Consider the following 197351-nt stretch of genomic DNA (forward strand, 5'->3'; position numbering starts at 1 on the left):
GTCGCGGTCGGTTCGTCCAGAACCAGGATCCGCGCGTCCAGCGACAGCGCCTTGCCGATCTCGACGAATTGCTGCTGGGCGACCGAGAGCCGGTTCACCGGCACGTCGAGCGGAACGTCGACGCCGAGCCGGGCGATGACCTCGGCAGCGCGCGCGCGCATGGCGCGCCGGTCGAGAAGCCCCAGCCGCCCGCGCTTTTCGCGGGCGAGGAACATGTTCTCGACCGCGTTCATATGCGGGATCAGGCTGAATTCCTGAAAGACGATGCCGATGCCCGCGCCGATGGCCTCGTCGTAATCGGCGAACTCCCGAGGCTCGCCGTCGATGCGGATCGTGCCTTCGCTCGGCTTCAGGATGCCGCAGAGGATCTTCATCAGCGTCGACTTGCCGGCGCCGTTTTCGCCGAGCAGCGCATGAATCTCGCCACCCCGAAGGGTCAGATCGACGCCATGCAGCACTTCGATCCGGCCGAAGCTCTTCTTGATGGCGCGCAGTTCCAGCATGTTCGTGCCCTCCGAGAGACGGGTCCTCGCGCGGCGCGCGAGGACCCATGGCGATCACCAGCTGAAGTCGGCGGCGTTCTTGGCGTCCACGACGCGCACGTCGATCGGCACTTCCTTGGGCACCACGCGGGCGCCCCACTTCTGGGCCAGCGCCATGGCGAGGCCGACGCGGACCTGATCGCGCGGGAACTGCGCAGTGGTCTCGATGAACGGCGTGCCGTCCGCGATCGCCTTCACCGCTTCCGGCGCGCCGTCGACGGAGGTCAGCTTGATGTCGCGGCCCGAGCCCTGGATCGCGGCGAGAGCACCCATCGCGCCGCCGTCGTTGACCGAGAAGATGCCGGCGAGGTTGGGACGCGACTGGATCATGTTCTCCACGACGCCCAGCGCGACGGAGCGGTCCTGGCGGCCGTTCTGCGTATCGACGAGCTTCACGTCGGGGAACTCGCCGAGCGCGGCCTTGCAGCCTTCGACGCGCTGCAGGATCGGGACGACCGGGATGCCGTCGAGGATCGCGACCTCGCCCTTGCCGCCCAGCGCTTCGGCCAGGTGCTTGCAGCTCATGTAGCCCGCGTCGCGGTTCTTCGAGCCGACGAACGTGTCGACCGGGCCGTTGGCATTGGCGTCCACGGCCACGACGATCACGCCCTTGGCCTTGGCGGCGTGCACCGCCGCCTCGATGCCGGCGGAGTCGGTCGGGTTGAGGAGCAGGATGTCGATGTTCTGCTGCAGCATGTCCTCGACGTCGGAGATCTGCTTGGCGACGTCGTGGCCGGCATCGGTGACGACGACTTCGGCGCCGATGCTGCGGGCGGCCTCGTTGAGCGCTTCCTGCATGGACACGAAATAGGGGTTGTTGAGCTCCTGGAACGTCATGCCGATCTTGAGCGGCTTGGTGTCCTGGGCCTGCGCCGGCATGGCGACGGCCAGAGCCATCATGGACGCGGCGGCAAGCGTGAGTGTCTTCAGCATGTGATCCTCCCGGATGGTGGATGCGGACGCGTCCGCAGGCTTCCGGCAACCGGAGGTCGCCGAAGGGGTGAAAGACGGATCGACGGACAAGCGGTCAGTCGGCGGCGGCGAACTCCCGGTTCGCGGCGAAATTCGCCCTGAACTGCGAGGGCGACATGCCCTTGAGCTTCAGGAAATGGCGGTTGAAGTTGGAGAGGTTCGAGAAGCCGACCTCGTAGCAGATGCAGGCGATGGCCATGTCCGGCTCGGCGAGCAGCATCTGGCAGGCGAGATCGACGCGCAGCTGGTTGCGGTAGCGCACCAGGGTCGTGCCCGTGTGGCGCTTGAAGGCGCGCGAGAAGACGCTGGGGCTCTGCCCGACGATCTCGGCGAGGTCGCGCTCCTCGATCTGCCGCGTCAGATGCTCGCGCAGATGGGCAAGCGCCTTGTTGATGCCGCTGTCCTCGGTGCGCGACAGATTGGGCTCGAAGCTGAGGCTCGCCAGAACTTCGTGCTCGCCGGCGACGACGAGTTCGAGGATTTCCCAGAACAGGGCGAGGCGCCGCAGTCCCTGCGCTTCGACGAGGCGGCGCATCAGCGGCGCGACGGCCGCGCTCGTCGCGTCGTCGAACAGGAGGCCCCGACGGCTGCGCTCGAGAAGCGGACGCAGGACGCCCATTTCCTCCATCGTGGCCATGGCCTCCTCGATGAAGGCTTCCGGAAACTGGATCACGATGGAGCGAACCGGCACCAGCTCGCCTTCGGCGACGTCACTGATCCAGTTCTGCGGCAGATTGGGTCCGGTCATGATGAGCTGGCCGGGGGCGAACGTGCCGGCGAAGTCGCCGATATAGTATCGGCCGGACGTGGCCACGATCAGGTGCAATTCATATTCGGGATGGTAGTGCCAGCGCACGGTTCGGAACGGATAGCCGTGCATCCAGGCGGCGAAGGATTCGCCCTTGCGGATGTGAACCAGTTCGAGATCGGGCTGCATTGGACGTTCCTCCTCCCTGCGGGGCTGGTCTTGACGACCCGTCCGGAGCGGTTCTCCCAACCGCGCCGGCACCCTGCGGACATCAGCTAACCGCGACCGCCGTCCCGGTTCCACCACGCCTGACAAGAAACGCCGATACTTTTTTGTCTGCTGCGGCGCAAAAAATGCAGAATGGTGAGAATGAAATCCGGACGGGTGGCACCGTTGGTGCCCGAGGCGCGGTTCGCGAAGGAACATGCCGCGTTTGCCCTTCGACCAAGCGAGGAACGACGCGCGGGTGGCGAAGATCCGCCGCAACAGGGGGTATCGAGGCAACGTTCTACCGGTGGACGAACGCCTTTCCCGCTATGGAGACGGCGGAGGCCGGGCACTCGAAGCCACTCTCGGTGGAAGCCATCAGGCCGAAGCAGCCGGTCGCGAAGCTCATCCTGGGCACGACGATGGTGCAGGAGGGTGACCGCAAAAAAACGCGGCGACGTCCGTTCGACGACGCGCGGCACGTCCGGCCTTTTCAGGCGGCGTCTATGGTGTCGGAGCGCCGAGCCGATCAGGGCGGCGGCTGTGGACGGCGTTTCGACCGATACGGGTCCCACCGCGATCTGCCGTCGGCGCGCCGCACGCGGACGGCGAATTTCGCCGTCATCACCCGCCCGCGAAGCGCGGACCTCAACGCTTCCCGGTTCCCGTCCACAATCGACGCGAGGGTTGCGGAGCGCCTAGCTCGGGCCCTCGCTGCCGGTCAGCAAGACCTTCACGCTCTTCGTCCGGTCGAGCGCGAGCCGGAAGGCATCGTGGGCCTCCGACAGGGGAAGGCGCGCGGAGACGAGCGAGAGCACATCGATGCGCCCGGCCGCGATGTGGTCCACGGCCTCGTGGAACTCGGCCTTCGTGAAGCGGAGGGTGCCGCAGAGGTCGATCTCCTTGGCCATCACCGCGTTCATCGGCGCCTCGATCGCGCCACCCGGAAGATTGCCGACCTGGATCACCGTGCCGCCGCGCCGCACGGCGGCGATCGCGGTGGCGAGGCCCGCCGGCGTTCCGGAGACTTCGAACACGATGTCCGTGGCGTCGAGGCGTTGCGCGGCGTCCGCTTCGCTGAGGTTCACCGTCCGCTCGGCGCCGAGGCGCGCGGCGAGCGCAAGCGGCGCTTGCGCGACGTCGGCGGCCACGAGAGGCCCGGCGCCCGCCGCGCGAAGGCACAGGAGAATGAGGAGCCCGATCGGCCCCGTGCCGACGACCAGCGCGCTGCGCCCCGACACGTCGCCGGCCCGCGCGACGGCATGAAGCGAGACCGCGAGCGGTTCGGCGAGCGCCGCCGCCTCCAGCGGGAGCGTATCGGGAACCGCGACGCACTGCTCGGGCGCGACGTCGAAGCGCGTCGCGAAACCTCCTTGCATATGCGGCCATTTCGACGCCGAGCCCATGAAGAAGACGTTCTCGCAAAGGTTCGAGCGCCCCTCGCGGCAGCGCGGACAATGGCCGCAGACACGCGAGGGGTTGACCGCGACCCGTGTGCCGACGCGCAGGCCTTCCACCTCCGCCCCGACCGCCTCGACCGTGCCCGCCACTTCGTGGCCGAGCACGAGCGGCTCGCGCACCACGAAGTCGCCGGTCCGGGCGTGGCGGAAATAATGCATGTCGGAGCCGCAGATGCCGCCCGCGCCGAAGCGGATGCGGACCCTCGCCGGCGAAAGGGGGCCGAGATCCCGCGTGTCGAGGCGCAGGTCCTCGGCGGCGTGGACGGTCGCGGCCGTCGCGGTGCTTCGCTCGCTCATCGGATCAGCCCCATCTGCGTCGGCAGCCAGAGCGTGACCGCCGGGATGAAGGTGATCAGGATCAGCGCCAGGAAGAGCGGCACGAGCCAGGGCAGGATCGCCATCGTGGTTCGCTCCACCGAGAGCTTGGCGACGCGCGACAGAACGAAGAGCACCATGCCGAGCGGCGGGTGGAGGAGGCCGATCATCAGGTTCAGCGTGATGATGAGCCCGAAATGCACGGGATCGATGCCGAGCCGCAGCGCGATCGGAAGCAGGATCGGCACGATGATCGTGATCGCCGCGATCGTGTCGAGGAAGCAGCCGACGATGAGGACGAGAATGTTGACGAGGATCAGGAAGACGATCCAGTTGTCGGTGACCGCGAGGATCGCGTCGCTCATGAGCTGCGCCGCCTGGCTGACCGTCAGGAGCCAGGCGAAGACCGAGGCCGCCGTCACGATGAAGAGCACCGAGGCGGTGGTCTCGATCGTGTCGAAACTGGCTTTGGCGAGCGTGCGGAAGGTCATGGAGCGGTAGCGCACGAGGCCGAGGAAGAGCGACCAGATCACGGCCGCGACGGCCGCCTCCGTCGGCGTGAACCAGCCCATGGTCATGCCGCCGATCAGGATCACCGGCGTCATCAGCGCCATCACGGCGGAGAAGTCGTAGTACCAGTCGAGCGCGATCAGCACGGCGAAGCCGATCACAACGGCCATGTTCACGGACAGCCCGAGGAGCGTCAGCCCCCAGATGAAGAGCGGCACGGCCATGACCACCACGACCTCGACCGAGGCGGCGGCGAGCTTGCGCATCTCGAAGGGCGCGTCCGAGCCCCAGCCGCGCCGATGCGCGAAGATCGCCACCGTCACCATCATCAGGAGCGTCATCACGATGCCGGGCAGGATGCCGGCCATGAACAGCGCGCCGATCGAGACATTGGCCATCATGCCGTAGATCACGAAGGGAAGCGACGGCGGGAAGATCGGCCCGAGCGTCGCCGAAGCGGCCGTCACGCCGACCGCCGCCTCGACCGGATAGCCGTGATCCTTCATGGCCTTGATCTCGATCGTGCCGATGCCCGCCGCATCGGCCAGAGCGGTGCCCGACATGCCCGAGAAGATCACCGAGCCGATGATGTTCACCTGCGCGAGACCGCCCTTCATCCAGCCCACCAGCGCGACCGCGAAGGCGTAGATGCGGCCGGTGACGCCGGCGATGTTCATCAGGTTGCCGGCCAGGATGAAGAAGGGGACGGCGAGCAGCGGAAAGCTTTCCACGCCCGCGATCATGCGCTGGGCGATGATGATGTCCGGCGCGACGCCGAAGACGAGAAGGTAGAGGCCCGACGCCACGAACATCGAGATCGCGACCGGCACGCCGACCAGCATGAGAAGGAGAAAGGAGCCGATGAGAAGCAGCATGGCGGTCAGACTCCCGTTCCGTCGAAGGCTTCCGGGCGCTCCAGGACGGAGTAGCCGCGCCGCCAGTTGCGCCACGCGACCTGGAGCGAGCGAAGGAGCATCAGCACGAAGGCGGCGAAGACGGTGTAGAAGACGATCGAGCGCGGCAGGTCGACCGTCACCATGCGCTCGCGCGAGACGATGTTCACGTAGCGCCAGAGAAGCTTGCACGCATAGGCGAAGAAGCCGATGCGCACGACGTCGACGAACGTGGCGAGCACCCGCGCGAGCCGCGCCGACATGTAGTGGTAGAGGACGTCCACATGGATGTGGCGCGAGAAGCGCACGCACATGACCGATCCCAGGAAGACCACCACGACCAGGCAGTTGATCGCGATCTCCTCGGTCCAAGCGAAGCTGTTGTTGAGGACGTAGCGGGTGAAGAACTGGAGGAAGACGCAGAGCGCCATGCCCCAGAAGACCGCCAGCGCCGCCCAGTCCTCGACCGAGAAGGGCGAAAGGTCGGGCGGCCCCTGATCCTCCTCGAAGGCGTGGGCGAGTTCCTCGCCGGTGACGGGCGTGTGCGGGTTGGCGGACATGCGGGTCTCCCTCGGGCGGCGCCAGGGCGGCCCGTCAAGGTGGGATCGGTCGGGAACGGACGGGGTCCGGGGCCTCCCCCTGAGGGGACGCCCCGGATAGGCGCCCTCGCCTACTGGACGGCGCGGATCGCGTCGTAGTCGGCCTGACGGTAGCCGTATTTCTCGAGCGGCGAGCGCTCCTTCACGGCCCGCTCGAAATCGGCCTTGTCGACCTCGGAGACATCGATCCCGCGCTCGCGGAAGGTCGCGACCAGCGCGGTCTCGCGCTCCTGCACGATCTTGGTGGCGCGGGCGGCGGCCTCCAGCATGACCTCGCTGAAGATCGTCTTGTCCTCGTCCGACAGCGAAGCCCAGCGCGACTGGGAGATCACGGTGTTCAGGTGGTCGGTGATGTGGCCGGTCAGCGCGATGTGCGACTGCACCTCGTAGAACTTCTTGGCCTCGATCGTGGTGAGCGGGTTTTCCTGCGCGTCCACCGTGCCGTTCTGGAGGGCGAGATAGACCTCGGCGAAGGCGATCGGCGCGGTGTTGGCGCCGCAGGCCTGCGGCATGGCGAGATAGGCGGGCACGTCCGGCACGCGCATCTTGACGCCCTGCAGATCGGCGCAGGTCTTGATCGGCTTGTTCGCCGTGGCGTGGCGCGTGCCGTAATAGGTGACGGCCGCGATATGGTGGCCGGACGCCTCCTCGTAGCCCTTCGCCAGTTCCTTGAAGACGTCGCTCTTGGTGTAGGCGATGAGGTGGTCGGGGTTGCGGAAGATGTAGGGATAGTAGGTGACGCCGATCGGCGCGAACTCGCGGGCGGCGAAGCTCGAGCCCGAGATGATGATGTCCACCGTGCCGAGCGTCAGACCCTGGTTGATGTCGGCTTCCTTGCCGAGCTGCGAGGCCGGATAGACCTGGATCTCGTAGCGCCCGTCGGTGCGCTTCTTGATCTCGTCGGCCGCCCAGAGCGACTCGGTGTGGAAGGGCTCCGTCACCTCGTAGACATGGGCCCAGTTGAGCTTGGTCTGAGCGCTCGCCGCGCCCGCTCCGACGCCCAGCGCCGACAATCCCACCGCCGCGCCGAGCGCGGCCAGAAGCGTCCGTCGTCCGATCATGTCCTATCCTCCCGTTATCGTTTCTTTTGTTGTTCGGTTTCGGTGCCGCTCGCCCGCCCTTTCGGGTCCGCCTCGCCGAAACTCGTTTGAAAGCGCGACTGCGACGCCTGAAGATGGCTTCGCATCGCCGCCGTAGCGCCCGCGCGATCGCTGGCCGCGATGGCGTCGCGCACCAGCATGTGCTCGGCATGGGCGAGGCGCCAGCTCTCGTCGGTCTCGAAATAGTGAGACAGGCGCGCAAAATAGGGCGTCATCCGCTGGTCGAAGAGTTCGCCGACGAGGCGCTCCAGGACGGCGTTGCCGAGGCTCGCCGCCACCGCGACGTGGAAGGCGCGGTCCAGCGCGATCGCGGTCGCGGAAGGGTGGGGACCGGCCGCCATGCGCGCCAGCGTCTCGTCCAGCCGCGCCAGATCGGCCTCGCCCGCGAGTGCGGCGGCTTCCCCCGCGACCGCGCTTTCCACGAGTTCCCGGGCGCGCAGGATCTCGAAGGGGCCTTCGGCGATCCTGTCATCGATCGCGGCCGGCTGCTCGCCGGAGATGCGGGTGACGTAGATGCCGGAGCCGACGCGGATGCGCACATAGCCTTCGACCTCCAGCGCGATCAGCGCCTCGCGCACCGTGGGGCGCGAGACGCCGAGCCGCTCGGACAGCTCGCGCTCGGTCGGCAGCCGGTCGCCCGTCGCATAGGCGCCCGAGGCGATCAGCTCGCGAATCTGGTCGGCGACCTGGCGATACAGCCGGCGCGGTTCGATGGCTCGAAGGGACATGCGTCGTGAAGCCCCTCCCAAAGCGTTCACAACCGGTCAATTGATCTGACCAATTCGGAGACTGTTTCCGAAGTCGGCGCCGCCGTCAAGCCGGTCCCGGCGATGTCGCCTCATGCGAAGCCGAGAAAGGCCGCCGTGTCGGGATCGATCGGGATGCCCTGCGCCAGGCGCTCGCGCTCCACGGCCCATTCCCGGTCGCCGGGCGCCATGACGGGGCCGGCGCCCTCCACTGCCGGGCTCGCGCGCAGGGCCGCGAGATAGGCGCTCATTCCCGCCTCGAAGACGGCGCGGCCGCCGAAGCGCTCCGGGTCCACGGCGAGCACGAAATGGCCCATGCCGCGCGGCGTCGACATGTCGCCGTCGCCGACCATCGGGATGAAGTCGGGGTCGCGCGTCGCGCCGGTCAGAAGGGACGAGAACAGCGTCGCGACGCCCGCGAGCGCGGCGCCCTTGAAGCCGAAGTCGCTGCCGCCGAGCGGCAGGAGCATCTCGGCAGCCGCGGCGTCTCGCGTCGGCACGCCGCTCGCGTCCGCCGCCACGCCCTCGGGAAGCTCGCGCTCGAGCGAGCGGTAGAGAAGGACGCGGTTCTGCGGGATCGACGAGGTCGCCATGTCCAGAAGCCAGGGCTTGCCGCCCGTGGTTGGGGCCGCGAACGCGAGAGGATTGGTGCCGTGGAAGGGCCTGGCGCTTCCGAACAGGGTGACGACGGAGTCCGAGTTGGTGGTCGAGAAGCCGATGAGGCCGGCTTCCGCGATCGCGCAGGCATAGGCGCCCGCCGCCCCGAAATGCGAGGAGCGCGTCGCGCCGACCGCCCCGATCCCGCTTTCGCGGGCGAGATCCACGGCCACCTCGGCGGCGCGGTAGGCGACGAGATGACCGAGGCCGTCGTCGCCGTCCACCATGGCCGTCGATGGGCCGGTGCGCCGGACCGAGAGGCTCGGGTTCGGGTTGATCCTCCCGGAGCGAAGCACCCGGCAGTAGTGTCCGACGAGACGGGCTCCGTGACTGTCGACGCCCAGAAGCGAAGCGTGCATCATGGCGCGCCGCGCGGCGGCCGCCCCCTCGGCGCCGGCGCCGGCCGCGCGAAGCGCCTCCTCCAGCGCTCGCGACAAGCGGTCTGCTGCGACGAGTGTTTCCTTCATGGCATCCTCCAGGCGTTCCCGATGCGGTGGGTCAGGTGGCGGGAACGCGCCAACGCCTTCCCTGCGGCAACCACCCTCCCGACAAAAGCACGAACGCGCCGAGCCCGCTCGCCGTTCGCGCCTTCGTTCCGATCCGGACCTTGGACCGATCCTTGCGGACGGTCACGAGCCTTCTTGCGTCGAGCCGCGAGCGCGCGTCCGCGATCCGCAGGACGCGGGAGGCGCGCCAGCGCCAACCGTCGCGATCCATTCGCGCATCGCCCTGACGACGAGGCCCCTTTTCACCGGCGGAGCGCGTGAGGGGACGATGGTCTCCCGCACAGGCTACAACGCCATGTCCGGCGGCGCGGCTAAGACCGCGCCGCATGAGGTTCAGGCTCCGGTCACCCGACGGGCGGCCTCGCGCCTGCACGCGGCGGGCACCACATCCTTGCCGGCGTCTCGTTCGCGCGAAGCCGTGGCATCGAACTGAGTGTCCAGCCCCATGCCGTCTTCACCAGCGCTGCGGCGAGGTCGCTCGCTGGCCCTCAGGCGGCGGACAGGCGCTCGCGCAGGAAGAAGGCAATCGTGTCGAGCGCGGTGTGGGTCGCGGACAGAACGCCCGCGAGTTCGATGAAGCCATGCACCATGCCGGGGAAGTTGCGGTGGATCACCGGGACCTCGGCGTCCCGCAGTCGAGCGGCGTAGCCCAGACCATCGTCGAGGAGGATGTCCCGGCTGCCCGTGATGACGAGAGCCGGGGCGACACCCGCGAAGGAGGACGCGGCGATCGGCGAGACCCGCCAATCGTCGGCGAGGTTCCTGTCAGCGAGGAACTCGTCGATCAGGAAAGTTGCCGCGTCCTGCGTCAGCGGAGGAACCGTCGCGTTGAGGACGCGCGAGGGGCTGGACCACGAGGCCTCCCGAACGTCGGTGCAGGGATAGATCAGAACCTGGCCGCGCAGCGAAAGCCCCGCGTCCCGGGCCGCAAGCGCCACAACCGCGCTCAGCGCGCCGCCCGCGCTGTCGCCGCCGACGGCCAGACGCCGTGGGTCGCAGCCGAATTCTCCTGCGTGTTCGGCGATCCAGAGGAGCGCGGCGATGGCATCCACGGGGCCGGCCGGGGCCGGGTGCTCGGGTGCGAGCCGGTATTCGACGGACAGGACTGCACAACCGGCGCGATGGGCGATCTGGCGGCAGACCCGGTCGTGGGACGCGATGCTGCCGATGACCCACCCGCCCCCATGGAAGTAGACGAGAGTGGGAGCACTCGCATCCGTCAGCCCTTTCGGCCTGTAGAGGCGCAACGGAATCGACCCAGCCGGACCCTCGGCCGAGAGATCGCGGATATCGGCCATTTCGACGACGGGTCCGCCCAGCGCGGCGCCTTGCGCTTCGTAGAAGCGCCGTCCCTCAGCGACCCCCATCTGCCGGAACGTGGGAACCGGATGCTGCGCGGCCATGGCGAACAGAGCTTCGACTTCAGGATCCAGATACAAGGACATGCCCCACCCTTCGCGTTTCAGCTGTCAGGATCGAACGGGATGTGCGCCCGCCGACCGCCGCCTGCGTCGCACCGGCATCCGGCGGCCGTCTCTGTGCATGCGGCCCCGGACCGGGCGGCGGGGACCATGGCCCCGCCCTGACGGCGTCGGAAGCCATAGTCGGGGGTCTGGACGAGATCAACATGCTCGGGGCGGACGGCGGTCCCTCCGATGCGGATCGTGCGGCTGGAGGTCGTACCAGCTGCCCCCGGTCTCGCGCCGCATCCGCGCCTCGGCCGCGGCGCGCTTGCGCTTCGATGTGTCGGAGAGAGCTCGGGTGCCCGACCTAAAGCCAGCCGCTGCGGCGGAACCGCCAGAACAGGAACCCGGCGATGGCGAGGATGCTGGCCAGAACGACGTAATAGCCGTAGCGCCAGTGCAACTCGGGCATGTTCTCGAAATTCATGCCGTAGACGCCCGCGATCGCGGTCGGCACCGCGAGGATGGCGGCCCAGGCGGCGAGCTGGCGGGTGATCTCGCCCTGCCGGTGCTGCTCCAGGAGCGAGGAGGCTTCGAGCGTCGCCGTGATGCTGTCGCGCGCGCCTTCGATCCGCGCCGAGGCCCGGCGGACCCGGCCGTAGACGTCGCTGAAATAAGGGCGCACGTCGGCGTCGAACCCTTTGTGATCGAGATGCGCGAGGCGTTCCAGCACCTCCTCCATCGGCCCCATGATGCGGCCGAAGCGGGCGAGCTCGCGGCGGATCAGGAACAGGCGGTTGATCTCGGCGCGCGTCAGAAAGGCATCGAGCGCGCGCCGCTCCATGTCGAAGAGGTCCTCCTCGATCGATTCCAGAACCGGCTCGTAATTGGCCACCACGAAGTCGAGAACCCCGTAGAGCACGTAATCGACCCCGTAGCGCAGGAGCAGCGGCGAGGCTTCGAGCTTGGTGCGCAGAGGCTTGTGGTCGCTGTGCGAGCCGGTGCGGATCGTGACGATCACGTCCTCGCAAACGAAGATCGAGGTGTTGCCGTAGCGGATATGGTCGCCCTCGCGCATGGCCGTGCGCGCCACGAGAAACAATTCGTCGTCGTAGATCTCGATCTTGGGGCGCACATGCGGATGGCGCGCGTCCTCCAGCGCCAGCGGGTGGAGGTCGAAGCAATGGCCGAGCGCGGCCATCTCGGCTTCGGTCGGGTCCGCGATGCCGATCCAGACGAAGCCGCCGGGCTCGCGGCGCGGCAGGGGCTCTCCCAGCGAGACTTCGCGCACGCGCTTTCCGTCCCGGTATTCGTAGGCGGCGACGACGGTCATGAGGAAGAGCCCGCAACGAGAAAGGAAGGCCTGGTCGGTTCGCCCTCGGGCGAACAGTCCGGCGGCCGCCCCGACGCACGGGTCGGAGCGGCCGCCGATGAGAGGGGGATGCGAGATCGCGGCAGGGTTCAACCGCTCATGCGCTCGAAGCCCTTCTGCCGATCGGTGTCGCCGAGATCGAGCTCGAAGCCGGTTCGCGCCGCGGGCGTCTGAGCTTCGGCCACCGCCGCGGCCGCTGCCATCGCCTTGCGCGGGGAGCGCGGGGCGGCGGGCTTGAAGCGGCCAACCCGCTCCTGCAGCGCGCGGACGTCGCTCTGCACCGGCGCTTCCATGGGCAAGCCGTCGAAGCTGCGCGAGGCGGCGGGGGCGCGCTCGTCCTTGTCGCTCAGGCGGAAATAGGCGATCCGATCGGTCAGGCGGCGGGCCTCGGCGGCGAGCTGCTCGGAGGTCGCCGACATTTCGTTGGCGGCCGAGGCGTTCTGCTGCGTCACCTGATCGAGCTGCTGGATGGCCGAGCTCGTCTGCTGGGCGACCTCGTCGATCTGCTGGGCCGACTGCGTGACCTGCTGGGTCACCTGATCGAGCTGCTGGATCGCCTGGTTGATCTGATCGGCGCCGACATTCTGCTCGCGGCAGGCGGCGGAGATTTCGCCGACCAGATCGGCGGTGCGCTGGATGTCGGGAACGAGCTGTTCCAGCATCCGGCCGGCTTCCTCGGAGATCGAGAGCGTCGAGGTGGACAGCGTGCTGATTTCGGCGGCCGCGGCCTGCGAGCGCTCCGCGAGCTTGCGCACTTCGGAGGCGACGACGGCGAAGCCCTTGCCATGGGCGCCGGCCCGCGCCGCTTCGATCGCCGCGTTCAGGGCCAGAAGGTCGGTCTGGCGGGCGATTTCCTGCACGATGCGGATGCGGTCGGCGATGGTGCGCATCGCCTCGACCGAGTTGGTGACGGCGGTGCCGCTGCGCTGGGCGTTGCTGGAAGCCTGCGCGGCGATCTTGGCGGTGGCGCCGGCATTCTCGGCGGTCTGGCGGATATTGGCCGCCATTTCCTCCATGGCCGCCGAAGCCTGTTCGGTTGCGGCGGCCTGTTCGGTCGCGCCCTGGCCGAGCTGCTGGGTGGAGGCGGCCTGTTCGGTCGCGCCCTGGCCGATCTGCTCGGTGGAGGCGGCCTGCTCGGTCGCGCCCTGGCTCAGCTGCTCGGCGGTGATGGCGGACTGGCGGGCGCCGGCGGCCACCTGCTGGGCCGAGGACGTGACGTCGGACACGATCTCGCGCAGCTTCAGCGTCATCGTGTTCATGGCGTTCAGGAGGTCGCCGATCTCGTCGCGGCTGGTGACGGCGGCGGTCTGGCTGAGATCGCCGGCGCCGATGCCTTCGGCGAGCTTCACGGACCGGGCGAGGCTGCGGGCGATCGAGAAGGAGATCCAGAGCGCGGCGGCGGTGCCGATGAGAACCGCGCCGACGATGAGGCTCATGAGGATGAGACGCGTCGATGCGTAGGTGCTCTGGGCCTCTTCCGAGTAGCGCGTCGCCTTCAGCGCAAGATCGTCGTTGAACGCGCCGATGAAGCTGGTCAGCTTCTTGGAAACGACGGTCACCTGATTGTCGAGCATGTCGCGGGCGGCGGCGAACTCGTTGCGCACGCCGACCTGCGCCTGACGGTTGAGTTCGTCGCGGGCTTGCGGCCAGCCGGCATTGAGCTTGCCGAGAATGTCGGCGCGCTCGCCGCCGAGCTGGCGCGTCAGCGTGTCCAGCAGACCGCGAACCACCGGCTCGCTTTGCTCGGTCGCCGCGGCGGAGGCCGCGATCTGAGCGTTATCGGGCAGAACCACGGCGGAGATCGCGGAAAGGCGCGCGGCATCCATCGCGTCGAGAAGCTGTGCGGCGGTCAGCGACGCCTCGCCGGTGCCGGACCGGGCGAGATCGTCGCGCAGAGTACGCAGTTCGGACATGAGGGGCGCGAGGGAGCCGTTCAGCGCCAGGATCGCCTTGCTGCCGTTCTGGATGTCGGCTTTCGCGAGACTGTCGATCGCCTGATCCGACACGCCCCTCAGCTCCTGCACCAGCGCGGCGAGTTCGGTCATCTTCGGGCGTTCGGCTTCGCTGGAAGCGGCCGCCAACTGGCTCACGGCGGTGTCGATGCTCTTCCAGTTGTTCGCGACGTCATTCTTGAGCGACGCGGCGAGCGTCTCGTCGTTGCTGAGGAGGATGCGCAGAAGCAGACGCCGCAGATCGAAGACGTTCGACTGGATCACGAGGCCGTTCTGGACCTGCACGAAGGGGCCGTCCACGAAGCCCGACATGGCTTGGTTGGTCTGCCCGAGGCCCTTGAGGGCCACGAAACCACAAGTCCCTAGGAGCACGAGCACGACGCCGAAAGACGTCAGAAGCTTCGCTTTGATCGTTACGCGCATTGCGGTCCTCTCCGGGTTCCGACGCATTCGGAACAGTGGCTGATCGGGATCGAGGTCGTGCGGAAGCCCCCGCGCGCCAGCGCAGGCTTCGGCAATTCGCTCGCGCGCCGCTTGCCCAGGTTTTGCCGGACAGGTGACGCTGGTTTTATGGGCGGATAGGCGGTCGCAGCGGCCTCGACCGTCTTGCCCCGGCCTGGCCTGCTGATTCCTTAAATTCCGTCTCGGAGATTGCGCGAAATTGATTGAAGGGAATCTAACGTTGGAGAAGGTTCCATCCCGCTTTCGAAAATTCACCCAAGTATTGCCGATACGAGTCAGCCGGGACTTTACCTTCACCCACTCCCGCCTCGACTGTGGGAAGACAGCGCATGGTTGCACCGCGTCGCGCTACCCTTCCCAAGCCAAGTGCGCGCCCATATCCTGACGTCATGGCCCCTCGCCCGCTCATCGACCCCAGCCTCATCTATATCGAGCCCGCCGCCCTCGCCCATCCGCGCGGGCAGGCCATTCTGGCGCGCTTTCCACGAGCCGAGCGGGTGGAGGTGGACAGCCACTGGCGTATTCCGGCCCTTTTCAACGATCCATCGAGCGTCGAGGATTGGCTGCGCATCAAGCGCGACGTGCTGGTGCTCGGCGTAAAGAAGGGCATGACGATGCGCCCGAACGGGCGCAGCGCCGATTTCATTGCGCCCTCCTCCTCCAATGGCTGCGCGATGGCCTGCGCCTATTGCTATGTGCCGCGCCGCAAGGGCTATGCGAACCCGGTCTCGGTCTTCGTCAACGGCGAGGATGTCGCGTGGGCGCTCACGCGCCATGCCGCGAAGCTCGGCGCCAAGCTAGAGCCGAACACGATCGATCCGGTCGCGTGGGTCTACGATCTCGGGGAGAACGGCGATCTCTCCGTCGATGCCACGCTGTCGGACAATGTGCGCCTGCTGGTGGCGGCGTTTCGCGACATCCCGAACGCCAAGGGCTCGTTCGCGACGAAATACGTCAATCGCGATCTTCTGGACTACGACCCGCAAGGGCGCACGCGCATCCGCTTCTCCCTGATGCCCCAAGCCATGGCGCGGATCGTCGATATCCGCACCTCACCGATCCCCGAGCGCATCGCGGCGATCAACGATTTCGTGGCGGCCGGCTACGAGGTTCACGTGAACTTCTCGCCGGTGATCGTTCACGAAGGATGGGAACCGGAGTGGAAGGCGCTGTTCGCCGAACTCGACGCCGCGCTCTCGCCCGCCGCCAAGCGGCAACTCAAATGTGAGATCATCATGCTGACGCACAACGCGGCTCTGCACGAGATCAATATGGGCTGGCACCCGAAAGGCGAGGACTTCCTGTGGCGCCCGGACCTTCAGGAGGAAAAGCTCAGCCAGAGCGGCATGACCAATCTGCGCTATCGCCACGGCTGGAAAGGGCAATGGCTGGCGCGGCTGCGCGGCTGGCTCGGCGAGGCCATGCCCTATTGCGAAATCCGCTACGCCTTCTGACGAGGCGCGGGCGCATGGCCCGGCCTATGCTCGGCCGGACAGCCTGGGGTCAGTGATAGGTCGCGGTTTCCGCGACATAGGGCTGGGCGGACCAGAGCATCCGGCGCATGAAGGCGATCTCGCCCTCCACCGCGTTCGGCTGATACCAGGGCTGGGCCGGATCGGACGCCGCGCGTTGGCGCTCCGCCATCAGCCAATGTTCCAGAGCCCGGCCCTCGGGATAGCCCTCCGATTGCCAGATCGCATAGGCGCGATCCCGGATCATCTGAATGTCTTCGCCAAGGAACATCGTCGTACACCCCTGCAACAGCATTCCTCTGGGAAAGCTAGGGCGGATGCGCGGGCGCGAATAGGGTGATGCGGCAACAGTGCCGCGCCGTCCCTCCCCTCCCCTGTCGCGAAGGCGAGGGGCGTCGAGCGGGCCGACCGATGAGGCCGGCCCGCTGGACACTCTTCAGTCTCAGGCGGTCTTGTACTTCTGCTCGACCGCGTCGATCGCATCGACATTCGGGCCCGAGGAGGATGCGGGGTCGAAGGTCTGGGCGAGATAGCTGTCGACGATGGCCTTGGCGAGTTCGGGGCCGATGACGCGGGCGCCCATCGTGATGATCTGTGCGTTGTTGGAGAGCGCGGCGCGCTCGGCCGAATAGGTGTCGTGCGTAAGGGCCGCGCGGATGCCCGGCACCTTGTTGGCCGAGATGCACACGCCGATGCCCGTGCCGCAGATCAGGATGCCGCGATCATAGGTGCCGTCCACGACCTGGCTCGCGATGCGGTCCGTCGTGGTGGCGTAGCGCTCGCTTTCGCCCGACGGCGCGGCGCTCGCATCCACCACCTCGAGATCGCTGCGCTTCTGCAGATGCTCCAGGATCACCTTGACGAGAGGAACACCGGCGCTGTCGCCGCCCAGAACGATCTTCATGGTCTTGTCTCCTTGGGGCCTTAAGGTCGGGCGCAAGCCTCGCTCGGCCCGGACGGACGGCCCATCGCCGCGCCGCCTGATATCTGTTACTTCAAACACTTTCCGTTCAAATGTTCAAGGCGTCGCCAGCCGATCCCCGGCCGGACGCAGGGCCTCGTCCAGTGCCAGAATGCTTTGGGCGTTGGCGAGCGAGGTCGCCAATATGTCGAGAACTCCGGTGCGCAGCGCGGCGAGGATGGCGACCGTCTTGGTCGGTTCGGAGGCGATGGCGACGACATGGGGGATGGCGCGCATCTCGTCCAGCCGGAGGCCGATCACCCGCCCGCCGAGGATCTCGTTGCGCTCGCGCCCGTCGAGGTCGAAGAAGTCGTAGCCCATGAGATCGCCGACGACGCCGGCGGCGCGGGCGGCGAGGATTTCGTCGCGCTTGAACCAGCCCATGCGCACCATGTGGCTTTCCTCGCCGAGATCGCCGATGCCGATCAGCGCGAAATCGGCCGAGCGCGCGACGTCGAGCGTGCGCCGAACGGTCTGGTTGCGCAAAAGCGCGTCGCGCAAGGCGGCTTCCGGCACATAGGCGGGCGCGTAGAGCGTTTCGGGCGTGCCGCCGAAGCGCCGGGCCAGCTTGCGGCAGATATGGTCGGCATTGCCAGGCTCGCCCGCCCGGTGCGCGCCGCCGGTGGCGCAGACGAACACGGCGCTGCCGAGCCCCGGGCGGCCGCGCGTGTCCGCCACCGCCGCCACGTTGCGGCCCATGCCGACCGCCACCGTCGATCCGTCGTGAAGCTCGCGGTCGAGGAAATCGGCCACCACCAGCGCCACCTCGTCGCGCTGCGCCTCCGCATCCGCCCGGTCGGCCGCGATCAGGGCGCGTTTCAGGCCGAAGCGGGCGCGAAGGCGCTCCTCGATATCGGCGGCCACGGTGCGATGAACGCGAATGCGCACGTCCACGACGCCTTCCTCGCGCGCCTGGCGCAGGAGACGGCTGACCTTCATGCGCGACAGGCCGAACTCGGCGGCAATGTCGGCCTGCGTCGCCTCGCCTTCGTAGTAGCGGCGCGCGATCTCGGTCATCAGCTCGATCTCGTTCGGTGCGATCGCGTCCATGCAGCCCTCCGCCCTCGGCGTGGCGGGCGGCTCCGCTTCGAGCCGACCCGTGTTGGATGTGTTCATATGGTATTTCCCTGTTCATATGAACATATTTCATCGGAGGCGATTGATTTGACGCGTGCCGCGTGGGAATGCTCGTGCCGGAACGGACAGGGTTTCCAGCCCCTCGCCCGCTCGCCCTGGCGCTCCGGCGCGGACGGGGCGGCGAGCGGATGGGCGCGGAGCCCATCTCTTGGAGGACCCGCATGCTCGACAAACCGAACCTTCCCCCCCTCGACGCCAAGGTGACGCGCTATCTGGCAAGCGGCATCCGCTTTCTGTCGATGGACGCGGTGGAGGCCGCCAATTCCGGCCATCCCGGCATGCCGCTCGGCATGGCCGATGTCGCGACGGTTCTGTTCTCGCGCTTCATGAAGTTCGACGCCAGCCAGCCCAACTGGCCCGACCGCGACCGCTTCGTCCTGTCGGCCGGCCACGGCTCGATGCTTCTTTACAGCCTCCTGCACCTCACGGGCTACGAGGACTTCTCGATCGACGAGCTGAAGCGCTTCCGCCAGCTTCATTCCAAGGCCGCCGGCCATCCCGAGTTCGGCGAAGGCGCCGGCATCGAGACCACGACCGGCCCGCTCGGCCAGGGGCTGGCCACCGCCGTCGGCATGGCGCTCGCCGAGCGCATCCTGAACGCGCGCTTCGGCTCCGATCTCTGCGAACATTATACCTATACGATCGCGGGCGACGGCTGCCTGATGGAAGGCGTCAGCCAGGAGGCGATCTCGCTCGCCGGCCATCTGAAGCTGAACAAGCTGATCGTCCTGTGGGACGACAACCGCATCACGATCGACGGCGCGACCGATCTCACCACCTCCGACGACGTCGCGGGCCGCTTCGCCTCGGCCAACTGGAACACGGACGCCGTGGACGGGCATGACCCGGTCGCGATCGCGGCCGCGATCGAGCGCGCGCAGACCTCCGACAAGCCCACCCTCATCGCCTGCCGCACCACGATCGGCTATGGCGCGGGCAAGAAGGCCGGCACGTCCGGCGTCCACGGCTCGCCGCTCGGCGCCGAGGGCATCGCCCATGCGCGCGAATATTTCACCTGGGCGCACGAGCCCTTCGTTCTGCCCGAAGACCTGACCGACCAGTGGAAGAGCTTCGGCCGTCGCGGCGCGGCGGACGCCAAGGCCTGGGCCGAGCGCCTCGCCCAAGCGGACGCGGCGAAGCGCGAGGCTTTCGAGCGCGTCCTGAAGGACGGGTTCGACGGCGATCCGGCCGCGATGCTGGCCGAGCTGAAGTCGAAGATGCTGACCGACAAGGCCTCGCTCGCCACGCGCAAGGCCGGCCAGATGGTGATCGACGCGCTGGCGGCCAAATCCGCCAAGCTGATCGGCGGCTCGGCCGACCTGTCGGGCTCGAACCTCACCAAGGCGGGCGGCGCCAAGCCGGTCCAGGCCGGGGCCTATGACGGCAATTACGTGTTCTACGGCGTGCGCGAGCATGCCATGGCCGCGATCATGAACGGCCTGTCGCTGCATGGCGGCTTCACGCCCTTCGGCGGCACGTTCCTATGCTTCTCCGATTATGCGCGCCCGGCCATGCGCCTGTCCGCCCTCATGCACCAGCCGGTCGTCTACGTCATGACGCATGACTCGATCGGCCAGGGCGAGGACGGCCCGACGCATCAGCCGATCGAGCACCTCGCTTCGCTGCGCGCCATGCCGAACATGCTCGTCATGCGCCCGGCCGATGGGATCGAGACCGTGGAATGCTGGGAAGCGGCGCTCGGCGACGTGAAGGCGCCCACGACCCTCGTCCTGTCCCGCCAGAACCTTAAGGCGGTCCGCACGGAAGCCTCGGCCGAAAACCTCTCGGCCAAGGGCGGCTACGTGCTGCGCGAGGCTGAGGGCGGGGCGCGCGAGGTGACGATCCTCGCCACCGGCTCCGAGGTCGAGATCGCGGTCGCGGCAGCCGAGAAGCTCGCCGGCGAAGGCGTGAAGGCGGCGGTCGTCTCCCTGCCCTGCTGGGAGCTCTTCGCCAAGCAGCCCAAGGCCTATCGCGACACCGTGCTCGGCCAGGCGCCGCGCATCGCCGTCGAAGCCGCCTCCCCCTTCGGCTGGACGCGCTTCGTCGAGGACGAGGACGACGTGATCGGCATGACCGGCTTCGGCGCCTCGGCGCCGGGCGGCGATCTCTACAAGCATTTCGGCATCACCGCCGAGAAGGTCGCGGAAAAGGCCAAGGCCAAGGCCCGCGCCTGACACGGCAAGCCAAAGGGGCCGGTTCGAAAGAGCCGGCCCCTTTTTTGTGGGGCGCTCGCGGACGGCGCCCCTCCCCGCGCGGTCGACACGCCGCCGGATCGAACGCAGACGAATTGGAGAGAGTATTTTGCGCAAGCGCCCCTGGATCGGCACCAGCTGGAAGATGAACAAGACGATCGCGGAGGCCGACGCCTTCTGCGAGACGCTGAAAGCCTCCGAGCGCGCCGCCCGCTCCGACGACGCCCAGCTCTTCGTCATCCCGCCCTTCACGGTCCTTCATCGCGTGGCCGAGCATCTGAAGGAGACCGACGTGATCGTCGGCGCGCAGAACGCGCATTGGAAGGACAGCGGCGCCTGGACCGGCGAGATTTCCGTGCCGCAGGTGCGCGATTGCGGCGGCGCCCTGATCGAGATCGGCCATTCCGAGCGCCGGACCTTCTTCAACGAGACCGACGAGACGGTCGCGCTGAAGACCGCCGCCGCCGTTCGCCATGGTCTCACCGCGCTCGTCTGCATCGGCGACACGCGCGAGGAATATGACGAGGGCCGCACCGAGGAAGCGCTGGAGCGTCAGGTTCTCGCCGCGATCTCGGAGGTCGACTGGGCGGGCGGCGCGAAGGTGATCCTCGCCTATGAGCCGGTCTGGTCGATCGGCGAAGGCGGCACGCCCGCCGAGCCCGATTTCGCCGACGCCCAGCACAAGCGCATCAAGGCGCTGACCGCGGACAAGCTCGGCACCCCCCTCGCCGTCCTCTATGGCGGCAGCGTCAATCCCGGCAATTGCGTCGATCTAGCTCTCTGCGAGCATATCGACGGTCTCTTCATCGGCCGCTCCGCCTGGAATGCGGACGGCTATCTCGGCATCGTCGCCGACGTCACGGCCGCGCTCGGCTGATCCCAACGGAAGGACAAGACCCCATGGCCCTGATCACCCTCCGCCAGCTTCTCGACCATGCCGCCGAACACGGCTACGGCGTGCCCGCCTTCAACATCAACAATATGGAACAGGGGCTGGCGATCCTCACTGCGGCCGCCAAGACCGATGCGCCGGTCATCCTCCAGGCGAGCCGAGGCGCGCGCGCCTATGCCAACGACCTGATCCTCGCCCGGCTGATCGAAGGCCTTGCCGAGATGCACCCGGACATTCCGATCTGCATGCATCTCGACCATGGCAACAACGAAGCCACCTGCATCACCGCCATCCAGCACGGCTTCACCTCGGTGATGATGGACGGCTCGCTGAAGGAGGACGGCGCTTCGCTCGCCGACTACAGCTACAATGCCGGCATCACGCGCCGGGTCGCCGACATGGCCCATTGGTGCGGCGCTTCGGTCGAAGGCGAGATCGGCGTCCTCGGCTCGCTCGAAACGGGCTCGGGCGAGAAGGAGGACGGGCACGGCTTCGAGGGCACGCTCAGCCACGACCAGCTTCTGACGGACCCGGACGAGGCGGCGCGCTTCGTCGAGGACACGCATGTCGATGCGCTAGCCGTCGCGATGGGCACCTCGCACGGCGCCTACAAGTTCTCACGCAAGCCGGATGGCGAGGTGCTCGCGATGAATGTCATCGAGGCGATCCATTCGCGGCTCCCCAACACCCATCTCGTCATGCACGGCTCCTCCTCCGTTCCGGAAGATCTGCAGGAGATCGTCAACAAGCATGGCGGAGAGATCAAGCCGACCTGGGGCGTGCCAGTGGAAGAAATCCAGCGCGGCATTCGCCATGGCGTACGCAAGATCAATATCGACACGGACTGCCGCCTCGCCATGACCGGCGCGATCCGCAAGGTCTTCGCCGAGAAGCCCGAAGAGTTCGACCCGCGTAAATATCTCGGCCCCGCCATGGCGGCCGTGACCAAGCTCGCCGCGCAGCGCTTCGAGGAGTTCGGCACGGCGGGCCACGCGTCCAAGATCAAGCCGATCGCGCTCGCCGACATGGCCAAGCGCTATCGCGACGGTTCGCTGAAGACCTCGGCGGCCTGATCCGACGCTCTATTGGCTCTTAGAAGGGGCCGGTGCTTCCTCAGGGAAGCGCCGGCCTTTTTCGTTTGTGAGAGGCAGTCGGATGGGGAATGGGGAGCGCAGAGGAGAGAATCAAACGGCGGGAGAGAATCGGTTCTATGTGGCCCCGCCGCGCGCCGCTTGGCCCATGCATCCTGCGCATCCACAGCTCTGGCCGTCCTCATTGACAGCTGTCAACGCGCTCGACAATCGAGAAATGTTATGAGAAACAACGGGATAGCAGCCAAGGCGAAATGATCGCTCTCGCCGCAGACCTCCCCGTCAACCGGCAGACCTTACCCAATCATGAAGGCGATTTGACTCTTTCCCGGCCCGGCCGCATCCTCGTTAACGGTTTGGACCGTTAGATCGAGTGGATACCGTTACTGATGGATGGGAGCGCAAGCCTCGGGATCGACCCGAATGCTTATAAGGAACCGGAGCCCGAGGGCGAGTCCGGGGCCCGTTCCAGCCGTGCCGCTCGCCGCAGCGCAGACCCTTCCCCGCGCCGAGCCCCGACCGGGCCGGCGCGGCGTTCCAAACGAGGCCCGCTTGTGTCCAAGCCGAAATCCAAGTCTCTAGAGCCCAAGCCCGCCGACGAGCAGATCGCGGCCGACGCGCGGCTTCTGTCGAGCCAGTTGCAGGCCATGCGCCAGCGGCTCTTTCCGCCGACCTCGTCGAAGACGCTGCGCCCCTTCACGTCGGGGGAAGCGGCGCGTCTCATCGGCGTTTCCGACAGCTATCTGCGCCAGCTCTCGATCTCGGGCGAAGGTCCGCAGCCGGAGGTCGGCCCGTCCGGCCGCCGTTCCTACACGCTGGGTGACATCAATGCGCTGCGCCGGCATCTGGCGGGCCAGCACGAGGCGGGCTCGCCCAAGGCCCGGCAATATCTGAAATGGCGCCGTCCCGACACGGACGAGCATCTGCAGATCATCGCCGTCACCAACTTCAAGGGCGGCTCGGGCAAGACCACGACCTCCGCGCATCTGGCACAATATCTGGCGCTGCAGGGCTACCGGACCCTCGCCGTCGATCTCGATCCGCAGGCGTCCTTTTCCGCCCTTCTCGGCTACCAGCCCGAGCTCGACCTCACCGGCAACGACACGCTCTACGGCGCGATCCGCTACGACGACGAGCGCGTGTCGCTGGAGAGCATTATCCGCCCGACCTATTTCGACGGGCTCGACCTCGTGCCCGGCAATCTGGAGCTTCAGGAGTTCGAGCACGCGACGCCGCGCCAGCTCGCCGAAGCGCAGCGCGAGGGACAGGCCGGCGAGCGCCTCTTCTTCGCCCGCGTGCAGGACGCCCTGCGCGAGGTCGAGGATCGCTACGACGTGGTGGTGATCGACTGCCCGCCGCAGCTCGGCTTCCTGACGCTCGGCGCGCTCTGCGCGGCGACCTCGGTTCTCGTGACCGTGCATCCCCAGATGCTCGACGTCGCCTCGATGAGCCAGTTCCTGTTCATGACCTCGGACCTTCTTCAGGTCGTGCGCGAGGCCGGCGGCGATCTCAACTTCGACTTTCTGCGCTATCTCGTGACGCGCTACGAGCCCCATGACGGGCCGCAGGCGCAGATCGCCGGTTTCCTGCGCGCGCAGTTCGGCGGGCGAGTGCTGACCAATCCGATGCTGAAATCGACGGCGCTGAGCGATGCCGGCCTCACCAAGCAGACGCTCTACGAGGTGGCGCGCGAGAACTTCTCTCGCTCCACCTACGACCGGGCGATGGAGTCGTTGACCGCTGTCAACAGCGAGATCGAAGCGCTGATCCTCGAGAGCTGGGGGAGGGTCTGACCATGCAGGGCAAGACGACCTTCACAGCCGCTCGCGTTGAGTTCCGGGGAGGCGCCGCATGAGCCGGCGTCGCGACGAGTTGAAGGCGCTGCTCGGCGGCGCGCCGCCAGCCGAGGCCGAGGCGCCGGAGCCGCAGGACATCGCGTCGGAGCCGCGCCCGCGCTCGCATTCGAGTTCCGGCGCGGTGAAGGCCATGGGTCTTGCGCTCGGCAATCTGCGGGCCGAAGCCGAGGACGCGCGTGTGCTGCGCGAGCAGGTGGCGCGCGGCGAACGGGTCGTGGAGATCGACCCCAATCTCGTCGAGCCCGCCTTCGTCGCCGACCGCCTGTCGCAGCCCGACCGATCCGACGAAGCCTTCGACGCGCTCTGCCGGTCGATCGAAGAGGGCGGGCAGGAGGTGCCCGTTCTGCTGCGCCCGCATCCCGAGCCCGAGCGCGCCCGCGCCGGCTGGTATCAGACCGCCTATGGCCATCGACGGGTCGCGGCGGCCCGCGCGCTGGGGCTCAAGGTGCGCGCCGTCGTGCGCCCGCTCAGCGATGTCGAGCTGGTGGTCGCGCAGGGCAAGGAAAATTCCGAGCGCCGCGATCTGTCCTTCATCGAGCGCGCGCTCTTTGCCGAAGCGCTGCTCCAGCGCGGCTTCGAGCGCGCGACGGTTCAGTCCGCCCTGTCGCTGCACAAGGCGGAGATGACGCGGCTCCTTCAGGTGGCCGAAGCGGTCCCCGCGGCGATCGCGCGAGCGATCGGCCCGGCGCCGAAAGCGGGGCGCACGCGCTGGATGCTGCTCGCCGACCAGCTGAAGACCGCTGCGGCCCGCGACAAGGCCGAGCGGGAGATCGCGACGGAGCGCTTCGCCAAGGCGACCAGCGACGAGCGCTTCGTTCTGATGCTGGAGCGGCTGACGCGCAAGGCGAAGCCGGCGACTGCCGCGCCCGAGGCGCTGGCGGAAGCGGGAGGGCGCGTCGTCGCAGCCTTCCGCGCCGACGCCAAGCGCCCGGTGATCGAGTTCAAGGGCGAGGGCGCGTTCGCCGCCTTCGTCGCATCCGAAATTCCCGCGCTCTATGCCGCCTTCAAGGCGCAAGAGGGCGAGGACTGATCGGCGGAACCAACCGCCGACACGTCGAGAAACCGCAACGAACCGAAGGAAAGGACAGAGATCGAGGCAGACCAAAAAAAAGGCCCCCGAAACGTGATGCTCCGGAAGCCCTTTCAAGATGTAGCAATCTGAAAGAATCATGTCCGGCATTCTCTGTCAAGAGTCGGTCGCGTTCCGGCAACGCCTCTGCTTTGCCTCGAGCCTGAAGCAGAGACATGATCGAGTTCCATTGGAACTCGCCTTTCGGGGCGCGGCCGATTTCGGCTGCCCTGATGCGGCGGGAGGATGGCGTGCGTCGCGCGCAGGCGCGTCTGCGCGCCCAGAAACCGGAGACTGACGACGCGAGCGGGGAGGGGCCGGACAAATGGGCTCTCCTGCGCGCGCTCACGGAGGCGCGCCAGGCCTTCGGCCTGTCCGACCGCACGCTCGCCGTGCTGGAGGCGCTTCTCTCCTGCCACACGCCCAAGCGCCTCGACCCCACGCAGCCGCAGATCGTCTTTCCGTCCAACCGCGAATTGTCGCTGCGCACGCGCGGCATGGCGGATGCGACGCTGCGCCGGCATCTGGCGAGCCTCATCGAGGCCGGCCTCGTCCTCCGGCGCGACAGCCCGAACGGCAAGCGCTATCGCCGCCGCGATCTCGAGGAGGGCGACGAGGCTTTCGGCTTCGATCTCTCGCCTTTCGCGCTTTCGGCCGATCTGATCCTGGAGAAGGCCGAGGAGTCGCGGATGGAAGCCCGCACGGTGCGTCGTCTTCGCACGGAGATCGCCCTGTGCCGCCGCGACATCCGAAAGATCCTGGACGCCGCGTTGATCGAGGAGAGGGCAGGGGATTGGGCGTCGCTCGAAGCCGCCTGGCGAGGCGTGGCTGCTCGTCTGCCGCGCGCTGCAAGCTCTGTTGATCTCGATCACGCCCTCGCGGAAGCCCTCGCTCTGCGGGCTCGATGCGAAACGCTTTATCTTTCAACGCTTTCAGAACAAGAACTGAGCGGCAATGCCGCGCAAGACGAGCGCCACTATCAGAGTTCAAAACCAGACTCATCATCTGAAAAGAGCCTAGAACAAAGGCGAGAAGAAAATCCGGCTGGTGCGCCACGTTCGCATTTGAGCGATCCGCCATTTGGCGTCGAGCCGAGGGCAGGGGATGAAACCCCGCCGGGCACGACCGCTCTTGGTTCGATGCCAAACGGCAAGGGTGCGGCGACACGAAGCGAGACGGATGCGGCGGCGGCGCGGCGTCAGAAGGCCGAGCGCGAGGCACCCGATATCGAGACGGTTCTGTCGATCTGCCCGACCCTGTCGGACTACAGCCGCGAGCCGATCCGAACTCTCAGCGATTTCGAGAAGACGGCCGATCTCGTTCGCGGGGCGCTCGGCATCTCCGCTGACGCCTACCGGGCGGCGCAGGGCGCGATGGGGCGCTACGAGGCCGCGATCACGATCGCCGCGCTTCTGGAGCGCTCCGATCGCGTTCGCTCGCCCGGCGGCTATCTGCGCGCTCTGACGGCCAAGGCGAGCGGGCGAGGGTTCCGGGTCCAGCCGATGCTGGAAGCGATCCGCAATCAGGCTCTGCGGTCATGAGCGGACGATGGCATGTCGCGAAGATCAGACGCGATGACAAAAGCCGGCCTCGCTCGTCGAACCGCACCGGTTCGGAAGACCCGGCGGCGCGTTCGAGAGCCGTGCCGCCGGAGGTTATGCGAGGATCAACCCGCGCCGCCGTCCGCGTCCCCCGTCTCCTTGTCGTCGGGAAGACTGCCGGCGCCGGGCGTCGCATCGGGATTGGTCAGTTCCGGCTTGGCGTGAGGCCCGGAGGCCGGAACCTTGTCCCTTGGGCCGTTTTCGGGCGCTTCGGGTGTGCGCGAGGAAGTGGAAGGATGGTCCGACATGAGTTCGTCCTTTCCATGTAACTTCCAGCATCTATTCCGAACGCGGGAACTTTCAATACCCCCGCATTGCCATCAATACGGCGTTACCGATCGGCAGCCGCTCGAAACCTTTGGTTAATACATAGTGATGGGAGCAGTTAGTTTTCTATCAACATCATCCTGTCATTTTTCTCCTACAATCGGTTCCAACCTGAGCAGTGAAATGCGTCTAACGATCAAACTGAAGCTTGCAACGGCCTTTGCGGGTGTTCTCGGTGTGATGGCGGGGGCGGGGTATTACGCGGTACACGGACTGCATTCATCCAACGAGAACATGCAGGCTTTCGTCACGCGACCCTATAACCAGACCAAACGTGTTGCGGATGCCGCGCGCGGTCTGCAAAATCTCGGGCGCAACATCAATCGGATGCTCGCATCCAGCGACGACGCGGAAATGGCCGAGATCCGCAAGGCCGTGGATAAGGCCATCGCCGACGAACTGGAGGTCATGAAGGCTTACCGCGCCGGGTTGGCGCCGGATATGGCGGGCCCCCTGGCGAACACCGACGAGATCATTGGCGCCGTCGCTGCCTGGAAGGCCATGGCCGAGCGGACGATGGATCTTGCCCAGAAGAACTCCAAGACGCGCGCCAACGAGATCTACGCGAAGACGGCCGCGCCCCTGGTGGACGAGTTGACCGCCGATTTCGCGAAGACGCGCGAGGAGATCCGGAAATATCCTGATCTTGAGGGGCTGCGCGATGCGGCCGCTACGGCGCGCTTGGCCTTGCCGCAGACGATGTATCGTCTCATGGCTTCGACCAGCGAAACGGAGGAGGAGCGTGCGGTTCAGGCGCACGCCATGTTCCTCGACCGGTTCCAGGCCTTGGACAAGGCCATGGCCGCCTATGTCGCCGCTGCGGCCGGCACGCAGCTGGAACAGGCAGTCGCCGAGCAGGCTCAGGACTGGTCCGAACTCAAGCCGCTGATCGAACGGATCGGGGTGCTCGGTGCCGACAACTCGAGCCAGAAGGCCAACAAGGCCTATGCCGCGGATGGTCGTCCGCTTCTCCTCGGCACGATCGAAAAGCTGGACAGCCTGATCGCGGCCGAGACCAGGGTGGCCGAAGGGCTCGCGTCCAGCACGCAGAACGAATACTACTCGACGCGTGACACGATGATCGCGATGATCGCGCTTGCGCTTCTGATCGGGGCGGGCGCCGCGATCTGGCTGACCCTGTCCCTCACCAGGGGTCTGAACCTTGCCATGTTCCACACGAGGAAGATCGGCGGCGGCGACATTTCCGAGCCGATCGAATTGAAGCGGAACGACGAGATCGGCGATCTCCTGGCGACGATCTCGCAGATGCGCGAGAAGCTCAACGACACCATCGTCTCGATCCGCGCCTCGTCCGAGCAGGTGGCCTCGGGCTCGGCGCAGTCGGCCGCGACCGCCGAGCAGCTCTCCTCCGGTTCGACCGAGCAGGCGGCGGCCTCAGAGGAAGCCTCCGCCGCGATCGAGCAGATGGCCGCCAATGTGCGCCAGAACGCCGACAATGCCGGCACGACCGAGAAGATCGCGATCCAGGCGTCCGAGAACGCCCGGCGCAGCGGCGAGGCGGTCAGCGCCTCCGTGCAGGCCATGCGCACCATCGCCGAGAAGATCTCGGTGGTGCAGGAAATCGCGCGCCAGACCGATCTTCTGGCGCTCAACGCCGCGATCGAAGCCGCCCGTGCCGGCCAGCATGGCAAGGGCTTCGCGGTCGTGGCCTCCGAAGTGCGCAAGCTCGCCGAACGCAGCCAAGAGGCCGCGCAGGAAATCGGCCAGCTCTCGACCCAGACGCTTCTGACCTCGGAAGAAGCCGGGCAGATGCTGGACGCGCTCGTGCCCGATATCCGGAAGACGGCGGAACTCGTGTCGGAAATCTCGGCCGCCTGCCGCGAGCAGTCGATCGGCATCGAGCAGATCAACCAGGCGATCACCCAGCTCGATCAGGTCACGCAGGCGAACGCCGGCGCCGCCAATGAAATGGCCGCGACCTCCGCGCAATTGTCGGAACAGGCGAGCCGCCTTCAGACCGACACGGGCTACTTCAAGCTCGCCGCCGATGCCCGGGCGAAGCCAGTCACGACGGCCGCGCGTCAGGAAAGCATCAAAGTGTTGCGCGAGCGCGTGCAGGCTTTTGGCGAGGCGCATGGCGGAAAGCGCAAGGCCCCCGTCCAGAAGGCGCCGAGCCACGCCGATCGGGACGAGGGCTTCGAGATGGACATGGGGTCGGATGCAGGCTTCGAGCGCCTGAGCGCCTGAGGCTCCTCCATCCGTTCGCTTGGAAGGCTCCCGGTGTCGTGCCGGGGGCCTTCCTGTCATGGAGGAGGTCGCGGCGGGCGTCCGGTCAGAGAAAGGCGACCACCGCGCAACAGGCGAGGGCCATCGAGAGCGATTCCGGCGCGAGGCCGAGCCTCCATCCGTGAGGCCGGTGAAAGCGCCCTCCCGGCACTCAGGACCTAGCGGCTGAAGCGGCCGAAGGCGCCGCGCGAGAAGCAGAGCGGGTCGCCCTCGCGATGGGCGGCTCGCAGGACGCGACCGAGCACGATCGTGTGGTCGCCCGCGTCGTGCAGCGAGGCGGTGGCGCATTCGAAGCGCGCGAGCGTGCCGGAGATCACCGGCACGCCTTCCGCGTTGGCCTGCCAGTCCAGCCCCTCGAAGCCGAGGCCGCCGCGCGTGAAGCGGGCGCTCAAGCCGTCCTCTTCCAAGCCCAGGACATGAACCGCGAAATGCGCGGCGCCGGTGAAGACACCGTGTCGGCCGGAGCTTTTGGCCGGCGACCAGAGGACGAGCGGCGGGTCGAGCGAGACCGAGGCGAAGCTGTTCACGGTCATGCCGATCGGGCCGGCATCGGTCAGCGCAGTGACAACGGTGACGCCCGTCGTGAAGGCGCCGAGGGCGCTTCGAAGCGCGCGCGTGTTGCCCGCATCCGGCACGAAACGGTGCTCGGGCATGGGGCGGATGGGCTGCATGATGGTCATCACGGAACCTCCTGACCTTTCGCCGCCGTGTAGAGTTCGAACCAGGCCTGCCGGTCGATCTCGACCCGAAGCGCATCCGAAATCGCGGCGATGCGCGAAAGGGCGTTGGTGCCGAGCACGGGAAGGATCTTGGCGGGGTGCGCCAGGAGCCAGGCGATCGCGACGGCACCCTCGTCCACCCCTTGCGCCCGCGCGATTTCGGTGAGCTTCGCCTTCAGCGGCGTCGCCTCGCCCCCGAAGAGCCGCCCGCCGCCGAGCGGCGACCAGGCCATCGGGTGGATGCGCCGCTCCATGAGGCTGGCGAGGTCGCCATTGGTGAAGGCGTCCGTTTCGAGGAGGCTCAGCTCGATCTGGTTGGTGACGAGCGGGCTCGCCATCGCCGACTGGAGGAGCGAGAGGTCGTGGGGCCTGAAGTTCGAGACGCCGACGGCGCGCACCTTGCCCGACGCCACCAGCTCGTCCAGCACCGCGCCCGTCTCGGCCGGGTCGATCATCGGATCGGGGCGGTGGATCAGGAGGAGGTCGATGCGCTCCAGCCCCATGTCGCGCAGCGAGGTCTCGACCGAGGTCGTGATATGGGCGCGGCCGGTGTCGTAGTGCTTCACCCGCGCGCCGGCATGGCGGCCCATCGGGGCGACGATGCCGCATTTGGTGACGATCTCGATCCGGTCGCGAAGCGAGGGCGCGGCCTTCAGCGCCGCGCCGAAGATCGCCTCGCCCGTGTAGCCGCCGTAGATGTCGGCATGGTCCATCGTGGTAATGCCCTGCTCGAGGCAGGCCTCCACCTTGCGCTGGACGTGAGCCGGCGAGGTGTCGGCGTCGTCGCCGAGCCGCCACAGGCCGTAGACGAGGCGGCTGACGGTGAGATCGTTTCCAAGCTTGACGCGGTCCATCAGCGGCGCTCCCCCAGGCCCAAAGGCGTGTTCGGTGTGGTGTCGGGCACGCGGCCGCGCGCATGCGGCAGCGAGCAGGTCTTCATCTGAGGCAGCACCTTGGTGCCGAAATGCTCGGCCTCGGCGAGATGCGGATAGCCGGACAGGATGAAGGCGCGGATGCCCATGCGGCGGTAGTCTTCCAGCGCCGAGAGCACCTGATCGGTGGAGCCGACCAGCGCCGCGCCGCAGCCCGAGCGCGCCCGGCCGACGCCGGTCCAGAGGTTGGGCTCGATATAGCCGAACTGGTCGGCGAGCTCGCGCGCCCGCGCCTGATGCGCGACGCCGAGCGAGATGCTGTCATGGGCTCTGGAGCGGATCAGCTGGCCGTATTCGTCGTCGAGCCTGGAGACGAGGTGCTCGGCGTATTCGCGCGCCTCCCGCTCGGTGTCGCGCACGATGACGTGGACGCGCAAGCCGTAGTCGAGCGTGCGCCCGTGCGCCTCGGCCCGCGCATGGACCGCCTTCATCCGCTCGGCCAGCTGCTCGCGGGTTTCCGGCCACATCAGATAGACGTCGCACTGCGCGCCGCAGAGTTCCAGCGCGTCCGGCGAATAGCCGCCGAAATAGAGGAGCGGGCCGCCGTTCTGCTGGTAGGGGCGGGCGGGCTCGGTGGAGACGCCCTTGAAGTTGTAGACCTCACCCTCGAAATCGATCGTCTCGCGCGTCCAGGCCTGGCGCAGGATCTCGACGACCTCGTGGGAGCGCCGGTAGCGGAAGGCGCTGTCGGCGCGCTCGCCGGGAAAGTCGGAGCTGATGACGTTGAGCGTCAGGCGGCCCTTCAGCATGTGGTCGAGCGTCGCGACGGTGCGCGCCAGCATGATCGGCTGCATCTCGCCGCAGCGGATTGCGGCGAGGAAGTTCATCCGGCTGGTGATGGGCGCGCAGCCCGCCACGAAGGACAAGGTGTCCTGGCCCACCTGATAGGAGGAGGGGCAGAGAATGTTGCGAAAGCCCAGACGCTCGGCGGTGAGCGCGATGTCGGAACAGTGCTCCCAGCTCGAGCGGAGCGCGCCGTCGGGCACGCCGAGATAGGCGTAGTCGTCGGAGCAGAGGGCCGAGAACCAGGACACCTCGACCTCGGCGAGATCGGCCGACGTGATCGGGACGACACTCATGCTTTTCCTCCTCCGAGCATGAAACCGGCTCTGGAGCTAACACCCGCCCTGGTGTAAATCAATGGTGTATCAATTTGCGTCCGCGAAGGGAGGGCCGTCATGAGGCAGGTGCGGGGGAGCCTTCCCGTCTATCTCCAGCTCACCGAGACGCTGGTGCGCGACATCGCAGCCGGGCGGCTGGTGGACGGGGAGAAGCTGGCCCCCGAGCGCGACATGGCGGTGGAGATGGGCACGTCCATCGGCACGCTGCGCAAGGCGCTGGCCGAATTGCAGAACCGGGGCCTTCTGGAGCGCATCCAGGGCTCGGGCAATTACATCCGCGCGGCGAGCGATCCCAAGAGCCTTTATGCCATGTTCCGGCTGGAGCGGATCGCGGGCGGCGGCTTGCCGACGGCGGACGTGCTGGAGGTCGCGCGCTGCGAGAAGCCCGAAGAGATCGCCGCGCTTGGGCCCTCGCCGGTGGGGCATCGCATCCGTCGGCTGCGCCGCCTGTCCGGCGAGGTCGCGGCGGTCGAGGAAATCTGGCTGGACGGGCGCTTCGCCGATGTCATCACGCGTGAAGACCTCTCCGAATCGCTCTACCTCTTCTATCGCACCCGCCTCGGGCTCTTCATCGAGAAGGCCGAGGACCAGATCGATCTGGGTATCGTACCCGCGTGGAAACCCGAGGCCTTCGCGCCCGCCGTCGGCGCGCCGATCTGCCACATCTTTCGCAAGAGCTGGACGGCGGAAGGCGAACTCGCGGAGGTTTCGCGCACCTGGTACGACCATCGCGTCGCCCGTTACGTCTCGCGCATCCGCTGACGTCCTGCCATACTGCATTGCAAAATTGATACACCATTGATCTAATTTTGTGTCTCGGGCAAGGTGCGAGACGGGAGAGACGGTTCCGCGGAGCCGACGGGAGGAAGCGAAAGCATGGCATCGGTCAGCCTGCGCAAGCTCGACAAGAGCTATGGTGCCGTCCAGATCGTGAAGGGCATCGATCTCGAGATCGCCGATGGCGAACTCGTGGTTCTCGTCGGCCCGTCCGGTTGCGGCAAGTCCACGACGCTGCGCATGGTGGCGGGGCTCGAAAGCGTGACGGACGGAGAAATCCGCATCGGCACCAAAGTCGTCAACGCCCTGCCGCCGCGCGAGCGCGACATCGCCATGGTGTTTCAGGACTACGCGCTCTACCCGCACAAGACGGTCGCCGAGAACATGGGCTTCAGCCTGAAGGTGCGCGGCGTCGGGGCGGCGGACGCCCAGAAGCGCGTTCAGGACGCGGCGCAGATGCTCGGCATCGCCCATCTTCTCGACCGCCGTCCGGGCCAGCTGTCGGGCGGCCAGCGCCAGCGCGTCGCCATGGGCCGGGCCATCGTGCGGCGACCGCAGGTCTTCCTGTTCGACGAACCTTTGTCCAATCTCGACGCCAAGCTGCGCGGCGAGGTGCGCACCGAGATCAAGCGCCTGCATCAGACGCTCGGCACCACGATCCTCTATGTCACGCATGATCAGGTCGAGGCGATGACCTTGGCCGACCGGATCGTGATCCTGCGCGGCGGCGATATCGAGCAGGTCGGCACGCCCGACGAGGTCTATAACCGCCCGGCCAGCACCTTTGTCGGCGGCTTCATCGGCTCNCCCGCCATGAACTTCGCCAAGGCACGGGCCGAGGGCGACCGTCTCGTGTTCGCCGACGGCAATTGGCTGCCGCGCGTCGCCGGACCGGCGCTCGTCGAGGGCCAGGCGGTGATCGTCGGCATCCGGCCCGAGCATTTCCAGGTGGCCGCCGATCTCGGCACGACGCTCGACGTCACGGCGCAGGTGGTGGAGCCGCTCGGCTCCGACACGCTGGTGCACTTCGCCCTGGGAGAGGCGATGCTGACGGCGCGAATGCCGCCTTCGTTCCGGGTCGTTCCGGGTCACAAATTCCACGTCGGGGTCGATCCCGCGCAAATCCATCTCTTCGATGCGGCGAGCGAGAAGGCCATAAGCTGAGGCACAGGCAGCCCCATCGCCGCTTCGAACGACATCAACGGGAGGACATTTCCATGCGCATGAGCCATCTCATCCGCGCGGCGCTCGGCGCCTGCATCCTGGCGGCGACGCCGGCGCTGGCCGAAACGCAGCTCAAGATCTTCGTGTCCAGCCAGCACCAGCCCGATGTCTGGCGCAAGATGCTCGACGCCTACGAGGCCGAGAATCAGGGCGTGAAGGTCGTGATCGAGACCGGCGGCAACACGTCGGAAGCGCAGGCGCAGTATCTCAACACGGTCATGTCGGCCAAGGACACCAATCTCGACGTCCTGATGCTCGACGTGATCCGCCCGGCGCAGTACGCCGCCGCGGGCTGGACGACGCACTTCCCGGACAAGGACCTGTCGGGCTACCTGCCGGCCTATGCGCAGGCCAACACGGTGGACGGCGAGGTCGTCGCCCTGCCGGCCTTCGCCGACGCGATGTTCCTCTATTATCGCAAGGACCTCCTCGACAAATACGGCATCGTGCCGCCCAAGACCTGGGAGGAGCTGACCGCCGCCGCCAAGAAGGTCTCGCAAGGCGAGGGGACGGCAGCCGCCGACCTCCAGGGCCTCTCCTTCCAGGGCAAGGCGATCGAGGGCGCGGTCTGCACCTTCCTCCTGCCCTACTGGAGCCAGGGCAAGCAGCTCGTCTCCAACGGCAAGCTGACCTTCGACAGGCAAGCAGCCGTGCGCTCGCTCTCGCTGTGGAAGAGCTTCGTGGACGAGGGCGTCGCCAAGAAGAACATCTCGGAAGTGGCGACCGACGACACGCGCAAGGAGTTCCAGGCCGGCAAGGTGCTCTTCGCGGTCAACTGGTCCTATGCCTGGAAGCACTTCCAGGGGCCGGAATCGGCCGTCGCCGGCAAGGTCGGCGTCGCGCGTCTGCCCGCGCTGGGCCAGGGCGAGCAGTCGAGCTGCCTCGGCGGCTGGGAGTTCGGGGTGTCGGCCTATTCGCAGCATCAGGACGAGGCCAAGAAGCTGGCCGAATACCTCAGCGGCGAGAAGGTCTCGCAATATATGGCCGTCAACGGCGCGCTGCTGCCGACCTATGCGGGCCTCTACCAGGACCCCGAAGTGGTGAAGTCCGCGCCCTGGTTCGCCGAGGCGCTGCCGGTCGTCGAGACCGCCCGCGCCCGGCCCGTGACCCCGCGCTACAACGAGGTCAGCGAGATCATCCGCACCACGGTCAACTCGGTGCTGGCCGGCGTGAAGACGCCGGAAGAGGGCGCGGCCGAGATGGAAGGGCGCCTGCGCCGCGTCCTGCGCTGACGGGTCGGGCCATCCATGCAAGAGTAAGCGCCGGCGCGGGCTCCCCGCCGGCGGTTTGAACGACGGCTCCCCGGACGGCGGGCCGGCGACGGGGAGGGCGCATGACTCTGGTAGCGACGGACACCATGAAACAGACCGACCGGGAACCGGCCGCTTGGGTGCGCTGGCTCGACCCCAGCGACAAGGTGCTCGCCGCGCTGCTGCTGGCGCCCGCCGCGATCCTTCTCTCCTTGATCATCGTCTATCCGGTCGGGCGGCTTCTCTGGATGAGCGTCCAGAACCTGTCGCTCACCTCCGGCCTTCCGGCCGAGTTCGTCGGCCTCGAGAACTTCGCCCTCATGTGGGACGACCCGGTCTTCTGGGAGGCGACCTGGAACACGCTCCTGATCGCCGTGATCACCGTGCCCGGCGCGCTCCTGATGGGCCTCGGCATGGCGCTTCTCGCCAATCTGCCGTTTCGACGCAAATGGCCGGTGCGCCTGTCGCTCCTCATTCCCTGGGCGCTGCCGCTTTCCTTCGCCGGCCTCATCTTCGCGTGGTTCTTCCATTCCGAATACGGCATCGTGAACGACGTCCTCCAGCGCCTCGGCTTCGAGGGCATCATCTGGTTCAACTCGCCGACCTACGCCTTCGCCGCGATCTGCCTGACCATCGTCTGGAAGACCTCGTCCTTCATGGCGCTCATCATCCTGGCGGGCCTCCAGACCATTCCGCGCTCGCTCTACGAGGCGGCCGATGTGGACGGGGCGGGGCGCGTGCGCCAGTTCTTCGAGATCACGCTGCCGCTTCTCAAGCCCGCTATCGTGATCGCGCTGATCTTCCGCACCATCACCGCGCTCCAGACCTTCGACATTCCCTACATGATGACCGGAGGCGGCCCCGGCACGTCCACCGTCACGCTCGCCATGTACATTCACCAGAACACGGTCTCCTTCCTCGACCTCGGCTACGGATCGGCGCTGGCCGTCGTCATGTTCGCCTTCTCGATGGCCGTGACCTTCGTCTACCTCCGCATGCTGCGCCGGAAGGGCTGATCCGATGAGCACCGTCACCGCCGCCCCGTCTTCGCCCTTCGCACTCTTCTCCGGCACGCCGCTGCGCCTGATCGCGGCGGGCGTCCTTCTCCTCAACGGCCTGTTTCCCGCCGTCTGGATCCTCTTCACCTCGCTGAAGACGGAAGCCGAGCTGACCGCGCTGCCCATCACCTGGGCACCCCACGCGCCGACGCTCGCCAACTACGCTATGGCCTTTTCCGACCAGCCGCTGCTGCTCTTCCTCTTCAACAGCTTCATGGTGGCGCTGCTCTCGACCGCGCTCACGCTCTTCGTCTCGGTGCTCGCGGCCTATGCGCTGGCGCGGCTGAATCTGACCTATCGCGGCCTGATCCTGTCGCTCATCATCGCCGTCTCGACCTTTCCGCTGGTCACGCTCCTCGTGCCGCTCTTCGAGATCATGCGGGCGCTCGGCCTTCTCAATTCCTGGACCGCGCTGGTCCTGCCCTACACGGTGCTCTCGCTCCCCGTCTGCACGCTGATCCTCGTGTCCTTCTTCGAGGGCATTCCTCAGGATCTGGAGAACGCCGCGATGATCGACGGCTGCACGCGGCTCGGCGCCCTCTTCAAGGTCGTGGTGCCGCTCTGCGCGCCCGGCGTCTTCACCGCCGGCATCCTCGCCTTCGTCAACGCCTGGGACGAGTTCCTGCTGGCGCTCTCGTTCAACTCCAACCCGGCGCTCCGCACGCTGCCCGTCGGCATCCAGCTCTACCAGGGCGAGTTCTCCTTCCCCTGGCCGGTCATCTCGGCGGCGCTCGTCGTCGGCATCGTGCCGGTGGCGGTCCTCATCGTGATCTTCCAGGAGCGCGTCGTCTCCGGCCTCACCGCCGGCTCGATCAAGGGCTGACAGGCCCACCCCATCCCGAGACCGTCATGACCGAAAACCTTGCCTGGCCCACCGGCGCGCTCGTCCTCGAAGCCAAGCCGGGCCGCTTCTCCCTGTCCCTGCGCGGCAAGCGCGTGCTGCGCCACGACGCGGACCATCCCTGCCTCTTCGTCGGCCGGGGCGAGGAGCGGATGGAGATGTTCCGGGGCAATTTCGACATCGAGGACTACGTCACCGAGCGCGTCGCGCTGCGCCATGCGCGCGTCGACGGCGGCACGATCGAGCTCTCCGCGCGCGAGGGCGAGGCCCCGCGCCTGCGGCTCGTCCTCTCGGGCGACGCCCTGCGCTGCGAGGCGCTGGACCCCGCGATCAACCGGCTCTGGCTGCGCGTCGAGGCGGAGGCCGACGAGCATGTCTGGGGCGGCGGCGAGCAGATGTCCTATTTCGACCTGCGCGGCCGGCGCTTTCCGCTCTGGACCTCCGAGCCCGGCGTCGGGCGCGACAAGACGAGCGAACTGACCTTCAAGGCCGATGTGGCGGGCCGGGCGGGCGGCGACTACTACCACACCAACTACCCCCAGCCGACCTATCTCTCCTCGCGCCGCTACGCGCTCCATGTCGAGACGCCGGCCTATTCGGTCTTCGACTTCCGCCACGCCGCCTTCCACGAGATCGAGGTCTGGGCGATCCCCGAGCGCATCGAGTTCTACGAGGCGCCGGACTTCCTCGGGCTGGTGGAGCAGCTCTCGAACCGCTTCGGCCGCCAGCCGCCCTTGCCCGACTGGGTGATGAAGGGCGCGATCATCGGCCTGAAAGACGGCGCGAACTCGTTCACCCGGCTGGAGGCGATCCGCGCGGCGGGCGTCGAGGTGTCCGGCCTCTGGTGCGAGGACTGGGTGGGCCTGCGCCACACCTCCTTCGGCGCGCGCCTCTTCTGGGACTGGCAGGCCAACGACACCCGCTATCCCGATCTTCGCCAGCGCATCGCGGATCTGGCCAAGGACGGCATCCGCTTCCTCGGCTACGTCAATCCCTATCTCTGCAACGACGGCCCGCTCTTCGGGGTCGCCGAAGCGGCGGGCTATCTCGCGACCGACGGCCGGGGCGGCACCGCGCTCGTCGATTTCGGCGAGTTCGACTGCGGCGTCGTGGACTTCACCAATCCGGCGGCGGCCGACTGGTTCGCGGAAGGAGTGATCGGCCGCAACATGCTGGATTTCGGCCTCTCCGGCTGGATGGCCGATTTCGGCGAATACCTGCCGATCGACGTGCATCTTGCCAACGGCGTCGACGCCAAGCTGATGCACAATCCCTGGCCGGTGCTCTGGGCGGAGGTGAACGCGAAGGCCATCGAGAGCCGGGGCAAGACGGGGGACGCGCTCTTCTTCATGCGCGCCGGCTTCACCGGCGTCGGGGCGCATTGCCCGCTCCTGTGGGGCGGCGACCAGTCGGTCGACTTCTCCCGCCACGACGGGCTCGTGACCGTGATCTGCGGGGCTCTGTCGTCGGGGCTCCTCGGCAACGCCTACCACCACTCCGACATCGGCGGCTACACCAGCCTCTTCGGCAATGTCCGCACGCCCGAGCTGATGATGCGCTGGGCCGAGATGGCCGCCTTCACGCCGGTCATGCGCACCCACGAGGGCAACCGGCCGAAGGACAATCTCCAGATCGACGGCGACGAGGGCGTGCTGGCGCATTTCGCTGATATGACGCGCCTTTACGTCCATCTCGCGCCCTATCTGCGCGCGCTCGTGGCCGAGGCGGCCGCCCACGGCTGGCCCGCGCAGCGCCCGCTCTTCCTGCATTTCCCCGACGACCGGCGCACCTTCGCCATTCAGGACAGCTATCTCTACGGCGCCGACCTTCTCGTCGCCCCCGTCTGGAAGGCTGGTGAGACCGAGCGTGAGGTCTATTTGCCCGAAGGCGCCGAATGGGTCCATGTCTGGACGGGCGCCGTCCATGCGGGCGGCGAGACGATCTCAGTCGCCGCGCCGATCGGGCAGCCCGCCGTGTTCTTCCGGCGAGGAAGCCGCTTCGCCACCCTGTTCGAAACGCTGCCGCGCGCGCTCTCGAAGCCGGCAGCCTGACAGCGCGAGGCCGCGTCAGGGCTCGCGATATGGGCCGGTGAAGAGATCGCCGATCGCCTTGCTGGCCCGCCAGCGCAGGCGGCGGCGGCGCCTGTGTTCGGCCCGGTCGTGGTTCAGGTGGCAGCGCTGGCAGAGCGCGGCGAGATTGCTCGACGCGTTGTTGGCAGTGTCGTGATCGAGATGCGCGCAGGCGAGAAAGACGCGCGTCCAGGTCATCGAGACGTCGGGCGGCAGATCGGCCGGGGCCGGACGCGCCTCGCGCAAGGGGCGGCCGCGCCCGTCGCGCCAGAGCCTGTCGACCTCGTCCCACCAAATCCCGTCCGCGCCGACGCAGATGAGCTTTCCATGCGGGCGACGGCAATGGTCGCACCGCCCCTTGGCGCGGCGAAAGCGGATGGAGTGGGAAAGTTCCCGCCAGTCGATAGGGTAGAAGCCGCGCATGTCGCGCCGGATCGGCATGGTGGCTTTGCGTCCTCGCTCTGTCTGCCGCACGGGTCGGACCCCTAGCGGGACTCCAACCGGCCCCGCTTGTCAAGCGCTCCACGCGCCTTGCGACCGCTGCATCGCGGCCGATTCGCGGGGTTGCCAGCGGTCAACCCTGCGAATCGGTGTTAAGCCGCGGGACGCGCTCAGTTTTCCAGCGCGCTGCGGATCAGGGCTGCGAGGCGCGGAATGCCCTCCGTCACCGCGCGCTCGTCGGCCAGCGTGAAGGACAGGCGCAGCGTGTTGGTGCCCGATCCGTCCGCGTGGAAGGCGCTGCCCGGCACGAAGGCGACGCGCGCCTCGCTCACCGCGCGTGCCAGGAGAACCGCCGCGTCGATGCCCTCGGGCAGCGTCATCCAGACGAACATGCCGCCTTCCGGGCGCGACCAGGAGACGCCCGCCGGCATGTGCGCTTCCAGCGCCTTGAGAAGCGCGTCGCGCCGGGCGTGGTAGGCCGCGCGGGTGCGCTCGACCTGCGCGCCGTAATGCGTTTCGGCGACCCGATGCACCACCATCTGGTTGATCGAGGGCGAGTGGAGATCGGAGGCCTGCTTGGTGAGAACGAGCTTCTCGATCAGCCGGCGCGGCGCGCAGATCCAGCCGACGCGAAGGCCCGGCGCCAGGATCTTGGAGAAGGAGCCGCAATAGATCGTGCGGCCCGCGTCGATCCCCCCTGAGCGCAGCGCGTCGAGCGCGGCGATCGGCGGCACCGGTTCGCCGCTGTAGCGCAGCGCCGCATAGGCGGCGTCTTCGATCACCGCGATGCCGAGTTCTTCGGCAAGATCCAGCACCGCCTCGCGCTGGGCGAGCGTCAGCGTCTCGCCGCTCGGATTGGCGAAATCGGGCACGAGATAGGCGAATTTTACCGCGCCGCCGGCCTGCGTCGCCGCCTCGCGATAGGCGTCCGGCGTCATGTTGCCGCCCGCAGGCGACAGGCGGTCGTAGCGCGGCTCGTAGGCGCTGAAGGCCTGGAGCGCGCCGAGATAGGTCGGCCAGGTGACGAGCGCCGTGTCGTTCGGCGACAGGAACAGCTTGCCGAGATAGTCGAGCCCCTGCTGCGAGCCCGAGGTGATGAAGATATTGCCTTCGTCGCAGGGAATGCCGATCCGGGCCATTTCGCCGGCGATCCATTGGCGCAGCGGCAGGAAGCCCTCGCTCACCTGATATTGCAGGGCTGCGTTGGCGCTCGCCCCGCCGAGAACCTCGGCATAGGACTGGCGGAAGGCCTCGTGCGGGAACAGGGCGGGGTCGGGAATGCCGCCCGCGAAGGAGATGATGTCGGGCTGGTCGAGAAGCTTCAGCAGTTCGCGGATTTCGGACGCCTTCATGCGTCCTGCCCGCGTGGCGAAAAGGTCGGTCATGTCCATGATGGTGTCCTCCTGGCTGCCGTCACGCTTCGTGGAGCGGGTGGGGCGTGCATCTGGCGAGCGTGGGCACGTTTAAGCGCCCTTCGGCAAACTATGTCAACAATGCTGACCTTTTTTCGTCGCCAGAGCAGACGGCCTCCGCCCGATCGGCCGATCGCAGCGCCCGTGCAACGAAATGCCCCTCGTGAACCCGGCTGAAACGCTCTATTTGCGGCAAAGGGTGACAATGTGACGGATCGATCGGGGATGGACAGGCGATGCTGACGGCGAAGGGCAAGTACGGTTTGAAGGCCATGCTGCATCTTGCCGACGCGCCGTCGGGAAAGCTCGTCATGTCCGAGGAGATCGCCAACCGCAACACGATCTCCAAGAAGTTCCTCGACACGATCCTCGGCGAGTTGCGCGCCGCCGGCTTCATCATCGCCAAGAAGGGGCGCAATGGCGGCTATGCCCTGGCGCGGTCTGCCGGCGAGATTCCGGTCGGCCATGTCCTGCGCGTTCTGGACGGCCCGCTCGCTCCGATCGCCTGTGCCAGCCGCACGGCCTATCGCCGCTGCGAGGACTGCACGGATGTCGACACCTGCCGGGTGCGGCTCGTCATGCTGGAGGTGCGCAACGCCATTGCCGACGTTCTGGACGGCAAGAGCTTGAGCGAATTGCAGGGCATGCGCGCGCTTCTCGAAGAGGACCCGATCCGCTGGGCGGCGGCCGTCTGAGCGTTCAGTCGCGCCGCGCCTTGTCGCTGCCGGGAATGGCCCGCTCGACGACGCGCACCAGCGAGATGATGAGGATGCCGAAGCCCGCGCCGATCAGGACGAGCGCCACCTGACCCGCGCCCGCCGCGATGCCGAGCGCGGCGGCGAGCCAGATATTGGCCGCCGAGGTCAGATTGTGGACATCGCCTTTCGAGACGAAGATCGCCCCGGCCGCCACGAAGCCGATCGCCTGTGCGAGGCCCTGCACGACGCGCAGCGGGTCGGGGCTGGAATGGGTCAGCCCGTTCAGCTCGTGAAACAGGATCAGCGCCGAGATCGTGATCGTCGCCGAACTCATGGCGACCATGGCATGGGTGCGGATGCCCGCCGAGATGCCGCGCAATTCCCGGTCGAGCCCGAGCGCGAGGCCGACCAGCGTGGCGAGCCCCAGGCGAAAGGCGATGTCGGTCGCATCCATGAGAGACCTCCGATGCGCGAGGATCTAGCGCGCATCGGATCGGACTGAAGCGCCCGTTCCTTGGCTGCCGAAGGACGGGCGCGCCGCCGTCAGGCGGGCGTCGGCTCGCCCGCCGGCACGGGCTTCGGCGCTTCCGGCGGATGTCCGAGCGCGTGCAGAATGCCGCGCAACTCGGCCAGACCCCGCATGCGGCCGATCGCGGGATAGCCGGGCGTGACCGTCTTGTGGAGGTCGTCCAGCATGCGGTGGCCGTGGTCGGAGCGGAAGACGATGGTGCCGTCGCCGGTCCGCTTCGTGTCTTCGGCGCTCAGTTCGCGCAGCACCGCGACCATGTCCGTGTCCCCGTCGAGATGGGCCGATTCATGGAAGGTGCGCGGGTCCGCCTCGCGGCGCGTGTTGCGCAAGTGCGCGAAATGGATGCGCGAGGCGAAGCGCCGGGCGATGGCCGGCAGGTCGTTGTCGGCGCGCGCGCCGAGGCTCCCCGTGCAGAAGCACATGCCGTTGGCCGGCGAGGGCACGGCGTCGAAGAGGGCGGCATAGTCCTCCGCCGTCGAGGCGATGCGCGGCAGGCCGAAGAGCGGGCGCGGCGGATCGTCCGGGTGCAGCGTCAGCTTGACGCCGACCGCCTCGGCGGCGGGCGTCACCGCTTCCAGGAACTCGATGAGATGCCGGCGCAGGCGCGGCGCGTCGATGTCGCGATATTCCTGCAGCTTCTCGCGAAAGCCCGGAATGGTCATGGGCTCGGTGGTGGAGCCGGGCAGGGCGCTCGTGATGTTGCGCACGAGATCGGCCTTGGCCTCCTCGCTCATGGCGGCGAAGGTCGCCTTGGCGCGGGCCTGCTCCTCCGGGGTATAATCTCGCTCCGCGCCCGGCCGCTCCAGAATGAACAGTTCGAAGGCGGCGAACGTGTCGAAGTCGAAGCGCATGGCCGTCGCGCCCGTGTCGGTCACGAAGTCGAGCTCCGTGCGGCACCAGTCGACGACCGGCATGAAATTGTAGCAGACCACGGGAATGCCGGCGCGCCCGACCGCTTCGAGGCTGGCGATCCAGGCCTCGATCTCGGATCTGGCGGCTCCGCCCTTGCGCTTCACCGCATCGGGAATGGGAATGCTTTCCACCACCGACCAGCGCAGCGGAACGCGCCCCTGCGGCGTCGTCTCGATCATGTCGCGCCGCGTTTCCACCGCCTCCGGCGTCCAGACGGCGCCGATCGGCTCCTCGTGCAGCGACGAGACGATATCCGTCGCGCCGACATGGCGCACCTCGTCCAAGGTCACCGGGGCCTTCGGGCCGAACCATCTCCAGCCTTGCCGCATTGTCTGTCTCCTCCCGCCCGGTTCCTCGCCGGGCTCTCAAATGAAATAGTCGGGGTAGCGCCCCTTGAGTTCGGCGACGTCGGGAATGACGGCGCCCAGGTGCCGCTCCATCGCCTTCTTCGCCCCATCGACGTCGCGCGCGGCGAGATGGGCGCGGATTTCCTCGTGCTCGGCGATCACCTGTTCCATGCGGCCGAGCACGGGCAGGGTCATGCGGCGGGCGCGGTCGATCTGGATCTTGGCCTGGGTGAGCAGCGCCCAGATGCCGGGATGGGCGGAGAGGTCCGCGATCGCGGCATGGAAGGCCTCGTCCGCCTCGTGAAAGGCGTCGAGATCGCCGGTATGGGCCGCGCCGCGCTGCCGGCGGATCGCGAGATCGACGCCCGCCAGACCCTCCACGGTCGCCCGCATGGCGGCATGTTCCACCGTGATGCCCTCCAGCGCCTTGCGGATCAGGACGGCCTCGGGGATCGCGTTGACCGGCACGCGCGACACGAATGTTCCCGACTGAGGAAAAATATCCACGAGCCCGATCTCGGACAATCGGATCAGCGCCTCGCGCACGGGCGTCCGGCTGACGCCGAAACGCTCGATCAGCATCCGGTCCTGAAGCGGACTGCCGGGCGGCAGGCGCGCGGCCACGATTTCCGCCCGCAGGGCCTCGAAGATCTGCGTGGCCGACGTCACCCGGCGCGCCGGCGGGGTGCGGCGTGGTGCGGTGACGGGTTCGATCTGCGGATGGTCGGACATCGGGCACTCGGCAAGGGGAGCCAATTGACATTCTAGTATACCAGTCGTACCAAGCTGCCAAGGCCGAACGAAGCCCGCTGGAGGGCGGGTCGGCCGAAGGGAGGAAAAGATGGCGCTCAACCCGGACCGGCTCCTGCCTGTCGAGCCGACGATGCGCGACATCGCGCGCCGCCTGTTCGCCGAGGTCGAGACGCTGCCGATCGTCTCGCCGCACGGGCACACCGAGCCCGCCTGGTATTCCGAGAACGAGCGCTTTCCCGATCCGGCCGCGCTCTTCGTCATTCCCGATCATTACGTCTTCCGCATGCTCTATTCGCAGGGCGTGCCGCTGGAATCGCTCGGCGTTCCGCGCGCCGATGGCGGCCCGGTGGAAACCGACGGGCGGCGCATCTGGCGCCTCTTCGCCGAACATTACCGCCTGTTCCGGGGCACGCCGTCGCGCCTCTGGTTCGAGCATTCGCTGCAAACCGTCTTCGGCATCGAGGATCGCCTGTCGGCGGAGAATGCCGACGCGATCTACGACCGGATCGCCGAGGCGCTGCAGACCGACGCCATGCGCCCGCGCGCCCTTTACGAGCGCTTCAACCTCGAGGCGATCGCCACCACCGACTCGGCGCTCGACGATCTCGCCCATCACGACGCGGTGCGCGCCTCCGGCTGGCGAGGCCGCGTGCTGCCGACCTATCGGCCCGATGCCGTGGTGGACCCCGATCGCCCGGGCTTCGCCGAGGCGCTGCAACGCTTCTTCGCCCTGACCGGAGAGCCTGAGACCTATAGCGGCTATCTCGCCGCCCACCGCACCCGCCGCGCCTATTTCAAGGCGCGCGGCGCGACCGCGACGGACCATGGCCACCCGTCCGCGCGCACGGCCAATCTCTCGGCCGCCGAATGCGAGCTTCTGTTCTCGAAGATCCTCGCGGGAACGGGGAGCGCTGCGGAGAACGAGCTTTTCCGCGCGCAGATGCTGACCGAGATGGCGCGCATGAGCCTCGATGACGGGCTCGTCATGCAGATCCACGCGGGTTCGTCGCGCAACCACAATTCCAAGCTCTTCGAGCGCTTCGGCTTCGACAAGGGCGCCGACATCCCACAGCGCACGGATTATGTCGGCGCGCTGCGCCCAATGCTCGACGTCGTCGGCAACGAGGCGGGGCTCACCATCATCCTCTTCACGCTGGACGAGACGGTCTATAGCCGCGAGCTGGCGCCGCTCGCCGGCCATTATCCGGCGCTCCGCCTCGGCCCGCCCTGGTGGTTCCACGACAGCCCGGAAGGCATGATGCGCTTCCGCGAAAACGTGACCGAGACCGCCGGCTTCTACAACACGGTCGGCTTCAACGACGACACCCGCGCCTTCCTCTCCATTCCTGCGCGCCACGACGTGGCGCGGCGGGTGGACTGCGCCTTCCTCGCCAAGCTCGTGGCCGATGGCCGGCTGGACGAGGACGAGGCGCGCGAGGTCGCCATCGACCTCACCTATCGGCTCGTCAAGGACGCCTACAAAATCTGACAATCGATCCGTCGGCCGGGAGACCGGCGGATTCAAGGGAGGATCGACCAATGAACATGAACCGCAGACGCTTCATGGGAACGACGGCGGCCATGGCCGGCGCAACGCTGTTCGGCGGGCGCGCCTTCGCGGCGCTGAAAGCCCCTTCGAGCCCCGTCACGATCACGGTGGCCGATGTCGCCGGCAATCTGGCGCTGACGCAGGCCGCGATGGAGCGCTACACAGAGGCCAAGCCCGAATGGGCGAGCCGCATCGCCTTCACCAAGGCCCCCGCGCCCGAACTCCCCGCCAAGCTCAAGGCGCAGCAGGCGGCGGGCCGGGTCGATATCGACCTCGTCCTGACCGGCACGGACGCGCTCTCGGCGGGCCTCGACCAGGGCATCTGGACCGATCTCAAGCCCTATATGGCCGATCTGCCCAATCTCGAGGGCATCTACATTCCGCAGGCCTACAAGATGCAGGCCATGGCGAGGGACCACGGCGTCGTCGTGTCCTATTACCCGTCCGGCCCGCTGATCGAGTTCATGCCGGACCGCGTTCCGACGCCGCCCAAGACGGCCGAAGAGCTTCTGGCCTGGACCAAGGCCAACAAGAACAAGTTCATCTATGCGCGCCCGTCCAATTCCGGACCGGGTCGGACCTTCCTGATGGGCCTGCCCTATCTTTTGAAGGATGCTGACCCGCGCGATCCCGTGAAGGGCTGGGACAAGACCTGGGCCTACCTGGAAGAGCTCGGCCAGAACATCGAATACTACGCCTCGGGCACGACGCAGACGATGCGCGAGCTGGGCGAAGGCACGCGCGACATCGTCGTCTCCACCACGGGCTGGGACATCAACCCGCGCGTTCTCGGCACGGTTCCGGCCGAGGCCGAGGTCGGCACGCTGGCCGGTTTCCACTGGGTGACGGACGCCCATTACATGGTCGTGCCGAAGGGCGTCTCGGAAGAGAAGCTCGCCGTTCTCCTCGACCTCATGAACTTCATGCTGACGCCGGAATCCCAGGCCTATGCCTATGACCAGGGCTATTTCTACCCCGGCCCGGCGGTGAAGGACGTGCCCTTGTCCATGGCGCCGCAGGAAAGCCAGGACGCGATCAAGGAATTCGGCCGTCCGCAATATGACGACTGGATCGCCAACAATCCGCTGGAAACCCCGCTCGACGCCGACAAGCTCGTCGCCGCCTTCCGCATCTGGGACGAGCGGATCGGCGCCAAGAAGGGCTGACGCCTCCAAACTCTCGAGCGAGCGGCCGGCTGATCCGGCCGCTCCTTCGCTCCGGCCCCGTCCGCCGGAGCCGCTCTCCCATCAGGCCGGAGACCCCCCGCGATGAACGCCCATAGCTTTCCCGTGACGGCTTCCGGCCGCGCTGCGACGCCGCCCGCAGGCGGTGGTCGCCTCGAACTTCTGAACCTGCAGCGCGCCTTCGGCACCTACAAGGCGCTGGCCGGCATCGATCTCGCCGTGGAACGCGGCGAGTTCATCGCGCTGCTCGGCCCATCGGGCTGCGGCAAGTCCACGGCGCTGAACTGCATCGCCGGCCTTCTGCCGCTGACGGGAGGCGAAATCCGTCTGGACGGCCGCCCGATCCATGAGCTGGAGCCCGAAAAGCGCGGCTTCGGCATGGTGTTCCAGAGCTACGCGCTCTTTCCGCATATGACGATCCGCAAGAATGTCGGGTTTGGCTTGGCCATGCAGGGCGTGCCGAAGGCGGAGGCCGAGAGCCGCATCGACGCCGCGCTCGATCTCGTGCGCCTGCGCTCTCAGGGCGACAAGCTGCCGGGGCAATTGTCCGGCGGCCAGCAGCAACGCGTGGCGATTGCGCGCGCCATCGTCATCCGCCCGCCCATCGTTCTCATGGACGAACCGCTCTCCAATCTCGACGCCAAGCTGCGCTTGGAGATGCGCGCCGAAATCCGCGCCATTCACGAGGCGATCAGCTCCACCACGATCTATGTCACGCATGACCAGGACGAGGCGCTGTCGCTGGCCGACCGCATCGTCGTCATGTCGGGCGGCCTGATCCGGCAGGTCGGAACGCCCGAAGACCTCTACGAGCGGCCGAACCATGTCGAGGTCGCCGACTTCATGGGCTATCGCACCCGCGTTGCGGGCCGCGTGGCGGATGGGGCCGGCGCGGTGGATCTGGCGAGCGGACGCATCACCCTGCCGGCGGCGGCCAAGCTGCGGCCCGGCACGGCGGTCACCGTCTCGACCCGGCCGGAGGATTTCGTGGCGACGCGCGGCGGCGAGGGCCTCACGGGCACCGTGCGCGCCATCGAATATCGCGGCCGCGCCTGGTTCGGCTCGGCGGCGCTTGCCGACGGAACGATCGTCTATTTCCGCGCCGACGGCGCGCTGCGCAATGGCGAGAGCGTGACGCTGCGCTTCGACCCCGCGCGCACGCTCGTGTTCGAAGGGGAGGGGGCATGAGCGACGCCGCCTTCTCCAGCGCGCCGCGCGTGATGGCGCGCCCGTCGCTGAAGACGCGCCTTGCCGCGCGCGGCATCGACGGCACGACGCTTCTCGTCCTGCCCGGCCTCGTCGCGGTTCTGGCGCTCTTCGTCTATCCCTTTCTCTATGGCGTCGTGGATTCGCTGACGCCCGAAAACGGCGCCTGGTACGAGAACTACCGCCGCTTCTTCTCCGACCCGTTCCTCTACAACACGATCTCGGCGACGCTCTGGCTCGCCCTGCCGGTGACGCTTCTCAACCTCGCGCTCGCCGTCCCCATCGCCTTTCGCGTGCGCCTCATGCGCCGGCAGCGGCTGCTCACCACGCTTCTCGTTCTCCCCATCACGCTCGGCACGGTTCTGGTCGCCGAAGGGCTTTTGAACTTTCTGGGGCCGCAGGGCTGGTTCAATCGCACGCTGATCCTGATCGGCCTTCTCGACGCGCCGATCCGCCTCACCAACAATTACTGGGGCGTCTTTGCCTCGCTGCTCATCACCGGCTTTCCCTTCGCCTTTCTTCTGACCCTCTCTTACGTGTCGGGCATCGATCCGGCGATCGAGCAGGCGGCGGCGACGCTCGGGGCCAATGCGCGGCGGCGCTTCACGAGAGTCTTCCTCCCGCTTCTGGTGCCGGGCCTTGCCGTCACCTTCTGCCTCGCCTTCGTGCAGGCCTTCGCCGTCTTCCCCTCGGCGGTGCTGCTCGGCGCTCCGGCGGGCGCGACGCGCGTCATCTCGATCGCGGCCTATTCGGCGGCTTTCGAGGAATACAATCACTCGCTCGGTTCGGCGATCGCCATCATCATGGGGCTGGTGCAGCTCGCCGTGGTGCTCGCGGTTCTCGGCATCCGCGGTCTCTTTTATCGCGGCCCCGCCGGCGGAACGAAAGGCTGACCCCATGATCCGCGACCGTGGCATCGGCTCCAAACTCTGGCGAACGGCCGTCTGGGCCGTCACCATCCTCTTCGTGCTCAATCTTCTCGGCGTCATCGGCGCCGTGGTGACGAACTCGCTGGCGACGCGCTGGCTCGGCACCTGGCTGCCGGTGGACTTCACCACGCGCTGGTACTTCTCCGCCTGGCGCGAGTTCCAGCTGACCGACGTTCTTCTCGTCACCTTCCAGGTCGTGTTCCTCGTCACGATCCTGTCCGGCCTCATCGGCATCACCACGGCCTATGCGCTGGCGCGGCGGGACTTTCCGGGCAAGCGCTTCGCCATCCTCCTGTTCCTGCTGCCGCTTCTGGTGCCCCCGCTCACCTACGGCATTCCGCTGGCGACGCTCCTCTATCAGGTCGGGCTGGGCGGCTCCTTCTGGGGCGTCGTGATCATCAATCTCGTGCCCTCCATTCCCTTCGTCGTTCTGGTGATGATCCCCTTCATCGAGCAGATCGACCCCCGCGTGGAGGCCGCCGCGCGCGTCTTCGGGGCCGGCACGGGCAGCCTGTTCCTGCGCATCCTCCTGCCGCTGCTTCTGCCGGGCATGCTGGCCGCGCTGCTTCTGGTTCTGGTGCGCACCATCGCCATGTTCGAGCTGACCTTCCTCGTGGCCGGGCCGACGAGCCAGACGCTGGTCGTCTCGCTTTATTACGCGGTCTTCGCGTCCGGCGTTCGCGCCTCGCAGTCGATCGACGCCATGGCCGTGGTCTATATGGTCACGACGCTCTTCTGGCTCGTGCTCGCCCTGCGATTCGTCAATCCGACGCAGATCGTCGCCCGCGCCAAGCAGTCCCAGCCGGCGCATTGAGCGCCGGCCCCATCGTGGAGGCCCAAGGGAACCCGACATGAACCGCCTGTCCGAGACCGCGCTCGCGAACCTCCCGTCCAGCGTCCAGCGCCCCGCCTACAACCGCGCAGACGTCAAGGTCGGCATCGTCCATCTCGGCCTCGGGGCGTTCCACCGCGCCCATCAGGCCGTGATGACGGAAGCCGTGCTCGCCTCGGGCGATCTCAGCTGGGGCATTGCCGGCGTGTCGCTGCGCAGCCCCGACACGCGCGACGCGCTGGGGCCGCAGGACGGGCTCTACACGGTGGCCGTGCGCGGGGCGGAAGGCGATCGCTTCGAGGTGATCGGCTCGATCCTCCAGAGCCTCGTCGCGCCGGAGGACCCCGAAGCCGTTCTCGCCCTCATGGCCGCGCCGGACACGCGCATCGTCTCGCTGACGGTCACGGAGAAGGGCTATTGCCACAAGCCGGCGACGGGCGAACTCGACGAGGCCCATCCCGGCATCGTCCACGATCTCGCCGAGCCGGAGAAGCCCCAGACCGCGATCGGCTTCCTGGTCGAGGCGCTGGATCGCCGCCGCCGCGCCGGCTTGGCGCCCTTCACGGTTCTTTCCTGCGACAATCTCCCGTCCAACGGGCGCACCGTCGCCAAGGTCGTCACCCGCTTTGCCGAACTGCGCGACACCGAACTCGGCGCCTGGGTCCGCGCTGACGTCGCCTTCCCCTGCACCATGGTCGACCGCATCGTGCCGGCCACCACCGACGCCGACAGAGCGCTGGTGGCTGAGGCTTTGGGCGTCGAGGATTCCTGGCCCGTCATGGCCGAGCCCTTCACGCAATGGGTGGTGGAGGATCATTTCCCGCAAGGGCGCCCGCAATGGGAGCTCGGCGGCGCGACCTTTGCCGAGGAGGTCGAGCCCTTCGAGCTGATGAAGCTGCGTCTTCTCAACGGTTCGCACTCGACGCTCGCCTATCTCGGCTACCTTTCGGGCCACGAGACGGTGGCCGACGCCATGGCCGCGCCGGGGTTCGCCGAGCTGCTGGAAGCCATGATGCGCGAGGAGGTCACGCCGACGCTCCCCAGCCTGCCGGGCTTCGATCTCGCCGCCTATCGCGCCGCGCTTCTGGAGCGCTTCCGCAATCCGGCGCTGCGCCACCGCACCTGGCAGATCGCCATGGACGGCTCGCAGAAACTGCCGCAGCGGCTTCTCGGCACGATCCGCGACCGGCTGAAGGCGGGCGCGGGCTTCGAGCGTCTGGCGCTCGGCGTTGCGGCCTGGATGGTCTATGCGACGGGGCATGACGAGGACGGCCGGCCGATCGACGTGCGCGATCCCCTGGCGGCGCGTTTTGCCGAGGCGACGCGCGACAAGCGCACCGCCGAATCCCTCGTGGAAGCCTATTTCCAGTTCCCGGAAGTTTTCGGGACCGACCTGTCGCACGATCCGCATTTCCGAGAGGTCGTGACGCGCGAACTGGCGGGACTCCTGGGGATCGGCGCGGCGCGCACCGTGTTCGAGGCCGGCGCCCGCTGACGAGCGCCCGTTCGCATGGCCGGCGCCGCCCTTCGGGTGCCGCCGGCCAAGTGCGTCGCGCGATGTCTTTTTATAGTCGTTCCAAAGTAAGACACCCGCCCGGTCGGGCCGAAACGCTTCGCTTTCATTAGTTAATGAAGCGCGGATACATCCTTTCGGAAAAGATGACTACGAATGGCTTGTTTTTTTGTGGGGGCGGCTATAGACCGCAGCCGCAAGCTGTTTCGTTGAGGATGCTGTTCGTGCGCCTGTCCGCTCTGACCACCGCCGCCGTGGGCCTTACGCTCGCCCTCGGTTCCGTTCCCGCACGTGCCGAGCCGACACAATATCCGTTGGTGATCGAGAATTGCGGCGTCGAAGTGCGCTTCGACAAGGCCCCCTCGCGGACCGTCGCGCTCGGAGCCAACAGCGCCGAAATCCTCCTGCTTCTCGGCCTCGAGGATCGTCTGGCCGCGAGCGCCTTCTGGCCGAGCAAGGTCATGCCGGAACTCGCCAAGGCGAACGAGAAGGTCAAGGTTCTGACGGTCGAGATTCCGACCTTCGAGGCCGTCCTGGCGCAGGAGCCCGACTTCGTCGCCGCCCAGACCGTGCTCCTGCTCGGCCCCGAGAGCAAGGTGGCCAGCCGCGAGGACTTCGCCAAGCTCGGCATTCCGAGCTACCTGTCGCCGAGCACCTGCACCAACCGGCAGGACACGAAGGACATCTACGGCAGCCGTTCCGAACTCTGGAACATGGATCTCGTCTACAAGGAGATCGACGACCTCTCGCGCATCTTCGACGTGCAGGACAAGGGTCAGGCCGTGATCGCCGACTTCAAGGCGCGCGAGGCGACGCTGCGTGAGAAGGCCAAGGCCCGGGGCAAGGATTACTCCTACCTCTTCTGGTTCTCCAGCCCGTCCCCGTCGGCCGACGCCTATCTGACGGGCAAGCTCGGACCCGGCGGCTTCATCGCCGATCTCCTGGGTGGACGGAGCGCGATCCAGAGCGAGGCCGAATGGCCGACGCTGAACTGGGAAGGCATCATCGCCGCCAATCCCGACGTCTTCGTCGTGGCCGATCTCGACCGCAACCGTTGGGAACTCGACAAGCCGGCGGCCAAGATCAAGTTCCTGACGACCGATCCCGCCGTCAGCCAGCTCGAATCCGTCAAGCAGGGCCGCATCGTCGTCATGGACGGACAGGCCATGAATCCGACGGTTCGCACCATCCGCGGCGCCGAGCAGGTCGAGAAGCAGCTCGAGGAGATCGAGGCGAAATCGAAGTGACAATCCGCTTCGCGCACTGGGAGAAGCAGGCCGCATTCGGCCTGCTTCTTGCGTTCTGCCTCGTGGTCACGCTCGCCGCGATCGCGCTGAGCGTGCGCACCGGCGATCTGCCGATCTCGCCGAGCACCACCTTCTACGCCGTCACCAATCGGCTGGGCTGGACCGCGGTCTCCCTGAACCGCATCCACGAGAGCGTCGTGATGGACTATCGGCTGAGCCGCGCGCTCGCCGCGGCCTGCTGCGGCGCGGGTCTGGCGCTGTGCGGCGCCGTCCTGCAGTCGCTCCTGCGCAACGCGCTGGCCGAGCCCTATGTCCTCGGCATTTCCGCCGGCGCCTCGACGGGCGCGGTGGCGGTGGTGATCCTGGGGCTCGGCGCGGGCGCCGTCACCCTCTCCATGGGCGCCTTTGCCGGCGCCTTCATGGCCTTTCTCTTCGTCGCGCTTCTGTCCAACGGCACGCGCGGCGGCACGGATCGCACGATTCTGGCGGGCGTCGCGGCCTCGCAGCTCTTCAACGCGCTGACCTCCTATATCGTCACCACCGCCGCCGACGCGCAGCAGGCGCGCGACATCATGTTCTGGCTTCTGGGAAGCTTCGGCGGCGTGCGCTGGCCCGACGTGCAGCTGGTGAGCGTCGTGGTGCTCGTCGGTTTCGTTCTGTGCCTCGCCCATTCGCGCGTTCTGGACGCCTTCACCTTCGGCGACGACGCGGCCGCCTCGCTCGGCATTCCGGTCGGGCGCACGCGCGTTCTCCTCTTCGCCGCGACCGCCCTGATGGCGGCCACGATCGTCAGCATCGTCGGCTCGATCGGCTTTGTCGGCCTCGTCGTGCCGCATGCGGTGCGCTTTCTGGTCGGCCCGCTCCATGCCCGCGTCCTGCCGGCCTGCGTCGTCGCCGGGGCGATCTTCATGGTGCTCGCCGATATCGCCTCGCGCATCGTGGTGCCCCAGCAGGTCCTGCCGATCGGCGTCGTCACCGCGCTGGTGGGCGTGCCCTTCTTCTCCCTCATCCTCTACCGGGCGAAGCGCTTCTCATGACCATCAAAGCGGAAAATCTCGTCTGGAAGGTCGGTCGAACCACGATCGTCGACGACGTGTCGCTGGAGGTGGAGCCGGGCCGGATGCTCGGGCTTCTCGGCCCGAACGGCTCGGGCAAGACCTCGCTCCTGCGCATTCTGGCGGGCCTGCGCCGCGCCCAGTCCGGCCGCGTCATGCTGGACGGCGACGACATGGGCCGGCTCGCGCGCAAGGCCCTCGCGCGGCGCATCGCCTATGTCGAGCAATCGGCCGCCACCACCGCCGATCTGAAGGTCGTGGATGTCGTGCGCCTCGGCCGCATTCCGCATCGCTCCGCGCTGTCCTCCTGGACGCGCGAGGACGAGACGGCGGTGGAGACGGCGCTCGCCTCGGCCGGCATGAGCGGCAAGCGCGAGGCGTCCTGGCAGCATCTGTCGGGCGGCGAGCGCCAGCGGGCGCAGATCGCGCGGGCGCTTGCCCAGGCCCCGCGCGAGATGCTGCTGGACGAGCCGACCAACCATCTCGATGTCGAGCATCAGATCGCGCTTCTGCGGCTCGTCTCGACGCTGAACCTCACCAGCATCGTGGCGCTGCACGATCTCAACCACGCCGCCATGTTCTGCGACCGGCTTCTCGTGATGAAGGGTGGCCGCGTCGTGGCGGCGGGCACGCCGGAGGAGGTGCTGACCGAAGACCTCCTGCGCGAGGTCTTCAACGTGCGCGCGCATGTCGAGCCCTCGGCCCATCACGGCAAGCCGCATATCCAATATCTGGTCTGATCCGCCTCGCCGCCTCCGGGGGCGGGCGTTTCAAGCGTTCGGCTGGATGCGGCCCTTGAGGACATAGGAGAAGCCATCGGCCTCGAAGCGCCGGTCGGCCTGTCCGCCGAAATAGGCGGGCACCACGCGCTCCAGAAGGCGCGAGCCGAAGCCGCTGCGCTCGGGCGCGACGACCGGCGGCCCGCCGATCTCCTGCCAGACGAAGTCGAACCGTTCGTCCTCGTGCTCCCAGGTGATCCGCACCCGGCCTTCGGGAACCGACAGCGCGCCGTATTTCACCGCGTTGGTGGCGAGTTCGTGGATCGCGATGGCAAGGCCGAGCGCCCGTTCGGAGGCGAGCGTGACATGCGGGCCGGCGACGTCGACGCGCTGCTCGTCGTCCACATGCGGCGTCAGTGCCTTGCCGACGACCTCCTCGACGGGCGAGTCGGCGAGATCGGGGCGCACCAGCGTGTCCTGTGCGCGGGCCAGCGCCGCGATGCGGTTGGTGATGCTGTCGGAGGCCTGTTCCAGCGAGGTCGCGTGGCGGAAGCTCTGCGACACGATCGCCTGCACCATGGCGAGGCCGTTCTTCATGCGGTGGGACAGCTCGCGCATGGCGACCTGCTGCATCTGCTCGGCCTGACGCAGCGGATGAATGTCGAGCACCGCGCCGACATAGCCCAGAAACGCGCCGTCCGCGCCGAAGCGCGGCGTGCCGCTGTTGATCGCCGAGCGATAGCTGCCGTCGTGATGGCGCAGGCGAAGCTCCACGCTGAACGGCTCCCGGCGCGCATAGGCCGTGCGAAGCGTGTGGCGCGCGTCGGCGCTGTCGTCCGGGTGAGTGGCGTCGAGCCAGCCGGAGCCCTCGGCCTCCTCGCGCGACTGGCCGGTGAAACTGTACCAGGCGCGGTTCAGGAAGAGGCAGCGCGCTTCCGGGTCCGTCACCCAGAGAATGGCCGGCGCGTCCTCGGTCATCGCGCGGAACTCGGCCTCGGCGGCCTGCGAGGCGGCGAGCGCGCTTTCGCGCTCGGCCAGCGCCTTGCGCAGCTCGAACTGCGTCATCGCCTGCCGCGCCAGGAGATGCAGCGTGCGGATCTGGTGCTGGTCCAGCTCGCGCGGCTCGTAGTCGAGAACGCACATCGTGCCGATCGGCAGGCCGGTCTTGGTCTTCAGAAGCGCGCCGGCATAGAAGCGCAGGCCCGGTTCGCCCGTGACCAGCGGGCTGCAATTGAACCGCGCGTCCGCGCGCGCGTCCGGCACCATCATGAAGTCGGCCGAGAGGATCGCCTTGCCGCAGAACGAGGTTTCGAGCGGGGTTTCCCGCACGCCGAGCCCGACCTCCGCCTTGAAGAACTGCCGCTTCGTGTCGACGAGATTCACGACCGCGATCGGCGTGCCGCAGACTTCGGCGGCAATGCGCGCGAGATCGTCGAATTCCGGCTCGCGCGGCGTGTCGAGCGCGTCGTAGGAATGAAGCGCAGCCGACCGCTCTGCCTCGTCGAAAGGCGCGGGGGACATGTCAGGCGCGGCATGGACTAGCAAGAGCGGTCTCGATCCGTGATTTCTCTTGCAGTCATAGGGCTTCCCTTGTGGAAGCGAAGGGCCGGCCTGTCGAATTTGCCGCAGTTGATGCGCGCTAGCCCATTCCCCGCTCGGCCCGTTGCGTTTTTATCGCATTTTCAAAGGCTTTGCGGGACGCTTCCGATCGCGGCAACGGCGATCTTCGACGTCTCGGGATCGGCGCGCGCGGCGAACACGAAAACGTGACGGCGGTCGAATCGCCGCGCTTTGCCCGGCCGATGGCCGCTTGGTCGAGATGAGTCTTGGCAGGGCGAGCCTTGACGGCGTGGCGGCGATCCCGCACCCGGGAGACCCGATCCCGATCCCTGCGAGGATGCCGATGCAGAGCCTTCAGACCGGCCAATGGTTGAACCCGCCGCCGCGCGCCGAGTTCTCGCCCGACGGCCTTCTCGTGGAAACGGGGAAGGGCAGCGATTTCTGGCGCGAAACGCATTACGGCTTCACGCGCGACAGCGGCCATTTCCTCGGCGTCGAGACCGGGGACGGCTTCACGGCCCAGCTTCGCATTCGCGCGCGCTTCGAGACGCTCTACGATCAGGCGGGCCTCATGGTGCGGATCGACGAGCGCCGCTGGATCAAGGCCGGGATCGAGTTGTCCGATGGGCGCGCCAGTCTCGGCAGCGTCCTGACCGACGGCCGTTCCGACTGGGCGACGGGACCGTTCGAGGGCGACGCATCGGATTTCTGGATGCGGGCCTCGCTTCGGGAGGGCGTCCTGCGCCTTCAGGCCTCGCGCGACGGCCGGCACTGGCCCTTGGTGCGCCTTTGCCCTTTTCCGGTGAGTGAGCGCTATCTGGTCGGTCCGATGGCCTGCACACCCGAGCGCGCGGGGCTCGAGGTCCGCTTTTCCGACTGGGCGCTCACGTCCCATCTCGCCAAGGACCTGCATGACCTCACCTGACCGGCCTCGACCTCGACCGTCGCCCTCGTGACGGGGCTCGACCAGACCCGGCCTCAGGCGGAGCGCGAGCGCTGAGGTTCAGGCCGTGCCCTCGCGCGCGCTCGAACGGGCGAGGCGCCAGGAGAGCGCGAGCAGGAAGACAAGCGTGAGGGCGAGAACGATGGTGGGGGCCGGCGCGCTGTCGAGGAAGAAGCTCGCATAGGTGCCCCCGACCATCGACAGGAGACAGGCGGGAACGGCGATCACCAGCATCTGCCGGAAGGAGCGCGCCAGAAGGAAGGCGATGGCGCCGGGCGTCACCAGAAGCGCGACGGCGAGGATCAGCCCCACCGAGGACAGCGTCGCCACCACGGTCAGCGACAGGAGCCCCAGGAGCCCGTAATGCAGCCAGCTCGTGCGCAGGGCCGACACGCGGGCCTGAACCGGGTCGAAAGCGTGGAGAAGGAAGTCCTTCCACTTGAGAAGGAGGACGAGGGATACGAAGCCGCCGATCAGCCCGGCGGTGAGAAGATCGTCCGGGCCGACGCCGAGGAGATTGCCGAACAGGACATGATCCAGATGCTGGTCGGAGGGAAAGGCGGCGTTGAGGACGATGCCGAGGCCGAACAGGCCGGAAAACACGACGCCCATCACCGTGTCGCGCTTCACGCGGCTGTTGTCCGCCAGCCAACCGGTGGCGAGCGAGCAGAGCATGCCGGCGGCAAAGGCGCCGAGGATCAGGGGCAGGCCGGCGATCCAGGCCAGCACGATCCCCGGCAGCACGGCATGGCTCACCGCGTCGCCCATCAGCGCCCAGCCCTTGAGCACGAGGAAGCAGGACAGGAGCGCCGTGGGCACGGACACGAGAAGGCAGATCAGGAACGCGTCCCGCATGAAGGGAAGCTGGAAGGGCAGAAGCGCGAGATCGAGGCTCACGGATGGGCCTCCCGCAGCGCTCGCGCCGCCTTGCGCCGCGCGGCGAGGAGCCCATGCTTGGGCGCCAGAAGGAAGGCCGCGAGGAAGACCAGCGTCTGCAGGACGACGATGACGCCGCCCGTCGCCCCGTCGAGGAAGTAGCTGGCATAGGCGCCGAGAAAGCTCGTGCCGGCGCCGATCAGGACGGACAGCGCGAGAAGGCGCGAGAACCGATCGCAGAGAAGATAGGCGGTGGCGCCCGGCGTCACCACCAGCGCGACGACGAGGAAGGCGCCGACCGTCTGCATGGCGGCGACCACGGCAGCCGACAGGAGCACGAAGAACAGGGCTTTGAGAAGCCGCGGGCGAAGACCGATCGAGCGTGCATGGGTCTCGTCGAAGAAGGCCACCATCAGATCCTTCCACTTGAGAAGCAGGATCGCCAGGCTCACGAAGCCGATGATGGCGAGCTGCAACGTGTCCTCGGGCGTGATGGCGAGAATGTTGCCGAACGTGATGGTCTGGATCGAGACGGCGATCGGGTCGAGCGAGACCATGAACAGGCCGAGCCCGAAGAAGCTGGTGAAGATGATGCCGATCACGACATCAGCCTTCAGGCCCGAGCGCTCCGAAAGAAACAGCATGGCTCCCGCCGCCAGACCGCCTGACAGGAAGGCGCCGAGCGCGAAGGGCAGGCCGAGCATGACGGCGCCGGCGACGCCCGGCACGACGGAATGGCTGAGCGCGTCGCCGATCAGCGACCAGCCCTTGAGCGTGAGATAGGCCGAGAGAAAGGCGCACACGCCTCCGACCAGCGCGCTGACCCAGAGCGCGTTGGTCATATAAGCGTAGCCGAAGGGCTCCAGAAGCGTCGTCATCATCGCGCCACGCCGCTCTCGACCGTGGCGAGATGGCCGGTCCGGACGGCAGGAGGCGGCTCGCCGCCGGGCGCGGACACGAAGCCCGCGCTCGCGGCCGGTGTGCCGGCGGGGAGGGCCAGGGGACGCAGCGCGCCGCCGAAGGCGCGCTCCAGATTGGCCGGCGTGAAGACCTCGGCGGTCGGTCCGGCGGCGAGAACCGTGCCCTTCACCAGAACGGTGCGATCGCAGAAGTCCGGCACCGAGCCGAGATCGTGGGTGGACACCAGCATGACCCGACCCTCGCCGCGCATCTCGCGCAGGAGCGACACGATCCGATCCTCGGTCTTCACGTCGACGCCGGTGAAGGGCTCGTCCAGGAGAATGACCTGACCATCCTGCGCGAGGGCCCGGGCGAGAAAGGCGCGCTTGCGCTGGCCGCCGGACAACTCGCCGATCTGGCGGCGACGAAGATCGGCGAGGCCGACACGGGCGAGCGCCGTGTCCACGGCTTGCCGATCGGCGGCTTTGGGTCGGCGCAGAAAGCCCATATGCCCGTAGCGCCCCATCATCACCACGTCCTCGACCAGAACCGGAAAGCTCCAGTCGACGTCTTCCGACTGCGGAACATAAGCCACGAGATTGGCGCGCAGCGCCTCGCGCACGCTTCGCCCGACGAGGCGGATCTCGCCGTGCGCCGCCGGCACGAAACCCATGATCGCCTTGAACAGGGTGGACTTGCCCGCGCCGTTGATGCCGACGAGCGCCGTCACCGTGCCGCGCGGGATGGCGAAGCTCGCGTCGCGCAGCGCCGTGTGGCCGTTGCGATAGGTCACCGTGACGCCGCGCGCGTCGATCCCCGCGCCTTCCGTCTCCCCCGCTCCGGTCATGTCAGTTCGTCGCCTCGGTCAGCCCGTCCACGACGGTTTGCGAGGTGACGCGCAGAAGGTCGAGATAGGTCGGCACCGGTCCGCCCTCGGCGCTGAGGGAATCGACATAGAGAACGCCGCCGTAGCGCGCGCCCGTCTCGCGGGCGACCTGCTCGGCCGGCGCCTGGCTCACCGTGCTTTCGCAGAACACGGCCGGCACGCCGTTCGCCTTCAAGCCGTCGACGACCTTGCGCACCTGCTGCGGTGTGCCCTGCTGGTCGGCGTTGATCGGCCAGAGGTAGAGTTCGCGCAGGCCGAAATCGCGAGCGAGATAACTGAAGGCGCCCTCGCAGGTCACGAGCCAGCGCTTGTCCTCGGGTATGCCGGCAAGACGCCCGCGCAAGGGCTCGATCGTCTCACGGATTTCCGTCTTGTAGCGCTCGGCATTGGCCCGGTAGGTCTCGGCATTCGCCCCGTCGCGGGCGATCAGCGCGTCGCGGATGTTGTCGACATAGACGAGCGCATTGTTGAGACCCATCCAGGCATGGGGGTTGGCGCGGCCGGAATAGGCGCCGTCCGAGATCGGGATCGGCGCGATGCCGTCCGACACGGTGGCAGCGGGCACATCGCCGAGATTGCGCAGGAACTGCTCGAACCAGCGCTCCAGCCCGAGCCCGTTCCACAGGACGAGGTCGGCGTCCTGCGCGGCGAGAATGTCGCGCGGCGTGGGCTCGTAGCCGTGGATTTCCGCGCCGGGCTTGGTCACGGACACGACCTCGGCGGCGTCGCCCGCCACGTTGCGCGCCATGTCGGCGATGACGGTGAAGGTCGTCACGACCTTGATCGGCTCGCCGCTCGGCTGCGCCATGGCGGGGAGGGCGGCGGTACAGAGAAGCGTGGCGAGAGCGAGAATGCGGCGGGACGCCATGCGGGAGCTTTCCTTTCGGGCTTCGTCTTGAAAATGATATTGCGAAGCATTCGCAATTACCAAGATGCTCGGGGCGCGCTCTCGGGAATGTTATCGACGGAGCGGGTGAAGCGAGCGGGGCGCGGCATGACGAAATGCGTCGGACGGCGTCGCCGGCTGCGAGCGATCCGGCGGCGAAGGTCGCGCCTGTCCGGGTCCGGTCGCGCGGGATCGTGGGGCGCGGCGAAGCGGAAACGGGGACGCCGAAAAAAAACGGTCCGGCTGCGAGGCCGGACCGCTGGATCTTGGCTTGAAGCCCGCGTGTGTCAGGACAGCGGTTCGGGCCGCGCGGCGCGGCCGCGTGGCCGACGCGCGCCTTGCGAGCGCAGCAGATGGCGGCCGCCCAGAAGCGTGGCGACCAGCGTGAGCGCGAGAACCAGGGCCAGAACGCTGAAAGCGCCATGGCCGCTGAGCATGCCGAGTTCGCCCGCCCCGCGCGCGCCGAGATAGCCGGGCGCGAGCATCAGCGGCGCCCAGAGAACCGCCGAGGCGACATTGGCGATCTGGAACCGGGTCTGACCCATGGCCATCATGCCCGCGACCAGGGGCACGGTGGAGCGGATGGGCCCGAGGAAGCGCCCGAGGAAGACGGCGGCGAAGCCGTAACGCCGGAAGAACAGGCGGGTGCGGGCGATGGCAGGGCGATAACGCTGGAACAAGGGCCGATGCACGATGCCGGGACCGAGCCAGCGGCCGATCACATAGGACACGATGTCGCCGAGCACCGCACCGACAATGGCGCCGACGAGCACGGGAACGGGGCTGATGAGGCCCGCGCCCATCAAACCTCCAATCAGCAGCATCACCGCTGTCGCGGGGATGACGAGGCCCACCAGCACCAGAGACTCGCCGAGCGAGATCAGGAGCACGATCGGCAGGGTCCAGGCCTGATGGGCTTGGATGAATTGGCCGAGATTGGCGAGAAAGGCTTCCATTGGACCCCAGGGGTGCGAAGGACAGGCTCGACGGGGCCGCGCGCGACCCCGCCCCATGCCAGCCGGTGCTCAAGAAGCCGGCTGGCTGCCTCGCAAATATCAGGCCTCGTCGAAATCGTCGCCACCGAAATCGTCGGCGCCCATGTCGGCGACCTCCTGCTCGGGCTCTGCGGGGGCCTCCGCCACCTCGCCGCCGGCGGCCGCATCGTCGCCCGCGAACATGCCGGTGAGCATGGAGCCGAGCATCACGCCGCCCGCAACGCCCATCGCCGTCTGCGCCGCGCCGGCCAGGAAACCGCCGCCCCCGCCGCCCATGCGGCCCGCACCCATCGCGCCGCCCATGGCGCCATTCTGGCCGTAGCCGGCCTGCTGCGCGCCGCCCCAGGGGCCTGCGGCCGGCGCCGCGCCCGGCTGGCCATGGCCGCCCTGACGGTAGGCCTGCTGCGCGCCGGGGGCCGGTTGCTGGCGCGGCGCCTGCGAGCCGCCGAAGAGCGAGCCGAAGAAGCCGCCCGAGCTTTGGGTCCGGCTCGGCTGGGATTCCAGTTCCTTGATGCGGGCATGCGCCGCTTCCAGCGCCTGCTCCTGCACGATGATCGTCTGCGCCATGTAGTAGGGCGCGGCGGGCTGGCGGGCGACGCTGTCCTGAATGAAGCGATCCGCATCGGCCTCACGGGGCGGCGCCTGGCGCTCGACCTCCGAGAGCTTGCCGAAAAGGTTCTGGATCAGCGTCTGCTCGTCGCGATTCATAGGGTCTCGTCCTTGATGTCGGAAAGGGCGAGTGAGCCGGAAGGCGCCGTGCCGAAGGGGCGGATCGCAGCGGGGAGGACGCCGCGTCCGCATGTCGCCTTTGTGCTCGAGCCGTCGCTGTTCTTGTCCGTCTCACTCATGCCCAGCATACGCACGAGCCTACCCGCTCCATCCCGGCCGCCGACGAACGATCGCGTGATCGACGCGTGAACGGGGCGGCGGGAGGCAAGCCCGCCGCCCCGTTCGGGGGTCATCGGGACGGTTCGAACCGCGCCTCCGGAGGGCCGGTGCGGTCCTCTACCATTTGCGTCCGTTGGCGTTCGGCCCGAGCCGCCCGCCCGGAATGCCCTTGTGCGGCCAGACGCGCACGGAATGCACGTCGCGCCCGAGCGCGAGGCTTGGCGGGCGCTTGGGCCGCTCGCGCGCCTTGCGCACGAGCACCTCGATCCGATCCGTGTCGCTCTGCCCTCCGGCGTCCGTCGCGGTCACGTCGAGCCTGTGGAGCCCGTCGGCCACGTCCTCGAAGCGGGCGCACCAGACGCCGTCGCCATCCTGCGTCAGCGCCGTCTCGCGCGCGTCGTCGAGCCGGGCGGTGACGGAGGAGGAGGCGCCGAACACTTCGGCGCGCACCATGATCGCGGCCTCGGGAACCTGCGTGCGCGACTGGGTATCCGTCGCCAGCCGCCAGTCGGACGGCGAGGTGACGAGAACGAAGGGCCAGCCGGACTCCAGCGTCTTGAAGCGCCAGGACACGACGTCCCCATCGAGCGCCGACACCGAGAAGCCGGGCGCGCCTTCCTCGATCTCGCCGGTGGAGCGCGTCGCGCCGTAGATGACGTGGCCGTCGTTGAGAAGGTCGTTGTAATGCGTGTGGCCGGTGCCGACATAGGCGACCCCGCTGCGGGCGAAAAGCGCCGCGATCTCCTCGCAGCCATCCCGGAGATCGCCGGGGAAGGCATGCATGAAGACGAGCCGCCGCTGCGCTTCGCCCTGTTGAAGTGTGCGGTGGAGCCAAGCCGTCTGCGCCGCGCCGAGGCGGAAGTCCGGCCCGCCGGACCCGGCGCTGACGATATCCAGAAACAGGCATTGCGTGTCGCCGATCGTCTCGGCGCGCGGCAGGGGCGCGGGCGCCAGAAGCGCGCGGAACGTGTCGAGATGCCCCGCTTCGAAATCATGATCGCCCGGCAGGATATGCAGCGGCAGGCGAAGGCGGCCGGCCACTTCGGCGATGCAGCGGAATTCCTCCGGCTGCGCGTGGTTGGCGTTGTCGCCCGGCAGAACCGCGAAATCGACCCGCCCGGCCAAGCCTCGATTGGCCTCGTCCACCAGCCGCCGGAAGCGGTCCAGACTCTCCCAGCCATCGCCTTCGCAGACGTGAAGATCGCCGAACTGCAACCAGCGAAGCATGGCCAAGGCCTTTCGAAAACGAGAGAAAGCGGGCCGCCGGCTGGCATCGCGCGGCAGCGGAAGAACGAGCGAATGGATGCAGGGAGAGAACGGGAGGGGCGCTGCCCCTCCCGTTCGAGGCGTCAGAAGCGCTTGGCGGGGCGGGCGTCCGGCGCCGGCGCGGCCGGAGGCGCCGGGGGCTGGTTCGGCTCGCCGGCCAAGGGCGCCGGCGGGGCGGGGGGCGCGGGCGGCAGCGTCAGGTTGGGGATCTTGTCGATCAGCGGCTTGGCCGCCGCAAGGCAGGCGTCGAGCGGTTCGTCGCCGCAATCGATGCGCAGGCCCATGTCCTTGCCCATGCGCAGATCGACGCCCTTGCCGCGCGGCGGGGGCGGCGGGGGAGGGGCGTCCATGCCATGCGGGCCGGGGCCCTTGGGCGGCGGCGCCATGTCGCCCGGCGCGCGGGGCGGCTCATCGGGGCGCACCGGCGGGGGCGGAGCGCCCTGGTCGGCCGGAGCCGCGCCCATCGGGGCGTCCTTGGGCGCCGGAGCGCCGGCGGGGGCCGGCTGCGCCAGGGCCATGGAGCTCAAGCCGACGGCGAACGCCGTCGCAAGCAGGGCTTGCTTCATCATCCTCACGATCCTTTCACGGGGGTGTGATTTGCGGCTCAGAAGCGACGAGGGGCGCGACTTGGTTCCCTAACAAAAATCGAATTTCGCAAATGGCGGGAAATAAAAGCTGGCGCAAATGGTAGTAATTATTACTTACGATATTCAGGCCGACCGCGACCGTTTTGCCGGCAACCGATCCCGATCACGCGCATTAGAGGCGTGGCCGGCGAGGATCACGATCCTGTCAACGCAGGGAACGCGGCCGGAGGATCTTTCATGAGCATCGTGTCGGCAGCCGCGTCGGGACCGGCGACGGAACCGAAGTCCCGGTCGCTGAAAGCGCTCGGCGCGGTCAATTTCTTTCTCGCCGACGTGCGCGATGGACTGGGACCCTTTCTCGGCATTTTCCTGATCGGCCAGGGCTGGAGCACGGCGACGATCGGCCTGGTCATGACGATCGGCGGCATCGCCGGCATGCTGGCGACGACGCCTCTCGGGGCTCTGGCCGACGCCACCCACGCCAAGCGATTCATGGTCGGCTTCTGCGCCGGCCTCGTCATCGTCGCCTCGCTCGCGATCCTGTTTCTGCCCAATTTCGCCTTCGTCACCGCCTCGCAGATTGCGACGGGCATCGCGGGCGCGGCGATCGGTCCGGCCATTGCCGGCCTGACGCTGGGGATCGTCGGGCAGAAAGGGCTGACGCATCAGCTCGGCCGCAACGAGGCCTGGAACCATGGCGGCAACGTCTTCGCGGCGGCGGCCTCCGGCTTCTTCGGCTACGAGTTCGGCCTGACGGCGGTGTTCATCCTCATGACCCTGATGGCGGTCGGCTCGATCGCCGCGATTTTGATGATCGCGCCGGGCGACGTCGATCACGACGTGGCGCGCGGTCTCGAACACAAGTCCGGCGGCGAGCGCGAGGCGCCTTCGGGTTTCAACGTCCTGTGGCGCTCGACCCCGCTCCTGATCCTCGCGGCGACGCTCATGCTCTTCCATTTCGGCAACGGCGCCATGCTGCCCTTGCTCGGGCAGCAGGTCGCGAGCCGCGTGGAAAGCGGCGCGTCCGCGACGGGCTCGGCCGCCACCACCGCCGCGCCGCAGGCCTCCACCCAGGGCGCGACCCCGCCGGACGCCAGCGGCACCACCACCACGACGATCGCGCCCGGCGCGGCGACGGCCGGTCGCCCGGCCGCCGAACCGGTGCGCCAGCATTCGACGCTCGACACGCTCCTGAACGATCCCGTCTCCTACACGGCGGCGACGGTCGTCATCGCGCAGCTCACCATGATCCCCGTCGCGCTTCTCGCCGCCGGCTTCGCGCGTCGGCGCGGTTATTTCCTGCTTCTCGTGGCCGCGCTCGTCGCGCTTCCGGTGCGCGGATTGATCGCCGGGCTCTGGGGAAGCCATTTCGCGCTGATCCCCGTGCAGATGCTGGACGGCGTGGGATCGGGGCTTCTCGGCGTCGCCGTGCCCGGTCTCGTGGCGCGCATGTTGAGGGGAACGGGCCATGTGAACGCCGGTCTCGGCGCGGTCATGACGGTGCAGGGCATCGGCGCGTCGCTGAGCCCCGCCATCGCCGGCGTCATCGTCTCGCGCTTCGGCTTCTCGGTCGCCTATCTGGCGCTGGCGGGCTTCGCCATTCTCGGTCTCGTCCTGTGGCTCGTGTCCTCGCCCAAGGTCGCGCCCGCCTGCCGGGGCGATTGACACCAGGGTCGACCAGAGGCGGCTGACCGGCGCGCCGCTGGCTCCGCCCCCGTCGATTGAAGCCTTCCCGACCGATCTCGGTCCGACGGTTTCACGCCGACCTGCCACTCCATCGCGATGCGGCGGGCGTTCGCGCCCGCTGCCTCAAGCTGGCGCCCGTCGCCGGCCCGCTTGACGCGCTCGGGGCTTTGGCCTCAGGCCCTCATCGCCGCGATCGCCTCGCGGCCCTTCGAACCCCACGCCGAGCGAATCGTCGATGACCCTCAGCCTGCTGCATCTCGTCACCTGGGCCATCAGCGGCCTCACCGTCTTCGGCGTCATCTTCCGGCCGGGGCGCTGGCCCGAATGGGTCTTCGCCGTGGTCGGCGCCCTCCTGCTCGTGGTGACCGGCCTTCTGCCCTGGCGCGAGGCGCTGGCGGGCGTGGAAGCCGGGACGGACGTCTATCTCTTTCTTGCGGGCATGATGCTGCTCGCCGAAACCGCCCGGCGCGAGGGCCTGTTCAACTACCTCGCCGCCTTTGCCGCGCGTTCGGCGAAAGGATCGCCCCACCGCCTTTTCGCGCTGGTCTATCTGATCGGAACGCTCGTCACGGTGTTCCTGTCCAACGACGCGACGGCGGTGGTCCTGACCCCGGCGGTGATCGCGGTGGCGCGGGCGGCCAAGGTCGCCTCGCCGATCCCCTATCTCCTGATCTGCGCCTTCGTGGCGAATGCCGCGTCCTTCGTGCTGCCGATCTCGAACCCGGCCAATCTCGTGGTGTTCGGCGCGGACATGCCGCCGCTCGGCGATTGGCTCGCGCGTTTCGCGCTCCCCTCGCTTCTGTCGATCGGGGCGACCTTTCTCGTGCTGCGCTGGAGCCAGCGCGAGGGCCTGCGCGGCACGACCGATACGGCGATCGAGATTCCCGCGCTTTCCACGGGCGGGCGGATCGCCGCGATCGGTCTCGTGATCGCCAGTCTCGTGCTTCTCGGCTCTTCGGCGCTCGGTCTCGAACTCGGCTGGCCGACGCTTCTGGCCGGCGTCGCGACGGCGCTCGCCGTCATGCTCGGCGAGCGTTCCAATCCCTTGCCGCTCGTCAAGGAAATCGCCTGGGACACGCTGGCGATGGTGGCGGGGCTGTTCGTGATCGTGCGCGCGCTGGAGGTGAGCGGCCTTCAGGCAACGCTGATCGCCACGCTTCAGGGCCCGCTGAACGCCGCGCCGCAGGCCGGCGCCTTCCTGTCGGGCGTGGCGCTCGCCTTCGGCACCAACCTCACCAACAACCTGCCGCTCGGGCTTCTGACGGGTGCCTTCACCACGGCCGCGGACCTGCCGAAGGAAGTGGTCAACGCCATCCTGATCGGCATCGATATCGGCCCGAACCTGTCGGTCACCGGGTCGCTGGCGACGATCCTGTGGCTCAGCGCCTTGCGGCGCGAAGGTCTCTCCTTCGGCGCCCTCAACTTCCTGCGCATCGGCGCGCTGGTCATGCCGCCGGCGCTGATCCTGGCGCTGCTCGCGGTTCTGTTCCAGCCTTGGGGCTGACGCGCCCCTCGGCAGGGCGAAGACGCGCGGCCGGCTCGGCGGGAGGCCGGGTCGGAAAACGCTCTAGCGGCTTTGCCTGCGCCGGGTCGGCGTCGGGGCCTCGGGCTGGCCGGCGCCCTGTTCGAGGCGCGCCTTGCGCAGGGCGTCGGCCTTGGCGCGGTTGGCGGCGGCCGTCGCGGCCACGCGTTCGAACGTCGAGCTGGCGCCGTTCGCCGCCGGCGTCTTGAACAGGCGGTCGGCTTCGGATCTGTGAAGATCGGTCTGGTTCAAATGGGGTCGTCCTTTGGAAGGGGCGTCGCGCCGCCGCGGGCCGATGCGGCCGGCATGGCGGGAGCCCCGAGGGAAAGCGGGCCGACGCGGCGCCCTTCGCGGTCGAAGGGAATGCGATCGTCCCGGAGGTCAACTAGGCCGGCGGGGGCGCCGAGCCAGAGCGCCGGAGGCCCTGCGGCTTCGCTTCGCGCCGACCTGTTGCCTTCTTGCCAAACCCGCCTTTGCGCGGGGTCGGCCATGCGGGAGGCGGCCCGGGGGACGAGTGTCCGAAGACCCGGGCCCGCCTCGCGAATTGTCTTCAGCGGGCGCCGGTGCGCGGGCCGGCGGTCTTGCGCGGGGTGGAGGGAAGCAGACCCTCGCGCTGGGCGTTCTTGCGCGCGAGCTTCTTCATGCGCCGCACGGCTTCCTTCTTCTGGCGGGCGCGCGCTTCCGAGGGCTTCTCGTAGGCGCGGCGGGCCTTCATCTCGCGAAACACGCCCTCGCGCTGGAGCTTCTTCTTCAGGACACGGAGGGCCTGATCGACATTGTTGTCACGAACGAGAACCTGCAAGAAACTATCCTGAACAAGAGGGGGACGGTGCCTCGGCCGCGCGCGGGGCGCGCTTGGCACGAGGCTTGGCGGTCGCGGAGGAGGCGGAGGCGCCGGGCTTGCGTTTCGGCGTCTTGGGCTGTGCGGGCGGCTCGGCTGCCGCCTGCGCCAGGCGCAGCGCCTTCAGGCGCTCGGTCTTGTCCTGGCGAAGCTGGTTCTGTTCGGCGATCATCGCCATCGCCTGGCCCTTGAGACTGCTGCGGTCCGGGCTCTTTTGCAGGCCGGGTGCGGTCTCGTCGGGGGCTGTTGTCGGGTCGGTCATGCCTGTCCTCCCGTGCGCCCAGAAGGCGGGTCCTGGAAATAAAAAAGGCCGGGCAAGGCCCGACCTCTTCGCTCACGTGTCATCCGCGCCCGATCATCAGTGGTCGCGGATCGCGTCACGATCAGGCGTCGCGCAGGTTTTCCGCGGCGTTCTTGCCCGAGCGGCGATCGGCGACGATGTCGAAGCTGACCTTCTGGCCATCGGCCAGAGTGGACATGCCCGAACGCTCGACGGCGGAGATGTGAACGAACACGTCGTTGCCGCCGCCTTCCGGCGTGATGAAGCCGAAGCCCTTGGTGGAGTTAAAGAACTTTACGGTTCCGATGGTCATGACAGTCCCTTTCAAAGACGTGTCTTGGCGTCGGTCGCACCGAATGCGCGACCGCTCAAGGTTCGATATTGAGAGAGAAAATCATGAGGCGCCGACGGAGCCTGGGATAATTCAGTCAACAAGTTCGATAAGCTAAACCTAGACCCCCGATCAGTCATTTGCAATGGCGCGCCGATTTTATTTCGCGAAGGCGCTGTTGATGACGCTCAGAACTTGGCCAATCCACTGCACGCGCTGCCCTTTTCAAGGATCGGGCGCGCCGTTTTCTGAGGACGCCGCCGGGGCGGGCGATGGAGGCTCGGGCGGCCCGGCCTTCGTGCCGCCTCATTTCGACAGGCACGGCGCGCGCTGGCGATCTCCTCCCGCCCTGGGCCAGGGTGGGATGGTCCCCCGGTTGGTTCCGCCTCCGATGCGAAGGACCGCGCCGGTTCCGTAATGTTGCTCGAAACGGTCGGTCTCGACATCAATTTGTTCGACTTGCTTCGATTAAGCATATCGGAAGAAACGATGGGTCCTACCCCGCACAAAGATTTGAACGTCGCTGCGTCATCCCCGATAATGGCCCTTGGATGGTCTGGGGGCGGCACGGGGTGCCGATCGCCAGCGGAACGCCTGGGCAGATTATGTCCGCATGTTCTCCGGGCCGTCCGCGAATGTTTTCGTCGCCGGGGCGCGCGGGCTTCACGCACGCCGACCCCGACGCGCGTCCCGATGCGAGGGAAGGGCCGAACGGGTCCGGCTTCCACAGGAGACGCGCCGACATCACGGGGTTTGTAACGGCGCCGGAAACGGGCCGTGCGAAAGGACATGCCATGAAGCCGATCGCGATTATCGGAGCGGGGCTCGCCGGCCTGACGGCCGCCGCGGAATTGCAGCGCCGGGGCTTGCCGGTGATCGTGTTCGAGGCCGGCAAGGCGATCGGCGGCATGGCCGCCTCCTTCAAGGACAAGGACGGGTTCGCCTACGATTTCGGCGCCCATTTCATCACCAATCGTCTGGCGACGGCCCTCGGCGCGGCCGACACGTGCCGGACCGTCAAGCATTACGGCGAGGCGGTGCTCCTGAACGGCCGCTTCCGCAATTATCCGCTCGGCCTCCTGTTCGACCCGCGCTTTGCGGCGAGCGCCGTGAAGGCGCGCCTCACCCCCGCCGCGCCGGCCCGCTCGGCGGCCGACCTGTTCCGCGCCAATTACGGCGGCGCGCTCGCCGAGGCCGTCGCCATTCCGCTGGCGGAAGCCTGGTCGGGCGCTGCGGCGCGCGATCTCGCCCCGGCGGTCGGACAGAAGTTCGGCGCCGGCATCGCCAAGTCGATCTATCTCAACGTCGCCGCGCGGGTCAGCGGACGCGCCGTGTCCAACGGCTATTCGCACGAAATGCCCGAAAGCGCCGGCGTCTACCATGTCTATCCCGAGGGCGGGCTCGCCAAGCTCCTGGAGCCGACCGTCCAGGCGGTCCGCGCCTCGATCCGCATGGAATCGCCCGTCGAGCGCATCGTGGTGCGGGGCGAGCGGGTCGTCGCCGTGCGCGTGCGCGGCGAGGAAATCCCCGTTTCGGCCGCGATCAGCACCGCGCCGGTCAATGTCCTGCCGAAGATCGTCGAGGGCACCGACGCGCTGGATGCGCTCGCCGCCTTCCGCTACCGGCCGATGGCCTTCGTCAACCTGCGCTTCTCGGGCCGGGCGATCCTGCCCGACACGATGCTCTGGGTTCCCGATCGCCAGCAGCGTTTCTTCCGCGTCACCGAGGCGCCGATCTCGATGCCCTGGCTGGCGCCGGAGGGAAAGACGCTCCTGACCTACGATCTCGGCTGCGAGGTCGGCGACGAAACCTGGCGCATGGCCGACGAGGATCTGGCCGAGCTCTGCCTCGAGGGCACCTGCCGCATCTTCGGCAACGACCTGCGCAAGCGCTATCTCGGCGCGGGCGGCACGCTGCGCACGCCGATCGCCTATCCGGTCTTCCTGTCGAGCTACGAAAGCGCGCGTCAGCGCTTCGCCCAGGATTCCGGCGTCGCGGGCCTCTACAGCATCGGCCGGCATGGCGAGTTCGCCCATATCCTGATGGAGGACATCTACTGGCGCACGCTGCGCCGCATGAACGACGTCGCCGCCTATGTCGGGGACCGGCAGGCCTCGGGCAGCGATCCGGTGCGCGATCTCATGGGCGTCTCCTCGGAGCTTCTGGACAGTCTCGCCGGCAGCCTGCAGCCGGCGCCGGCCCCGCACGCCTGAGGCGGGCGGGACGCGATCGGTCCGGGCGCCATAATGCCGCGCCCGGTGCGATCCCGATCATGGGGAGGCTGGGCAGCGCCCGCGCGGACGGCTATGGGCAAGGGGCGTGTCCTTCCTTGCGCCCCGGAGTTGCCGTCGTGATCCAGAAGCGTGATCAGAAAGCGTTGTCGCGATGAGCGATCCCCTCGCGTTCCTGGCCGGCGGGGGCGAAGCGTCGCGGATGATCGCCGAGCGCGACTGGAGCGGGCATGTGCTCGGGCCCCCCGAAGGATGGCCGGACGACCTGCGCGCCGCGCTCAGCCTCGTTCTCAACTCGTCGGAATCGATGATCCTCGCCTGGGGGCCGGAGCTCAGCTTCTTCTTCAACGAGACCTATTTCCCTCTTCTCGGGCCGCGCCTGCCCTGGGCCATGGGCGAGCGCTTCGACAAGGTCTGGGCCGACGGCTGGGAGCAGGCCAAGCCCATCATCGACGCGGCCTTCGCGGGCGAGCGGCAACGCTTCGTCGATCTGCCCTGGCGCCTCGACACCGATCGCGGCGCGCGCGACACATGGTGGACCTTCTCCTATTCGCGGGTTCTCGATGCACGCGGCGAGATCGCCGGGCTTTTCATCTTTACCAACGAAACCACCGATCGCGTTCTCAGCGACGCGGCCTTACGGGAAAGCGAGGCGCAGTTCCGCGCCTTCGCCGAGGTCGTGCCGAACCATGTCTGGGCGGCGCGGCCGGACGGCGAGATCTACTGGTTCAACCAACGCGTCTCCGCCTATACCGGCCTGACGATCGACGGCTTCGGCGGCCCCTCGGGCTGGGGTCGCAGCGTCCATCCGGCCGATCTGCCGGTGGCGGCGGCGACCTGGGCCGCTTCGCTGGAAAGCGGCTCGGCCTATGAGACGGAGTTGCGCATCCGCCGGGCCGATGGCGCCTATCGCTGGTTCCTGGCGCGGGCCGAGCCGGTGCGCGGCGAGGACGGCGCGATCCTGCGCTGGGTCGGCACCAACACCGATATCGACGACCGACGCCGGCAGGCCGCCGAACTCGCCCGCTTCGCCGCGCGGCTGGAGGAGCAGGTGCGCGAGCGCACCGCCGACCGCAACGCGCTCTGGCAGCTGACACCCGACCTGATGCTGCGTTGCGCCTTCGACGGCACGATCACCGCCGCCAACCCGGCCTGGGCGGAAATCCTCGGCTGGCAGGAGCACGAGCTTCTGGGCACCAGCCTCTTCGACTTCGTGCATCCCGAGGACGAGGCGCGCACCATGGAAGGCGCGCGCGAGCTGTCCAACGGGCAGGGCCATGCCCGCTTCGACAATCGCTACCGCCGCAAGGACGGCACCTATCGCTGGATCAGCTGGTCGACGCGGCCGAGCGAAGGCGTCATCAACGCGATCGGCCGCGACATCACCCTCGACAAGGAACGCGCCGAAGCGCTGGCCAAGACCGAGGAGGCGCTTCGCCACGCCCAGAAGATGGAGGCGGTGGGCCAGCTCACGGGCGGTCTCGCCCACGACTTCAACAATCTTCTCGCCGGCATTTCGGGCAGTCTCGAACTCATGGCGCGGCGCCTGGCACGCGGCGAGACCGAGGAGATCGAGCGCTATCTGACGGGCGCGCAAGGGGCCGCGCGGCGTGCGGCGGCGCTGACGCATCGGCTTCTGGCCTTCTCGCGCCGCCAGACGCTCGCCCCCAAGGCGACCGACGTCGTCGCGCTCGTGGCCGAGATGGAAGACCTCGTGCGGCGCACGGTCGGGCCGGGGATCGCGCTGCGCATCCATTCCGCCGACGATCTCTGGCCGGTTCTGGTGGACCCGAACCAGCTCGAGAACGCGCTTCTCAACCTCTGCATCAACGCGCGCGACGCCATGCCCGACGGCGGCGTGCTTGCGATCGAACTCTTCAACCAGCATCTCGACGCCGCGTCCGCCGGGGAGCGCGACCTGCCGCCCGGCGACTATGTCAGCCTCTGCGTCGGCGACACGGGAACGGGCATGACCGCCGATGTCCTGTCGCGCGCCATGGAGCCCTTCTTCACGACCAAGCCCATCGGTGTCGGCACCGGGCTCGGCCTGTCGATGATCTACGGTTTCGTGCGCCAGTCGGGCGGGCAGGTGCGGATGGATTCGACGCCCGGCGAGGGAACGCGCGTCTGCCTGCATCTGCCGCGCCATCGCGGCGAGGCCGAGGGAACCGAAAGCGGCGATGCGAGCGCCGAGCTGCCGCAGGCCGAGGCGGGCCAGACGGTTCTCGTGGTGGACGACGAGGCGCTGGTGCGGATGCTGATCGTCGAGGTGCTGGAAGATCTCGGTTATGCGGCGCTGGAAGCCGAGGACGGCCCTTCGGCGCTGGCGGAGCTGCGCCGGGGCGGGCGCATCGATCTTCTCGTCACCGATGTCGGCCTGCCCAACGGCATGAACGGGCGGCAGGTGGCGGAAGCGGCGCGCGAGCTGCGCCCCGATCTGAAGGTCCTGTTCGTCACCGGCTATGCGGAAGGAACGGTGCTGAACCCCGAACATCTCGGCCCCGACACGCAGGTCGTCACCAAGCCCTTCGCGCTCGACGATCTGGCGCGCCGCATCTCGGCGCTCGTCTCGGGTCATTGAGAGGTCAGAGCCCGAACAGGCGGCGGTCCCAGAATACCGGCTCGTGCAGGCTTGCCTCGATCAGCCGGAATTCGGGATGCGCCGGGTTGATCAGGATGTTGCGCTCGGGCCGGGCGACGACGCTCGGCACGAAGAGAAGCACGCTGCGCCGCTCGGTGCACCAGCGCTCCCCGAACCCCTTGCTGACGGTCGGCGGCATCACGTCCCAGCCGGGCAGGGCGGGCGGCGAGAAGACCTCGTAGCTGAGGCCCCTCGGCAGGGTCGCGGTGACGAAATGCTGGTTCGGTGGCAGGCGGCCGCTGCCATGCACGAGCTTTTCCAGAAGCGCGGTCGCGAAATGCTCGCTCGTGTAGATGAGCGGGCTGCCCGGCGTGTTCCAGCGGCCGGGCGCGATGGTCGAACCCGTGGCGTCGAAGATCGGATAGGTGCCGGCAGGGTCCCCGATCCGATAGGATTGCAGCGTCCGATCGAGGACCTGCGCCGTCACGCGGCGCTGCCATATTGGAGGCGGCCGAGAATATCGAGCACGAGTTCCGCGCCGATCTCGCTGCCGATCACCATGTCGATCGGGCTGCGATCCTCCAGCATGGAATGGGGGCGGAAGAGGAAATCCCGCGCCTCGCCCTCTTCGCGCCAGACGGCGAGTGCCAGACCCCAGACGCGGGCGACGCGGGCAAGCCGCGCCCCTTCGTCGGAGGACAGGCGATGGCTCCCCTTGCGCCGCTCGTAGGTCGCCTTGGGCACCAGACGATATTTGAACTGCGCATCATCGGGCGCGATCAGCCGCGCCACGCGGTCGAGCGCGCCGATCGGCAGGCCGCTCTCGATCCGCGAGATCAGGCCGAAGGGCGAGAGCGGCGTGGCCTCGCGGCTCGGCAGGCCGAGAACCTCGGCCATGGTGTTGATCGCCAGCATGGGTCACCTTCCGTCTCAGTTGAGGCTATACTTGGCCTCAAGTGAGACGGAAGGCAAGAGGCGCCCGCGTCAGGCGCCGCTCACCCGCACATAGAGCGAATAGATCGAGGTCGTGGCGGCGATGAAGAGCCGATTGCCCTTCGGCCCGCCGAAGCAGAGATTGGCGACGACCTCCGGCACGAGGATCTTGCCGAGCCGCGTTCCATCCGGGTGGAAGACATGGACGCCGTCGGCCGCGCTCGACCAGAGGCGGCCGTCGCGATCGACGCGCATTCCGTCCGGCACGCCCCGGTCGATCGTGGCGAAGACCTCGCCGCCGGTGAGCCTCGCGCCCTCGACCCGGAAGCGGCGGATGTGGCGAGGCTTCGTCTCGTCGTGGCTGCCGCCGGAATCGGCGATATAGAGAAGCGAATGGTCGGGCGAGAAGCAGAGCCCGTTCGGCTGGATGAAATCCTCCACCACGCGGGTGATGTCGCCCGTCGAGCCGTCGATGCGGTAGACGCCCTGGCAGGGCTGTTCCTGATCCGCCCTGTGGCCTTCGTAATCGTCGCGAATGCCGTAGTTCGGGTCGGTGAACCAGATCGAGCCGTCGCGGTGGACGACGACATCGTTCGGCGAGTTCAGCCGCTTGCCCTCGAAATGCGTGGCGAGAACCGAGATCGCCCCATTGGCCTCCGTGCGCGTGACGCGCCGCCCGCCGTGCTCGCAGGACACGAGCCGCCCCGCGCCGTCGCGCGTGTGGCCGTTGGTGTAGCCGGCGGGCGCGCGGAAGACATGGGTGCCGACGTCGGGAATCCAGCGCAGCATCCGGTCGTTCGGAATGTCGCTCCAGAGAAGGGAATTCCCGTCGCCGAACCAGACCGGCCCTTCCGCCCAGCGGCAGCCGGTGTGGATCTGTTCCAGCGTGACGTTGATGAGGGCGACCTCGGAAAAGCGCGGGTCGAAGGTTTCGTAAAGCATGGGACGGGCTCGAAAAGGGCGGATGGGGTCAGGCGCGGCCGGATTTGGGATCGCCGGCCAGAGTGATGATGGCAATGATGATGAGGCCGGTGAGGAGCAGGCGCAGCCCCGCGCCGACGCCGAACGTGTTCAGCATGGTGACGAGGAGATAAAGAAAGAGCGAGGCACCCCAGAGGCCGGCGACATTGGACCGCCCGCCCGAAACGGACGAGCCGCCAACCACCACGACCGCGATCGAGGCGAGAAGATATTCCTCGCCCATGTTGAGCGAGGAGCCGCCCGAGAAGCCGGCGAGCACCGCGCCGCAGAGCCCGGCCAGCGTCGCCGACAGGACATAGGTCAGGAAGCGCACGCGATCGACGCGAATGCCGGCGAGACCCGCCGCGCGCTGGTTCTGCCCGATGGCCGAGACCGAGCGGCCATAGACCGTGCGATGGAGGAGGAGCCCCATCAAGCCGCAGAGGGCGAGCGTCGCGATGGCGAGATAGGGAATGCCGAGAATGCGCCCGGTGGCGAAGGCGGCGAAGCTTTCGGGCGGGCGCACGCGCAGGCCACGCCCGTAGCTGATGGCGGTGGACTGGACGAGGAAGCTCGCCGAAAGGGTCGCGATGATCGGTGGGATCGAAAGGAGGCGGATCAGGAGATAGTTGAAGGCGCCGACCAGCGCGCCGACGCCGAGCGCGACGGCGAGACCCAGAAGAATGCGCCCATCCGCCTCGTTCATCGCCACCATGGAGAGCGTGCCGGCGAGCGCGATGGTCGAGGGGATCGACAGATCGACATTGCCGGGGCCGGTCGTGATGACGAACATCTGACCAAGGCCGACGATGACATACATGGTCGCGAAGGTCAGCGCCGTGGAGAGGATCTGCCCGCCGCCCGTGCCGCCGGTGAAGGCGAGCGTGGCGAGGAAGATCAGGAGCGCCCCGCCGAAGGAGAAGGCATAGGGGTGGCGCGTGGCAAAGCCCGGCGCCTGCGATGCGGCCGCGCTCATGCCGCCCTCCGTTCGGTCTGGTTGACGAGGGCGCGCAGCGCCAGAACCGCGATCAGGATCGCGCCCTGCGCGCCGATCTGCCAATCGGGCGAAATGCGCAGGAACGAGAGGAGCGAGCCGGCGAGCGTCAGCGTGAGGGCGCCGATCACCGCGCCGACCGGCGAGACGCGCCCGCCCGTGAACTCGCCGCCGCCCAGAATGACGCCGGCGATCGACAGAAGCGTGTAGCGCAGCGCGATATTGGCGTCGGCCGAGGTGGTGAGGCCGACCAGCGTCAGGCCGCTGAGAACGCCGAAGAAGCCGCAGAGCGCATACATGGTCATCTTGGCGCGCAGGAGCGACCAGCCGGCGCGGCGCACCGCCTGCGGATTGCCGCCGGCCCCGCGCAGGACCGTGCCGAAGGAGGAGCGCATCAGGAGAAGATGCACCGCCAATGCGAGCGCGGCGCTGGCCAGAATCGCGAAGGGCACGAGCGGCGTCTTCAGCTTCACGAGGCCCGAGAGCCAGGCCGGCGCCGAGCCGCCGGGCGAGGGCAGGAGAAGGATGGCGGCCCCCAGCCAGACGAAGCTGAGGCCGAGCGTCACGACAATGGAGGGCAGGTTGCGCCAGTGGATCAGCGCGCCGATGCCGGCATAGGCCGCGATGCAGAGGACAAGCAGGAGGACGCCCAGAAGCGGCGTCTCGTTCAGAACCGTCGCGCCGATACAGGCGACGAGGCTGACGAAGCCGCCGATCGAGAGATCGAGATCGTTGACGGTGATGACGCAGAGCTGCGCGATCGTCGCGAGCGCGATCGGCAGCGCCAGATTGAGCATGAGGTTCAGGCCGAGATAGCTCATGGCCCGGGGCTGGACGATGAAGATGACAGCCAGAAGCAGGATGAAGGACACAGGGGGCAGGAGCGCGCGCAGGACACGCGGGGTGAGAAGCGCGTTCATGCCGCGTCCTCCTTGAAGGACGCGCTGAGAATGCGCGCTTCGGTGAGGTCGGCGCGCGGCAGTTCGTCCACGATCCGCCCCGTGCGCAGGACGTAGATCTGATCGCAGCTCTTCAATTCATCGAACTCCGTCGTGTACCAGATGAAGGTTCGACCCTTTTCGGCCTCCGCGCGAACCTGCGCATAGACTTCCTGCTTGGTGCCGATATCGACGCCGCGCATCGGATCGTCCATCAGGATGATGTCGGCATCCGAGCCGAGCGCGCGGGCGAACAGCGCCTTCTGCTGGTTGCCGCCGGAGAGGGTCAGGATGTTGTTGCCCATGTCGGGCGTGCGGATGGCGATGCGGCGCTGCCAGTCCGCTTCCATGGCGCGCTCGCGCGCGGGGTCGATCAGCCCCAGCCGCGTCAGGCCGCGCAGCGAGCGGATGGTGACGTTCTGGCCGATGGACCAGAGCGGAAACACGCCGTCCGTCTGCCGGTCACCCGCCACGAAGGCGGTGCGGCCCTCCACTTTCGCAAAGCGCGAGCCTCGGAACGAGGCGTTCTGGAGAAGCACGAGAAGCGCCGTCTGGCCATGGCCGGCCAAGCCCGCCAAGCCGATGATCTCGCCGCGCCGCGCTTCCAGCGCGCCGCCGCCGCGCGGGCTCGAAGCGCGCGCCACGACCGGCGCGGCCGAGCGCGCCCGCGCCTCGACCACCGCCTCGTCCTCATGCGCGACGACATGGCCCATGCTCTCGACCAGGGAATAACGGTCGAAGCCGGAGGCTGGCCGGACATCCACCACGCGGCCGTCGCTCATCACGGCGATGCGGTCGCAGGTGGAGAGGATTTCGCCGAGGATATGCGAGATCAGGATGACGCTGCCGCCCCTGGCGACGAAGCCCCGGACATAGGCCAGAAGCTGGCTCGCCGCGCTTCCGTCGAGCGAGGAGGTCGGCTCGTCGAGGATCACGAGGCGCGGCGTCGGGTCGTCGCCGGCAAAGACGGTCGCGATCTCCACCATCTGCCGCTGGCCGAGCGCGAGGTCGGCGAGAAGGTCCTCTGAACCGATGCCGTGGCCGGGGAAGATCTCGTCGAGCTTCTGGCGGATCAGCGCGCTCGCGCGGCGCCGCCAGCCGAAGCCCCGAAGCGCGCCATGACGCACGCGGGTGTTCTCCGCGACGGTCAGATTGGGGCAGAGCGAAAGCTCCTGGAAGACGCAGCGCACGCCGAGCGAGCGGGCGCGCGATACGCCGTATCGCCCGGTCTGGTCTTCGCCCGACAGGGTGAGCGTGCCGGTATCGGGCACGACATTGCCGACGAGCACTTGCATCAGGGTCGACTTGCCCGCGCCATTGTGGCCGGCGAGGCCCAGGCACTCGCCGGGGCGGATGTCCAAATCGACGCCGCGCAGGGCGCGCACCGCGCCGAAGCTCTTTTCGATGGCGCTGAGGCGCACCAAGGCGCCGGCCGATCCGGGTTCCGTCATGCTGGCCTCGAGATAAGAAGCATGCGCCGCCGCAGGACGCTGCGACGGCGCGGATAGGACAGGGAGGCCTTACTTGCCAGCGATCACTCGTTTGGCGTCATCCAGCGAATATTCGACATTGGCGACGCCGCCCTTCTGCGTGTTCTTGATGGCCTCTTCGAGCCCGGCCTGATCGATCGACAGGAAGGGAACGACGAGGTCCTTCGGCACGTCCTGCCCGTCGAGAATCTGCTGCGCCACCCAGAAAGCCAGCGTCGAGACGCCCGGTGCGATCGAGACCGACATGGTCTCGTAGCCATTGGCGTCCTTCTGCTCCTTCCACCAGCGCAGCTCGTCCTCGCGGTTGCCGAGGATGATGGTGGGCGTCTTGCGGCCCGCCGCCTTGAAGGCCTCCGCCGCGCCGAACCCGTCGCCGCCCTGCGTCACGACGCCGACCACCTCGGGCAGGCTCGGCAACACGCCCGCCACCGACTTCTGCGCGACGGTCTGCGTCCAGTCGCCCTGAACCTCGCTGACGACCTTGAACTTATTGTGCGCGGCGACGCCGCTCTGGATGCCCTCGTGGATTTCGGTGTCGACCGAGGTGCCGGCAAGGCCACGGATTTCGAGGAGATTGCCGCCATCGGGATAGCGCCCGGCCAGATAGTCGAGCTGACCCGCGCCCATCTTCTTGAAGTCCACCGCCACGCGCCAGGCGCAGGGCTCGGTCACGATGCCGTCGAAGGACACGACGACGATGCCCGCGTCGCAGGCTTCCTTCACCGCGCCGTTGAGGGCGGTCGGCGAAGCGGAGTTGATGACGATGGCGTTGTAGCCCTGCAGGATCATGTTCTGGATCTGCGCGGCCTGCTCGGTCGCCTGGTTCTCGGCGGTGGTGAAGGCGTCGGCGGATTTCACCACGCCCGCCTTCACGGCCTCGCCCGTCACCTTGGCCCAGCTTTCCAGCATGGCCTGACGCCAGGAATTGCCGGCATAATTGTTGGACAGAGCGATCGTCTTGTCCTTCGTGTCGGCCATCGCGCCGCCGGCGGCGTAAAGCGCCAGCGTTGCGGCCGAGAGCGCCAATGCGAGCTTCTTCATCGTCTTCTCCCCAAGGCCGGCGTCTCGCCGGCAGTCCAGCCACCCCGATGCTCGCCGGGGCGCCCGTCGCTCTCCCAAGCGACTCCTCGCGCCCAATCTGTAAGGCGCGCCCTGCTTTGTCCAAGCCGATGCGCGCAGGATGGATGCGGGAACCCGCAAGGGACGTGCAGGCTTGCGCTCTGGTGCCGCCCCCTCGAACGTGATGGTGTCGGCCCCATGAACCCGACGCCCGCGCCCGCCCGCGCCTCCGCCCTTTCGCCGCGCCCCCGGCTCGACAGCGAAACGCTGTTTCGCCATCTCATCCGCGTGTCGCAGGCGCTCGCGGGCCGAGTGGACATTCAGGCCGCGATCCAGGCCGTGTCGGACGAGCTCGCCGCCATCCTGCCGCACGACCATCTCGACGTCTGCATCCTGCGGCAGGACCATCACATCGCCTACGAGGCCGGCGCGCACACGGACTGGAGCCTCAACGCCCATCCCCTGCCGATCGAGGGCAGCCCGATCCGCACGGTGCTTCTGGGGCAGGAGCCCTATCTGATCTCGGGCGACGCGCTGGCCGATCCGCGCTTTCACTTCGCCGGCGCCTTCGCCCATCCGATCTTTCACGAGAACCTCCAGAGCCGGCTCCATGTGCCGCTTCTGGTGCGCGGCGAGATCATCGGCGCCCTGTCCGCCTCCAAGCGGGCGCGCGACTTCTACGACGGGCGCGACATCGCCTTCGCCCGGCACGTCGCCGACGTTCTCGCCCCCTATTTCTACGCCCTGCGCACGGCCGAGGACGCGCGCCGCCTCGCGATCGAGGAGGCGGAAGGGCGGGTGCGCGAGGACGCCCTGCGCGAAGGCGCGCTGCGCCTCACCGAGGAACTGGAGCGCGAGCGCCAGCGCATCGGCATGGACCTGCACGACCTGACGCTCGCCGACCTGACGCGGCTTCACCGACGCATCGCGCGGCTGCGCGAGGCGGGGGCCCCGAGCGTGGAGGGCTGGGAGGGCGTGGAGGCGGAGCTTGCCCGCACCATGGCGAGCCTTCGCGAGATCATCGACGACGCGCGGCCCAACATTCTCCAGCTCTTCGGTCTGGCCGACGGGATCGAGGATTTTCTCGGCCGCGCGCTCGACGGTTCGGGCTCGGGCATCGGCTGGCGCTTCGCCGATCGGAGCGCCGGGGCGGCCGACCGGCTCACCGAGACGCTGCGTGTCGCCCTGTTCCGCATCGTGCAGGAAGCGGTGAACAACGCCGCCCACCATGCCGAACCCTCGCTGATCGAGGTGGACCTGCGAAGGGAGGCAAGCGCCCTCGTGATCGAAGTGCGCGACGACGGGATCGGCTTCGCCTCGCTCGCCCAGCGCAAGCGCGTCGGCGGCATCCGCAACATGCAGACGCGGGCCCGGCTGGTCGGCGCCGGCTTCCAGATCGGGCGCCGCCCCGACCGGCGCGGCACGATGGTTCAGGTGCGCCTGCCGCTCGACCCTCGCGCCGAGAGCACGGGGGGCCTTGCGCCATGAACGTCCTGATCGTGGAGGACGATGCGGTTCACCGGGCGTTCCTCAGCGAGGTGATCGGCCGGACCCTGCCTCAGGCACGTGTCGTGGAAGCGGAAAACGGCGTGGTCGGCGAGCGGTTGGCGCTGGAGCACGGCGCGCTTCATGCCGTGGTGGATCTTCAGATGCCGCAGCGCACGGGGGTCGATCTCGCCCGCGCGCTCTGGGCGCGGCGTCCGACGACGAGCATCGTCTTCTGGTCGAACTACGCGGACGAAGCCTATGTGCGGGGCGTGTCGCGCATCGTGCCGGGCGGCGCGTCCTACGGCTATATCCTGAAATCGGCGTCGGAAGAGCGCCTCAGCCTCGCGCTGCGCGGCGTGTTCCTCGAAGGCCAGTGCATCATCGATCGCGAAATCCGCTCGGTGCAGCAGCGCTCGGCGGACCGCACGGAAAGCTTCACCGACGTCGAATACGAAATCCTGACCGATCTGGCGCTCGGCCTCACGGATCGGCTGATCGCCGAGCGGCGGGGCCTGTCGCTCCGCAGCGTGCAGAACCGGCTCCAGCAGATCTACGACAAGCTCGGCGTCTACGAGTTCGAGGGCGGCTCGGAAGTGTTCAACCTGCGCATGCGCGCCGTGGCGCTCGCGCTGCTGCGCAAGGCGCTGAACCGCGAAAGCCTGGAACAGGCCGAAGCCGCGCTGCAGGATTGGTTGCGACGGCGCTAGAGCGACCGGCTCGGACCGGAGATTCCGCTCACGGCGCTTGCCAGGCCGTGCGCTCGACTTCCATTCCGGCCGAGGGCGCGTCCAGCTCGAACACGATGCCGGACGGGTGGAAGTCGATCCGGGCGGTGCCGCCGAACTCGGCCGAGAGCACCCGCTCCACGATCCGGCGCCCATAGCCGCTCTCGCCCGGCGGGGCGACGTCAGGCCCGCCCTTTTCGATCCATTGCAGCGTGAAGCGCCCGCCACCGATGCGCCAGGTCACGTCCACCGTTCCCGTGCCATTGCTGAGCGCGCCGTAGCGAAGGGCGTTGTCGCCGAGTTCGTGCATGGCGAGCGAGAGCATGGTGGCGATGCGCGGCTTCAGCCGAACGTCCGGCCCGGCCACATGCAGGCGGCCGTCCACCTTGTCGTGGATCGGATCGAGCGCGCCCTGGATCACGTCCACCAGAAGCGCGCTCGCCCAGGCCTCGTCGGTCAGGACATCGTGCGAGCGGGCGATCGCGTGGAGACGCCCGGTGACGGCGGCGGCGACGCGGTCGGGCACCGACCCGTCGCGGAGCGTCTGGAGGACCACCGTCTGAACCGTCGCCAGCGTGTTCTTGACCCGGTGGTTCAGCTCGCGATTGAGAAGGAAACTGTGTTCCTCGGCCCGCTTGCGCTCGGTGACGTCGAGCTGCGAGGCGAAGAAATAGGTCAATTCGCCCTTGGCGAAGACCGGCGAGATCAGAAGCGCGTTCCAGAAGGTCGAGCCGTCCTTGCGATAGTTCAGAAGGTCGATCTCAATGGATTCCTGCCGCTCGATCGCCTCGCGCACCTTCTGCGCGTCGGCGCGGCGCGTGGCGGGACCCTGCAGGAAGCGGCAGTTGCGGCCGATGATCTCCTCCCGCTCGTAGCCGGTCAGGCGCAGGAAGGAATCGTTGCAGAAGACGATCGGATTGTCGGCCTGCCGGGGGTCGGTGATCACCATGGGCATGCGCGTCGTGCGCACGGCGGAGGCGAACGGGTCCTCGCTGCCGCCCGTGGGAATGCCGAGTTCCGTTTCGACGCTGGGCCGGATGCTGTCAGTCACGATCGGAAACTCCTTGGGCGCCGGGAATGGCCCTTGAGGAGGCGCCCAGTCGCGGCGCGCGCACGATAGGGCAGGGCCTTCGCCCCGTCGAGGGCCGCTCGGGTCGCATCCCCGGCAAAACGGGCGCTCCGGCGGGAGGCGGCGTGCCCCGCGATCGGCAAACACGGCCGGCGGGTTGATCCCGGGGGCATCGTCGGCCATTTGGCACCATGCCGGGCCGAAGCCGGCGAAGCGGCGAGCGAGGACGCGGCGCGCATGGAGATGAAGGTTCCCAACGCCATGGCCGACGTGTCCGCCTCCGACGCGAGCGCGGCGACCCGCGCGCCGGGGCGGTTCCGCGCGCTGGTGCGTCGCGAGGAAATCGCGCTCGTCGTTCTCGCCGCCCTCGTCGGGGCGCTCAGCGGTCTTCTCGTCATGGGCATAGGCGGCGCGGCGCAGGCCCTTCACGTTTTCCTGTTCCGGCTCGAGCCGGGGGCCAAGCTCAGTGGGTCGCAGACCCTGGCCTCGCCGCTACTGGCCTTTCTGCCGGTCGCGGGCGGCGCGCTCCTCGGCCTGATGCTCGCCTGGTCCGCCTGGCGGAAGTCGCGACCTCTCATCGATCCGATCGAGGCCAATGCGCTGCATGGCGGTCGCATGTCGTTTCGCGACGGCATCGTCGTGGTGGCGCAGAACCTCGTTTCCAACGGTTTCGGCGCCTCGGTCGGCCTCGAAGCGGCCTATACGCAGATTTCGGCCGGCCTCGCCTCGCGCTTCGGCGTCGCCTTCGAGATGCGCCGGGGCGACATGCGCACGCTCGTCGGCTGCGGCGCGGCCGCGGCGATCGCGGCGGCCTTCGACGCGCCGCTGACGGGCGCCTTCTACGCGTTCGAACTCATCATCGGCACCTATTCGGTGGTGGCGCTCGCGCCCGTCGTCGCGGCCGCGCTGTCGGGCATGTTCGTGTCCCGCCTCCTGTCGCAGGGCAGCCATTTCATCGACATGACCGCGCCGGCGACGCTTCCCGCCTCGGCCTGGCCCGCCGCGCTTCTGCTCGCAGCCCTCGCCGCCGGGCTCGGCATCCTGATCATGCAGGGCGTCACGCTGGTGGAGCGCGGCTTTCGGCGCACGCGGCTGCCCGCCGTCATGCGGCCGGCCGTCGGCGGCCTGCTTCTCGGGGGGCTCGCGCTCCTGACGCCGCAGGTCCTGTCCTCGGGTCACGGGGCTCTGGAAGTGCGCATCGACGCGGCCATGAGCCTGTCCTCGCTCTTCGTGATCCTGGCCTTGAAGGCGCTGGCCTCGGCCGTGTCGATCGGCAGCGGCTTTCGCGGCGGCCTGTTCTTCGCCTCGCTGTTTCTGGGCGCCATGCTCGGTCGCATCTTCGCCACGCTGGCCGGCCCGCTTCTGCCCGGCGTCGAGCCGGTGGTCTTCGCGGTGGTCGGCATGAGCGCGCTCGCGACCGCGATCGTCGGCGGCCCGCTCACCATGACCTTCCTGGCGCTGGAGATGACGGGCGACTTCCCGATCGCCGCGCTGGTTCTGCTCGCCGCCGTCGCCACCTCGCTCGCGGTGCGCCGGACCTTCGGCTATTCCTTCGCCACATGGCGCTTCCACCTGCGCGGCGAAAGCATCCGCAGCGCCCACGACATCGGCTGGATTCGCAACCTGACGGTCGGGCGCATGATGCGGCGCGACCTTCGCACCGTGCCGACCGACACCTCGCTGAAGGCCTTCCGCCGATCCTTCCCCCTGGGCTCGACGCAGCGCGTCATCGCGGTGGACCCGGCGAGCGACGCCTATGCCGGCATCGTCCTCGTGCCGGACGCCTATGCCGACGGCTTGAGCGATCTCGACGCGCCGATCTCGACGCTTCTGCGCTTCGCCGACGCGACGCTGCGCCCGTCCATGAACGCGCGCGAGGCCATGGCCGTGTTCGACGCGGCGGAAAGCGAAGCTCTGGCGGTGGTGGACGGGCCGGAGACCAAACGCGTGGTCGGGCTCCTGACCGAAAGCCACACGCTGCGCCGCTACAGCGAGGAACTCGACCTTCGCCGCCGCGAGGCCACCGGCACGGCCTGACGCTGCCCGAAAGGGACGTGGGGCGTCATCCGTCGATCCGCGAGGCGCGCGCCAGCGCCGCCAGGATCATGCGCTCGGATTGCGTGAGATAGCGCTCCATGGCCTGGCTCGCGGCTTCGGGTCGCCCGGCTTCGAGATCGGCGAGAATGGCGGCGTTCATCTCGATATAGGGAACGTGGAGCAGCTCGGGGTCGTGCAACTGGCCGAAGCAGAGGCGCAGCTCGGCCGCGACCTGCGCAAAGAAATCCGACAGGCGCTGGCTGTCGGCAAGATCGACCACGGCGGCATGAAAGCGCATATTGGCGCTGCCGACACCCTGCCAGTCCCGCGCCTCGCGCCGCGCGCGCCCTTCCGTGACCGCCGCCTGCATCCGCGCCACCGCCGGATGGCCGGGATAGGCCCGCGCCAGCGCCTTGCATTCCAGGAGACGGCGCACCCGGTAGATGTCGAGGATCGAGGCGGCGGACGGCACGGCGACGAAGACGCCCCGGTTGGGCTCGTGCCGCAGCAGACCGTCCTTGGTCAGAAGGCGGAAGGCCTCGCGCAGCGTGTTGCGCGACACGTCGAACCGCGCCGCCAGGGCGGCTTCGGACAAGCGTTCGCCCGGCTTCAGCTCGCCGGCGATCAACTGATCGCGCAGCGCGGCGGCGATACGAGCCGTCAAGGACGGCGAGGAGAGCCCGGCGCCGTTCAACCGAAAACGCCGCTGCGGTCGATCCCGCAGCGCTTCCTGATCGCCCGCGCCGCCATCGTCACTCCCCGATCCGTCCCGAAACCTCGTCCCGAAACCCATCTCTCGAATCGCTGCGGACCATCGGCCAAGCCGGGACGCGCTTCAAGCCCCCGAACGCGAAGCCGAGCCGGCAAAGGCGCGAAATGCGCAAGGCCACGTCAGAACCCTGCTCAAACCGCAGGCGATGCGCTCAAGCTCTCCACAAATTGCAGAACAGGAATGCAAAAATCGTTGAACAATATTGACTGCATCGTTCATCGAGCGCAGTCTGAGGCCGCAATTCGGCCTCAATTTTCGAGCGTGCACCGCCACCGGAGGAGAATGACGATGAATCCCGCCACGTCCGGGTCCAAGGCCTCGCCGGCCTCGCCCAGCCTCGTCGAGACGGCCGCCGCGCGCCGATCCTCGCTCACCGCCGCCGTGTTCCTGATGGCGACCTCCGCCATCGGCCCCGGCTTCATCACCCAGACCGCCTCCTTCACGGCGACCATGGGCGCGGCCTTCGCCTTCGGCATCCTCGCCTCGGTGCTGATCGACTTCGTCGTGCAGCTCAACATCTGGCGCATCGTCGCGGTGACGCGCATGCGCGCTTCCGACATCGCCAATGCCGCGATCCCCGGCGCCGGCTATTTCCTGGCCGTGCTCGTCATCTTCGGCGGCCTGATCTTCAACATCGGCAATATCGCGGGATCGGGCCTCGGCCTCAACGCGCTGGTCGGGCTCGATCCAAAGGTCGGCGGCGCCCTCTCGGCGCTCATCGCCATCGGCATCTTCTCGTCCAAGCGCGCCGGCATGGCGGTGGACCGCATCATCATCGTGCTCGGCATCCTGATGATCGCGCTGACGCTCTTCGTCGCCATCACGTCCAACCCGCCGGTCGGCGAGGCGCTGCGCCAGACGGTCTGGCCCGACCAGATCAATTTCGCCACGATCACCACGATCGTCGGCGGCACGGTGGGCGGCTACATCACCTATGCCGGCGCGCACCGCCTTCTCGACAAGGGCACGGTGGGCGTCGAAAATCTCGGCCCCGTGACCCGCGCCGCCCTGACGGGCATCGCCGTCACCGGCGTCATGCGCTTCGTCCTGTTCCTCGCCGTGCTCGGCGTCGTCGCGGGCGGCGTCACGCTCGACCTGTCGGGTCAGGCGGCCAACCCGGCGGCCCAGGCCTTCTACGCGGCGACCGGCGAACTCGGCCTGCGCCTCTTCGGCGTGGTGCTCTGGGCGGCGGCCATCACCAGCGTCATCGGCGCGGCCTACACGTCCGTCACCTTCTTCAACACGTTCAACCCCAAGTTGACCGAGCGCGGCCGCGCCTGGTCGACCGTCGTCTTCATCGCCGTCTCGCTGCTCGCCTATATCGCGATCGGCACCGCCCCGGCGGCGCTCCTGATCTTCGTCGGCGGCTTCAACGGCCTGATCCTGCCGATCGGCCTCACCATCTTCATCTACGCCGCCTGGGCGCGGCCGGACCTCATGCCAGGCTATCGCCACCCCCTGTGGCTGACGGTGCTCGGCGTCCTCACCTGCGCCCTGACCTGGTGGATGGGCTACAAGTCGATCGGCCCCATCTTCGCCTTCCTTTCCATGTGAGCCAGGGAGAGACCCGCATGACCACCACGATCGATCTCAACAGCGATCTCGGCGAGGGCTACGGCGCCTGGGCCATGGGCGACGACAAGGCGATGCTGTCCATCGTCTCCAGCGCCAACATCGCCTGCGGTTTTCACGCAGGCGACCCGGGCGGCCTGCTGCGCACCTTGCACGAGGCGGCGGACCGGGGCGTCGCGGTGGGCGCGCATGTCTCCTATCCCGATCGCGTCGGCTTCGGCCGGCGCGACATGGACGTCGCCCATGACGAACTCGTGGCCGATGTCGTCTACCAGATCGGCGCGCTTCAGGGTCTCGCCCGCGCGGCGGGAACCCGCGTCACCTACGTCAAGCCGCATGGCGCGCTCTACAATCGCATCGCGAGCGACGCCAAGCAGGGCCGCGCGGTGATCGAGGGCGTCAAGCTCGCCGATCCCACGCTCATCCTCATGGGTCTCGCCGGCGCGCCGATCCTGGCCCAGGCCGAGGCGGCGGGGCTCGCCACCGTCGCCGAAGCCTTCGCCGATCGTGCCTACACGCCGCAAGGCGCGCTCGTCTCGCGCCGCGAGCCCGGCGCCGTCATCCACGACCCGGCGCTCGTCGCGACGCGCATGGTGCAGCTTGCAAAGCACGGCACGCTGACCGCCATCGACGGCTCGACGATCCGCCTTGCCGCGCGCTCGATCTGCGTTCACGGCGACAGCCCCGGCGCCGTCGCCATCGCGCGCGCGGTGCGCGAGGCCTTCGAGCGCGAGGGGATCGCGATCCGCGGCTTCGCGGGAGCCCCGGCATGAGCGCCGTCGCGACGACGGCGCAGCTGGAGAGCGCGCGCGAGGCCCGCCTTCGCTATCGCGCCGGCCATGTCGCGCCGACGGCCGGCGTCGCGCCCGGCCTGACGCAGGCCAACATGATCGTTCTGCCGCGCGACTGGGCCTTCGACTTTCTCCTTTATGCGCAGCGCAATCCGAAGAGCTGCCCGGTGCTGGACGTCACGGATGCCGGCTCGGTTTCCACGCTGCTGGCGCCCGGCGCGGACCTGCGCACCGACCTGCCGCTCTATCGCGTGTGGCGCGACGGCAAGCTCGCCGAGGAGGTCGCCGATGCCAGCGCCGCCTGGGCCGAGCATTCCGATCTCGTCGCCTTTCTGATCGGCTGTTCCTTCACCTTCGAGACGCCCCTGGTCGAGGCCGGGATCGACGTCCGGCACATCACCGACGGCACCAATGTGCCGATGTACCTGACCGACCAGCCCTGCCGCCCGGCGGGGCGCCTGAAGGGCAATCTCGTCGTCTCCATGCGCCCCATCGCGCCCGAGCGCGTGGCCGATGCCGCGATGATTTCGGGTCGCTTCCCGGCGGTTCACGGCTCGCCGGTTCATGTCGGCGCGCCCGAGCGTTTGGGCATCCGCGATCTCGCCCGGCCCGATTTCGGCGATCCCGTGCGCATCGAGCCCGGCGAGGTTCCGGTCTTCTGGGCTTGCGGCGTCACTCCCCAGGCCGCCGTGATGGCGTCGGGCGTGCCCTTTGCCATCACCCATTCGCCGGGGCACATGTTCGTCACCGACATTCCCGACGCCGCCTATCACGTCTGAGGTTTCGCCATGCGCATCCTGCCGGTCAGCCTTCGGGTGATCCTGGTCGAACTCGCCGATCTCGATGAAACGCTCGCGCTCTTCGCCTCGCTGCAGGCCGAACCGATCGCGGGCGTCGACGAGGTGCTGCCGGCCGCGCGCACCCTCATGATCCGCTTCCAGCCCGATCTCGTCGCGCCCGAGGCGCTCGCCGCCGCGCTCCGCGAGCGCGATCTCTCCGTGCGCGCGGAGCGGCCGGGCGCGCTGGTCGAGGTGCCCACCGTCTACGACGGCGAGGATCTCGAAGAGGTGGCGCGCCTCACTGGCCTCACCGTGGAGGAGGTGATCCGCCGCCACGGGTCTTGCGAATTCACGGTCGCCTTTTCCGGCTTCGCGCCGGGCTTCGGCTATCTCGTCGGCGGCGACGAGGCGCTGCACGTGCCGCGCCGGCAAAGCCCGCGCACCCGCATTCCTCCGGGCTCCGTCGCGCTCGCCGGCCCCTTCTCGGGCGTCTACCCGCAGGCGAGCCCCGGCGGCTGGCAGATCATCGGCACGACGCCGGTGCCCATGTGGGACCTCACGCGCTCGCCGCCCGCCTTCTTCCAGCCGGGAGACCGGGTTCGCTTCGTGCCGATCGACGCCGCGGAGGCCGCTCGCCTTGCGCAAGCCGAGGCCGCGCGCGCCCGCCCGAGCGACGCGGGCGAGGGCGGGGAAGGGGGGCTCGATGTGCTCGCCGCCCCCATGCCCGCCCTGTTTCAGGATCGCGGGCGCTTCGGCGAAACGCGGCAGGGCGTTTCGGCCTCGGGCGCGCTCGACGCCGGGGCGATGCGCGCGGCCAACCGGCTCGTCGGCAACCGCACCGACGCGCCCGTTCTCGAAATCACCGGCGGCGGCTTCCGCATGAAGGCGCGCGAGCGGGCCATCGTGGCGCTCGCCGGCGCGCCCGCGCCCCTCACGCTGACCGACGCGGACGGCCGCTCGCTGCCCGCCGAGAGCGGGCAGGCCCTCGCGCTCGAGCCCGGCGACGTTCTCGCGCTCGGCCATCCGGCGGCCGGCCTGCGCTCCTATCTGGCGCTGCGCGGCGGCTTTCTCGTCTCACCGGTTCTCGGCAGCGCCAGCACGGACACGCTCGCCCATGTCGGGCCGCCCTCGGTTCTCGCCGGCCATGTCCTGCGCGCCGATCCGGAACGCGAGGCGATCCGGGGCGCCGTCGGAGCCCCCGTGCCGCCGCCCTTCCAGTGCCCCGCGCCGGGCGAGACCGTGACGCTCGACGTCGTGATGGGGCCGCGCACGGACTGGTTCACGCCCGAGGCGATCGCGCGTCTGGAGGAGCAGAGCTTCGAGGTGACGCCGCAGTCGAACCGCGTCGGCCTCCGGCTGGAAGGCGAAGCGCCTCTCGCCAAGCTCGACCGGGGCGAGTTGCCGAGCGAGGGCACGGCGACCGGCGCCATCCAGGTGCCCCATAGCGGCCAGCCGGTCCTGTTCCTGGCCGATCATCCGCTGACCGGCGGCTATCCGGTGATCGCGACGGTCGCCGAACATCATCTCGATCTCGCGGGCCAGATTCCCGTCCGCGCCCGCATCCGTTTCCGCGCGATCCGCCCCTTTGCCGAGATCGCGCCCACCCCATCGAAGGACACGCCATGAAGACCGTCCTGATCGCCAATCGCGGCGAGATCGCCCTGCGCATCATCCGCGCCTGCCGGGACGCGGGCCTCGGCTCGGTCGCCGTCTATGCCGATGCCGACAGCGACGCGCCCTTCGTGCGCGCCGCCGACGCGGCCTATGCGCTGGGCGGCGACAAGCCCGCCGACACCTATCTCGACGGCGCCAAGCTGATCGCCATCGCGAAGACCGCAGGGGCCGACGCGGTCCATCCCGGCTACGGCTTCCTGTCGGAGCGCGCGGACTTCGCCAAGGCCGTGATCGACGCGGGCCTCACCTGGATCGGCCCCGATCCGCAGGTGATCGAGGCGCTCGGCGACAAGGTCGAGGCACGGCGCATCGCGGCCGAAGTCGGCGCGCCCCTCGTTGCCGGCAGTGACGGCCCGGTGTCCTCGGCCGAGGAGGTCGTCGCCTTCGCAAGGGAGCACGGCCTCCCGATCGCCATCAAGGCCGCCTTCGGCGGCGGCGGGCGCGGCCTGAAGATCGCCTGGGCGATGGAGGAAGTGGCCGAGCTTTACGAGTCGGCCGTGCGCGAGGCGGTCGCGGCCTTCGGGCGCGGCGAGTGCTATGTGGAGCGCTTCATCGACCGGCCGCGCCATGTCGAGGCGCAGGTTCTGGCCGACCGGCACCGCCATGTCGCCGTGCTCGGCACCCGCGACTGCTCGCTCCAGCGGCGCAACCAGAAGCTCGTGGAGGAAGCGCCCGCGCCCTTCCTCACCGACGACCAGCGCTCGCGCATCCACGAGGCGGCGCGCGCCATCTGCGCCCATGCCGGCTACACCGGCGCCGGCACGGTGGAATTCCTGCTCGGGCGCGACGGCATCATCTCCTTCCTCGAGGTCAACACCCGGCTTCAGGTCGAGCATCCGGTGACGGAAGAGACCACCGGCATCGATCTCGTGCGCGAGCAGTTCCGCATCGCGGACGGCCTGCCCTTGTCCTTCGCCGAGGTCCCCGCGCCGCGCGGCCACTCGATCGAATTCCGCATCAATGCCGAAGACCCCGGCCGGGGCTTCCTGCCGACGCCCGGCAAGGTGACGCGCTTCGACCCGCCGTCGGGCCCGGGCGTGCGGCTGGACGCGGGCGTCGAGGCCGGATCGCGCGTTCACCCCGCCTTCGATTCCATGCTCGCCAAGCTCGTCGTCACCGGCGCGACGCGGGACGAAGCGCTCGCCCGCGCCCGCCGCGCCCTGCGGGAGTTCGCGATCGAGGGCGTTTCCACCGTTCTGCCCTTCCATCGCGCGGTTCTGGAGGCCCCGGCCTTCACGGCCGAAGAGGGTTTCGAGGTCCACACGCGCTGGATCGAGACGGACTTCGCGGACACGCTGGCCGAACAGACGCGGCCCGAGCCGGTTTCCGCCGAGCCCATGCTGCGCTTCCCCGTCGAGATCGACGGGCGGCGCGTCCTTCTCGGCCTCCCGGCCTCGGTGGCTTCGAGCTTCAGCGCCCCGAACGCCGGAGCCGTCGCCGCGCCCGCCGGGGGGGCCGCGAGCGACGCCGATGCCGTCCTCGCGCCCGTCGCCGGAACGCTCCAGGCGTGGCGCTTCGCGGAGGGCGACACGGTCGAGGCGGGCGCCGTTCTCGTCTCCATGGAGGCCATGAAGATGGAAACCAACGTCACCGCTTCTCAAGCCGGCCGCCTGCGCATTCTCGTGAAGGACGGCTACCAGGACGCCGGCACCCCGCTCGCCCGCATCGAGCCGGTGGCGTCGTAAGGACATGGGGCGGGGGCAGCGCGGAACGCTCCGCGTCGCCCCCGCCGATACCCCCCGCAAGGCTTGCCGCCCGACATCGGTGAGCCCCTGTCGCCGTCCGCCCGTTCGCCTGTTCGCCGCTCATGCCCGGCCCCGCGCCGCGCCAAGAGGATCGAGGCATTCTTCAGGGCGGCAGAAACGACGCCCGTTTCAGCACGATCGAACCGCAGCGGGTGGATCGCGCGACGCCGTGCGCTTCACCACTGTGTGACCCCCGCCGCTCATAGCTGAAGCCGAAACGGGCGCTAGGTCGCCGGCGAAGGCCGGTGCTTCATCCGACATGACGAGTTCTCGGGGAAGCCGGCGCGGTCGGGCAGTCGAGAAGGAGTGTGGATGTCCGGAACATGCGAGCGGCCCTATCAGGCGATCGAGAACTACGCTCTCCTTTCCAACTGTCATGGCTGTGCGCTGGTCGCGCGGGACGGATCGATCGATTGGGCCTGTCTCGAACGTTTCGACGACGCACCGACCTTTTCGCGGCTTCTGGATGCCGGGCGCGGCGGCTGGTTTGCCGTCCGACCGGAAGGCTCCTTCGAGACCGAACGGCTCTACCTGCCCCACACCAACATCCTCCAGACCAACTTCACGACCAAGACGGGCGCGCTGACAATCCACGACTTCATGCTGGCGCCGTGCCCCGACGAGACGATGCCCTCGCTGGTGCGCATCGTCGCCGCGAGTGCGGGCGAGGTTCGCCTGGAGGTCTCCTATCGCCCGCTCGAGGGGTTTGCCGAAGCCTTCGGCGACTTGAGCCTGTCGCCCGGCCGGATCGAGGGCGAGGGGATCGTCTGCATCGAGCGCGGCATGCCCGGCGAGTTCCGGCTGGAGGACGGTCGTGCCCTCGCCAACTTCATGCTGAAGGCCGGCGAGGAGGTCGCCTTCGCCTTGTTTCCGGACGGTACGCAGGCCGATTGGCCCTGTCCGCCGCACGACCTCATGGACATGGCTCGAAGGGCCTGGGTGAACTGGAGCACCGACGCCGCCTATGACGGGCCCTTGCGCGACGAACTCCTGCGCTCGGCCCTGACGTTGAAGGCGCTGACCTACAAGCCGAGCGGGGCCATCATCGCGGCGGCCACGACCTCCTTGCCCGAGGAGATCGGCGGCATCCGCAACTGGGACTACCGCTTCTGCTGGATCCGCGACGCCTGCCTGTCCTTCTACGTCCTCAAGAAGTTCGGCATGGTGGACGAGGCGGAGGCCTTCTTCGGCTTCATGATGTCGCTCGCCGAACGCGAGGGCGGCGGGCTGAAGCCGCTCTACGCGATCGAGGGCGAGGCGGACCTCACCGAGCACGAGATCGCGCATTTCGAGGGCTGGCGCGGCAGCCGCCCGGTGCGCCATGGCAACGAGGCGGCCGAGCAGCATCAAAGCGACGCCTACGGTCAGGTGCTCGACCTTCTCTACCTCTACGACCGGCTCGGCGGGACGCTGGACGACAAGGCACGAACACAGGCCGTCGCGCTCGCCGACTTCTCCGCTGCCCACTGGCACGAGAAGGACGCCGGCCTCTGGGAGCCGCGCAAGCCCGAGGAGCACTATCTCCACGCCGCGATCATGAACTGGGTGGCGCTCGACCGCGCGATCCGCCTCTTCGGCGAGCGTGAGGACTGGTGCCGCGAGCGCGACCGGATCGTGGAGCGCATCAACGGCGAGGCCGTCCATAGGCAAGGCTTCTACCCGCAATATATCGGCTCGAACGACGTCGACGCCGCGCTCCTGATCGCGCCCATGGTCGGCTTTCCCGTGGACGAGGCGGTGTTCGAGCGCACGGTCGATCGCATCATCGACGAGCTCGGTCGCGGCCATCTCGTCTACCGCTATCGCAACGACGACGGGTTGCCGGGCCACGAGGGCACGTTCCTGATCTGCGCCTTCTGGCTGGTCGACGCCCTTCTCTGGCTCGGCCGCGAGGAGGAGGCGCGCACCCGCTTCGAGGCGCTGCGCGCGCTCCAGAACGATGTCGGTCTCTTCGCCGAGGAGGTCGCGGAGGAAGGCCATTTCCTCGGCAATTTCCCGCAGGCCTTCAGCCATCTCGCCTTCATCCACAGCGCCTTGCTGCTCGATCTCTACGCCCATGGCGGGCGCGAGGCGTTGCAGGGCACCTATGCCGACCGCACGCTGCGCGAGACCGCGCAGCGCAAGGCGCCCGAGGTCGGCGCGCGCGCGTGAGCGTCCCCGCGCTGGCGATGCCGGACATCCTGCGCGATGCGGCCCGGCGCTTCGTGCGTTCGCTCTGCGGCACGGGGCTCTGGCTCGGCACGCTGTTCTTTGCCGGGTCGCTGACGCCCAGCCTCGTGCCTCGCGACGCGCTGCTCCAGGGCGCGTTGTCCGGGCTGGTGTTTACCGTGGGCTACGGGCTCGGGGCGATGCTGCGCGCCTTTTGGCGTTTCCTCGACCTGCCGAACGTCGAAGACGGGCGGCTGGGCCGCTGGATGAAGGGCGTGGCCGCCGCAAGCTGCATCGGCATCGCCGCCCTGTTTCTCTGGCAGGCCTCGGAATGGCAGAACTCCGTCCGCCTGCCGATGGGGCTCGACCCGGTGGAAAGCGCCCGGCCGCTGCTGGTGGGCACCGTGGCGGCCGTCGTTGCGCTCGTCTGCCTCGCGCTGGCCCGGCTGTTTCGCGCCACGGCGCGTCTTGCCGCCGACCTCATCGACCGTGTGGCACCCCGCCGCCTTTCCGTGCTGTCGGGCTTCGTCCTGACCGCACTCCTGTTTTGGGGACTGGGCAGCGGCGTCGTGCTGGAAACGGGCATCCGGGCGCTCGATTCCAGCTATGCCCGTCTCGACGAACTCGTGGACGATGGGCTCGAAGAGCCGTCCGACCCACGCAAGACCGGCAGCGCGGCCTCGCTGCTGCGCTGGGAGGATCTTGGGCGGATGGGACGGCGCGCCGTCGCGGCGGGTCCGACGGCCGCTGACATCGAGCGGGTCACGGGCGAGCCGGCGCAGGAGCCGTTGCGGGTCTATGTCGGGCTGAACTCGGCTCCCAGCATCGAGGAGCGTATCGACTTGGCCTTCCGCGAGATGCTGCGCGTCGGCGCCTTCGAGCGCTCGGTGCTCGTGGTCGCGACCCCGACGGGAACGGGCTGGCTCGACCCGGCCAGCCAGATGCCGCTCGAGTATCTCCATCGCGGCGACGTGGCGACGGTGGCGGTCCAGTACTCCTATCTCGCAAGCTGGCTCGCGCTGATGGTCGAGCCGACCTACGGCGCCGATACGGCGGAGCGTCTGTTCGACCGGGTCTACGACCATTGGCGCAGCCTGCCGAAGAATGACCGCCCGCGCCTTTATCTTCACGGTCTCAGCCTCGGGGCCCTCAACTCCGATCTGTCGGTGGACCTCTACGACGTCATCGGCGATCCGTTCCACGGGGCGCTCTGGAGCGGCCCGCCGTTTCCCAGCCGCACATGGCGACAAGCGGTCGGGGAACGCCTCCCCGGCACGCCTGCATGGGCGCCGCGTTTTCGCGACGGGTCGGTGATCCGCTTCACGGGCGCGTCCAACAGCCTGGACGAGGCGAGCGCGCCGTGGGGGCCCCTGCGGATCGTGTTCCTGCAATATGCCAGCGACCCCATCACCTTCTTCGAAGTGGGTTCCGCCTGGCGCGCGCCGGACTGGTTCGCCGAGCCGCGCGCGTCCGATGTGTCCGCCGAGCTTCGCTGGTACCCGATCATCACCTTCTTCCAGCTCGGCCTCGACATGATCCTCGCGACCACGACGCCGATGGGACACGGCCATGTCTACGCGCCCGAGGACTATGTGGACGCCTGGATCGCCGTAAGCGATCCGGCCGGCTGGTCGCCGGATCGCGCCGAGGCTTTGAAACGTGATCTGCGCAATCTCCCCGAAGCCTCCTCGGCCTCGCCCCCGCTTTCGATGGGGGCAGGCGCTGACGGGCCCTAGCTGCAGCCCGACCCCGACACCGCCCCGCCTCCCGCCTAGGGAGTCCGGTGAGCGATTCGTAATCCTCAGGAACGCCCTCCTCCGACTTCGCGAAAGTCGTATCTTTCCCTTTCGTCGAGGTAGGGATCGTCCTTGGGATTTCCTGCCGGCGTCTGCGCTGCCGGGGAGGGGCTAGGGCTGACCTGAGACGTCAGATGCCCATTCTCGCGATCGTCTTCTTCCCCACTCCCCTCCATCGTGAAGAAATTGGTGCGGCTCCTGAGTTCTCTCGCTTCTTGCGACAGACGCTCTGCCGTTTCCGACATATCGTTGGATGCAGCGGCGTTCGCTTGCGTGACCTGATCGAGCTGTATGATGGCTTGATTGATCTGCTCGATGCCAACGGATTGTTCCCGACATGCGGATGAGATCTCGTTGACCAGCTTGGCGGATCGTTCGATCGCAGGCACCAGCTCAGCCAGTTTCACACTCGACGCCGACGAAAGTTGCCGGGTTTGCGTGGAGATATGTGCGATTTCCACGGCAGCTTCCTGAGAGCGCTCGGCAAGCTTGCGGACCTCGGAGGCGACCACGGCAAAACCCTTGCCATGCTGACCGGCGCGCGCAGCTTCGATCGCAGCGTTCAAGGCCAGGAGATCCGTTTGGCGAGCGATCTCCTGCACGATCTTGACTCTATGGACGACGTTTTCCATCGCTAGGACCGATCGATCCGCTGCCGTTGCGACATCGCGGGCCAGATCGCTCGCAAGTTCCGTCGCCCTTTGGGCATGCGACGCGTTGTCGGCTGTCTGACGAATGTTCGCAGACATTTCTTCCATCGCAGAGGATGTCTGCTCGCTCGCTGCTGCCTGTTCGGTGGAGCCTGACGACAATTGTTCGGCAGTCGTCGCGGAATCGTTCGATCCGGCTGCCACCTGGGCCGCGGACAGGCGCACGTCGGATACGATCCCGCGGAGATTTTCCACCATCGTTCCGCTCTCGCGGATCAGATCGCCGACCTCGTCGCTTCGCTTCACCGTCGGCACGCGTGAGAGATTTCCTGCCGCAACCGCCTTGATGGATGCGAGGGCCACCTGAATTCCGCCCGAAATATTACGGGAAATCGCCCAGGCGGTGAATCCGACGATCAACGTAATCAGCGCAAATATGCTGCCCACATACCAGACCTGCTGCTTGAAGGCGGCGGTCAAATCGTCCGTATAAACGCCTGTCAGTACGATCCAGCCCCAGCCTTTCGACTTGGCGGCGAAGGCAAGCTTCGGACTGGGTTCCGTCTGATTGAGCCGTGGGTACTGGTAGCTGACAAATCCGCCGCCGTTCTGGCCGGCCGCGAGCAGGCGTCTCGTGTTATCGACATCACCTGCATTCTTGGATTGCAATCCGTTTGTCTTCTCCATCTCAGGTTTGGGGTGGGCAACCCGCGTGCCATCGGCATCCAGAGCGACGAAATATTCCGATCCCGCGTAGCGCGCGCTGCGGATGACATTCTTGGAAGCTTCCTCGGCCGCCTCCATGCTCATGCGACCATCGACACCAGCCGCATGAAAAGCATCCACAGTACTGATAATCGTTTCAATCTGCGTTCTCAGCTGGGTCTCACGACCCTCCCAGAGGGAATCACGGATTGTTTTCAATCCAAATCCCATGACACTGCAGATGCCCAGAAGGGATATGAGGGCTATCAGATTCAACTTCTGCGATATGGATATCTTCATCGAGTGGCGCGCCTTCCAGGCAGATGGAATTTTTAACCTGTCTCGAGGAATGGAACATGTAATGATTACCATAAATTTATGCGGCTACTCATTGTAATATATACTTACTACTTGATCCTTCCTTTGCGAGGATGGCCCGCCAGCCCGGATGTGTGAGCCGTCGGGGCAACGCGCGATCCAAAGCCGTCGAGAAGCTCCGGCATGGGCGACGGTATGTTGGCGGATGGTGGGACAGGGGCGTGCCGAAGGCCTGGCCTCCCATTTCCTCCCGATCCGATCGTCGCAGACTATTTTCCCGCAGTGCGCAAAGTCGGCTTGATCACGACTTCGAGAAGTGGCACTGGGCCGCCATCCGGAGCCGGATTTGCTTCAGTCCTCCGGACGAAATCGGACCCAGACACTCACATGCCAAGCGACAGTGACAGTCGATTGACGCAGCCGCGTCCGGTCTTGCCGCACGGCGCCCTGCACTAGGGCGCCGCCTTGCGTCGGGCCCGCGCGGCGTCCCGGAGCGAGCCCATGCATGACATTTCCGAACATGATTTCCTGAACAAGCTGGCCAGGGACGCCGAGGCGTTCCGGGGCCGGCATGTCGCCGACATCGTCGCCAAGCTGAACGAGCTCTCCAGCGAGGCCGCCGCCTTCCTGGCCGCGCGGCTTCCGCTCGAGATCGCCGCCGAGGTCTTCGACCATCCCTCGCTGGACGAGCCGCAGGACATTCTCTTCGCGCTCGACGCCTCCAAGGCCGCGTCGATCCTCGACGCCATGGCGGCGGACCGTCTGGCCGATCTCTTCCGCGACATGGAGGAGCCCCCGCGCGAACAGCTCCTGTCGCTCCTGACGAACGAGACGCGCCGGATCGTCGCCTCGCTCCTGACCCATCCCGAGGGCAGCGCCGGCAGTCTGATGACCACGGAATTCGTGTCCGTGCCCTCGACCTGGACGATCGGCGAAACGCTGAAGCACCTTCGCGAGGTCGAAAGCGCGCGCGAGACGATCTACGCGATCTATGTGGTGAACCCGACGAGCCGCCGGCTGGAGCGGGCGGTTTCGCTGCGCCGGCTGATCTCGGGCGATCTTCATGCCCCCGTCGGCTCCGTCGCGCGCTACGACACGCCCGTCTCGGTGCTGCCGCAAACCGACCGCGAGGAGCTCGCGCGCCTCATTTCCGAGCACGATCTCCTCGCCATCCCCGTGGTGGACGAGAAGGGGCATGTCCTCGGCATCGTGACGGTGGACGACGTGATCGACGCCATGGTCGAGGCCTCGACCGAGGACGCGCACAAGTTCGGCGGCGTGGAAGCACTCGACCAGCCCTATACGCAGATCGGCTTCCTGGAGATGCTGCGCAAGCGCGCCGGCTGGCTCGCCGTCCTGTTCCTGTCGGAAATGCTGACGGCGAGCGCCATGCAGCATTTCGAGGACGAGCTGGAGCGCGCCGTGGTGCTGACGCTCTTCATTCCGCTGATCATGAGCTCGGGCGGCAATTCGGGCAGCCAGGCGACTTCGCTCATCATCCGCGCCCTGGCGCTCGGCGAATTGCGGCTGAAGGACTGGTGGCGCGTCGCCTTGCGCGAATTGCCGACAGGGGCCGCGCTCGGCTCCTTCCTCGGCCTCATCGGCATCGCCCGCATCGCCGTCTGGCAGAAGGCCGGCATCTACGATTACGGCCCCTACTGGGTCCTGATCGCGCTGACGGTCGGCCTCGCGCTGGTGGCCATCGTCACCTTCGGCTCGCTCGCCGGCTCCATGCTGCCCTTCATCCTGAAGCGCCTCGGCTTCGATCCCGCCAGCGCCTCGGCGCCCTTCGTCGCGACGCTCGTCGACGTGTCGGGCCTCGTGATCTACTTCAGCGTCGCGCTTCTGGTTCTACACGGAACGCTTCTCTAGCCGCCTTCGCCGCATTGAGAGTCGAAACGAGAAACGGGCGTCCTTTCGGGCGCCCGTTGTTCATTGGGGAAAGGGAAGCGGCGCTCAGGCCGCCATCCGCTCGATCCGCCGCTCGGGGCGGGCCGGTGCCTCGTCCCCGGTCCCGGAACGCCCTGCGGCCTGACCTTCCGAGCGATGCGCGGCCGGCTCGCCGAGCTGGAAGAACTCCATGCGCTCGTTCAGGCGCAGCGCCTCGCTCGACAATTGGCCGGCGGTCGCCGCCATCTGCGTCGCCGCGCCGGCATTGGCCTGCGTCACCTGATCGAGCTGCACGATCGCCTGGCTGATCTGCGAGGCGCCGACCGACTGCTCGCGGCAGGCCGCCGAGATTTCCGACACCAGTTCGGCCGTGCGGCGGATATCGGGCACGAGGCGCTGCAGCCGCGCGCCCGCGTCTTCGGCGACCGCCAGCGTGCGCGTCGAGAGATCGCCGATGTCGCGCGAGGCGCTCTGCGCCCGCTCGGCGAGCTTGCGAACCTCGGAGGCAACCACCGCGAAGCCCTTGCCGTGCTGCCCGGCGCGAGCTGCCTCGATCGCGGCGTTCAGCGCCAGAAGATCGGTCTGGCGGGCGATCTCCTGCACCACCGCGATCTTCTCGGCGATGGTGCGCATGGCCTGCGTCGACTGCTGCACGGCCTCGCCCGTTTCGGCCGCCTGACGGGACGCGTCCACCGACATCCGCTCGGTGATCGCGGCGTTCTCGGCGGTCTGTCGGACGTTGGCCGACATTTCCTCCACCGCCGCCGAAGCCTGTTCGGAGGCCGCCGCCTGCTCGGTCGCGCCCGAGGACAGTTGATCGGCCGTCGCGGAGGACTGGGTCGACCCCGACGCGACGCTGGCCGACGAGGCGAGGACACCGCCGACGATCTCGCGAAGGCGCCGGCTCATCTCCGCCATGCTGCGCTGCAGATCGGCCAGTTCGTCGCTGCCGCGAACGTCCACCGAGGTCGAAAGGTCGCCCTCGCCGATCGCCCTGGCCATGGCGATGGACTGCTGGAGCGGGCGGCGGATGCCGCGATGGAGCGCCCAGCCGGCCACGAGGATCAGCGCGACGCCCGGCAGGCTCCACAGCCCCGCGCGCAGGGCGCCGGCCTGGATCACCGCATTGACGTCGTCGACATAGATGCCCGTCGAGACCGACCAGCCCCAGGGCTCGAAGGCGCGCGAATAGCCGCGCTTGGCAAACAGGCCGTCCTGACCGGTGCGGGTCGTGTCGTAATCGGTCCAGCCGCCGCCGGCGCGGGCATGGGCGATCATGGTCTGGATATAGAGATTGCCGCGCGCGTCCTTGCGGTCCCAGGCGCTGGAGCCTTCCTCGGACGGGTCCTGCGACAGGACGCGACGACCCTCGTAATCGTGGAAGAACAGGTAATCGTTGTTGTTGAAGCGCACGGGGCGCAGCACGGCCTTGGCCATCGCCTCGGCGGTGGCGTGGTCGAATTCGCCGGCCTGCGAGCGCTTCTCCAGGCTGTCGAGGATCGACCAGGCGGAATCCACCTGCGCCTTCAGATAGAGATTGCGATCGCTCCAGACCTGATCGCTCAGGAATTTCAGCTGCACCGCCACAACGGCGGCCATGGCGACGACGCAGAGCATCGTCAGGCCGATCAGTTTCCGCGACACCGTCATCCGCATCATCGCTCGCATGCTCCATCCGCCGCTCCGCCGGGCGTCGCTCGAGAGAAACCACAGGAAAACTAATGGTCCCTTCCTTTCGCCGGAACCGTCGAACCCGCGCTCGCGCTTTCGATCGGTCTGGTTAAGGGCGCCTTTGCGCGTCCCCAGTCCGCGCATAAAGGGTTCCGTAAGGGAAATTATCGAGAGTGTCGGTCTGTTGACGGGAGCGGCCCATGACGAGCGTAGACATCGATCTGATCGGCGTTCCCGTCTTCGTCGTCGATGTCGAGCCGGACGGCGTCTTTCGGCTCGTGGCCATCAACGCCGCCGATGCGAGGGTCGTCGGTGTGGACGCCCTTGCGGTCGCCGGCCGGCGCATCGAGGACTGCGTGCCACCCGATCTGGCCGCGCCCATCATCGCGCGCTTCTCGACATGCGTCGCCAGCGCCGATCTCATGGAATATGACGAGCAGGTGGGTTCGGATGTTTCCCCGAAATGGCTGCGGACGACGCTGACGCCGGTGGTCGAGCCGACGTCCCGGCGGGTCGTGCGGATCGTCGGCGTTTGCGTCGAGATCACCGAGCGCAAGGCGATCGAGACCGAGCTCGCCCGGGCGGTCGTCCTCGACCCTCTCACCGGCGTGATGAACCGCAGAGGTCTGGAACGCGAGGTCGAGGCGGCGATCGATCATGGACGCGAGGCCGACGAGGCCTTCGGCCTCGCCCTGATCGACATCGACCAGTTCAAGTCGATCAACGACACCTATGGGCACCGGGTGGGCGACGCCGTCCTTTGCCACGTCGCGAACACGCTGCAGGCGGCCCTCTCGGACGGCGAGGTCGTGGCGCGCATCGGCGGCGACGAGTTCGTGGCGTTGCTGCGCTTGTCGTCGCCAAACGACCTTCACGAGCGACGGGCCAGCCTGCAACGGCTGATGGATCGCGACGCTCTCCTGGTCGGCCGGGCCGTCCACGTCAGAGCCAGCCTTGGATGTGCGATCTGGCACGATCCCTGGACCTTGGACGATCTCCTCTCGGCGGCCGACGCCGACATGTATCGCAACAAGATCGGGCGCCGGGAGGCGGCCTGAACGCTCGGTCGGCGTAGGACGGGCAGGACCAGGATCAGCGGATCTCTCGCTCGTGAAACAAGGCGGCCCCGCAAGCGTGCGCAGGTCGAATGTCCGTATCGCGACTATCCCGGCGCCTTTCCATGTCTTCAGGGGCGCGACCTTCACGCCCGAAGCCCATGACGTCGTCCGATGCATCGCCGCCTTCGCCGACCGGGCCTCGCAGCGGCGGCCGGCGATCGCCGGGCGAGGCGCCCGAGGCAAGAACCGCCGGGGCGTTTCCTTCCTTCTGGACTCGAATGAACGAAGAAAGCCGCGCCCCGAAAAAGGGCGCGGCTCGCAAGCGCCTTCAGGCGGCGAGGGGCGCGGCGACGCGGTTTCGGCCGAGGATGAGGGCGACCGTCGTCGCGCCGCAAAGGGCCGCGATCGGCAGCAGCGCGTAGAGGAGCTGCTGCGGGCCCATGCCGCTCGCCAGAAGCCAGCCGGCGAAGAGCGGGCCGGCGATCGACCCGAAGCGCCCGACCGAGACGGCCAGGCCGACGCCGACGCCGCGCACCTCGAGCGGGTAGCATTGCGGCGCGATGCCGTAGAGCAGCGCCTGCACGCCGATCAGCGTCGCGCCGACAAAGGCCCCGGTGACGAGCGCCGCCGCGACATTGCCCGCCGGCACCATGGCGAGAAGCGCGATCGCCAGCATCAGCCCGCCGAAGCACAGGGCGGCCGACAGGGCGGGCCGTCGGCTGTCGAGGAACCGGCCGCCGAGGATCGCGCCCGCGGACCCCCCGATATTGAAGACGATCTGGACCAGGGACGCCGTGTCCCGGGCAAAGCCGAGCGAAACGAGGATCTGCGGCAGCCAGTTGAGGAGGAGATAGACGACGACGAGGCCGAAGAAGAAGGCGGTCCAGAGGAGCAGCGTCTGCGCCATCGCGCCGCCGCCCAGAAGCACGTCGCGGCGGCGGGCCGAGCCCTTGGCAGCCCGCGTCACGCGGAACGGCGCCATCCATTTCAGGAGCGGCAGGATCAGGAGAAGCGGCAGGATGCCGCCGACCACGAAGATCGACCGCCAGTCGTCATGCAGGCCCATCATCGCGACGAGGCTCGCCAAAGCGCCGCCGAGCGGCACGCCGGCATACATGAAGGCGACGGCCCGGCCGCGCCGCTCGGGCGAGACGGACTCGGCCGCGATGGCGATGAGATTGGGCAGCGCCGCGCCGAGACCGATGCCCGTCAGGAAGCGCATGAGAACGAGATGCTCGAACGTGCCGGCAAAGGCCGTACCGATCGAGAACAGGCCGAACACGGCGAGCGACAGGGCAAGGCCGGTGCGCCGCCCCCAGCGATCGGCGATCACGCCGCCGCCGAGCGCGCCGAAGACGAGGCCGAAGGTCGCGGCCGAAAAGAACAGCCCCATCTGATCGGGCACCAGCCCGAAGGCGGGCACGAGCTTGGGCGCGGCGACGCCGGCGGCCTGAAGGTCGAAGCCTTCGATGATCGCGGCGAGGAACACGAGCGCGAGCGCGCGTGTCCCCCCATGGGCATGGGTGGCTGTGGTCATGATCGTCTCCTCCCAGAGGCCGCTGATGCGGCTGTCATGCGTTCGCCCGGCCCGCCGCCGGCATCGCTTTCCCGCGAATGCCGCCTCCATCGGCGGGCTGGAGCCTCGTGAACCGTGTCCTCGGACGGCTCGGTCGCGGCGGCCTCGTCAGGCCGCGCGCGCGCCCTGCGTCAGACGTCCTTCCAGATGCGCGACAGAAGCCCGCGAAGCGTCTCGCGCTCATCCGATGTCAGCGTGCCGAAGGTGCGGTCCTCCTGCGCCAGCGCCCGCTCGCGCCAGTCCGCCACGGCCCGCGCGCCGAGTTGGCTGAGATGCAGGCGCTGGATGCGCTGATCCTCGGCATCGAGACGCCGCTCGATCAGCCCGCGCCCGTCGAACTCCGCCAGCATGGGCGCGAGATTGGCCCGCTGGAGCCGCGCCTGCCGGCCGATCTCGGCCGCCGTGATGCCCGGCGTCTCGTCGATGAGGCACAGGACCGTGAAGGCGACCGGCTTGATCTCGTCGCCGAGCGCCTCCGCGAAGCCCGCCAGATCAAGGATCGAAGCGCGGCGTAGGTGATAGCCGAGGAGATCGTCCAGCTCGGGGCGCGTCGTCAGCTCGATCCGGCCTCTCCTCGATGTCATTCCCGCTCGCGCTCCGCCGTCGAAATCGACCTCTTGTCAGAGGAATACCGTTATGGAATATAGCAGTCAATCGCTATTTCCAATAGCAATATCCGAGGGCTCCGAAGAGCCTCGGATGTCTGGGGAGGAGACCGGATGAGTGCCACCGCAAACCAGTTTCGCCGGATGAACCCGATCAGCGGCGAGGTCGCGAGCGAGGCGCCCGCGCAGACGCCGGCGGAGGCGCGGGCCGCCGTCGATGCGGCCGCCAAGGCGATGCCCGCCTGGGCCGCGCTCGGGCCGAACGCCCGCCGCGCCGCGCTCCTGAAGGCCGCCGACGCGCTCGCCGCCAAGGGCGACGCCTTCGTCGCCGCCATGATGGCCGAGATCGGCGCGACGGAAGGCTGGGCGCGCTTCAACGTGATGCTCGCCGCCTCCATGCTGCGCGAGGCCGCCTCGCTCACCACGCAGGTTTCGGGCGAGGTCATTCCCTCGGACAAGCCGGGGTGCCTGGCCATGGCCATTCGCGAGCCGGCAGGCGTCGTGCTCGGCATCGCGCCCTGGAACGCGCCGGTGATCCTCGGCGTGCGGGCGCTGGCGACGCCGCTCGCCTGCGGCAATGCCGTGGTGTTCAAGGCGAGCGAGCTGTGCCCGCGCACGCATGGGCTGATCGTCGAGGCGCTGGCCGAGGCCGGCCTGCCGGACGGGCTCGTGCAACTCGTCACCAACGCGCCGGAGGATGCGGGCGAGGTCGTCGGCGCGCTGATCGACCACCCGGCCGTGCGCCGCGTCAACTTCACGGGCTCCACCGCGGTCGGGCGCATCGTGGCCGTGCGGGCCGCGCAGAACCTCAAGCCCTGCGTGCTCGAACTCGGCGGCAAGGCGCCGCTCCTGGTTCTCGAAGACGCCGATCTCGATGAAGCCGTGAAGGCCGCCGCCTTCGGCGCTTTCTTCAACCAGGGCCAGATCTGCATGTCGACCGAGCGCCTCATCGTGGTCGATGCCGTGGCCGACGCCTTTGTCGAGAAGTTCACCGCCAAGGCGCGAACGCTCGCGGCGGGCGATCCGCGAAAGGGCGCAACGCCGCTCGGCGCCGTGGTGGACGTGAAGACGGCCGACAAGCTGAACGCGCTGGTCGAGGACGCCGTGTCCAAGGGCGCGCGCGTGGTCGCGGCCGGGGAGGCGGAGGGCGTGCTCGTGCCCGCCCACGTCGTGACGGACGTGACCTCCGACATGCGGCTTTATTCCGAGGAAAGCTTCGGCCCGGTCGTCGCGGTGATCCGCGCGCGGGACGAGGCGGACGCGATCCGCATCGCCAATGACAGCGAATACGGCCTCTCGGCTTCCGTCTTCACGCGGGACGCCGCGCGCGGCCTCAAGGTCGCGCGGCAGATCCGCTCCGGCATCTGCCATGTGAACGGCGCGACGGTTCATGACGAGGCGCAGATGCCCTTCGGCGGGACCGGGGCGTCCGGCTACGGGCGCTTCGGCGGTCGGGCCGGCATTGCCGAGTTCACCGAGCTGCGCTGGATCACGGTGGAGACCGAACCCGGCCATTTTCCGATCTGAACCGGCCTCACGTCTCTTTCGACATTCCGACATTCACCGAGGACACGACGCCCATGAGCGAGACCGTGAACACCGCCGATATCGTCACCGCCGAAATCGCTGACGGCATCGCCTGGGTGCGCTTCAACCGGCCCGAAAAGCGCAACGCCATGAGCCCGGCGCTCAACCGGCGCATGAGGGAGGTCCTGGACGAGCTGGAGTTCCGCGCGGATGTCGGCGTCCTCGTGCTCACCGGCGAGGGCAGCGCCTTTACGGCCGGCATGGATCTCAAGGAATATTTCCGCGAGACCGAGGCCAAGGGTCTGGCCGGCGTGCGCCAGAGCCAGCGCGAGAGCTATGGCTGGTGGCGGCGCCTGCGCTGGTATCAGAAGCCGACCATCGCGATGGTCAACGGCTGGTGCTTCGGCGGCGGCTACGGCCCGCTCTTCGCCTGCGATCTGGCCTTCGCGGCCGACGAGGCCAAGTTCGGCCTGTCGGAGATCAACTGGGGCATCCTGCCGGGCGGCGGGGCCACCAAGGTCGCCGTGGAGCTGATGCCCTTTCGGCAGGCCATGTATCACGCCATGCTCGGCGAGCCGATCGATGGCAAGAAGGCCGCCGAATGGGGCCTCGTCAACGAGAGCCTGCCGCTGGAGCGCCTGAAGGAGCGGGTGACGGAGGTGGCCAAGGTGCTGCTCGCCAAGAACCCGGTCGCGCTGAAAGCCACGAAGGACGCCGTGCGCCGCGTCGGGATCATGGCCTATGACGAGGCCGAGGATTACCTCGTGCGCGCCCAGGAGGCCGCCAATTCCTTCGACAATGAAGGCCGCAAGGAAGGCATCCGCCAGTTCATCGACGAGAAGGCCTACAAGCCGGGTCTCGGCGCCTACGACAAGGCCCGGACGCAGGGCTGACGACGGTTCGCTGTCTGTCGGTTCGCTGTTCATCGGTTCGACTGGGAGGGAGGACCCAATCCTATGCAAGACTGGCTTGCCCCCGATCCGGTGGGCCTGCACGCGCAGGCGCGCCCGGAGAAGACCGCCCTTGTCGATCTGGCGACCGGGCGGCGCTGGACCTACAAAGCCTTGGACGAGGTGATCGGGCGCGCTTGCGCCGCGCTGGGGGCTCTCGGCCTCAGGCCGGGAGACCGGCTCGCCGCCATCGCCCGCAACTCGGCCGATCTCGCGATCGTGCTCAAGGCATGTCTGCGCTCGGGCGTCATCTTCACGCCGCTGAACTGGCGTCTCGCCCCAGCCGAGCTGGACGCGATCCTCGCTGACTGCACTCCGGCGCTGATCCTCATTGATGGCGCGGCTGTCGGCTTCACCCCGCCGGAGGGCGCTGGTGTGCTGGAGGTCGGCGCCTTCACTGCGCGCTGCGAGGCGGCCGAGCCGGCCCCGCGCGGCCCGGCGCGCGATGCCGGCGAGCCCTGCGTCATTCTCTACACGTCCGGCACGTCGGGCACGCCCAAGGGCGTGATCCTGACGCCGCAGACGCTGTTCTTCACCGGCGTCAATTTCGGCGTGCTCGGCCATGTCACGTCGGACTCGGTGTTCCTTGCCGAGTCCCCGATGTTCCACGTGATCGGCCTCGTCACCTCGTTTTGGCCGCCGCTTCTCCAGGGCGGCATGGTGCTGGTCTCGCCGGGTTTCGACCCCGCCACCACCAATGCAAGGCTCGCCGACCGCGCGCTGGGGATCACCCACTACTTCTGCGTCCCGCAAATGGCGGCGGCGCTGCGCGAGGCTGACGGATTTGCCCCCGAAAACTGGTCGCTCAAGGCGCTCTTCACCGGCGGCGGGCCGAACCCGCCCGCCAATATCCGCTGGTGGCTGGGCCGGGGCGTCGCGATGGTGGACGGCTACGGCATGACCGAGGCCGGCACGATCCTCGGCATGCCGCTCGACCCCGCGCTGATTGCGGCCCATGCCGGGGCGGTCGGGCAGGCGGGTCCGGCGACCGCCATCCGTATCGTGGATGCCGAGAGCCGGGACGTGCCGGACGGGACGGCCGGTGAGATCATCGTCAAGGGCCTGCACGTGACGCCCGGCTACTGGAACCGGGCAAACGAGCGCGACAGCGCCTTCACGCCGGACGGCTGGCTGCGCACAGGCGACATCGCGGTGCGCGACGCGGACGGCTTCGTGACGATCGTCGATCGGCGCAAGGACATGTTCATTTCGGGCGGCGAGAACGTCTATCCGGCCGAGATCGAGTTCGCCCTCACCGAGCATCCCGCCGTCCTCGCCGCCGCCGTTCTCGGCGTGCCGGACGCGAGATGGGGTGAGGTCGGCCACGCCTTCGTCATCCTGAAGCCCGGCGTCGAGGGGATTGAGCGCGAGCTTCGCGCCCATTGCGAAGCGCGGCTCGCGCGCTTCAAGGTGCCCAAGACCTTCCAGATCGTCGACGACCTTCCGCGCACCAGCACGGGCAAGATCCGCAAGAACCGGCTGCGCGAGAGCCTCGCGACCTGATGGCCTGACGAAACGACGCCCCGACGTCGCGGCGCATCCAATTGCGTCCGATCCGGCGGATCGGAAGCGGTCGGCGCGGGCCGTCTGAAGCGCCGCGCCGAGCGCGTCCCAAAGCTCGGCCGTGCGCGGGAACGGGCGCGGGGCCGGACGAGCCGCCCGCCCGGATCGGCCACCTCCACCTCACTTTCGCCGGACCGCGCCGGGAGAAGGGCGCGACCGACGGAAAGGGGGCCGTAGGAGATTGGTAACCATAAATGCGCATCCTGTTCCCGCGCGCCGCGCCGCCGGGACCCTCCGGCTTCGCGACGGACGCCCGCTCGCACCCGTTCCGCCGGACCGTTCATGACCCTCGAGTTTTCCGCCGATATCGGACTGGCCCCTTCGCGGGCGCGCGCCGCGCCGCGCAAGGCGGGCTCGGGCCGGCTCTTCCGGGGGTTCCTGTGGACCGGATCGGCCGCAGCGCTTCTCCTGACGCTGGCGGCCGCCGCCATGCCGACCCTCTTCGCGCTCGGCGGCGAAGGGCTCGACCCGGCCGCGACCGTCGATCTCACCCGCGCCATGGGCAGCCTGACGCTCGCCAAGACGCCGAGCCCGCTCGCCGCCAAGTCCTCGCGCGTGCGGCGCGCGCCGCGCCACCGGGCCGAGGCGCCGCCGGCCCCCGCCGCCGCCCTTGCCGCCGCGAACAGCCAGGAGCCGGACGCGGGGGCGTTCGGGGGCGGGCGCGTCGCGCGGCTGATCGCGCCCTCGACGGAGTTGCACAGGACGGCGATCGCCGAGGCCCTGCATGGGCTGGACCGGCCGGATCTCACCGCCGCGACGCGGTTCTCGCCGCTCCTTCCCGCCTCCGACGAGGTCGCCGAGGCGGTGGCGGAGGATGAGGCTCTTGCGGAAGCCAGGGTCGCGAGCCAGCAGCCGGACCTCGCCGACGCCGCAGCGAAGGAGACCGCCGAGAGCGCCAAGGCCGACGCCGATGCGGACGCGCAGCTCGCGGCGCTGGTGGTGCCCAAACCGACCTTCCGCCCCCTCCTTCAGCGCAGCGCGACGCCCGCAGAACCCGATACCGGCGACGAGGACGAGGACGAGGACGACGACGCGGCCTCCGCCCCGCCTCGCCGCTCGGCCGCGCCACGCCGTGTCGTCGCGCCCCCGCGCACCGAAGCGCCGAGCCCCGTCATGGCCTATGCGAGGCCGGACGCCGGCGCGCTGCGGATCGACCCGTCCGCCGTCGACGCGCCGACGCTGCGCCCGAAGCTCGGCGCCGGGACCGCCATTTACGACATCACGGCGGCGACCGTGTATCTGCCGAACGGCGAGCGGCTGGAGGCCCATTCCGGCCTCGGGAAGATGCGCGACAACCCGCGCTTCGTTCACCAGAAGAATCGCGGGCCGACACCGCCCCACACCTACAAGCTGTCCTTACGCGAAAGCCTGTTCCATGGGGTGCAGGCCCTCCGCCTGACGCCGGTCGGGGGCGAGCGCAAGATTTTCAACCGCAACGGCCTTCTCGCCCACACCTACATGCTCGGCAAGGGCGGCGATTCCAACGGCTGCGTCTCGTTCCGCGACTACAAGCGCTTCCTCGCCGCCTTCCGGCGCGGCGAGATCCGCCAGCTCGTCGTGGTGGAACGCATGGACGCTCCGAGCACGAAGTCGCGCTTCGCCTGGCTGTTCGGCCAGTAAGGCCGCGAGGGCGCGTTTCTCGCCGCGATCGGGTCCTGGCAAAAGGTTTCGCGGCGAAAGTTTCGAGAGGCGCAAAGCCCGGCGCGCCAACGTTTAGCCCTGACCAGAGGGCGTGGCGCTCGGCCGCGCGCGCCGGTCCTTACCTTGGAATGTTTCCGAACTGCCGCAGCTAGTGCTCCGATCGATGGCCGTGACCCGATGTCCGGTGCGGCCAAAGGAGGAGAGTTCCATGAGCCAACCGTCTTCTAAGGCGCCGGGCGCGGCCGGGACCGGCGCCGCAGAGCGTGGCCCGAGCGGCGAACTTCACCAGAGCGCGGGCGGCGACGTGCCGGTGCTCACCACCAGCCAGGGCATTCCGGTCTCCGACGACCAGAACTCTCTGAAGGTCGGGCGGCGCGGGCCGAGCCTTCTCGAGGACTTCCATTTCCGCGACAAGATGTTCCATTTCGACCACGAGCGCATTCCCGAGCGCGTGGTCCATGCGCGCGGTTTCGGCGTCCACGGCGTGTTCGAGAATTACGAGTCGCTCTCCGACATCACCTCGGCCGACCTCTTCCAGCGCGCCGGCGAGAAGACCGACACGTTCGTTCGCTTCTCGACCGTGGCTGGCAACAAGGGCTCGCCCGATCTGGCCCGCGATGTGCGCGGTTTCGCGGTGCGCTTCTACACGAAGGAGGGCAACTGGGACATCGTCGGCAACAACATCCCGGTCTTCTTCATCCAGGACGCGATCAAGTTTCCCGACCTGATCCACGCCGCCAAGCAGGAGCCCGACCGGGGCTTTCCGCAGGCGCAGACGGCGCATGACAATTTCTGGGACTTCATGTCCCTGATGCCGGAAGCCATGCACATGGCCGTGTGGATCATGTCCGACCGGACGATCCCGCGCTCCTTCCGCTTCATGGAAGGCTTCGGGGTCCACACGTTCCGCCTCGTCAACGCGGAAGGGAAATCGACCTTCGTCAAGTTCCACTGGAAGCCGGTGCTCGGTCTTCAAAGCGTCGTCTGGAACGAGGCGCTGAAGCTGAACGGCATGGACCCGGACTATCACCGCCGCGACCTCTGGGAAGCCATCCAGAACGGCGACTATCCCGAATGGGAACTCGGCTTCCAGCTCTTCGACGAAGAGTTCGCGCAAGCCTTCCCCTTCGACGTGCTCGACGCCACCAAGCTGATCCCCGAAGAGGATGTGCCGGTGCGCCCCGTCGGCAAGCTGACGCTGAACCGCACGGTGGAGAACTTCTTCTTCGAGACCGAGCAGGTCGCCTTCCAGACCGGCAATGTCGTGCCGGGCGTCGACTTCACCAACGATCCGCTGCTGCAGGGCCGCAACTTCTCCTATCTCGACACGCAGCTGAAGCGCCTGGGCGGCCCGAACTTCACGCATATCCCGATCAATGCGCCGCGCTGCCCCATGGCGAACTTCCAGCAGGACGGGCACATGGCGATGCGCAACCCGAAGGGCCGCGCCAATTACGAGCCGAACTCCTGGGGCGGCGCGATGGGCGGCCCGCGCGAGGACCCCGAGCGCGGCTTCCGCTCCTTCCCCGAGGAGCTGTCGGGCCAGAAGCTGCGCATTCGCGGCGAGCTTTTCGCCGATCACTACAGCCAGGCGCGGCAATTCTTCCTCAGCCAGAGCGAGACGGAGCAGACCCATATCAAGGACGCGTTCGTGTTCGAGCTGTCCAAGGTCGAGACGCCCGCCATCCGCGAGCGCATCGTCGCCCATCTTCTCAATATCGACGAGGACCTCGCCGCCAAGGTCGCGGACGGGCTCGGCATGAAGGAGATGCCGCAGGCGGCCGAACCGGCGCGGCCGGTGGTGCGCGACCTCAAGCCCTCGCCCAAGCTCTCGATCGTGCAGAACGGGCCGGAGAGCTTCAAGGGCCGCAAGCTCGGCGTCATCGTCACCGACGGCACCGACGCAGGCCTTCTCGCCGAGCTGGAAGCGGCGGCGAAGGCGGCGGGCGCGCTGGTGGAACTCGTCGGCCCGAAGGTCGGCGGCGTGACGCTCAGCGACGGCTCGACCCGCGAGCCCAAGCAGAAGGTCAACGGCGGTCCTTCGGTCCTCTACGACGCGGTGGCGCTTCTGCCTTCCAAGGACGGCGCGGCGCTCCTGTCGCGCGAGGCGACGGCGAAGGATTTCGTGTCCGACGCCTTCGCCCACGCCAAGTTCATCGCCCATTCGCCGGACGCCGAGGCGCTTCTCGACAAGGCCGGCGTCGAGAAGGACGCGGGCATCGTGGAACTCGGCAAGGGTGGCGCGAAGGCCTTCATCGCCCAATGCGCGAAGCTGCGCTTCTGGGAGCGGGAAGCCAAGGTCCACGCGGTGTGAGCCAAGTCCCTACAAGGCAGAACGAGGCGCCGCGAGGCGCCTCGTTTCGTTTGAGCGGCCTATTGAAGGTGACGGCCTTCCTGGATCGCCTGCAGGATGAGGCCGCGCGCTTCCTCCACATGGTGGATCGCGTCGCGCAAGCCGTAATCCTCCGTCCAGCGCGCGATCTGGCGCAGCATCACGGCGATGGCCTGGAGGTCGGTCGGGTCTTCGTGGTCCCCGAACGGATCGTTCGGATGGGACAGGTCGAAAGAGTTCGTATCACGCATATCAGGCAGCTTGCTCGCAGCGACGTTTGGCGGAAGGAGAGGTGAGGGTCGTGTCCGGGCCGCGCCGGTCGGCGCGCTCGGCGAGGCGCACGGTGATCGGCGGCGGAATGAGGGTGACGCTCGGCTTGGGCGTCAGCGCGCGGGCCGTGGTGCTGGCCGCGAGCTCGAAGGTCGAGGCGAGTTCGAGCACGAGAACCTGCAGCTCCAGCATGGCGAGGCCGATGCCGACGCAGGCGCGCGGGCCGACGCCGAAGGGCACATAGGCCGGGCTCGCATGGGAGCGCTCGGCGTCGAAGCGCTCGGGTTCGGGCCAGAAGCGCGGGTCGCGGTGGAGATGCCACGGGCTGATCAGGAGCGAGGTGCCCTTGCGCAGCGTCACGCCGCCGATCTCCGTCGTCTTCACCGCCTCGCGCGAGAACCAGTAGGCCGAGGGGTAGAGGCGCAGGATTTCCCGGGTGAAGCCGAGGCTGAGATCGGCCGAAGGAAGCCGCGAGGGCATCAGTTCGCCGCTCTCGTCGACGACACCAGCTGCTTCCGCCGCGATGCGCTGGGCCAGCGCCGGATCGTTGGCGAGATGCCAGAACACCCAGGCCGCCGCCGTGCCGGTCGTGTGATGGCCGGCGAGGATCAGCATCAGGACTTCGTCGCGCAGGTCCTGGTCGGACAGGCCGAGTTTCTGCAACTGACGCACGAGGCTGCCCTCGCTCGCATTACGCCGCGCCCGGTCCACCACCACGGCCATCATGGCCTTGGCCTCGCGCAGGTTCCGCCGCTTGCGGAAATAGGCGCGCGGCGAGGGAACGAGGCGGAACATGCCGTCCGCCAGATCGTCCTCCACCAGATGCACGGCGCGGATCAGCGTGCCTTCCTCGACCGGACCGAGCACGCCCGGCCCGAACAGGACCGTGCAGACGACGCGCAGCGCCAGCGGCGCGGCCACCGCATGGGCGTCGAACGAGCCCTCGCGCAGGAGATGGGCGAAGGTGCGCCGGTAGAGCGCGGAAATCTCGGCGACGTAGCTCGACGCCACGCCCTTGGCCATCTGCCCGTGGATCGCCTTGCGGCGGCGCGCATGTTCCTCGCCGCTGATCGTCAGCGAGCTGTTGCCGACGATCTGGCGCAGCTTGTGGATCAGCTTGCCCTTGTCGATCGCGGCGGGCGCGGCCTTCATGATCGGCTTCACGAGCGTCGGATCGACCACGAGATAGATCGGCGCCGGGCCGAGGCGCAGACGCTCCATGCGCTCGCGCGAGGCGTTGCCGCGCGTCTGGAAGAACTGGAGCGGGTCACGCCGAAAGGCGCTGAGGTCCGAAAACGGATGCGACATCGTGGATCTCCACGTCCTGAAGGGAGGCCCGAAGGCGGGCGAGCGTCTGGGCGGGCTGTTCGCCGAGCGGGATTTCGCCGGCGACGGCATGGAGGGTCCGGCCGAACCGATCCGTCCCCACGCATCCGGGCGGGCCGTAGCGATGCGTCGCGATGCCGATCCGGCGCAGGAAGCGCTCGTAGGTGAGGTCGGCGACCGCCACGAGCGAGACGAACCCCTGCGCCCGGGCGACTTCCATCATCAGCCCATAGACCGCGAGCGCCCGGCGAAAGCGCTCCGTGCCTTCGCCGACGACGCCGAGCCGGCTGATCTCGGCCATGTCGGCGCGAACCGGGAAGGGCCGCACCGTGGCGAGGTGCGGAAAGATGTCGCGGCTGAGATAGGGCCGGTCGGTCGGGGTCAGGCGGAAGCCGCCGACCACCTTATGTCCCTCGAACAGGGCGCAATGCAGCGCATCGTCCGTGTCGAACTCGTCGCGCTCTTCCTCGCCAACGAGCTTGAGATCCCAGCCGAGTTCGTCCACGAAGAGCCGCTTGCGGAACAGGCGAAGCCTGCGCACGGTCTCGGCATCGGTTCCTTGGAACGCAAAGACCGCTTTCTTTTTATTTAAGTTTTCCACGCGACGTCCCGCATCTCTCGGATGCGTGGATCTAGCCTTCGGGTTAGAGCAGAGGGCATCGCATGAACGGGGGAGAAACTTTGGAGACGGAGGAGATGCTGGCCGCGATCGAGACGGCGGACACCATCGCGGACCTGACGGCGCTGCTGCAGCGCTTCGTGGAGGCGCACGGCTTCTCCGGCTTTTCCTTCATGGATGCGGGCTCGGTTCTCCAGAGCGTGCCCTTCTTCGTGGGAACGTCGGGCGCGGCCTGGGAGGAGGAATACCGCTCCAACCGCTTCTTCCAGTTCGACCCCTGCGTCGATCAGGCGCGCCGCACGAACCGCCCCTTTCTCTGGAGCGACATCACGCTGCCGGCCAAGGCTGGCGGGCGCAAGTCCGGCGCGCTGCGGACCATGGAAGCGGCGCGCGACCACCATTTCACCAATGGCGTGACGATCCCCTACCATTTCACCGACCATCTCGGCCGGGTCTTCTCCAGCTCCAGCGTCTTCTTCTGGAAGAGCCGGCGGGAGGAGCTCGTGGCCCTGTTCGCGCGCCCGCGCATCCGGCACGACCTGCATCTCGTCATGCTCTACTGGTCGCAGCGGATGATGGACGTGACGGCGCGCGAGCGCGCCCAGCCCCAGCGCTTTCTGGACGAGGACGGCAATCCCCTCGTGGAGGTGAACCTCACCGACCGCGAGCGCGACGTGCTCGCCTGGGCGGCCAATGGCAAGACCGTGCCGGAAACGGCGATCATCCTCTCCGTCTCGGAAGAAACCGTGGGCACCCATATGCGCAACGCCATGCGCAAGCTCGGCTCCGAAACCAAGACGCATGCCGTGGTGAAGGCGATCTATCTCAATCTCATCAATCTCTGAGCGATGCGCTTCACTCTGCGGCATTTGCCCGCATGGTCGGCTGACAAGCCCCGGCCGCGCCGATACGATCGCGCAAACATTCGGGGAATCAGCATGATCAGACGCTTCCTTGCATCCACGGCCCTGGTGCTCGCCCTCGGTCTGCCCGGATACGCCCAGTCTCTCGCCCCCGAGCCCGCGCCCGCCGGAACCCTCGAAGGCGCGGCCGCCCTGCGCACGTCCTTCGCCGCCTATCTCACCGAGATCCCGTTCGAGCAGGGCCTTCTGCGGATCGAGCCCGATCCCGCCGGACAGCGCATCACCCTTTCGCCCCAGAGCTTCCTGAGCGGGATCGCGGGCTTCCCGGTCCAGTTCGCCCCGCTTGCCATCGTCGTCAGCGAGCGGTCGGACGGCAATTGGAACGTCTTCTCGCGCGATCCGATCGTGATCTCCACGACGGGAGAGATCGAAGGGGAGATGACGCATTTCCGATACGATCAGGCGACCCAGCTGACGAAGGGCGTGTATTCGCCCGCGCTCGCCGCCTTCACGCAGGCGGAGGGCACCGCCGAGCGGATCACCAACGTCCAGGAAGACGCGACCACCCGCTCCAAGGCCGAGATCGGCAAGGCCACCGTGGAGATGACCGGGCGTCCGGGTGCGACCGGAGGCGTCGATATCGACATTCGCCAGACCTATGACGACTGGCGCCAGACCAGCGCCTTCACGCCGCCCCGTCCGGGCGAGGAGACCGGGGAGACCGGGGAGAGCGGGTCCGATCCGGGCACGGTGCCCGAAAGCGCGCCCGAGCCGATCGAAATCGCGATGGCGGCGCGCACGATCGAGGCGAGCGCCGCGCTCCGGGACGGGCGCACGGTCGCGATCCGCGATCTCTACGCCCTGGCGGTCCAGCATACCGGCGAGTTGGCGACCGACCCGAAAACGGCGCTCGCCGGCCCCCTCGGCGCCCAGTTGAAGGATGCGATCGGCAAGGTCCTGCCGCTCTGGGCCTCGCTCAGCGGCGAGGCGACCGCGCGCGACGTGACGCTCTCCTCGCTCTATGGCGAATTCCTCTTTTCCGAGGGGCGCCACGCGATGCGCTTCACCGGGATCGAGGACAATGCCGGCTTCGACATGGACGTGAGCGTCAAAGGCATGCGCGCGACGAGCCCGCTCATGCCCGCCTGGGCGGCGAGCCTCGTACCGGAGGACATGGATATCGGCTTCGCCATGTCGGGGGCCGATCTGAAGACGCCGGCTTCGATCGCCCTCGCCGAGGCCGACTTCACGCAGGACCCGCCGCTCTCGCCCGAAGCGCAGGCGCGCGTTTCGGCCGCCTTCGATCCGACACGGATCGTGCTCCAGCTGAAGCCGAGCCGCCTTCGCTCGGCCGATCTCGACATCACCGCCAGCGGCGACTTCGCCTTCCGCGACGGCGCGCCGTCCGCCAACGTCACGCTGGAAGCGGCCGGGCTCGACAAGGTGATCGGCAAGCTCCAGAGCGCGGCGCAGAGCGAGCCCGATCTGCATCAGACCGTGGGCATGCTGCAATTCGCCAAGGGTTTCGGGCGCGCCAAGGGCGAGGACCGGATGGAATGGATCGTCGCGGCCGCGGCCGACGGATCGGTCACGGTCAACGGCACGATGGTGAAGGGACCGGACCCGGTGGCGGAACCCGGCGACGACGAGGATGTGACGCCGGGCGACGAGCCGGAGAATGGCGACACGCAGGACGGTGAAACCCAGGACGGCGACACGCAGGACGGCGACACGGGCGCCACGCAGAGCGACCTTTGAGCCGTCCCGAAAGCGGCCGTACGGGCCCGCGCGCCTACCACCAGCCCGGCGGAACGGCGCGGGCGGGCGGCACCTGGGAGCGGCGCGGCTGACGCGAGCCCGGCGGCCAGGCGAGGCCGCCATGGAAGGGCGCGCCGCGCGCGAGCTGCGGATTGTGGAACGGGTCCGCCGCCGCGATCCCCGGCCAGCGCGCGAGCATGGCCCGCGCCTCGCGCGCGCTGTCCCCGCGCGGCGCGGGCATCGCCCGGTCGGCCAGAAGCACGGCGTCGGGCGTGACGAGCACGCGGCGCCCGAAGGCCTGAAGCTTCAACGCGTAGTCATGCACGCCGAAATGATGGGGAAACAAGAGCGCGTCGAAGCCGCCGAGCGCCAGGAATTCCGACCGGCGCGTCAGGAAACCCTGCCAGCCGAGGCCTGACACCTGACGCGCGGTGACGAGCGCGTCGCCATAGGCGGGGTCGCCGCCTTCCAGCCCCCCGAAGGGCGAGAGCGAGACCCCGAGCGGCGACAGGAGGCGGCCCGCCTCGACCACCGCGCCGTCGGCGTTTCGCACCACCGGCGCGACGGCGCCCATGTCGGCTTCCCGCAGCCGGGCGACGAGATCCTCCAGCCAATCCGGCGTTGCCGGGCGCAGCCGCGCGTCCACGAAGCAGAGCGCATCGGCGCGCACCGCGTCGGCGGCCGCATTCAGCCTTGCCGCCCGGGAGCGGCCGGACCCGCTCTGGAAGACTTCCACGCCGTCGAGCCGCAGCGCTTCGCGCAAGGCGGGGTCGAGAACCGGGGCGCTGACGAAGAGCGAGACCGAGCCCGCCGCGCGGGCGGGGCGCAGCGCCTCGGCCGCCTCGCGGAGCGCGAGCGTCGGATCGTCGGCGTCGAGAATGAGGGCGACGCTCGGCGTCGCGCCCTTTCGGCGCACGCGCACGGCCGGCAGGGTCGCGGCGGGGCGCGGCCTTATATCGGCCTCGATGCCGCGCGCGCGCAGATGCGCGGCGACCTCGGCCTGCATCGCCTCGGCTTCGGCCTTGGCGGCCGGCCAGGGTGAGACGGCGGCAAAGCCCGGGACATGCAGCATCCGGCCGAGCCGATGATGCCCGGCCTCGACGGCACTCACGAACAGGCGGTGGAGGCTCGCGACCCCACGCTCCAGCGCCTCGCAGGCCTCGCTCCGGCGCATCAGGAAGGCGCGGTCCGGCCCGGATTGTTCCAGAAAGCGCTCATAGTCGAAGGCCGGGAAGGCAAGCGGCTGCAGCGCGCCGTCGTCGCCCTGCAGGAGAAGATCCCCATAGGCGAGCGACGCGCCCGCATCCGCGTCGAGAGCCGCAACGAGGCGGGCGAGCGCGCCCGGCCGCAACCGGACGCCGGCTCGCAGCCAAAGGACGAAATCGCATTCGGCCGCGTCGCCTTCCAGAAACAGGCGCGCGGCGGCCGGGTCGAAGCTCGCCGGCCCGCCACTCGGCGGCAGGATCGCCGCCGCCGCGCCGGCTCGCTCCTCGCCGAGCGAGGCAAGGCTCGCGTCGCCATCGCCGAGGCCGACGGCCAGAAGCGCGAGCCGGCCGGGCTCGGGCGGTGCGAGCCGGGCTTCAGCGAAGCGCGCGTCCCAGGCCTCGAACGCGCCGAAGGGCACCTGATCGGGCAGAAGCGCGTCGAAAAACGCGCCGCGCGGCGCGTCGGCTTCAGCCTCCGCGCGCGCCGCGAGATCGAGCGCCAGCCCGTCGGGAAAGGCAAGGATCGTCAGCGCGCCGCCGGGCAGGGGCTTGCCGTCCACGGTGACGTCGATCTCGCGCGGGCGCCCGTCCGCAAGCAGGCGCGGCAGGGTGAGGCGAAAGCCGGCGACCGGACGTTCCGTGTCCCCGGCCGCCACCATGCGCCAGCGGTCGGCGAAGGCGCGCGCGACTGGCGCGCCCTCCGCCCAGGCTTCAACGGTGCGCGTTCGCCCTGGCTCTCCGGCCGCCTCCACCCAGCCGCTGAGAGACAGGCCGCCGCGCCATTCCACCTGCGCCGAAGGCGCGCCCGTGGCGGCCAGCGGCGCGTCGCCCGCGAGCGCGATCGGCGGGGCGAGCGCGAGGTCGAGATTGGCGAGCCGCAGTTCGGCGCGGGTAAGGCCGGGGAGCGCCGCCGCGTCGAGCGCGAAGCGGAAGCCGTGGCATCCGTCGCCAAGCCCCGTCGCCAGAGCTTCGCGGTCGAACAGGGCGGCGCGGGCGAGCGCCGTCGGGTAGCCGTCGAGGAGGAGTTCGACGACAAGCCGGCGCTCCGGGTCCGCCGGGTCGATCGCATAGCCTTCCAAGAGGGTTTCGCCGCTGCGCACGAAGCGCACGCGCAGCGCCGTGTCGCCGGTCTCGGTGCGCGCCGGTGGGTCGTCACGTCGGCGGCGACGGGACGCCACCAAGGAGCCAATCGACGAGGGCGAGGGCGTTGTCTCGGTCACGGGCGAAGGAATCCAGATGCAAATGGGGGGAAGGGGCGTCGGGCCGGCCGGCCGGGTCGGCGGCGGCCATGGTCAGGCCAGTCTCGGCCGCGAGCCGATCGAGTTGCCCGAGGCCGGGCGTGCCGGGCGACAGGCAGAGCGCGCCGAGCTGAAGATGGCGCACGAGGGGTCCGAGTTCGCCGGGCGCGACGCGCCCCGTCATGAAGACGTTGCCGAGGCCGAACGCGGCCGCATCGTCCATCGTCGCGCCGAGAACCATGATCCGGTGGCCCGGCGCGCGCGCGCGAAGGCGGCCCGACAGGGCGCGCAGGAACCGCTCCGCCCGAGGGCTGGGCGCGGGGAGGAGCAGCCCGAGCGGCGGAGAAGGGGCCGCGCGCGGGGGGAGGATGGACGGCTCGTTCGCCAAGAGTTCGACCGGGCAGGGGGCCGCCCTTTGTCGAAGCAGCGCTTCGGTGCCACGATCCGCCGCGAGGACGCGCCGCAGAAGCCCGACTTTCGGCTCGTCGCCTTCGATCCAGGCTTCCACCGCCGCCGCGCCCTCGACCAGCGCGTCCAGCGGCGCGCCGAGTTCGGCGAGCCGCGCCCAAAGCGCGGCGGGCGGCGGGGCGCCGACGCATTCGATCGAACGTGGCGCGAGGTCGGACAGAGCGGCGAAGCCGGCGTCGGCAGCCTCGGCCACGAAGGCGAGCGACTGGGGCGCGCTCGCGCGCTCGGTGGCGTGCAGGCGAAGATGCGTTGTCCCGTCCGAACGGCGCCATTCGAGCGCGAGGCCTGTTTCGCCCTCGCGGCGGAGGCGAAACAGGCGCTCTTCGGCGAGCGGATCGCCGGCCGCGAACACGAGGAGAGGCGCGCCGGATGGGGCAGGCAGTGCCGCCTCGATCAGGCCGCGCGCCGCGCGCAGCGGATCGGCGGCGGCGAAGGCCGAGGCTTCCGGTCGATGGGCGGGAAAGCGACGGTCGGCAAGGCGGCGGTTCTTTGCCAGGAGCGCCGTGCGCTCGGCCGAGAAGGACCGACCGCCCCCATGCGGAACGAAGACGCCCGGCGCCGCGACGTTGCGAAACCCCGCCGCGCGCACGCGCAGGCAGAGGTCGAGATCCTCGAAATAGCCCCGGCCGAACAGGCTCGTCACCCGCCGCACCGCGCGGCGCGCGTCGTGGCGCAGGAACAGGGCAAAGCCGGTGCCGGTCGGCAGATCGATCGCCGCGCTGCCATGCGCCTTCGCGGCGGCGGCATCGATCCGGCGCGCCTCGTCCACGGTCGGCAGCGGCGCGCGATCGACGCGCGCTGGAAAGCTCGCAAGCTCGCCCGCGTTGGAGAAGGGCGTCACCGTCCCGATCCCGGCCTCGGAATAGGCGACGTCGGCAAGCCGCGCGAGCGCGCCGGGCGGGAGCACGGCGTCGCTGTTGAGGATCAGGACGTCCTCGTCCTCGCGGAGGCTTTCGAGCCCCCGATTGACGGCGCCGGCAAAGCCGAGATTGCTCTCGTTGCGCAGGAGATCGACGAGACCGCGCCCGGCCAGCGCGTCGAGAAGCAGGCGCAGGCGACGGTTGGGCGAGGCATCGTCCACCACGAGCACCCGCACGGGCGCCCCGCCGGCCTCGGCTTTCGCGGCGACCGCCGCGCGCAGGCAATCCTGCGTCGCCTCGAAATCCTCGTAGACGGGGATCAGCACCACGATGTCGCGCCGGTCCGGCGTCGTCTCGGGCGCGCGCGACGCGGCATTTGACAGGGCGGCCCCGGAGCGCGGCCAGAGCGCCCCTTGCGCCAGGGGCTCGGCCTCGCCCGCGCGTTCCAGCTTGAAGCCCTGCACCGTGGCGGAAACCGGACAATCGACATAGGCGCCGCGCGCGCCGGGCGGCGCCAGCGGAAAGCCGGGCTCGGCGGCAAGCGCGTGACGCGCCGCCCCATCCGCGTCGCTCAACACCAGATCGAGCCGATCGCTCTCGCCCGTCCAGGCCACCCAGCCGAGGAGCCGACCGTCCAGCGGATCGAGCCGCGCGAAGGCGGGCGATCCGCCTGCAAAGAGGCGACGCAGGGCAAGGCGCAGGAGATCGTGCGCGCTGGCCGTCTGCGCCACGAGAAGGGCCGGATCGGGCAAGTCCGCGCCCGCGTTCGACAATTGCAGGGCGGCGAGCGCGGTGAGCGGATCGGCCGGATCGGCGGCGAAGGCGCGCGCGAGATCGGCGGTGGCCTCGGCGCGCGCATCGAGAAACCACAGGGCGAGCGCCCGCAGCGCGAGGGCCGAGGCGGCCGGGGGCGAGGTCAGGCGGCAGCGCCGGTCCGCCAGCGCGAAAGCGTCGCGCGGCCGCCCCGAGGCGAGCGCCCGCGTCGCCGCGCCGACCAGCGCTTCGCCATGGGCCGCCGTGCCGGCCATGAGGCCGGGGCCGGACAATTCGACCTGATCCGAAAGGGAGGGCTCCTGCGACATGCCGCATCATCGCAGGCTTGACTTTCCGAAGGCTGGTGTCGCCGCGCTTCGAGGGCGTTCACGCTTTGCTTGCCCTGTTCCCGGCTTCCGCTTGCGGGGGCGGACGGGGAAGCGCGATATTCGCCCTCTGAAACGAGCCGGCGGAGCCGCGTCCATGAGCGAGAGTGACGAGACGAGCGCGGAAGGCCAAGGGGGCTCCGGCGGCAATAACGGCGGTGGCGGCGGCGCAGCGTCCTCGGCGGCCAATGTGGTGGTCGCCGGCGGCATGGCCACCACCGCCGGCATGAGCATGACCTCGCCCGTCGCGGCCGCAGCCGGCCCGAGCGCCAGCGCCGCGAAAAGCAGCGGCGGGGAAGGGAACGCCAAGGATTCCGGCGCTTCCAACGAGAATTCCGACAGCGGCACGAACGGCCAGCAGGATGGCGGCGGCGCGCATTCCGGCGGCCTGGGCACGGCGGGCGGCGGAGTTCAGGGCGCGGGCGCCAAGGTCGCGGGGCCGGGCGCGGGCGCGTCCCATGGTCCGTCCGGTGCATCCGGCGGTTCGACGGGCGTCAGCGGCGCCTCCTCCGGCGGCTCGCGCGGAACCGGCACCACGACCACGGGGCGCAGCGAAGGGCGAGGAGCCGAATCCGGTGGCGGCCCCGAGGCCTCGGCGGCGAGCGCGGCGGGCGACGGCGGCGGCGCGGCGGCGTCCGGTGGGGGCGGCGGAGGCGAAGGCGGATCGGGCTCGGAAGGCGGCGGGTCCGGCGGTTCGGGGGGCTCCGGCGGGTCCGACGGATCGCATTCCGGCAATGCGGGCGGCGCCGGCGACACCGCCATGGGCGGCGCGACCGGCGGAGGCTCCGATGGGGCCGGCGGCACGGGCGGCGGGCTCGGCGCGGGGCCGGGGTCATCCACCGGCGGCGGGTCCACCTCCGGCGCGTCCGGGAGCGGGGGGTCGGGCGGCGACGGCGGCTCGACGGGCGGCGCGACGGGCGGCACTGGGGGAAGCTCCGGCGGCGGCTTCGGTTCGACCTCGTCCGGCGCGGGTGGCCTGTCCTCGGGCGGCCTGTCGTCCGGCAACGGGTTCGGCTCGTCCGGCAACACGTTCGGCACGAGTTCTCCGGGCGGACCGGAGGTTCAGGGCGCGAGCGTTTCGCCGGTCTGCTTCCGGCCGGGAACCGCGATCGCGACGCCGCGCGGCCCGGTCGCGGTGGAAAACCTGCAACCCGGCGATCTCGTCCTCACCACGGATGGGGACGCGCTGCCCGTTCTCTGGATCGGCCGGCAGACGCTCGATTCCAGCGAAGGCGATCCGCTCCGCGTGTTTCCGATCCGCGTGCGCGCCGGGGCGCTCGGCCCGCGCCTGCCGCTGCGCGACCTGTTCCTGTCGCCCGATCATGCGCTCGGCCTCGACGGCATTCTCGTTCATGCCGGGGCGCTGGTGGATGGCGAGGCGATCTCGCGCGAGGCGAACCCGCCGCGCGTGCTGGTTTATTACCATATCGAGCTGGAGCGCCACGCACTGGTTCTCGCCGAAGGCGTGCCGGCGGAAAGCTTCGTAGACAATCCCGAACAGCTCCTGTTCGACAATGGGGGGGAGCGCGACCGCGCGCTCGCTGGCCGCGCGCCTTGCGCAGAAATGACCCTGCCCCGCGCCAAGGCCGCCCGGCAGGTGCCCATGGCGATCCGCCACCGTCTGGCCGCCTGCGCCGCCCTCCTGCGGGCGGGTGACGAGACGGGCGTCGAAGCGGCCTGACGGACGGTTCGTCTCAGCCGCGCCGGGCGGGGCGGCCGGCGCGGGCGAAGGCCGTGCGGCTCCAATGGCGCCCGGTGGACTTGTAGCCGGCGAGGCAATGGATCGCCGCGAAGCGCGCGAGCGTGTGGCGGTCGATCACCAGGAGGTCGCGGGCTTCGTCCGGCCGCGTCGCCAGGATGCGCGCGGCGGCGCGCGACAGGAGGCCGGGCCCGGTGCTTAGCCAGAGAATGTCGGTGTCGCCCCGGTTCACCGCATCCACGGCCAGATCGCGCGCCAGCGTGATGACGGGATGGCCGGGCACGGCGGCGAGGATGTTGTTGCCGAGCGAGCCGAGGTCTTCCTGATAGGTCACGAGCCCGACCGGGCCGGACAGGAGCGGGTGGATGGGCGCGAGGCAGCGATCGTCCGCATCCGCATAGACGCCGCCTTCCTCGACGAGGAGCGCAAGGCGAAAGAGATCGGCCTTCATGGCCGGCTCGCGGGCGCGCTCGAAGGCGGCGCGCGCGGCATGAAGGCCACGCTCGCTCAGGTAATCGCCGGCCGAGGCCCGGCTCCAGAGTCGATAGGCGAAGCCTTCGTTCTGGCTTTGCCAGCTCGCGCCATAGGCGGCGATGTCGGAGGGCGGGGGCGGCGCATCCCAGAATTGATGGATGACGCGCGGAATGGCGGAAGCGCCCTCGCGCTCCGATAGATCACTCGCCATGGGAGAGGCGCCCTGTCGGCGCAGCTCGATCAGGAATTGCAACGCGGCGAGCGTGTTGTCGGGATAGGTTTCGACGCACGCCCGCAGCGCGGCGAGCCGCGCGGCAGGGTCGACCGCCATCAGGGCGCGGCGCAGCGCGGCCACGGCCTCGGCGTCCATGCGAAACTCGTCGTAGAGCTGTCCGTAATGGTTCTGCGAGGGGTTGGCCGACTTGCCCTTCAGCCGGCTCGCGCCCGCCTCCAGCGCCGCGAGGTCGGCGAGATGCGCGCCCGCGCGCTCCATGTCGAGGCCGAGAAGCGCGGCGTGGATCAGGCGGTTGCGCACCCAGCCATCGCCCGGCAGGCGCGCGGCCGCCGCTTCCCCTTCGCGGATCGCCGTCCCGAAATCCCAGCGCGCCGAGGCGAGAAGCGAGCCGACGAAATGGCGACGCCCTTCCTCGGGCAGGAGCCCGGCGGGCGGCGCGGCGAGCTCCGCCTCCACGGCCTCATGTGCGCCGCTGTCGATTCGCTCCACCTGCGCCTGCTGCCAGAGATGGGCGTGATGGGGATGCCGGGCGCGGGCCTCGTCCAGCACGTGGCGCGCCTCGCCGAGCCGCCCGGTCTGGCGCAGGAGATCGGCGCGCAGCGACGCTTCTTCCGGGCGCTCGCCGAAGCGGGTGCGGATCGCGGCGAGGCGCTCCAACGCGCCGGAAACATCGCCTGACAGCGCCAGCGCCCTTGCCGCTCCGAGCGAGGCGGACAGCCGGGCCGGATCGCGCGCGGCGGCGCGGCTGAACAAGTCGCAGGCCGTTGCGGGATCGTCCTTCACGAGGGCGCGCCGCGCCTCGGCTTCCAGGAGCGCGGGGTGATCGGGCTCGGCGCGGCGCAACCGGTCGAGGCAGGTTTCGGCGCGCGCGTTGTCGCCCGCGCGCATCCAGTCCTCTGCGGCGTCCACCAGCGCGTCGCGCCGCTCGCCATGCCGCTCCGCCACGGCCTCGAAAGTCTCAGCGGCCTCGGCCCAACGCCCGTCCGCCCGGCGGATCAGGGCTTCCGCGAGGCCGGCTTCCGCCGCGCGCCGGGCCCCGATCGGAATGCGCGCCAGCCACTCCCGCGCCGCATCGAGCGCGCCGGCGTCGCGCAGCAGCGCCGCCGCCTCGATCTGCGCATGCGCTTCCATCGGGTCGCTCTCAGCCGCGCGGCCGAGCGCGCGCAGTGCGTCCTCCCCGCGTCCTTCGGCCCGCGCGACGGCGGCAAGGCCGATCAGCGCCCAATAGAAACGCGGCTGAGCGGCGAGCGCGGCCTCGTAAGCCGCCGAGGCCCCGGCGAGATCGCCCTGAAGGCGCAGGTCGTCGCCTTCAAGCAGACGCGCGCCGGGATGGGCGGGGCCGAGCGCCAGCGCCCGCGTGAGAAGCAAGCGCGCCGCTTCCGGTCCGATCCGCCTGTGTTGCAGTCGATAGAGATCGAGAAGCGCCTCGACCGGCGGCGAGGGCTCATCGGCCAAGGCCACGAGTTCGGCTTCCGCGAGGGCCAGCGCGCCGGCCTCGCGCAGCGCCGCCGCGCGTTCGAGACGCAGCATCGGATCGGCGGGGGAGAGCGCCAGCGCGGCCTTCAGATGCGCGGCGGCGGCCTCCCCATCGCCGCGCTCCCGCGCCGCGCGCGCCAGGGCTCGCAGGACGGCGGGGCTCGCCGGAGCGCGCGCGAGAAAGCGCGCGAGAACCGTTTCCGCCGCCAGCATGTCGCCGGCGCGCCGCAGGAGATCGGCCTCGGCGCAGATCAGGGCTTCGTCATGGGGAGCATCGGCTTGCGCCCTTCGAACGGCCGCCAGCGCCGAGGCGATGGACTCAGGGGGGCGCGCCAGCCGCGCGCGCTCCAGCGCCGCCGGGGCAAAGCCGGGGCGCCGGGCGAGAAGCGCATCCAGCGCGGCCTCCGCCTCCGCCTCGCGCCCCAAGGCCGCGCCCTGCCGCGCCGCGTCGAGCGCGAACCAGGGATCGTCAGGCAGGAGAAGGCTCGCCGAGCGCATGAGCGCATAGGCCTCCTCGCCCGCGCCGCGTTCGCGCGCGCACTCGGCAAGGCCCCGCAGCGCATGGGGCAGCGGGGTTCCCGATGCCAGTCGCGTCCAGGCCGACGCCGCCTCGTCGGCCCGCCCGAGCGCGCGCAGCGCCGCGCCTTCGTCGTAGCGGTTCCAGAGATCGCGCGGATCGCGCCGCGCCGCCTCGCGGAACCCCGCCAGCGCCGCCTCCGACCGCCCCTCGGCGCGGGCGACGAGGCCGAGCGTTCGATGGGCGGGGGCAAAATCCGGCGCGTCATCGGCGAGCGCGCGGGCCAGCGCTTCTGCCTCGCCGGTCTCTCCGAGCGCCAGATGCTCCAGCGCCATGTCGTTGCGCGTCCAGCGATCCGCCGGGCGCGCGGCCAGCGCCTCACCGAAACGCGCCAGCGCCTCGCCGTGCCGGCGCTCGGCCCGCAAGGCCAGCGCTTCGGCACGCAGCTCGTCGAAAGTGGGGACGGGGGTCTGGCTCATGGGGCTCCGGCAGCGGCATCACCCCATCATGCCCCGCCAATGGTTGAAAGCTTCTGAGCCGAGATCGCCGCGTCTCAAGCCTCCCCTTCCAGAATTGCGACACCGGAGGGCGGCAGCTCGTCCGCGCCGAGCCGGAAATTGCCCGCGAGGCCGTGCTCCGACAGGCGCAGGGTCCGGCTGCCATAGTTGAAGACATAGCTCAGCCCGCCGGCGCGGCGCAGGCGCAGGCCGGGCGGAAGGTCGAGAACGGGAAGCCCGACCTCCTCCGCCAGCCCTTTCAGGAGGTCGAAGGCGAGCGTCTCGTCCGGCCAGCCGCCGAGATAGAGGAGCGGTCCCGTGCCGACCAGCGCGGGCTCCCCGTCATCGGCGCGAAGGCGCACCGAAGCATCTCCGGTTTCCAGCATCTCGCGCCAGACCTGGAACGCGCCCGCCCCGCCTTCCATCGGAACGTCGAGGTTCGGCGGCAGGGTTTCGACGCGCGTCACCTTCAGCGCGTCGAGCGGCGCGGGAAGCTCGGGCGGCAGGGCGGCGGGAATGGCGAAATCCGCCGTGCGCGAGCCCGAGCGCGGGCCGACCAGCGCGAGCCCGTCGAGCCGGCCGAGCGCCTCGCGCAACGCCTCGGGCCAGGCGAAGAGGCCGGGCACGAGAACGAGGCGGTAGGGCGAGGGATCGGCGCTCTTGGCGTCCAGAAAATCCACCGACAGGCCGAGCCGGCGCAGCGCCTTGTAGAGGTCGTAGACGAGGCGGAAATAGTCGAACTCGCGGCCCTGCGGCTGCGCGGTCCAGGCCCAGGCGGAGGGATAGTCGAAGACGATGGCGACATCGGCGCGCCCGGGCATCGGCAGGTCCTGCCCGGCGATCTCGCCCGCCACCGCTGCCGCTTCGAGAAGACCCGGCGCGGGCTCGCTGTCGGGGCGCAGCAGCCCCGCATGCATCTGCTCCTGCGCGAACGGCGCCTGCCGCCAGCGGAAATAGCTGACGACCTCGGCCCCGTGCGCGAAGGCTTCCCAGGTCCAGAGCCGCACCATGCCGTCGCGCGGGGCGGGGTTGTGCGGCGCCCAGTTCACCGGGCCGGGCTGTTGCTCCATGATCCACCAGCGCCCGTTCGAGGTGGCGCGGTAGAGATCGTGATGGAGCGCCTGAAGGTCGGGATCGCCCGCTCTGGCGAACTCGGCCTTGAATTCGGGCGAGCGAGGCGACCATTGGTCGAGAAAGCCGAGCGGGTAGCTGTCCCAGCTCGACACGTCGAGATCGGCCCCGACGTCGAAATGATCGAAGGACAGGGTGCGGCCCATGAAATTGTGGATCACGTCGCGGCCGGGCGAGAAGCGGCGGATGATGTCGGCCTGAAGCCGGTTGAACGTGACGATGGCTTGCGAGGAATAGCGCCGGAAGTCGAGGACATGGGCGGGGGCCGGTTCGGTCAGCGCCACGTTGGGCAGCTCGATCTCCTCGAAGCTCTGATATTCCATCGACCAGAAGACCGTGCCCCAGGCGCGGTTCAGCGCGTCCGGCGACTGGTACTTGCGGCCCAGCCAGTCGCGAAAGCCGCTGAGCGCCGCCTCCGAATAGGAGAGGGCCGTCAGATGGCAGGCATATTCGTTGTCGGTCTGCCAGGCGACGACGCCTGGATGCGCGCCGAAGCGACGGGCGAGCGCCTCGGTGATGCGCGCGCATTCCGCCCGGTAGCCCTCGTGCGAGAAGTCGTAATGCCGGCGCGAGCCGAAGCCGCGCACGCGCCCGTCCTGGCCGACCGGCAGCATGTCCGGCATCTCGTCCACCAGCCATTTGGGCGGCGTCGCCGTGGGCGTGCCGAGCACGACCTTCAGCCCCGCGCCATGGAGGACGTCGATCGCGCGCGCCAGCCAGTCGAACTCGGTCGCGCCACGCTTGGGCTCCAGCCGGGACCAGGCGAATTCGCCGATCCGCACAAAGGAAATCCCCGTCTCGGCCATGCGCCGCGCGTCCTCGGCCCAGAGCTCTTCCGGCCAATGTTCGGGATAATAGCAGACGCCGAGCGCGCGGACGGACATGGGGGGCATTCCTTTGAGAACAAACGTCACTTCACCGCGCCGGCGGTGATGCCGGAGACGAACTGGCGTTGGAGAAAGACGAAGAGCGCGACCATGGGCACGGTCATCAGCGTCGCGCCGGACATGAGCGCGCCCCAGGGCGGCACGGAATTGACCGTGATAAGCGAGCCGAGCGCGACGGGCGCGGTGCGCGCGGCCGGATCGGGCGCGACGAGGAGCGGCCAGAGGTAGTTGTTCCAGGAGGCGAGGAACAGGATGATGAAGAGGGCGGCGAGCGCCGGGCGCACCAGCGGCAGCGCGATGCGCAGGAAGATGCGCAGCTCGCTCGCCCCGTCGAGCCGCGCCGCTTCCACGATCTCCTGCGGCAGGCCGAGGAAGGTCTGGCGCATGAAGAGGACGCCGAGCGCGTTGAAGAGCGGCGGCACGACCACCGCGATCAGCGTGTTGGCGAGCGACAGGTCGCGCGCGACGAGCACATATTGCGGGATGATCACCACCGCATAGGGCACGGTGAGCGTCGCGACGAGGAGGCCGAACAGGGCGCCCTTGCCGCGAAAGCTGTAGCGCGCGAAGGCATAGCCCGCGAGGCTGCTGAGCCCCGCCGACAGAAGGGCATAGGCGAGCGCCACGAGAACCGAGTTCGCGAGCGCCCGGTCGAAGCGCGCGATCTCGACGATGCGGCTAAGATTGGCGAGAAGCTCGCCGCCCGGCCGGAGCGGCACGCTGGCGGACAGGATCGCCTCGTCCGGCTGCGTGGCGAAGACCGCCATCAGATAGAGCGGCGCGAGCCAGAGGAGGGCGAGCGGCAGGAGGAGAAGCGTCAGCCACAGCCCCTGCCGGCGCTCGCGCGCCGAGCCACCCGACCGACCGGCGCTCATGCCCGCTCTCCGCCGCGCGTGAGAAGAAGGTTCAGCGCCGCGATCAGCGCGGCCATGGCCGCGATGGCATAGGCGATGGCGGAGGCGTAGCCGAAATTGAGGTTCACGAAGCCCTGCTTGTAGAGATAGGTGCCGAGCGTTTCGGTGGCGTTGCCGGGGCCGCCGCGATCGGTGATGAGCCAGGGTTCGGCGAAGAGCTGCATCGTGCCGATCACCGAGAGGACGAGGCAGAAACCGAGAACCGGCGAAAGAAGCGGCAGCGTGATGCGGGTGAAGCGGCGCCAGGGGCCGGCCCCGTCCATGCGCGCGGCCTCGTAGAGGTCCTTCGGGATGGATTGCAGACCGGCCAGAAGAATGATCGCGTTGTAGCCGGTCCAGCGCCAGGTGAGCGCCAGAACGATCACGGCCTTGGCCGGCCCCGCCTCGTGCAGCCAGTTCGGACCGTCGATGCCGAACGCGGCGAGCGCCTCGTTCACCGCCCCGAACTCGCCGTTGAAGAGAAGGCGGAAGACGACCGAATAGGCGACTTCGCTGACGACGACGGGGGCGAAGAAGGCAAAGCGCAGAAAGGCGCGCCAGCGCAGGAAGGGCGAATCCAGCGCCATCGCGAGCGCCGTCGCCAGTGCCAGCATCAGCGGCACCTGGACGACCAGAACGAGAAGCGTGTTGCCGAGCGCGTTCTGGAAGGCGCGGTCCACCAGAAGCCGGCGCCAGTTCACGTCGAGGTCGAAGACCCAGGGAGCGACGCGGGTGTTCTGGAAGGACAGGATCACCGACTGCGCCAGCGGCCAGAGCCAGAACAGGGCGAAGATCAGGAGGAAGGGCGCAAGAAACAGATAGGGAGCGCGTCGGGTCGCGTGCATGGGCAGGCAAGTCCGGTCTGGAAGCCGCGAAACGGGGGCGGGATAGCGCGCCCCCGTGGAGGCCGTGTCGCCGCGCCCGGCGGTTCGGCGCGGGGCGCGCGCGAACCGCCGGGAAGCGGAGATGTCAGTTCTGGACCGGCAGGCCGGTCGCGCCCGAAATCTCGTCGGCCGCCTGCTGGAGCGCGTCCTTCGCCTCGATCCGGCCGGCCATGAACTCGGCGAAGATCGGGATGAAGCTGTTGTCGGCTTCGGCGAAATATTGCGTGCCGCGCCAGGGCTTGATCTTGTCGAGCGTGCCCAGAACCGTTTCCCAGATCGGCTGGTTGCCCCAGAAGGGTTGCGGCTGCTTCACATAGGGGTCCTTCAGCGCGGCCGGCAGGGTCGGCACGAGGCCGCTCGCCTTCAGCTGCGTGATCTGCCCCTCGGGCGTGCCGAGCGCGAAGCGCAGGAAGGCGAGCGCGGCCTCGGGGTTCTTCGAGGCGGAGGGGATGGCGAGCGCCGAGCCGCCGAGATTGGCCGCGCGCGCGCCGCCCTTCTCGAAGGCCGGCATCAGCGCGATGCCCCATTTGCCGCTCTGCTCGGGAACCGCGCCGCGCAACGAGCCCTCGTACCAGCCGCCATAGACGGAGGCCGCGAGCTTGTCGGCCTTGATGGCCTGCAAGGTCTCGCCCCAATTGGCCTGGAGGAAGAGATCGGCCTTGGCGACCTTGCCGACCGTTTCCAGCGCCTGGAGGCAGGCGGGCTGGTCGATCGTCACATGCTCGGCGGCGGGATCGAACATCGCGCAGCCCGCTTCGTTGGCGAGCATTCGGAACCAGGTCGTGTCGCCATTGGTGGACACGAGCTTGGTGCCCTCGTTCGCCGCCACGATCTTCTGTCCGGCCGTGACGAAATCGTCCCAGGTCTCGATCGAGGCGACGTCGACGCCGGCCTTCTCGAACATGTCGCGCCGATAGAAGAGAACCACCGGGCCGGAATCCCAGGGCATGGCGTAGACCTTGTCGCCGACGGTGAGTTCGGTGAGCTTGAACTCGGGGAACTGCCCAAGAAGCGTCGCGCCGTCCGGCCCCATCATGGCCTTGATGTCGCGGAAGCAGTCGGGGAAGCGCGCCCAGAACACTTCCGATTCCTGGTTCTCGACCGTGTAGACGTCGGGCATTCCGGCCCCGCCCGCCGCGCAGCCGGCCAGGCCGCGATCATAGGTCGGCTGGTTGCCGACATCCTCGATCTTGACCGTGACGTCGGGATATTTCGCGTTGAAGGCGGGCACCACGGCTTCCAGCGCCTTGGCCGCGACGTCCCAGCTCCACACGGTGATCGTGCCGGAAAGCTTGGGCTCCTGCGCCCCGGCGACGCCCGGCGCCAGAAGCGCCCATCCCGTCAGTGCGGCTGCCGCCGCCTTGCTCATGGCTCTCATGTCGATCCTCCCACCCGGTGCAATCGGCCGGCTCGAACCGCCGGCTCTCTTCTCCCGGGACCGATAGTAGCGAAGCGGGGTTGCGCGTCGTCGCTACGGACGCGATAAATGTCGCAGATCCTAAGGTCGGCGGGGGAGGGCGCGTTGGGGACGGATCGCCTGGAAGCCGCGCCGCTCGGCGCCCATCATCTGCCGGTCGAGAGCTTTCTCGTGCGGGGCAACGATTTCCTCTTCGCGGGCTGCGAGGAGGTCTTCGTGATGTCCGCTCCGCACACGCACAGCCAGATCGAGTTCAACTACGTCCTGAGCGGCGCGATCACCTATCTCCACGACGGGCGCGAAGCGTGGATCGGCGCGGGCGACCTGGCGCTTCTCTGGGGCGCCATTCCGCATCGAACCGTCGAGGTGGCGCCGGGCACGCGCTATGTCTGCTTCTACCTGCCGCTGGAGGTGTTTCTGGCCGCGCCGATCGGCGAGGCGCTGCGCGCGGTCGTTCTGGAAGGGGGGCTCGTCGTCGCCGCCGACCCCCTGCGGTTCGAGCCCGAATCGCTGCGGCGGATGCGGGCCGAATGGCTGGCGACCGGCGACCGGCGCCTGCGCGACCTGATCGCGGCCGAGGTCGTGCTTCTCCTGCGCCGGCTCGACGTCACCGGCTGGCGCGACCTCCTGGCGGGCGCGCATCACGAGGGGCGCCCGGTGGCGGGCGCGATGCCGCCGAAAATCCTGGAAATGACCCGTTTCATCGCCGAGCACGGGCACGAGGCGATCACCGTCGCCGACGTCGCGCGCGCCGCCTCGCTTCATCCGAACTACGCGATGACGCGGTTTCGCGCCGGGCTCGGCATGACGGTGGCCCATTACATTCTGCGCCATCGCATGATGGCGGCGCAGACGCTGCTCCTGTCGACGCGCAAGGACCTCGCCGCCATCGCCTTCGAAACCGGCTTCGGCTCGGTGAGCCAGTTCCACCGCTCCTTTCGACGCTATTTTTCCTGCACGCCGGCGAGCTTCCGCCGCCACATGCGGCCCTCCCCCCCGGCCTGACCCGGTCGGGCCAGCCTGACGAGATCAGACGTTGGTGATGTTGTAGACCGTGTCGGTGAAGCGCAGCTGCTCGACATTCGTCACGGACGCGCCGTAGCCGTCCGAGAAGTTGACGACGGTCGTGTGGTCGTGGGTCGCGACCGTCGCGTCCGTGAAATGGCGATCCGAGAAGTTCACCGTGTCGGAACCCGCGCCGCCGTCCAGCGTGTCGTGGCCGACGCCGTAATGGGCGATCTGGAAATAGTCCGATCCGTCGCCGCCCATCACGCTGTCGCCGACGCCGTAGGCCATCAGGTAATCGTCGCCCGCCCCGCCCGAAAGCGTGGCATGGCCGCCCGTCGAGCCGAGGATCGAATCGGCCCCGTCGCCGCCGAAGGCGTAGGCGCCCGCGCCGCTCGTGTCGTGCAGCATGATCGTGTCGTCGCCCGCCCCGCCGAGGATCGTGGCATGCTCGCCATAGGAGTCCACGGTGGAGCCGTGGAGCGAGCCGGATCCGTCGATCGTGTCATAGGCGCCGTGCGAGGCGATCGTGTCGCCGCTCGTGTGGATCAGATTGTTGTCGCCATGCGTCTCGATCGAGGCATGGGCGCCGAAGATCGTGTCGAACCCGCCGGTGGACTGGATCGTGTCGCCGCCGCCGCCGGCGTGAATCTGCGTGTGTCCGTTCGCTCCGCCCGCCAGATAGCTGCCGTCGGTCCCGGCCCAGAGCGTGTCCATGCCGCTGCCGCCGATCAGCGTGTCGTGGCCGCCCCCGCCGAACAGCGTCTGGTTGCCGCCTCCCGTTCCGCCGACGAGACTGTCGTTGCCGAGCCCCCCGTGGACCGTCGCGTCGCCCGCGCCGGCGGTGATCGTGTCGCCGCCGTTCGAGCCGAAGACCGTGTCGTTGCCGAGCCCCGTGAGATGGATCGTGCCGCTGTCGCCGAGCACCACCGTGGTGCCCGCGCTGCCGCCGTCCACCGCCACGTCGTGCGAGGCCGGCGAGGTCACCACTACGGCAGCATCGCCCGATCCGGCGGCGACGCTGTCGCTGCCGGAGGCCTGGACCGCGACATGGCCGCTGCCGGCCAGTCCCTGATCGTCCAGAACGCGATTGATGTGGTCCACCGCCTCCGGTGACAGGGAGTGGAGGGCGGAGGCCTCGGAGCTGCTGTAGATCTCAGCCATCGGGTGCGCTTAGGATAACCGTCAGCTCAGCCTTTCTCGTCGGGTTGCGGGCGGGTGGATGTCCGAAGTCAGGCCGCGCCGGCCTGGGGCATTTCGCGGCGGAACACGCGCAGCCGGTTTTCGGGCCGGTTGTCCTGACGCGCCACGCTGTCGGGCGCCGTCTCGGTGCGGGTGGCGGGGATCATGTCGAGCCGCAGGCCGACCAGCGGGTCGAGCGGCGTCGGGCCGGTGAACTCGATCTCGCGGCCCGACTTCTGCACCGGCGAGCCGCCGAGGAACAGCGCTTCGCCGCGCAGGGCGAGATCGGCGGGCGCGGCGTCCGTGAGGCGCAGCCGAAGGCCGATCAGCGGCAGGGCCTTGCCGCGCGATCCGGCATAGGCGCCGGCCGGAAACCAGTTGGACCAGCCGCCGGTTCGCCCGCCCGTCGCCACCTGATATTCGACCGGGCAGTCGGCACCGACGCCGCGCAGCTCCAGCCCTTCGATGCGGCCGGGCAGGGCGGGGCCGCAGAGCCATTCGCCGCGCGCCGCCGACAGATCGCCGCGAAGCGAGACATGGGCGCGCACCAGGAATTCGCTGGCGCCGGGCGCGAGCGCCGGGCGCTGGCGGGAGGCCGGCGCGGCGATCGACAGGCGGGGCGCCTCGATGCGGGAGAGTTCGAGCGAGGCCTGAAGGCTGCCGCCGGCTTCGGCGGCGCGAATCGTCAGATGGATCGTTCCGTCCTGCTCGGCGAGAACCACGAGACCCTTGCCGGGTTCGGTGAGCGCGCCGAACTCCTCGCCGGGCGCGGTCACGAGAAAGATGCCTTCGGACGCGGCCTCGACCTGCGCCACGGGCGGCACGGAAAGGTTCAGCGCGTAAGCGGGGTCGAAGCGGTACACGAGGGAATGCAGTCCCCGCGTCACCTGCAGAACGGCCTTGCGCTCCTGTTCCATCATCGCTCCGCTCCCCTGTCCGTTGTGGCTGAATTTTGTTGGTCGATCTTCTTTCCCGACCAATACACCCGCCTTCGTGAAATAAGTCCTTCCAAGATCGCCCGGCTTGCCGACAAAACAGCGGAACAATTCATTCAAATCAGAGACTTGTTAGTGTTAATGTCCATTTGCCATGAAGGCGCGGCGGCCCCTCGGGCGGCGTGCACGCGCCGCGACGCGCGATGCGAAAGACCTGATCCGGGTTCGGGATTTGTATACGGATGCGTAACATCCTCGGAGTAATTTGAATCATCATTCTTCTGAGAGACGTGACCGACATGATCAGGGGCAGTATCGAGTCCGTTACCAGCGATGCCATCCAGGGATGGATCTTCTCGGAAGACGGGCGCATCCGTGAGCGCACCATCCTCGCCTTCCGCGGCGACGTGTGCATCGGGGCCGGAACGGTGAACATGTTCCGCGCCGATCTGGCGGATGCCGGCATCGGCGACGGGCAGCTGGGCTTCCGCTTCCCGATCTCGGTGGACCCGAGCGAGGCCGGCGCGGTCTATGTGAAGCTCGAAGGCAGCGACGCGGTCATTCTCCAGTCCAGCGCCCTGATCGGCACGAGCGCCAAGGTGGAAAGCCGCCTCGACCGCACCGAGATGCGCAAGCGCCTCGCCGAACTCAAATGGGCGCTGAAGCACGGCCGCATCCCGCAGTCCGACTTCGACTTCCTGCGCATTCTCTGGTCCTTCGGCGCCTACGAGCGGGGCCTCGCCCGCCGCGTGCCGACCGATGGCTCCATGGTCATGGACAAGCCGCTGACCGTCGCCGAACAGCTGATGGAAAGCTATGTCGGCCTCGAGGTCCAGATCTCGCAGACCGAGATCACCGACGGCGCCGAGCTTCAGGCCGAGATCGCGCGTCTCGCCTCGCTCCCCGACGCCGCGCCGCTCTTGGCGCTTCATTCGGCCGACCGGGCGCGCCTGCGCGTCATGGAAGGCACGCATGTGTCCGGCACGGCCGGCGAAACGCCCCAGGGCACGCTCGCCGACTACACGCTGACGCCCGAGAACCTCGTGATGATCGACATCCGCGCCTCGACCGAGCTGGCCGTGCCGACGGGCGGGCGCGTCATCGCCCTGTCCGCCGTGCCGGCGGTCTCGTGACGCCGGCCCGCACCGACCCGTAACGCGGAGCCTCGAGAGGTTCGGCGGGATTTCGTGACATGCTGAACCTCGCCCCCATCCTCTACGCTTCGCCCGAACTCTCGCCCTCGCTCGGCGGGCAATGGCGCGGTCGCATCGACCGGATCGACCCGGTGAACGGGATCGAGGGCTGGGCGCTGGCGATCGACGACCCGGCGCGCCCGGTGGAGTTGGAACTGACCGTCGGCGGCTATGTCCTGTCGCTCGGCACGACGGGGCTCGCCCGCCCCGATATCGACCTCCACGTCTCGCCGCTGTCGCGCGCGGGCTTTCGCTTCGCGCCCTCGCTCTTCGGCCGGCTGGCGCGGCTCTCGGCGCATCGGCGCGACAAGCCGGTGGCGCTGCGCATCGCGGGCACCGACGTCACGCTTCTGCCGCCGGGCGGCCGCGCGCCGAGCGTCGGCGAACTCGTGGCCGAATGGCGCGAGACGATCCTGGCCGATCTCGGCCGGCGCGAAGCACCGCGCTCCAAGGGCGACCGGCTGCTGGCGCAGTTGCGCGCGCTGCGCCTCGACGCCGAACCCTTGCGCGAGCGCGCCCTTCGCCCGCTGTCGGACGGCGAGATCGGCCAGATCGATCTCGTGCATCTCTCCTCGGACGGGCAGGTCTGGTTCATCGGCTGGTGCAAGCGCGGCGTGGAAACGGAGTTTCCCGCCCTCATCGCCGACCGCGTCAAATATCCCGCCGGCATCGCCATCGCCCCCTACGAGCGCTCCGACCTCTCGGCCAATTGCGTCGGGGTCGTCGGCCTGATCGAAACCGGCTGGACGCCGCCCGCCCAGTTCAAGGACGGGTTCATCTATGTCGGGCGCGCGGGCCAGTTCCACCTGCGCTTCGGCCCGCAGACGCGGCTCGTGCGCGCGGAGGCCTTCACCTCGGCCTATCAGCAGCTTCAGCCCGCGCTCGTCGGCGGGCAGGGCGAGGCGATGGGCGCGGTTCTCGCCTCGCTCGCCAACTGGCTGCCGGGCGCGTCCGTGGCGGGCGGCGTCTTCGTGGAAGGCGGCGTCGACCGGCTGCTCCTCATTCCCGGGTTCGGCTGCATCGCCGAAGGCTGGGCCGTGAGCCCCGCCAAGCGCACCGAGACCTTCCATCTGAAGATCGGCGACACGGTGCTGACGGCGGACGAGAGCGCCACCTATTTCCGGCCGCGCACCGATCTGCAGGGCGCCTTCGGCTCCGCCCCCTCCGTCACCGCGCGCGCCGGCTTCACCACGATCTTCCGGGGCGCGCTGCCGGTCGGCGCGGCGGCCGCGCCGCTCCTGCGCGTCGTTCTGGAGGACGGCACCTCGGCGGTCCTGCGCGTCGATCCCAAAGTGCCGCGCCGCGTCGATCTCGTGTCGGACGGCGACGAGGTCCTGGCGCTCTATCCCTCGCTGCGCTTCGAGGCCTGCTACCCGGCGCTTCTCGCCGCCGTGCAGGACACGCTGCGGGCCGAATGGCGCGCGCCCTCGGTGCTGGCGCTCGAACCCGCGCCGGAAGTCGTGGTGCAGCGCCTGCCCCATGACGAGGGGAATCTGCGCCTCGCCTTCGACCGCGCCGCGCGCTTCCTGCCCGACATGGCCCCCGGCACGGGCCTCGCCTTCGTCGCCGACACCGGCCGCACCCGCACCGAGGCGCTCCTGCGCTTCGAGGAGCTGCGCGCGCGCACCGACGCGCCGCTCTCGCTGTTCGTGGTCGCCCATCCCGACGACATCCTCGCCGAGCTTCCCTGGATGCTGACGCGGCTTGAAGCCAGGCGCTTCGTCTATGCGGGGCGCGGCGTGGCGCTCACCCAGGCAGGCTGGGCCGGCGCGCGCGACAGTCTCGCGCGCCACGGGCATGCGGTGGACCGGTTCGAGATCGTCGACGACGAAGGCCGGCCCGACCGGGTGGACGGCGCGCTCTCCGCGACCGCCTTCGGCTGGAGCACGCCGGCGCTTCTCGACTGGAGCCGCATGGCGCCCCGCTTCCTGCGCGGCACGTATGGCACCGGCGCGCTCCCTGTCCGGCCCGGCTTCGACCGGCTCGTTCCGGGCGGCGCGATCCGGCTGGAGCGCCCCCGCGCCTCGCGCCTCGCCGATCTCGTCGAAGCCGACATCCTGAAAGGCGCATCGCGATGAAGCTCGGGCCGATCCGTCACTTGGGCTTCGAACAGGCGCTTCTTCCCCAGCGCATGGCGATCGTCTCGCACAGCCATCCGTCCATCTCCAAGGGCGGCGCGGAAATCTCGGCCTATGCGCTTTATCGGGGCCTGCGCGAGATCGGCGTCGATGCGATCTATATCGGCTCCTGCGCCACCACCGATCGCCACAAGCTCTCGCTCGGGCACGAGACCGAATTCGCCGTGTTCCGCGACGCGGCGCGCTACGACCATTTCTACCATCTCTCCCCGGCGGGCGAGGAAGAGGAGCTTCTGCGCATCCTCCGGGAGGAGCGGATCGGCCTCGTCAATTTCCACCATTTCTACAATCTCGGCCTCAACGCGCTGCGCGCCGCGCAGCGTTTGCCGGGCGTTCTGAACTTCCTGACGATCCACGAATTCCTGGCCATCTGTCACAATCACGGGCAGATGGTGACGCGGCCGGCGCAGGTCCTGTGCGAGCGCGCGCGCTGGGACGACTGCACGAGTTGCTTCCCCACAGAGAGCCGCAACCGCTTCCAGATGCGCAAGGAAACGATGCTGGACGGGTTCGGCGCGTTCGACGGCTTCGTCTCGCCGAGCCGGTTCCTCGCCGAGCGCTTCATCGAATGGGGCCTCGGGGCCGACCGCACCACGGTGATCGAGAACGGGCTTCTGTCCGCCCCCGAGGCGAAGACCGGCGAGCGCGGCGAGGGGGCCTGGGTCTTCGGCTTCTTCGGCCAGATCACGCCGTTCAAGGGCGTCGACGTCATTCTCGACGCGGCCGATCTCATCGCCAAGGACCCCGATCTCTCACGCAAGGTGCGCCTGCGCATCCACGGCAATCTCGTCGGCCAGTCGGCGAGCTTCACGGAACGTTTCGAAGCGGCGCTGAAGGCCTATCCGTTCCTGAGCTATGCGGGCGCCTATTCCAACGCCTCCGTGCATCGGCTCATGGCAGATTGCGACTATCTCGTGATCCCCAGCAAATGGTGGGAGAACTCGCCCGTCGTCATTCAGGAAGCCTATTCGGTGGGCCTGCCGGTGATCTGCACGGGCATCGGCGGCATGGCCGAGAAAGTGCCGAACGGCGTGTCGGGCCTGCATTTCCGCCTCGGCGACGCGAGCGATCTCCTGCGCGCGGTGAAGCTCGCCGCCGACGGGCGCAACCATGCCACGCTGAAGAGCGGCATTCCGCCGGTCATCTCCGCGCGCGGCATGGCCGAGCGCTACCTTGCCTTCTTCGCCTCCATGGCCGCCAGCCGACTGGTGGAGATCGGATGATCCAGGGCCATATCGACTTCGTTTCGCGCTCGCGCGTGGAGGGGTGGATCAGCAGCCCGCATTGGCCGCTGCGCGGCGCGAGGGTTCTCGCCTTTCTCGACGAAACCTGCGTCGGCGGCGGGGTGGTGGACCTCTTCCGGCAGGATCTCGCCGATGCCGGCGTCGGCGACGGGTTCGTCGGCTTCCGCATCCCCGTGGCGCTGGAGCCCTGGCACGACACGCGCCTTCTCGACATCCGGCTGGAGGGCAGCGCCTTTCTTCTGAAGCAGCGCCGCGTCTGCCTCGCGCCGCGCGAAAGCGTCGGCGAGGACCGCCGCCGCCAGGGGCGCGACCCCGAATCCCTGTCCTGGATGCTGGCGCGCGGCTGGATCACCCAGCCGCAGCACGACGCCTTGCGCCTTCTCAGCCTCCTCGGAGCGCACACCCAGCTTCTGCCGCCCGCCCTGTCGCATCTCGAACCCCGGCGGCGCTGCGACGAGGTGGCGATGATCGCGGCGGGGATTCTGGAAGTTCACCTCTTGCAGCCCATGGCGCTCGAAATCCGCGAGGATCTCGGCTTCGAGGCGCTCGCCCCCTTGCGCGAGGAACTGCGCGAGACCTTTCCCGCCGTGCCGCCGGTGATCGGCGTCTGGGCCACGCGGCGCGGCGCGCTCGGCGTCGAGGAAGGCGCGCATCAGGGCGGTCCCGCCGGCGCGTCGAACCCGATCGAGCACGGGTTCGGGGATCGCGAGCTTCTGCTTCTCAATCTCGACACGCAGCCGAGCCTGCCGCGCGGCGCGGGGGCCGATCGCTTCACCGCCTTCGTTCCGTGCCGGCCGGAGGCCTGAGCCATGCTCGCCGAAGCGCCCCGCCCCCTGTCCGCCGAGCTGATGGCGAACCGCATCTTCTCGCCCTTCGCCTATCCGCTGCCGCGTCAGGCGCGGATCGTGCCGATCGTGGCGGCGGAAGCGGAACGCCTGGCGGCGACCTTTCCGGTGGTCTGGCAGGCGGGCGAAAGCGGGCCGGCACTCGTCGTCCTGCGCACCCTCATGGAAAACGGCACGGGCTTTGCGCCGGGAACCGAGCGCGCCCTATCGCTTCTGCCGCTTCTGTTCCAGGCCTATCCCCTGACACTGCCGGCCGATCTCGGCGGGCCCGGCACAGCGGACCGGCCGGGGCGGCGGTTGATGCTGGACACGGCCTGCGCCGACGAGCCGGGTGACGCGGGCGCGCCGATCGCGACCAGCGACGGCAAGCTGTCGCGTGGCACGGAACTTCGCCTGCGCGCCCTGGAACTCTTCGAGCGCGATCTCGCGCGCACGCGCGCTCTCGGCGCGGCGCTCCTGCGCCACGGCCTTCTGGAGCCCTGGTCGCTCGCCTTCGATCTCGGCGCCGGCCAGCGCTGCGAGATCACCGATCTTCTGGTCGTCGCCCCGCGCGTCTTCGACACGCCGGCGCTCGCCCCCGTCATGGAGGAGTTCGGGATCGCCGCCGCGCGGCTTCTCAGCCTCCATCGCCTGTCGCTGTTTCGCACCGGCCAGCTTCTGGTTCTGGCACGCGCGGCGACCGCCAGGGGGATCGCCGCATGAGCGAGGGCGTCCCGCTTCTCGCCTTCATCAACCAGCGTTTTGCGCCCGCGCGCCGCTTCGGCTTCGCGCTGGAAACCGGCTTCGTGCCGATCAACGACACCGAATACCTCCTCACCGCCCATCACCTGCCGCTCGTTGTGCGCATCGTCGCCGGAACGCCGATCCTCGCGGCGCTCCTTCGCACAGGCGACCTCGCGCGGCCGGCGATCGACGCGGAAGGCGCATGGCGCCTCGGCTATCTGCCGATCGCGCTGCGCACCTATCCCTTCGTCCTCGCCGAGCGCGAGGCGGCGCGGCCGATCGACGAGATCGACGTTCTGCCCCATCACGGCCAGATCGGCGCGCAAGGCGCGGTGATCTGCGTAGATTTCGCCTCGGGCCAGCTCGGCCCCGAAATGACGGCGATCCGCAACACACTGCACATGACGCGCGCCGGGGGCAAACGCCTGTCGGCGGCGCTCGATCTCCTGCGCATCGCGGGCGTCCTCGTGCCGCTGGTCGGCGGAAACGGCGAAAGCCGCAGCGACTGGACCGTGGACCCGGTGGCCTTCGCGGCGCTCGGTGAGGCCGCGAGCGCGGGTCTCGCGCGGCAGTCCTTCCTGCCGCTCGATCTCGCCGGCGCGCTTCTCTTCTCGCGCCGCCATCTCCAGCCCGATCGCCTGCCCCGGCCGGCGCCCCGCACGCTGGGCGAGGCCGCCAAACCCGCCCCGCCCCCGTCCGACCCCGCCGACTTCATGCTGGCGAGCCTGGAGGCGATGGATTTCGCGCTGGACGGAAGCGATCTCTTCGATCTCGGCGACGTGGTGCTCGGGGCCGAATTCGCCCCGCCCGAACCCGCGCCCGAACCCGCCTCTGCCGCCGCTCCGGCCAAGGAACTGGCGGCATGAGCGCGCCCGATCCCGCTCTTGCCCGCGTCACCGGCACGCGGTTTCGCCATGTCCTGAATGTCGGCAGCGGTCCCGCCCATCCCGGCAAGCTGCACGCGGCCTTCCACACGCCGCTCTGGCGCGAAGTGCGGCTCGACGTCGAACCCAAGGTCCAGCCCGACATTCTCTCCAGCATGGTGGACATGCGCGCCAGCGTGCCGGACGCGAGCTTCGACGCGGTCTGGTCCTCGCACAATCTGGAGCATCTGTCCGCGCACGAGGTTCCGCTGGCGCTCGCCGAATTCGCCCGGGTGCTGACGCCCGACGGGTTCGCGCTCGTCACCTGCCCGGATGTGGAGGAGGTCGCGCGCTTCATTCTGGAGCGCGGGATCGAGGAGGTGGCCTACCCGTCGGCCGCCGGGCCGGTGACGCCGATCGACATGCTCTGGGGACACCGTGCCTCGATCGAGGCGGGCTACGGCTTCATGGCCCACCGCACCGGCTTCACGCTATCGAGCCTCGCGCGGCAGGTGCTCGACAGCGGCTTTGCGGAAGTGCGTCTGTCGCGCAGCCGCTTCGCGCTCTGGGCCCTCTGCCTCAAGCCCGGCTGCCGGCTGGAGAGTTTGAGCGCGGATTTCGCCCGCACCGAACAGGCCGAGCTCCTGGGGGCGGAGGCCGGCGGCGAGCCCTCCGCCGCGCCTTCATGAAGGTCCTCTTCGTTCACAACAATTTCCCCGCGCAGTTCCGGCATCTCGCCGAGCATCTGGCGCGCGAGCCGGGCAACGACGTCCGGGCCATCGGCGCGGACGGCGCGCGGCCGCTGCGCGGCGTGACCCTGCATCGCTACAGCATGCCGCCCGGCAATGTCGCGGCGACGCACCCGTTCGCCCGGCGCTTCGACATGGAAGCCCGTCGCTCCGAGCAGGTTCTCTATGTCGCCGCGCTTCTGATGTCGGAGGGCTTCGTTCCCGATATCGTCGTGGTGCATTCCGGCTGGGGCGAGGCGCTGCCACTGCGCTCGGTGTTTCCGGGCGCGCGCATCGTCGTCTATTGCGAATATTTCTACCGCACCGAGCGCTCGGACGTGAATTTCGATCCCGAGTTCCCCGCGCTCGGGCTCGACGGCGCGGTCTCCCTGCGAGCGCGCAACGCCATGACGCTTCTGGCGCTCGCCGACGCCGATCTCGCGATCACACCGACCGAATGGCAGCGCTCGACCTTCCCCCGGAGCCTTGCCGAGATGATCGCCGTCGCTCACGAGGGGATCGACACCGATCATGTGAGGCCGAGCGCGCAGGCCAAATGCCGCCTGGAGGACGGAACGCTGCTGACGCGCGACGACGAGGTCATCACCTTCGTCAACCGCAATCTCGAACCCTTGCGCGGCTATCACGTCTTCATGCGGGCGCTGCCGCGCGTCCTGGCGGAGCGGCCGAAGGCGCGCGTCGTGATCGTCGGCGGGTTCGGCGTGTCCTACGGCCAGCGCCCGCCGCCCGGAAAGACCTGGCACCAGATCTTCCTCGACGAAGTGGCCGGCGGTCTCGACCTCCGGCGCGTCCATTTCCTCGGCCATCTTCCCTACGAGGACTATCTCGACGTCCTGCGCGTTTCGAGCGTCCACGCCTATCTGACCTATCCGTTCGTCCTGTCCTGGTCGTGCCTGGAAGCCATGGCGGCGGGCTGCACCGTCGTCGCCTCGGACACGCCGCCCGTGCGCGAGGTGATCGACGGGACCAACGGGCTCCTCGTGCCCTTCCACTCGCCCGAGGCGCTCAGCGAAGCGCTGCTGCAGGTGCTGCGCCGGCCCGAAGGCCATGCCGGACTGGGCGTGCGGGCGCGCGAGACGATCCGCCGCCGCTTCGACCTTCGCCGCGTCAGCCTGCCCCGGATGGCGCGCCTCGTGCTCGGCACGGCGTCGGCGGGGGGCGCTGCGACCTCTGGTCCCACCCCCGGCGCCTGGCCGATGGGCTGAGGGGACGGACGGCCGCGTGGCGCTTGGCTGGGGCTTTCGGCCCGCGCCGTGCTTCGGGCCTGCCCCGACAAAATTCGCTCCATCGGCCTTCGCGCGGAAGCCGCGTTAGCCAGTCTTAATCTCTCTTCGCCATGATCGCTCGCAATCGGGAAAGGGACACGCGTCCCAGGGTGAACGACATGCGCGCAGTCCTCGTGAAGTATTCCGGCCGTCGGTTGAACAACCACAAGGCGGTCTGGTTCGACGTCCCGTTCCAGGAGACGCTGGAGAGCTACTACAACACCGGCGATATCTGCGTTTACGATTCGACCCTGCGCGTCGTCGATTACGAGGAAGGCGACATCCTCAACATCGACATGCCGGTGTCCGAGGCGGAGGTGGCGCGGCTGAAGCAGCGCTGCAATTTCGTGCTCCTGCGCGGCTCGAACTATATTCACGAGGAGATGGACTGGGGCCATTTCCTCGCCTGGATCGAAGCGCTCGACATGCCGGTCCTGTGCATCGGCGTCGGCGCGCAGGCCGAGCGCGAGCGCCCGATCATCCTGCCGACGGAAGGCCGGCGCGTCTGGCAGGCGATCGCCGACCGCACGCCCTCGATCGGCGTTCGCGGCGCCTTCAGCGCCGAGACGATGCACCGCAACGGCATCCACAATGTCGAAATCGTCGGCTGCCCGTCGATCTTCCGGGGGCTGGATCGCACCATGACACTGCGCCATGCACCGGACGGGCCGAAGCGCGTGACATTCAGCCTGCGCCGCGAGGTCGGCAACACCTATGCGGTCGATCCCGTCGCCTTCCAGGCGACGCAGAAGCGCATCATCGCCAAGCTCTCGCTGATCTCCGACTTCTTCCTGTCCTGCCATGGCGAGCCGGAGGAGAAGGCCTTCTTCTTCAAGGCGCCCAAGCACATGGAGGCGGCCGCCGCCAAGCTCGCGGCGGAAGGCTGGTTCGACGAGGTGACGGGGCGCACCCTGCGCGATCTCTACGAGCGGCGGCTCTACTATGTCGGCGCGCCCGACGACTACGATCTCTATGCTGCGCAGTTCGACGCCGCGCTCGGCTACCGCGTCCATGCGGTGCTGCCGGCGGTGGCCGTCGGCGTGCCGGGCGTCCTCTTCTCCTACGACACGCGCTCGCGCGAGCTCGCCGAAACCTTCGACCTGCCGATCTACTCGCCCGAGGAGTTCGAGAAGCAGACGTTGAAGGACGCCTTCGCGCCCTGGCGCTTCGAGCGCTTCCAGTCGCTCTTCACCGAGCGCTACGACCGCATGAAGGCCTTCATCGAGAAGAACGGGGTGCGCTCGCGGATGTAGGCGCGATCCGCACCCGCTTCAGGACGATGTCCCGCGCGGTGCCGACCTCGCAGCCCTCCGCCTCGGCCCGCACGAAGGTCAGCGCCGGCCGGTCGCCGACGGTGGCGAAGTTGCGGTCGGTGGAATCCGGGTCGATCAGCGCCGGATAGCCGATCGGCCGGACCGGCGCGCAGGCCCCGAACAAGGGCGCTTCCATCAGAAGCGCGGGGCCGCGCCAGTCGAGAAGGTTCTCGCTCGTCGCGTAGTAGACGCCGGTGCGCTCGACTCCGGCCGCGTCCCGCGCCCGGCCGCGCATGGTCGCGATCCAGGTGCCGCTCGCCTCGTGCCGCGTCAGGCTGGTGACGGGCCAGCGCAGCACATCGGGCGCGACCGGGTCGCACAGGTGCCGCTCGCGCTCCAAGGGGCCGGCATAGGGGTCGGCGAGCGTCGTGCCGAAGGCCCCGTTGCGCCAGACCCGCCAGCTCGCGGGGTCGGCGAGCCGCTCGGTGCGCAGGAGGCAATTGCCGTTCTTCTGCGGCGCGGGGGCGACGACATTGGCCATGACGTAGAACGCGCCCTGCCAGGCCACGATATTGGTCGGCTCGAAATATCCGGCATGGTGGCCGAGCGTTTCGTCGGCGCGAAACGGGATCGCGGCGACGAGGCGCGGCGCGGTCGGCTCGAACCGCACGCCGCCGTTTCGCGACACGGCCCCGGTCAGCGTGTTGTACCAGCAGGCCGAATTGTCGCCCTTCGGGCAGGGCGCGCCGAAGCGCTCGCCGTGATACTCGTTGTGAACCAGCGCGTAGACCTCGCGCCCGTCGGCGGAATAGGTCGCGCCGATCCAGCTTCGATTGTCGAAGCTGGACGGATCGGCGCTGTCGGCCCCTTCGAAGGCGACGCCGCAGCCGTGGCGCAGCGAAAAGAGGTCCTCGCCCGCCAGCCAGCGGCCGCGAAAATGCGTCTGCATGACATGGACGAGCCCGTCCGCCCCGCGAAAGGCGCGCGTCGGCGTGTCCGGAATGTCCCAGGGCTCGCAGGCCTGCGCCGCGTGGCTGAACAACACGCTCTCGCCCGGCTCCACCTGCAGCAAGAGCGTCGGCGCGGCGCCCTGCGCGGGCAGCGCGAGGCAGGAGCCGAGAAGCGCGGCGCCAAGCCCGCGAGCCGGCCCGCGGCGTGACGGAGAGGCGGGCCGCTTCACCCGGTCGCGCCTTCCTTAAGCCAGCCTTCAGACACTTGCGGGATATTGAGGCAATTCCTCGCCGACGGGCGGAGGGAGACGAGACGGCGGCTCCGATCCGGAGCACCGCAGGAGGGGAGGCCGGTCGATGCGTTTCCGGCGGCAGACAGCGCAAGGGCGGGTTCGGCAGGACGGCCGAATGCGCGCGCGCGTCTGTGGCCTCGGGAACTGGGGCCTCGGGAACGGGGGCCTCGGGAACGGGGGCCTGGGGAACTGGGGCTTCGGGGGCTCGTCGCCGCCATGAACACTGTCTCCTCCTCGCCCCTCCTGGGCATTCTGCGCGAGTTTTCCTACGGCTACCTGGCGCTGCTCGGCTTCGGCTTCTTCCTGCCGTTCCTCTACATGTCCATGTCGTTCATTCCCATGAGCATCATGGAGCGCGTCGGCTCGAGCCGCAACGGCTCGACGCTCGCCACCCTGATCCTCATCGCGGTGATCGTCACCGTCACCTACACGCTGCTGGAGGTCGTGCGCGCGCAGGTTCTGGAGCGCATGGGAACCGTGATCGACCAGAAGCTGACGCGCATCTGCTTCGACGCGTTCAACCGCGAGCGGCGCGCCGGCACCGGCTCGCCCGCGCAGGCGCTCGCCGACCTTCAGACCACGCGCCGCTTCCTCTGCGGCCCCTCGCTCTCGGCGCTGATCGACGCGTTCTGGTCGCCGCTCTTCGTCGTGGTCATGTTCGCCATGAACATGGCCTTCGGCTTCCTGATCCTCGGCCTCCTGGGCTTCTCGGCCCTCGTCTCGGTCTCGACGCACTATCTCGTCGCGGGGCATCTGAAGGCCGCGCAGCGGCTCGACGGCGAGGCCAACGAATTCGGCCTCGCCGTGTCGCGCAATGCCGAGACGGTGCGCGTCATGGGGATGCTGCCGGACGTGACGGAGCGCTGGTACACGATGCACAGCGACGGCGTCGGCTGGCGCAACGCCGCGCAGACGCGCGCCGCGCGCATCGGCCTCGTGCCGCGCATGGTGCAGAACGGCCAGATGATCATCGTCTACGGGCTCGGCGGCTTCCTGTTTCTGGAAAACCAGATCCATATCGGCGTGCTCTTCGTCGTGCTCATGATGATGATGCGCGCGCAGGGGCCGCTCCAGTACATCATCAACAACTGGAGCTCGATCCAGTCCTTCTGGCTGGCGGCCAAGCGGCTCGACGGGCTCCTGCGCGCGGTCGGCGCCGAGCGCCAGCACATGCTCCTGCCCCCGCCCACCGGCGCGCTCGTCGTCTCGCGCCTCATGGGCGGGCCGCCCGACATGGACAAGCCGATCATCAACGACGTGTCCTTCACGCTGCATCCCGGCCGCATCATGGGCGTCGTCGGCCCGAGCGGCGCGGGCAAGTCCTGCCTCGGGCGGCTGCTCGTCGGCATCTGGAAGACGCGGCGCGGGACGGTGGTCTTCGGCGAGCAGGACCTGTCGCACTGGAACGAGGACGATCTCGGCCGCCATGTCGGCTATATCCCGCAGGACGTGGAGTTCCTGCCGGGCACGATCGCCGAGAACATCTCGCGCTTCGACCCGAACGCCACGAGCGAGAAGATCCTCGACGCGGTGGAACTCGCCGGCATTCACGACATCATCCGGGGCCTGCCGAACGGCTATTCCACGCGGCTCGGCGCGGGCGGTCATACGCTGTCGGGCGGCCAGCGCCAGCGCGTGGCGCTCGCCCGCGCCGTCTACGGCCGGCCCCGGCTCCTGGTACTCGACGAGCCCAACAGCAATCTCGACGCGCCGGCCGAACAGGTGCTCGGGCGCACCATGCAGGCCATGCGCGACGACGGCGCGGCCGTCATCGTCGTCTCGCACCGCGTCAGCCTCCTGTCCTTCTGCGACGACCTCCTCGTTCTCAACGAGGGCGCGGTGCAGGCGATGGGCGGGCGCGAGCAGATCTTCAGCCGCCTGCCGCGCCTTCGCGGCACGCCGCCCCCGCTGGTGCTCCAGCCCGAGCCGAGGGTGGTGAACCTGTGAGCGTGCAGCTCTTCGTCGCCGCGCCCAAGCCCAACACGGATTGGCGCGCCGCGCTGCGCACCGGCTACATCGTGCTGGCGCTCGGCGTCGGCCTGTGCGGCGGCTGGGCGAGCTTCGCCCATATCAACTCCGCCGTGGTGGTGAACGGCGTCTTCTCCATGGAGACCTACCGCCGGACGGTGCAGCATCTGGAAGGCGGCATCGTCTCGCAGATCCTGGTGCGCGACGGCGATCTCGTGGAAGCGGGGCAGACGCTGATCCGGCTCGACACGACGCGCACGCAGGCCGCCGCCGCGACCGCCGCCAAGAACCTCGCCAACGCGCTCGCCACGGAAGCACGCCTCGTCGCCCAGCGCGACCTGAAGGACTACATGGTCATTCCCGAGGAGGCGACCTCGCTCCTGCGCGGCATGGAATCCACCGCGATCGAGGACAATCACCGCGAGTTCGAAAGCCGGCGGCAGGTCCTGAACGGCGCGCTGGAGCTTCTCGACGCGCAGGAAAAGCAGGTGCGCAACGAGATCGAACAGACCCGGCTCGACACGCAGACCGCCAACGAGCAGATCGCGAGCCTGACCGACGAATTGCGGGGCCTTCGCCAGCTCTTCGAGAAGGGGCTCGTCGCGGTCAGCCGCGTCACCGCCCTGGAGCGCCAGAAGACCCTTCTGGAAGGCACGGTGAAGAAGGCGCGCAACGACGCGCAGAAGGCCAAGGACAAGATCGCCGAGATCGCCCTGCGCAAGGAGGTGCTGCGCAAGGACTACCGGCAGGAATCGGCCAATGCTCTCGTCGAGATCGGCAAGCAGATCGCCGCCTCGCGCCAGGAGCGGCAGATCGCGCTCGACCAGATGACGCGCACCGACATCCGCTCGCCCGCCACCGGCACGGTGCAGCAGATGCGCGTCTTCACGGTCGGCGGCGTGGTGCGTCCGGGCGAGCCGCTGATGGACGTCGTGCCGCAATCCGACGAGTTCACCGTGAAGGCCAAGGTCGCGCCGACCGATATCGACCGCATCCGCGAGGGAATGGATGTGGAGATCAACCTGAACGCGCTGACCAAGTACCGACGCGAAAAGCTCATGGGCAAGCTGCGCTACGTCTCGCGCGACGTGATCACCGAGGGCAATGCGAGCACGCCGCCCTATTTCTCGGTCGAGGTGACGCTGGATGCCGCAAGCTTCCCGGCCGACATTCGCGAGAAGATCGTGGCGGGCATGGAAGCGGCCATCATCATTCCCACCAAGGGGCGCACGGTGCTCCAATATCTGACCGCGCCGGTTCTGGAGAACATGGAGGAGTCGCTGCGCGAGCGGTGAGGGCGGCTTGCGGTCGGGCATAGGCACCCAGCCGGGGCGCCGCGCTCTCACGCCTGATCCACCCCGCCGACGGAAGGCGCCCCGGCCTGTCAGGTCGTCTTCCCGCCGCTCGTCGAACCGCGCGGCGGGGCTCCTTCAGCTCGCGATTTCGTGCAGCCGAACGGAGGGCTCGACGGTCCGCGCGAGGTCGCACAAATGGCGGTGATGGGTGAGATAGACGACCTGCCCATGGCGCGACAGGCCCGCCAGAAGCCGCAGCACCTCTTCCGAGCGCGGCTCGTCGAAGGTTTCCATGATGTCGTCGGCGAGGAAGGGCACCGGCGCGCGGGCCCGGGCGAACTCCTCGTACCCGGCAAGGCGCAGCGCCAGATAAAGCTGGAAGCGCGTGCCCTTGGACATGTCCATGGCGAGCCGCGAGCCGCCGGCGCGCGTCAGGCCGATCAGCGTTTCGCGCTCCTTGTCGGCCTGCGTGGCGAGGCCGACATAGTCGCCGCGCGTCATCGTGCCGAAGGCCTGCGAGGCGCGGTCCATCATGGCGGAGCGATGGCGGTCGCGATAAAGGCGCAGCGCCTCGCCCGCGATCAACGCGCCGGCGCGAAGGCGAAGCGCCCGCACGGCGAGTTCCTCCATTTCGAGGATCGCGACGCGCCGCTCGCCCATGAGCCGCGCCACCGCGTCGTCGCCGCCGATCCGCTCCAGCGCGTCCGCCGCGTCGCTCTTGGCGCGAAACAGGGTTTCGCGCCGGGCTTCCAGATCCTTCAGCCGCGCATCCAGGCTCGCGCGCTCGGTCTCCAGAGCCTCGGCCTCGGTCTCCGCCAGCCGCTCGCGCGCCTCGATGAGTGAGGCGACGCCGAGATCGGCCAGAAGATCACGCTCCCATTCCGCCAACCGCGCTTCGCGCCGGCTCCGTTCGGCGGCGGCCTCCAGGCATGGGCCGACCTCGGCCAGCGTGTCGACGCCGAAGGTCGCGATCATCGCCCCGGCTTCCGCCGCAAGGCGAGCCTGCGCGTCCACGAGATCGTCTTCCTCGCCCTTCAAACGCGCCAGTTCGGCGTCGCGGCGGCGCGCGGCTTCGGCGCGTCGCTCGGCCCTCTCGATCTCGGTGGCCAGCCGCTCGGCCCGCGCCGAGAGATCGGTTTCCGCGAAGGTGAGGCCGGAGGCGGCGACGAGCGCGTCCAGCGTCTCGCCGAAGACGCGCCGGTTTTCCTCCATGGTCTCGACCCTGTGGCGCAGCTCGGCCACGGCGCGAAGCCGGGCCGGCAGGTCGGCCAGAACCGGCAGCATCTCGCGCAGCGCGCCGACCATGGAGCCGAGCGCCGCGAAGCTCTCGCCCTCCATCAGAAGCCGCCCGCCGAGCCGTTCCGCGAGGCCGCTTTCGCGGATCGAGGCGAGCCAGCCTTCGGCCCATTGCGCGGCGGCCTCGCCGGCGGCCTCGGCATCGCGGCGGCGCCGGTCGAGATCGAGCCGCCTTTGCGCGATCTCGCGCTCCACCGCCGCGCGCCGCGCGCCGGCTTCCGCCGCTTCGGTCAGGAGCGCGTCGGCCGCATCGCTGAGGATCGCGGGGTCCTCGCTGACAAGCTCCCGCCCCAGCGCCCGAAGCGCGGCTGTGAGCGCGTCGCGCAGCGTTTCGGCCTCGCGCTGGCTGCTTTCGCGCTGGGCTTGCGCCTCCTCCAACGCGGCGAGCGCTTCCAGCGCCTCGGCGCGGCGGCGCGAAAACTGGTCGAGACATCCGAGCAGCGCGGCGCAGTCCGCCTCGCTCTCCGTCAGGTCCGGCGGCAAGGCGGCGGCGATCTCGGCGGCGAGCCGTGCCCGCTCGGCCCGCGCGTCGTCGGCAAGTTCGCGCCAGCGCTCGGCCCCGGCGCGCGCCGTCGCCAGCGTGCCGGCGAGCTGACGCAGCTCGCCCACTTCGCGCGCCTGCGCCAACCGGCGCTGCGACAGGGCGTCGTCGGCGCTCAGGAGCGCCTCGAAGCGGACGGCGCTCTCCCCCGTCAGCGCGGCGCGGTGCGCGGTCCAGGCCGCGTCGCGCTCGCGCCGCAGCTCGTCGGCATGGCGATCGTCGATCGCGCCCGCGCTCCGTTCCAGCGCGTCGAGGCGGGTCGCGGCAAGGCGCGCTTCGGTTTCGGCGTCGCGCATCCGGTTCAGCGCCTCGCCCTCGCGCCGGTCGGCCTCGGTCAGCCGCGCGCGCCAGGTGGCCACCCGCTCGCCTTCGGGCAGATGCAGCGCGCGCAGGGCCGGCGCATCCCCGGTCCAGGGATGGAGCGCCTGAAGCCGCGCGGCGGCCACCCGCCGTCGGCGGGCTTCCTCGCCCGCGCCCTGCGCCAGCCGGCCGGCGGCGGCGCTGCGGCGGGCGAGCGCGCGCGCCCCGTCCAGCGCGGCGAGGGCGGCCGGGTCGAAGCCCTCCGCCACGGCCGCCTTGCCGGCGGTCTCGGCGAGCGTCAGCCGGTGCTCGGCCTCGGCCTTCTCCCTGAGGGCCGCGTCGAGCTTTTGCTCCAGCGACAGGCGCGCGTCGATCCGCGCGCGCAAGGTCCCGAGAAGCGGGGCGGGGAGAACCAGCGCGCCCGCCTCGGTGCCATCGGGCGCGCCGAGAAGCGTCAGGACCTGCGCCAGATGCGCCTCGGCCGCTTCCAGCTCGCGGCGGCGGCGGGGCAGATCGTCCTCTGCGGTCAGCGCGCGCGCCCGCTCGCCCTCCAGCGCCCGCCAGCGTGGCTGAAGCGCAAGGATCGCATCGCCTTCGCGCTCGCCCCCGCGCTCGGCCTCGATCCGCGCCCGGTCGCTTTCGACGCGGCGGAGCGCCGCTTCCACCCGCGCGCTTTCCGTCAGAAGGCGAGGATAGCTGTCGCGCCACGCAGCGGGCGGGCGAGGGGGCGCGCCCTCCGCACCGAGCGCGGCTTCCAGCGCCTCATGCTCGCGAAGGCGGGGCAGGGCGCGCAGCAGCGCGTCGATCTCGCGCCAGCGCCGGCGCAGCGTGCCGAGTTCGCCGACCGCGGCCTCGTAGCCCTCGCTCGCCTTGGCGAGATCGGCGGCGAGCGCATTGTGCGCCGAGGCGGCGGTGTCGATCTCGCGGCGCTTGGCGTCCAGCGCCTCGATGCGCTGGCGCAGGGCATAGATCGCGGTGGAACGCGCCTGCTTGCGATGAATGGCGTCGGCCTCGTCCTGCGCCCGCGTGAGCGCCGCGCTGATGCCGGCAAGGCCGGCGCTCGCGGAAAACAGAAGCTCGCCGAGATCGCCCCGGCTCTGGAGAATGGCCTCGCCGCCGGCTTCCAGCGTCTCGTCGTCCAGCGAGAACATGGCGCGGTAGCTTTCGCGCGACAGACCGCCCAGCGCTCCGGCGAGCACGGCTTCGTTGACCGCCTGCCCGCTGCCGTCGGTGAGCGAGCCCGTGCGCTGCTTGCGCCGCACCAGATGGCGCTCCGCGCCGTCGATTTCGAGAACCGCGCCGATTTCCATCGCCGAATAGGGATGCAGGAAATCGTAGCGCGACTTCTGCTCGATGCCGAAGAGAAGGTCGAGAAAGCCCGACAGCGAGGTCGATTTGCCGGCCTCGTTCAGGCCGTAGACGATGTGGAAATCCGGCGCGCCGGGCGTGGCGGCGCCGAAATCCAGCCGATGATCGGTGAAGCGGCCGTAGCGGGTGAGGTCGAGGCGGCGCAGGCGCATCAGGCGTCCTCCCCCGCGCCGACGCTGAGGCGCGCCAGCATGTCCTCGCCGGCCTCCGTCAGGAGCCGGTCCAGAAAGGCCTCGAACTCGGCTTCCGTGCGCCCCGCGAAATCGCGCGCCTCGCCCGGCAGCTCGTCGCGCAGCTTCTCGGCGAGGGCGCGCACGGCCTCGCGCGTGCCATGGGCGCGGAGGACATCCTCGCGCATCAGCCGGCCGAGCTCGGCGAGCGGGCCGGCCGTGTCGGTTTCCGTGCCCGGCGGCTCGGTTTCCAGAACGAGCTTTTCCACGAAGGTCCGCCCGACGCGCTCGGCGCGCGCGGCGGCCTCGGCCTGGAGAAGATCGGCGTCGCGGCGCAGGCGAAAGGCCAGCGGCGTGCGCCCGGTCAGATGAAGCCGGGCCACCAGAATGGACGAGCGGGCCGTTAGGCGCGCCGCTTCCAGCGCCCGACCGATCCGCTCGACCGCCTCGCGCCAGTCCTCGACGGCCGTGAGATCCACCGCCACGCGCGCGAATTCGGCGGGCGAGGTGACGCGCTCCTCGATCTCCACGGAGCGATCGTCGCGGATGGTGACGAGGGTCACGCTCTTGGCGCCGCCCTCGTTGATGTCGCGCCCCTGCGGCATGCCCGGCATGACGATGCGCCCGCCCGCATCGCCATGGGCGGCGCGGCCGTGGATATGGCCGAGCGCCCAATAGGAAAAGCGCGTCGCCTGAAGCTCGGGCAGCGAGGTCGGGGCGTAGACGTCGTGTCCCGGCGCGCCGGCAAGGCTCGTGTGGAGGAGGCCGATATTGGCGACGTCGGGCAGGGCGGGCTTGAACTTCGGCAGGAGGCTTTCGGGGGCCTGCGGCTTGGCGAAGCTGACGCCATGCACCGCGACCTCCAGCGCGCCGAGGGGCAGACGCACGATCTCGGCGCGTCCGCCAAAGACATGGACGTTGGGCGGCAGGGTCAGCTCGGCGGTGATGCGCGACATCGCGTCGTGATTGCCGCGGATCTTGAAGACCCGCACGCCGCCCGCATGAAGCCGCTCCATCTCCCGCGCCAGGAAGCGCGCCGTCTTCATGGAGGTCTGCTCGCCGTCGTAGAGATCGCCCGCGATCAGAAGCGCGTCGACCCGCTCCTCCAGACACAGATCGACGATGGCCGACAGCGCCCGGCGCGAGGCATCGCCGATCAGATCGGCGAGGGCCGGATCGCGAAGGGACAGGGAGCGCAGCGGGGAATCGAGATGAAGATCGGCGGTGTGGACGAAGCGAAAGGGCATGGCGCCTTGTCTAACACGGCTCTCCGGATGGAGCACCTGCAAGACGGGTGATTGGACGCGTCGGTTATGGATCGCAACTTCTAGATAATCGCGCGCAAATCTATTTTGCCAACCACAGACCCGTTCCAACGACCAAAGTTAGGCAGCCAAACTTGAGATCTGAGTTAGACTTATGTGGCCATCTCAGAACATTATAAGGGAGATATATCAGTTTTGGAGCGAGCCATCATGCGGTCCCCTGCCCCGCCCAATTTCGTGTCCGACCGGACGTCCGACGGCAACGACCTCGTCCAACCTCTGATCGCAATTTCCAAGGCGACGCGGCAGCTCGTCGCCATCCGGCTTGCCGAGATCGGCGTCGTGGCCGGTCAGGACCAGCTTCTGGACGCGCTGGACCGCACCGATCCGCGCAGCGTCTGCGCAGTGGCGCAGGACCTTTCCGTGCGCCCGTCCACGGTCTCCAAGATGCTCGACATTCTGGAGCGGCGCGGCTGGTGCTTCCGGCAGGCCGACGAGGCCGACATGCGGCGCACCTGCGTTCGGCTGACGGAAGAGGGCGAGCGGATGCGTTCCGAGGTCCATCGCATCTGGGCCGACGTGAACGGCGATCTCGGCCGCACGCTGCCGCAACCCGACCTGCACACGCTGACCGCGGCGCTGTGGGACATCGAGCGCCTCGTCTCCGGCCGCCTGTCGCGCCTGCGCTGAGTGCGCGGCGCGTTTGCGCGCCGGGAGTTCCGGATCGGCCGGTGGAACTCCGGCTCCCGGCCGGCTCCCTTTGCGAACCGCGCGAGCCCTCCCGTTTCAGGTGAACTGATAGGGCCCCGACGCGACCGCGTGCTGCGGGCGCGTCCATTCCTTGGGAAGCGCGACCTTGCGCGTGTCGCCGCGCCGCTCCGGGCGGCGCAATCCGAACATTTCGAGTTCCGACCAGACGGCGTCCGCATCCTGGCGCGCGCTGGCGAGCCCCGGCGCGTCCTCGTCGGTGAGGTTGTAGATCGTGCCTCCGGTCAGGAACGGCGCTTCGAACGCGGCGCGCAGGCCGAGCCCCGCCGGCAGGCGAAAGCCCTGGCAGGCGCTGAGATCGCGCTCCACCCGGCGCGCGATGCGGCTGGGGATCGCGGTGATGCCGGTGGCCACCAGCGCGCGGCGACGCGGCGCGCGCTCGCCGCGCTCGGCCAGCATCGCGTCCGTCTCGGCCGCGGCGCTGGCGGAGAGGGGAGAGAAGCGAACGGGGATGATCGCCATGGCCGAGACCGAGGCCGCCTCGGCGAGCATCGTGTCGCAGACGCCGGCATCGATCACCACGAAGCGGCGCGAGCGACGGCCGAGATGAACCACCTCGTCCAGCTGCCGGGGCTTCGTGATGCGGGCGACCTCGATGCCTTTGGGACAGCCGGGCCGCTCGGCCCAGAGCGACAGGTCGGGGCGGCGCGCGGCATCCACCAGCAGCACGTCGGTGCCCAGACGCTCGACGACCGTGGCGAGCGTCAAGGCCAGAGTTGTCGTTCCGCCGCTCCGGAGTGACCCGACCGTTACCACTGTCACTGTTCTTCTCCCATCACTGATAGAAGAATCCATTCATGCAAATGTCATATCGCAGCGCAATCCCTTAGTTGGCAAAGAACAAGCCTCACGTTGGCTTCAACCGACGTTTGCGATCACAACCGTGTTCTTTGCACCACCTTGGGCGGCTGCGCGGAGGTCTGCCCTTGCTGCTCTGCACCAAAAGCAGAGCTGCCATGCAGCATCGCCTCTAGCGCCGGGCGGATCGGGAACCTATCTTGGTCTTGTGAGTTTCGCAGCAGCCTTTTCCTCCCATTGGCTGAGGCGATGGGCCGCCGGTTCCTCCCACCGACGGCATCCTAACGGCGTTCGCTGGTCCTCCCCCAGCGGACGCCATTTTTTTTGGCGCTCGCGTCGTCCTGGCATGGCACGGCCCGCCGCGCCCCCGAGCGATGCGCGCTCGCACTTCCCGTTTCGCGCCTTCCGTCGAGGGTTCCCGCGCGGGGACGGCCCTGGGACCGAAGCCCCGACCGGCCACCCCCGTTCTGTGAAGCTTTGATGAAATCTCGGCCCTCGGTGGACTTGAGCCATCCGGTTTAACGCTCCGTCCAACTCCCCCTTCCTACACATGGGGACGCACGGAACGGAGCGGCGGGCATGGAACAGGTTCAGGGAACACGGCGGATCAAGATCCGGCAATATCGCCTCTTGTTCGCGCTTCAGATCGCTGCCCTCCTCTGCCTCGCGCTGTCGCTCGCCGCCCCGAACCTCGCCAAAGAGGGCCTCGCCATAGGGGAGCTCGGCACGCCGACCTTGTCGGTTGCGCCCTTCGCGCTGATCGCCGCTTCGGTGCTCCTGCTCTTGTGGATGCGGCTCTGGTTGCGGCGCGAAGTCGAAGCGGCCGGGGCGGAAGCCGCGCGTCAGGTCGCCCTGCTTCAGGTCGATCCGCTGACCGGCGCCATGACGAGGCGCATCTTCATGGATGCGCTGAAGGCCGCGACGCGCCCCCATCCGGCCGGCGAGCCCTGCTCGCTCGCGCTACTCGACGTCGATCACTTCAAGTCGCTGAACGACAGTTTCGGCCACAATGTCGGAGATTTCGCGCTGACGCATCTCGTCGAGGTCGCCCGTCGGACCCTGCCGGGCGCCCTGATCGGACGGCTCGGCGGCGACGAATTCGCCGTGCTCCTGCCCGGCTGCGACGAAACCACAGCGCTGGCGCGAATGGAGGAATTCCTCTCGGCGCTGAAGACCCCGACCTTCGCGGCCAATCGCCAGCTCAATCTCAGCGCCTCGATCGGCCTCGTCACCGCGCCGCGCCAGACCTCGTTCTTCGAGGAGATGATCCTGCTCGCCGATCTCGCGCTCTACGAGAGCAAGCGGCGCGGGCGCGGGCGCGCGACCCTGTTCGATCCCGACATGCTGCGCATCAAGCGCAACCGCCGCATGATAGAGCGCGACCTGCGCGCCGCGATCATGCTGGACGAGCTGGACCTGCACTACCAGCCGATCACCGGCGCCGACCAGACGATCCTCGGCGTCGAGGCGCTCGTGCGCTGGAAGCACCCGATCCGGGGCATGATCCCGCCGGCCGAGTTCATCCCCGTCGCCGAGGAAGGCGCCCTGATCGACATGCTCGGCGAATGGGTTCTGCGCCGCGCCTGTCAGGATCTGGAAGACCTTCCGGGCCGCTTCGTCAGCGTCAACGTCTCGCCCTCCCAGCTCCGCCGCAACGATCTCGTGGAGGTGATGAAGACCGTCCTTCGCGACAGCGGCGTCGCGCCCCATCAGCTCGTTCTGGAAATCACCGAGAACGTCTCGCTCCTGTCGATCCCCGAAGTGCTCGGGCGCATCCAGTCGCTGCGCACGATGGGCATCGTGATCGCGCTCGACGATTTCGGCACCGGCCATTGCACCTTCAACTATCTGCGCTCGCTGCCCGTGGACATCGTGAAGATCGACCGGTCCTACATTTCCCGTCTGGCGGACGATCCGGTTTCGCGCGTCTTCGTCTCGGCCGTTCTCGAAATCGCGCGCGCGCTGCGCCTGTCGGTGGTCGCCGAGGGGATCGAGACGCCGGAGGAGTTCAGCCTCTCACGCGCCGCCGGTTGCACACGGTTCCAGGGCTATCTTCTCGGCCGCCCTTCTGCCAAGCCGGACCTCATCGGCCGCGCGCAGGCCCAAATCTCCACGCGACAGGACAGTCTGGCGCTGACGGCGTGACGGGGCGCGCTGGTCAAACGCCCTTGCGATGCCCCCAGACGAGCGCATGGAGCTGCGGCAGGATGCGCGGGGCGAACCAGCCGTCGGCGAGCGTGCGCTCGATCAGCCAGCGCATCCGCGCCATCATCGCCGGAAGATCGGCGCTGTCGCTGTCCGAGCGCGCCGCCTCCACCGGATTGCCCGGCTGAAGGAAGACGGGAAGGGCGGGATGGCGCGCCGCCGCCTCGCGCGCGAACGCATAGTCCGCGTCGTCGAAGACCACGATCTTCAGAACCGCGCGCGGCCCCGCGCCCGCCGCCGCAAGGCAGGCCTCGAACGCGCTCCAGTCCGTCGCCATGCCGCTCGAGGGCGGCTTGGGGCTGAGCACCAGCGTATCGAGTTCCGTGAACCAGTCCCGCGCGATCGAGCCCTGCGTTTCCAGCGCGAAACCGTAACCCGCCGCGCGGCCGAGCGCGATCAACGGACCGAAGGGCTGGATCGCCGGATTGCCGCCCGACAGGGAGACGGTGAGGGGCCGCCCGCCGGACAGACGTTCGACCTCGCGCCAGATCGCCTCCGGCGACATCGGGCGCCAGTCCTCGCGAAAGCGGGGATCGACCGCATGCATCGTGTCGCACCACGCGCAGCGATAATCGCAGCCGCCCGAGCGCACGAACACGGTCGGCTCGCCGATCAGCACCCCTTCGCCCTGGATCGTCGGCCCGAAAATCTCGCTGACGCGGATCGTGGCCTCCCCGCTCACGGTCGGTATTCCGCCCAGGTCTTGGGCGTTTCGCTGACACGCGCCGCCGAGGTCTCGGGAAAGCGCTCGCGGCACCAGTCGAAGAAATGCCTTGCCAGGGTCTCGGCGGTCACGTGGTCATGGCCGAGCACCTCGTTGAGGTGCCGATGGTCGAAGCGCTCGTCGATATAGCGCTTCAGCGCGGCGAGCTCCCGGTAGTCGCGCACGAAGCCGGTGGCATCCAGCGTCTCGGCCGAAAGCTCGATCTCCACGATGTAATTGTGCCCATGCAGGCGCGAGCAGGGATGATCCTCGGCAAGGCCCGCGAGCTGGTGCGAGGCCGAGAAGTCGAAGCGCTTGGTGATCCGGTACATCAGCTCGCCCTTCCGGCGACCGCCGCCTGCCAGAACTCGGGATCGGCATAGACGGTCGGGTCCTCGACGCCGGCAAGGTGAAAGGCCTCGCGGCGCTCGACGCAGGTGCCGCAGCGCCCGCAATGCACCTCGCCGCCCCGGTAGCAGGACCAGGTCCGCGCGAAGGGCGTGTCGAAGCGCGCGCCCTCAACGACGATGTCGGCCTTGGTGCTTTCCACGAAGGGCGCCGAGAGAGCGACGGAGGCATAGCCGTCGAGCGCCGCCGCCTGCATCGCGCGGAAGGCGTCGATGAAGCCGGGCCGGCAGTCGGGATAGATGAAATGATCGCCGCCATGGACGGCGAGCGCGACCGCGTCGAGCTTCTGCGCGGCGGCGAGGCCGAAGGCGACGGTCAGCATGATGGCGTTGCGGTTGGGAACCACGGTCGCCTTCATCGTCTCCTCGGCATAGTGCCCGTCGGGCACGGCCACGTCGTCGGTGAGGGCCGAGCCCGTGAGAACCGCGCCGATCGCGCCGATATCCACGAGATGGAAGGGAACACGCAAGCGCTCGGCGGCCTCGCGGGCGAATGAGATCTCGCGCTTGTGGCGCTGCCCGTAGTCGAAGCTGACGAGCGCGGCGAGATGGCCTTCGCCGGCGCATTTGTGGGCGAGCGAAACGGAATCGAGTCCGCCAGAGCAGACGACGAGTGTCTTCACGACAGGGTCCTTGTTTTGTCCGGGTAGGCTGCGACCGGCATTTCGGGGTCGGACCTAGCGGACGGGGCGCGCCGTGTAAATGCTCCACGCCCGAAGGCGAACCCGCAGGCAAAGGCCCCGCGCCGCCTCGGACGAGACGGCGCGGGGCCGGAGTCTTTTGGGCGCTTACTCGCCGGCGGAGATGCGCGGGGTCAGGAGATCGCCGAACGAACCCTCGCCCCCGTGATGGCGCGAGGCGCGGACGAACTCGACGGACACGCCCGCCTCGACCGCTTCCATGACGGCGTGGTTCAGCCGGTGCAGCTCGTTGGCGAGCGTGCGGATCGAGCTTTTCTGCGCCTCGGTCAGCGTGCTGGCCTGCGCTTCGGCACGCTCGCGGACATGCGTGCGACGGCGCTCCAGCGGAAGGGCGGGGGTGTTGGCGTCGGTGCCCTGAAGGATGAACATGGGACTGTCTCCGTTCTGGAAGGATTATTCGGCGGCTTCGCGGTGGAACTGGCCGTGCTCGGTGGATTCGCCCATGGCCGTGGTGGAGGAGGCGCCGCCTCCGATCGCCAGCGCCACGGCGTCGAAATAGCCGGTGCCGACCTCGCGCTGGTGGCGTGTCGCGGTGTAGCCGTTGGCCTCGGAGGCGAACTCGGCTTCCTGCAACTCGCTATAGGCGGCCATCTGCCGGTCGCGGTAGCCGCGCGCCAGTTCGAACATGCCGTGGTTGAGCTGGTGGAAGCCGGCGAGCGTGATGAACTGGAACTTGTAGCCCATGGCGCCGAGTTCGCGTTGGAACCTGGCGATCGTCGCCTCGTCGAGATGGCGGCGCCAGTTGAACGAGGGCGAGCAATTATAGGCGAGGCGCTTGCCCGGATGGGCCTTGTGGACGCCTTCGGCGAAGCGCCGTGCCTGCTCCAGATCGGGCTTGGAGGTTTCGCACCAGATGAGATCGGCATGGGGCGCATAGGCGACGGCGCGCGCGATGCAGGGCTCCAGCCCGTTTTTCACGTGGAAGAAGCCTTCCGTCGTGCGGCCCCGCTCGTAGTCCACGAAGGGGCGGTCGCGCTCGTCCACGTCCGAGGTCAGGAGCTTGGCGGCCTCGGCATCGGTGCGCGCGATCACCAGCGTCGGCACGCCCATGACGTCGGCGGCCAGACGCGCCGCGTTCAGATTGCGGATATGCGCGCCGGTCGGGATCAGGACCTTGCCGCCGAGATGGCCGCATTTCTTTTCCGAGGCGAGCTGGTCCTCGAAATGGACGCCCGCCGCGCCCGCCTCGATGAAGGCCTTCATGATCTCGAAGGCGTTGAGCGGACCGCCGAACCCGGCCTCGGCATCGGCGACGATCGGGGCGAACCAGGTTTCGACCGACAGGCCGTCGCCTTCGGCATGTTCGATCTGGTCGGCGCGCTGCAGCGTCCGGTTGATGCGGCGGCAGAGTTCCGGCGCCGCATTGGCGGGGTAGAGCGACTGGTCGGGATACATGGCGGAGGCGGTGTTGGCGTCGGCCGCGACCTGCCAGCCGGAGAGATAGATCGCCTTCAAGCCGGCCCTGACCATCTGCATGGCCTGATTGCCGGTCATCGCGCCGAGCGCGTTGACGAAATCCTCGCGCGCCAAAAGCTCCCAGAGCCGCAGCGCGCCGCGCTCGGCCAGCGAGTAACGGATGTCGATCGAGCCGCGCAGACGCGCGACGTCCGCCGCCGCATAAGGGCGCTTGATGCCGTCGAACCGTCCGGGCGGGGCGTTCGGAACGAGCTTGTGAAAATCGGTCATGGCCGTCTCCGCTGTGGGTCTGACCTCCGATCGATGTCGAAGGCCGGTGACAGGGAGCTTGTCAAAAACACACAAGACAACCCAGAAGACCTCGCGGTATCGGGCGAAAATTCAGGAAAACCTGTGCGGCCTGTGACCAGGGCATCTTGTCAAACTGTCAAAATCTTGACCCAATCACCTGGGGAATGCGGTCAAGGATCGTGACGAATGGCCGAACAGAAGATCTTCGCGGGGCCGCGCATCCGGCGCCTGCGCCTGTCCAAGGCCCTGAGCCAGACCGCCATGGCGACCGAACTCGGCATCTCGCCGTCCTATCTCAATCTCATCGAGCGCAACCAGCGCCCGCTCACCGTGCAATTGCTGCTGAAGCTCTCCTCGGTCTACCGGATCGAACCCGAGGAGTTCGACGAGGAGGGCGGACTCCTGCCGGCGCTGCGACAGGCCTTCGCCGATCCGCTGATCGCGGGCGAGCTGGCGGGCGAGGGGGAGATCGCCGACCTCGCGGCCTCGGCGCCCAATGCCGCGCGCGCCATCCTGAAGCTGCATCAGGCCTATCGCGAGCAGGCCGAGCGCCTGTCCGACCTCGCCGAGCTTCTGGCGCGCGAGGGGCGGGCCTCGCTTCTGGCGGGCGCGCGCCTGCCCGCCGACGAGGTGCGGGAGACCTTCGAGCGCCGCCCCCATCATTTCGGCCGGATCGAGGCGGAAACCGAGCGTTTCGCGCAGGCGCTCGCGCCCGGAGACGATCTCCTCGGTGCGCTGAAGGCCTGGCTGCGCGCCGAGCATGGCATCGCCGTGCGCGTGCTGCCGGCTTCCGCCATGCCGGTCTGGCGGCGGCGCTACGACCGCCATTCGCAGCGCCTCTTCCTGTCGGAGCGCCTGTCGCCCTTCGACCAGCTGCACGAGGTCGCGCTGGAAGCGGTGCTGCTGCGCATGGGGGACGCGATCGGCGCCGAGATCGCCGATCTCGCGCTGTCCAGCGACGAGGCGCGGCGGCTCGCGCGTTTCGAGATCGGCCGCTATGCCGCCAACGCGCTCGCCATGCCCTATGCGACCTTCGCACGCGCCGCCGCGACGGCGCGCTACGATGTCGATCTTCTGGCCGCGCGGTTCCGTGTCTCCTTCGCGCAGGCCGCCGAGCGGCTGACGACGCTGGCGCGACCGGGCGAGGCCGGCATTCCCTTCTTTCTTCTGGAGATCGACCATGCCGGCCATCGGCTGCGCCGGGTCGGCGCGGCGGGCTTTCCGCTGCTGCGCTTCGGCGGCGCCTGCCCGAAGCTCTCCACCTATGCCAGTTTCGCGCGTTCGGGCGAGATTCTGGCCGATGCCGTGGAGATGCCGGACGGCGCGCGGTTTCTCAACGTCGCGCGGACGCTGGACGGCTTGGCGGCGGGGTTCGGCGAGCGCCCGCGTCGAACCGCACTGCTTCTCGGCTGCGATTTCGATCGGCGCGCCGAGGTCGTCTATGGCGACCGTCTGCCGGTGATGCCGCTGACCAGTGATGTCGCGACCGTTCCGGTCGGTCCCGCCTGCCGCCTGTGCGAACGGGTCGCCTGCACGGCGCGCGCCGAGCCGCCGCTGACGCGCCCGCTCGGCCTCGACGAGATGGCGCGCGGCGTCTCCGCCTTCGACTTTCAGTGATGGGGGCGTTGCGCCCGAATGGTCAGAGCGTGACCTTCGACCAGTCGATGTCGAGATTGTTGCCGAGCGTGAATTGCGGGCCCTGACGCGCTTCGCTTTCGCGGCGCGCGGCATGGGCGGCCTGCGCGGAGGCCGCCGCCTGGGCATGGGCGTCGGAGAGTTCTCCGAGCTTCTCGAAATGGCCCATGGAGAAGAGCTGCGCATAGGCGACGGGCAGCGCGCCCGTGCGGCGAAGCGCCGTGAAGGCCTCGTCGCCCAGCTCGTTCAGCTTGCCCTCGTTGATGCGGAACAGGCCGTCCACCTGTTTCGTCGCCTCGCCCTCGCGCAGCGCGAGCGGCCAGGGCTCGATCAGCCCGGCCTCGGCCAGACGGCCGCAGGCGGCCGACAGGCGCGCCTCGCCCTTGGCGACCTCGAGCATGAAGTTCCAGACGCCGGCCGCGGCCTGCGTCAGCTGCCCCTCGCCGTCGAACAGGGCTTCGCCGCCGTTCTGCACCAGAAGACCGCTGCTTTCATCGACGCAGAACACCGCGTCCTCGCTGCCCTCGGCGCGGCCGATCCGGAACGGGTAGGAGCGCAGATGCGCCGGCACATAGCCGGCCAGCCAGCGTCCGTCCGGAGCGACGAAGAGATTGCGCCCCGGCAGGAGGCCGAGAAGCGCCACGAACTGCCAGCGGCCTGCCTGCTCCACGAAGCCGAGCGGCAGATGCAGCACCGCCTTGGCCAGTTCCGCGTCGGCCAGCGGCGCGAAGCTCGCGCTGGCGGCGAAGCGATAATCGCCGAACCGCCGCCAGCCGATCCCCTTGTGTCGTTCGCGGGACAACGGATGGATGGCGGGCGCGTCGCTCATGGGGGGCTCATGATCTGACCAAGGGAGGCTCTCCCTGCCAAGAATGCCGGCAGGGGTCAACCGCCGGATGAGTTAGCGCACGCTCCGCGCTTGCCAAATCCCGCGCGCATTCCGCCGCCTCACGACGGCGTGCCGCCCAAGCCGGCCTTCCAATCCGAAGCGGCTCCTAGAGGAGTCCGCCTTGCGCCGAAGGGGCGGCGGTCGGCGCCGATGGGGGAGCTGCGGTCGGCGGCGCTGCGGCCGGGGGCGCGAGCGGGGCGGGGGCGGGCGCACCCGGCGCCCGTCCGCTGGGTGCGACAGATGGTTCCACCGGCGCGCCCATCGGCGTGCTCGTGCGCGGCTGCGTTTGCGAAAGCCCGTCGCGCACAGCCCCGATGTCGATCACGTCGAGCTTGGGCCCCGGCGGCAGGATCATCACGCCATCGGCGCGGCGCGGCAGATCGCCGAGCGCTTCCACGCGCATGGGCGGCGCGGCCGGAAGATGATTGTCGAGTTCGTCGTTCACCCGCGCGACCGGAGGGGCACCGGAGGACACGCTCGCAGAGGCGACCGGCGGCGCGCCGATCCGGCCAGGCGTCAGCGGCGCGGCGGCCGGGTCCGCCGGCAGGCCGGGCGGGCGGGGCAGGGTGTTGGTCGCGCGCGGTGCGGCCGTCGCGGGCGCCACGCTGCCGAACAGATCGTCCAGGCCGCCGCTCGTGGTGGAGCAGGCCGAAAGCGCGAGCCCGAGGGCAGCGAGCGCGGAAACACGGAGAAGAGCGTAAGACGGCATCAGTTTCCTTATCGCGCCCGGACGGAATGGGGCGTCACCCGCTTGCCACAGAGGCGCCGCGATCCAAAGGGAGTTCTATCGGCAAGGGGTCGGGCCGATCCTTCGGGCCATCGGCGGGTAACCTTGCGGAACAGGAAAGCGGCCGGCCGGCGAGGGGGCGTCCCCTCCGCTGTTGACAAGAACCGGACATCCCTGCCTTTGCAAGGGGTGAATGGAACGCGTGACAGCTGGCGCTGGGATAGCGCCGATCGAACCGCGTCGCGCAACGGAGCTATTGCATGGTCGACAACACGGCAACCATGGATTGGGATCTGGCCGATTTTGGAACCGAGATCGACTGGGAACCCCATCGGCTTGTGGGTTCGGAAGCGTGGGCCGGCCATATCCCCTTCGCCTTCTGGCTCGTGAAGGCCGTGCGCCCGGAGCTCTTCGTCGAGCTCGGCACCTTCACCGGCAACAGCTATTTCGGCTTCTGTCAGGCGATCGAGGCCTCGAACTCGCCGGCGCAGGCCTTCGCCGTGGACACCTGGGCGGGTGACGAGCACGCCGGCTTCTACGGCAACGAGATCTTCGAGGACGTCAATCGTCACAACCAGAGCCATTACTCGGCCTTCTCGACGCTGATCCGCGCCACTTTCGACGAGGCGCGTCCGCATTTCGACAATCGGCGGATCGACATTCTCCATATCGACGGGCTCCACACCTACGAGGCCGTGCGGCACGATTTCGAGACCTGGCGCGACCGCGTGTCCGACAAGGGCGTCGTGATCTTCCACGACACCAATGTGCGCCGCGAGGATTTCGGCGTGTGGAAGCTCTGGAGCGAGCTGTCCGCGATCTACCCTTCCTTCGAGTTCCTCCATTCCAACGGTCTCGGCGTCCTCGGCGTCGGCTCCGACCTTCCCGCGCCGGTCGCGGCCTTCTTCCGCCTCGCGCAGGACCCGGCGACCGCGAGCGCCGTGCGCCAGCGCTTCTCGCGTCGCGGCGAGCTCTTCTACCGCCGCGCCGAGGTTCTTCTGAACGAGCGGATCGTCGCGGACCAGCGCAAGGCGATCGACGCCCTTCAGCGCACCGTCACCGAACTGGCCGACTCGCTCAAGGCGCAGGCCGACGAGTTCGACCGCAACGCCACCAACTTGCAGCGGTCGACCGCCAAGCGCGAGCGCGACATCGACGAGCGCCGCCATCGCATCGAGATGAACCTCCAGGAAAAGGAAGCCGCGCTCGGCGCCGCGAAGGAGGAAGTCCGTCGCCTGACATACGAGATCGCCGCCACGCGCGACCGCGCCGCGGTGGACGTCTCCGCCGCCCTCAACCGGACGGCGGTCGAGCTGGCGCATCTCCACGACGCCTATCGCCGCTCGACCTCCTGGCGCGTCACCGCTCCGATGCGCAAGGCCATCGCGCTTCTGCGCCGCGAGCGGGGTGCCGCGCCGGCGCCGGCCCCGGCGCCCGCGCAGCGTCTGGCCGCTCCGGCGGCGTCCGGCGAGTCCCCGAAGGAGGGCGAGCCAGCCGGCGTCTCCCCTTCGTCGGATGCGATGAAGCGCCTCTTGCGCCAGTCGATGCAGGAGCGCCTGTCGCTCTTCCTGTCGTCCAACGCGCGCCTGCGCCTTCCGAGGGACGAAGCGCCCGACGTCTCGATCCTCCTCGTTCTCTACAATCAGGTCGAGCTGACCTTCGGCTGCCTGCGCTCCATCGCCGAATGCGTGGAGACCGACGGGCTGAAGGCCGAGGTCATCCTTCTCGACAACGGGTCGAGCGACGACACGGCGCGGCTTCTCGGCCGGCTCGACGGCGCGACGATCATCGACGCGGGCGAGAACCTGCACTTCCTGCGCGGCGTCAACCGCGCGGCGGGCGCGGCGCGCGGCCGCCATATCCTGCTTCTCAACAACGACGCCCAGCTCACGCCCGGTTCGCTGGCGAGCGCGGTGCAATCGCTCGACGCCGATCCGACGATCGGCGCGATCGGCGGGCGCATCATCCTGCCCGACGGCACGCTGCAGGAGGCCGGCTCGATCGTCTGGAGCGACGGGTCGTGCCTCGGCTATCTGCGCGGCAAGGCGCCGGATGCGCCGGAAGCCATGTTCCGGCGCGATGTCGACTATTGCTCGGGCGCCTTCCTTCTGACGCCGCGCGCCGTGTTCGAAGAGCTCGGCCGTCTCGACGAAGCCTATGTGCCGGCCTACTACGAGGAAACCGACTATTGCCTGCGCCTGTGGGAAGCGGGCCTGCGCGTCGTGTTCGATCCCCGGATCGTGATCCTCCATTACGAGTTCGCGAGCTCCGCCAAGAGCGCCGACGCGCTCGATCTGCAGCGGCGCAATCACGGCACCTTCCGGGACCGGCACGAACCCTGGCTGGACGCGCAGCGCGCGCCCGGCAGCAACCCGCATCTCGCCCGCTCCGCGCGCTCGCGCGCGCCGCGCGTCCTCTTCGTGGACGACCGCGTGCCGCGCCCCGAGCTCGGCTCCGGCTATCCGCGCGCCAACGACATGCTGGCCGCGCTCGCGGCGGAGGGCGCGCAGGTCACCTTCTACCCGATCCTGCCGCGCCCCGAGGAATGGGACGCCATCCGGCGCTGCATTCCGGCCGAGGTCGAGGTGATCCGCGACGGCGAGGAAAGCGACTTCCCGGCCTTCCTGCGCGAGCGGCGCGGGGCCTTCGACGCGGTTCTCGTCAGCCGTCCGCACAACATGCAGGCGGTGCGCCGGATGCTCGCGGCCGAGCCCGGCCTTCTCGACGACGCCGTGCTGATCTACGACGCCGAGGCGCTGTTCTCGCAGCGCGAGATCCTGCGTGGCGAGGTGCTCGGCCAGCCGATGGCGAAGGAGGAGGCGGACCGGCTCCTGCGCGAGGAGCTGGAACTCGTCGAGGGCGCCAAGGTCATCCTCTCCGTGTCGGAGCAGGAGCGCGCGCTCTTTGCCAGCCACGGCGTCGAGAACGTCCAGCTTCTCGGCCACATGGTCGAGGTCGAGCCGACCGAGGCGAGCTTCCAAGATCGCCGCGACATTCTCTTCCTCGGCGCGATGCATGACGACAATTCGCCCAACACCGACTCGCTTCTCTGGTTCGCGCGCGAGGTTCTGCCCGAACTTCGCCGCCAGCTGAACGAGCCGGCGCTGCGCCTGAAGGTGGTCGGCCTCGTGCGCGCGCCGAGCGTCAGCGAGCGGGACGGGCGCGACTTCGACCTCGTCGGCCAGGTGAAGGATCTGGGGCCCAGCTTCGAATCCGCCCGCCTCGTGGTGATCCCGACGCGCTTTGCGGCCGGCATTCCGCACAAGGCCCATCACGCCGCCTCGCTCGGCGTGCCGATCGTGGCGACGGAGCTGATCCGCGGCCAGCTCGGCTGGGACAACGGGACGGACTGCCTTTCGGCCGACGACGGCAAGGGGTTTGCCACCGCCTGCGCCAGGCTCTACCGCGACGAGGCGCTGTGGACGACGCTGCGCGCCAACGCGCTCGCCCGCGTCGAGGCCGAATGCAGCCCCGAGGCCTTCCGCCGCTCGGTCGGCGGCCTTCTGAAGCTCGTCGGCCCCCAAGGGCCGAACGAGACCCCGCCGCCCCCGGTGCTGCGCGCCCCGGCCTCCGACGTCTCGGCCGAGCTGCCCTTCGCCTTCCCGGAGGCGAAGGCACCGACCGGCGGGCCGGTCGCGGCGCTTGTGCATCTCTTCTACGAGGATCAGGCCGCCTCGTTCCGCCGCTATCTGGAGAACCTGCCTGACGGTAGCGACCTCTTCCTCACCACCGATACGGACGAGAAGCGCGCCCAGATCGAGCGCGTCTTCGCGGGCTATCCGCGCGGCGCGGTGGAGGTGCGCATCGTGCCCAACCGGGGCCGCGACATCGCGCCCAAGCTCGTCGGGATGCGGGACGTTCACGCGCGCTACACGCGCGTCCTCCACCTTCATTCCAAGGCGAGCCACCACGACACCAATCTGAAGCTCTGGCGGGCCTATCTCCTGGAAAGCCTTCTCGGCACGCCGGAGATCGTGGCGAACGCGCTCTATGCGCTGGACCACGAGCCCGGCGTCGGCATGGTGTTTCCGCAGCACTACGAATATATCCGCCGGCGTCTCGCCTGGGGGGACAACCTGCCGCTGGCGCTGGGCCTCGCCGAGCGGATGGGCTTTGCGATCCGCGACAACCGCGCGCTCGACTTCCCGTCCGGCTCCATGTTCTGGGCCCGCTCGGACGCGCTGCGCCCGCTTCTCGACCTCGACCTCCAATACGAGGATTTCGCCGAGGAAAGCGGCCAGAAGGATCACACGATCGCCCATGCGATCGAGCGGCTCTACGCCATGGTCTGCGAGAAGGCGGGCTATCGCTGGATGAAGACGGTTCGGCGCGAGCTGATGATCGACCCGCTCGCCACGGTCGCGCTCCAGTCGGAAGCCGAGTTCGAGCGCTTCGTCACCGAGAAGACCGTGCAGCTCACCGGCTTCCGCCCGATCCCGGTGACGCCCGAGCATTACAACTATGTCGGCCAAACCCCGCGCGCGCTCCAGGCCGCCGCGAACCGCGACTGAGCGAGGCGAAGCGGCTGGGCGATGCGTCCGGCCGGGTTGGATCGATGGCAGACGAGAGAGTCGAGGGGCCGGTGCGGGAGCGCATCGGCCCCTTTTTTGGGTCCGATCCTCCGGGCACCCGAACCCGGCACACTGCTCTCAGGCGCAGACGCCGCTCATGGCGGGGGCGAGGTCATCGGCACCGTCCGGTGCTCGTATAAGGTCGGCAAGATGTCGAGCAGTGCAAGGGGTCGATCCGTCAAAGCAGCCCATTCCCGGCCCTGAGACCCTGCATCCCTGAGCGCGGCTAGCCGGTGCCAACTCCAACGCCAACGCCATGAGCGCGCCACAAGACGAAAAGGGCCCCCGGAATGATCCGAGGGCCCAATTTCTGACTGGTAAGGTAGATTAGGAAGCTGAAAACTCGGCTTATCCTGCTCTAACTATTAAGCGACATCAATGTAGCCGGTCGTGGCGCTATCGATGCCAAGCAGCTGAACACCGGCCAGCTTAACGAGCGAGTCCGTCGTAGCACCGTTGTGGAATACGAAGGAGTCATTTCCGTCAACGTACGCGACCGCACTATTAGCAGCGGTGATCACGTTCTGAGCAATGGTCGCCTTCTGAGCAGCAGTAAGAGCTGCAGCGGAAGTACCCGAGAAGGCAAGCAGGCCGTTGCTGACGGAGTATGTCAGTTCAGCGGTTGTATAGCCAGCAACTGCAGTCGATGCAACGTCCGCGTTCTTCTGCGCATTACCGTCGAAGTCCAGCTGGAACGCCTGCTTCGTCCCCGTCGTGGCCGAGACAACCGCACCGTTGATGGTATCGAAGTCAGCCAGGGTGGAGTGCCCTTCCTGCACACGGACGATCGTGTTGACGGCAGTGTCGGCGTTTGCCGTGCTGTCGCCAATGATCGTGATGGTGTCCTTGCCAGCGCCGGCGTTGATCGTGACATTTCCGGTTGTGATGGTCGTACCGTCAATCGTCACAGTGATCGTATCGGCGCCCGCGCCGGTATTGATCACATGATTAGCGGTGGTCGTCCCAGCAGCCAGCAACGTGACAGTGTCAGCGCCACTACCCGTGATGATCGTCTGCGCCTGCGTTGTTGCAGCCGAAGCGTTCAGTGAAACGTTTGCTGCACCGGTGAAGGTCGTGAGATCAACGGTGTTAACTTGAGCATTCGTAGAGTCGCCGAGCGTCAGCTTAAGGCCACCGGTTGCGAAGTTTGTATTAGTGAAGCCACCTGAGGTAATCGAGATGGCTTTGTTGGCAACGGTGTACGAAATTTCTTCGATGCCCGTGAGGAACTGGAAGTTGTTATCCGTAAGCGTCAGACTAGCCGCGTCGGTAAGCGTCAGCTTGTCCGTACCGGCGCCACCATCGATCTTGATCGATCCGTTTGCTGCAGACGTGTTATTGATGGCAGCAGCAGTGGACGTGATGTTGTCGTTGCCTGCGCCAGCGTTGTAAGTTGCGAAGTCACCCGTGGTACCGGAGATCGCTGCCGAAGTCGTGATCGTGTCGGCATTTGCCGTCGTGTTGATCACCGAGCCCTTAACGACGTTGCCCAGCACGTTCAGGTTAGCAGTACCGGTCTGCGTCGAGTTGATCGTGACGGCCTTCGTGATGTTCGCCGTGTTGACAGTCAGGTCGTACTCGCCGGAGACGTTGATAGTGGTGAGGTCACCAGCAGCAGCGAACGCGAGGTCGTTACCAGCACCCGATGCGCCACCCTTGAGACCGCTGGACGAAACAACATTGATTGTCTCGAAACCCGTGACCGTTGCACCGGTGACGTCGATCGGAGTCGCGACCGTTGCTGCCGAGGCAGGAGCAAGCGTGAGGCCAAGTACGTCCGCGGTACCAGTCGCCGTCGTCAGAGCAAAGGTATTGGTCGCGTTGCTCGTCAGAACCTTGACGTTAGCTGCCTGAGCAGCCGTGAGCTTTGTAAGGCCCGCGTCAGCGCCAGTGACTTCAACGGAGGTGATGCCAGCGAGAAGCGAGACATCAAGGTCTGTTGTCCCAGCGTTACGCAGGACTTCGAAGCCGGTGTAGAGCGCGGCTTCTGCAGCAGTATCAACATCGGCACCGGCTGCGACAACGAGCGTGTCAGAACCTGCACCAGCGTTGATGATGCCTGCCGTAGTGGATGTAAGGGCAGCAGTGGTAATAACGTCGTTGCCCTGGCCACCCTTGAAGGAGGTGATGCCGGCATTGAGGGTAGCGGTGAGGCCACCTGCCGTCAGGCCGGAAGCATCAACGGTACGAACATTAGCAGTGAGAGCTCCAACGTTAACACTGGTGGCCGCACCGGCGACGTTAAGCGTCGCGAGGTTCGTTGCGGTCAGCGTGCCCGTGGTGAGGTTCGTCGCTGCATTGATGGTTGCAGTCGTCGAAGAAGCAGCGAGCTCAAGGCTTGTGAGCGTGTTGGCGGCACCCGTAGAGTTAACCGTCGTCGAAGTCACGCCGGTGCCAGAAAGAACAACCGCACCCCCGGTCGTTCCGTCGGAAACGTTGAGGGTCGCAGCGGTGGCAGCTGTTGCGTAACCAGCGTTGAAGGCGCCGTTGGCAGCAGTACCGTTGCCAATGATGCCAGCCGATGCACCCGAAGCGAGGTTGGTTACGGTTACAGTCGATGTGGAACGATCAGCGTTGACATTGGTCAGACCTGCGATGGTCGACGCATCCAACGAATTCGTGTTACCAGAAACGTTACGGATGTTGAGAACTTCAACACCGGAAATCGTCGCAGGAGCGAAGGTCGTACCCGCATTGCCACCCGTTACGGTAACGTTCAGGGTGTCAATGCCCGCTCCACCAGAAATCTGATCCGCAGCTGACAGCGTAGAAGTGCTGTCAACCGTTACACCGCCCGAGGCGTAAACCAGAGAAGCGTTGATTACATCCGCATTCGCCGTGCCGACAACAGTGTCCGCGCCAGCAGTGAGCGTGAAGGTGGTGCCGGCGTTCGGAGCCGTACCGGTGTTCGAGAAAGGACCCGTGATGGTCGTCCCGTTCGACAGCGTGCCAATGCGGGCTTCAAACTGGCCGAACTGAACGAAGTGCTGGTAGCCGTTCTTGAACGTGCCCGCTGCAACAGCGTCTGCAACGTCTTTGTAGTCAGCCAGGTACTTGGCGTTGTTGAAGTCGTCCGCACCGCCATTGTTGTTCAGGTCGATCGCGCCCTTCTCGGTCGCGTTCGCGAAGCGGCCTTCGGCCGAGCCGAAGTTGATGAAATGCGTCAGCGGGTTGATGCCGGCCTTCGCCACGTCCGGGTACTGGCCGAGGTAGAACGAGGTGTTGAAGAAGGCGTTCGGGTTGCGGCCCTCGAAACGGCCGTTCAGCTGGTAGTGCTGCGCGCCGCTCGTGAAGACGCCACGGGAGATCGCGGCAGCGACGTCCGGGTTCTGCGAAAGGTAGAAGCTTTCGTCAAAGCTGATGGTGTTCGACATGAGGAGTCTCCGTTGTCGTAGGTCGGGACCGGCGCCGGCCCCGCTGGCATCGCGATTATCTCGGCCGCCATGTCACCGCTCCGCGCCTTGGGATCGAGCGGTGACAAAGAGTCCGCGCCTCGGGGAGGCGTGCACACGTGAAACTGGTTTTCGGATGGGCTCCCCGGCGGCCCCCACCGCCCTCGTTCTCAACTCGTCGGCAGGGATACAGCAATCACTGTAGTCCTGCAAGCGTCCCGACCGGGTGAGGTCTGCGTCGCGACACGGCGTGATGTAAAAGACGCATTTTAGAGGACTAGGCCAGAGGCTAAATTTTCAGCGCGTCAGTTTCGCGCAAGCCTGTGCGCGTCCCGCCTCATCGAGGGCCGGAATCAGGGTGTTTTCGCGAAACTGGGTCCTGTCCGGCGCAAGCCTGGGGGCTCGCGGGCACGTGCGGCCCTGGCCTTGCGACCGCGCCAAAACAGGTTCGCCGGCGCGAGGCCGGCGAATCGTCGTTGTTTTGCTGTCGAAGGATTTCGTCTCGGCTCAGGCCGCCGAAGCGCGCCCTTCGTAGAGATGCGTCAGGAGCGTCGTGTCGGCGAGCACACCCACGAGGCGAACCATGCCGATCTCGCCATCGCCGAGCACGAGGTCCGTCCCCTCGGCATGCGCCTTGGCGGACATGGCGTCTCCGACCTTCGGGTCGAAGGCGAGATAATCCTCGCCGAGCACGAAGCCGTTCACCACCAGCACCGTGCCGGCCTTGTACACCACCGTCTCGTGATGCCCGGCCTGCAGCGACACCGCGCTGCCATCGGGGTGGATCGTGGTGACGAGACCGCTTTTGCCGCCACTCGTTGCGCCGGCGTCGGTTTTCGCGTCCGTCTTCGCGCCGCTCGCACCGTCCGCCTTCGCCGCGTCCGGCGTGCCGCCGGTCGCCGTCGCGTCGGTCTTCACGGGATCGGCCTTGGTGAGATCGGGCCTGGTCGGATCGCTCTTGCCGGGATCGATCTTGCCGGCGTCCGGCCGGACGAGATCGTCCTTGCCGAGATCGAGTTTCGCGCTGTCCGCCTTGCCGCTCTCGGCCGTCCCGGCGGTGCCCTTCGCGCTGTCGCCGCCGAGAACGAGGCCGGTGAGGCCCGTCTTCGCCGCATCGCCCTTGACGGAGGCGCCGGTGCCGAGATCGGCGAGGAGGCTCGTGCCAGTGAGCGCGGCGGAGCCCTTGCCCGTCGCCTTGTCCAGCGCGGACGCCGCGTCCGAGATGAGAAAGGCGGGGTTCGTGCCGTCCTTCGACGTGCCGTTCGGCGACAGGATCGACGAGAGGGCGCCGCCGAGATCGGCGGACGAGCCGTGCTTCACGAGCTGCGCGACGACCCAGCCGATATCCAGCGCGGCGGCGTCCTTCGCCGGCTCCGCCTTGGCGGGGCTCGGCTGCGGGGCCGGGCTGGGCGCGGGCGGGGGTGCCGGGGATGCAGCGGCGGTGGCGCTCGGAGCCTGCACGGTTCCGGTGGCCGGGCCGGACACGGGGCCGGCGCTTTCGCTCGGCGTCGGGGCGGGGCGGGCGGCCTCCTGCGCGCTCGCGCTCAAGCTCTGCGCGGGGCTCGGCTGCGTCGGCGCGCTCGGGCGATGCGCGTCCGGCGCGGCGAAGACGAAATGCTCGACGAACCCGTCCGGCGCGCTCTTCACGCTGACCGGCGCGCCGATCGGCGTGAGACTGGCGACCGCGAGATGCGGCGTCGCGACGCCGCCGGCGTCCACCGGCGTCGCAACGGCGCTCGTGGCGATCGTCGCCATGGCGCCGCCCTCGGCCTCGGCCGGCAGGGCTTTGGCATGGGCGGGCTCGGCGCTCGCGAAGGCCGACAGGAGCGAGGCGAAATCCTTGGCAAGGCCCGCGCCCGGCTCCATCGCCGGATGCTCGCCCTCGCCGGTGAAGCTGCGGGCGAGTTCGGCCGCGAGAATGCCGGCGGCGAGCGTTACGCTGGCGCCGACGCCCGGCACTTCGGCCAGGAACCCGCCATGCGCCGACAGGGCGCCAAGGCCCGTCGCGGCCATCGCCATCGGACCGGGACCCGCCGTCGCGCCCATCGCGGGCGCGGAGCCCGGCGCGTCCTTGGCCGAGCGCCGATGCAGCGCGCCATCCGCGCCGTCAGGATGCGAGGCCTCGTCGCCGGCGGCATCCGCCGTGTCGCCGCCTGACGCAGACGCGTCGTGCGCGGAGCCCGTCGTCACGACCCAGTCGCTCGCATGCGCGCCCTCATGGGCGCCGTCCAGCGTCGCGGCCTCGGCCTTGTTGTGCTCCAGAAGGTCGATCAGCATCAGCGCCGCCGCCACGAAGGCGGTCAGGAAGGCGCTCGGATGAAGGACGACATTGGACGAGCGGCGCACCTGCGCGCTCAAGGCGAGCGGGGCTTCCTCCAGCATCCGGTCGGACACTTCGCGGAAGCTCGGCCCGACATAGGTGCCGCCGGTGACGCAGTTGATGACGTGAATTTCGCTGTCGATGCGCGCGATATGGACGACGACATTGTCCGTCCCCGCCTGCGCATAGACGAACCAGGGATCGCCTTCGTCCGTGACCCCGGCCTCGGTCTCGACCTCCAGCCCGGCGGCGCAGAGACGATCGCGCACGCGGTAGAGCTCGGCCAGATCCTGATTCTGCCACGGCGTCTTGGCCGGAAGCGGCGGGGTGTTCGGCTGGCGACGCCCGAAGGAAAGAATGGTAGCCGTCACGATCGGGTCCGATCCTCTACGCCTGGAGAAAAGCGCCTGATGGCGCGGAGGCGAGGGTCGGATGCCTCACGCCTGCGGCTCTTCGCCGAAAAGGATTTGATAGGTGGTGGGCTCGTAATAGGCCATGATCGAGCGCACGAACTCGCGTGGCTTCATGGCAAGGGCGTCGGCCCAGACGCTGTAGCGCTCGGCCGGGATGCGACCGCGACCCGCCTCGATCTGCGAGACGAAGGTGTAGTAGCCGACCTCCACCCGCTCGGCGAGTTCGCGCTGCGACAGACCCGCCGCCTCGCGGCGCTGCCGAAGCCAGGCGCCCCCTTCCTTGCGGAGACGCTGGCGCGCCATATCCTCAGCCAGAACAGTCTGCGTCGCCATCACTCAACCCTTACGCGCCCGGCCCGCAGCCGGCCGCCGAAGCGGTTCGCTTTTTCGAGAACACCGCTCGAGCGGTTCAGCAAGCACTTTACGCCAAGTCCGGCCGGATTTCCAGTCGAGACGTGTCGCAGCGACGCGCGCGCGCATTTGGGGCAAGGAAGGCAAGCCGGAGCCCCGATCGTTCGGGGCTCCGGCGAAGCGCCTTACTGCGCGCGGTCGGAAACCGGGCGCGTTTCCATGTGGTCGGCGAGGCTGCGCAGGAGCTTGACGCCGGCGTCGCGGCCGACCGTCATCTCCACCAGCTCGGCATAGGCGGTGGACGCCGCGCTCAGCACCTCGGTGAACGGAGCCTGCGTGGCGCCGACCTCGACGGCCTTCTGCAGGTAGGGCACGAAGACCTCCTGCGTCAGGCGCATGACCCGCTCCTTGTTTTCGGGAGGAAGCGTGAAATTGCCGGATTCGCTCATCGTGAAGTCTCCAATGTCTGTCTTATTCCTCGTTCATGCCGCGCTTGAGCTGATCGGTGAGCGGCTTGGTGAGGTAGTTCATCAAGGTGCGTTCGCTGGTCTTGATCAGCACCTCGGCCGGCATGCCGGCCTGCAACGCGCGGCCCTGGAGCTTCTTCATCTCCTCCGGCGGTGTTTCCACCTGAACCCGGAAATAGGGTGCGCGGTTGTTCTGTTCGATCCGGTCGCCCGAACGCGACACGACCTTGCCCATGATGACCGGCGTGGTGCGCAGGTCGAGCGCCGAGAAGCGGACCTCCGCTTCCTGGCCGAGCGTGACGTTGTCGATGTCGAGCGGCGAGACCTGGGCCTCGACGAGGAACTCGCCTTCCTTCGGCGCGATCTCCATCAGCACTTCGCCCGGCGAGATGACGCCGCCGACCGTGCTGACGACGAGGTTCTGCACGGTGCCGCTCTGCGGCGCGAGGATATCGAGGCGCTTGGAGATGTCGTTGGCGACGAAGAGCTGCTGCTGGAGATCGGCGGCGCGCGACTCGGCGTTGCGCAGCTGCGAGACGACGTCCTCGCGGAACTGCTGCTGCGTCTGGATCACCTGCATCTGCGCTTCGGAGATCTGCTGCTGGGCGCGGCCGATCTGGGCGGTCACGTCGCCGATCTCGCCGTCGAGCTGCGCGGCGCCGCGCTGCAGTTCCAGAACGCGGGACTTGTTCATCAGCCCCTTGCGGAGGAGGCTTTCCAGCGCGTTGAGCTCTTCGCGGATCAGCTTGACCTGCGACTCGCGCGACTTCTTCTGCGCCTCGAGACCGTCGATCGTGCGCTGGAGCTGCGTCATCTTCTGCTGAAGAAGATCGACGGTGCCCGTCAGGGTCTTCTGGCGCTCGGTGAACTCCTGGCGCTGACCGGCGAGGATTTCCTGGAGCTTGGGATCGGACTGGCGATCGGTCAGCTCGGCCGGGAAGGCGATGTCTTCCGCGCCGCTCTGCTCGGCGATCAGCCGCGCCTGAAGCGCGAGCTGCGTGTCGAGCTGCGTGCGAAGCCGGGTGACGGCGGCGTTGGCCTGCGTTTCGTCGAGCGTGATCAGAACGTCGCCCGCGTCGACGATCTGGCCTTCGCGCACGTGGATCGACTTGATGATGCCGCCTTCCAGATGCTGCACCGCGCGGCGCTTGCCGGCCAGGATCACCGTGCCGGGCGCGGCGACCGCGCTGGCGAGCGGCGCCGTGGAGGCCCAGACGCCCGCGCCGAAGAAGGTCACGACGATGATCACGACGCCCGCGAAGATGGGACCGCGCGCCGAAACCGGTGCGTTGATCACATCGCCGTCCGGGATCTCCTGCGCGCTGTCGCGCTTCAGGATCCGGTCCATGAGGGAGTTGCGCCCCGTCTTGGATTCCAAGCGGGGCAGGGCGCCCTCGACCGCGTCATTGGTCATGTTGCTTTGCCTTTCTGGCATTGCTGTCGAGCGGGTATCGACACGAAAAGAATGGCGGGACCGGGGCGAAGCGCCCCGATCGGGGCATCAGCCGTTGGCGCGCGACATATGGGTGACCTGCCCCATGGGCTGGGCCACCGGGGCGGGCGCACCGGCGCGCGGGTTCAGGCGCTCGATCACGTCGGCCGCCGGGCCGTACATGGTGAGCGTGCCGCCGGTGAACACGGCGAGCTTGTCGACCTCGCTGAGGAGCGAGGCGCGATGCGAAATCACGATCACCGTGCGGCGCTCGGACTTGGCGATGCGCAGCGCCTGGGCGAGCGCGGCCTCGCCATAGCTGTCGAGGCTGGCGTTCGGCTCGTCGAGGATGATGATCTTCGGATCGCCGTAGAGCGCGCGGGCGAGACCGATGCGCTGGCGCTGGCCGCCCGACAGGGCGCGGCCGCCTTCGCCGATCTTGGTGTTGTAGCCGTCGGTGAGCTGCAGGATCATCTCGTGGACGCCCGCCTTCTGCGCGGCCTTCACCACGGCTTCGGCATCGACGGCGGAGAAGCGCGCGATGTTCTCGGCGATCGTGCCGGCGAAGAGTTCGACGTCCTGCGGCAGGTAGCCGATATGGGGGCCGAGAAGTTCGGCGTGCCAATTGTCGATATCGGCGCCATCGAGGCGGACATGGCCCGACAGCGGGGCCCAGACGCCGGTCAGCGCCCGGGCGAGCGTCGACTTGCCGGCACCCGAGGGGCCGATCACGCCGACCACTTCGCCCGGCTGGATCTGCATGTTGACGCTTTTGAGCGTCGCGCTGTTCGAGCCCGGAGGGGCAACGACGAGCTGCTCGAGGCTGATCGCGCCGGTGGGCGCGGGGAGCGGCATCTTTTCCGGCTCGGGAACGGCGGCTTCGAACATCTTGGTCAGGCGCTCATAGGCCGAGCGCGTCGCCATGAAGCCCTTCCACTGCGCGACGGCGCTTTCCACCGGAGCGAGCGCGCGGCCCATCATGATGGACGAGGCGATCATCGCGCCGGGCGTGACCTCGGATTCCAGAACCAGATAGGCGCCGACGCCGAGGATCGCGACCTGAAGCACGGTGCGCACGAATTTCGAGGTGGCGAGGATCAGGCCTGCGCGGTCGCTCGCCTGCGCCTGAAGGCCGAGGGCGCGGTCGTGCAGCGTGCTCCAGCGCCCGCTCACCGCCTTCATCATGCCGAGCGCATGGATGATCTCGACGTTGCGAAGCGTGGTCGTGACATACTGGTTCGCGCCGATCGAGGCGGCCGAGGCTTCCTTGAGGTGGCGGCGCGTCATCAGTTCGTTGGCGAGCGCCAGACCGAAGATCAGAACCGCGCCGACGGTGGCGACGACGCCGATCCAGAAATGAATCATGTAGCAGACGGCCAGGAAGATCGGCATCCAGGGCGCGTCGCAGAAGGTGATGATGCCGCCGCCGGTGAGGAACTCGCGAACCGTGTCGAGATCGCGCACGGGCTGGGAATAGCCGCCGCCGGGCGAGCGGAGATGGCCGCGGAACGAGGTCGAGAAGACGTTCTGGCCGATGAACTTGTCGAAGCGGGCGCCGGTGCGCACCAGGACGCGCGAGCGGATCGATTCCAGCGCGGCGTAGACGACCAGAAGACCGACGGCCAGGAGCGTGACCATGACCAGGGTCACTTCCGAGCGGCTCGCCAGAACCCGGTCATAGACCTGGATCATGTAGAGCGGGCTGACGAACATCAGCAAGTTGATGAAAAAGCTAAATAAAACGACGAAGAGGAAATTGCTTTTGCAAACCGCGAACGCCTTGCCAAGCACCGATGTCTTGTTCGAGATATAAGACACTAACCGAGCCCTCATTCGGCCCGACGGATCGAGGCCACTTAGGAAATTTGATTGACGCCAACTCTTTCGGGGCGTGAACCCTATGGGGCTCCGCTCGGGCTCGGCCGGCTGATCTCGGACAGGTGCGCCGGTGAACGGCTGGAACGGATCATGGACGAACTCGCTTTCGTTCCGCTGCACTCGCGCCGGACAGGCTTCGCGGACTCGTAACCTTTACGACCCATGCCGCATAACACAATTCGACCACTCGTAGAAAGGGAGGCCTTCCCGTCTCCCGCATGGCCGGGATAGTGAGGCCGAATTGAGGCACGGATCGTCGCATGGACCCATTGAACCGCATTAAGATTTAACGAACCAACAACTGCGAGTTACAATTCCAGTCAATATCCCTTCCCGCGCGGCCGGGAGGAGCGACGCTTGCGGCGCCGGACGTCTTGCCGTCTCCTGTCGGCCGCGCCAGCCCGAACGGCGCGAGAAAAGGGATTCGGCAGCGCATGAAGGCCTGGTTCACCGTGACACCGACAACGGAGCGCCTCCGGGCGGAGGGCCGTCTGGACCTCGGCGAGCACAGCTACGGGTCTCCCGAAATTCTCTGGTGGGGCGAGGATGCGCGCCTCTCGATCGGACGTTTCACCTCGATCGCGGACGGGGTCACGATTCTGCTCGGCGGCAATCATCGGCCCGACTGGATCACGACCTACCCGTTTTCCGCCTTCGAGGACTGGCCGAGCGCTGCGGCCATTCCGGGTCACCCGGCCACGAAAGGCGATGTGCGGATCGGCAACGATGTATGGATCGGCAATGGCGCCCTGATCCTGTCGGGCGTCACCATCGGCGACGGGGCGGTGATCGCGGCGCGCGCGGTGGTCGCCCGCGACGTGCCGCCTTACGCGATCGTGGGCGGCAATCCCGCGCGCCTCATTCGCTATCGCTTCGATCCCCACACCATCGCCGCGCTTCTGCGGAGCGCCTGGTGGACCTGGCCGCCCGAGCGCATCGAGGCGGCGATGCCGCTTCTGATGAATTCCGATACGACCCGCTTCCTCGAAATGGCGGGGGAAGGCTCCGTTGCGAGGGGGGAACCGGGGCGCGAGACGACGCCACCGGCGGCAAGGCTCGGGTTGCGCACGCGTATCAGCGATGGTCTCCGGCGCCTCGCCGACCGGCTGGCCGGGTCCCGGCCGTCGTGAGGACGGCGAGGACCTGAGCACCTCGACCATCCCCAACGAAAAACGCCCTTGCCGGGGGAGGACCGGCAAGGGCGTCAGGGGTAAGCCGGCGGTGGGAGGAACCGTTCGGCTTGAACGCCTCGGCCGGGGGAGGACCGGCGGAAGCGAAAGGGTGAAACTGTTAGCGGACCGACTGGCGGGCGATGGCCGGGATGTCGGCGCGCGAGATGCCGAGGTCGGAGAGTTCGCGCTGCGACAGGCGATTCAGTTCGGCGGCCGTGTTGCGATACTGGCGCCAGTTGCTGAAGGAGCGAGCGAGGGACATGGGATCTTCCTTTGGTGCCGGCCTCTCATCGGTGGTGGCCGGTGTTTGTCTGTTCTTCCGATGGGGAGAACCTACGCCTCGTCAGCCCTTCGCAGTAGCGCAAAGCCTGAAAGGCAGCTCTGCGTTTCCTGGATATGTCCCTGACGCGGAGCCGGTTTGCGCTGTGGGAATGGCCGGTTACGAAAACATGAACGGCGGCGAGCGCCGCTCCGGGGTGCCGCGCCCTACCTTCCTGTGACGAAGGAGGCCCCATGACCCGATCGTCCAAACCGCTCAATCGCCGCCGAGGTTCGACCTGGATGGTTGTGACCGCCGCCATCGTCCTCGTCGTCGCGGTGGTGGCCTTCTATTCGGGCGGCGGCGGGCCCTCCGTCTCCGTCGGGACCGGCGGCGGCGAAACACCGGAAAAGGGCTCGCGGGCGCCGATTCCGACCGGCCCTGTTCCCGCCAACTGATCCCACACGCCCGTTCGCAGACGAATGGGAACGGAACGGATCGCGCGCCGATCGATTGAATCGGCACTCTTCTCGCATGTGCGAAGGCCGGGCGGGAAGGTCGCCCGAGCGGCGAACCCCTGCACCATCACGGGATGAAAGACGCACCGCCATGAGCCAGTCCATCGCCGATCTCTTCGTCGCCACGCTGAAATCGGCGGGCGTCGAGCGAATCTGGGGCGTCACCGGCGACAGCCTCAACGCATTGAACGACAGCCTGCGCCGCGACGGAACGATCCAGTGGATGCACACGCGCCACGAGGAGGTCGCGGCCTTCGCGGCCGGCGCCGAAGCCGCCGCGACGGGCCAGCTCGCCGTCTGCGCGGGAAGCTGCGGGCCGGGCAATCTCCATCTCATCAACGGCCTGTTCGACTGCCAGCGCAACCGGACGCCGGTTCTGGCCATCGCCGCGCATATTCCCTCCAGCGAGATCGGGCTCACCTACTTTCAGGAAACGCATCCGACCGAGCTGTTTCGCGAATGCAGCCATTTCTGCGAGATGCTCCAGACGCCCGAGCAGATGCCCGAACTCCTGCACCGCGCCATGCGCACGGCCCTCGGCGAGCGCGGCGTCGTGGTCATCGTGGTGCCGGGCGACGTCGCGCTGAAGCCCGCGCCATCGGGCGCGAGCGAGACCTTTCCCAGGCTCGCCGCGCCCCGCCTCGTGCCGGCCGCCGGCGAGATCGACCGGTTGGCCGCGCTTCTCAATGCCTCCGGCGCCGTCACGCTCCTGTGCGGGGCCGGCGTCGCGGGCGCGCATGACGAGGTCGTGGCGCTCGCCGAAGCCCTGCAGGCGCCGATCGTCCATGCCTATCGCGGCAAGGAATGGATCGAATGGGACAATCCGTTCGATGTCGGCATGACCGGCCTCATCGGCTTCTCGTCGGGCTATCACGCGATGATGGAGTGCGACACGCTCCTGATGCTCGGCACCGACTTTCCCTATCGCAACTTCTATCCCAAGAAGGCCACCGTCGCGCAGATCGACCGCGATCCGGGCGCGCTCGGCCGGCGCACGCCGATCGCGCTCGGCCTCGTCGCCGACGTGCGCGAAGCGGCCGAACAGCTTCTGCCGCGCATTGCGCCCGGCCGCGACGGGGCGTTCCTCGCCTCCGCGCGCGAGCATTACCGCAAGGCCCGCGAAGGGCTCGACGCGCTCGCGACGCCGCGCGAGGGCGACGAGCCGCTCCATCCCCAATATGTGGCGAAGGTCATCGATCGTCTCGCCGCGCCCGACGCCGCCTTCACCGCCGATGTCGGCACGCCCGCCGTCTGGGCCGCGCGCTATCTCACGATGAACGGCCGTCGACGCCTCGTCGGCTCGTTCAACCACGGCTCCATGGCCAATGCCATGCCACAGGCGCTGGGCCTCCAGGCGGCGGAGCCCGGGCGGCAGGTCGTGTCGCTCTCGGGCGACGGGGGTCTCACCATGCTGATGGGCGATCTCCTGACCGCCAGCCAGATGAAGCTGCCGATCAAGATCGTCGTCTTCAACAACGGAACGCTCGGCTTCGTGGAACTGGAGCAGAAGGCGGCGGGCTATGTGGACACCAATGTCGCGCTCCGTTCGGCGGATTTTGCGGCGATCGCGCGCGAGATGGGCTTTCTCGGGTTGCGCGTGACACGCTCGGACGCGCTGGAAGGCGCGCTGACAGCGGCCTTCGCCCATGACGGGCCGGCGTTGGTGGATGTCGTCACCGAAAAGCTGGAACTCGCCCTGCCGCCGAAGATCCAGATCGCGCAGGCCGCCGGCTTCAGCCTGTATTCGCTGCGCGCCATCATGAACGGGCGCGGCGACGAGGTGGTGGAACTCGCCGACGCCAATCTCTTCCGTCGATAGCGCGGGCGGCGAGGCGGCGGGCGCATCTCACCTCGCCCCCTAGGCCGGCGGCGTTGTCCGCGCGGCGCGGCTTCTATAGGGTCCGGCGGCATTGCCGCCGGCTCATCTTTCCATCGAGGTTTCGCTTGTTTCTGAGGTTCATGTCCGTGGGCGTGGTGAACACCGCGATCCACTGGACCGCCTTCGCCCTGTTCGTCTGGTTCGGGGCCTCGCAGGCGCTCGCCAATCTCCTGGCCTTCTCGCTGGCGGTGACCTTCTCCTTCTTCGCCAACGCGCGCTGGACCTTCGAGGCGCGCTCGACGCTGACGCGCTACCTCCTTTATGTCGGTTTCATGGGCGCGCTCGCGACGCTCACCGGCTGGGCGGCGGATCGCGCCCATCTGCACCCGCTCGTCACGCTGGTTGGCTTTTCGGCGATCAGTCTAGTATGTGGCTACGCATACTCGCGCTTCGTCGTCTTCAAGGTTTCGAAATGAAGATCAGCCTCGTCGTTCCCGTGTTCAACGAGGAGGAGACGGTCGACCTCTTCCATCGCACGGTGCGCGAGCATTTCGCGAACGCGCCCTTCGAGGTCGAGATCGTCTTCGTGGACGATGGCAGCCGCGACCGCACGCCCGAGATCGTCGCGGCGCTGGCCGAGGCCGATCCGCTCGTCGTTCCGATCCGCTTCACCCGCAATTTCGGCAAGGAGCCCGCGCTGATCGCCGGGATCGAACACGCGTCCGGCGACGCGGTGATCCCGATCGACGTCGATCTCCAGGACCCGATCGAGGTCGTCCCGCTCCTGATCGAGAAATGGCAGGAAGGCGCGGACATCGTGCTTGCCAAGCGCGTCGACCGCTCGTCCGACACGCATCTGAAGCGGCAGACCGCCGAGATGTTCTATCGGCTGCACAATCGCATCAGCAAGCCGAAGATCGAGGAGAATGTCGGCGACTTCCGCCTTCTCTCGCGCCCCGTTGTGGAAACCCTGAAGCTGATGCGCGAGCGCAATCTCTTCATGAAGGGCATCCTGAGCTGGGTCGGCGGCGAGGTCGCGATCGTCGAATACACGCGCGCCGAGCGCACGGCCGGCACCTCGAAGTTCAACGGCTGGGCGCTGTGGAACCTCGCGCTGGAAGGCATCACCTCCTTCTCCACCGTGCCCTTGCGCATGTGGACCTATATCGGCCTGACGGTGGCGGGCTTCGCCTTCGTCTACGGCGTCTGGATGATCGTGGACAAGATCATCTGGGGCAATGCCGTGCCGGGCTATCCGTCGCTTCTCGTGTCGATCCTGTTTCTCGGCGGCATCCAGCTCATCGGCATCGGCGTCCTCGGCGAATATATCGGGCGCATCTATATCGAGACCAAGCAGCGCCCTCGCTACGTGATCCGAACCGAGCGCAGCCAGCGTTAGCCCCAGCGCGGGCGCCAGGAGACGGCGCGCCGATTGCCTGCGAGGCCCGGATCGGCCTATCCCTCTCCCTGCCCGGCGAGGGGTCGCCGGGGTGAGGCATTGCGGGCGCGGGGAGTGGAAGCGGCCATGAGCAAGACGGGTCCGGTCGAGACGATCGACAGCCACCAGCATTTCTGGCGCCTGTCGCGCGGCGACTATGGCTGGCTGAACGAGGAGGGCGTCGCCGCGATCCGGCGCGATTTCCTGCCCGAGGATCTCGCGCCGCTTCTTCGGCGCACCGGCGTCGCGCGCACGATCGCGGTTCAGGCGGCCGAAACGGAAGCCGAAACCGACTTCCTTCTGGCGCTCGCCGAACAAACGCCCTTCATCGCCGGCGTGGTCGGCTGGCTCGACATGGAAAGCGAGTTCTTCGCCGAGCGCCTCGCCCAATACGCCGCCAACCCGCTCTTCGTCGGGCTGCGGCCGGTTCTGCAGGGCCTGTCGGACGAGCGCTACATCCTGCGCCCCGTCGTTCTCGACAATCTGCGCCGCGTCGCCGACAGCGGCCTCGCCTTCGACTTTCTGACCTTTCCTCGTCATCTGCCGCATGTGGCCAAGGCGCTGGAAGCGGTCCCGGGCCTGCGCGCGGTGGTGGACCACATCTCCAAACCCGCGATCGCCGAAGGCCGGCTCGACCCCTGGCGCGACGACATCGCGGCGGTGGCCGCCTTTCCGAACGTCTCGTGCAAACTGTCGGGCCTCGTCACGGAAGCCGCGCCCGACTGGCAGCTCGAACACCTCCGCCCCTATGTCGATCATGTCGCCGCGATCTTCGGGGAGGACCGGCTTCTTTTCGGCAGCGACTGGCCGGTGGCGACGCTCTCCGCCTCCTATGGCGAGGTCATCCACGCCGCGCGCGCCCTTCTCAGCCCGCATTTCGGGCCGGACGGCATGGCGAAGATCTTCGGCGGCAACGCCGCGCGCTTCTATCGCGTGACCGCGCGGTAAGGCGCGAGAAAGCCTGACCGGCGGCGCACCCGATCCGCCGCCCGCCCTTGCGCGACCAGCCGCCCGATTCGGGCACGGCCTGACCTTCGAACATTGCCCCGCCCCCGGCGAGCCCTCGCGCTCCGCCGGGCGCTTTTGCATGGGAAAAACCACCGCCGCGCGCCGTCCTCACACCTCTGTGTGACAGGTCGTTGACAAGGCCTGCGACATCCGCCTCTATAGCCTTGTCCGAAACAACGAACACGTGTCCGTTATAGCGGATATCTGACGAGAGGAAGCGATCATGGCACTGACCCGGTATGGCGGCGGTGGAACCGGAGCGGGCGGACAGCCGCTGCCCTTCGCGCGCGCCGTGGAGGCCGACGGCTGGCTCTACGTGTCGGGACAGGTCGCGATGGAGAACGGCGAGATCGTGCCGGGCGGCATCGTCGAGCAGACCCACAAGACCATGGCCAATGTCATCGCCATCCTCACCGAGGCCGGCTACGGGCTGGAGGACGTGGTGCGCGTCGGCGTATGGCTGGACGATCCGCGCGACTTCTGGAGCTTCAACGGCGTCTACGCACAGTATTTCAAGGGCCATCCGCCGGCCCGCGCCTGCGTCCAGTCCTCGATGATGGTGGATTGCAAGGTCGAGATCGACTGCATCGCCTTCAAGCGCAAGGACGCGCAATGAGCGCGGCGGTCGAAGCCGAGGGGATCAAGGCCAAGGGCCGGGCCCGGGGCCTCGACCGCGCCTTCGACATTCTGGACTGCCTCGCCGAAGCGCGCCGCCCCTTGCGCGCCGGCGAGATCGCGGCGCTTCTCGGCGCGCCGCGATCCACCATCTACGAGCTCGGCGCCCTGCTTCAGGCGCGCGGCCTTCTGGAGGATGCGGGCGAGGGCAAGCTGTTTCTGGGCGAGCGGGTGCATCTTCTGGCCGCCGCCTATGCCGCCGTGTCCGGCCGCCATGCCGCGATCCAGTCCGCCCTGAAGCGCATCGTCGAGGAAACCGCCGAAACCGCGCAGTTCTGCCGGCTCGACGGCAACCAATATTATGTCGCGGCGCAGCGCGAGGGCTCGCGGCCGTTCCGCATCTCCACCGATATCGGCGAGCGCGTGCCGCTGACCTGGACCGCCTCGGGCCGCGTCCTCGTGGATCACCTGACGCCGGACGAAATCCTCGCCTTCGTGCCGCCCGGCGACTTCGCCTTGCCGGACGGCACGCCGATCGATCGCGAGGCCTTCCTGACCGAGGTGGCCGAGACGCGCGCGCGCGGGCACTTCACCTTCGACAGCCTCCTCGACAGCTACACCCATTGCTTCGCCGTGCCGGTCAGCCGCCCGGACGGGCAGGCCGCCGCAACGCTCTGCATCGTCGCCCCGCGCGAGGACGCCAAGGCCAACCACGCCGCCTATCTGGCGAGCCTCAAGCGCGCCGCCGCCGCGCTTTCCACCCATTTCCCTGACCAGGACTGACCGGGCCGACCATGCGCATCTTCACCGCCTCGCTCGCCACGGAAACCAACACGTTCTCGCCGGTTCCGACCGATCTCCTGGCCTTCCAGGCGGCCTTCTATGCCGGGCCGGGCGAGCATCCGGACACGCCGACGCTCTGCTCCTCGCCGGTGCCGATCCTGCGTCGGCGCGGCCGGGCGGAGGGCTTCACCGTGATCGAGGGCACGTCCTGCTGGGCCGAGCCCGCCGGCCTCATCCAGCGCCAGACCTTTGAGCACCTGCGCGACACGATCCTCGGCGAACTGGAAGCCGCCCTGCCGGTCGACGGCGTCGTGCTCGGCCTTCACGGCGCGATGGTGGCGCAGGGCTATGACGACCCGGAAGGCGACTTCCTCCAGCGCGTGCGCGCCCTTGTCGGGCCGGACGTCACCGTCGCCGCCGAGTTCGACCCCCATTCGCATCTCACCCCCTTGCGCGTCTCGCAGCTCGATCTCCTGGCGGCTTTCCTGGAATTCCCGCACACCGATTTCGAGGAGCGGGGCGAGCTGGTCGTGGATCTGGCGCTGCGCACGATCCGGGGCGAGATCCGCCCGGTGATCTCGACCTTCGACTGCCGGATGATCGCGATCTATCCGACCAGCCGCGAGCCGATGCGCTCCTTCGTCGATCGCCTGAAGGCGATGGAAGGTCGCGACGGCATTCTCGCCGTCTCCGTGATCCACGGCTTCATGGCCGGCGACGTGCCGGACATGGGAACGCGCATCGTGGTCGTCACCGATGGCGACAAGGCCAAGGGCGAGGCGCTGGCCGCCAAGCTCGGGCGCGAGCTCTATGCGCTGCGCGGCACGACCGCCATGCCGATCCTCGACACCGAGGCCGGGCTGGATCAGGCGAGAGCGGTCCGCGCCGCCCATCCCGAAAAGCCCGTCGTGATCGCCGATGTCTGGGACAATCCGGGCGGCGGCGTCGCCGGCGACGCCACGCATGTCCTGCGCCGCATCCTCGAGCGCGGCGATATGGGCAAGGTCGCGCTCGCCACGATCTGGGACCCGATCGCCGTGTCCTTCTGCCACGCGGCGGGCGAGGGGGCGGAGATCGAGCTTCGCTTCGGTGGCAAGTCGAGCCCGCATGGCGGCCAGCCGCTGGACGCGCGCGTGAAGGTGCTGCGCGTCGAAGAAAGCGGCTGGCAGAGCTTCCGCAACAGCCGCGTCACGCTTGGCCGCGCCGCCACGATCCGCATCATCGGCACCGAGATCGACGTGATCCTCATCACCAGCCGCACCCAGACCTACGAGCCCTCGATCTTCACCAATATGGGCGTCGACTTCGCGGCGAAGGATCTGCTCCTGGTGAAGTCCACCAACCATTTCCACGCCGGCTTCCAGCCGGTGGCGAGCGAGATCGTCTATGTCGCCTCGCCCACCTCCTACCCGACCGATCCGGCGACGACGCCCTATCGCAAGGCGAGCCTTCAGCTCTGGCCGCGCGTGAAGGACCCGCTCGGTCTCGACGCCTGATCCCCCGTTTCCCGACCCGCAAAAAGGAAGACCATCCGTGAAGAGACCGCTTCGTTCCGCCGCCTTCGCCCTTCTCCTCGCGGGCACCAGCTCGGTCGCGCTCGCCCAAGGCGGCGGCGTCCTGACCGTCGCCACGATCGGCGAGCCGCCGACGCTGGACGAGATGCAGACGCCGACCGACATCGTGCTGACGATCGGCAACCATATTTTCGAGACGCTCTACACGTTCGACAAGGAGTGGCAGCCCCAGCCCTTGCTCGCCGCCGCCATGCCGGAGCTTTCCGAGGACGGCCTGACCTACCGCATCCCCTTGCGCGAGGGCGTCACCTTCCATGACGGGTCGGCCTTCGATTCCGCTGACGTCGTGGCCTCGCTGAAGCGCTGGATGGCGATCAACTCCAAGGGCAAGCAGGTCGCCGGCGTCGTCGAAAGCGTGGAGCCGGACGGCGAGCACGCGGTCACGATCAAGCTGAAGTCGCGCTATTCGCCGCTGATCGCGACCCTGTCGCAGGCCTCGATCATCCTGCCCTCCGAGAAGCTCGCGGACACGCTGACCGAGTTCGTCGGAACGGGCCCCTATCAGCTGAAAGAACGCCGGCCCGACCAGTACACGCAGCTCGTGCGCTTCGAGAACTACAAGTCGCCCGAAGGCGAGCCCTCCAACTATGCCGGGCGGCGTGAGGCGATCGCCTCCGAAATCCGCTTCGTGCCGGTGCCGGACGCCAACACCCGCGTCGAGGGCCTGATCTCCGGCCAGTACGATTACGCCGACTCGCTTCCCGTCAGCGCCTTCGAGCGCGTCGAGGCGAGCGACACGGCCGCGCCGGTGATCTTCCAGAACGCCGGCTGGACCTCTCTCAACATGAACATGAAGGAAGGCGTCCTCACCAAGAAGGGCCTGCGCCAGGCGGTGCAGGTGGCGGTGAACCCGACCGACATGATGCTCGCCGCCTTCTCCGACGAGAAGTTCTTCGGCATCGACGGCGCCTTCTTTCCGGAAGGCTTCGTCTGGCACACGGAAGCCGGCGTCACCCGCTATGGCGAGGGCGACCCGGAAGCGGCGGCGAAGCTCATGAGCGAGGCCGGCTATGACGGCACGCCGATCCGCATCCTGACGAGCCGTCAGTACGAGTTCCACTACAAGACCGGCGAAGTCGCCAAGGCCTATCTGGAAGCCGCCGGCTTCAAGGTCGACCTGCAGGTCGTGGACTGGGCGACCCTGACGACCCGCCGTGCCGACCCCAAGCAGTGGGACATCTTCATCACCCACTCGAACTTCCCGGGCGATCCGACGACGCTGAACACGATCACCGACACCTATCCCGGCTGGTACGTCTCGGACCAGAAGGCGCAGGCCGTGTCGGCCTACATGAACGCCACCACGCAGGACGAGAAGTTCAAGGCCTGGGAAGGCATCCAGACCGTGATCTACGACGACGCGCCGCTCGTGAAGGTCGGCAATTTCAACGCGCTCGGCGGTCTTGCCAAGGGCGTGAAGGGCTACGAGCCGGCCTATTGGCCGCGCTTCTGGAACGTCACGCCGCGCTCCTGATCGCCCGCCCCGACGGCCGGGCGTGAAGCCCGGCCGCTTCCTCCAGCGGGGCGCATCTCGCCGCCCCGGAGATCGTCTCAACTTCCGTCCGGCGACGCGCCAGAGCGCGCGCGCCGGACCATTCGGGAGACCCGGCCATGTCGCGGCTCGTGTCCGCTTTCTTGAAGCGCCTCGGCGGCATGGCCGTGGTTCTGGCGCTGGTGGTGACGGTGGTCTTCGTGATCGTCCGGGTGACGCCCGGCGATCCGGCCGCCGTGATGCTCGGCGCCGACGCCACGCCCGCCGACATCGCCGAATTGCGCGCCCGGCTCGGCCTCGACGCGCCGCTGCTCCAGCAATACGGGCAATTCTTGCTGGACGTCGTCAGGGGCGATCTCGGCCAGTCGATCTTCCTCGGGCAGCCGGTGACGACGGCGCTCGCCGCCCGCGCCGAGCCGACCTTCTTCCTCACGCTCTTCTCGATCCTGATCGCGGTCGCCATCGCGCTGCCCGTCGGCATCCTCTCGGCGGTGAAGCGCGGCACGCTGTTCGATCAGCTCGTCGTCGGCGTCACCATGATCGCGGCGAGCGTGCCGAGCTTCTGGCTCGGCCTCATCCTGATCCAGAGCTTCGCGGTCGGGCTCGGCTGGTTTCCCGCCTCCGGTTACGGCGGGCCGGACACGCCGTTCCTCGAGCGGCTGCACCATCTGGTTCTGCCGGCCTTCGCGCTCGGTATCGTCAATTCGGCTCTCATCACCCGCTTCACCAGAGCCGCCATGCTGGACGTTCTCGGCGACGATTACGTGCGCACGGCCCGCGCCAAGGGGGCGGGTCCCGCCCGCGTCGTCCTCAAGCACGCGCTGAAGAACGCGCTGATCCCCATCATCACCGTGATCGGCCTGTCGATCGCGCTGCTGGTGGCCGGCGCCGTCGTCACCGAGACCGTGTTCGGCCTGCCGGGCGTCGGCAATCTCGTGGTGCAGGCCGTGTTGCGGCGCGACTATCCGGTGATCCAGGGCGCGCTTCTCGTGGTCGCGGCGATCTACGTCCTCATCAATTTCGCGGTGGACATGCTGTACCTCTTCGTCGACCCACGGGTGCGGATGTGAGCGCGCTCGTCTCTCCCGCGCCGCGCTTGGCAAGCCTCCGCCGGCTCGCGCGCAACAAGGCGATCCTCGTGGGCCTCGTGATCCTCGGCCTGGTGGTTCTGGCCGCCCTCTTCGCGCCCTTGATCGCCCCCTACGCGCCCAACAAGCTGTCGATCGTCAACAAGCTGAAGCCGCCCTCCGGGGCGCATCTCTTCGGCACGGACGAGTTCGGCCGCGACGTCTTCTCGCGCGCCATCTATGCCGGGCGCGTGTCGCTTCTCGTCTCGCTCGGCGTGGTGGCGATCTCCACCGTGCTCGGCGTCGCGCTCGGTCTCTTCGCGGGCTATTTCCGCCGGCTGGACGCGCCGATCTCGCGGCTTCTCGACGCGATGATGTCGTTTCCCGACATTCTCCTCGCCATCGCGCTCGTCGCCGCGCTCGGTCCTTCGCTGACCAATGTCATCCTGGCGCTCGGCATCACCTATGCACCCCGCCTCGCGCGCATCGTGCGCGGCTCGACGCTGGTCCTGCGCGAGCTTCCCTATATCGAGTCCGCCGTGACGCTCGGCCTGCCGACCTGGCAGATCCTCCTGCGCCACGTTCTTCTCAATCTCGCCTCGCCCATTCTCGTTCAGGCGACCTTCGTCTTCGCCTCGGCCATGCTGGCGGAAGCCAGCCTCTCGTTTCTCGGCGTCGGCGTCTCCACGGACATGCCGACCTGGGGCACGATGCTCGCCTCGGGCCGCGAATACATGAACGCCTCGCCCTGGCTCATGCTGTTTCCGGGCCTCGCCATCGTGCTCGCCGTCCTGTCGCTCCAGCTCGTCGGCGACGGGTTGCGCGATCTCGTCGACCCGCGCCTGTCCAAGGAGGTCTGAGCCATGGACGCCCTGTCTCCCAAAGCTGAGCCCGTTCTCTCCGTCGAAAAGCTGACGACCTCGTTCCGCACCGGGCGGGACTGGCGCTCCGTCGTGCGCGACATCTCCTTCACCGTGGACGCCGGCGAAACGGTCGCCATCGTCGGCGAGTCGGGCTCGGGAAAGAGCGTCACGGCCCTGTCCGCCATGCGGCTCCTGCCGGCGGACAAGGCGCGCTGCGAAGGGCGCATCCTTCTGGAAGGGCGCGATCTCCTCACGCTTTCGGAAAAGGAGATGCGTCAGGTGCGCGGCGGGCGCATCGGCATGATCTTCCAGGAGCCGATGACCTCGCTGAACCCGGTCTTCACGATCGGCAACCAGCTCGCCGAAGCCCTCGTCCTCCATCGCGACCTGTCCTGGCGCGAGGCGGAGGAAGAGGCGGTGCGCATCATGGAGCGCGTGCGCATCCCCGCCGCCCGCGCGCGCCTGTCGGAATATCCGCACAAGTTCTCCGGCGGCATGCGCCAGCGCGTGATGATCGCGATGGCGCTCGCCTGCCGGCCGAAGCTCCTGATCGCCGACGAGCCGACCACGGCACTAGATGTCACGATCCAGGCCGAGATCCTGCATCTCGTCCGCGAATTGCAGCGCGAGGAGAACATGGCCGTTCTCTTCATCACGCATGACATGGGCGTCGTCGCGGAGATCGCAGATCGCACCGTCGTCATGCTGCGCGGCGACATGGTGGAAACCGGCCGAACCGACGAAATCTTCCGCGCGCCGCGCGAGCCCTATACGCGGGCGCTGCTCGCCTCGATCCCGCGCCTCGGCACGATGGGCGAGGCCTTCGGGCCGAAGCGCTTTCCCGCCGTCGATCCGGCCACCGGCGTCGCCGAGGACGGGCGCGAAACCCGCCCCGTCATCGCCGGCGCGCCGCCGATCCTCGACGTCGCGAACCTTTCGGTTCGCTTCGACCTGCCGAACGGGCGCATCCATGCGGTGGAGGACGTGTCCTTCGCGCTGAAGCCCGGCGAGACGCTGTCGCTCGTCGGCGAGTCCGGCTGCGGCAAGTCCACGACGGGCCGCGCCATCATGCGGCTTCTGACGCCGACGGCCGGCGCGATCCGCATCGAGGGCGAGGACCTGGCCACGGCCGGCGCTGCCCGCATGCGCGCCATGCGCCGAACCGCGCAGATGATCTTTCAGGACCCGTTCGCCTCGCTCAACCCGCGCCTGTCGGTGGGCGCGGCGATCGCCGAGCCGATCCTGTCTCACAAGCTCATGGACAAGGGCGCGGCGAAGGCCCGCGTCGCCGATCTCCTCCAGAAGGTCGGCCTGTCGCCGGATGTCGCCACGCGCTTTCCGCACGAGTTCTCCGGCGGGCAGCGCCAGCGCATCTCGATCGCCCGCGCGCTCGCGCTGGAGCCGCGCCTGATCGTCGCCGACGAGGCGGTGTCGGCGCTGGACGTCTCGGTCAAGGCGCAGGTGGCCAATCTTCTCCTCGACCTTCAGGAGGAGATGGATCTCGCCTATCTCTTCATCAGCCACGACATGGCGGTGGTGGAGCGCATGAGCCACCGCGTCGCCGTCATGTATCTCGGCGAGATCGTGGAGATCGGTCCGCGCCGGGCGATCTTCGACAATCCGAGCCATCCCTATACGCGCCGGCTGATCGAGGCCGTGCCCTTGCCCGACCCGGAGCGGCGCGGCCACCTGCCGCCCGCGCTCACGGAAGAGATCAAGAGCCCGCTCCGACCGCTCGACTACGTGCCCCCGAAGCGGCGCTATGCCGAGGTCTCGGACGGGCATTTCGTGGCGCTGCCGAACTGAGACCGGTGCGAGGCCGAGCCCCTTGCGCACGGCCGCGCCCGATGGCTTAAAGCTCCCCGCGCCGCCTGATGGTGGGCGAGGGGAGCCAGCTTGGATGCGTGCCTTCGAATTCCTGACGCGGGCGGCCTTCGGCTTTGCCAGCCTGATGCTCATGCTCCTGGCCTGCGGGCTCATCGTCTATGCCATGTCGGGGGTCTGGACGAGCTACAACGACCCCAATCTCGATGTGGGCTCGACGCTTTTGGAAGCGGTCGGCTTCACGGTGATCGCCATCGCCGTGTTCGACGTCGGCAAATATCTCCTGGAAGAAGAGGCGATCCGGGGCCGCGAGATGCGCAACGCCGCCGAGGCCCGGCGGAGCCTCACGAAGTTCATCTCGACCATCGTCATCGCCGTGCTCCTGGAAGCGCTCGTCACCGTGTTCCAGGCGGGCAAGGAAGCGCCCCCGCAGATGGTCTATCCAACGCTTCTCCTCTTCGTCGGCGTTTTCCTCCTGGTCGGGCTCGGCCTCTACCAGCGCCTGTCGGTCAGCGTGGAGAACGAGGCGAACGACCCGCCGGATGAGGGCGGGGAGGGCGAGCCGGACGCTCCGAAGGCCCCGAAGGCCGGGGCGCCGGCGCGCGCCAAGCCATGAGCCGCGCCTTACCGGCCCTCGCGTTCATCGCGGCGTTCGCGCTGCCCATGCCGGCCCAAGCCGAAACCGTCTCGGGCGCGGCGCGCCAGCGCGTCGACATCGCGGCCCCGCCCTGGAACGCGGTGGGGCAGGTGAACACGATGGCCTATTCCCGTTGCACCGGCGTCCTGATCGGCCGGCAACTCGCCGTGACCGCCGCCCATTGCCTCTACAACCGCGCGACCAAGCGCTTTCTCGCGCCCGGCTCTGTGCATTTCGTCCTCGGCTACGATCGCGGGACCTACCGGTTCCAGACGGTCGCGCGCGCCATCCGCATGGACCCCGGCCAGGACGGCGAGCGCTCGCTCGCGGCCGCGCCGCGCGACTGGGCGCTCCTGGACCTGGCAGAGCCCGCCCCCGCCGATATCGAACCCTTGCGGCTGGCCGGCGAGCCGCCCCGCCCCGGCACGGCGCTCGCCGCCGCCGGTTTCGGGCGGGACCGCGCCTATGCGCTGACCGTCGCGGAAGGGTGCCGCACGGCGTCGCAGGCCGCGAACGACCTGATCGTCGCCACCTGCTCGATCATCCAGGGCTATTCCGGCGGCCCGCTCGTCGATGAATCCGGCGCGCTCGTCGGCATCAGCGTCGCGACCGCCAAGGCGAATGGGCGCGACGTCATGCTGGCCGTGCCGGTTGCGGCCTGGCGCGAGCGGTTGGAGCGCTAGAGCGTTTCAGGTTTTGACGGAAGCATAGCCTGCGTTTTCGAAGTAGTTTGCGCATTCGTCGGACGGGATGGTGGTGACGAGGTGGCCGACGTGTCGCCACGTTTCCTCGATGGTCCGCTTCTGGGCCATGCGCATCCAATGCTTGATCTTGGCGAAGGCCTGTTCGATCGGATTGAGGTCGGGCGAGTAGGGCGGCAGGTACCAGAGCCGTGCCCCG

The 197351-nt window shown here is 68.6% G+C and carries 160 protein-coding genes and 1 pseudogene (1 of these 161 running past the window's edge); 80 read left to right on the forward strand and 81 right to left on the reverse strand.

Features of this window, described 5'->3' with window-relative positions; genetic code table 11:
- The 12 genes from B146_RS0116655 to B146_RS27900 form a co-directional block, all read right to left on the reverse strand.
- Window positions 1–503, reverse strand: partial view of a sugar ABC transporter ATP-binding protein gene (locus B146_RS0116655; RefSeq protein WP_019997606.1) — the start only. It extends 1000 nt beyond the left edge of the window; only the first 503 of its 1503 coding nucleotides appear in the window; the start codon lies at window positions 501–503; the stop codon falls past the left edge of the window.
- 54 nt (window positions 504–557) lie between these two features.
- The gene (locus tag B146_RS0116660) at window positions 558–1475 is read right to left on the reverse strand and encodes an ABC transporter substrate-binding protein (protein ID WP_019997607.1); all 918 of its coding nucleotides are present in this window, start codon (window positions 1473–1475) and stop codon (window positions 558–560) included.
- A 94-nt stretch (window positions 1476–1569) separates the two neighbouring features.
- A complete protein-coding gene (locus B146_RS0116665; protein ID WP_019997608.1) occupies window positions 1570–2451 on the reverse strand; it encodes an AraC family transcriptional regulator in 882 nt (293 codons plus the stop codon).
- A gap of 716 nt (window positions 2452–3167) precedes the next feature.
- A complete protein-coding gene (locus B146_RS0116675) occupies window positions 3168–4226 on the reverse strand; it encodes an L-idonate 5-dehydrogenase (protein ID WP_019997610.1) in 1059 nt (352 codons plus the stop codon).
- Window positions 4223–5629, reverse strand: coding sequence for a TRAP transporter large permease (locus B146_RS0116680; protein ID WP_019997611.1), 1407 nt, complete (start codon window positions 5627–5629; stop codon window positions 4223–4225). The genes B146_RS0116675 and B146_RS0116680 overlap by 4 nt, the downstream gene beginning before the upstream one ends.
- Window positions 5630–5634: 5 nt before the next feature.
- Complete coding sequence (locus tag B146_RS0116685) at window positions 5635–6207, reverse strand: TRAP transporter small permease (protein ID WP_019997612.1); 573 nt, start codon at window positions 6205–6207, stop codon at window positions 5635–5637.
- A gap of 110 nt (window positions 6208–6317) precedes the next feature.
- Window positions 6318–7307: a sialic acid TRAP transporter substrate-binding protein SiaP gene (locus tag B146_RS0116690; RefSeq protein WP_019997613.1), complete on the reverse strand. Its 990-nt coding sequence runs from the start codon at window positions 7305–7307 to the stop codon at window positions 6318–6320.
- Window positions 7308–7321: 14 nt separating this feature from the next.
- Window positions 7322–8074, reverse strand: coding sequence for a FadR/GntR family transcriptional regulator (locus B146_RS26410; RefSeq protein ID WP_019997614.1), 753 nt, complete (start codon window positions 8072–8074; stop codon window positions 7322–7324).
- A 110-nt stretch (window positions 8075–8184) separates the two neighbouring features.
- Complete coding sequence (locus tag B146_RS0116700; protein ID WP_019997615.1) at window positions 8185–9216, reverse strand: Ldh family oxidoreductase; 1032 nt, start codon at window positions 9214–9216, stop codon at window positions 8185–8187.
- A 527-nt stretch (window positions 9217–9743) separates the two neighbouring features.
- Window positions 9744–10700, reverse strand: coding sequence for an alpha/beta hydrolase (locus B146_RS0116710; protein WP_019997617.1), 957 nt, complete (start codon window positions 10698–10700; stop codon window positions 9744–9746).
- Between the two features lie 325 nt (window positions 10701–11025).
- A complete protein-coding gene (locus B146_RS0116715; RefSeq protein ID WP_026358684.1) occupies window positions 11026–11991 on the reverse strand; it encodes a magnesium and cobalt transport protein CorA in 966 nt (321 codons plus the stop codon).
- Window positions 11992–12119: 128 nt separating this feature from the next.
- Window positions 12120–14405: a HAMP domain-containing methyl-accepting chemotaxis protein gene (locus B146_RS27900; protein ID WP_019997619.1), complete on the reverse strand. Its 2286-nt coding sequence runs from the start codon at window positions 14403–14405 to the stop codon at window positions 12120–12122.
- A gap of 428 nt (window positions 14406–14833) precedes the next feature.
- Here B146_RS27900 and B146_RS0116730 point away from each other — a divergent pair, with 428 nt between their 5' ends.
- Window positions 14834–15898, forward strand: a complete 1065-nt coding sequence (locus B146_RS0116730; protein ID WP_019997620.1) for a spore photoproduct lyase family protein — start codon at window positions 14834–14836, stop codon at window positions 15896–15898.
- A gap of 49 nt (window positions 15899–15947) precedes the next feature.
- Here the strand turns inward: B146_RS0116730 and B146_RS26420 are convergent, their stop codons facing one another.
- The 3 genes from B146_RS26420 to B146_RS0116745 form a co-directional block, all read right to left on the reverse strand.
- The gene (locus B146_RS26420) at window positions 15948–16163 is read right to left on the reverse strand and encodes a DUF2934 domain-containing protein (protein ID WP_244877425.1); all 216 of its coding nucleotides are present in this window, start codon (window positions 16161–16163) and stop codon (window positions 15948–15950) included.
- Between the two features lie 195 nt (window positions 16164–16358).
- Window positions 16359–16820: a D-erythrulose-4-phosphate isomerase gene (gene derI / locus B146_RS0116740; RefSeq protein ID WP_019997622.1), complete on the reverse strand. Its 462-nt coding sequence runs from the start codon at window positions 16818–16820 to the stop codon at window positions 16359–16361.
- A gap of 114 nt (window positions 16821–16934) precedes the next feature.
- Window positions 16935–17993, reverse strand: coding sequence for a sugar-binding transcriptional regulator (locus tag B146_RS0116745; RefSeq protein WP_019997623.1), 1059 nt, complete (start codon window positions 17991–17993; stop codon window positions 16935–16937).
- 182 nt (window positions 17994–18175) lie between these two features.
- Here B146_RS0116745 and tkt point away from each other — a divergent pair, with 182 nt between their 5' ends.
- From tkt to repC, 6 genes are all read left to right on the forward strand, one after another.
- Window positions 18176–20188: a transketolase gene (gene tkt / locus B146_RS0116750; RefSeq protein WP_019997624.1), complete on the forward strand. Its 2013-nt coding sequence runs from the start codon at window positions 18176–18178 to the stop codon at window positions 20186–20188.
- Window positions 20189–20315: 127 nt separating this feature from the next.
- Window positions 20316–21083 carry a triose-phosphate isomerase gene (locus B146_RS0116755; RefSeq protein WP_019997625.1) on the forward strand — a complete coding sequence of 256 codons (768 nt, stop codon included), beginning with the start codon at window positions 20316–20318 and terminating at the stop codon, window positions 21081–21083.
- Window positions 21084–21106: 23 nt separating this feature from the next.
- Window positions 21107–22171, forward strand: a complete 1065-nt coding sequence (gene fba / locus B146_RS0116760) for a class II fructose-bisphosphate aldolase (protein WP_019997626.1) — start codon at window positions 21107–21109, stop codon at window positions 22169–22171.
- A gap of 572 nt (window positions 22172–22743) precedes the next feature.
- Complete coding sequence (gene repA, locus B146_RS0116765) at window positions 22744–23982, forward strand: plasmid partitioning protein RepA (RefSeq protein ID WP_019997627.1); 1239 nt, start codon at window positions 22744–22746, stop codon at window positions 23980–23982.
- A 58-nt stretch (window positions 23983–24040) separates the two neighbouring features.
- Entirely contained in the window at window positions 24041–25075 is a 1035-nt protein-coding gene (repB, locus tag B146_RS0116770; protein WP_019997628.1) for a plasmid partitioning protein RepB, read from the forward strand.
- Between the two features lie 215 nt (window positions 25076–25290).
- Complete coding sequence (gene repC / locus B146_RS0116775; RefSeq protein ID WP_019997629.1) at window positions 25291–26655, forward strand: plasmid replication protein RepC; 1365 nt, start codon at window positions 25291–25293, stop codon at window positions 26653–26655.
- Between the two features lie 125 nt (window positions 26656–26780).
- Here the strand turns inward: repC and B146_RS0116780 are convergent, their stop codons facing one another.
- Complete coding sequence (locus B146_RS0116780) at window positions 26781–26963, reverse strand: hypothetical protein (RefSeq protein WP_019997630.1); 183 nt, start codon at window positions 26961–26963, stop codon at window positions 26781–26783.
- A 202-nt stretch (window positions 26964–27165) separates the two neighbouring features.
- Between B146_RS0116780 and B146_RS27905 the strand changes: the two genes are divergently transcribed.
- A complete protein-coding gene (locus B146_RS27905; protein WP_081631017.1) occupies window positions 27166–29250 on the forward strand; it encodes a HAMP domain-containing methyl-accepting chemotaxis protein in 2085 nt (694 codons plus the stop codon).
- 197 nt (window positions 29251–29447) lie between these two features.
- On the opposite strand, the gene B146_RS0116790 is transcribed toward B146_RS27905, so the two are convergent.
- From B146_RS0116790 to B146_RS0116800, 3 genes are read right to left on the reverse strand one after another with little or no spacing between them, the layout of a single operon-like run.
- Window positions 29448–29969 (reverse strand): flavin reductase family protein, encoded by a 522-nt coding sequence (locus B146_RS0116790; protein WP_019997632.1) that lies wholly within the window; start codon window positions 29967–29969, stop codon window positions 29448–29450.
- The gene (locus tag B146_RS0116795; protein WP_019997633.1) at window positions 29969–30862 is read right to left on the reverse strand and encodes an aldo/keto reductase; all 894 of its coding nucleotides are present in this window, start codon (window positions 30860–30862) and stop codon (window positions 29969–29971) included. Before B146_RS0116795 ends, B146_RS0116790 begins: the two co-directional genes overlap by 1 nt.
- Window positions 30862–32019, reverse strand: a complete 1158-nt coding sequence (locus tag B146_RS0116800; protein WP_019997634.1) for an LLM class flavin-dependent oxidoreductase — start codon at window positions 32017–32019, stop codon at window positions 30862–30864. The genes B146_RS0116795 and B146_RS0116800 overlap by 1 nt, the downstream gene beginning before the upstream one ends.
- A gap of 99 nt (window positions 32020–32118) precedes the next feature.
- On the opposite strand from B146_RS0116800, the gene B146_RS0116805 reads away from it, so the two are divergent.
- The 6 genes from B146_RS0116805 (at window position 32119) to B146_RS0116830 (ending at window position 39262) form a co-directional block, all read left to right on the forward strand.
- Entirely contained in the window at window positions 32119–32823 is a 705-nt protein-coding gene (locus tag B146_RS0116805) for a GntR family transcriptional regulator (RefSeq protein ID WP_019997635.1), read from the forward strand.
- A gap of 114 nt (window positions 32824–32937) precedes the next feature.
- The gene (locus tag B146_RS0116810) at window positions 32938–34002 is read left to right on the forward strand and encodes an ABC transporter ATP-binding protein (RefSeq protein ID WP_019997636.1); all 1065 of its coding nucleotides are present in this window, start codon (window positions 32938–32940) and stop codon (window positions 34000–34002) included.
- A gap of 53 nt (window positions 34003–34055) precedes the next feature.
- Window positions 34056–35294, forward strand: a complete 1239-nt coding sequence (locus tag B146_RS0116815) for an ABC transporter substrate-binding protein (RefSeq protein WP_019997637.1) — start codon at window positions 34056–34058, stop codon at window positions 35292–35294.
- 125 nt (window positions 35295–35419) lie between these two features.
- Window positions 35420–36328, forward strand: a complete 909-nt coding sequence (locus B146_RS0116820) for a carbohydrate ABC transporter permease (protein WP_019997638.1) — start codon at window positions 35420–35422, stop codon at window positions 36326–36328.
- 4 nt (window positions 36329–36332) lie between these two features.
- Window positions 36333–37193: a carbohydrate ABC transporter permease gene (locus B146_RS0116825; RefSeq protein ID WP_019997639.1), complete on the forward strand. Its 861-nt coding sequence runs from the start codon at window positions 36333–36335 to the stop codon at window positions 37191–37193.
- Window positions 37194–37219: 26 nt separating this feature from the next.
- Window positions 37220–39262, forward strand: a complete 2043-nt coding sequence (locus B146_RS0116830) for an alpha-glucosidase (protein WP_019997640.1) — start codon at window positions 37220–37222, stop codon at window positions 39260–39262.
- A 15-nt stretch (window positions 39263–39277) separates the two neighbouring features.
- On the opposite strand, the gene B146_RS0116835 is transcribed toward B146_RS0116830, so the two are convergent.
- A complete protein-coding gene (locus tag B146_RS0116835) occupies window positions 39278–39721 on the reverse strand; it encodes a hypothetical protein (protein WP_019997641.1) in 444 nt (147 codons plus the stop codon).
- A 170-nt stretch (window positions 39722–39891) separates the two neighbouring features.
- The gene (locus B146_RS0116840) at window positions 39892–41112 is read right to left on the reverse strand and encodes an aminotransferase-like domain-containing protein (RefSeq protein ID WP_019997642.1); all 1221 of its coding nucleotides are present in this window, start codon (window positions 41110–41112) and stop codon (window positions 39892–39894) included.
- Between the two features lie 257 nt (window positions 41113–41369).
- On the opposite strand from B146_RS0116840, the gene B146_RS0116845 reads away from it, so the two are divergent.
- A complete protein-coding gene (locus tag B146_RS0116845) occupies window positions 41370–41828 on the forward strand; it encodes an RrF2 family transcriptional regulator (protein ID WP_019997643.1) in 459 nt (152 codons plus the stop codon).
- Between the two features lie 4 nt (window positions 41829–41832).
- Here the strand turns inward: B146_RS0116845 and B146_RS0116850 are convergent, their stop codons facing one another.
- From B146_RS0116850 to B146_RS0116860, 3 genes are all read right to left on the reverse strand, one after another.
- Window positions 41833–42285, reverse strand: coding sequence for an MgtC/SapB family protein (locus B146_RS0116850; protein ID WP_019997644.1), 453 nt, complete (start codon window positions 42283–42285; stop codon window positions 41833–41835).
- A gap of 89 nt (window positions 42286–42374) precedes the next feature.
- On the reverse strand, window positions 42375–43601 hold the full coding sequence (gene uxuA, locus B146_RS0116855) for a mannonate dehydratase (protein ID WP_019997645.1): 1227 nt from the start codon (window positions 43599–43601) through the stop codon (window positions 42375–42377).
- Between the two features lie 36 nt (window positions 43602–43637).
- Window positions 43638–44351, reverse strand: coding sequence for a GntR family transcriptional regulator (locus B146_RS0116860; RefSeq protein ID WP_019997646.1), 714 nt, complete (start codon window positions 44349–44351; stop codon window positions 43638–43640).
- Window positions 44352–44460: 109 nt separating this feature from the next.
- On the opposite strand from B146_RS0116860, the gene uxaC reads away from it, so the two are divergent.
- The 9 genes from uxaC to B146_RS0116905 all read left to right on the forward strand — a co-directional run bounded on the left by uxaC (window position 44461) and on the right by B146_RS0116905 (window position 54627).
- A complete protein-coding gene (uxaC, locus tag B146_RS0116865) occupies window positions 44461–45861 on the forward strand; it encodes a glucuronate isomerase (RefSeq protein ID WP_019997647.1) in 1401 nt (466 codons plus the stop codon).
- 50 nt (window positions 45862–45911) lie between these two features.
- Window positions 45912–47087 carry an ABC transporter substrate-binding protein gene (locus B146_RS0116870; protein WP_019997648.1) on the forward strand — a complete coding sequence of 392 codons (1176 nt, stop codon included), beginning with the start codon at window positions 45912–45914 and terminating at the stop codon, window positions 47085–47087.
- 102 nt (window positions 47088–47189) lie between these two features.
- Window positions 47190–48293, forward strand: a complete 1104-nt coding sequence (locus B146_RS0116875; protein ID WP_019997649.1) for an ABC transporter ATP-binding protein — start codon at window positions 47190–47192, stop codon at window positions 48291–48293.
- A 32-nt stretch (window positions 48294–48325) separates the two neighbouring features.
- The gene (locus tag B146_RS0116880) at window positions 48326–49204 is read left to right on the forward strand and encodes an ABC transporter permease (protein WP_026358689.1); all 879 of its coding nucleotides are present in this window, start codon (window positions 48326–48328) and stop codon (window positions 49202–49204) included.
- A 4-nt stretch (window positions 49205–49208) separates the two neighbouring features.
- On the forward strand, window positions 49209–50054 hold the full coding sequence (locus tag B146_RS0116885; protein ID WP_019997651.1) for an ABC transporter permease: 846 nt from the start codon (window positions 49209–49211) through the stop codon (window positions 50052–50054).
- A gap of 37 nt (window positions 50055–50091) precedes the next feature.
- Window positions 50092–51567 (forward strand): mannitol dehydrogenase family protein, encoded by a 1476-nt coding sequence (locus tag B146_RS0116890; RefSeq protein WP_019997652.1) that lies wholly within the window; start codon window positions 50092–50094, stop codon window positions 51565–51567.
- A gap of 233 nt (window positions 51568–51800) precedes the next feature.
- A complete protein-coding gene (locus B146_RS29870; protein ID WP_019997653.1) occupies window positions 51801–52832 on the forward strand; it encodes an ABC transporter substrate-binding protein in 1032 nt (343 codons plus the stop codon).
- On the forward strand, window positions 52829–53869 hold the full coding sequence (locus B146_RS0116900) for a FecCD family ABC transporter permease (protein WP_019997654.1): 1041 nt from the start codon (window positions 52829–52831) through the stop codon (window positions 53867–53869). The genes B146_RS29870 and B146_RS0116900 overlap by 4 nt, the downstream gene beginning before the upstream one ends.
- Window positions 53866–54627, forward strand: a complete 762-nt coding sequence (locus B146_RS0116905; protein ID WP_019997655.1) for an ABC transporter ATP-binding protein — start codon at window positions 53866–53868, stop codon at window positions 54625–54627. The genes B146_RS0116900 and B146_RS0116905 overlap by 4 nt, the downstream gene beginning before the upstream one ends.
- A gap of 30 nt (window positions 54628–54657) precedes the next feature.
- Here the strand turns inward: B146_RS0116905 and B146_RS0116910 are convergent, their stop codons facing one another.
- Window positions 54658–56127, reverse strand: a complete 1470-nt coding sequence (locus B146_RS0116910) for an HWE histidine kinase domain-containing protein (protein WP_019997656.1) — start codon at window positions 56125–56127, stop codon at window positions 54658–54660.
- 382 nt (window positions 56128–56509) lie between these two features.
- Between B146_RS0116910 and B146_RS0116920 the strand changes: the two genes are divergently transcribed.
- Window positions 56510–57091, forward strand: a complete 582-nt coding sequence (locus tag B146_RS0116920; protein WP_019997658.1) for a DUF1349 domain-containing protein — start codon at window positions 56510–56512, stop codon at window positions 57089–57091.
- A gap of 78 nt (window positions 57092–57169) precedes the next feature.
- Here B146_RS0116920 and B146_RS0116925 read toward each other — a convergent pair whose 3' ends face one another.
- The 8 genes from B146_RS0116925 to B146_RS27910 form a co-directional block, all read right to left on the reverse strand.
- The gene (locus B146_RS0116925) at window positions 57170–58006 is read right to left on the reverse strand and encodes a metal ABC transporter permease (RefSeq protein ID WP_019997659.1); all 837 of its coding nucleotides are present in this window, start codon (window positions 58004–58006) and stop codon (window positions 57170–57172) included.
- Window positions 58003–58863, reverse strand: coding sequence for a metal ABC transporter permease (locus B146_RS0116930; RefSeq protein WP_040408702.1), 861 nt, complete (start codon window positions 58861–58863; stop codon window positions 58003–58005). The genes B146_RS0116925 and B146_RS0116930 overlap by 4 nt, the downstream gene beginning before the upstream one ends.
- Window positions 58863–59732, reverse strand: coding sequence for a manganese/iron ABC transporter ATP-binding protein (locus B146_RS0116935; RefSeq protein ID WP_019997661.1), 870 nt, complete (start codon window positions 59730–59732; stop codon window positions 58863–58865). The genes B146_RS0116930 and B146_RS0116935 overlap by 1 nt, the downstream gene beginning before the upstream one ends.
- Before the next feature lies 1 nt (window position 59733).
- Window positions 59734–60639 carry a metal ABC transporter substrate-binding protein gene (locus B146_RS0116940; protein WP_019997662.1) on the reverse strand — a complete coding sequence of 302 codons (906 nt, stop codon included), beginning with the start codon at window positions 60637–60639 and terminating at the stop codon, window positions 59734–59736.
- A gap of 305 nt (window positions 60640–60944) precedes the next feature.
- Window positions 60945–61613: a DedA family protein gene (locus tag B146_RS0116945; RefSeq protein ID WP_019997663.1), complete on the reverse strand. Its 669-nt coding sequence runs from the start codon at window positions 61611–61613 to the stop codon at window positions 60945–60947.
- Window positions 61614–61712: 99 nt separating this feature from the next.
- The gene (locus tag B146_RS0116950) at window positions 61713–62360 is read right to left on the reverse strand and encodes a DUF2076 domain-containing protein (protein ID WP_019997664.1); all 648 of its coding nucleotides are present in this window, start codon (window positions 62358–62360) and stop codon (window positions 61713–61715) included.
- 297 nt (window positions 62361–62657) lie between these two features.
- A complete protein-coding gene (locus tag B146_RS0116960; RefSeq protein ID WP_019997666.1) occupies window positions 62658–63767 on the reverse strand; it encodes a metallophosphoesterase in 1110 nt (369 codons plus the stop codon).
- A 122-nt stretch (window positions 63768–63889) separates the two neighbouring features.
- Complete coding sequence (locus B146_RS27910) at window positions 63890–64375, reverse strand: hypothetical protein (RefSeq protein ID WP_019997667.1); 486 nt, start codon at window positions 64373–64375, stop codon at window positions 63890–63892.
- 255 nt (window positions 64376–64630) lie between these two features.
- Here B146_RS27910 and B146_RS0116970 point away from each other — a divergent pair, with 255 nt between their 5' ends.
- Together B146_RS0116970 and B146_RS0116975 are read left to right on the forward strand one after the other, a co-directional pair.
- Complete coding sequence (locus B146_RS0116970) at window positions 64631–66058, forward strand: MFS transporter (protein WP_019997668.1); 1428 nt, start codon at window positions 64631–64633, stop codon at window positions 66056–66058.
- 256 nt (window positions 66059–66314) lie between these two features.
- Window positions 66315–67583, forward strand: a complete 1269-nt coding sequence (locus tag B146_RS0116975) for an arsenic transporter (RefSeq protein ID WP_019997669.1) — start codon at window positions 66315–66317, stop codon at window positions 67581–67583.
- A 63-nt stretch (window positions 67584–67646) separates the two neighbouring features.
- Here B146_RS0116975 and B146_RS0116980 read toward each other — a convergent pair whose 3' ends face one another.
- The 4 genes from B146_RS0116980 to B146_RS0116995 all read right to left on the reverse strand — a co-directional run bounded on the left by B146_RS0116980 (window position 67647) and on the right by B146_RS0116995 (window position 69035).
- Window positions 67647–67853, reverse strand: coding sequence for a hypothetical protein (locus B146_RS0116980; protein WP_019997670.1), 207 nt, complete (start codon window positions 67851–67853; stop codon window positions 67647–67649).
- 298 nt (window positions 67854–68151) lie between these two features.
- Complete coding sequence (gene rpsU, locus B146_RS0116985) at window positions 68152–68403, reverse strand: 30S ribosomal protein S21 (RefSeq protein WP_019997671.1); 252 nt, start codon at window positions 68401–68403, stop codon at window positions 68152–68154.
- A 4-nt stretch (window positions 68404–68407) separates the two neighbouring features.
- Window positions 68408–68704, reverse strand: a complete 297-nt coding sequence (locus tag B146_RS30105) for a hypothetical protein (RefSeq protein ID WP_019997672.1) — start codon at window positions 68702–68704, stop codon at window positions 68408–68410.
- Window positions 68705–68825: 121 nt separating this feature from the next.
- Entirely contained in the window at window positions 68826–69035 is a 210-nt protein-coding gene (locus B146_RS0116995) for a cold-shock protein (protein WP_019997673.1), read from the reverse strand.
- Window positions 69036–69847: 812 nt separating this feature from the next.
- Here B146_RS0116995 and B146_RS0117000 point away from each other — a divergent pair.
- Window positions 69848–71266 (forward strand): protoporphyrinogen/coproporphyrinogen oxidase, encoded by a 1419-nt coding sequence (locus B146_RS0117000; protein WP_019997674.1) that lies wholly within the window; start codon window positions 69848–69850, stop codon window positions 71264–71266.
- A gap of 172 nt (window positions 71267–71438) precedes the next feature.
- A complete protein-coding gene (locus B146_RS0117005; RefSeq protein WP_019997675.1) occupies window positions 71439–73865 on the forward strand; it encodes a hybrid sensor histidine kinase/response regulator in 2427 nt (808 codons plus the stop codon).
- Between the two features lie 4 nt (window positions 73866–73869).
- On the opposite strand, the gene B146_RS0117010 is transcribed toward B146_RS0117005, so the two are convergent.
- From B146_RS0117010 to B146_RS0117040, 7 genes are all read right to left on the reverse strand, one after another.
- Window positions 73870–74352 (reverse strand): RES family NAD+ phosphorylase, encoded by a 483-nt coding sequence (locus B146_RS0117010; protein WP_019997676.1) that lies wholly within the window; start codon window positions 74350–74352, stop codon window positions 73870–73872.
- Window positions 74349–74780 (reverse strand): antitoxin Xre-like helix-turn-helix domain-containing protein, encoded by a 432-nt coding sequence (locus B146_RS0117015; protein ID WP_019997677.1) that lies wholly within the window; start codon window positions 74778–74780, stop codon window positions 74349–74351. Before B146_RS0117015 ends, B146_RS0117010 begins: the two co-directional genes overlap by 4 nt.
- A gap of 69 nt (window positions 74781–74849) precedes the next feature.
- The gene (locus tag B146_RS0117020; RefSeq protein WP_019997678.1) at window positions 74850–75740 is read right to left on the reverse strand and encodes an SMP-30/gluconolactonase/LRE family protein; all 891 of its coding nucleotides are present in this window, start codon (window positions 75738–75740) and stop codon (window positions 74850–74852) included.
- A gap of 28 nt (window positions 75741–75768) precedes the next feature.
- Window positions 75769–76734, reverse strand: coding sequence for an ABC transporter permease (locus tag B146_RS0117025; protein ID WP_019997679.1), 966 nt, complete (start codon window positions 76732–76734; stop codon window positions 75769–75771).
- Complete coding sequence (locus B146_RS0117030; RefSeq protein ID WP_019997680.1) at window positions 76731–77672, reverse strand: ABC transporter permease; 942 nt, start codon at window positions 77670–77672, stop codon at window positions 76731–76733. The genes B146_RS0117025 and B146_RS0117030 overlap by 4 nt, the downstream gene beginning before the upstream one ends.
- Window positions 77669–79141, reverse strand: a complete 1473-nt coding sequence (locus tag B146_RS0117035) for a sugar ABC transporter ATP-binding protein (protein WP_019997681.1) — start codon at window positions 79139–79141, stop codon at window positions 77669–77671. Before B146_RS0117035 ends, B146_RS0117030 begins: the two co-directional genes overlap by 4 nt.
- Window positions 79142–79210: 69 nt before the next feature.
- Entirely contained in the window at window positions 79211–80221 is a 1011-nt protein-coding gene (locus B146_RS0117040; protein ID WP_019997682.1) for an ABC transporter substrate-binding protein, read from the reverse strand.
- A 216-nt stretch (window positions 80222–80437) separates the two neighbouring features.
- On the opposite strand from B146_RS0117040, the gene B146_RS0117045 reads away from it, so the two are divergent.
- Both B146_RS0117045 and B146_RS0117050 read left to right on the forward strand, forming a co-directional pair.
- Complete coding sequence (locus tag B146_RS0117045; RefSeq protein WP_019997683.1) at window positions 80438–81727, forward strand: GAF domain-containing sensor histidine kinase; 1290 nt, start codon at window positions 80438–80440, stop codon at window positions 81725–81727.
- Window positions 81724–82434 carry a response regulator transcription factor gene (locus B146_RS0117050; protein ID WP_019997684.1) on the forward strand — a complete coding sequence of 237 codons (711 nt, stop codon included), beginning with the start codon at window positions 81724–81726 and terminating at the stop codon, window positions 82432–82434. Before B146_RS0117045 ends, B146_RS0117050 begins: the two co-directional genes overlap by 4 nt.
- Window positions 82435–82462: 28 nt before the next feature.
- Here the strand turns inward: B146_RS0117050 and B146_RS30110 are convergent, their stop codons facing one another.
- Window positions 82463–83503 (reverse strand): HWE histidine kinase domain-containing protein, encoded by a 1041-nt coding sequence (locus B146_RS30110; RefSeq protein ID WP_019997685.1) that lies wholly within the window; start codon window positions 83501–83503, stop codon window positions 82463–82465.
- Window positions 83504–83782: 279 nt separating this feature from the next.
- On the opposite strand from B146_RS30110, the gene B146_RS0117060 reads away from it, so the two are divergent.
- The gene (locus B146_RS0117060) at window positions 83783–85558 is read left to right on the forward strand and encodes a chloride channel protein (RefSeq protein ID WP_051091592.1); all 1776 of its coding nucleotides are present in this window, start codon (window positions 83783–83785) and stop codon (window positions 85556–85558) included.
- A gap of 25 nt (window positions 85559–85583) precedes the next feature.
- On the opposite strand, the gene B146_RS0117065 is transcribed toward B146_RS0117060, so the two are convergent.
- On the reverse strand, window positions 85584–86252 hold the full coding sequence (locus B146_RS0117065) for a GntR family transcriptional regulator (RefSeq protein ID WP_019997687.1): 669 nt from the start codon (window positions 86250–86252) through the stop codon (window positions 85584–85586).
- Between the two features lie 360 nt (window positions 86253–86612).
- On the opposite strand from B146_RS0117065, the gene B146_RS0117070 reads away from it, so the two are divergent.
- The 7 genes from B146_RS0117070 (at window position 86613) to B146_RS0117100 (ending at window position 96775) form a co-directional block, all read left to right on the forward strand.
- Window positions 86613–87884, forward strand: a complete 1272-nt coding sequence (locus B146_RS0117070) for an NRAMP family divalent metal transporter (RefSeq protein WP_019997688.1) — start codon at window positions 86613–86615, stop codon at window positions 87882–87884.
- Window positions 87885–87901: 17 nt separating this feature from the next.
- On the forward strand, window positions 87902–88675 hold the full coding sequence (locus B146_RS0117075; protein WP_019997689.1) for a LamB/YcsF family protein: 774 nt from the start codon (window positions 87902–87904) through the stop codon (window positions 88673–88675).
- On the forward strand, window positions 88672–89472 hold the full coding sequence (locus B146_RS0117080; RefSeq protein ID WP_019997690.1) for a putative hydro-lyase: 801 nt from the start codon (window positions 88672–88674) through the stop codon (window positions 89470–89472). The genes B146_RS0117075 and B146_RS0117080 overlap by 4 nt, the downstream gene beginning before the upstream one ends.
- A gap of 9 nt (window positions 89473–89481) precedes the next feature.
- On the forward strand, window positions 89482–91098 hold the full coding sequence (locus B146_RS0117085; protein ID WP_019997691.1) for a 5-oxoprolinase subunit B/C family protein: 1617 nt from the start codon (window positions 89482–89484) through the stop codon (window positions 91096–91098).
- Window positions 91095–92831 carry an acetyl/propionyl/methylcrotonyl-CoA carboxylase subunit alpha gene (locus B146_RS0117090; protein WP_019997692.1) on the forward strand — a complete coding sequence of 579 codons (1737 nt, stop codon included), beginning with the start codon at window positions 91095–91097 and terminating at the stop codon, window positions 92829–92831. The genes B146_RS0117085 and B146_RS0117090 overlap by 4 nt, the downstream gene beginning before the upstream one ends.
- A 372-nt stretch (window positions 92832–93203) precedes the next feature.
- A complete protein-coding gene (locus tag B146_RS0117095; RefSeq protein ID WP_019997693.1) occupies window positions 93204–95042 on the forward strand; it encodes a glycoside hydrolase family 15 protein in 1839 nt (612 codons plus the stop codon).
- Window positions 95043–95059: 17 nt separating this feature from the next.
- Window positions 95060–96775: an alpha/beta hydrolase gene (locus tag B146_RS0117100; protein WP_040408707.1), complete on the forward strand. Its 1716-nt coding sequence runs from the start codon at window positions 95060–95062 to the stop codon at window positions 96773–96775.
- 392 nt (window positions 96776–97167) lie between these two features.
- Here B146_RS0117100 and B146_RS27915 read toward each other — a convergent pair.
- A pseudogene (locus tag B146_RS27915) lies at window positions 97168–98376 on the reverse strand (cache domain-containing protein); the annotation flags it as partial.
- 633 nt (window positions 98377–99009) lie between these two features.
- Between B146_RS27915 and mgtE the strand changes: the two are divergent.
- Window positions 99010–100380, forward strand: coding sequence for a magnesium transporter (gene mgtE, locus B146_RS0117110; protein WP_019997696.1), 1371 nt, complete (start codon window positions 99010–99012; stop codon window positions 100378–100380).
- 84 nt (window positions 100381–100464) lie between these two features.
- Here the strand turns inward: mgtE and B146_RS26445 are convergent, their stop codons facing one another.
- Entirely contained in the window at window positions 100465–102066 is a 1602-nt protein-coding gene (locus tag B146_RS26445) for a methyl-accepting chemotaxis protein (protein WP_162141952.1), read from the reverse strand.
- A gap of 203 nt (window positions 102067–102269) precedes the next feature.
- Here B146_RS26445 and B146_RS0117120 point away from each other — a divergent pair, with 203 nt between their 5' ends.
- Entirely contained in the window at window positions 102270–103127 is an 858-nt protein-coding gene (locus B146_RS0117120; RefSeq protein ID WP_019997698.1) for a sensor domain-containing diguanylate cyclase, read from the forward strand.
- Between the two features lie 328 nt (window positions 103128–103455).
- Here B146_RS0117120 and mhpT read toward each other — a convergent pair whose 3' ends face one another.
- Window positions 103456–104664, reverse strand: a complete 1209-nt coding sequence (mhpT, locus tag B146_RS0117125) for a 3-(3-hydroxy-phenyl)propionate transporter MhpT (protein ID WP_040408710.1) — start codon at window positions 104662–104664, stop codon at window positions 103456–103458.
- Between the two features lie 170 nt (window positions 104665–104834).
- Window positions 104835–105287, reverse strand: coding sequence for a MarR family winged helix-turn-helix transcriptional regulator (locus B146_RS26450; protein WP_019997700.1), 453 nt, complete (start codon window positions 105285–105287; stop codon window positions 104835–104837).
- Window positions 105288–105422: 135 nt separating this feature from the next.
- Between B146_RS26450 and B146_RS0117135 the strand changes: the two genes are divergently transcribed.
- The 5 genes from B146_RS0117135 (at window position 105423) to B146_RS0117155 (ending at window position 113303) form a co-directional block, all read left to right on the forward strand.
- A complete protein-coding gene (locus B146_RS0117135; protein WP_026358693.1) occupies window positions 105423–106835 on the forward strand; it encodes an aldehyde dehydrogenase in 1413 nt (470 codons plus the stop codon).
- Between the two features lie 53 nt (window positions 106836–106888).
- Window positions 106889–107728, forward strand: a complete 840-nt coding sequence (locus tag B146_RS0117140; protein WP_019997702.1) for a p-hydroxycinnamoyl CoA hydratase/lyase — start codon at window positions 106889–106891, stop codon at window positions 107726–107728.
- 63 nt (window positions 107729–107791) lie between these two features.
- On the forward strand, window positions 107792–109288 hold the full coding sequence (locus B146_RS0117145; RefSeq protein WP_019997703.1) for an AMP-binding protein: 1497 nt from the start codon (window positions 107792–107794) through the stop codon (window positions 109286–109288).
- Between the two features lie 342 nt (window positions 109289–109630).
- Window positions 109631–110968 (forward strand): DUF2778 domain-containing protein, encoded by a 1338-nt coding sequence (locus tag B146_RS29110; protein ID WP_019997704.1) that lies wholly within the window; start codon window positions 109631–109633, stop codon window positions 110966–110968.
- A gap of 229 nt (window positions 110969–111197) precedes the next feature.
- Window positions 111198–113303 carry a catalase gene (locus tag B146_RS0117155; RefSeq protein WP_019997705.1) on the forward strand — a complete coding sequence of 702 codons (2106 nt, stop codon included), beginning with the start codon at window positions 111198–111200 and terminating at the stop codon, window positions 113301–113303.
- A gap of 59 nt (window positions 113304–113362) precedes the next feature.
- Here the strand turns inward: B146_RS0117155 and B146_RS0117160 are convergent, their stop codons facing one another.
- From B146_RS0117160 to B146_RS26460, 3 genes are read right to left on the reverse strand one after another with little or no spacing between them, the layout of a single operon-like run.
- Window positions 113363–113572, reverse strand: coding sequence for a hypothetical protein (locus tag B146_RS0117160; protein WP_019997706.1), 210 nt, complete (start codon window positions 113570–113572; stop codon window positions 113363–113365).
- 1 nt (window position 113573) lies between these two features.
- Window positions 113574–114899 (reverse strand): cytochrome P450, encoded by a 1326-nt coding sequence (locus B146_RS0117165; protein WP_019997707.1) that lies wholly within the window; start codon window positions 114897–114899, stop codon window positions 113574–113576.
- Window positions 114859–115458: an acyl-homoserine-lactone synthase gene (locus tag B146_RS26460; protein ID WP_019997708.1), complete on the reverse strand. Its 600-nt coding sequence runs from the start codon at window positions 115456–115458 to the stop codon at window positions 114859–114861. The genes B146_RS0117165 and B146_RS26460 overlap by 41 nt, the downstream gene beginning before the upstream one ends.
- A 122-nt stretch (window positions 115459–115580) precedes the next feature.
- Here B146_RS26460 and B146_RS0117175 point away from each other — a divergent pair, with 122 nt between their 5' ends.
- Both B146_RS0117175 and B146_RS0117180 read left to right on the forward strand, forming a co-directional pair.
- On the forward strand, window positions 115581–116381 hold the full coding sequence (locus tag B146_RS0117175) for a helix-turn-helix transcriptional regulator (protein ID WP_026358694.1): 801 nt from the start codon (window positions 115581–115583) through the stop codon (window positions 116379–116381).
- Between the two features lie 93 nt (window positions 116382–116474).
- Window positions 116475–118157 carry a hypothetical protein gene (locus tag B146_RS0117180; protein ID WP_019997710.1) on the forward strand — a complete coding sequence of 561 codons (1683 nt, stop codon included), beginning with the start codon at window positions 116475–116477 and terminating at the stop codon, window positions 118155–118157.
- 34 nt (window positions 118158–118191) lie between these two features.
- Here B146_RS0117180 and B146_RS0117185 read toward each other — a convergent pair whose 3' ends face one another.
- Entirely contained in the window at window positions 118192–120543 is a 2352-nt protein-coding gene (locus B146_RS0117185; RefSeq protein ID WP_026358695.1) for a glycosyltransferase family 2 protein, read from the reverse strand.
- Window positions 120515–123010: a glycosyltransferase gene (locus tag B146_RS0117190; RefSeq protein WP_019997712.1), complete on the reverse strand. Its 2496-nt coding sequence runs from the start codon at window positions 123008–123010 to the stop codon at window positions 120515–120517. Before B146_RS0117190 ends, B146_RS0117185 begins: the two co-directional genes overlap by 29 nt.
- A 154-nt stretch (window positions 123011–123164) precedes the next feature.
- Here B146_RS0117190 and B146_RS30115 point away from each other — a divergent pair, with 154 nt between their 5' ends.
- Window positions 123165–124748, forward strand: coding sequence for a Hint domain-containing protein (locus B146_RS30115; protein ID WP_051091587.1), 1584 nt, complete (start codon window positions 123165–123167; stop codon window positions 124746–124748).
- Window positions 124749–124761: 13 nt separating this feature from the next.
- On the opposite strand, the gene B146_RS0117205 is transcribed toward B146_RS30115, so the two are convergent.
- The 5 genes from B146_RS0117205 to B146_RS0117225 all read right to left on the reverse strand — a co-directional run bounded on the left by B146_RS0117205 (window position 124762) and on the right by B146_RS0117225 (window position 133138).
- Window positions 124762–127947 (reverse strand): tetratricopeptide repeat protein, encoded by a 3186-nt coding sequence (locus B146_RS0117205; protein WP_019997713.1) that lies wholly within the window; start codon window positions 127945–127947, stop codon window positions 124762–124764.
- 74 nt (window positions 127948–128021) lie between these two features.
- On the reverse strand, window positions 128022–129980 hold the full coding sequence (locus B146_RS0117210) for a beta-galactosidase (RefSeq protein WP_019997714.1): 1959 nt from the start codon (window positions 129978–129980) through the stop codon (window positions 128022–128024).
- 26 nt (window positions 129981–130006) lie between these two features.
- Window positions 130007–130858: a carbohydrate ABC transporter permease gene (locus B146_RS0117215; protein WP_019997715.1), complete on the reverse strand. Its 852-nt coding sequence runs from the start codon at window positions 130856–130858 to the stop codon at window positions 130007–130009.
- A complete protein-coding gene (locus B146_RS0117220) occupies window positions 130855–131721 on the reverse strand; it encodes a carbohydrate ABC transporter permease (protein ID WP_019997716.1) in 867 nt (288 codons plus the stop codon). Before B146_RS0117220 ends, B146_RS0117215 begins: the two co-directional genes overlap by 4 nt.
- A gap of 124 nt (window positions 131722–131845) precedes the next feature.
- Entirely contained in the window at window positions 131846–133138 is a 1293-nt protein-coding gene (locus B146_RS0117225) for an extracellular solute-binding protein (protein WP_026358696.1), read from the reverse strand.
- A gap of 144 nt (window positions 133139–133282) precedes the next feature.
- Between B146_RS0117225 and B146_RS26470 the strand changes: the two genes are divergently transcribed.
- A complete protein-coding gene (locus tag B146_RS26470; protein WP_019997718.1) occupies window positions 133283–134182 on the forward strand; it encodes a helix-turn-helix domain-containing protein in 900 nt (299 codons plus the stop codon).
- A 24-nt stretch (window positions 134183–134206) separates the two neighbouring features.
- Here B146_RS26470 and B146_RS0117235 read toward each other — a convergent pair whose 3' ends face one another.
- Entirely contained in the window at window positions 134207–135346 is a 1140-nt protein-coding gene (locus tag B146_RS0117235) for a calcium-binding protein (RefSeq protein ID WP_019997719.1), read from the reverse strand.
- 68 nt (window positions 135347–135414) lie between these two features.
- Window positions 135415–136284 (reverse strand): hypothetical protein, encoded by an 870-nt coding sequence (locus B146_RS0117240; protein ID WP_019997720.1) that lies wholly within the window; start codon window positions 136282–136284, stop codon window positions 135415–135417.
- Window positions 136285–136598: 314 nt separating this feature from the next.
- On the opposite strand from B146_RS0117240, the gene B146_RS0117245 reads away from it, so the two are divergent.
- From B146_RS0117245 to B146_RS26485, 9 genes are all read left to right on the forward strand, one after another.
- Window positions 136599–137432, forward strand: coding sequence for a hypothetical protein (locus B146_RS0117245; protein ID WP_019997721.1), 834 nt, complete (start codon window positions 136599–136601; stop codon window positions 137430–137432).
- A gap of 59 nt (window positions 137433–137491) precedes the next feature.
- Window positions 137492–139570, forward strand: coding sequence for a hypothetical protein (locus B146_RS0117250; protein ID WP_019997722.1), 2079 nt, complete (start codon window positions 137492–137494; stop codon window positions 139568–139570).
- A complete protein-coding gene (locus tag B146_RS0117255) occupies window positions 139567–140853 on the forward strand; it encodes a glycosyltransferase (RefSeq protein WP_019997723.1) in 1287 nt (428 codons plus the stop codon). The genes B146_RS0117250 and B146_RS0117255 overlap by 4 nt, the downstream gene beginning before the upstream one ends.
- Complete coding sequence (locus tag B146_RS0117260) at window positions 140850–141680, forward strand: hypothetical protein (protein WP_019997724.1); 831 nt, start codon at window positions 140850–140852, stop codon at window positions 141678–141680. Before B146_RS0117255 ends, B146_RS0117260 begins: the two co-directional genes overlap by 4 nt.
- Before the next feature lie 3 nt (window positions 141681–141683).
- Window positions 141684–142421 (forward strand): SapC family protein, encoded by a 738-nt coding sequence (locus B146_RS0117265; RefSeq protein WP_019997725.1) that lies wholly within the window; start codon window positions 141684–141686, stop codon window positions 142419–142421.
- On the forward strand, window positions 142418–143308 hold the full coding sequence (locus tag B146_RS26475; protein ID WP_019997726.1) for a SapC family protein: 891 nt from the start codon (window positions 142418–142420) through the stop codon (window positions 143306–143308). Before B146_RS0117265 ends, B146_RS26475 begins: the two co-directional genes overlap by 4 nt.
- Window positions 143305–143994: a class I SAM-dependent methyltransferase gene (locus B146_RS0117275; RefSeq protein WP_019997727.1), complete on the forward strand. Its 690-nt coding sequence runs from the start codon at window positions 143305–143307 to the stop codon at window positions 143992–143994. Before B146_RS26475 ends, B146_RS0117275 begins: the two co-directional genes overlap by 4 nt.
- Window positions 143991–145259, forward strand: a complete 1269-nt coding sequence (locus B146_RS26480; protein WP_019997728.1) for a glycosyltransferase — start codon at window positions 143991–143993, stop codon at window positions 145257–145259. Before B146_RS0117275 ends, B146_RS26480 begins: the two co-directional genes overlap by 4 nt.
- Before the next feature lie 179 nt (window positions 145260–145438).
- Window positions 145439–146572, forward strand: a complete 1134-nt coding sequence (locus B146_RS26485) for a polysaccharide pyruvyl transferase family protein (protein ID WP_019997729.1) — start codon at window positions 145439–145441, stop codon at window positions 146570–146572.
- On the opposite strand, the gene B146_RS26490 is transcribed toward B146_RS26485, so the two are convergent.
- Window positions 146538–147752 (reverse strand): hypothetical protein, encoded by a 1215-nt coding sequence (locus B146_RS26490; protein WP_019997730.1) that lies wholly within the window; start codon window positions 147750–147752, stop codon window positions 146538–146540. The two genes, B146_RS26485 and B146_RS26490, sit on opposite strands and share 35 nt — an antisense overlap.
- Window positions 147753–148031: 279 nt before the next feature.
- On the opposite strand from B146_RS26490, the gene B146_RS0117295 reads away from it, so the two are divergent.
- Window positions 148032–149762: a type I secretion system permease/ATPase gene (locus tag B146_RS0117295; protein ID WP_019997731.1), complete on the forward strand. Its 1731-nt coding sequence runs from the start codon at window positions 148032–148034 to the stop codon at window positions 149760–149762.
- Window positions 149759–151078, forward strand: a complete 1320-nt coding sequence (locus B146_RS0117300; protein WP_019997732.1) for an HlyD family type I secretion periplasmic adaptor subunit — start codon at window positions 149759–149761, stop codon at window positions 151076–151078. Before B146_RS0117295 ends, B146_RS0117300 begins: the two co-directional genes overlap by 4 nt.
- Window positions 151079–151213: 135 nt before the next feature.
- Here the strand turns inward: B146_RS0117300 and B146_RS30120 are convergent, their stop codons facing one another.
- On the reverse strand, window positions 151214–154735 hold the full coding sequence (locus B146_RS30120) for an AAA family ATPase (RefSeq protein ID WP_019997733.1): 3522 nt from the start codon (window positions 154733–154735) through the stop codon (window positions 151214–151216).
- On the reverse strand, window positions 154735–156000 hold the full coding sequence (locus tag B146_RS0117315; RefSeq protein ID WP_019997734.1) for a metallophosphoesterase family protein: 1266 nt from the start codon (window positions 155998–156000) through the stop codon (window positions 154735–154737). Before B146_RS0117315 ends, B146_RS30120 begins: the two co-directional genes overlap by 1 nt.
- Before the next feature lie 228 nt (window positions 156001–156228).
- Here B146_RS0117315 and B146_RS0117320 point away from each other — a divergent pair, with 228 nt between their 5' ends.
- Window positions 156229–156708: a MarR family winged helix-turn-helix transcriptional regulator gene (locus B146_RS0117320; RefSeq protein WP_019997735.1), complete on the forward strand. Its 480-nt coding sequence runs from the start codon at window positions 156229–156231 to the stop codon at window positions 156706–156708.
- 96 nt (window positions 156709–156804) lie between these two features.
- On the opposite strand, the gene B146_RS26500 is transcribed toward B146_RS0117320, so the two are convergent.
- Entirely contained in the window at window positions 156805–157494 is a 690-nt protein-coding gene (locus B146_RS26500) for a hypothetical protein (protein ID WP_019997736.1), read from the reverse strand.
- Window positions 157495–158163: 669 nt separating this feature from the next.
- Here B146_RS26500 and B146_RS0117330 point away from each other — a divergent pair.
- A complete protein-coding gene (locus B146_RS0117330; protein ID WP_019997737.1) occupies window positions 158164–159729 on the forward strand; it encodes a putative bifunctional diguanylate cyclase/phosphodiesterase in 1566 nt (521 codons plus the stop codon).
- A gap of 13 nt (window positions 159730–159742) precedes the next feature.
- Here B146_RS0117330 and queE read toward each other — a convergent pair whose 3' ends face one another.
- From queE to aceA, 5 genes are all read right to left on the reverse strand, one after another.
- Window positions 159743–160480, reverse strand: coding sequence for a 7-carboxy-7-deazaguanine synthase QueE (gene queE / locus B146_RS0117335; protein ID WP_040408725.1), 738 nt, complete (start codon window positions 160478–160480; stop codon window positions 159743–159745).
- A complete protein-coding gene (queD, locus tag B146_RS0117340; RefSeq protein WP_019997739.1) occupies window positions 160468–160824 on the reverse strand; it encodes a 6-carboxytetrahydropterin synthase QueD in 357 nt (118 codons plus the stop codon). Before queD ends, queE begins: the two co-directional genes overlap by 13 nt.
- Complete coding sequence (queC, locus tag B146_RS0117345; protein WP_019997740.1) at window positions 160824–161522, reverse strand: 7-cyano-7-deazaguanine synthase QueC; 699 nt, start codon at window positions 161520–161522, stop codon at window positions 160824–160826. Before queC ends, queD begins: the two co-directional genes overlap by 1 nt.
- A gap of 165 nt (window positions 161523–161687) precedes the next feature.
- Complete coding sequence (locus B146_RS0117350) at window positions 161688–161969, reverse strand: SMc00767 family acetate metabolism repressor (protein WP_019997741.1); 282 nt, start codon at window positions 161967–161969, stop codon at window positions 161688–161690.
- Window positions 161970–161993: 24 nt separating this feature from the next.
- The gene (aceA, locus tag B146_RS0117355; protein WP_019997742.1) at window positions 161994–163286 is read right to left on the reverse strand and encodes an isocitrate lyase; all 1293 of its coding nucleotides are present in this window, start codon (window positions 163284–163286) and stop codon (window positions 161994–161996) included.
- 207 nt (window positions 163287–163493) lie between these two features.
- Here aceA and B146_RS0117360 point away from each other — a divergent pair, with 207 nt between their 5' ends.
- Window positions 163494–164924: a helix-turn-helix domain-containing protein gene (locus B146_RS0117360; RefSeq protein ID WP_019997743.1), complete on the forward strand. Its 1431-nt coding sequence runs from the start codon at window positions 163494–163496 to the stop codon at window positions 164922–164924.
- Window positions 164925–164946: 22 nt separating this feature from the next.
- On the opposite strand, the gene B146_RS26505 is transcribed toward B146_RS0117360, so the two are convergent.
- Both B146_RS26505 and B146_RS0117370 read right to left on the reverse strand, forming a co-directional pair.
- Window positions 164947–165771: a SapC family protein gene (locus tag B146_RS26505; protein WP_019997744.1), complete on the reverse strand. Its 825-nt coding sequence runs from the start codon at window positions 165769–165771 to the stop codon at window positions 164947–164949.
- A 166-nt stretch (window positions 165772–165937) separates the two neighbouring features.
- Window positions 165938–166540 (reverse strand): hypothetical protein, encoded by a 603-nt coding sequence (locus B146_RS0117370; RefSeq protein WP_019997745.1) that lies wholly within the window; start codon window positions 166538–166540, stop codon window positions 165938–165940.
- 278 nt (window positions 166541–166818) lie between these two features.
- Here B146_RS0117370 and B146_RS27925 point away from each other — a divergent pair, with 278 nt between their 5' ends.
- Window positions 166819–171069 (forward strand): rhamnan synthesis F family protein, encoded by a 4251-nt coding sequence (locus B146_RS27925; RefSeq protein WP_019997746.1) that lies wholly within the window; start codon window positions 166819–166821, stop codon window positions 171067–171069.
- 425 nt (window positions 171070–171494) lie between these two features.
- Here B146_RS27925 and B146_RS0117380 read toward each other — a convergent pair whose 3' ends face one another.
- The 6 genes from B146_RS0117380 to B146_RS0117405 form a co-directional block, all read right to left on the reverse strand.
- A complete protein-coding gene (locus tag B146_RS0117380; RefSeq protein WP_019997747.1) occupies window positions 171495–174503 on the reverse strand; it encodes a beta strand repeat-containing protein in 3009 nt (1002 codons plus the stop codon).
- A gap of 525 nt (window positions 174504–175028) precedes the next feature.
- A complete protein-coding gene (locus tag B146_RS26515; RefSeq protein WP_020665177.1) occupies window positions 175029–177212 on the reverse strand; it encodes a hypothetical protein in 2184 nt (727 codons plus the stop codon).
- A gap of 66 nt (window positions 177213–177278) precedes the next feature.
- Entirely contained in the window at window positions 177279–177587 is a 309-nt protein-coding gene (locus B146_RS0117390) for a helix-turn-helix domain-containing protein (protein WP_019997748.1), read from the reverse strand.
- A gap of 203 nt (window positions 177588–177790) precedes the next feature.
- A complete protein-coding gene (locus B146_RS0117395) occupies window positions 177791–178054 on the reverse strand; it encodes a hypothetical protein (protein WP_019997749.1) in 264 nt (87 codons plus the stop codon).
- Between the two features lie 22 nt (window positions 178055–178076).
- The gene (locus B146_RS26520; RefSeq protein ID WP_019997750.1) at window positions 178077–179486 is read right to left on the reverse strand and encodes an HlyD family type I secretion periplasmic adaptor subunit; all 1410 of its coding nucleotides are present in this window, start codon (window positions 179484–179486) and stop codon (window positions 178077–178079) included.
- 87 nt (window positions 179487–179573) lie between these two features.
- Window positions 179574–181337, reverse strand: a complete 1764-nt coding sequence (locus B146_RS0117405; RefSeq protein WP_155897565.1) for a type I secretion system permease/ATPase — start codon at window positions 181335–181337, stop codon at window positions 179574–179576.
- Between the two features lie 479 nt (window positions 181338–181816).
- Here B146_RS0117405 and B146_RS30125 point away from each other — a divergent pair, with 479 nt between their 5' ends.
- Window positions 181817–182512, forward strand: a complete 696-nt coding sequence (locus tag B146_RS30125) for a CatB-related O-acetyltransferase (protein WP_019997752.1) — start codon at window positions 181817–181819, stop codon at window positions 182510–182512.
- A gap of 160 nt (window positions 182513–182672) precedes the next feature.
- Here B146_RS30125 and B146_RS28445 read toward each other — a convergent pair whose 3' ends face one another.
- Window positions 182673–182816 (reverse strand): DUF1127 domain-containing protein, encoded by a 144-nt coding sequence (locus tag B146_RS28445; RefSeq protein WP_019994553.1) that lies wholly within the window; start codon window positions 182814–182816, stop codon window positions 182673–182675.
- Window positions 182817–183115: 299 nt separating this feature from the next.
- Here B146_RS28445 and B146_RS29115 point away from each other — a divergent pair, with 299 nt between their 5' ends.
- The 14 genes from B146_RS29115 (at window position 183116) to B146_RS26535 (ending at window position 197134) form a co-directional block, all read left to right on the forward strand.
- Window positions 183116–183271, forward strand: a complete 156-nt coding sequence (locus B146_RS29115; protein ID WP_019997753.1) for a hypothetical protein — start codon at window positions 183116–183118, stop codon at window positions 183269–183271.
- Window positions 183272–183422: 151 nt separating this feature from the next.
- Window positions 183423–185150 (forward strand): ubiquinone-dependent pyruvate dehydrogenase, encoded by a 1728-nt coding sequence (poxB, locus tag B146_RS0117425; RefSeq protein ID WP_019997754.1) that lies wholly within the window; start codon window positions 183423–183425, stop codon window positions 185148–185150.
- A 146-nt stretch (window positions 185151–185296) separates the two neighbouring features.
- Complete coding sequence (locus B146_RS0117430) at window positions 185297–185626, forward strand: GtrA family protein (protein ID WP_409359848.1); 330 nt, start codon at window positions 185297–185299, stop codon at window positions 185624–185626.
- Window positions 185623–186549 carry a glycosyltransferase family 2 protein gene (locus tag B146_RS0117435; protein WP_019997756.1) on the forward strand — a complete coding sequence of 309 codons (927 nt, stop codon included), beginning with the start codon at window positions 185623–185625 and terminating at the stop codon, window positions 186547–186549. The genes B146_RS0117430 and B146_RS0117435 overlap by 4 nt, the downstream gene beginning before the upstream one ends.
- 126 nt (window positions 186550–186675) lie before the next feature.
- Window positions 186676–187536: an amidohydrolase family protein gene (locus B146_RS0117440; protein ID WP_019997757.1), complete on the forward strand. Its 861-nt coding sequence runs from the start codon at window positions 186676–186678 to the stop codon at window positions 187534–187536.
- A gap of 283 nt (window positions 187537–187819) precedes the next feature.
- Window positions 187820–188212: a RidA family protein gene (locus B146_RS0117445; RefSeq protein WP_019997758.1), complete on the forward strand. Its 393-nt coding sequence runs from the start codon at window positions 187820–187822 to the stop codon at window positions 188210–188212.
- Window positions 188209–188994, forward strand: a complete 786-nt coding sequence (locus tag B146_RS0117450) for an IclR family transcriptional regulator (protein WP_019997759.1) — start codon at window positions 188209–188211, stop codon at window positions 188992–188994. Before B146_RS0117445 ends, B146_RS0117450 begins: the two co-directional genes overlap by 4 nt.
- Before the next feature lie 11 nt (window positions 188995–189005).
- On the forward strand, window positions 189006–190490 hold the full coding sequence (locus tag B146_RS0117455; RefSeq protein WP_019997760.1) for a M81 family metallopeptidase: 1485 nt from the start codon (window positions 189006–189008) through the stop codon (window positions 190488–190490).
- Between the two features lie 37 nt (window positions 190491–190527).
- On the forward strand, window positions 190528–192042 hold the full coding sequence (locus B146_RS0117460) for an ABC transporter substrate-binding protein (RefSeq protein ID WP_019997761.1): 1515 nt from the start codon (window positions 190528–190530) through the stop codon (window positions 192040–192042).
- Between the two features lie 137 nt (window positions 192043–192179).
- Complete coding sequence (locus B146_RS0117465; RefSeq protein ID WP_019997762.1) at window positions 192180–193130, forward strand: ABC transporter permease; 951 nt, start codon at window positions 192180–192182, stop codon at window positions 193128–193130.
- Entirely contained in the window at window positions 193127–193987 is an 861-nt protein-coding gene (locus B146_RS0117470; RefSeq protein ID WP_019997763.1) for an ABC transporter permease, read from the forward strand. The genes B146_RS0117465 and B146_RS0117470 overlap by 4 nt, the downstream gene beginning before the upstream one ends.
- A 3-nt stretch (window positions 193988–193990) precedes the next feature.
- Window positions 193991–195796, forward strand: a complete 1806-nt coding sequence (locus B146_RS0117475) for an ABC transporter ATP-binding protein (RefSeq protein WP_019997764.1) — start codon at window positions 193991–193993, stop codon at window positions 195794–195796.
- Between the two features lie 94 nt (window positions 195797–195890).
- Window positions 195891–196430: a hypothetical protein gene (locus tag B146_RS26530; RefSeq protein WP_019997765.1), complete on the forward strand. Its 540-nt coding sequence runs from the start codon at window positions 195891–195893 to the stop codon at window positions 196428–196430.
- Window positions 196427–197134 (forward strand): trypsin-like serine peptidase, encoded by a 708-nt coding sequence (locus B146_RS26535; RefSeq protein WP_019997766.1) that lies wholly within the window; start codon window positions 196427–196429, stop codon window positions 197132–197134. Before B146_RS26530 ends, B146_RS26535 begins: the two co-directional genes overlap by 4 nt.
- Window positions 197135–197140: 6 nt before the next feature.
- Here B146_RS26535 and B146_RS0117490 read toward each other — a convergent pair.
- Window positions 197141–197351: transposase (locus tag B146_RS0117490; RefSeq protein WP_019997767.1), on the reverse strand; the 211-nt coding region annotated here is incomplete at its 5' end.

The organism is Aureimonas ureilytica DSM 18598 = NBRC 106430 (assembly GCF_000382705.1).
Classification (GTDB): Bacteria; Pseudomonadota; Alphaproteobacteria; order Rhizobiales; family Rhizobiaceae; genus Aureimonas; species Aureimonas ureilytica.

Bases quoted from the DNA above. Each gene is read 5' to 3' on its own strand.
- repB (WP_019997628.1), top strand. From the start codon at position 24,041: ATGAGCCGGCGTCGCGACGAGTTGAAGGCGCTGCTCGGCGGCGCGCCG.
- B146_RS30120 (WP_019997733.1), bottom strand. From the start codon at position 154,735: ATGCGCCTGCGCCGCCTCGACCTCACCCGCTACGGCCGCTTCACCGAT.
- B146_RS26485 (WP_019997729.1), top strand. From the start codon at position 145,439: ATGCGCGCAGTCCTCGTGAAGTATTCCGGCCGTCGGTTGAACAACCAC.
- B146_RS0117100 (WP_040408707.1), top strand. From the start codon at position 95,060: ATGCCGGACATCCTGCGCGATGCGGCCCGGCGCTTCGTGCGTTCGCTC.
- B146_RS27900 (WP_019997619.1), bottom strand. From the start codon at position 14,405: ATGCGCGTAACGATCAAAGCGAAGCTTCTGACGTCTTTCGGCGTCGTG.
- B146_RS0117250 (WP_019997722.1), top strand. From the start codon at position 137,492: ATGCTGAACCTCGCCCCCATCCTCTACGCTTCGCCCGAACTCTCGCCC.
- B146_RS0116905 (WP_019997655.1), top strand. From the start codon at position 53,866: ATGACCATCAAAGCGGAAAATCTCGTCTGGAAGGTCGGTCGAACCACG.
- B146_RS0116960 (WP_019997666.1), bottom strand. From the start codon at position 63,767: ATGCTTCGCTGGTTGCAGTTCGGCGATCTTCACGTCTGCGAAGGCGAT.
- B146_RS27925 (WP_019997746.1), top strand. From the start codon at position 166,819: ATGGTCGACAACACGGCAACCATGGATTGGGATCTGGCCGATTTTGGA.
- fba (WP_019997626.1), top strand. From the start codon at position 21,107: ATGGCCCTGATCACCCTCCGCCAGCTTCTCGACCATGCCGCCGAACAC.
- B146_RS0117240 (WP_019997720.1), bottom strand. From the start codon at position 136,284: ATGATGGAACAGGAGCGCAAGGCCGTTCTGCAGGTGACGCGGGGACTG.
- B146_RS0116710 (WP_019997617.1), bottom strand. From the start codon at position 10,700: ATGTCCTTGTATCTGGATCCTGAAGTCGAAGCTCTGTTCGCCATGGCC.
- B146_RS0116660 (WP_019997607.1), bottom strand. From the start codon at position 1,475: ATGCTGAAGACACTCACGCTTGCCGCCGCGTCCATGATGGCTCTGGCC.
- B146_RS0117450 (WP_019997759.1), top strand. From the start codon at position 188,209: ATGAGCGCGGCGGTCGAAGCCGAGGGGATCAAGGCCAAGGGCCGGGCC.
- B146_RS0116940 (WP_019997662.1), bottom strand. From the start codon at position 60,639: ATGGCGTCCCGCCGCATTCTCGCTCTCGCCACGCTTCTCTGTACCGCC.
- B146_RS0117005 (WP_019997675.1), top strand. From the start codon at position 71,439: ATGAGCGATCCCCTCGCGTTCCTGGCCGGCGGGGGCGAAGCGTCGCGG.
- B146_RS26450 (WP_019997700.1), bottom strand. From the start codon at position 105,287: ATGACATCGAGGAGAGGCCGGATCGAGCTGACGACGCGCCCCGAGCTG.
- B146_RS0117070 (WP_019997688.1), top strand. From the start codon at position 86,613: ATGACGATGAATCCCGCCACGTCCGGGTCCAAGGCCTCGCCGGCCTCG.
- B146_RS26480 (WP_019997728.1), top strand. From the start codon at position 143,991: ATGAAGGTCCTCTTCGTTCACAACAATTTCCCCGCGCAGTTCCGGCAT.
- B146_RS0117140 (WP_019997702.1), top strand. From the start codon at position 106,889: ATGAGCGAGACCGTGAACACCGCCGATATCGTCACCGCCGAAATCGCT.
- B146_RS0117330 (WP_019997737.1), top strand. From the start codon at position 158,164: ATGGAACAGGTTCAGGGAACACGGCGGATCAAGATCCGGCAATATCGC.
- B146_RS0117220 (WP_019997716.1), bottom strand. From the start codon at position 131,721: ATGCACGCGACCCGACGCGCTCCCTATCTGTTTCTTGCGCCCTTCCTC.
- B146_RS30115 (WP_051091587.1), top strand. From the start codon at position 123,165: ATGAGCGAGAGTGACGAGACGAGCGCGGAAGGCCAAGGGGGCTCCGGC.
- B146_RS0116795 (WP_019997633.1), bottom strand. From the start codon at position 30,862: ATGGACCGCGTCAAGCTTGGAAACGATCTCACCGTCAGCCGCCTCGTC.
- B146_RS26520 (WP_019997750.1), bottom strand. From the start codon at position 179,486: ATGACCAATGACGCGGTCGAGGGCGCCCTGCCCCGCTTGGAATCCAAG.
- B146_RS0116690 (WP_019997613.1), bottom strand. From the start codon at position 7,307: ATGATCGGACGACGGACGCTTCTGGCCGCGCTCGGCGCGGCGGTGGGA.
- poxB (WP_019997754.1), top strand. From the start codon at position 183,423: ATGAGCCAGTCCATCGCCGATCTCTTCGTCGCCACGCTGAAATCGGCG.
- B146_RS0116835 (WP_019997641.1), bottom strand. From the start codon at position 39,721: ATGCCGATCCGGCGCGACATGCGCGGCTTCTACCCTATCGACTGGCGG.
- derI (WP_019997622.1), bottom strand. From the start codon at position 16,820: ATGAAGATCGTTCTGGGCGGCGACAGCGCCGGTGTTCCTCTCGTCAAG.
- B146_RS0116890 (WP_019997652.1), top strand. From the start codon at position 50,092: ATGAACCGCCTGTCCGAGACCGCGCTCGCGAACCTCCCGTCCAGCGTC.
- B146_RS0116840 (WP_019997642.1), bottom strand. From the start codon at position 41,112: ATGGACATGACCGACCTTTTCGCCACGCGGGCAGGACGCATGAAGGCG.
- B146_RS0117040 (WP_019997682.1), bottom strand. From the start codon at position 80,221: ATGAAGAAGCTCGCATTGGCGCTCTCGGCCGCAACGCTGGCGCTTTAC.
- B146_RS27905 (WP_081631017.1), top strand. From the start codon at position 27,166: ATGCGTCTAACGATCAAACTGAAGCTTGCAACGGCCTTTGCGGGTGTT.
- B146_RS29110 (WP_019997704.1), top strand. From the start codon at position 109,631: ATGACCCTCGAGTTTTCCGCCGATATCGGACTGGCCCCTTCGCGGGCG.
- B146_RS0117180 (WP_019997710.1), top strand. From the start codon at position 116,475: ATGATCAGACGCTTCCTTGCATCCACGGCCCTGGTGCTCGCCCTCGGT.
- B146_RS0116715 (WP_026358684.1), bottom strand. From the start codon at position 11,991: ATGACCGTCGTCGCCGCCTACGAATACCGGGACGGAAAGCGCGTGCGC.
- B146_RS0117435 (WP_019997756.1), top strand. From the start codon at position 185,623: ATGAAGATCAGCCTCGTCGTTCCCGTGTTCAACGAGGAGGAGACGGTC.
- B146_RS0117135 (WP_026358693.1), top strand. From the start codon at position 105,423: ATGAGTGCCACCGCAAACCAGTTTCGCCGGATGAACCCGATCAGCGGC.
- B146_RS0116945 (WP_019997663.1), bottom strand. From the start codon at position 61,613: ATGGAAGCCTTTCTCGCCAATCTCGGCCAATTCATCCAAGCCCATCAG.
- B146_RS0117260 (WP_019997724.1), top strand. From the start codon at position 140,850: ATGATCCAGGGCCATATCGACTTCGTTTCGCGCTCGCGCGTGGAGGGG.
- B146_RS0117370 (WP_019997745.1), bottom strand. From the start codon at position 166,540: ATGCCGTCTTACGCTCTTCTCCGTGTTTCCGCGCTCGCTGCCCTCGGG.
- B146_RS30125 (WP_019997752.1), top strand. From the start codon at position 181,817: ATGAAGGCCTGGTTCACCGTGACACCGACAACGGAGCGCCTCCGGGCG.
- B146_RS0116975 (WP_019997669.1), top strand. From the start codon at position 66,315: ATGACCCTCAGCCTGCTGCATCTCGTCACCTGGGCCATCAGCGGCCTC.
- B146_RS0117245 (WP_019997721.1), top strand. From the start codon at position 136,599: ATGATCAGGGGCAGTATCGAGTCCGTTACCAGCGATGCCATCCAGGGA.
- B146_RS0117215 (WP_019997715.1), bottom strand. From the start codon at position 130,858: ATGAGCGCCGGTCGGTCGGGTGGCTCGGCGCGCGAGCGCCGGCAGGGG.
- B146_RS0116830 (WP_019997640.1), top strand. From the start codon at position 37,220: ATGACCGAAAACCTTGCCTGGCCCACCGGCGCGCTCGTCCTCGAAGCC.
- tkt (WP_019997624.1), top strand. From the start codon at position 18,176: ATGCTCGACAAACCGAACCTTCCCCCCCTCGACGCCAAGGTGACGCGC.
- B146_RS0117380 (WP_019997747.1), bottom strand. From the start codon at position 174,503: ATGTCGAACACCATCAGCTTTGACGAAAGCTTCTACCTTTCGCAGAAC.
- B146_RS0116800 (WP_019997634.1), bottom strand. From the start codon at position 32,019: ATGAGTGTCGTCCCGATCACGTCGGCCGATCTCGCCGAGGTCGAGGTG.
- B146_RS28445 (WP_019994553.1), bottom strand. From the start codon at position 182,816: ATGTCCCTCGCTCGCTCCTTCAGCAACTGGCGCCAGTATCGCAACACG.
- B146_RS0116935 (WP_019997661.1), bottom strand. From the start codon at position 59,732: ATGACCGGAGCGGGGGAGACGGAAGGCGCGGGGATCGACGCGCGCGGC.
- queD (WP_019997739.1), bottom strand. From the start codon at position 160,824: ATGTACCGGATCACCAAGCGCTTCGACTTCTCGGCCTCGCACCAGCTC.
- B146_RS29115 (WP_019997753.1), top strand. From the start codon at position 183,116: ATGGTTGTGACCGCCGCCATCGTCCTCGTCGTCGCGGTGGTGGCCTTC.
- B146_RS0116780 (WP_019997630.1), bottom strand. From the start codon at position 26,963: ATGTCGGACCATCCTTCCACTTCCTCGCGCACACCCGAAGCGCCCGAA.
- B146_RS0116745 (WP_019997623.1), bottom strand. From the start codon at position 17,993: ATGAACACATCCAACACGGGTCGGCTCGAAGCGGAGCCGCCCGCCACG.
- B146_RS0117145 (WP_019997703.1), top strand. From the start codon at position 107,792: ATGCAAGACTGGCTTGCCCCCGATCCGGTGGGCCTGCACGCGCAGGCG.
- B146_RS0117085 (WP_019997691.1), top strand. From the start codon at position 89,482: ATGCGCATCCTGCCGGTCAGCCTTCGGGTGATCCTGGTCGAACTCGCC.
- B146_RS0116930 (WP_040408702.1), bottom strand. From the start codon at position 58,863: ATGACGACGCTTCTGGAGCCCTTCGGCTACGCTTATATGACCAACGCG.
- B146_RS0116815 (WP_019997637.1), top strand. From the start codon at position 34,056: ATGCGCATGAGCCATCTCATCCGCGCGGCGCTCGGCGCCTGCATCCTG.
- B146_RS0117035 (WP_019997681.1), bottom strand. From the start codon at position 79,141: ATGACGGAACCCGGATCGGCCGGCGCCTTGGTGCGCCTCAGCGCCATC.
- B146_RS26445 (WP_162141952.1), bottom strand. From the start codon at position 102,066: ATGCGAGCGATGATGCGGATGACGGTGTCGCGGAAACTGATCGGCCTG.
- B146_RS0117265 (WP_019997725.1), top strand. From the start codon at position 141,684: ATGCTCGCCGAAGCGCCCCGCCCCCTGTCCGCCGAGCTGATGGCGAAC.
- mhpT (WP_040408710.1), bottom strand. From the start codon at position 104,664: ATGACCACAGCCACCCATGCCCATGGGGGGACACGCGCGCTCGCGCTC.
- B146_RS0117075 (WP_019997689.1), top strand. From the start codon at position 87,902: ATGACCACCACGATCGATCTCAACAGCGATCTCGGCGAGGGCTACGGC.
- B146_RS0117320 (WP_019997735.1), top strand. From the start codon at position 156,229: ATGCGGTCCCCTGCCCCGCCCAATTTCGTGTCCGACCGGACGTCCGAC.
- B146_RS0117095 (WP_019997693.1), top strand. From the start codon at position 93,204: ATGTCCGGAACATGCGAGCGGCCCTATCAGGCGATCGAGAACTACGCT.
- B146_RS0116790 (WP_019997632.1), bottom strand. From the start codon at position 29,969: ATGACCATCATGCAGCCCATCCGCCCCATGCCCGAGCACCGTTTCGTG.
- uxuA (WP_019997645.1), bottom strand. From the start codon at position 43,601: ATGCGGCAAGGCTGGAGATGGTTCGGCCCGAAGGCCCCGGTGACCTTG.
- B146_RS0117165 (WP_019997707.1), bottom strand. From the start codon at position 114,899: ATGTCGCATCCGTTTTCGGACCTCAGCGCCTTTCGGCGTGACCCGCTC.
- B146_RS0117465 (WP_019997762.1), top strand. From the start codon at position 192,180: ATGTCGCGGCTCGTGTCCGCTTTCTTGAAGCGCCTCGGCGGCATGGCC.
- B146_RS0116675 (WP_019997610.1), bottom strand. From the start codon at position 4,226: ATGAGCGAGCGAAGCACCGCGACGGCCGCGACCGTCCACGCCGCCGAG.
- B146_RS0117315 (WP_019997734.1), bottom strand. From the start codon at position 156,000: ATGCCCTTTCGCTTCGTCCACACCGCCGATCTTCATCTCGATTCCCCG.
- B146_RS0117155 (WP_019997705.1), top strand. From the start codon at position 111,198: ATGAGCCAACCGTCTTCTAAGGCGCCGGGCGCGGCCGGGACCGGCGCC.
- B146_RS0116820 (WP_019997638.1), top strand. From the start codon at position 35,420: ATGAAACAGACCGACCGGGAACCGGCCGCTTGGGTGCGCTGGCTCGAC.
- B146_RS0117190 (WP_019997712.1), bottom strand. From the start codon at position 123,010: ATGTCGCAGGAGCCCTCCCTTTCGGATCAGGTCGAATTGTCCGGCCCC.
- B146_RS30105 (WP_019997672.1), bottom strand. From the start codon at position 68,704: ATGACCGACCCGACAACAGCCCCCGACGAGACCGCACCCGGCCTGCAA.
- B146_RS0117090 (WP_019997692.1), top strand. From the start codon at position 91,095: ATGAAGACCGTCCTGATCGCCAATCGCGGCGAGATCGCCCTGCGCATC.
- B146_RS0117475 (WP_019997764.1), top strand. From the start codon at position 193,991: ATGGACGCCCTGTCTCCCAAAGCTGAGCCCGTTCTCTCCGTCGAAAAG.
- B146_RS0117210 (WP_019997714.1), bottom strand. From the start codon at position 129,980: ATGTCCGTCCGCGCGCTCGGCGTCTGCTATTATCCCGAACATTGGCCG.
- B146_RS0117395 (WP_019997749.1), bottom strand. From the start codon at position 178,054: ATGAGCGAATCCGGCAATTTCACGCTTCCTCCCGAAAACAAGGAGCGG.
- B146_RS0116870 (WP_019997648.1), top strand. From the start codon at position 45,912: ATGAACATGAACCGCAGACGCTTCATGGGAACGACGGCGGCCATGGCC.
- B146_RS0116805 (WP_019997635.1), top strand. From the start codon at position 32,119: ATGAGGCAGGTGCGGGGGAGCCTTCCCGTCTATCTCCAGCTCACCGAG.
- B146_RS0116825 (WP_019997639.1), top strand. From the start codon at position 36,333: ATGAGCACCGTCACCGCCGCCCCGTCTTCGCCCTTCGCACTCTTCTCC.
- B146_RS0117360 (WP_019997743.1), top strand. From the start codon at position 163,494: ATGGCCGAACAGAAGATCTTCGCGGGGCCGCGCATCCGGCGCCTGCGC.
- repC (WP_019997629.1), top strand. From the start codon at position 25,291: ATGATCGAGTTCCATTGGAACTCGCCTTTCGGGGCGCGGCCGATTTCG.
- B146_RS0116970 (WP_019997668.1), top strand. From the start codon at position 64,631: ATGAGCATCGTGTCGGCAGCCGCGTCGGGACCGGCGACGGAACCGAAG.
- B146_RS0117295 (WP_019997731.1), top strand. From the start codon at position 148,032: ATGAACACTGTCTCCTCCTCGCCCCTCCTGGGCATTCTGCGCGAGTTT.
- B146_RS26535 (WP_019997766.1), top strand. From the start codon at position 196,427: ATGAGCCGCGCCTTACCGGCCCTCGCGTTCATCGCGGCGTTCGCGCTG.
- B146_RS0116850 (WP_019997644.1), bottom strand. From the start codon at position 42,285: ATGGATGCGACCGACATCGCCTTTCGCCTGGGGCTCGCCACGCTGGTC.
- B146_RS0117015 (WP_019997677.1), bottom strand. From the start codon at position 74,780: ATGCTGGCGATCAACACCATGGCCGAGGTTCTCGGCCTGCCGAGCCGC.
- B146_RS0117445 (WP_019997758.1), top strand. From the start codon at position 187,820: ATGGCACTGACCCGGTATGGCGGCGGTGGAACCGGAGCGGGCGGACAG.
- B146_RS0116665 (WP_019997608.1), bottom strand. From the start codon at position 2,451: ATGCAGCCCGATCTCGAACTGGTTCACATCCGCAAGGGCGAATCCTTC.
- B146_RS0117235 (WP_019997719.1), bottom strand. From the start codon at position 135,346: ATGGCTGAGATCTACAGCAGCTCCGAGGCCTCCGCCCTCCACTCCCTG.
- B146_RS0116845 (WP_019997643.1), top strand. From the start codon at position 41,370: ATGCTGACGGCGAAGGGCAAGTACGGTTTGAAGGCCATGCTGCATCTT.
- B146_RS26530 (WP_019997765.1), top strand. From the start codon at position 195,891: ATGCGTGCCTTCGAATTCCTGACGCGGGCGGCCTTCGGCTTTGCCAGC.
- B146_RS0117255 (WP_019997723.1), top strand. From the start codon at position 139,567: ATGAAGCTCGGGCCGATCCGTCACTTGGGCTTCGAACAGGCGCTTCTT.
- uxaC (WP_019997647.1), top strand. From the start codon at position 44,461: ATGGCGCTCAACCCGGACCGGCTCCTGCCTGTCGAGCCGACGATGCGC.
- B146_RS0116860 (WP_019997646.1), bottom strand. From the start codon at position 44,351: ATGTCCGACCATCCGCAGATCGAACCCGTCACCGCACCACGCCGCACC.
- B146_RS26505 (WP_019997744.1), bottom strand. From the start codon at position 165,771: ATGAGCGACGCGCCCGCCATCCATCCGTTGTCCCGCGAACGACACAAG.
- B146_RS0116920 (WP_019997658.1), top strand. From the start codon at position 56,510: ATGCAGAGCCTTCAGACCGGCCAATGGTTGAACCCGCCGCCGCGCGCC.
- B146_RS0117000 (WP_019997674.1), top strand. From the start codon at position 69,848: ATGAAGCCGATCGCGATTATCGGAGCGGGGCTCGCCGGCCTGACGGCC.
- B146_RS0117160 (WP_019997706.1), bottom strand. From the start codon at position 113,572: ATGCGTGATACGAACTCTTTCGACCTGTCCCATCCGAACGATCCGTTC.
- B146_RS0117440 (WP_019997757.1), top strand. From the start codon at position 186,676: ATGAGCAAGACGGGTCCGGTCGAGACGATCGACAGCCACCAGCATTTC.
- mgtE (WP_019997696.1), top strand. From the start codon at position 99,010: ATGCATGACATTTCCGAACATGATTTCCTGAACAAGCTGGCCAGGGAC.
- B146_RS0116680 (WP_019997611.1), bottom strand. From the start codon at position 5,629: ATGCTGCTTCTCATCGGCTCCTTTCTCCTTCTCATGCTGGTCGGCGTG.
- B146_RS29870 (WP_019997653.1), top strand. From the start codon at position 51,801: ATGCTGTTCGTGCGCCTGTCCGCTCTGACCACCGCCGCCGTGGGCCTT.
- B146_RS27910 (WP_019997667.1), bottom strand. From the start codon at position 64,375: ATGATGAAGCAAGCCCTGCTTGCGACGGCGTTCGCCGTCGGCTTGAGC.
- B146_RS0117405 (WP_155897565.1), bottom strand. From the start codon at position 181,337: ATGAGGGCTCGGTTAGTGTCTTATATCTCGAACAAGACATCGGTGCTT.
- B146_RS26475 (WP_019997726.1), top strand. From the start codon at position 142,418: ATGAGCGAGGGCGTCCCGCTTCTCGCCTTCATCAACCAGCGTTTTGCG.
- B146_RS0116700 (WP_019997615.1), bottom strand. From the start codon at position 9,216: ATGAAGGAAACACTCGTCGCAGCAGACCGCTTGTCGCGAGCGCTGGAG.
- B146_RS0117050 (WP_019997684.1), top strand. From the start codon at position 81,724: ATGAACGTCCTGATCGTGGAGGACGATGCGGTTCACCGGGCGTTCCTC.
- B146_RS0116875 (WP_019997649.1), top strand. From the start codon at position 47,190: ATGAACGCCCATAGCTTTCCCGTGACGGCTTCCGGCCGCGCTGCGACG.
- B146_RS0117025 (WP_019997679.1), bottom strand. From the start codon at position 76,734: ATGAGCGCGGCCGCATCGCAGGCGCCGGGCTTTGCCACGCGCCACCCC.
- B146_RS0116880 (WP_026358689.1), top strand. From the start codon at position 48,326: ATGGCGCGCCCGTCGCTGAAGACGCGCCTTGCCGCGCGCGGCATCGAC.
- B146_RS26410 (WP_019997614.1), bottom strand. From the start codon at position 8,074: ATGTCCCTTCGAGCCATCGAACCGCGCCGGCTGTATCGCCAGGTCGCC.
- B146_RS0116950 (WP_019997664.1), bottom strand. From the start codon at position 62,360: ATGAATCGCGACGAGCAGACGCTGATCCAGAACCTTTTCGGCAAGCTC.
- B146_RS0116885 (WP_019997651.1), top strand. From the start codon at position 49,209: ATGATCCGCGACCGTGGCATCGGCTCCAAACTCTGGCGAACGGCCGTC.
- B146_RS0116685 (WP_019997612.1), bottom strand. From the start codon at position 6,207: ATGTCCGCCAACCCGCACACGCCCGTCACCGGCGAGGAACTCGCCCAC.
- B146_RS0117205 (WP_019997713.1), bottom strand. From the start codon at position 127,947: ATGAGCCAGACCCCCGTCCCCACTTTCGACGAGCTGCGTGCCGAAGCG.
- B146_RS0117350 (WP_019997741.1), bottom strand. From the start codon at position 161,969: ATGTTCATCCTTCAGGGCACCGACGCCAACACCCCCGCCCTTCCGCTG.
- B146_RS0116730 (WP_019997620.1), top strand. From the start codon at position 14,834: ATGGCCCCTCGCCCGCTCATCGACCCCAGCCTCATCTATATCGAGCCC.
- B146_RS26420 (WP_244877425.1), bottom strand. From the start codon at position 16,163: ATGATCCGGGATCGCGCCTATGCGATCTGGCAATCGGAGGGCTATCCC.
- B146_RS0117080 (WP_019997690.1), top strand. From the start codon at position 88,672: ATGAGCGCCGTCGCGACGACGGCGCAGCTGGAGAGCGCGCGCGAGGCC.
- B146_RS0117455 (WP_019997760.1), top strand. From the start codon at position 189,006: ATGCGCATCTTCACCGCCTCGCTCGCCACGGAAACCAACACGTTCTCG.
- B146_RS0117275 (WP_019997727.1), top strand. From the start codon at position 143,305: ATGAGCGCGCCCGATCCCGCTCTTGCCCGCGTCACCGGCACGCGGTTT.
- B146_RS0117045 (WP_019997683.1), top strand. From the start codon at position 80,438: ATGAACCCGACGCCCGCGCCCGCCCGCGCCTCCGCCCTTTCGCCGCGC.
- B146_RS0117020 (WP_019997678.1), bottom strand. From the start codon at position 75,740: ATGCTTTACGAAACCTTCGACCCGCGCTTTTCCGAGGTCGCCCTCATC.
- B146_RS0117225 (WP_026358696.1), bottom strand. From the start codon at position 133,138: ATGAGAGCCATGAGCAAGGCGGCGGCAGCCGCACTGACGGGATGGGCG.
- B146_RS0117030 (WP_019997680.1), bottom strand. From the start codon at position 77,672: ATGAACGCGCTTCTCACCCCGCGTGTCCTGCGCGCGCTCCTGCCCCCT.
- B146_RS0117175 (WP_026358694.1), top strand. From the start codon at position 115,581: ATGAACGGGGGAGAAACTTTGGAGACGGAGGAGATGCTGGCCGCGATC.
- B146_RS0116995 (WP_019997673.1), bottom strand. From the start codon at position 69,035: ATGACCATCGGAACCGTAAAGTTCTTTAACTCCACCAAGGGCTTCGGC.
- B146_RS0117060 (WP_051091592.1), top strand. From the start codon at position 83,783: ATGGCCGACGTGTCCGCCTCCGACGCGAGCGCGGCGACCCGCGCGCCG.
- B146_RS0117120 (WP_019997698.1), top strand. From the start codon at position 102,270: ATGACGAGCGTAGACATCGATCTGATCGGCGTTCCCGTCTTCGTCGTC.
- aceA (WP_019997742.1), bottom strand. From the start codon at position 163,286: ATGACCGATTTTCACAAGCTCGTTCCGAACGCCCCGCCCGGACGGTTC.
- B146_RS0116910 (WP_019997656.1), bottom strand. From the start codon at position 56,127: ATGTCCCCCGCGCCTTTCGACGAGGCAGAGCGGTCGGCTGCGCTTCAT.
- B146_RS0117390 (WP_019997748.1), bottom strand. From the start codon at position 177,587: ATGGCGACGCAGACTGTTCTGGCTGAGGATATGGCGCGCCAGCGTCTC.